Here is a 230,686-nt window from a genome sequence, read left to right as displayed (position 1 = left end):
TATCTTGGTCCAGAAGAATTCAAAAAATATACTGACTATGCCTTGCATGACCGCGTGGATGTAGATGAAAGTGTTTTTAGCAATAAGTTTGAGTTCAGTGGGAAATATGGAAAGGATTTGATGAAGGAGGTTTCCCGATATGCTCTAGTAGCAGCCCAAATCGCCAAATCAAAAGACCATGATGTGATTCATGCACATGACTGGTTGGCATATCCTGCAGGAATAGCAGCAAAGCAAATTAGTGGAAAACCTTTGGTTGCGCACATACATGCTACTGAGTTTGATAGATCTGGAGAGTCAGTCAACAAGCCTGTTTTTGACATTGAATATGCTGGACTTCATGCAGCGGATCATGTGGTAGCTGTTAGTCATTTGACCCGTAATATTGTTATCAATAAGTATGGGGTTCATCCAGATAAGGTAAGTGTGTTGCACAATGCAGTATTGGATGCAAGTATCATAGAATCCAAAGTCAAAAAGAAAGTGCCAGAGAAAATTGTTACTTTCTTGGGAAGAATTACTTTCCAAAAAGGGCCAGAATATTTTGTGGAAGCAGCCAAAAAAGTCATTGATAGGGATCCTAATGTAAGGTTTGTGATGGCAGGGAATGGTGATCTACTCAATAGAATGATTGATCGCGTAGCTGAGCTTGGAATGGGTACTCGGTTTCATTTTACAGGATTTCTAAAAGGTCAAGATGTAGATGATATGTATGCCATGTCTGATGTGTATGTGATGCCATCTGTCTCCGAACCGTTTGGAATAGCACCACTTGAGGCCGTAAGGCACAATACTCCTGTAATTATTTCTAAGCAATCGGGGGTTGCTGAAGTTTTACAAAATGCCGTGAAAATTGATTTTTGGGATGTGGATGCAATGGCTGATGCAGTTTTTGCTCTTTTACACTATCCTAGTATTTCCAAAATGTTTAAAGAATTAGGAAGTGAGGAACTAAAAAACCTCAAGTGGGAGCATGTCGCCGCCAAACTAGTAACTGTTTACGATAAAATAACAAAAGAATAGCCATGAGAACTATCTGTTTTTACTTTCAAGTACACCAACCATTAAGGATCAAGCCTTATCGTTTTTTTGATATTGGAGATGACCATTATTACTGGGATGACTATAGCAATAAGAGCATCATGAGAAAAGTAGCACAAAAGTGTTACCTGCCAATGAATGCGCTGCTTTTGGATTTAATTAATCATTATAACGGGGCTTTCAAAGTTAGTTTTTCAATCTCAGGCGTATGCTTGGATCAGTTTGAAGCTTATGCGCCGGATGTTTTGGAAAGTTTCAAGAAGCTCGTTGCCACAGGGCATGTAGAACTATTGAATGAGACTGATGGACACTCTCTAAGTGCATTAAAAAACAAAGATGAGTTTGTAAGACTAGTGAAAATCCATCAAGAAAAAATCAAAAAGCATTTCAATGGATATGAGCCAAAAATTTTCAGAAACACAGAATTAATATATTCAGATACTATTGGGGCAACTGTAGCAGAACTTGGATATGAAGGCATACTCACCGAAGGTGCAAAGCATATCTTAGGCTGGAAAAGTCCGAATTTTGTTTATAAAAATTCAATCAATCCAGAGTTAAAAGTTCTGTTGAAAAACTTCCAATTGAGTGATGATATAGCCTTTAGATTTAGTAACAAATCGTGGCCAGATTATCCTTTGACCACTGATAAGTTTGTCAAATGGATCAATGCAATACCAAAAGAAGAAGAAACTCTGAATTTATTTATGGATTATGAAACATTCGGAGAGCATCAATGGGCAGATTCAGGGATTTTTGAGTTTATGAGAGCTTTGCCGGAAGCGGTTTTCAGAGGAAGTGATTTTGGGTTTTCTACCACATCAGAAGTTGCAAGAAATGCCAAAATAGTTTCTTCCATTCACGTACCTACTCCGATTTCATGGGCGGATGAAGAGCGGGATTTGACCGCATGGTTGGGTAATGATCTTCAGGATGAAGCGTTTGGGAAGCTATACGAATTGGCTGATAAAGTTAAAGGAATTGATGATGAAGAGATTCAGAGGGATTGGATATACTTACAGACATCGGATCACTTCTACTATATGTGTACCAAGTTTTTCTCAGACGGAGATATCCATGCATATTTTAGCCCTTATGATTCTCCTTATGATGCATTTATCAATTATATGAATGTATTGAGCGATTTTATCTTGAGAGTAGAAAAAAAGGTTAAAGACAATAAATCTTCATAATTCTAAACTGTTTGTGCCAAAACCTTTGGCACAAACAGAATCAACATTTATTTAAATGAGAAAAATATCTTTGATTTGTACCCTTTTCAGCGTCCTTTTGGTTGTGTCATGTAGTTTGCAAATTGAAGATAGGGCAGTTGGGGTTTCTTCCAATAAAAAAAAGGAAGACGTTACCAGATTTGATAGGCCTGAAGCAAGTATTCTGAAAGGAGTCAAAATCCCAGGTGATAAGGCATATTTTTACACTTCAGGGTTGGTAGCTGACCCAATCAATCCAGATGCGGCAGTTGGTAATTATGAACGTTATGGAAATACCTATCAGCAAAGTATCAGCATCTTAGATAAAATTCAGGCTACTTTGAATGAAGGAGGATTTGATCTGAAAGATGTATTTTTTCTAAGAGTTTATCTCGCACCAAACAAAGAAGGTGTAGTTGATTGGGATGCATGGTTCAAGGCTTATGGAGAATATTTCAATAATGAAGATAATCCAAATAAAGTAGCCAGAAGTACGATAGCTGTATATGCTTTGGCAAATCCAGATTTATTGATAGAAATAGAAGCTGTAGCTGCAAAATGAAAAGAATTTCCATCCTTTACTTATTGCTTTTTACTGTATTGCATGCCTCTTGCGATTCAGAGTTAGCCCTCAAGAGATTTGTTTGGGGAATGAATAAAATGATGGGGGAAGGTTTTTTTCCATCTAGCGAAATCTTGGCTCTTGGTGAATTTGAGAGTTCTGAAGTCAATGTCAAAAAAGAAACAGTTAATGGTGAATCCTCTGGACTGATAGAAATTAGGTTATATAATGGAAAATCAGAAGCTTTTGTGAGAAATCAAGAAAGTGTAGCCAGAGAATGTGCAGCGCTTTACGTAGAAGGGTTTTCGAAAGTTTCTGATTACCAAAATATCATCATTTATTTTGTACAAACAGACCCCATGAACATGGAGAATGTCGCAATCAATGAATACCAATTTGAGATAAAGGATTTTCTGGATCCCAATCTATAACAAACACAAATTTCCACCAAACAACAACCTTATGAACTTTAACCAAGAATTTCAACATCCCCCGGTCAACACAAGTGATTGGTTTTTGACAGTATTTATTGCAAGATTGCCATTGATTGGATTTATCATGCTGATCGTGTGGGCACTCGACAAAAATGGAAACCCCAACAAATCCAATTGGGCCAAAGCAAAATTGCTATGGGTAGCAGTTTGGTTTTCGCTTTTTACTTTATTTTTCCTCTTTATTGGTTTTGGAGCTATTTCTGGATTTTTCGAAAATTTCAAAGACTTTCCTATAGAATAATGCAAATCAAGGCGATCTGTACCGATATAGACGGTACACTATTGAACGGGGACAGAGTTCTTTCCCCAAGATTACTTCAGGCGATTTCCAGATTGCCTGAAGACTTTCCAATAATTCTTGCATCCTCTAGAATGCCAGATGCCATGCGGCATTTGCAAAGGGATATGGGCAGATTGGGCGAGCCACTAATTTGTTACAATGGCGGATTTGTCATTCATGATAAACCAAAAGAGGTACTTGATGACGTGTCTATTTCATTGGACCACTGTGAGGCATTGGTGAAAATCGCCAAAGGAACACAAGTTCATGTGAGCCTGTATCAAGCCGAGGATTGGTATGAGCCAGAATTTGACTATTGGGCTCAGCGTGAAGCTAGGAATACAAAAGTTGACCCCACACTCCAACCTTTGGATCAGGTCTTGGCGCTTTGGAGAGGTAGGAACAAAGGTGCCCATAAAGTAATGTGTATGGGGCCGGCAGAAGAGATCGATTTTTTCTTCCAAAATGCGGAGCAACATATGGGGTCTGATCTACACCTTTATCGGTCGAAGGATACCTATATAGAAATTGCACCCAAGTCGATTTCCAAAGCATCAGCCCTAGAATTGCTTCTTGAAAGAAAATATCAAATTAGGATGGATGAAGTGATGGCCTTTGGAGATAACTATAACGACATAGAAATGCTTGAAGCAGTAGGTCTTGGTGTGGCAGTAGGTAATGCCCGCGAAGAAGTCAAAGCAATTTCAGATCGAGTGACTTTAAGCAATAAAGAAGATGGTGTAGCGGTGATGATAGAGGAGATGCTGCTGGGGTAAGTCAGGTTGGGGGATTTCTGCAGCAAATAGATTGGGAAAAACATCATTTTTTAATCTTTTTTGTTACTTTTAACTGGTTTCTGAACTTAAGTTAAAATGTATACCAAGAAAAAGACCGTGTTTTTGGATTTTGTTTTTATTGGAGGTAAATGCTTTTTAATTAGTTTATTTTTAGTCACATTTAATTTGTTTGCATTTCAGAAAGAAGAGGAAACCAATAAAGGTTATATATTTTTTTACGATGCAGGAGATTATGAAAGAGCCTTAGAATTGGCTTTGGATTCTCTTCAAAAGTTTCCTAATGATGAGATCTCAAATGAGAAAGCTCAATTGTTAAATGATCTTGGTGATATCTATTCGCAATTTGGTAATTATCTCAAAGCTTCCGAATATTTAAATTATGCAGTAGAAATGCTTGGGGAATTTCCTGCAGCGGATTTGAATTTATTGGCTTTATGTCACAACAACCTTGCTTTTGCATATGATTGGGCAGGCTATTCCAATCAATGTATTTATCACTATGAAAAAGCCTACGAGCTGTGGTCCAATAACTATTCTGATGATTACTGGAATATGTTGACCATTTTCAATAATCTGCGAGATGCCTTTATCCAGTATGGCGACTTGAAGAGAGGAAGGTTTTATATGGATAAGTTTGCTCAATATGCTGAATATGCAAAAGAAAATCTCATTGATGACAGGTTGGATTTGCTGGAATTTGAGGTTCGCTTTTTGTTTATCCAAGTGACTTTTCTTTCTGCTAGTCTTGAAGAAGCAGCGGCAACGCAGAGATGGAAAGAAATGAAGTTACTTTACCCATCCGTAAAAGAAAGCAAGTTGACAAGATTAGACTCATATTTTTTGGCCTCTTTGGAAAACATCGGTTTCATGTATAAAACTAAAGGCCAATATGACCTTGCCTTATCTTACTATGATGAAATGTCCTCATTTGGCGCAAGAGATTTTTTTGAGATGAAAATGGAGGCAAATAAATCAATTGTATATTATGATGATAAACAATGGCAATCTTCTTTGTTTCACTGTAACAATGCGCTCAAATTTTTTGACAACGTTAAAATTGGTACAAGTGAATTAATTTTAACTGTTATTAAAGCTGAGTTGCTTTTTCGGATAGGGGAAATTGATGAATCAAAAAAAATGGTTTCAGAAATATATAGTATATGGACAGGGAATGTGGTTGAATTTTCAGAAGTAGGGCTCTTGGATATAAATTCTCTTCAAGGTAAAAACAACTTAGGTTATATTGATGTACTGATCAAATCTGCGAATATTATTTATGAGATGGCGCTACTTGAAAATGATGATTCTTTGATTCAGGCAGCCTTTAATTTGTACATCCTTGCTTCAAATACCTTCGGAGTATTTTATCTCAAAGGCGCCTACAATCCAAGTTTAGCTTCCAAACAAGGTCAAATCTCTGAAGGATTGCTGAAAATCCTTACTTCTAAAACAAATGTCAACATTGAGGGGCTGCATACTGGTGTAAATCAGATAGAAAAGAACGAATCCCAACAATATATCAAAGAGTTTTTGAGTAAAAATGTTCAAAATCTAAGTGGTTCATTTGAGTTGATAAACAAGAAGAATGAAATGGTTTTGGCTATTAAGACTTTGGAAGAGTCTGGAATTCATGAAAGTCCAGATTTGATCAGGTATAGATTACTATTGGATAGTATTGATAATCAAATCCAAGAAAAATCTTTGAATGAATTTACAAGCGAATCCCTAAATTTTGAGTTGATTCGTATTCAGGAAATGCTGAAATCCAGCGAGCAAATACTGAAATATTATTTAACGCCTCAGAAAGTTTTTCTTCTAAATATAAATGAAACTACGATTCAGTTGTTTGATCTCGGAAAGAGAGATGATATTCAGAAGGAAGTCTTTGCTTTCAAAGATAAATTATCAGACCCTAGATTAGATTTTGTAAATGAAGCAAAAGTACTTTTCAACAAATTACTCCCGTCAGATTTAGAAATTGGGAGGGGAAAGTTGGTAATCATCCCTCATGCTGAATTGAGTTATATTCCATTTGAAGCTTTGGTGGATTCTGATGGGAAATTCCTTATTGAGACTAATTCGGTAAGTTATGCCTATTCCTTACAGCTTTTTGAATATAGGGCAAAAAAGAAGAGCTCATTCTACAGGAAATTTTTGGCAAGCTATGCTCCTTCTTACGAGGGGAGTAGATATACCAGTATCAAAAACAATAAAAAGGAAGCTTCGCGTGTGAGTAGCATATTTGGTGGAATAGAATTTCTTGATTCTGAAGCTACCAAGAGCTCTTTTATTTCAAATATGACAAAATTCAAAATACATCATCTAGCATTGCATGCCGAGCAAGCGGATTTTTCTTTTGAAAATTCCGCATTAGTTTTTTCGAATGAGGAGAAATTGTTTTTTCATGAACTTTATAACTTGAATTTCCCAGCTGACTTGGTTGTGCTTAGCGCTTGCAATACTGGGGTGGGCAGTCTGGAGCCAGGTATTGGATTGATGGGGCTAGGGAGAGCATTGACTTATGCTGGAGTAGGCGCATCTATATATAGCCTTTGGCCAGTTTCAGACAAAGAGACCAGTATATTAATGGAATATTTCTATACTTATCTCAAACATGGACATTCTAAAGATGAAGCACTCAGGATGGCCAAGAATGATTTCATTAATAAAAACTCCCTTAAAATGCATCCCTATTTTTGGGCCGGATTTGTCCTAAACGGTGACACTTCCGAAGTGATGAATACACCAATCGGCTACAATTATTATTTGGTGATTTTTTTAATGGTGATTTTGATAGTTGCGTTTTTTTGGCTTTACAGAAGGTGGAAGTTAAGAAATCTCCATAAGTAATTGTTTGGCCCTGCCAGCAAGGATGTGCTCAGAGTTTGCTACTTTTTCCAATTTAACCCTCGCTCGTTCAACTTTATTTTTTTGTAAAAGAAGTAGTGCCAGATAATAATCTCTTGGGTTTTGGTAAATGCTTGGGATATTGTCTCCAATACTATCAAGAAGATTGTATGCGACAGTATACTCGTTGAGTTCCAATGCTGCCATGGCTGCGTAAAATTTGCTTACCAGACTTCCAGATTCTTCAAAGTCTGCTAATAAAAGATTTTTGGCAATCTGGTATTCTTCATTTTCGTAGGCAAGATAAGCCTCTGACAAATTATTGTCTGTATTTCCACCTCGTATTGATGGCATTTCCAAGTTTGGAAAAGTCTCGTAATAAGTTACATAAAAGTCACTTTTTTGTGAGTTTTGATTCAATAGCCAATATCCCGTCAATGTCAGTGACAGAAGTGTCACGATAGCTGCCGCTACTTTCCAAATCTCAAATCTTGGTTTTCTGACTTCAAGAGATTTTTTTTGTAAAATCTCCTTGAGTCTTTTTCTCTCGTTCAAGGTAACTGCAATTTTTATTTGATACCTAAACTCAAGTTCTGACTTCAATTCAGGCTCCTCAGCAAGTCTATTTTCAAAATCATGCTTTTCTCCTTCACTGAGCTTATTGTTCAAGTATTTTTCAAATAGCTCTTCCATATTATTTCTCATAGACCTCAAATTTTTTCTTTAGATGTTGGATACATCTGGATTTTTGGCTTTTCAGTGTTTCTTTGTTTGGATATCCAAGTAGATTGACTATTTCTTCTGCCGATTTTTCTTCGAAATAGCTCATCCTGATTATCTCCTGACATTTCTCCCCCAACTGACCTAGGTAAGTTTGTAGTTTGATAAGCATAGTATTGGTTTGTTCAGACTCCAAATTATCCCACTCCAACTCATCTGGCAATTCTGCGAATAGCAATGAGTCTTTTTTATTGCCAGCCAACTTTTTGTAGACCATGTATTTTCCAATTGCAAAAAGATAAGTCTTGATGCTGCTCTTGATGTCCTTGAGTTTTCCTTTGACAGCATTCTCAAATAATGCCAATACAGCATCCTGATAGATATCCTCAGCAAGATTCCTATCCAACTTATACTTTTTTAGAAAATCTAAAAAAGGATCACGATAGTCAACATACACTTCCTCGAGTGCAGATTGATCACCATTTTGTAACCTGTCCAATAATTCTTTCACATCTACTCCTTTAGTGTAAGGAATTTGTCTTGGTAAACCCTCAATTTTTTTTTTTTTGTTGGGTTTACCAAATGTTGGTTTTTGCACTAAGTATAAAATTAAAAATCACCAAAACCATACGAGAGATGAAAAAAATTTTAATAATTCTTATTCTTCTTGCTTTTCATGAAGAATTGGCGGCTCAAAACAATGTAGGGCAGCGTGTCATTCAGCGTAGCAAAGACCAAACTACTCAACGCGCTGAATCAAAATCTGAGCAGGGTGTAGATAAGGCACTCAATAAAATAGAAGAAGGAATTGGAAGTATTTTCAGAAAGAGAGATAAAAAGAACAGCCGTCAGGAAACTCAAGCTGATGAGGATTATGAAGTAAGTTCTTCAGAAAATTCACAGCAGCAGCAGCAAGTAGAGCTTCCGGTTCGTGGGAATCAACAAAGAAATATAAATTCCAAGTTTGATTTTGTATCAGGAGAAAAAGTAATTGCCTATGAAAATTTTGAAAATGTTGCCATGGGAGATTTCCCTGTTGATTGGAATACTGATTCCGGGGGAGAAATTGTGAGGTTTGAAGGTAGTGATATGAATTGGCTACTTCCGGCCAAGTCTGGTGTGTTTGTTCCTGATTTTATCAATAAGTTACCTGTAAATTTCACTTTGGAATTTAGCATCACAGTGAGCGAAGATTTTTCTAACAGCATGGGTGGAATGAAGACGATATTCGTCGAAACAATGCCTGATAGAATGGCTTATGATATACATTGGAGTGCCGAAACACAGGTTTTGGTAGATATCCACCCTCTTCCAGAGGGGATTCAATACTCTTATTTTGCAAAAAGTAAAACAGGTACTGAGCTTAGAAACCAAGGAGGTAAATCAGGGGATTATCTGGCCGAATATCGCGTCTCGATGTGGAGACAAGGTCCGAGGTTAAGGGTATACATAGATGATGAAAAAATATACGATCTTCCTAGGGCATTTTCTGATGGTGTTGATTATTCTTTGCTATTTGGAACTAATTATTGGTCTGGAGATCTATTTTTTGCCGATCTCAAGATTGCTGCTGGAGAACCTGATACAAGAAGTAAGCTCATCACTGAGGGTAAGTTTGTTACCAATAGTATCACGTTTGATGTCAATTCTGATGTGCTGAAGAATTCATCCTATGGGGTATTGAAGGAGATTGCAGAGACGCTTCAGCAAAATGCAGGTGTCAATGTGCAGATCATAGGCCATACGGATAGTGACGGCTCGGAAAGCCTAAATTTAGATTTATCAAAGAGGAGGGCTGCTGCTGTGAAGACTGCACTTGTCAATGACTTTGGGATAGCGGCTTCAAGACTCGAAACCGACGGAAAGGGTCAGTCTGAGCCTGTAGCTCCAAATAATACTTCCGCAGGAAAAGCACAAAATAGAAGAGTAGAGTTCATCAAGCTATAATTAAAAAATCATGAAAAAGACACTGATATTGCTGATTCTGACCCTAGGCTGGTTGGGATCACAGGAATCCTATGCTCAAATTTGGGCGGGCACGCACAATTCAACCTATGGAGAGCTTAGACTGATAGAAGAATCATGGCCTAATGGGAAGTTCGTAGTCTATGGCGATTACAAAGGTGATGGGACTGTTGTCGGCGAAATGGACAACGGAGGAAGAGAATACCGAGGAGATTTCCATAATGGCAGTTGGAAAGGGAAGTTCTTCTTTGATAGATCATTTGTTTTAATGGGGTCCAGGCAATCTGAAAACTTTTCCTTCAAAGGTTTTTTTGGTACCAATACAGATAATAGAAATAGCACAAGACCTCAGGATAAATGGGATGGAAACCGGGTGAATATTCAGACACTGGGAAGAATTCGTACTGCTGTTTGGTCTGGAAGATGGAATACTAATTTTGATCCGATATTTTTAGAGCAAATTGGCAATGAAGTCACGGGCACTTATGGAAATGGTAATAGAATAGAGGGTACCTATAATCCTTCTGATAGAAAGCTACGTGGTAAATTTGTCCAAGGAGGAAGAGTAGGTTCTTTTGAATTTACTATCACAGGAAATGATTTTACAGGCATTTGGGGTTGGGGAGCAATGCTGAATGAAGGATCGTGGAATGGAACAAAATTTACCAAATCCAATGTGAATATGCCTGCATTGGCGAGCTCTTCTCCTTCATTGGCAGGAAGATACAGAGTCAGAATTCAGGGTATATATACTGACATCAAGTCGGGGGTTTTTTATCCCAATGTGGATATTTTTGGTCAAGCCGATGTGCAAATGTTTTCAAAGCCAAACAATGGTTCAAGAGTGGAGATCCGAGCCAGAAATAATCAAAGTAAAAGAATCTGGAGTCTTAGCAATTCAAACCTGCTTAGGATCAATCAAAGCTCTCCTCTGAAGTCTCTTCAGAATGGACCTATGTATGCAGGTAGACATGCTATAAACCGTACGATCGAATTTGATGTAAGCAACAATCTTGGCAATGAAAACCTCCAAATAATCATTTCAGGGTTTATAATGGAAAAGCAGACATTAAGCACTGTTGCCTACAAGCCAACTAATCTAGAGGTTTTCATCAAAGACCTAGTTCCAAATAGAACTTACTTTTTTACCCACGATAGAGATGGGGATAAGGTTTATATCACCTTTACAATTGAAAAACTATGAGACTAATTATATATAGTTCCTTAGCATTTATTCTCTTGGCTGCCGAAAACTGCGCTGGGGATAAGGTGTCCTCAGAGGCAATAGTCGCTTCCGAAAAAATTGCCGAAACGACGGCAAAACTGGGGATCCAAAATGTGGAAAAATTTAATGGAAGATTGGATGAGTTGTTGACATTGGAGATGGCTTCAAAATGTACTGGCTATGAAGCTAGCGAAGCAACGAAAAATTACAGCCAAGTATTGGAAGATCCAAAAACCCACTATGTATCCTATAGTTGGGAAAAGGGGAGAATGCATGTCACAGATCTAGGGTTCACTAAGATAGAAACAGATAAACCGGATGTGGTACAGCTAAGCTGGCTCACTACGATGACTTTGGAGAATTTCACAAATTTGTATCGTGAAATCACAGATGAGGATATTTCCAACGCCCGAAAAGCCTTGGATGAACGCATCAACAAAGGAGATTTAGATCCCGAAGCTGCCAAACTTGCCAAAGAAATGGCGGAAGGTTTCATGGCGGGGAAGAATAGCAGGGAATGGGTAGAGGGAGTAGGAGAAAAAGCAGTTTGGATGGAAGATGACAAAAGCCTCAAAGTTCTATATAATGGCCTATCCTTCTCAATCTTAGCAGATATCAGCGATGAGCAAAGTGAAAATAGGCAAACAGCTATCGATATTGCCAAGATGATTGTCAAAGATAAACTTTAACTCCAATGAAAAGTGCAATCCTTACTCTAATCTTGGTATATATCATTGGCATGAATGGATTATGTGGGCAAAACCTAGAGTTTATCAACATCAAATCAGATGGGATCTATCCAAAATTCGTGCTTATAGAAGGTAAGACTATCCTATCTGTACAAGGATCCAATGCGATATCTGAACATATTTGGAGTCAGGTTCCTGTGAATTTTGATAACTCGGATGGAAGATCTAGGTATAAAATGGTTGTTTCACAAAATATGGGTAAAGCTACAATTGCTTACGAGATCTTCTGGATGCATATCAAGTCCGCTGATAGATATACAGCTCATATCAAATCCACTACGGATTACAATAATGGAAGTAAACCAGTAGAAAGGAAGGAGTCATTTAAAGGAAGAATATTATGAACTTAAATAAGATTTCAACAACTACTTTGGGAATATTGTGGTGTAGCCTCTTGCTGGCTACATCTTCCTATGCCCAACAAAGAAAAGTAATCAGGGCAACACTAGATGCTTCTGAAAAAATGGTACAGACAAGTCTGGGAAATTCCGAAAAAAGTGATTCCGATAGTGGAGACTGTGATGACGATCAATTGTCAGGGAAATTCCAGGACAATGAATTATTGAGGATTTTCAGTTTTCCTTGTCATTTTCAAGGGGCTGTGGGTAATGACAGCTCCGAAGGGTCTGGTTTAGGAACTCCTTCGAAACCAGTGTCTTCAAACAATCCTGGTGAAAATGTAAAATCAAAAACACCAAAAGATTACGACTTGCCTCCTCCTTCAATTATGCAGTTTGATAAGAAAATAAGCTACTTGATCTATATGGCGCCGAGTGAACTTGCAAGAAGCTACTTTTATCATAGCACAGATGATGGCTTGTCAATCAAAGATAATAAAGCTTTGGAAATGATGAGTAAAGAAAAAATGGATGGTCAAATACACCAGGTTTTTGATCCTCATAATGAAAGATTCGCTGCCTACATCAAGAATCGGGAAGGGGCATTTTATACTATTATGAATATGGGCGGGGATGATGATGGGAAAGCGGATTTTGATGGACGAAATTTCTTTGAATTCGCTAAAAAATCTGGACGAAAAACGAAGGTTGATTTTTTGGGTTTGGAATGTGAAGAATATGTGGTTTTTCTGGAAGGAAAAAAAGTAGGGATCTGGCTGGCCAAATCACCGGATGTGAAATTTGCAGGTGAAAGTCCAAAACAGGTCCTTGGCTATTCAGGGCTTGGCTACGTGTATGATGGCAAGGGAAATACATACCTGATTGTTGGGATGAGAAATTCCAACTCTTTGATCTTGATGACAGGTTATGAAAACATCAACTTTTCCTTCGACTCCAGAGGCTACAAGGGTTTCAATACTTACCTTACAGAGCAGTTGGGAGGAAATCCATTTGCCAATGGTGATCCAAGCGGCTACAATACGATGGTCGAAAAACAGAATAGTGAAAATTGGTCACAGTTTATGGAAAGCAATGAAATCCTTTCACTGGGACAAGGATATGATAGTCCTGATTTTACCATTGAGGTTTATGATATGATGATTGCAACTATGGAGAATCACATATTGGGTGCAAATACAGCCCTCAGTGAACTCCGTAATAGTAGTGGGGAGGAGGCTTCACGAAGAAGAGCCGAGGCTCAATGTAATTTAAATTGCTACACCAAGAAAAAATCGGAAATCGAAAACTTGAAAAAGCAGGTCTTGGCAATTCAAAAAAACAGCAGGATATCCTATGATGAAAAACAAGATCGCTTAGATGAGGTTTATGAAAAATTCGGGGAAACCCAATCTAGACCATGTGATTGTTGGAATTGATTCTTTTTTGCTTTAACAGTGAAAAATATCTTCCTCTTTGAAAAGACCAAGGTTTTTTCAAAGAGGAAGTATCTATTATTCAAATTTGAAATCTGAATCTTTTTTCAATGTAATGATAACTACTCCATTTGAACCTCGTGCACCATATTGAAATGTAGCCGTAGCATCTTTTAATACTGTGATGCTTTCAATATCAGTTGGATTCATATCATTCATGTCCTTCACCTCGGTTTCTTTGCCGTCCTTTTTGACAATAAAAAGTGGTTTATTTTCTCCCGATAGGTTACTCGTTCCTCTTAGGACAACACTTGCTTTTTTCTCACCATCTAAAGTAGTGGCTGAAGTTGATCCTTTTGTACTAAAGACAGAAACCACGTTTGGTGAAGAAGTTCCTTGAACCCTTTCGCTTGTTGTCCAATTAAATGTAGTATTTTTTCCTAGTTGCGATAACTCCGTTGTTTGCTTTTCATTCAGTTCATTTCTTATTGCCAAAAGATTAGTAAACTGCTTCTTTTTGAGTTGGTTTTCCAAATTAAGGACCTTGTCCATCTGCTTCTGAGCTGCTTCAGTATTTATTTTTGGTTCTTGAAGCATTTTCTTGAGCTTTTCATTCTCTGCATCTAAGTCCCATCTCAGTGTACTGAATTCACCGGCATTCTTTCCGTGGATGGCTTTGATTTTATCAGCTTGTTGGTCTGTCAAGGATATTTTGTCCCTGTTTTTCATGATCAATTCAGCAGGAAAAAGTGAGCCTTGAAATAAATCCTGACCTTGTACAAAACCTGTCAGGAGTAGTAGATAAATTGTGAGTAATTGTTTCATAATGTGATAATTGGTTTAGAATTCATTAAGTAATGATGCCGTGGGGGATTCCCAGACATCCATGGAGGATGCTTGCTCTATGACAAATCTTTGTTCATTGTCTTCCCCTTCTATCAGTGAAATGATGATCAAGTCCTGATAAAGTGGTGTTTCTTCTTTCGTTTGATTCCAAACAAAAATCCCCAATAGTAGTGATGCTGCAATGCCAATTGGTATCAGTTTCCGGAAATTGGAAGATGGTTTTTTTGGATATTCGGGTATGGTTAACTTATTATTCTCATTTCTTAGCTCAGAAAAAAACATTTCGAGCTCCTTGTCATTCATATCATCTTGTAGCTTCATAGACTTGTTTTTTTAGGATAAGTTCCTTGAGTTTTTTCTTTCCTCTGTCATAGTGTGTCCGTGCTGTACCCAAGCTCACTTCCATTATGTCAGCTGCTTTTTCCAAGGTCAGTTGATGGTAAAAGACCAACAGCAGAATCTCTTTTTGTCGCTCAGGAAGTAATTGGATCAATTCCTCGTGCGATGCTGCCTCAGGTATTTTTTCTTCTTCCACCAAATCATAATCTTCATGGAGAGGGACCAATTTCTTGTTTTTTTTCAACCATTCGATTGCTGTAAACCTAATTACCGAAAACAGCCAGGTCTTGACTTTTGATTCGGCATTGTATTTGGCTTTTTCTTCCCATATTTTGAGGTATACATGTTGAAGCACATCTTTTGCTAGTTCATCATCAAAACCACAGCACTGCCGAGACCAGAGATAGGCCTCACGATGCAGTTCTTTGATGATTTGATCTAGTAGCTTTTGCTTCATACTTATGTCTTAGTGTCTAAAAATAGAGAATATATGACAAGTATTAGAAAAATTATCCAAACGGCAAGCTACATATTTTATCTAATGCGATCTGAATTAGGTAAACATGAAACCACCTCTGTTTCATGTTTTTGTAGAAGGCGTAGGGAGTCTCAAATGGGTGGCGAAAAGGAGGGTGTTAAGAAAGTGGTTTTAATTACGTGTTCTGTTTGATCGCCCGAGTCATTTCTTTTTTTCCAGGAGGACCTGGAAGTGTTTCTACTATCATTCCAAGTTCTTCCAGATCCCTTTTGAGTTGTCCTTTAGCAGAGTAGGTTACAAAAATACCCCCAGGATTCATGGCTTCCACTACTTTGGCAAGGATATCTTTTGTCCATAATTCAGGCTGCTTGTTTGGAGCAAAAGCATCATAAAAAACCACATCGATAGGATATAGCTGCGCATCTTCTAAGCTAACCACATCTTTTTTCATATTGAAATATTCCGTGACTACTCCTCCTTCATTCCAAGGTTCTTTATGGATAATTTGAAAAAATGGCTCGTAATGCATAATCGTCTCATCGATCTTGGTATAATTCAATTGGCTATAGATACTTTCTTCAATTGGGAAAGGTTCTATTGTGTGATACAAAATAGAGGTTTTGTTTTGCTCTGCCCATACAAGCGTCAGCCAAGCATTCAATCCTGTACCAAATCCAACTTCAAAGACCCTTATAGGCTGCAAGTTTTGATTATGCATAAACCATGATTCTAAGCCATAAAGCATAAATACATGAACAGATTCTCTGTAAGCTCCATGAAAAGAATGATATGATTCGTTCAATTCTGGTAGAAACAATGAATTTGAGCCATCCTCAGTCGTAATGATTTTTATCTCTCTTTTCATGTCATTTTTTCTCTATAAGTACTGCGCAATAAGCCGATATCCCTTCCTGTCTACCTACAAATCCCAATTTCTCTGTAGTTGTAGCTTTGATGGAAATATCATCTTCATCTATTCCCATTACTTCTGCAAGGCATTTTTTCATCTCAGGAATGTGTGGATTTATTTTTGGAAGTTGAAGGCATATAGTGGAGTCAATATTCCCAATTACATATCCTTTGTCTTTTAGCAGCAGCATGACGTCCTTTAGTAAGATTTTACTATCAATACCTTTGTATTGAGGATCTGTGTCAGAAAAATGAAATCCGATATCCCGCATGTTGGCAGCACCAAGCAATGCATCGCAGATTACATGAATTAGCACATCTGCATCAGAATGGCCTACTGCGCCTTTTTCAAATGGAATCTGTATTCCTCCCAACCAAAAATCATATCCTTCTTTCAATTGGTGAACATCATAGCCGAAGCCTACTCTTATTTTTCCCATTTATTAAATAATATTTTCAAGTGTTTTTCTATATTCTTATAAGCTATTCATTTGCCCCGTCAGGGCAAAAGTGAATCAGACATTTACCATTGCATTGGGTTGAAACCCAATGTTAGTGTCAGTTGCCCTTACAGGGCATATCCTTATTTCTTTGTCAGGAAATGACACCTTCTACCTTCCTCCATCACCCTTTCTCCTTCCTAGTTCCCTCAATAACCTAACAACACATAACCACTTCCCAATATCTTAACTAGAAGCCTTACTTTTATAATACAAGACAGAAGAATTTTCCTCTTTCAAGATTGTATTTGCCCATTTTAATATTTGATCAGAAGGGATTTTCGTTTTCTTTTCGTATTCTAATTGATGATAATCAGGATTGCCAAGGTGGGCATGGTATGCCAAGCTCATGGCTCTGTTCAATAGTTGAATAGATTCATAAGTTTTCATCGCTTCAGCCTGATTTTTAACTTTGACCAAAATGCTATCTGAAATAGAATTCCTTTTGAAATTCTCAATTACTTCGTCCAATGCTTTTTCTGCATCTTCGGCACTTTGTCCCTTTTCCATTTTCCCAGAAAAAACCATAAGTCCTGGATCTACAGTTCCAAGTATATAGCCTCCAACTGATGCAAAGATACTTCCGTTTTTGACAAGACTTTGCTCAAGAGTTGAAGACCTCCCAAAACCAAGAATGTCTGTGATCAAATCAGCTTCCAGATAACCATCGTGTAATCTGCCTGGCATGTGGTACACTTTATATAATGCATCCGTAGGGACATCTGCTTCAATTACCTTAGTTTTCTTATGGATTTGAGGTAACTCTTCTGTGATTGTTTTCTTTGGGATTTGGCCAGAAGGTATAGGGGCAAACCATTTTTCTGAAAGTTGCTTTACTTGCTCAAGTGTGACATTGCCGGCTACCACCATGATGGCATTGTCAGGCCTGTAATGAGTGAAATAGAATTCTTCGACATGTTCCTTCTTGTAATTAACAATATCCTCTATTTCCTTACCTATAGTGGGCCATTGGTATGGATGTCTGTCATATGCCATGTCTCTAATATGGTGAAATACATCTCCATATGGCTGATTGAGATACCGCTGCTTGAATTCTTCTATGACTACCTTTCTCTGGGTTTCGATTGTTTTATCACTCAGGCTCAAATGCAACATTCTGTCAGATTCCAGCCAGAAGGCTGTTTCAATATTTACAGCTGGCAAAGTGATGTAGTAGTTGGTAATATCTGTATTCGTGAAGGCATTGCATGATCCCCCTACTTTCTCAAGTGCACTATCGAATACAGGTACGTGTTTAGAACTACCAAACATCAAGTGCTCAAAATAATGGGCCAATCCTGTTTTTCCTTCAATCTCGTTTCTTGAGCCAACTTTATACAATATATTGACTACGGCGATTTTGGTACTGTGATCCTCGTGGACTAGTACTTGAAGACCATTGTCAAGCGTGAATTGTTGGTAGCTAATCATATTTTTGTTTTGGGCAAAGCTAATAAAATAAAGCTATTTGCCTGAAAATTGTTTGATCAAATCTTTTCCGCTTTGTAGCCGGATTTTTCAAGGGCAGTAAATACATCTAGTGATGAAAAAACTCCTTCGACTGTCAGGATCCTATCAGGATGTGCCAAATCAACTTTCCACGTAGTATTTTCTATTTTTTCCATTTCAGGAGTTATTGCAGCCACGCAGGCTCCGCATTTTACATTGGTCTTAAATTGTTGTGTTTTCATGTCTTTATATTTTTTCCTTATTGTCAAACAGTTTGTTAATATCAGCTTATACAGAGAGGAAATGACAAGCACTTCCTCACCACAGTCGCAAAGAATCCGAAACCTTACGGTGTAAATCACTCGTCATTAGTATCATTCACCAATCAACTATTCAACTAACCACCAATTCCAGTTTTGTGGATCGTTGATCCTTGACTGTTGAATTTTACTTTCTCAACCTCAAGCTATTTGTTACCACCGATACAGATGAAAGGGCCATCGCTGCTCCCGCGATCATTGGATTCAGTAGAAACCCAAACATAGGATACAACAAGCCTGCAGCCACAGGAATTCCGATGATGTTATAAATGAATGCCCAGAATAGATTTTGATGAATTATTTTGATTGATTTTTTTGTCAATTTTAGCGATTTTGGGATGTCATTCAGGTCTGAGTGAACCAAAGTAATCTCTGCAATGTCCATGGCAATGTCGGTGCCATGCCCCATCGCGATACTCAAATCTGCAATACTCAATGCTTCACTGTCATTGATTCCATCGCCAACCATACCTACCTTTTTCCCTTTTGATTGAAGGGTTTTGATGTATTCAGCTTTATCCTGCGGTAGCATTTCTGATTTATAATGCTCAATATCGACACTTTTGGCAATCAACCATGCCGTTTTTTCCTGATCCCCGGTCAGCATATGAACTTCTATGCCCATATGTTTTAAGTTGGTAATCGCTTCCTTTGAAGTCTCCTTCACAAGGTCTCCAATCATGAAAAATCCTATCAGATGATCATTTTTTGATGCAAATACTATTATAAATCCTTCTTCAAGAGCCTTTTCAGCTTTGTTTTTAAGTTCTGTGTTGGAAGTTACTCCTTCTGATTTGATCCATTTTAAGTTTCCTACTCTATAAATATCCCCCTCAATAATTCCTTGCACCCCGTGTCCAGTGATACTTTTGAAACTTTTTATTTCCAGATTTTCTTGAGATAAATAGGCCGCAATAGCATTTGCCAACGGGTGCTCACTCTTTTTTTCAAGAGAAAAAATAGCCTTTCTATCTAATTCAGTACAGTCTTCTGATGTGATAAAATGGGATACTTTTGGTTTTCCTTCTGTAATTGTACCCGTTTTATCGAGAATTATAGTATCTATTTTAATTCCTTTTTCAAGACTTTCGGCATCTTTGATCAATATTCCCATATCAGCGCCTTTGCCTATGGCTGTGATGATTGCGGTTGGTGTTGCCAATCCCAAAGCACAGGGGCAAGCAATGACAAATACTGTTATCATTGCCATAATTCCTCGCAGCCAAGCTTCATCAACACCGCTAAATCCCCAGACTAACATTGTCAAAAGTCCAATAAGAAGAACTACTGGTACAAAAACAGCAGCAACTTTATCAACAAGTTTTTGGACAGGCGCTTTGGAGCCTTGTGCAGCTTTGACACGATCAATTATTTGGGACAATAGGGTGTTTTTACTGATTTTTTCTACTTCAAAAACAAAACTTCCAGCTTGATTTATTGTTCCTGCAAACACTTTTGATTGAATGGATTTCAATACTGGAATGGGTTCACCTGTCAACATATTTTCGTTTACATAAGACTCACCTTCAACGGTTTTTCCATCCAGTGGGATTTTTTGCCCAGGTTTGATCAGTATCAACTCACCAAGTTGTACATCGATAGTTTTTTTGGTTAGCTCCTTACCGTTTTGCAAAACAATAAGATCAGTTGGTTGCAATCCCATTAACTTTTTCAGCGCTTCACCAGTCCCGGCTTTTGCACCTGCTTCTAAGGTTTTTCCCAAAAGAATAAAAAACAAGATCACTGCTGCCGCCTCAAAATATACATGGGGCTCAAGCCCTTTAGCTTCCAAAAATGTAGGAAAAAATGTGTTGAAGCTACTGTACAAATATGCAATTCCAGTACTTATTGCGACTAGAGTATCCATATTCGCACTGAGATTTTTTGTTTGCTTCCATGCATTTTTGAAGAATTGATTCCCAAAAACAAATAGAATAGGGGTCGTGAATACCCACATAATGTAATTTCCATATGGCATATCCATCCAGAACATGCCTATTACAAATACAGGTAAGGCTAAAATCCCCGCAAATATCGTTTTAAGCTTTAGTTTTTTGAAGGCATCTTTAGCTTTTTCTTCTAATTCGGCTTGTTCAATTTCTTCAATTAATAAATCGTAACCTGTGGCTTGGATTTTTTTCTGAAGTTCATTCAATGAAATGGTCTGCTCTTCCCACTCTATCGTAGCGGCATGATTTGCATAATTCACAGAAGCATTTTTCACACCGGGTGAATTCCTTAATGTGTTTTCTACAGAAATAGCGCATGCAGCACAGCTCATGCCCTCTACAGGGATTTCTTTTTTCATTTTATTGAAACTTTAAGTTGAAGCAAAGGTAAAGTTGATGCTTTCGTCAGACTTACATAATTTTTGATATTATTCAATTGTATCTTGATTCTTAGATACCAGAAATATTGGGACATTTTTTAATGTTAATCTTCGAGGATTCAAAAAACCTGGAAGCTTCTAGCATCCATCTCATATCTCCCGTCCACCTGTTCTCTTTTTCATTCGAATTAGACCATTCTTGTAATTGACAAAATTTTGCGAACTTTATGGTTTATCAACAAGTTTATTGATCTTGTATCCGTAATCATCTTATTGAACCCGATATTTCCATGATCAAGTCACAAGTGGACCCCGCCTGTACAGGCCAATTTTCTCAGTTATTTTTAGATTACCTTGACGAAAAACCAGCTTTAGCTGAATTTTACAGTCATTTTCCGAGATTGGAAAATTTTGGAAGGCTCATTGAAGAAAAAAGAATGCCCCGAGAAAACAGGGATGTTTTGGTAACTACACTTCAAAAGCAATATGCTGATTTTTCTCTTAGCGAAGATTTTGAGCAGCAACTGAAGCTCTTGGGAGAGAAAAATACCTTTACAGTTACCACCGGTCATCAGTTGAATTTATTCACCGGCCCACTTTATTTTATCTATAAAATCGTCTCTACGATCAATTTGGCCAAAAAACTAGCAAAACAATATCCTGAAAACAACTTTGTACCTGTGTACTGGATGGCAACTGAGGATCATGATTTTGAAGAGATCAATTACTTTAAGCTTGAAGGAAAAAAATACCAATGGAATACAAATCAAAAAGGAGCAGTTGGTGATTTTTTCTTGGATGATTCATTTAAAGAATTCCTTAAATCAGTTGAGTTTGCACCAGAGTTTTTTGTGGAGGCTTATTCCAAATCCAAGACACTTTCTGAGGCTGTAAGGAAGTATGTTCATCATTTGTTTGGAGAAAAGGGCTTAGTCGTAGTGGATGCGAATGATCCTGCGTTCAAGAAGATTTTTATTCCAGTGATTGAAAAGGATATACTTGACAATATTCCAAATAAAAAAGCTCAAGAGCAGACTGATAAGTTGGAAGCATTAGGTTACAAAAGTCAGATTTTTCCCCGTGAGATTAATTTTTTCTATATGGAAAATGGTCTTAGGGAAAGAATCGAAAAATCCGGAGATTTTTACCATGTTTTAGAGTCCGAGCTGAAGTTCGAGACATCGGAAATCAAAGCTTTGATTCAGTCAAATCCAGAGCGTTTTAGTCCCAATGTGGTGTTGAGGCCGTTGTATCAAGAGATGATATTGCCAAATATTGCATATATCGGTGGTCCTGCAGAAGTGGTATATTGGCTGCAACTCAAAGGAGTCTTTGATTATTTTGGGGTTCAGTTTCCAGCGGTGATGCCTAGAAATTTCGCCTTGATTCTGGATAGTTTGACAGCCCAAAAGCAAGATCAATTGGCATTGAAAGATTCAGAGCTTTTTGTGGACTATATCGCATGGAAGAAAGAGTTTGTAGCGAAACATTCCAGTTTGGATATTTTCTTAAATCAAGAAAAGGAGAAGCTTGAAGAAGTGATAGACAGATCGGCTGTGAAAGCCAAAGAAGTAGATGCTACCCTAGAAAGTGCTTATGCATCTGCCAAAGTCAGGATTTCGAAAATCATGGATCACCTTTCGGGGAAAGTTAGAAAGGCTGAGGAAAAAAGGCTCGAAATCCAAATCAAGAGAATGGACACGATCAGGGATTTTATCTTGCCTGGAGGGAGCCCACAAGAGCGAGTGGAAAATTTTATGAAATTTTACCTCGAGGAAGAAAGCTTTATTGAGATGCTGATAGAGGCATTTGACCCATTGGATTTTTCATTTATGATATTAAAGCCCAAAGATGACAAAAGAGGAAATCAGAAAACTTCATAAATCCAAAAGGCAACAGCTTTCAGAAGATGATTTGGAATTACTTTCTTTTAAGATTGGGGAAAATTTAATACATTATCTAAATAGTCGGGAAGAAATCCAACACATTCATATCTTTCTACCCATTAAGCATCTGAAAGAAGTCAATACTTTTCCGTTTCTTGAAAAGTTGGATAAAAGTGGATATACACTATATACATCAGTACTCAACAGTTCTACGGAATTGATGGAAACAGTAATTTTGCGAGATTTAAGTAAGTTTGAAATTGATAGATATGGTATTCCTGTTCCTTTAAACAGGGAAAAAGTGTCAGAAGAGAATATTCAAGCAGTTTTGATTCCCTTATTGGCTTATGACAAAAATGGCAATCGTCTGGGATATGGGAAAGGATATTACGATAGATTTTTAAATGGTTTGAAATCAGAAGTTTTGAAAATTGGAGCAAGTTTTTTTCCTCCAGAAGACCTGATTCCAACAGAATGGCACGATATTCCCTTAGATATTTGTATCACGCCCACAGAGGTGTTTTTATTCTGACTATTTTATTTATTTAAACAATTAAAATTATTAAAAATGAAAAAGATTCTTTACACTTTGGTGCTATTTGCCTTCATGGCAATCAGAAATGAAACCTTAGCTCAAGGCTATAACACTGGCATAGGTTTGAGAGCTGGTGTAGGAAATGGACTCACAGTAAAGCACTTTATCAGTGATAAGGCTGCTTTGGAAGGTATTCTTCATACAAGATGGAGAGGTCTTTTGGTGACTGGTCTATATGAAATCCATAATGATATCAGCGAAGTAAGAGGTCTGAGTTGGTTTTATGGAGGTGGTGCTCATATTGGGACTTGGAATGCCAACAGAGGAAATCAACCTTGGGGAGACCAAAACAGAAGCTATACAGTAGTAGGTATTGATGGTATCATAGGACTTGATTATAAGTTTGAAGGGGCACCAGTCAACTTGTCTTTGGATTATAAACCAGCCTTCAATCTTACAGGTTACACTGGCTTTTGGGGAGATGAAGTGGCTTTGTCGATTAGATTTACATTCTAAATCATAACAAATAGAAAATAGGTAAAAAATCCATGGGAGTATTTCCATGGATTTTTTCTTGTAAGTATAATTATTGAAACTTTAGATTGGTCATCATCATTTTATGTGTAGCATATCAGAACTATTGATTTTCACAGTTTATTGAGTTTTTTGAGCTGGAAATGGCATATAAATATGTTAATCAGCAATTTGTTGTTTTAAAATTAAAAAAAATCTGAAAAACTATTTTTTATTTTGATTTTGACAGAACAGCTTAAAGTATAAAATATATATAATTACATTTTTGGTTGATGTAATATTTTGTAAAAATATTAATAGTATAATCCTTATTCTGCTTTTATAGTTTTTATATGTTAAGTTTTAATATCTGTTTTCAGCAGAAACATTAAAAATTATACTATTAAAAGTTAAAATAACAAAAATTGTTTAACTTGTTTTAACATTCTGCTTTGATTTAAGTTTGAATAATATAAAATTTACCAATTAATTTAACTAATTACTTTATGAGAAAAGCTTTACTATTAATTATCTCGCTTTTCGTCTTGTCTCTAGATGGAGAGGTCTGGGCGCAACAGCGGCAAGTGACGGGTGTGGTAATATCTGCTGAGGATAATTTACCACTTCCTGGAGTAAACATCCGAATAAAAGGAACAACACGAGGTGCTATAACTGATATTGATGGCAATTATAGTATTCAAGCTGCAGCCAATGAGGTTTTGGTTTATTCATTTGTTGGTTTCATAGCACAAGAAGTGGCAGTTGGTAATAGGTCATCGATTGATGTAACCTTACAATTAGACTCCAAAACGCTAAGCGAAGTTGTAGTGGTAGGTTATGGTAGTGTAGAAAAAAAGGAGTTGACAGGTTCTGTAGGACAGCTTAGTGCATCAGTAATCAGGGATGTTCCAGCGCTAGGTGTAGATCAAGCGCTTCAAGGAAGGATAGCAGGAGTGCAAATCACTCAAAATGCAGGTACTCCAGGAGCAGGTATTTCTGTAAGGATTCGAGGTTCATCTTCTATCTCGGCATCTAATCAACCTCTATTTGTGATCGATGGCGTTCCAATGACAACAGGTGATCCTTCCCAGTTAGGCTTTGGAGGACAATCTTCAAGTGCTTTGGCTGATTTGAATCCGAGTGATATTGAATCTATGGAAGTATTGAAAGATGCTGCAGCTGCTGCAATTTACGGTTCAAGAGCAGCAAATGGTGTTGTTTTGATCACGACAAAAAGAGGTTCAGATCAAAAAACGCAGGTTAATTTGAACGTTTACGGAGGTACCCAAGAGCTTTGGAGAAAACCAAATTTCCTAGATAGAAATGGTTATTTGGGATTGATGAAAGATGCATTTGCAGAAGACTTCTTCGGTGTACCTGCTGAGGATATTACTGATGAGGAAATCTTGGATTTTTATTATGGTGGTATCCCTTATGGTGAAGATGTAAATACGAATTGGGTAAACCAAGTGACAAGATCTGCACCTATTCAAAACTACGAGTTGAGTGTAAGTGGTGGAAACGAAAGGACTAAATATTACCTTTCTGGTAATTATTTTGATCAGCAAGGAACGGTCATTAACTCCAGTTATTCAAGGATGTCAACAAGATTCAATCTTGATCACAAAATCAATGAGAGAATGGACATCTCCTTCAATTCCGGTATCAGTAGGGCGGTCCAAACAAGGATTGTGTCTGATAATACTTTGAATGGACCATTTGCAAATGCTTTGGCAGCATCACCTTTATGGCCAGTTTTTGAAGACAATGGTGCGTACACGAGACCTCAGTTTTTTTACTCAAATCCAGTAGCAGAAGGTACGGAGAATGATGACGAAAATCAGTCAATACGTATTTTCACAAATGCTCTTGCAAAGTATAAATTGATGGAGGGTTTAAACCTTAATGTGAGGGTAGGTGCTGATATCTTGAATTTCTCAGAAAGAAGATATACACCCGATAATTTCCCAGGAAGTTCTTCTGCGGCAGAAGGAGGATCTGGTTCTTTCTCTACTTTCAATCCTATCAAATGGGTAGCTGAAGCATTTGTGGACTATTCAAAAGTGTTTGACGGTGGTCATAGCTTAAATTTTGTAGTAGGTCACAACAGAGAGGAAAACTTGATATCATCTTCATTTGTAAGAGGAATTCAGTTTCCAGGAGATAGATTTAGATATATTGGAGCAGCTGCATTGGTAAATGAAGGTTCCAACAATTTTGTTGGTTGGGGATTAGAGTCATACTTTGGTCGAGTTAATTACAACTACAAGGAAAGGTACTTATTCAGTTCTTCATTTAGGGCAGATGCATCTTCAAGATTTGGTCCTAACAATAGATGGGGATATTTCCCATCGGTTTCAGCAGGCTGGAGAATCAATGAGGAGGCTTTTATGCAAGACTTGGATGTATTCTCAGACTTGAAAATTAGAGGTAGCTTTGGTTTGACAGGTAATCAAGAGATTGGTAACTTTTCTTGGAGAGGCCTAGTAGGATCAGGAAACTATTTGGGTTCACCTTCTATCGTACCTGTTCAGCTGGGTAATCCTGATTTGAAGTGGGAAAACACTGCTCAGACTGATATTGGATTGGATGTTGGGTTATTCAATGGTCGTTTGACTTTGGTAGCTGACTATTATTACAAAAAGACTACTGATTTGCTTTTTGCAAGACCTATTCCTACTCAAAATGGTTATGGCTCTTTCCAATCAAACGTAGGATCTGTAGAGAACAAAGGTTGGGAATTTACTGTGTCCACAGTTAATATCGACAGACCGAATGGATTGAATTGGAGAACAGACCTTAATTTGACTTTCAATAGAAATAAAATTCTTGAACTGTACAATGGTGAAGATGTATTTTATGGGTTTGGAGGTAATTCTATCGTCTTGAGAGAAGGTCAGCCTATAGGTACTTTCTATGGATTTATATCTGACGGAGTTTTTGCTACCCAAGCGGATGTTCCAGAGTCAAGACAGGAATTTGGAATTAGAGCTGGAGATATGAACTATAGAGATATCAACGGAGATGGGATAATTACTGATGATGACTTTACGGTAATAGGAAATGCCCAGCCGAAATTTTTCGGAGGATTTACCAATAGTATCAGTTACAAAGGTTTTGATGCTCAAATATTCATGCAGTTTTCTTATGGAAATGATATTTGGAATGCAGCAGGATCATTCCAAGAAGGTATGTTTGCTAATTTCTTCGATGACAACAACAAAGCGACAGTAGAAGGAAGATGGAGATCAGAGGAGCAGCCTGGAAATGGATCTATGCCAAGAGCTGCTTATGATGTGTCTGCAAATAGAAACAATCAATCAAATACAACAAGATTTATAGAGGATGGATCGTACCTAAGGGTTAAAAACCTTGTGATCGGTTATAGACTTCCTGCGGATGTATTGGAGAGAGTGAAGTTAAGAAGTGTTAGGTTCTATGCACAAGCCCAAAACCTATTGACGTTCACTAACTACTCTGGATTTGACCCTGAAGTAAACTTCTCTGGTACTTCAAATACAACGATTGGTGTAGATTTCTACACTTTCCCACAGCCTAGAACTTATACATTCGGTGTTAACATAGGATTTTGATCAATATGAAAAGATATAATATATATAATTACCTGGTTGTACTCCTTTTATTTATTGGAGTTTCTTGTGATACTTTGGAGCAAGAACCAGTCAATCAGATTGAAGTTGAAGGTGCAATAACCACCAACAGAAACGCGCAATTAGCTTTGGCAGGTATTTATGATGCGATGCAGAGCACCAATTATTATGGACTGAGGTACTTGTATTATCAAGATGCATATACAGACAACCTTGCACATGCAGGCACATTTACCACTGATCAAGAAGTGAGCTCTAGAAGGATAAATCCTTCCAATCTTCAGATCAGAAGTACTTGGCAAACAATGTATTCTGTGATTAGAAATGCAAACTTTGTAATCTTCTCAGCACCAGATATAGAAAATATTTCCGATGCACAGAGATTAGCAATCATTGCAGAGGCGAGGTTTATGAGATCTTATGTGTATTTTGATATGCTTAGAGTATTTGGTGGAGTACCTTTGATTTCAGATTTTATTGCAGATACTGAAAGTCTGGACTTTTCTCCACGAGCATCTGTTCAGGAGGTATATCAATTCATAATTGATGACCTTACTTTTGCAGAGACTAATCTTGGAAACACTGCAAATGCACCATTTAGAGCGAGAAGATTTGCTGCTACAGCGCTACTTGCTCGTGTATATTTGCAGCAAGGTAATAATGCATTAGCAGCGCAAAAAGCCTCAGAAGTTATCAGTTCTGGTACATATGCATTGCAGTCAGCTTACAGTGATATCTTTAGGATCAAAGGTAACAATGAAATGATTTTGGAATTGAACTTCACAAATGTAGATGGAGATCAAAGTCTGTTGGCGATATCTTCTGATCCAGCTACGGGTGGACAGAAGTTTTACCTTAGAACAGACTTCTTTAATCTCTTCCAAGCATCAGGAAATAGTGGCGACTCTAGGTTTGCAGCTTCTGTATTGTCAGCAAGTAGTAGACTGAGAGTAGTAAAGTACTTCAGATCTGCCACCAATGATGATAATGTTCCATTGATCAGACTTGCTGAAATGTACCTTATAAGAGCTGAAGCAAATGCTAGGGCGGCTGGAACTGGCGTATTGACTAATGTACAGATTATTGATGATATCAATATGATTAGAAGCAGAGCTGGTCTTCCAAGTCTTCTTCTCTTGGACTTACCTACCAATGCAGCTGCTTTGACAGAAATCCTTCAGCAAAGAAGGCTTGAGTTCGCATTTGAAGGTCATAGATATACAGACCTGCAGAGATATGGATTGGTTGGAACGTTATTTCCAGCGAATGAACAATTCAGAGTGATTTGGCCAATTCCGTTACAAGAAATTGAGGTAAATCAATTGCTTGAACAGAATCCAGGTTATTAAGTTTTAGATTCAATTAGCAATTTTATTTTAAGCTAATTGAAAGATATATTTCAATTAAAAAGTTGTATATCTAACCTTAATTAAGGGAAAGTTAAAAGGATTTATTTCTTTTAACTTTCCCTTTTTCTTTTGATTCATAAAGTTTTTGAATATAGGCTGTTGTGTATTTGGTAAGTTGATTATATGCATCTTCGCCAGGAGGTTCAATTTCAAGGTTGAATGCTCGCTTATATTCATTATCTAAGAATAACAATTTCACTTGCAGGATCTTATTTCATTCAATATTCGAGCTTAGCTAAATCAGGTTCTTTTAGCGTCACAGGCAAGGTGTCGTATATCCATATTGATTAAATATTTCTACAAAAAATAGTTACGCTTGTGATGGGAATACTAATAATTCTTTATGGCAGATGTATGAAAATATAATATTTTTGGGAATCTTACTTTTTGTGTTTTTCGGTGACATCTGTAGGGGTTTACCTTTGAAAATTAATCTTTTAATTTCATCGCAAAAGAACTAAGTGAAGCTATTTTTTTAAAAGATAAAATTTTATTTTTTGATCAAGTCTAATGCTAATTACATAATTTAAATTTATGTTCTCTACAATTATCTTTTTCTAAAAAATTTTATATATAAATTTCTAAAATTGAAATATATATCTTTTTTTTTGACAAAAGTAAAAAATAATATTTAAGAGATGGACAATATAAAATACCAAAATATGATAAAAAAACGTAAAAAACAGAAAGATAGGTTTTTTATGATACAACAAACCAAATAATTGCCTTAAATAACCTATTAAATAGGTAAAATACCGTTAAAAAATTTATATGCATAATAAATGGTACAGTGTTTCGGATTTATAAGGATTATTTTCAGATAATGATATTAAAAAGGATTATATCATTTTTCAATGTTAATTAACATATAACTAAGCTATAATTAGATTATTTTGATATTTGGTTGAATTCCGTAATATTTACGGTTCAACTAAACTAAAAACCTTATGAGAAAAGCTTTACTCTTTGTAATTGCGCTCTTTACGTTGGCCTTCAGTTTTGAAGTTTCGGCGCAACAGCGACAGATTTCGGGGACGATTATTTCCGGTGAGGACAATGAACCGCTACCAGGGGTCAATGTCATCGTCAAAGGAACTACCCGAGGTGCAATTTCAGATTTGGATGGTAGATATGCTATCCAAGCAGATGCAAATGAAACATTGGTGTTTTCATTTGTAGGTTTTGTTTCCCAAGAATTAGCAGTTGGGAACAACTCAATAATTAATTTGACCCTTGCTCCGGATGCAAAAGTTTTGGGAGAAGTAGTGGTAGTAGGTTATGGTAGTACCACCAAAGGTGATTTGACTGGAAATGTCGCTTCAGTAAAAGGTGAGGCATTAGCCACTATTCCAGTACCAAACTTCCAAGAAGCTCTACAAGGTAGAATGGCCGGTGTATTTGTAGAGTCTTCAAGTGGAAAACTTGGTGAAGGTGTTAAAATTAGAGTCAGAGGTACTACATCTATTTCTGGTGGAAATGATCCATTGTATGTAATTGACGGAATACCAATGACTACGTCCGGTGGTATTGGACTTTATAACCCATTAGCAGATATTAATTTCAATGATATTGAGTCATTTGAAGTTTTGAAAGACGCCTCATCAGCAGCAATCTATGGTGCGCGTGGTGCCAATGGTGTTGTATTGATTACTACTAAATCAGGTGCAAAAGGGAAAACAAAGTTTAATGTAGGAATTCAAAGGGGTATTTCATCTCCTACTAGACTTCGTGAGTTTTTGAATGCACAAGAATTTGTAGAGTTGATGAGAGAAGCTGGTGAAAATGTTGGAGATCTTGCCTTTGTAGAGTCGAGATTGGATAGGTATTCTGGCTGGTCTGATTGGAGAAATGGAGAAACAGATACAGATTGGCAAAAGCAAGCTTTTAACCCAGATGCTGGAACCACAAATGTTAATTTCTCTGCATCAGGTGGTGATGAAAAAACGAGATTCTTCTTTAGCGGTGCATATGATGATCAGACAGGTATCTTGATTCGAAATGATTTTCAAAGAATTTCAGGTAGATTGAATCTTGACCACACTGTTTCTAAAAGATTTACTATTGGAGCTAATTTTGGATTGAGTAGAACCCAAAACAATAGACTTTCCGATGACAATCAGTTCAACAATCCGATACAATTAGTTGCATTAGCGCCAATTACTCCAATTAGGGATCTAAATGGACAATTATATGATAGGCCTACTGCTACTTATTATAATAACCTAATTGATTCGGAAAATGCTGAGTGGTTGAATACTTCTTTTAGAAATATATCTAACATCTTTGGTGAATATAAGTTGACAAACGACCTTAAATTTAGATCAGAATTTGGTGTCGATGTATTCAATCAAAACGAAGAGCAGTTCTTCGGCTCTCAAACTAATTTGGGACTTTCCACAAATGGTTTTGCAAGGTCAAGATGGGTTAGGGTTTTCAACTACAACACGAACAATTATTTTACTTATAATAAAATATTTGCTGAAAAACATAATTTTGAGGCAGTTGCAGGGATGTCTTTCCAAAAATCTGATAGGTACTTCACTTTTGTAGAAGGGCAGGAGTTTCCACTCGATCAGTTGAGGACTTTGGCATCAGCAGCTGAGATTACAGGTGGTGAGTCTTCCATTACCAACTTCACTTTCTTGTCCTATTTTTCAAGAATAAATTATAAATATGCAAATAAATATCTTGCTACATTAAGTGCTAGGATAGACGGATCTTCAAGATTTGGAGAAAATAGTAGATACGGTTTCTTCCCAGCAGCTTCTTTGGGATGGATTGTTTCTGAAGAAGGCTTCCTCAAAGGAAACGATAAACTAAGCTTATTGAAAGTAAGAGGTTCTTATGGTCTTACAGGAAATGCGGAAATAGGCAATTTCGATCACCTTGGCCTATTTGGTACTTCTTCCTACGCTTTGATTCCAGGTTTGAGACCAACTCAAATCCCTAATCCTAACTTAACTTGGGAGAAAACAGCCCAATTGAATTTTGGGGTTGAATTTGCATTGTTCAATGACAGAATTACGGGTGAGTTAGATTATTATAACAAAAACACAACAGACTTGCTACTGAACGTTCCGGTTCCAGCAACTACTGGTTTCAATGTGCAGAGACAGAATATCGGACGAATGGTAAACTATGGTTTCGAAATTGTCCTAAATTCAGTCAATGTTTCCAAGCAGAATTTCTCTTGGAATACATCGGTGAATTTTGCAAGAAATATTAACGAGGTTAAAGAATTAGCGCCTGGACAAACTTCTATACCATCATCGTCATCAAGATTTTTGAATGCGGTTTTTGTGGGTCAACCAATCGGTGTATTCTATGGGCCTGCTTATGCAGGAGTAGATCCTCAAAATGGTGATGCATTATATTATACAAATGCTGATAGGACAGAAACTACAAGCAGTTTTAATGATGCAGAAAGGACTTTTGTTGGAGACCCTAATCCAAAGTTCTTTGGTGGTATTACAAATAACATCAAGTTCAAAAACTTTGACTTGAGTATTTTATTCCAGGGTGTCTTTGGAAATGACATTTACGACGGTGGTGGAGGGTTCTTCGCAGCCAATGGAGATTGGTTTGACAATTCTACAAGAGACCAAATGGGAAGATGGCAAAATCCTGGAGACCTTACAAATATACCTCAGGCTAGGTTAGGAGAATGTAATGGTTGTAATGCTTCAAGTAGGTATTTGTCAGATGGAAGTTATTTAAGATTAAGGACTTTGACTCTTGGGTATAGTATCCCATCAGATCAGTTGACTAAGTTTAAGTTGAGTTCAGCTAGAATTTTCTTCACTGGACAAAACTTGTTGACTTTCACAAACTACAGAGGATGGGATCCAGAGGTAAGCACAGATGGTTTGAGTGGTAATATTTTCCAAGGGAATGATTTTTACTCTGCTCCACAGGCTAAAACCTTCTCTCTCGGTATTAATGTAGGATTTTAACTAAGATAAGATCATGAAAAAATATATAATTACAGGATTGATTTGCTCTTTGGCAATATTCAGTGGTTGCGATGATCAACTGAATCAAGTGCCAAGACAGAGTATAGACCAAAACTTAGCTTTGAGTAATGATGCCAATGTAAAAAGTACTTTGCTTGGTGCATACTCAGAGATCAGGAGTACTTTTCTTTATGGGGGAAGGGTTCAGTTATATGCAGAAATGTTGGGTGCGAATAGTGAAGTCCGTTGGGAAGGAACCTTCAATCAGCCAAGGGAAATGTTTAACAAACAGATTTTTGTTACAAATTCTTTTGTAGAGGGGACTTGGGCTGCAGCTTATAGGGCAATCAATGTTGCCAATAATGTGCTTGCTTCATTGGATGTAGTAAATGAAGCTGATCGAGGAAGGGTAGAAGGTGAGGCTTTGTTTATCAGAGGTTCGATGTATTTCGAATTGATAAAATTGTACGCTCAGCCTTACACAGCTGGAACCTCGGGATTGGGTGTTCCTTTGGTTTTGACACCAACAAGAGCAGTTACTGAAGAGAATTTTGTAAGTAGAAACACCATTGGGGAAGTTTATCAGCAGATCCTTTCAGATTTAAATCGTTCCGAATCTTTGGTTCCTGCTGTGAATAGCTTCTTGGCAAGGAACTACGTTGTGGCTGCCCAGCTTTCGAGAGTATATCTGCAAATGGAGCGTTTTGCAGATGCAAGAGATGCTGCAAATAGAGCAATTACTGCCGCCACAGCAAACGGGAAAAGTCTTATCCCAGTATTCTTAAATGCTTTCAATACAGAAAATGATTCCAACGAAGATTTGTTCACAATTCAGGTAAATACTCAAGACCCTGCAAATGACATGTTTTTGTTCTATTCATTGCCTGAATTTGGGGCTAGAGGTGGAGATGTAGCCATCATGCAAAGGCATATTGACCTTTACAATCAGGATGATGATAGGTTGTTGCAGTTTTTCTTCTCTGCTGGAGAAGAGAGAACTTCCAAATGGAGAGATCAATTCAGAAATGTTAAGGTGTTTAGACTCGCTGAATTGTACTTGACAAGAGCAGAAGCAAACCTTAGAGAAGGAACAGCTATTGGTGCAACTCCGTTGGAAGATGTTAACAGGATCAGAGCTAGAGTCAGTTTACCTGCTTTGTTGACTGTTTCGATACCTGATATTTTGAATGAAAGAAAACTCGAACTTGCACATGAAGGTCATGCAATTCATGACGTAAGAAGAACGCGTGGATCTGTTACTGAAAATGCCGGTACACCAAATAGTGTAACTTTTCAATTCAATGACCCTAGGCTAGTATTTCCTATTCCTCAACGAGAAATGGACGCAAATCCTAACTTAGTTCAGAATGAAGGTTATGGTAATTAAATCTTGCGAAAATCAAGAGGAAATTCATTCAATAGTATTCATATAATTCAAAAAGTCTCTCGGAGAAATCTGAGAGACTTTTTTTTAATAAATTTTCTATTGTTTCATTTTTTCACATCCTTTGGCAATACCCCGAAGGCTTTTTTGAAAGCTGATGTGAAATGGGTCGCATGACTATATCCCAATTCCTCGGCGATTTCTACAATTTTCAGGTCAGTTTCCATGAGTTTTTTTCGTGCCAGCTCCATTTTATAATCTTGCAAAAGTGCAAAAGCAGTCATACCAAAAGCTTCTTTGAATTTTTTCTTAAGATCAAATTCATTCGTCCCTACCATGTTCGCCAAGTCTTTCAGGCTTGGGGGATTAGACATTCTTTGGATTAAGATTTCTTTTGCCAAGTTCATTTTTTCTAGATCAGTTTCACTCAATGGAGATTTTTCGGATATCTGGATGTTGTCAAATTCATTCATCAATAAGATGACGAATTCCAAGGTTTTCAACTCTACATAATGACTCAAAAAACAGCCTGAGTATCTCTTTGAGGTAAAGTCTTGGATCATGGTCCGCAAAGTGGTGCTTATCGAAATGTTATTTGGAGAAAGTGACTCACCTTGGCCATGTTTGATTTTTTTTATGAAATCACCAATCCTCAAATAGAAATCAGGAAAGTTTTTTTCCAAAAAACCTAAATGAATATTGAAAACCAAAACCTCAAAACCATCCGCAGATTCATTTTCAATGGCAATTTCATCACATTTATAATAAATAAAATTGGCAGTGAGTGGATTGATTTGGTAGATGGTTTTATTGCTTTCCCTCAAGTTGTACCTTAATTTGCCCTTCAGACAAAAATTAACCTGTATATAATCAGGTCGTGTTTTTATAATTATAGTGTTTTGCCTATTTGTTATGCTTTTGGCATAGCAATAATATATTTTCTCGGACAAAAATTCCTGACCAGTTATACCTTCTTCTTCTATTTCCTTAAAAAGAAGTTTGCTCGATGAAGTATCGGTAGAGACTTGCCAATAATCGCTCATATCCTGACCTTTTGGATCAATTTTATCTAAAAGTCGTTCAAATTGCTTTGTTTCTTTTTCTCCCTCTTTCGTCATTTTAATTCCCTTAAGGGTCATTAATCAAGTAATTCATCATTTACTTTTGCATCACAAAATTAATTCTTTTTTAGACTTAATCTAAATAAATCGATGAAGAAAAATTTACATACATTAAAAACAAGTTGCTTTAAGCTCGTAACTCTTCTGATTCTTATGTTGATTTCGAATGAAATCTTGGCACAAAGAATCCATGTGAATGGACAGGTGTTGGATAGTTATTCCAGAGAATCGCTTCCTGGAGCTACAATCCAAGTAAAGGACAGCCCTGCCACAGCCGTTACTGACGCTGAGGGAAGGTTCAGGATGTATGCAGAAGTTGGAGATATCTTGCTGATCAAATTTGTAGGGTTCAAATCTCAGGAGATCTTGGCTTCCGAAGATGAACAGAATGTGACAATATATCTCAAAGAGAATATAACGGAATTGTCGCAAGTGGAAGTTACTGCTGCATTGGGATTTTCCAGACCAGCAAAGGAATTGGGCAGTTCTGCCCAAATTGTGGATTCTGAGAATTTGAATCAAGGCAAGACTGTGAACCCTTTGTTTGGTTTGTCAAGTAAAGTGGCTGGTCTGAGGATCAATATGTATGACAGTAAAGTAGATCCTGCAGCTCAAGTTGTATTGAGGGGAAATAGGTCTTTGCAAAGATCTTCGGGAATAGATGGAAGAAATCCTAATGAACCAATTTATGTTGTAGATGGTGTTCCTATTCCGGATATCAGCAGATTGAATCCCAATGACATAGAAAGCATCACTGTCCTCAAAGGTGCAAATGCTGCTGCTCTATATGGTTCTGAAGGTGTAAATGGTGCCTTGATGATCACAACAAAGAGAGGAAGAAAAGGTGAGGGTATCGTGAGGATTAGTAATACCACGACATTCTCAAATGTCTATTTTCTTCCTGAAGCGCAGACCTTGTATGGACAAGGAAACAATGGTGTCTATAGTCCAACAACTTTCGAGTCATGGGGGCCGGCATTTGATGGTACTTCTAGACCATTTGGAAATCCCTTGCCTGACGGAACTCAGCCTATGCTAACTTATGCTGCCCCATCTAGGGACAATAGACTGAACTTATTCCAAACTGGTGTCAATGTCCAGAATGATGTCTCTTTTTCTGGTGGAGATGATGTAAGCACCTATTTTCTTTCTGCCCAATACGTAACCCAAACAGGGATAATTCCTGAAGATAAAAACAATAGAGTCAATTTGAGATTCAATGGATCTAGAGATTTCGGAAAACTGAAAACTTCCTACAATATCAATTTTATCAACAACAAAAAAGATGTTACCCCCGATGGACCTTGGATCAGCTCGTATAGATTTCCGGCAAATTTCGATTATGATTTGATCAGAAACTGGGAGGATCTCAATTCTCCAGGGAACCCCAATAACTACTTTATACCCAATGGTAGCTGGCTAAGAAATCCATATTTTTTGATTGATAATATGAGAAACCAAAATAATCAGCAAATCCTAAACGGAAAGATTGAACTGAATTATGCGGTAGCTCCTTGGATGGATGTTTTGTACCGAGTGGGGATGTATTCTTCCACAGATGAAGTGCGGAATTTCACCAATAAATATCAAGCAGAAGGTACAAGAAATACACCTGGATCAGTAAGTGATCAAAGTCTCTTTTATAGAAGGTTGAATTCTGACTTGATCATTAGCTTGAAGAAAGATTTTGGTGACTTCAGCAATAGATTGCTCCTTGGACAGAATATCAGAACTGATTATAGAAAAACCCAAAATGTATCGGCCAGTAACTTGCTTTACACTGACATCATCAATCCAGACAGTAGGCAAGGTGAGTTAGGCGGTGGATCTGGTATTACTGAGCAAAGATCACTTGCTGTGTATGGTGAATATGTTGCTGGATACAAGGATCTCTTGTTTGTGACATTTACAGGTCGAAATGATTGGATCTCTACATTAAGCAAGGAAAACAGGTCTTACTTCTATCCAGGGGTAAGTGCATCTTTGGTAGCTTCTGAAGCGATCCCGGCATTGAGACAGATTAGGAAATTATCATTTGCAAAGATCTACACTTCATGGAATAAGACTGGAAACGTAACACTTTCTCCTTACCAATTGAACAATGCCTATAGCCAAAGTAATGGTTTCCCTTTTGGAAATTCAATAGGATTCTTACCTGGCCTGACCAATCCTAATCCAAATATCCAACCTGAGTTTGTGACTTCCTTTGAAGCAGGATTCCAATTGGGAATGTTCAACCATAGATTGTACGTGGACGGTGCTTATGTATATTCTGATGCAGACGGTCAGATTTCAAATGCCAACATCTCCAGGGCTACAGGATATAATGCCATGTTGGTTAATTCAGGTAGAATGACGAATAATATTGTTGAATTGAGTGTAAGTGGGGATGTGGTGAGGACCATGGATTGGAATTTCAATCTAGGTTTCAATTTCACCTATACCAACAATGTGGTTCGGGAACTTTATGGAGGTGCTGAGTTTCGTCAGAATTTCAGACAATCTTATGCTTTTGTCGGTGATCAATTCCCAATGCTGTGGGTGAGTGACTACCAAAGAACTCCTGACGGAAGGGTAGTGGTAGATGCCGAAACAGGTGATCCATTAGTAGCACCGGATAATGTGAAGTTAGGTCCGATGGTTCCTCCTTACATGATGGGGATCAACTCTAGGATAGATTACAAAGGTTTTTCCCTAGCGGCACAGTTTGATTGGAGAATGGGAGGATGGTTCTACTCTGAGACAATTCCACCGATGTATGAATTCGGAACACACCCAATCACAGCAGCTTATGGAAGGGAAGCTTTCGTATGGCCAAATTCAGTGATAGAAACTTCACCAGGAGTGTTTGTAGAAAACACAAGTCTGACCACATCAGGTGGAGGAAAGGAATTTTGGACGAGACAAGGCGCTGTTCAAAGTAATACTGCTGCAAAAGCTGATTTCTTCAAACTTCGTGAATTGAGCCTTAGCTATACAGTTCCAGCAACACTTTTGCAGGGTCAGAAAATTTTCCGCGAAGCTTCCGTAGGAGTGGTTGCTACGAATTTATTTATCATAACTCATTCAAGTAATAATATCGGTGACCCAGAGTATTTATACAACAACACAGATGGGTATTACAGTTTTAGGCAAGTTCCTCCGATGCGAACAATTGGCTTCACTGTGAATGCTTCTTTCTAATATTATAAATCTCCAATCGAATTCAAAAATGAAAAGATATATTTTAAATACCCTTTTTGCACTTTCACTATTTGCCCTGTATTCTTGCGACGAATTTCTGGACGTGAATAGCAATCCCAACAGCCCAATTGGTGACAATCTTCCACTGAGCGCTAAGCTGCCTGGGGCATTGGTGTCAGTCGCCAACCAAGAAACACTCCAACTAAATCAAATAGGTTCATTCTGGGGAGGTTATTGGGGGACGAACAATGAAGGAATCAATCAGTTTTTTGATTTGAAAACCTACAATGGCCAAAATATCAGAAGTCAAAGAGAAGGTATTCCTGTTTGGGAAAATGGCTTCAACAACATCCTTTACTTCAGATTGATTCAGGAAGAAGCCGAAGAGAATGGGCAATTGTTTTATGCCGGTACTTCGAAAATAATGCAAGGAATGCTGTTTTTGAGATTGGTAGATATGTATAACAATATCCCTTTTGACGATGCTGCGCAGGGAAGTGATGTAATCAACCCCAAGTACGAACCGGGAAATGTTGTCTATCAGAAATCTATCGATTTGATCTCAGCTGGGATTGACGATGTGAAAGCTTCTGGAGTAATTCCCCAAAATCACGGAGATGTATTGTTCAATGGTGACAAAGTGCTTTGGGCAAAATTTGGAAATACCTTGAAGCTAAGGGCTTTGATTAGGCAAAGCGAAAAAGCTGATGCAGGTTATATTACTTCAGAAATTCAAAAAATAAGTGCTGAAGGAAGTGGGTTTTTGTCAGCAGGTGAAACTGCCGCTGTCAATCCGGGATATCTGAATTCCAATGGGAAAATGAATCCGTTTTGGGCATCCTACTATAGGGATGTTCAGGGAAATACTACTGCCAACTACCAGAATATTCGTCCTACAAATTACTTGCTAAGTCAACTGGAAAGTAAAAATGATCCAAGGTTGGAGCGATTGTATGTAGCCGTGGGTGGAAGTTACAAAGGTGTGGTGTTTGGAAATTCAGATGCAGGAAATCCGGACTTTGAAAGGAATGCAACATCGGCATTTAGGGGGCCAAATGAAAATGGAGGTCAAGCGACTGGTATTTTTCATGCACTGAATCAATCCAGTGTGATTTTGAGTGATTTTGAAAGTTTGTTTTTGCAAGCAGAAGCGGCACACAGAGGTTGGGTTTCCCAAGATGTAGCGTTGCTTTACAATCAGGCTATTGCACAGTCATTTTCTTACACTAAAGTCCCAGTAGCCGCATTGAGCAGCTATCTAGATCAAGAATCGGTGGCGATCACTTCAGCTCCAAATCGTCTGGAAAGAATCATAGAACAGAAATGGTTGGCTCTAAACAGTGTCAGCAGCATAGAAGCATGGAATGATTACAGAAGGTTGGGCATTCCAAATTATCCAAGAACAGCCGCTAGTGGCGTGACCGGAAGACCTTTGAGATTGATGTACCCAGAAACAGAAAGAGGAACAAACAACGAAGAGGTCGTAGCCCAAGGAAATGACGAAATGCTGACTGCAAAAATATGGTGGATGCCGTAAGGAAAGAGTCAACTGTCAAAAGTGTAGTTGATTGGGTTTTCGGTTTGTATATCCATTTATAAAGAATGATTATATCCGCTTACTTATCAGTAGCCAAACAAATTGATATGTTTTAAGTCAATTGGTGCACTAACAACTAATCGACTAATAACCATTTTAACCTGTGGCCTAAATAAAAAAGTGTTAAGCGTTAACACGTTAAACGTGACGTGCTTTTAACGCTTAACATTGAACATTCTACCAAGATAGTTGTAGAGAGCCGCACTCACAGATCAAAGGATAAAGTTTGTCCAAGTTCTAAGACTAGGAAATATTATCAAATAGTAAAAAGGAAACATATAAATACTCTAATATGGCAAATACAAATCAAACAAAAGGTCTCTGGCAGAAAACCAGAAAATTCTTCAATGATGTCCATTTATGGGCAGGCTTGATTAGTGGGTTGGTAATTCTTGTAGTTTGCCTGACAGGGACTATTTATGTATATAATACGGAAATCAGGGAGATGGGAGCATCACATCTGTATAAAGTTGAAGTGCCGCAGGATACAAGAAAGCTCAGTCCTGACAAGGTTATTGAACTTGTCAAAGCTGAGACAGATGCACCTATTACAGGAATTAGCATTGAAAAATCTGCAAGTCGACCATTTCAAGTAAATACAAGGCCAGAAGGCGGCAATAGTAGGTTTGGAGTAACTTATTTTGTAAATCCCTACACTGGTCAAATCTTGGGCAAAAGTGATGAGCCCAATCAGGTGGCAGAATTCATGGGATATATGTTTAGTCTTCACAGATGGTTGTTGTTGGACAAAATCGAGGAACCATTGATTGGGGAATTGCCAAACAGGACTCTGGGGAGTTATATTACAGGTGCATGTACGATTTTGTTCACTATAGGGGTGATTACGGGAATGATCATCTGGTTTCCCCAAAGAATCAAAAATTGGCGACAAGGATTGAAAGTCAAATTTGGGAAAAGCTGGAAGCGGACAAACCATGATTTGCACAATACCTTGGCTTTTTATTCGATTATCATTCTTTTTTTTATGGGTGTCACAGGCCCATTTTGGTCATTTCCATGGTATAGGGAAGCATTGCAAAAATCATTGGGCACTTATCAAGAAAGACCTGCTCCTAATGCTGAAAGAGGGCAAGGAAGAGAAGGTCAAAAAAGGGGAGTCGATGATGAAAAACAGGGAGATTTGACCCAAGAAGAAGTCAATGTGCCAATTCATTCTATTATGGATTACATAGCAGTGGTTGACCATCACTTACAGTATGAGGGGAATTACAGAGTAAATTTGCCACAAAAAGCTGGAGATCCAGTGAATATCCAAAAAGGAAGGACAGGTTTTTTTGCACCATCTGCTGGTGACAAAGTTGTTTTGAATTCTGCCAACTTGGAAGTCATAGAGAAGGATATCTTTAGAGACAAACCTTTCAACGAGAGGGTTTCCAGTTCGATCAAAGCGCTACATCTAGGTGATGTTTATGGGCAATTTTCAAAATTGTTGTATTTTATTGCTTGTCTGATAGCCACTAGCTTACCTGTCACCGGGACGCTGATTTGGATCAACAAAATGAAAAAGAAAAAACCAAATCCAAGAAGAAAAGTCCAGACTTCTGATACAAAAACACATTCAGAGGTGTTAAATTAATTCTGGGTTAGATGATTTAAGGTTAAAAAATTTTATAATCATAGAACCTTAGAGAGTAAAAAATATTTAAACTAAAGCTTATCCATGTTTTAAGTCCAGCTTTCTTTAGAATTATGTAAAGGAAAAATCTAAATTTGATTTTTCCTTTTTATGTATATCCGTTTTCATACCAGTAGAATCTAAATAATTGAATTAACCTGTGATTTCGAACCAATATCAATAAATATCCAATATCTATTAGTATCAGTTTGCCAAAAAACAATCGTTTAATTGATTAGTGGCATGATTGGGGATAATCAAATACAAAAATTAAAGTTTGAGTAAATGCAAGTAGTTTTCATTTGAAAAATGTCATTTATTTTCTATTTTTTTGTAAAAAATCAACCTTTAGGATTATGAATAAAAAATTAATTGTTTTCTTATTTCTAGTATTTGTAATCACATTACAAATCAATGCCCAAAGCAAGTTTTCTATAGGATTACAGGGCGGTAGATCTGTTTTGATACCCGAAACTCTAAATGTTCCAAATCAATTGGTAGGTTTTGACGCCAGGGGAGCTGGTGGAGTTAACTTTATACTGTATGGAAGATATTTTATTCGACCAAGTTGGAGTGTCAGGTTAGGAACAGGGATTCTAGGATATAAGTCAGCGCATGAGTTTAATTCAGATTTACGAACTACAGGGTTTTCCGGAGTTCAGCCACAAGCAATGTCCAGTTTGGATTATCATGTAGATTTTGGAAACAGTGGATTTGGTCTGATTTTATCTGCTGGTATCAATAGCAATCTCGCACACCAATATTCAGATATACATGTTTTGGATGCTGATGGGATTTTCTTGGCAGGCTATATTAGCAGAAATGAAAATGGGGATTTGATTGATTCTTATCTTCGTGGGCATGAGGTGGCATATTCTTTTTCCGACCAAAAAATATTGTTGCATCTTCGGCCAGAAATATCAGTATTTAAGAAGTTTGGAAGACATAAGTTTTTGGCTGCATTTTCTTACAGTCATGCTTTGAGTGATCCAATTTCCAAGATTGAATATACTTCTATTTCATTTGAAAATGAATATTTTGCGGCTCGTCATAGATTTGGCGGTTCTTATACAACTTTGCAGGCAGGTTATGAATTTGGGTTTTAATTGCCTTGCTTTAGAATAAAATAGGCTATCCAAATCAGGATAGCCTATTTATTTTACGAAAAACTAATTACAGAGATACTTCTTAAACTCCTGATAATCATTTTTCAATGCTGTAGTTTTCTTTTCGCCTTCCATAAACTTTGCAAGTCTTTCTGGGAGTTCAAGCTTTAGTTCCAAGACTTCTTCTACTACATTTCTGAATTTGCCAGGATGTGCGGTTTCCAAGAAAATCCCCACATATTCGTCTGGAGAGATGTTTCGGAAATTTCTTAAACCCAAATATCCCACTGCACCATGCGGATCCATGATGTAGTTGCTGTTTTGTTTGACATTTTTCATTCCATTGATAGTATCTTGATCATCAAAGTAAAAACCCTTTACCTTTTGCCTGAAAAGTGCCTCATCATTGCCAAACAATGCCAGTAGTCTGTAGAAATTGCTGGGATTACCTACGTCCATGCTATTACTGATAGTTTGTAGTGAGGACTCCGAAGTAAATGGGTTTCCTGCCAAATAATTGGGAACGACCCTGTTTACATTTGTGGAAGCGATGAAAGTGTCAATAGGCAAGCCCATTCTCTCAGCCAAAATTCCCGCTCCAAGATTCCCGAAATTCCCGCTAGGAACAGATATTGCCAGCTTTTTGTCAGTTTTCGGAAGTCTGGAATAAGCATAGAAATAATACAGGCACTGTGGAATCCATCTTGCTATATTGATAGAGTTGGCCGAAGTCAAGAGCATTTTTTCATTCAGTTCCTTATCCAAAAATGCCTCTTTGACCATTTTTTGACAATCATCAAATACACCATCGACTTCCAAAGTTGAGATGTTTTCTCCGAGCGTGGTAAACTGCTTTTCTTGTAGTTCACTTACTTTCCCCTTAGGATAGAGAATGATGACTTCTACCCCGGGTACTTTGTAGAAACCATTGGCGACAGCACTGCCTGTATCACCTGAAGTGGCCACAAGCACTCTTACTTGCCTGTCTTCGTCTTCCATCAAAATCGACATCAATTTTGAGCAAAACCTCGCCCCAAAATCTTTGAACGCCAATGTTGGGCCATGAAATAATTCCAAAGTATAGACTCCCTCCTCAATTTTCACCAATGGAGCATCAAAGGTCAAAGTGTGGTCAACAAGTTCTTTGATCTGCTCCACAGACAAATCCTCACCAAACAATGCTGTGATAACTTCATAGCCAATTTCCTGAAAGCTAAGGTCTGGTAACTTATCAAAAAAATCCTGAGGGAGTGTAGGGATTTTTTCTGGCATATAAAGCCCTTGATCGGGTGCAAGACCTTTGATCACAGCTTCCTTGAGGCTTACTCTATGCTCTGGGTTATTTGTACTGTAAAAATTCATTGTGATGATTTTATTATGGATATATGCTTTTTCGCCAGTAATTTCAGTATTTGTTCCACCCTGAATTACAAGTGTTAATTATAGTTTTTGTTTAATATCAACAAGTGTCATGTATCAATAAATAACTTGTCCGCCTCTGGTGGATCGAAATGGATTAAACTGGAGTTAATGCTTTGAATATTGACATGATTTTGTAAAATCAGATTTTTTATGATGTATCAAATTACGTAGGCGCCTCTGTCATTGACTTCAGAAATGTAAACATCCACATCGAGTCCTATTTTTTTGAATACTTCGCTGCCTTTTGTACCTACTGCTGTAGCGATCTTTTTGGAGGGTGACAGGACAAAAATCGTTGGGCCTGAGCCTGAGATTCCTGAACCCAATGCTCCGACAGATTTGATGGCATCTCTCAATTCATAAAAACCTGGGATCAAAAGTGCCCTTGTTGGTTCTGCAATGACATCCTTAAGCGATCTGCTGATCAGATCGAAATCTTTTTGGAACAAACCTGCGATCAAACCTGCGATATTTCCAGACTGGATTGTAGAGTCTTTGAGGGAAATCTGTTTTCTCAATACAGATCTTGAATCAGATGTGTTGAGTTCGAGATGGGGATGCAAAAGGGTACAATAAAGCCCACTGGGAACAGGTAGTTTGATGACATCGAGTGGTTCGTAATCCCTGATCAATACAAATCCTCCAAGCAAGGAAGGTGCGACATTGTCAGCATGTGCTGCCCCGCATGCGATTAGCTCTGCCTTGACAGCAAAATCTACCAGTTGCTTTTTGTCAAATGGATAACCCAAGAGTGCATTGGCGGCTACAAGCGCTGCAGCTGCACTGGCTGCCGAAGAGCCCATTCCAGAACCAAGAGGAAGACCTTTGTACAAAGATATTTCCATACCTTTTTTATAATCCAACTGATCCAACATGGCTTGGATTGCTACAGTGCATGTATTCTTGTCTGCTTCATAAGGCAATCTTCCTCCATCTCCTTCGATATTGACTACCCTAAGACCGGGAGTCTCACACAGGGAAACTTCCACCTGATCTCCCAATTCATCTATAGCGAAACCTAAGATGTCGAAACCACATGAAACATTGGCGACGGTTGCTGGGGCAAATGCCCTTATCGATTTTTTCATGATCTTGTATAATTTCCTAGTCGGATAACATCTGCAAATACACCTGCCGCAGTCACATCCGCACCTGCTCCAGGACCTCTGATGATCATTGGGAAATCATGGTACCTTTCAGTTGTGAAAAGAATCATATTATCACTTCCCTTCAATGTGCTGAATGGATGCGAATTATCCAGTGATTTCAAGCCAACTTTAGCTTTTCCATTTTCAAGGGTTGCCATGAAGCGGAGTTTTTCACCTCTTTCTGCTGCTTCGGCAAGAAGCTGCGCAAATTCGCCATCATGACCTTGAAGCTTTTGGAAGAATTCATCGACAGATTTAGCTTCAACACAGTCCTCTGGCACCATACTCTGTATGCTGATGTCTTCAAAATGCAAATCCTGCTCGGCTTCTCTTCCCAAGATCAATATTTTTCTGGCAACATCCATTCCGCTCAAGTCGTCTCTTGGATCTGGTTCTGTGTATCCTTTCTCTTTTGCAAGCTTCACCACCTCGCTGAATGGAGCACCTTTTTCCAATTCACTGAAAATATAATTCATCGATCCACTCAATACAGCCTCAATTTTGATCACTTTATCACCACTTAGCATGAGATCTTGTAGTGTGTTGATGACTGGAAGTCCGGCAGCTACATTGGTTTCATAAAGAAACTTCACACTTCTTTTTCCGGCCAGTTTCTTGAGATTCTTGTATTTTTCCAATGAACTTGAATTTGCCTTTTTGTTAGGTGTGACTATAGCCACTTTTGCTTCCAAGACTCTCTCATAGAAATCCGCCACATCTTGGCTGGCAGTACAGTCCACAAAAACTGAATTGGAGAAGTTCATGGATTCCATTTGGGTAATGAATTTATCCAAATCCATTTCCATAGCTCCATCAGCATTCTCAGGAAGGGGACAATTTTTCAAATCGAATCCATCTTCATTGAATGCCATAAACCTGGAATTGGCAATTCCGTGAATTTGTATGTCAAGTAGGTTTTCTTTTTGGAGCTTTTGCTGCTGAGTTGCGATCATTTTGGTCAATGCCTGACCGATCAGACCTACACCAACCAAGAATACGTGTAGTACTTTATTGTCAGATAGGAAAAATGCTTCGTGCAATGCATTGAGTGCTTTTTGCAAATCGGATTTTGACACCACAGCAGAAATATTCAACTCAGAACTTCCTTGTGCAATAGCATAAACGTTCACGTTGTTTCTTCCCAAAGCTTGGAACATCCTTCCACTTGCTCCTGGATTTTGTTTCATATTTTCTCCCACCACGGCTACGATTGCCAAGTCAGAGATCACATGGACCACATCGATTTCTCCATTTCTGATTTCATGGAAAAATTCCTTTTCTATTGCTTCTTTGGCCAAGGTTACTTCAAATGATCTGATTGCCAGACAGGTAATCTGCTCTGATGATGCCTGAGAGATCAAGATCACATTGATGTTCACACTTGCCAAAGCGGTAAATATCCTTCTGTTGACATCTATCACATCCAATATGCCTGCACCTTGGATATTGAGTAGGGATATGTCAGACATGGAAGAAATCCCCTTGATCAACTTGCCCGAAGGAGCATCACCATTGATCAAAGTGCCAGGATTTGAAGGTTCAAAAGTGTTTTTGATATAGATCGGAATCCCTTTTTTCATCGCAGGCATCATGGTAGAAGGGAAAATCACCTTGGCTCCAAAATGCGACAGCTCCATCGCTTCACTGTAACTCAATTGAGGAATAGTGAATGCAGTATATACCAACCTTGGATCAGAAGTCATTACTCCAGATACATCTGTCCAAATCTCCAAACTTTCAGCATGTAGGGCAGAGGCAAAGATAGAAGCGGTGTAATCAGAGCCACTTCTTCCCAAAGTCGTGGTTTCACCTTTGGAAGTAGATGCTACAAATCCAGTTATGATTTGGATAGTGTTATTGTTATGGAAATAGTCAAGGATCAAATCATTGGTAGCAGGAAAATCAACTTTGGCATTTCCAAATCTATCATTGGTACGGATGACATCCCTTGCATCTAGATACTTCGAGTTGAAGCCTTCTACTTTGAGTGCTTCTGCCAATACGAATGCTGATAATCTTTCTCCAAAACTTGCCACATAATCCAAGGTACGAGGGGAACATTCTTTTATTAAAAATATTCCGTGAAAAAGGTCTTCCAATTCATTGAAACGGACTTTGACATAAGTGAGTACAGGGGATTGCAAATGAATCGGGAAAAGCTGTCTCACCAATTCTATGTGACGATCTTCCAGTACTTTAATATCTTCTGTATAAGATTTATCACCATTTTTTGCAGCAGCAGCACTATTGAGCAAAACTTCCGTCACGCCTCCAAATGCTGAGAAAACTACAGCTATATTTCCTTCTGATTGACTTTTTCTAATGATATCAAATACCTTTTTGATATTCTCTTGATTTGCGACTGAGGATCCTCCGAATTTTAAGATTTTCATAAAAATTGATTGCTTTATGATGAATAATATAATATGATAGTAAAGTCCAATAAATCGGACCTTGATAGAAAGGGCTATATGTATAAGGGATCACGGGATTAACCCGTAATGGTGGTAGTCGTAAAAGTAGATGTGCTCATGCCAAAAATGCAGTCACCCTCAGTATAAACTACTGAAATTACTGTTTTGGATATGTTTTTTGCCGAGAATTGCATGAGTTATTTTTTGATGACACAATTCTAGTTACATTTTTTCAAAAACCAAAAATAAATTTGTTGTTTTTTTAAATTAACACTTCATCTGTTAAGGATTTATTAATTTTTCATTGCTTTTATTACGTATTGTAACTGCCTATTTCAGATTTAAATTTGGTTTTGTTAATTATATTTTAAAGATTGTTCTAAAATAAATCATTTTGAGACTTGATTATGATAATTTTTCTATTTTTCGAAAAGTCTATAATAAATTATGACTATTCGCTTTCTTGCACGTAGCCAAAAATAGATTGTTGGATGAACGATTTGTGGTTCTGTTGACTGTGAACTCTTGAGGCTGACGAGTATCCGCAACTTACAAAGCTCCTTCTTACCTAACGTGCAACATTGTGGATACTCTTATTATAAATTATATTCAAGTTGTGAATAATGGAAAATTTAAAAAAGACTGATTTATTTTAGAATTTTATTAAATTAGTGCTATCTACTTTATTTTATCAACTTCAAATTACCAATGTTTTAGCCTAATGCTTTAAATCCTTCAATGAATTTACAAGTTGGCCTCAAAATAGCTGATCAAAAAGTCAAAATCAATTTAACTAAATCCATTAATAAAAATGACCATTTAAATTATTTAACTATGAAAAAATTATCGAATGTATTGCTCCTTCTTGTCTTCTTATCATTTTCGTCGTGCGATTCGATCAGCAAGATGAATCCTCTTAGTATGCTAACAGGAAATAACTGGGTATTGTCCTCTATTTTGGGTGGAGGTTTAGATGCTAGTAAATTTACGGCTGGACTTCCATTTTTGAATTTTATGGATGGAGGCAAACTGTCAGGTTTTGCTGGATGTAATAATTTTTCAGGAAACTTTAAGTTGGATGGTACAGCATTGAATTTGGATCCAGGGGCTATGACCAAAAAGGCATGCGGAGACGGAAATGGTGAAAATCAGTTTGTCTCATTGCTTTCTCAAGCTAAAAACATGAAAGTTGCCAAAGATAAATTGACGCTGTTTGATGGTGCAAAGGAGCTGATGAGTTTTGTTCCGCAAGCGAAATGATGAAAGGGTTTTTCCAAAATTCTTCTTTCGGGAAATTTGGAATAGTAGATTCAATGAAAAAAGGCTGTTTCATAAGTCTTTTTTAAAACACATGGCTACCTGAATTCTCAGGTAGCTTTTTTGTTTAAATCATAATTGTCGTTTTGATGTGTGAAAAATCAATATTCAAGTATTGACTGTAAAGGTTATGACTTACTTCTATCAGAGCAGCTCTCCAGTATGGTCAACATCCCTTATGAATGGCCTATGGCTTAAAATCGTAAGCCTTTATAAATTCATGTAAATAACATATTGGCCATGTTATACTCTATGAGTATCCGTTTTTTTACCAATAGCCAAATACATTGATATATTTTATGTCAATTGATGACTAAAAACTAATCTACCGATAACCCTTGTGTGCTGCTGCGCCTAGGCGCACAGGCCTTGCGTAAATAACGATTATCCGCATCATTCCATTTCAAATTAACCTTTTGGAGTCATTGCTAATAATCATATTAATCTTTTTCTCTTATCATAAAAAGGCCATCATTCATATTTTCAAAAGACTTCCCTTGATAGATTAACACAGCCTCTTTCCCATTGGTATATTCCTTGGGGATTTTGTATAAATCGATCATCACTTTATAGTCCGGAGTGTCTGAGGTGTAGCCTACCATTTGCCCATCTGTTTTAAATACGAATGCTTCTTTTTCTAAGGGTATTTTCATAAAGGCATTACCAAACCACCACCAATAGCTCCCGTGTCCGCCGGTGGGGCTGCCAATATTCGCCAGTGGATTATGTCGTGACCAGTTGTAGCGTTGCTTTGCAAAAAAAACAACATCGATATCAGTATTTTGGTTAGCAAACCGGTAATAATTACCCAGATTATTGACCATTACCCAAGATTGATAATTGCCATTTGGATAGTCTTCTTCCGCAATATCCTCTATAATCTCACCCTTCGTATTAAATAATATCCAAACTGCCTGATACTGCACTTCTACAGCAAATAGCGCTTTGTCCTTATTGTAAAACACCCTTGATTCCTGTGTCCAGAAATGTGGGTCATCACTCGTCTCTTTATTGTTCCAATTTTCACTTGGGTATATTGACATTCTGTTTTTCAACCCTAAATCTTTATCGGTTATTTTGATAAATTCATATCCTGAAACTTCGAAAGTGCGTGAATCATTGATCTGGTCGAGATAAGGAAAGTTCCATTTCTCCCACATCGAGTTTTGTACTTTGTGCTTATTGAGCTGATAAATAAAAAATCCAGTTACTAACAAGACAAGCACAAATGTTGATAAAAACATTTTTTTCATTATTTAAGGATTAAAATCGTCTAGATTATCATTATAGAAGAAAGGGCTGCCTGGCAGCCAAAACCTGCTTTCAATACTCCCCAATAATGCGCCAGAATAGCCTCCATACAGTGCAGTCTCTAGGTTGATTTCATCAGTGTTGTTCTCAGTTCTAACAAAGTTTAAAAGCATTTCAGCCAAGGATAACAAGCCCTCAGTAGTTGCTGTAATTACTACATAATCAGCAGGTGTGTTTTGTTGGTAGCGCTCGTGTTGATTTTCCCAAGCGTAATAGATACCCGGTCGGTGGCTGTCCTGCAAATCATAGAAAGGGTGTCTTTCAACGGCTCTTGTGAAGTATCGAAATGACTCCATTGCTATTGAATACTGATACTTCAAGCCAAAATAATCAATAGGTTTGTTCGCATCAAGATACACGAATAGTTTTTTTATGCCCGACTTGGGATGGGATAATTCAATTTCCAGTACTTTCTCTTGACGCAAGGTCATTGCTATTAGGTCAGTGCCTAATTGTAAAAAACTCTCCTTATACCCGCAAAATTCAGCTGTATGATTGCGATGAACTACCTCAATGGGGTAATCATTTCCCGATGCAAAGCTAATATTGCGACCTGCTCCTTCCAACACAACCAACTTTGAATAGTTAGCATTGGCTTGCCATCCTTCAAAATCTTCCTTCCTAAATATGTGAGGCTCGTCTAGAGGTAGACTTTTTAATATATCAATGATCGTTTTTTGCATTGTTATGATTCTGAATATAAGAATAGTAAAAATGAGAATGAAAAAAGTAAATATCAATTTTGAGGTGAAGAAAAAAAATGGCTACCTGATAAAATAGGTAACCATTCAACTTGTTTGTCTAGAAGACATATGCAACATCCTCTTTTTTCATTTGCACCCTACTTTGTGTCTGGTGTCAATAATATATGTGATTTTCCAACCCGCTGATGTTTTGATCAATTGGAAAGAGTTGACACCACAATGGCTAAATCCTTCATTGACATAGAATTCATACGGAGTCCATGCAGAAGCCATTTTTCCATCAATTTTTATTTGATATTCGAGAATTCGCTCATCCAGGATGGTATTATCTGGCGTTGTGGCAATTCTATTTATAAAATCTTGGACAGAATTGCTGCCTACAGTCGCACCATTTGGTCCATCGATGGTTGTTTGCATAATCGCATCTTTTAAGAAAGCATTTTCCAAAAGATCTTGATTTTTTGTTTTCATTCCTTCAAAAAGAGAAGCAATGACTTTTTCTACCTCATTTTCTTCAGACTGTGCATTTGCAAAGAAAATCTGAGAAAATATCAATGATAAAATGATGATTGATTTTTTCATTTCTTTTTGATGTCTCCACCAGTGTTTGTTTTGACATCTATCAACTTAGGATCACCTGTGTAGGTGATTTTTGCGCCGGTAGCAGCAGAGCCTTTGATGGATTCTGTGACCTTAAATTCAGCTTTGGCTGCAGTATTGGCCAATACCTCCGAATGCGTAACGGTAAGCTTTGCAGCATCCACTGTAGCATTTGTATATGCCTTCAGGTCGAAGTTTTCGCTGGAGCCTTTTACAGCTATTTTTGAATTGGTGTTGGCTTCTATAAATAGGTTTGTAGCCTCAACAGAAGCTTCTATGTATGCATTGGAAGCTGCATATAGATAGACTTGGTTTCCTGATAATTCATTTTTCACAAAAATCTTTGAACTAGTCGAGGCTTGAACTTCGTCAATATCTATATAAGTAATGGTAACTTTTACAGAGCTTGATCTAAAGTTCCCTCTTCCGAGCTTTACCTCAAGTGCATCATCTGACACATTCGTCTCCACTTTATCCAATTCCACTCCTGAAGCGACTATAGATATGGAGTTTTTATCACCTTTTACTAATTCGGCCTCAATGGAATTGGCAACTTTAATACTTGAAAAATCCCTTAAATCCCGAGTTTCCTTATTGGTTTGTGCATGGGAAATGATAGTTGAGATCGAGAAAAGAAAGACAAATAATACTTTTAGTTTTTTCATGATTGTTTATATTATACACCTCCGTATAGTTTAAAGGTCATATTTCGCAGATCAGGGTTGTTCACAGCATAATGCATCGCTTCCGCAATCTCAGATGGGTGAACCCATTCTGTGAAGTCAGCATCTGGCATGGACTCTCTGTTTTCAGGCGTATCGATGATGCTCGGCACAAAAATATGTGATCTGATTTTTGTTCCCTTTGATTCTTCTGCCACAAAATCTGCAAGATTGACCACCATTCCTTTACTCAAAGCGTATGCCACAACTTCTTTGCCGTCTTCTGGCTGAAGTGCAGGTCGTGCTCCTACAAATAGAAAATTACCTGTGTTCGCTTTTTTCATCATAGGCAGGAAATTTTTCACCAAGTTGAAAGTTGAGAAAAAATTCAATTTTATCATCTTATTGATGTCATCTGTAGAAGTGTTTTCAATATTTCCGCCACCGTATCCACCGACCAATAAGATAATGGCTTCAACTTCTCCGTATTGCATGATATATTCCTTGGCAAATTCAGATGCTGATTTTTCATCTGTCACATCGACTTCATATACATCATCCGCTTCTTCGATTTCGTCACCCGAACCAGGCAGAACCGTTGCTATAATTTTATACCCTTCTCTTTTGAATTTTTCAATAACTGCACTTCCAAGATTTCCGGCTCCTCCGGTAATGATTATATTCCGATCCATATATCTAGTTTATTATTATGTTTGCATTATAATCTAAAATTAAAGGTAAATTTCTCGAAAGCCTTATGAATTTAAAAAAATCAGCTGCCCAAGTCATAGAAAATAAAAAGCGAAGGGTGTTTTTAATCAAATTAGCCATTTTTCTGCTTTTGCTGATTTTGATTCCCATCTTTCAGACTTTAGTTTTAGATAGTTACTTCATCAATCAATTATTTACCTCCTTACTTTTTTTGCTGGGATCCAACTTAATAATTTCTCTTGCGAGAATGTTAACGGCTAGGTTTTACATGCGAAGAATCAAAGAGGATAGAGTCCATGGTAATTTCCTTTTGGGTATTACCTGGATTTCAAATATCCTCAATGCAATTGTATTCATTATTGCAATCATGTTCCTTTTTGCAATCAATCCACTGGAGTTTTTGACTAGCCTTACTATAGTTGCAGCTGCAATTGCAATTTTGAGCAAAGAATATGTGACAAATATGATCAATGGCTTGATTATCATGTTTACTGATCAATTTTCTTTGGGTGATAAAATTAAAATAGGAGATAATATTGGGACAATCTCAGATATCACACTTCTTAACTTGGTTTTGAAAAATGAAAATGATGATCTGATCATTATTCCAAATAACTTGGTTTTGTCTGCCCAAGTTGTCAACCAAAACCCGTTAAAAAAGAAAGTTCAAGTATTCTTTGAAGTCCCTTTGGCAACTATCATCACTACAAATGAAATCGAGGATGCAATCTCTTCTTATTTGTTGGATAAAGTTGAGGATGTCGCTGAGCTGAATCTCTCAGTAAATTTATCAGATCTCTTGAAAGACTGCAAGAAGTTTGAAATCAAAGTTTATTCGAAGCTTTCTGATGAACAGAAGATCGAAAGGATCATTAAGGAAGCCTTATTGTTATATATAGATGAAATCAAAAAGTGAAAATTATTTTGACCAGGTTTATCAGGTCGTAAGGTTGATTCCTTATGGTAGAGTCACTTCTTATGGAGCCATTGCAAATTATCTAGGCTTAAAAAGCGGAGCTAGAATGGTAGGGTATGCAATGAATGCTTCCCATTCACAAAATGATATACCGGCACATAGGGTAGTCAACAGAAATGGGGTTTTGACGGGGAAACATCACTTCCAAAATCCCCATCAAATGCAAGACTTACTAGAAAAAGAAGGGATTTTACTAGAAAGTGACAAAATTCTTGATTTTGACAAAATTTTTTGGGATCCATCAAAATGCCTTTTATAAGTAAAAAAGACCGTTTTGTTGAAAATTAAATATAAAATTAATTTTTTTTCAACATTTTTTTACAGTTTTTAATAATTGAGTATGCTTTTTGCAAAAAGTACCATAAATAATAAATAAGTATGGAAACTGAATTAAAAAGTCACATCGCAGAGAACCTCAGAAAACACAGGGTTTTAAGAGGTTATACTCAGGAGTATATCGCTGAGTATTTAGGGAAAAGAGATTATACTGCATATTCAAGATATGAGCAAGGTAGATCTAATCTCAAAATGGAAGATGCTATCAAGCTTGCCAATTTATATGAAGTAGATGTTCAGGAATTGATTTCTGTTACTCCATCTGTATCTTCTTTTTCGGAGAATCCAAGAAAAAACAGTGGTTCTGTATCTATTCTAGTAGATTTGGATGGTTCCAGCAACACGTTGGAAAGTAACATCAATAAGCTGAAAAAAATCAACGACTTGTTAGCTAAGCAGGAGATCTGATTAACTTTTTCTAATCAGATATAAACCCACAAACATTAACATTCCATTGAGTATTAGTGCTTCAAAGCCAAATTTGTAACCCCACAAAAGGGTTTCTGAATTTTGGCTGATGATGAATGTTATGATAGGAGCAAATATTGCAACAAATGGCACATAATTGTCCTTTACTTGGTGTTTGGTAAATAAACCAAAAGTGTACAACCCAAGTAAAGGGCCATAAGTGTATCCTGCGATGGTGAAAACTGCGTTGATTACGCTTTGGTCATTGATCCAACGAAACATGATGATTACGAGAAACATCAGGATTGTAAACCCCAAATGCACTTTCTTTCTTAAGTTTACTTGCTGCGCTTTTGGGTATCTTTTTTCAATTTCCAAGAAATCGTAGCAGAACGAAGTGGTAAGCGCCGTCAATGTGGAATCAGCACTGGAATAGGCCGCAGCCGTGATGCCAAGTACAAATACAATTCCTGCAAAAGCTGTAAATTCTGTTGTCGCCAAAAATGGGTATAAATCATCCGTTCTGGATGGAATCGCTATCCCATTCGTTTCAGCGTATAGATATAGTAGAATGCCAAGTGAAAGAAACAACAAGTTTACAATTACCAAAATTATTGTAAACCAAAGCATATTCTTCTGTGCATCTCCTATATTCTTACAAGTCAAGTTTTTCTGCATCATGTCTTGGTCTAGCCCAGTCATTACGATCGTGATGAATGCCCCCGAAACAAATTGCTTGAAGAAATTTTGGCCAGATTGCCAATTCCAATTAAATATTTCTGATCTGGAGTCAGTGGCAATGACGCCAACGTAATCCGAAATGGTACCGATACCCAAGTCCTTGCCTATAAGATAGATGCTTGTCAATACTGCAGCCAGCATAAAGAACGTTTGTAAAGTATCAGTCCACACCACTGTTTTGATTCCACCTCGATGCGTATAAAGCCAAATGAGAGAAACTGTGATCAAGACAGAAACCCAAAATGGAATTTCCCAACGGTCGAATAATATCAATTGAAGTACACCTGCGACCAAGAATACTCTTATTGAAGATCCTAAAGTACGGGAAAGAATAAAGAAAAATGCACCAGATTTATAGGACCAAAACCCAAACCTGTCTTCAAGATAGGCGTAAATGGAAACCAAGTTAAGTCTGTAATAAAGAGGTAGTAATACTTTGGCAATCACAAAGTAGCCCAGGGTGTAACCCATGACGACCTGAAAATAATAAAAGTTGCTATTGCCAACTTCTCCAGGGACAGAAATGAATGTAACACCAGAAAGAGAAGCTCCTATCATCCCAAAAGCTACCAGAAACCAAGGAGATTGTCTGTCTCCTGTGAAAAAGGTATCTTGTGAAATGTTTCTTGAAGTAAACCATGATATCAAAAACAACAGCCCAAAGTATGATGTTATGACGATAAGAACTAAATTTGAATCCATAGAGAATCTAGGTAATTAGTATGCTAAATTGTCTATAATAATTAAATTTGCAAAATGAATCAACAAACACAAGCACATCCGGAGTTAGACGAGGTCGAAATTCTGCTCGAGGATTTGATAGATATTGAGGAGAGTGACCTTGTTGTATTCAACGATGATTTCAATACCTTCGAACATGTTACCAAGATTTTGGTGAAAGTTTGCCAGCATACCACAGAACAGGCAGAGCAATGTACGCTGATTATCCATTATAAAGGAAAATGTGCAGTCAAAAAAGGCAGCAAAGAAAAATTAAAACCTATGTGTCAAGCAATCCTTGATGCAGGTATACAAGCAGCCATTCTTTAAATTCCAGGTTAGTGAATTTTCCCTCAAAGTTAATAGAAGATGCTGTCAATGAGATCAGCCGACTTCCAGGTATTGGAAAGAAAACTGCATTGAGGCTTGCATTACATTTGCTAAAGCAAAAAGAATCGGTTACAGAATCCTTGTCGACTTCTATCATGAAGCTGAGGTCAGAAATAAAATACTGTGAGACTTGCCACAATGTTTCTGACGCAATAGAATGCAGTATTTGTACAAGCCAAAGAAGAGATCGGAGGATAATCTGCCTGGTAGAAGAGATCCCTGATGTATTGGCAATAGAAAACACATCCCAATATAATGGGCTATACCATGTATTGGGAGGCGTCATTTCTCCTATTCAAGGAATAGGGCCGGACGAATTGAAAATAGAGTCACTTCTAAGAAGAATTGAAAACCCCAAAGATGGTGAAAAAGTGCAGGAGGTAATCTTGGCATTGCCTGCAACCATGGAAGGGGATACCACGGCATTTTTTATCACCCGAAAACTCAAAGAACTAGGTGTCAACGTAAGTACTATCTCAAGAGGAATCCCTGTTGGGGGTGAATTAGAATATACAGATGAAGTTACTTTAGGAAGAAGTATCCTGACGAGGATAAAATATTCTGCCGAGTAGATATTTCCTTTGGTGTATTGAAAAGCCTTTCTATATTTGCACTCCAATCAATGGGGAATTAGCTCAGTTGGCTAGAGCGCTACACTGGCAGTGTAGAGGCCACCGGTTCGAATCCGGTATTCTCCACCATTCAAAAAAGTGGCTGTTATAATTTATGACAGCCACTTTTTTTTGGATTTTTATAGTTGTGATTTTTATTGGAAATCAGTTAAGATATGATTCCTAAAAAACATAGATGAAATTTTAGCTACAAAATTGAATCCTATTATCCAAAGAGCCACTGTTTAAACCATATCATCTTCCAGTGCCTGCTTTGATTGTTTTCCCAAAGAATATAGCATTCAAATAAAGCTTGTTGGTGCCAAACCAAAATGCCCGAAAGTTTGGGTTGTCAACAAATCCAATAACCTTGCCTCTGCCTACGGTTGATATGCTAATAGTGGCAGATTCTCTGATTTGATCTAAGTTGAATGGATGAACATACCCACTTGCCAATGGTTCTGATGTATAGATCATCGGGTTGGCATAAGGGTTCTCAGAAGGAATCAAAAATTGATTCCCACTTCTAAAACTATAAAGATCAGGTGTTTCGTATCCGTATCCAATTGGATGTGTGTTGTCTAAGCGAACATTGAAAATTGCACCGCCTGTAACTCTAGCGCCAGTTGCATTGTTGAAGTCAGCATAGGGTTTTTGGTTTTCAGATTCCTGAATTGTTTCAGTTTTGAATTTGAATGAACCAATGCCATTTTGGTCGAGCCAAGCAAGTGAAGTGCCTTGAGCTATCAAAGTCCCTCCTGCATTTACCCAACTTTTCAATTTCTCAGTACCTTCTTTCCCCAAATCATTGTAGCTTCCATTTGGCGCTAGGATGGTGTTATATCTATTTATATCAGTCGTATTGAACCTTTGTAAAGGCAATAAAGTAACGGGGATCTCAAACCTTTGATCCAGCAAATGCCATATTTCTCCAGCTTCACTACTGGAAACACCTCCATCCACTAAGAGTGCCACGTTTGGCGTGTCAAGCACATCTATGCTAGGAGATCCGAGGTTGATTCCTTTTGTATTGCTACTATTGATGGAGTAGATTTCCACTCCTGTTGATTTTGCGGCAGATAGAAGGTCTTCGTAGAACTTTTTGTCATTCGCCTTGCTTTGACCTTTATCGACAAAGATACTTCCTCTTTTGAATTTGATGCCGTCATTTGTCTCAAGTTCTGCATGACTCACCCTTACGAGATAGCCTTTTTTCAATAATTGATAAGCAGCTTTTGGAGCATAGTACTCACCCCACTCAAAAGCATAAGTTTTTGCGCCAGCTTCTCCATTTACATTTCCCTCCCTAAGTTTGTGGGATTTGGTGACTTGTTCTACACTTGCCAAATTGAGGATACGACTACTCAATGCCATGTATTTCATGTTGAAAGCCATTGGCATAGTCCAGGCAGAGACATCATAAAATAGGCTGTCTTGAAACACAGTCCTTTCTTCGAAAATCCCTTTGATCAACCTATACTGTGGTTGATTCAAGGGGACGATATAGGCCTTTTCTTTTTTGAATTCCACACCATTTACGGTGATATCTTCCATCAAACTGTATAGATCTATATCATGTTGAAGGACTAGGTCGGCTAAATGGTATCCTCTTCCTGCGTCTTCTTGAGTTCCAAAAATGAAAGCTTTATCGGTATCAAGATCTGATTCTGTTTTTGCCTCTTTGTAAAAGTCCCTCAAGTAAGCATTCAATTCTTCCCTAAGCTCTTTGGCTGCTTTTATTGAGGATAGGGTAGTGTTGAATTGGTTCTTAATTGTAAATTCGAATTTCAAAGGGCCATAGATACTTTCTTGCAAATGACCACGTGAAGAGGCTTGCTCAAATAAAATGCCTATAGAGCCTTGTACATCTGGGTAAGTCGAGCCTTTGCCATAATTAAAATCATCAAAATCTTCCTTGCTATAATAGAGCGAACCTATACTATCCAAGGAATGCGCATGATATCTACTGATTTTTTCCGTGAGTTCAAAATTCCTTTTCGGAGTCAGTGGATGGCTTCTGCTTGGTACACCAGGTTGGAAAAAATAGGTGCTATTTGTTCCCATTTCGTGAAAATCCAATTGAATGTTTGGTAACCATTCTTGAATGACAGCAACCCTGTTTCTTGATTCCGGATGTTGTACAGGTAGCCAATCTCTATTGAGGTCAAACCAATAGTGGTTTGTACGACTTCTTGGCCATGGTTCATTGAGTTCTCTATTAGCTGGATCGCCATTTGGTGTATAGCTTTTGTTTGAATTGACCCAAGATGCAAATCTATTTACACCATCGGGATTGAGGGATGGGTCGATTAAGATGATCATGTTTTCCAAATCAGGCGCCACCTCATTTGATGCAGCAAAATGATAGGCTGCTAGTAAAGAAGCGTTGACGGCCGATGCTTCATTTCCATGTACTGAGTAACCTGCATATACTACTACAGGCATATCTTTGGTTTCCAGGTTTGCATTTGGAAGTCTCAACTTTTTTCTTTCAGACTTGATTTCCTCAATTTTGGAATGGTTTGAAGGGCTCGTAATCGTCAAAGTCAGCTGTGGCCTCATTTCATAAGTTCTGCCGATTACTTCTATTGTCACTCTATCTGATGCAGCTGCAAGCGCATTCATATACATTACAACTTGGTCATAAGATGCATGCCATTCACCTACCTCAAATCCCAAGACATCCTTAGGAGTAGGAATATCAGGGTCATATAAATGGTTGTCAGGCATGTAATATGAAAGGTCTATTTGAGAATAGCCTATGATAGAAATAAAAAATAAGATAATAGCGATTCCAGCTTTTTGTATGGTTTTTTTAATTTTTTTCATTTTAAAATAAAAGTTGGTTGTTGTTTTTAAACTATTTTTAGTAGATTCGATTCTTTAGAAATTAAGCTTAAATATTCAAACATGGAATATGTCACTCCTAGTTCAATGAATTTAATAGTGCCAAATGCAATCTTCTTGGCGTTTGCACTTTATGCCATTTTATGGCTGTGGTGTATCGTAGACTTATTAAGATCCGAATTTAAGGATAATTCAGTAAAGATACTTTGGGTGTTGCTTTTGATTTTCCTAAATCCAGCAGCTCCGTTTATTTACAGTCATTTAGCACGCAAACAAAAACTTAGATTTAGATGAATTTATTGATAATTGGAGGTGTAGGCGGGGCCGGCCTTTTGATATTTGGTTTTCTAGCCTTTGTGTTCTTTATTTTTTGGGTTGTCACTATAATTGATATAGTTAGATCTAATTTTAAAGATCCGAATATGAAATTGATTTGGATTTTGATTGTCATATTTACAAATCCAATAGGCACTATTATTTATTGGATAATTGCTCCCAATCAAAAGAGTAAAAATTTTAACAGATTTAATTAAAAGCTATGTTTGGATTAGGAATAATAGGTTTATTGATTTACGCATATACTATATATGACGTATTGACAAGAAGATTTGGTACAGGAAGTGATAAAATTGTTTGGATTTTGGTAGTGCTGTTTTTGCCTTTACTTGGGACTATACTTTGGTTCCTTTTTGGTAGAAAAGGTACTAGTTGAAATAGGGAATCTAGCAGTTTCACGTCCTGAAATAGTTGATCCTTTTCTATTAATTTCTCTATATTTCCTGTCACGTCCTGAAAATAGATGATACTCTTTTCTTTTTGTCGCATCCTGAATTTTCTTAAATTCCGACGACCATTCAATTGCCCCATCAGGGCAGAAATGAACATGTCTTTTTATCCAAGCATAGGGTTATAACCCTATGCTAATGTCAAAATCCTCCCGATAAGGATGCGAGACAGGCTTTTCAGGGCTGTCGCGTCCTGAAATTATTTAACACTTTTTTTATACTTATCCTCTCGTTTTATAAGCAAGGCATTTCGACTAAAGGAGCCTGCCCCGTAGAATTACGGGGAGAAATCTCATACTGAATTTCACACCCCAACTTCAATTTAACTTTCCAGTTTCAAAATGGGGCGAGACCTCCCCGCAATTCTGCGGGACAAGCTTCTCCTGAATGCTTTCGGGATCGAGGTGACCTAGTCTCTGTCACTGCTTCTCGAATCTTATCTCTTGTCTCAAATATCATATCTCAATCAAGTCTTTGTCTTGCTTCTCGCCTCTCTCCTCAAATAAACAGGTTCAATATTTCAGTCTCTTGACCCTCCCTTTAAAAACGTTTTTTCAAGTGCTTCTTCTAGTGTAGGGTAGCGGAATTTAAATCCTGCGGCTTCTATTTTTTTGGAACTGACTTTATTTCCTCCCAAAACCATTTGAGCCATTTCTCCCAGCACTATTTTTAACAAAAAACCAGGTACTCCTATACTAACAAACATTTTATCAATTTTCTTTGCAGCATTTTCTGTTACTGTTTTGTTGGTAGATGGTTGTGGGCCAACGGCATTGAAAACTCCCGACAAGGTTTCATTTTCTACAGCGAAGACAAACATCCTTGCCAAATCCTCAATTTGTATCCAGCTCATCCATTGCTCACCAGAGCCCAGTGGTGCTGCAACTGGAGGCTTCATCATTTCTTTCAATGCCCCGCCAGATTTATCAAGCACAATTCCTATTCTCAGCATAACAGTTCTCAAACCAAGGCCTTCCATTCGTTCACTTTCGTTTTCCCAAGCAGTCACCACTTGTGACAAAAAATCATTGCCTTTCGGACTGTTTTCTGTGATCAAATTGTCTCCTGTATCAAAACCATAATAGCCAACAGCACTGGCAGCTACGAAGGTTTTTGGCTTTTTCTCTGCTTTGGAGATTGCATCGGAGAGGATTTGGGTGGAGTGAGTTCGGCTGTGGAGGATTGCCTGCTTCCGTTTGGCTGTCCATCGGCTATCTGCCACCCCTTCTCCTGCAAGGTGTATAATTGCATCAGCCCATGTTATGGCATTTTCATCGATTTTCATCGAGTCCAAATCCCAAAAAAATGACTTTTGTTCGTATTTGTCTGGGGATCTGCTAAGCCAGGCGACTTTGTATCCTTTTGTTTCAAGGTGTGCTGTAATTCGCTTTCCTACCAAACCCGATCCTCCAGTTATTAATATGTTTTTCATGACTTTTTGTTTTCTTAAGTGCTTACTATTTAGAATCAATTATAAGCTACTTTGTTTAAGAATTAGAAGTTAACCATTTCTACCACGGAAAAAAAGCCTTCTCTAATTTAGCTTTAGAAGCATTCTTTTCTATTTTTGTAACACTTAGGTGATGGGGTTCCACCTTCAACCGCCCGTTTTTGGTGCTGATGACTCCTACTTCAACTTTATTTATTTCACTTTTGTTGAATTTATTTCTTCAGAAGTATTCATTATTAGCTTATGTTGGAGCAGGTTATGGCACAATTGAAAATCAAAGAGTTTACAAGACAAGAGTTTTTCCCTAGTATCCAATTTACTGCCAAATGGCTTGTTTTGGCAAGTTTGATTGGGTTATTGGCTGGGTCTGCATCTGCAGGTTTTTTGGTTTCGCTTCATTGGGTGACTGAATATAGGGAAGACAACATGTGGATCATTGCGCTTCTTCCTTTGGGGGGATTACTGATTGGCTGGGCTTATCATCAATATGGTCAAGATGTAGTAAAAGGCAATAATCAGCTTTTGGAGGAGTTTTACAATCCTCAGAAAACTATTCCACTTCGGATGGCACCTTTGGTATTGTTCGGAACCTTGGCAACACATCTCTTTGGGGGATCAGCAGGCAGGGAAGGTACGGCAGTTCAGATGGGAGGAGCGATCGCTGACCAATTTACCAAATGGTTTAAATTAACCAAGGAAGACCGAAGAATCATCATCACGATTGGAGTAGCAGCAGGGTTTTCCTCAGTTTTCGGTACACCTCTGGCAGGTGCTGTCTTTGCTTTGGAGTGGTTGGTAATTGGGAGAGTGCGCTATGAATCGATATTGCCAGCGTTTATTGCAGCCTTTGTGGCGCATTATGCCTGCGCAGAGTTTTGGCAAGTCCATCATACAGAATATGAAATCCCATTTGTACCCAAAGTAGATTTGATCAATTTAATGCTTATTATCCCAGCAGGGATTTGCTTCGGACTAGCAGGAAGGCTGTTTGCCAAGGCAACACACTTTTGGTCAGAAGTCTTCAAAAAATATATATCTTACCCTCCCTTGAGGCCAGTCATTGGAGGTGTAATGGTGGCCCTTATCGTCTTCGCAATGGGTACTACCAAATATATTGGCTTAGGCGTTCCAACCATTGTAAATGCTTTTTCCGAGGATTTGCCTTGGTATGATTTTTTGGCAAAAATAGGGATGACTTCGTTGACCCTTGGGGCTGGGTTTAAGGGGGGAGAAGTGACACCGTTATTCTATACCGGAGCAACTCTCGGCAATGCACTTGCCTATTTGATTCCATTGCCAGTAGCATTGTTGGCAGGAATGGGATTTGTGTCAGTATTTTCAGGCGCTACAAATACGCCTTTGGCATGCACACTGATGGGGATAGAGCTTTTTGGTGCGGAATCAGGAATTTTTATAGGAGTAGCATGTGTTACAGCCTATGTTTTTAGTGGCCATTCCGGGATCTACAATTCTCAATTAATCGGATCTTCAATAGGAAAAAAGTTGGGAGCGGGGGGACAAGAAACGAGAAAAAAGAGACGTGAGATGTGAGTGTATGCAAAGTTCAACCAAAGCTGAAGAGCCCCTCCTGTATAGAGAACTCAGTAGGGAAGGTTGAACTCCCAAAAAATCAATCCCAAAACTGTTTAGAAGAAAAGAAACTCAACACCCTAACTTTACAACCTTACAACATTCCAACCTTCTTAACCTCATTCCTTCAATTCCTGATCCCCTCTGCAAAAAAATTCTTCACCCAGAGCGTCCTGCTCATCAGGTTGACGGTATTTAGGATGTCGTAAATGTTTTTTGGATAGAAAGGGCTGATGGTGACATTGTAATGGCCAAGCCGATCCTGTTGTATTTCTAGGTCATATTTCAAGCTTAACTTGAGGAGCTCCTTTGGGAAAAAAATATTTGTAGAAACTGGTGAGATTGCTTTTTGACGTATCCCAAATCTTTTCTTTGATGTTTGGTGATGCTTGTGTAGGAGGTTTTCTTGATAGCCTTTGTCACGAATAGACAAAGAAGAATTTTGTGAGAATTTGGGGTTGAATGTATGGGTCAGTGCTTGTTCTCCTTTATGAATGCGATAGCTTACATCTCGGGAGACTTGTTGTTCTAATTTTAGGTTATTTTTGATAACCAAAAACCTCCATAAATTATCGGTTTTTTTGAGATCCATTGATTATTTTGGGTTGTTGATTAATCTGTAGAAGTCAGATATGGGGGTTTTTAGTGCGTCTATTTCTTTTTCATTTTCAAGAATAGGAATCCATTTATCATCTTTCCAGACTTCAAAATACGCATTTTCTCTCAAAAAAGGATAGATTCTGTTTACAAATTCAAAGTGTGACAGCTTATCACCACTTTTAAAATCAAAAGTATTTACTTCATCATCTAAAGTGATTCTCAATTTAAAATAGTTTGTGTCCCAAGATGGCTCTACATAAATGTAAGCTTCGTCTTTGACTCGATTGATAAGGATAGCGAGGTTGATCAAAGGAGATTCAGACTCGATTAGTCTTTTTCCAAACCTGTAAACAGTCATTTTTGCATCATCCCTACCTTCAATGTCATAGTAAAGTCCCCTGACATTCTTAAAATATATTCTTTCAGCATCCGTAATGCTTAGGATGGAATCTTCTTTACCAGAGTTATTGGCTCTCTTTTCATTGAAAAATGAAAGCATCAATACGAACAGAATGGATCCCAATCCGAAAATTTTCAGGATTTTGATCATTTCTGGGGTAAGAGAATCACTTTTGGACATGATAATGGCTTATTGCAAATTTTATAACCAGAGAATAGGGGCTAGGGTTAGTAAAATCTGAATAAAACTCGAAAATTATCATCAATGTACATAAGACCCCGCATTGATGTCAATAGTGCAACCAGTAGCATGGTCTGCCAAGCCTGAGCAAAGCAAAGTAACCATAGGTGCGATATCCTTTGGTTCTGTAAGTTCTGTAAGAGCGATGTCATCGAGTGCGTAAGATTCCCCATATTGGTCCATAAAGTCCTGAGCCATATCCGTTCGGGTAAATCCCGGAGCGATTACAAAGGCTTTGATTCCCTCTTTACCATAATACCTTGCGATTGATTTTGTATAGCTGACGATTGCCGCCTTCGATGCGGCATAAGCTAAGTAATCGGGGGTGTCACCTCTGAATGCTGCACGAGAAGAAATGTTTATAATCCTTCCATTTTTCCTTTTTCGAGCGTGTTCTACAAACTCCTTGCTAATGATTGCAAGCGCATTGATGTTTACATCCATGGTTTTGAGCCAGGTATCTGTCCATTCGTCGATTTCTTTGTCGTCAGCTATAGAAATCGCTATACCTGCATTGTTGACAATAGCGTCTATTGGTCCATAAGCTTTTATCAAATCAGGAATCCACCCTTTGACTGAGTTTAGGTCCGAAAGGTCACAGGGTACCAGATGTGACGCGTTCTTCAAGCTATTCTGTAAAGATGTTGCCTCCTCTAGGTTTTTGTTGAAATGGATCAATACTTCTGCCCCTGAGGCTGAAAGTTGTTCTGCAATAGCTCTTCCTATTCCTCTGGAAGCTCCTGTTACGAGGATTCTATGATTTTTTAAACTTATGTTCATTTGGCTTTTGGGTGCAAGGTTTAAAGTTGCTATCGATTATTTCCAATGTTTCTTATTTCAAAAACGCCTTGACAGTTTCCACAACTGCTTGCGGTTGCTCGGCGTGAAGCCAGTGTCCGGCATTTTTGATATAGATCAAATGGTTGTTAGGGAAATACTTATCAATGTCCTCTTTGTCTTTCTCTTGAATGTATTTAGAATTGGCTCCACCCATAAATAGTGTAGGGTTTTCAAAATTGGTGTCATAATCTAAAGCCTCACCTACATTCTCAATTTGATCATTGATTACAGGTAGGTTTATTTTCCAAATAAAATTACCATCCTTATCTCTTCCGAGACTCTTTAGCAAAAACTGTCTGATGCCGGCCTCTGATATATGTTTTGCAAGTTGATCATCTGCTTCTTTCCTGGACTTGATTTCTTGCAGCTTCACTGATGTCAATCCCTCCAAAATACTCTGATGATGAACAGGGTAGTGCCTAGGGGCAATATCTGCCACGATCAATTTTTTGACTTTTTCTGGGTATTGAAGCGCAAAGTTCATCACAGTCTTTCCTCCCATGGAATGGCCCATCAAGTTGGTCGATTCGATTTTTTCATCTTCCATCAGCTCGTTTAGGTCTTTTGCCATGACTTTGTAATTCCATTCATCGCTATGAGGAGAATCGCCGTGGTTTCGCTGATCTACTAGGTAGAGCGTATAGTGTTTTTCCAACTCTTTAGCAATACTAAACCAGTTATCAGCAGAACCAAAAAGCCCATGTAGTATTATCAAAGGCTCTCCTGAGCCTGTTTTTTTAAAGTTGAGTTTCATAGTATTTTTTATAAAATATTTACCTATTTACTTTCCTAAATTTCGTTTGATGATTTTAGGCGTCTGATTTTGACCCGACAAGGCAGACAATTTGTTGACAAGAATCTGAAAGTTAGAAAGACTCTCCCTATCGAATTTGCATTCTTGTAGATATTCAAATATCAATTTAATATCATTTAAACCTCCAATTGCCTTCTGTACATTTGGATGGTATTTTCCAAGCCATAATACAAAGCATCACAAACCAAAGCATGTCCAATAGAGACTTCGTCAAGAAAAGGGATACTCTCTTTCAAAAACTTTAGGTTGTGCAAATCTAAGTCGTGCCCTGCATTCAAGCCTAGTCCAAGTTGGTGAGCGAGTTTGGAAACCTCAATATACGGTTTTACTGCGGCATGTTTGTCCTTTGAGAAATTTACAGCAAAGGGTTCTGTGTATAATTCTACTCGATCAGTACCAGTTTTTTTTGCAGGTTCGAAAAATTTACTTTCTGGGTTGATAAATATAGAAACTCTAGTGCCTGAAGCATGAAGCTCTGCTACAATGTCTTTTAAATACTCAAGATGAGTGATTGTATCCCAACCAGAATTGGAAGTGATAGCATTAGGTGGATCAGGAACCAGAGTTGCTTGGGCAGGTTTTACCAATTTGATCAGTTCCATAAATCGCTTATCAGGATAACCTTCAATATTGAACTCAGTGGTGACCACCTCACTCAGATCTAGGACATCTTGATACCGAATATGCCTTTCATCGGGCCTTGGGTGGACTGTTATCCCTTGTGCTCCAAACCTTTCAGCATCTAGTGCAACTTGAACCACATTCGGATTATTTGCCCCTCTTGCATTTCTCAAAGTGGCGATTTTATTAATATTTACGCTTAACTTGGTCATTTTCCTAAATTAAAAGATAATTTTGTGACAAATTTACACGTATAACACAAACAACAAGGGAATGAGTTTAAAGCTAAGTGTAGAAAGTGAAATAAAAAAAGCCATGTTGGCTAAAGACAAGGACAGATTACGCGCTTTGAGGGCGATCAAATCCTTGATCATGTTAGAAGAAACCAAAGGTGGAGCTGCAGAGAGCCTCTCAGAAGATGACGAAATGAAGTTGTTGACCAAAGCAGCAAAGCAGCGTAGAGATTCTGCTGATATTTACAAAGAGCAGGGAAGAGAAGACCTTTTGGCAGTAGAGTTGGCTGAATTGGAAATTATCTCTGAGTTTCTTCCAAAGCAACTCACAGAAGAGGAACTTGAGGTTGAGCTCAAAAAAATAATAGCAGAAGCTGGTGCCGAAGGTCCGAAAGACATGGGTAAAGTAATGGGTTTGGCATCTAAAGCTTTGGCTGGTAAAGCTGACGGTAAGGCTATTTCCGTGAAAGTCAAATCATTATTATCTTAAATAACTTGGCCACTTTAGATGTCATCATATTTATAATCTTAGCCATAGGTGCCTATAGTGGGTACAGGCAAGGATTGTTTATTGGTGTGATATCTATAGTGGCTTTTTTTGTAGCCATTGTTTTGGCGTTTCATCTGATGGATTGGGGTGCAGATATATTGGCAAGTAGGATTGAGAATTTGACTTTTATGTTGCCCTTTGTCTCATTCTTGATAATTTTTTTGATTGTGATTATTGGAATCAGGAGTTTGGCGTTTTTGGTAAAAAAAACAATGGATCTCACAATTTTGGGTTCTTTGGACAGTGTAGCAGGCTCTGTTCTGGGGACTTTGAAGACGGGGTTTCTTTTGAGTCTTTTACTCTGGGTAGCCAATTCTTTTGAGTTTGAAGTCTCACAGACAATGATCAACAAATCAAATATATATCCCTATTTGCAGCCAATAGCTCCATTTATGATTAATTTGGTGGATGCGTATACACCGATTATCAACCAAGCGGTGGAATCGATTCAGACACTAGTAAATACCGCTAGGGATGCTGCTGCTGATTGATAACTTCGATTCTTTTTCACATATTTTAGCTGACTATCTTCGTCAAACAGGCAAAGAGTTGAAAATCGTCAGAAATGATGTGGATGTAGAAAGCTTGAAGCTTGAAGTTTTTCAAGGAGTGGTTCTTTCTCCAGGTCCTGAAACTCCTTCCCGTGCAGGAAATTTGATGGCTGTTTTGGAGTACTACCATGATAAGCTGCCGATTTTGGGTGTTTGTTTGGGGCATCAGGCAATTGGAGAGTTTTTTGGAGCAAAGCTAGTAAAAAGTAATACTCCTGTCCATGGCAAAGTGTATAAGGTGAGAAAGGTCTCTGATCACTCAGTCTTACTTAATCTCCCAAATACGTTTAATGTGACTAGGTATCATTCCTTGATATTAGAGGAGCTTCCTTTGTCCTTTCAAAAATTATTGGAAACTGATCGAGGAGAAATCATGGCCATATCACACCGGATGTTACCAATCGTCGGAATTCAATATCATCCTGAAGCGCATTTGACAGAGTTTGGGCTGGAGCTAATCAAAAATTGGGTAAATAGTTTATAGCAATTAGAAGCTTAAAATAGGCATATGGTAACTTAGTATTCAGAACTGTCTCATCTATTGTGTTCAATTGCCTTCCGATGTAGGGACATGCGGGTCATGATAAAATGTTCAACTGAATTATTTTTAGATATCTGTTTATGGCCTCATACTTGGATAAGGAGCCTTTTGAGGGCTTGCCTTTTGATTCTCTAACAAGTACTGAAAGTAGTTGATACTTTATTTCATTGTTTTTTGAGACATGTTTTTTCTTATGGGTGTGTACATAATTTGATATTAAAAATTCTTCCGATGACCCCAATAGCTAACATTGATTTGAATAGCTGTATTAAATCAAGAATTCCTGGATCCTTTATTGTACAGCTATGTATAGTATCCCTCTCTATTCTCTCCAACCAGCAAACTCAAATCTCATAATACCTGCCTTGTATCTCACATCTCTTTTTTGCGATCCTCCACATTTCCTTTCTTTTTCCGAACCTCTTATGTCTATTTGTAGTTTTATTATTTGAGTTGAATTTAATATCTTTAGAACATGCAGGCATACGACTTTATCAATAACCTAATACCTCCTCTGAAAGTGACTGATAGTACCAAGAAGGCATTGGCTTGGATGGAGGAAATACGTATTAATGTCCTGCCCGTAGTTGACGATGGCCAGTTTAAAGGTCTAGTTACAGATGATTTGATATATACTCTTAATGAGCCCAATCTAGAGGTTGGTAAAATGGAAATAGAGTCTTTGGCATGTTTTGTTTATCAAGATAAGCATATTTATGATGTCTTAAGAGTAGCATCTGAGCATCACTCAAGTATGGTTGCTGTATTAAATAGAGATTTAAAATATCTTGGGGTCATCACAATGGAGGATGCAATAGCAGCATTTGCCGATAGCTTTTCCATTCAATCTCAAGGAGCCGTAGTGGTTCTTTCCATGTTTATGACAGACTATAGCATGTATGAAATTGCCCGTGTAATCGAATCTGAAAATGCAAAAATACTGTCCAGCTTTATTTCTGTTGATCCACTTGATGATAGTAAAATCAAAGTAACTTTAAAATTGGATAAAATTGAATTAAGACACATTAAAGCTACATTAGAGCGCTTTGGGTACAGAATAATCGATCATTATCAGGAAGAAAATGAGCCCGATAGAGAACAAGATCGCATAGGGAATCTACTTAGATTTTTGGACATTTAAAAATAACAATAAATGAATATCGCAATTCATGGGATAGGATTTCCCAAAGAATTTGTACCACATATAGAGCAATTGATTGCTAGTTTGAAATCCCATGATATAAGGATTTTTTTTACAGAAGCATTTTCGCGATCTCTCAAAAAAAATAATCTAAAAATAGATGGTTATGAGCCTTTAAATCCAAAGGCTCTCGTAAAACAAATGGATTTTGTTTTATCAGTAGGTGGAGATGGCACCCTATTGGATACAGTTTGCTTGGTGGGTGATCATGAAATACCGATAGTTGGGATCAATTCAGGAAGATTGGGCTTTCTGGCGACTGTAGCCAAACAAAATATAAATGCGGCAATTGAGCAATTGATAGCTGGGGAGTTCTCTGTAGAGAAAAGAGCTTTAGTATGTGTAAATACTGAGAAACAGATTTTTAACGGGATGAATTTCGGCTTGAATGAGTTCACTATTCATAAAAGAGATACATCCTCTATGATCACAATCCATACTTATATTGATGGACAGTACCTGAATAGTTATTGGGCTGATGGTCTGATTGTAGCCACTCCCACAGGTTCTACAGGATATTCTTTGAGTTGTGGAGGCCCTTTGATTACGCCGGGTGCAAGAAATTTTGTGATTACGCCGGTCAGTCCCCACAATTTGAATGTCAGACCTATAATAATTTCTGATGAAAGTGAAATGTGCTTCAAAATAGAAGGACGAGGTGAGAAATTTCTCGTATCTCTGGATTCTAGATCAACTACCATCGACGCTACTGACGAATTGAAAGTCAAAAAAGCAAGCTTTGCAGCCAATCTTGTCAAATTTCATGATTACCATTTCTTTGATACACTAAGACAAAAATTGAATTGGGGGTTTGATATGAGGAATTAAGGGATTGATTTGATAGACAATGTTTTTTCTAAGAATGAAAAATCCAACAATAATTACCTACATTCTCTTATTCTTTTTCTTGGTCACAGCTTGTCTTCCTTTGGTTTCAAGAAAAAGTGAATTGGATGGTTTGAAAGCAGAAAAAGCGTATAGCCTAGATGTTGATATAAAAGAGGACGAGACAGTGTATAAGATTCAGGTTATTGCTTTCTGTGAAATATCAGGTGAGGTAGAAATGAATGGTAAGAAAATTGATTCCAATACTGAAAAAGTAACCCTTCATGAAAGCGATTTTTATTTTAATCGTTTTGAACTGGAGGTAGTTCCGGTTGTATCTAGTACAGGAAGGGTTAAAGTGAAAGCTAAGTATTATATTCAGAGGTGAAAAAACAAAACAACAAACATCCCTCAAGAAGAGATCTCTGCTTGAGAGATGTTCTTTTTATATCAACCCTTCCCCACTTTCAGATTCATCTGCTGCTTTGTGGAGGAAATCATGGAAGGGTTTCATTAGGCGAAAGGATTCTAAGGTTTTGGCTTTGAAGTCTCCTGAAAGAATGTCCTTGTCAGCCAATGGAGTGGAAACAATAAAGCTTTTGTATCTCAGCAAATCGATAAATGGATGCTCAGCATCGTAATCTCTTGGACTGGTTTTGAGCTGTTCGCCTTCGATACCTGAAAAATGATTCTTGAAAGTTTTTTCATTTAAGATATTCAACAATTCTTGTCCAGAGTAATCAATCTCCTGACGGATTTTTTTTAGTATGTCAGCTGGTGGCATCCAGATTCCTCCAGCTATAAAACTTTCTCCAGGCTGGATATGCAAGTAATATCCGGGGCCATTGGATTTTTTTCCTCCTGTAGAAAAGTATGCTGCAAAATTGGTTTTATATGGGGCTTTGTTTGCAGAAAAGCGAATGTCTCTGTTCTGTCTGAAAACACAATCTTTTGGTTTGAATGCAGCTAATGCAGGTTCCCAAGCTGTAACCCCTTCTAGAAGTACTGCCACATCTCCCAGAAAAGCTTCTTTTATGCTAAGATATTGGTCACGGTTAGCATCCATCCATTCTTTGGAGTTGTTTGCAGATAAGTCTTTCAGAAAATCGAGGTATGGTGTAGGCATTTTTTTACTTTTGAAGGTTAGTTAAAAACTACGAATCTTTAAGATTGTTAACGTTAACAACGGATTAATCTCTTTTTTTGATCTAAAACTCAGAAGCTGTATCAGAATTGTCCATTTTAGATAAATTTGTTTGTGGGACACAGACTAAGGGAAATGCTAAAATCTCTAAGATGGCTAATTGTTTAAACAGGATTGTTCTGTGGGGACACAGGACAAGGTGTTGTTTTATACAGAGTTGTTCTGAGTGGACACGGAACAAGGTGGTCTAATATCATCATTTGTATTATATAAAATCCACTAATCCTTCCAACTTCATCCCTCTACTTCCTTTGATCAAAATCAGATGGTCTTCTAGCTTAGAGTCCTGTAACCAGTTTCTGAATGAAAAAGGATCGGGGAAATACAATGCTTTCATTGGCGCCTTGGCCAAAGCCGCTTGTGTATGTTTTCCTGCAAAACAGATTTTGTCAAAGTCATATTCGGCGACCAATTCTCCAAGTTTCTGGTGTTCTGCTTCAGTGCTGTCACCAAGTTCATACATATCACCTAAGATGATCATTTTATGTTTTTTTCCTGTCATCTCCCCAAAAGTCTTGATGGCCACTTCCATACTTGATGGATTGGCGTTGTAGGCATCAAGGATGATCAGGTTGCTTCTCTTTTCCAATAACTGTGAACGCATATTGGATGGTTTGTAATCCACGATAGCCTGAACAGCTTTTTCTATAGAAACACCAAAAAACTTCCCTAGAGTAATTGCTGTCGCTATATTTCCAAAGTTATAGGCGCCGATCATAGAGCTGAGATGTGTTTCTTCAATTCCTTCAACTTTGAATCTTACAAAAGGGTTGGCATCCACAAACTCAACTTCACAAAAATCTCCATTGGCTGGATATAGAATCGGTTTGTCGAATCTTTTGGCCATGTTCGACAAAATTGGGTCATGGGAATTAATAAAGACTGTTCCCTTATTTTCCCTAAGATGTTGGAAAAGCTCCGTTTTTGTTTTCAATACACCTTCAACGCCGCCCATTCCTTCCAAATGTGCCCTGCCAATATTCGTGATAAAACCATGTGTTGGCTCCGCAATATCACAAAGCTCTTTGATATCACCCTGCTTATTGGCACCCATTTCTACAATGGCGATCTCTATATCACTTCCTATAGCCAGCAAAGTCAATGGTACACCAATATGGTTGTTGAGGTTGCCAATCGTAGCTGAAGTCTTGAATTTTTGATTCAATACAGCATGGAGTAATTCCTTTGAAGTAGTTTTTCCATTACTTCCTGTCAGCCCAATGATGGGAATCTGCAACTGTCTTCTATGATGATTTGCCAATTTTTGAAGTGCTGACAGTACATCATTTACCAAGAAATACTGCTCGCCATTTTCAGGAATAACTTCTTTTTCATCCACAACAACCAATGATGCTCCAATTTCCAAGGCTTGGGCAGCAAAAGAATTGGCATTGAAATTTGGGCCTTTGAGCGCAAAAAATATATTCCCCAGACCAATTTTTCTAGTGTCAGTACTGACTCCTGTGGATTGTAGGAAGTGTTTGTAGAGAAGTTCGGTGTTCATTATTTATTTTTTACAATTAAAGTTTAAAATTAAGATATTCGAAACATCTTTATCAAAATTCTGTCGTTATTTATATCCATGATCAAGTATTTTACTTTTTTTCTTCTCCTAATTTCAAGCTTAAGCTTCGCTCAAACGGCTTTTCGCTATCACCAAAACATTGCGGTATCGCAGGGTGGGGAGAATTTGAGTATTCCTTTTGCGGGAGGCATGAATGCTGCCCAGATTCAGACAATGGATGTGGATGGTGATGGCATAGAGGAATTGGTGATTTGGGATATCAATGCAAGGCAAATATCTGTATTCAAAATTTCAGGAAATTCATATATTCATCTTCCTGAGATGTCATATTTTTTCCCTTCTGATGTCAATGGCTTCTTGGTTTTGGCAGATTTTGATGGTGACGGGAAAAAGGATCTGTTTACAAGCAGTCCTTTTGGGATTAGAGCTTATAGAAATGTGAGCCCTGCAAGTGCGGGGGTTCCAACTTGGGAGCTGGCGCAAAATTTCCTAAGACTAGACAATAATTCCAATTTGCAAGCCAACAACTTGGATATTCCATTGATCATGGATGTAGATGGAGATGGGGATTTGGATATAGCTACTTTCAACTTTGCATCGGGAGATTTTTTGGAGTTCTATAAAAATACCTCTGTAGAAAGAAAAGGGGTGCCTGATATAGATGGTTTTGCATTCCCTGAAGCTAGATGGGGTGGTTTTGAGTTTTGTGATTGTGGGAGTTTTAGTTTTGGGGTGACTTGTGCGGGTTTTCCTATGGGGAGAGTGCTGGATAATGAAAATAAAAGAATTGAACATGCCGGGGGACATTCTATTCTATATGCAGATTTTGATGGAGATGGGATATTTGATCTTTTGATGGGTCAAGATGAATGTGATGTTTTGTATTTTCTCCCAAATAGGGGAACAAATGCGATTCCGATTTTTGACGAGTTTTCCACTTCATTGTCAGGTATTGGAGATTTGCCGCAGTTTCCGATTTTTCATGCAGCACAGATTTTTCAGGATAATTTGGTAGTCAGTACGAACTCTTCTTCAATTGCCGGACCATTTAGAGCTGACTATGCTCAAAATATTTTCTCAATTCCACTATCTGGAGGAGAGCAATCACCATTTCTTCAAAACCAAATATTGGATTTTGGAGAGAACACACACCCTTTTTTCAAAGGAAACCAAAATGAAGGCACACTAATTTTGACAGCAAATTCTTTGATTGGGAACAGGGTTGTGGGAAGGGCAATCACTATAAACACGTCCTTGGATTCTTGGGAGATTTTAGATGAGAATTATCTGGAATTACCAAGTCTGGGTTTGACTGATCTTCAATATATCGAATATGTAAATGCTCAAAATCGAACTAGCTACTGGCTTGCAGGCACTGATACCGTAAATTTGTCCCTTCAGAAGAAACTATTCTGGTCATCAAGCAATAGGTTTCAAGATTTGAATGAGGTGTCAATCCCAGGGATTACCGGCAGACCTTTGGATCATTTTGAGTTTTTTTCGTACCAAAATAGAGACTATTTATTGATGGCAAGGCAGACAGGGGAGTTGGTGCTTTTTGAAGTGAATTTCTCAAATTCTCCTCAATTGACATTGTTGGAGAGAAATTTCTTAGGTTTTCAGGATAGTCCAGCAGCAAGGAATCTCAATGTTCATGTGATTCCCAACCAATCACCAAGCCTTTATGCCATTGATCAAAGAGGGATGTTATTTTTCTTGGTAGATTTTATGAATAGTGATATTCGAGAAGTTGTTGGCATTCAGATCAATGATAGCTTATTGGAAACCAAGTTTGGTAGAAATACTTGGATAAGCCATGTTGAAAGTCCGTTTACTGCTCAATATGATTTAATTATAGGAAATACTGCTGGAGGGATTCAATATTTGAAGTCTATGGATACAGAAGGAGGTTCTGATGGAGAGAAGTTTTTGGTGAAGATTTATCCAAATCCGAGCAATGGCCCAATCAGCGTGTTGACAAACCAAAATGCTAGCCTTAGTATCATTAGTAGCCTTGGTCAAATCTTACGTGAAGATCTGGAGGTTAGAGTAAATTCGGTCCTTGAGTTACAGTTTGATCAGTTGGCTCCTGGGATTTATATTTTGCGATTTCAATTGGAGAATGGACAGAGTCATAGCCGTAGAGTGGTAGTTAGGCCCTGATTTTTAGGTTTGTCCGTGCTAGTGGGTATATAAAATTACAATAAATAGGGTATGTTTTGATGGAGGGTGTTTTCGGAGCTTTGGGTATAGATTTTAGTCCCAACGAAAACCAATTCAATCATGAAAAAGATCATCTTATCCGCTGCGATACTGACATTAACAGCTGGATCGCTATTAGCTCAAGAAATGTTCAATGGCTTTGGAACGAAAGGTTTCTACAACAAGTCATTGAAAAATCAAGACTCCTTTTATATACCCCAAATGCAAATTGGGTTTGAAACTTATGTAGAAACCAAAGAGGTGGAGAAAGAGTCAAAACTCAGTGCTTTTGCCAATAACATGGCTGCTCATAGTAAGGGTGGGCAATATGGTGGAAGACAGTCTAGCTCAGCAAGGGTGACTACTATTTTGGATGCTGGAATGGAGCTTGCAGATTTTCAGTCATTAGCCAATGACTTTCATAAGATTCTAGAGGATGAAATTGCGAAAGCTGGATTCAAAGTTTTGCCGATGGAGGATGTAGATAAACTTGATAGTTATCAAAAAATTAAAGACAAGTATTCTGATAAAACTGACAGAAAGCAAAGCAAAGCAGACCCAAGTGATGTAGGGTTTGGTACCATCAAAGTATACCCAGAGAACACTTTGTTTATGTTTGACGAAAAATCAGTGATGAAAGGTGGAGGGCCAGCTTTTTATGGCATGTTGAAGAAAATCCATGCTGAAACAAACGCGGGAATGATATTGCAAAATCTGACAATAGATTTTTCTACGGTGGAATTAGATGTGAAATTAGACGCAGGAGTCAAAGGTAAAACCACGACAGCGGAGATGAAAATACTTCCAAAGATGCGAATAACTTACAATACAATGGATTTTATAACTCCGAAGGGAGGGCCAAACTCAGCCCCTGCTAGTCTTAACTCAGAGTTTATTTCAGGCAAGGAGTATAATGCCAACATTTACTCAGATAAGGAAAAAGCCGCCAGTCTATTCAAGAAGTTTTTTGCGATTAGTGTACCTAGTGTAGATTTCGATCCAAGAATCATAGAGATTTCCAAAGAAGATTATATCGCTGCCTCTAAAGACCTTTTTACCCAATACTCAAAGGAGTTTGCCAAAGCCTTGGTCGTTGGGGCCAAAGGGAAGTAATCCATTTACTGACCGGAGCCAAGGTGAGCGCCTTGGCTTTTCTTTTTAAACCAATTCTCAATTTGCTATGAAGAAACTTCTAATTTCGATCATTATTACCTTTCCAGCCCTAGTTGGATTTGCACAATCGACAAACTGGGATAATGTGAAGTATAATGGCATAAGGACCATGGGGATATCTTACAAGTATCTTAACCTCACCAATCCAGCAGATAAATCAAACCAATTGGGGACTACATACTTTTTTCCTGAATTTGATTTTGTAAAAATGAATCTGTCAGCAGGGGCATGGAGCTGGTCATATAGGAACAAGTTGCCGGGGGATTTTATAGGTTCTGGAATTCAGCTGGTGTTTACAGGAGAGATGCCTTACTACAAATACAGGCCTAATGCAACTTGGATTCATAATTTCATAGGCTGGTGGAATATCGCCAAGAATGTCAAGATTAACGATGAACTAGCCGTTGCAGTTGGAGGGCATATTGGAGATTATTACTTGGATTATAGTCTTGCCCCTGATGTGTATTATAATCCACACGGTTTCTATGCTGGTATAGGACCAGTAGTGATGGTGGATTATTTATTGCCTGGTGCAATGGTAGTTCATTTTGAAAGTAGTCTAGCTTATGGTCAATATTTGGCAGATGGAGACGGTTTTGGTGTATATCCTGCCCCTTTGATTTCCAATACTATGCTGGAGTTGCGCACCAATTCTAAGGTATTTGTAGGCTTGGAGTACGTCACTTTTTTCAATCGAGGAGATGATCCTTTTAGAGGACAGCGGATTGAGCTGAAAGCAGGGTTTCGATTTAAGAAGTAGGGATATCAGATTAAATTATTTGCGTAAGCGAACTTAATTAAGCCTACGAGGGAGTTTGTCTTGGTCTTACGGAAAATATTTTTTCTATGGGTCTCTACTGTACGTTCTGAGATGAAAAGTTGATCTGCGATATCCCGGTTGGAAAACTCCTTGGCAATGAGCTTGAGTATTTCCCTTTCTCTATCAGTGAGCATTCGTTCTTCATCTGGGAATTGTAAGCTATTGATGATGATTTTATTGATATCATTACTTAGGTAAATTTTTCCAGCATTGACAGCAGTTATGGCTGATAGCAATTCTTTGTGGCTGTCGTTTTTGAGAATATATCCATCTATCCCTTCTTTGAGGATTTCTTTGACCAAGTGTACTTCATCATGCATGCTAAGCATGATAATTTTAGTTTTTGGGCTAATTTTTTTTACCAGCCTCACCAAGGCTAGCCCATCCATTTCAGGTAAATTAAAGTCTGTGATCAACAACTCAACTTCATTCTGTTTGATGAATTCTAAGGCAATTTCTGCGGTATTGGCTTCACCGATAACTTTAAGAGCGGGTTCTCTTTCGAGTATACTTTTGATTCCATCCAAAAGGATAGCGTGGTCGTCCACCAGAAATATTTTCATGGTCTGAGTTTTTATTTTAAGTTTCAGAAACTGACGCAACATTGCAAACATGCCTGCAAGTTACTAGCTATCTCAACGTGAGAAAATCCGTAGTAGTGGGTATATTATACCATTATGCCGGCTTCTTTGGCAATAGTGAGCTTATCTATCGGAAGATCGATAATCAAGCTACTTCCTTTTCTATCTGGATGACTATCTATTTCAAAATCTGCATTGATTCTTTTAAGCCTTGATTGAATATTTCTCCAGCCATTTCCTGAGCTATTGTGAAGACTATTGACATCAAAGCCTGCTCCATCATCCTCAATTAATAAATTGAGTTCGCTATCATGTTGGACAAACTGTATTGTTATTTTGTGGGCATTTGCGTATTTGATTACATTATTGACCCACTCTTGGATAACACGATAAAGTGAGATTTCTTGAATTTCTTTTAGCCTAGTAGACATCTCCTGTGTATCAACTATGATTTGAATTTTTCCAGTACTATTGATGCGATGAGCAAATTCATTGACTGCTTCTTTGAGTCCATATTGTATCAGGGTGGCAGGCATGAGGTTGAAGGCAATGTTACGGATTTCAGTATGCATTTCTTTGAGGATCAATTCACTTTTATCCACAATGTCAGTTCTATCTTCGAGGTTTTTTGAATCATTATTCAGATTTGAAATATTAAGTCTCAATGCAGAGATCAATTGTCCAAATCCGTCATGTAAGTCCTGCGCAAAACGCTTTCTTTCATTTTCTTGAGATTCAAGTACAGCATTGATATAAGCTTCCTTGATTTCAATTTCTTTTTCTTGAAGAAGCAGTTTTCTAGCTTTTTTCTGTCTATTTTGGTTCAGGATGAAAAGTACAGATGCTAGGAAAAGAATAATCAACAAGGAAAAAATAAGGATTAAATTTCTTTGAATACTAGCTTTTTGTTGAGCTAACTCAGCTGCCTGAAGCACTATTTGAGCTTCTTTTTTCTCCGTTTCATATTTGGTTTCTATGTCCGCGATTGCGGTGGATTTTTCAATGTTGAAGATGCTATCCTTGTAAGCTTGAGCTTGTTTGTAGGATAGGAATGCATTTTTGAAGTCACCTTTTTCTTGGAACACATCAGCAAGAACCGAGTGGGCTGACAATAGTCTTGTATTGTCATTGAGTTTTTCAGACAAAGTCAAAGATTTTCTTCCAAATTCTTCTGCTAAGACATGATTCCCTAACTGCAATTGTGCTTTGGCCATAGAATGAAGCAAGACGCTGAAGTCATAATCATTTTTTAATTTGGAATGATAGATCGTCTGTGATTTGTTATAGTGATCAAGTGCTAGCTTAGGTTTACTTTGGTCCATCGCTAAGTTACCTAGATTTGTGGAGGCTATCGCAAGTGCCTTGAAATCACCGAGGTTTTCTGACAGTAACACGCATTGTGAATAATAATAAGTAGCAGAGTCAAGTTCTTTTAAATTATGAAAAGTGGATCCGAGATTTAAATACAACTTTTGAAGATTATGTTGGTCATTTGCTTTATTTTTTTTGGACAAAGCTTTTTGGTAGTATTTCAGGGCTTTTGGATTGTCTTTGAGTAAGTAGTGTATGTTTCCTACCGAGAATAGTGAGTTGCCAATCATCTTATCATCACCAATTTTCTCGGATGTTTCCAATGCATTTGTAGCAAACATAAGTGCTTTGGTATAGTCACTTTTGTTTTGATAGACCATGGAGAGGTTGTTATATACCGCAGATACTCCTCTCAGGTCTCCTTTTTCAAGATATGCTTCGGCAGATTTGTTCAAATAATAGGAGGCAGAATCATAAGAAGCACCTACCCAATGTACCACTCCCATCACCGTATAGGCATATCCAATGATTCTTAGGTTGTTGACTTTTTCGAGTTCTCTAATGCCCTGATGGGCTAAGGCAAGAGAAGCTGGATTGTCAGAATACATCTTTTGCCAAGCCAAATCCATCAAAGCTTCTGCTCTGATGCTATCTACGGTAGTGTTTTTGATGACTTTGTCAAGGCTATCTAAGATGGCTTGATTTTGCCCATTTCCTTTGAAGCATATTAGGACGAAAAATAGAAACAAAACCTTCGTGACATGTGTGAAGTTTTTCATTATTATATTGCTTATAGATGTGCATAGGCAATATAAATTAATAAAATTTGTTTTAAAAAAAGAATATAATTTTTAAATCAGTAGCTCTCGCTTTCATTTGGGAAATCTTTGGACTTGACATCGCTGATATAATCTTGAACAGCTTTTGTCATGATATTTTGTAAGTCGGCATATTGTCTCAGGAATCTTGGTTTGAACTCCTGTGTGATGCCTAGCATGTCATGAACGACCAATACCTGTCCATCTACATCTCCTCCTGCACCAATGCCGATTACAGGAATGCTGACTGTTTCTGCGACTTTCTTTGCTAGTTTGGCTGGGATTTTTTCAAGAACTAGCGCAAAGCACCCTGTCTCTTCCAGTATTTTGGCATCTTCGAGCAGCTTATTGGCTTCCTCTTCTTCTTTGGCCCTGACGGTGTAAGTGCCGAATTTGTATATCGATTGAGGTGTCAAGCCTAAATGCCCCATCACAGGGACTCCCGCGCTCAAAATCCTTGTTATAGATTCTTTGATTTCTGAACCACCTTCGACTTTCACTGCGTGTGCTCCTGACTCTTTCATGATTCGGATAGCTGAGCGGAGTGCTTCAGAGCTATTTCCCTGATAAGAACCGAATGGAATATCTACAACTACAAATGCCCTTTTTACACCTCTTACTACAGAACTTGCGTGGTAAATCATCTGATCCATTGTGATGGGCAATGTGGTTTCATGACCGGCCATGACATTTGAAGCGGAATCTCCAACAAGGATAATGTCTATTCCTGCACCATCTACAATGGCTGCCATTGAAAAATCATAAGCCGTGAGCATGGATATTTTCTCGCCACGTGATTTCATTTCTTGCAGAGTGTGCGTGGTGATTCTTTTGATATTTGAAGATTGGTGTACGGACATAAAGGGTTTAGTGTAGATGGACAGAATAGTCTTCGGATTCCAGATTGACAGTAATGTGTTCGTTAAGGGTAGTAGAGAGTTCTAAGCCAGTATAGTCTGGAGAAACGGGGAAAAGCTTATGGCTTCTATTTACCAATACAGCAAGTTCCATTTTTTTGATAGGTATCTCTAAGAATGGCTTTAGTGCATAAGCAAGTGTCTTTCCTGTATTGAGCACATCATCTACCAGTATAAGGCATTTGTTATCCAAAGCAGTATTTTGTGATAAAGAAACGTCCCCTTGTACGATGGTCTTTTTATCTACAACCACTTCTATAGAGTCTACTGATATTGGTGAAATCTTTTTCAACTTATCAGCTAACAAATCAGCGAATATTTTTCCCATTCCAGAAATACCTGCAAAAACAACCTCGTTTTCTGAAGCATTTCTTTCATAAATCTCGTATGCCATCCTGGTGATTTTTTGCTGGATCTGACGATGATTCAATACCATTGATTTAGTGTTGCTCATTTGATTGGATTCAATTTTCTAAAGAGGAAAATTACGGCAAATGATTTTGGATTCAAATTATTTTATGATCAGTAGTGATATTTATATCACATATTTTAGCGGTGATCATCTTCTTCGTTGAGGATATTGATATAGCTGTCATAGCGATAGGGGTGGATGTGGCCTTCTTCCAGCTTTTTCAATACTGTACAGCCTGGCTCGTTGATGTGTTTACAATTGTTGTATTTGCATTGGCCGAGATACTTTCGCATTTCTGGAAAATAATGTGACAGTTCATAATCACTGACATCCAAAATCCCAAATTCTTTGATCCCGGGAGTATCAATCAAATAACCACCTTCGATATCAAACATTTCTGCAAATGTGGTCGTGTGTACCCCTTTGGAGCTGAATTTTGAGATTTCTTGTGTAAACTGATCCGCTTCAGGAATGATTTTGTTCAACAAAGTGGATTTGCCCACTCCCGAATGTCCGGAAAGTAGGGTTGTTTTTCCTTGGAGCAAGGGTAAAAATTGATCTTTGAGATCAGACTCGCTCAAAGCAGAAATCTCTAATACATCATATCCAAGGTATTCGTATATATCGTGGATATCTTGAAGGTAATCCATGTCCTTGCTTTTGTATTCCAAATCCATTTTGTTGACAATAATGGTCGCTGGAATTCGAAAGCTCTCTGTACTCACCAAGAATCTATCAATAAAACCAAGTGAAGTCCGAGGGTTTTTTAAAGTAATGATCAAAAAAGCTTGGTCAATGTTTGATGCGATGATGTGTGAAAAGTGGCTTTTTCTTGTTGATTTTCTGATGATATAATTTTCTCTTGGGAGAATTTCATCTATGGTCCAAGTAGGTTGTCCTTCTTCTTTGGCAACTGTGACATAATCGCCCACAGCAATGGGGTTCGTTAGTTTGAGGTTATCCTGCTTGAATTTTCCTCTGAGACGAGATTTGACAAGCCCAGCTTCAGTTTGTACGAGATACCAGCTTCCAGTGGATTTGATTACCCTGCCGTGCATTTAATGATTATTTAGTACCCAATACTTGGGCAATTATTTTTTTGGAACTCCCTTGATTTTCCTTTACAAGCTTTACTGCTGCTGCACATGCTTGGCTATATAATGCAGGGTTTTCCAACTCTTCAAATATGGTTTTTAACTCTTCATAATTGACAACTGAACAACTAGCGCCATATTCAATGCTTATTTTTGCTTCGGGGAATCTTTTTGGTTTCCTTACTTTTCCAAATACTACAGGTATGCCAAATGCCAAAGGTTCAAGAATGTTGTGAAGGCCTTTTCCAAAAGCTCCACCCACGTAAGCAATATAAGAAAATTGATACAAAGATGAAAGCATACCCACATTGTCAATGAACAATACTACTGCGTCCTTATCTTGGTTCAGATTTGAATATTTCACAGACTTCTTTTCTATGGAGCTTGCCCATTCATCGATAATACTATCACTGATCTCGTGAGGTGCAATAATGAATCGATATCCCTCTGATTGATTTATAAATGGAATTAGCATGTCCATATCTTCTTTCCATGCAGAGCCGATGACTATGGTTTTGGCGTCTCCGACAAATTCTTTTACATCTGAGAACTCTTTTGGTGACTCACTGATTTTGGATACTCTATCAAATCTGGTGTCTCCTGTAAGAGTGCAGTTCTGCATCCCAATTTGATGGAGAAGGTCTATGCTTTTTTCATTTTGTGTAAATATGTAATCAAAAGATTTCAAAATTCTTCTAAAAAAACCTCCAAATGGTTGAAAATATACTTGGTCTTCACGCATAGAAGCAGAAAAAAGATACAATGCCACCTTTTTCCTTTTTGCTTCCAATATGTAGTTTGCCCATAAGTCATACTTCACAAAAAATGCCATAGATGGACTTAATATTTCTATGAAATCCTTCGCATTCTTTTTGGTGTCAATAGGTAAATATATGATTAGGTCAATATTTTCATTTGCCTTCTTCTTTGCATTTTCATACCCAGAAGGACTGAAAAAACTAGTAACCACCAATATCTCAGGTTTTGCTTTTTTAAGTTGGCTGATGACAGGTTTTGCTTGTTCAAATTCTCCTAACGATGCAACATGAAACCAAGCAGTTTCTTGTTTATTATTGTTTTTAAAGTTTTGAAGTTCGTTAAAAACGTTTTTTCTACCCTCTACAAAAAGTTTGATTTTGGGACTGCTGTTTTTGAAAAGGCTCACGATCACATAAAATAATCGCATGGAAAAATTATAAATTAAATTCATGATGCAAAAATATAGTTAAAGTTTGGTTTAATGAACTTTTGTAATTTTTTATTGAATCAGAGGCTAAATAAAATAAATTATTTTTAAATGAAGAAGCCTCAATCAAAGAATGATTGAGGCTTCTTTTGACTAACCTTCAGGAAAGGATTAATTGTTAGTTAAATAAGCAGAAACACCTTCTTTAGTCGCTGTCATTGCTTCTTTTCCTTCTTCCCAGTTTGCAGGACAAACTTCACCGAATTTCTCAACATGCTGAAGTGCATCAACTAGTCTCAATGTTTCGTCGATGCTTCTTCCCAAAGGAAGGTCATTGATTGTTTCTTGTCTTACGACACCGTTTTTGTCGATCAAGAATGTACCTCTATATGCTACCGGAATTCCTTCGAAAGTCAATTCTCCTTCTTCATTGTAATTCCACTCACCTGCCAATACACCAAAATTATGAGCGATTGTTTTTGCAGTATCAGCCACGATAGGATATGTTACTCCCATGATTCCACCTTGTTCTTTTGGTGTGTTTAACCACGCTAAATGCGATTCCTCGGTATCAGTAGATGCTGCTACTACTGCAACTCCTCTTTTTTCGAATTCTGCTAGCTTTTCCTGAAATGCTAAAATCTCAGTCGGGCATACAAATGTGAAATCTTTTGGATAAAAGAATAGAATTACTTCTTTGTTGCCAATGAATTGCTCCAAAGAGAATCCTTCAACTATTTCTTCACCATTGATTACTGCTGGAGCACTAAATATTGGTGCTTTTTTTCCTACTAATGACATAATTTTATGATTTTTATTGTGATGCTATGTTGATTTTTTCTCCAGATTTATACATTCAATATTGCATTTCAGCAATACTTTCAAATCTTGAGTCAAACTTTTCAATTACTATTTGATTATCGATAACTTATAACCAAAATTTTTTCGTTTTTGTTACACAAAAGTAATTATTATTGCAAATAATTCAAAATTACCACAAAATCATATTTGGTTAATTTTGAGGGATTTGAGTATTGTAATTCAAATCATTCCGTTTATGAGTTTTATATTGATATTTATTGCATAGATTTCTATGTGTGCCAAATAAAATTTTTTGATATTTTTAATAAATTCTTTATTTGTGAGCAGAGAGTTTGAAATCCTATTTAAAATTTATTTATCTTGTACCTCTATTTTGGATTTCAGGTATTGATTTAAGCACCCAATGGTTAAAGTTTTATTCGTTTGTCTAGGAAATATATGTAGGTCACCCCTTGCTGAAGCAATTTTCAACCAAAAAGTAAAAGAAAGCGGACTATCAAATTACTTTCACAGTGATAGCTGCGGAACGTCTGATTACCATATCGGTGAGTTGCCAGACGAGAGAACAATTCAGTGTGCAGCTGATAAAGGGATCAAGATAAATCATAGAGGAAGACAGATAAATAGGGTAGACATCAGAGAATTTGATTATCTCATAGCTATGGATGCTGCTAACAAAACTAATATTGAAAGATTAATAGTAAGTAGTAATCTAAATCATGATCAGGTATATTTGATTAGGGAATTTCAACCAAACCCAAGTCAAATGGAGGTTCCAGACCCTTATTATGGTGGGATGGATGCTTTTGAAGATGTGTATGATATATTGGATGATGCTATCAACTACTTTTTAAAGTTTTTGAAGGAAGAGCATAAAACCTATGTTTGATTCAAAAACCCTTTTCGAGAAAATTCTTTTTTTGAGCTTTGGGAGTGATGTTTTGATTTTAGAAAATCAATTGATTTCTGTTGGAGGTGTAAATCAAGGTGTTAAGCTCAAAACTGATAGAGGGCATTTTTTTTTGAAACTTAATTTTGAAACAGACAAAAATTTTTTTGAGATGGAGGCTGAAGGTCTAAGGATGCTTTCAGATTGTTGTCCTTTGTCGATTCCGACCGTAATCAATTTTGGACATGTAGATGAAAATAATTTTTTGTTGATGGATTGGGTAGATTCAAGATCAAGAACGCCTAAATATTGGGAGAAACTGGGTGTTGGCGTGGCTCAGTTGCATATGCACTCGCAATCAAAATTTGGACTGAACAATTCAAACTATATTTCTTCTCTAATACAAAGCAATGCTATGAATGATTCTTGGGTCTCATTTTTTATAGAACAAAGATTGGAGCCTTTGATTGGGGAAGCTTTTTATAATGGACTTATTGACAGAGAGTTTTTTGAAAAATTCAGACTAATATACCCCAAGCTCCAAGATATATTTCCGAAGGAGAGGCCCTCACTTTTGCATGGAGATCTTTGGTCGGGAAATGTGATAATTGATTCATTAGGGGAGCCTACATTGATTGATCCTGCTGTTTATTTTGGGCATAGGGAAATGGATATTGCTTTTAGCTTGTTGTTTGGAGGTTTTGATAGGGAATTTTACGATTCCTATAATTCTGTCTTTCCCATGGAAAGTGGTTTTGAAGAAAGAAAAGATATCTATAATTTATATCCACTTTTGGTACATTTACTGCTGTTTGGAAAAGGTTATTTTATTGGAATTAAAAGAGTGGTAGACAAACTTTTAATATGATGGTTTGTATACCATTTGGAAGGTGTTTCTAGTCAATTGTTCCAACATAATTTCTTTTTCATTAGTTATTTCCTTTACTAAAAGAGGATTGTGGTTCTTGATTGTTAGAAGATTTAGTTTATTGTTGTATCTAATCGAAAAATCACTGTCCAATTCATAGATTAACTTATCAAGTTTGAATTTTTGTTCGTCAATCACGATAGTAATACTAATTGCAGATGTTTGAAGGAGATTTACTTTTAACTTTAGTTTTTCGAGAACAGTATATATAAGGCGTATATGAGATTCATTTATAAATGTGAAATCATTAACTCTAAAACTCACTAAAATTTGGTCTGTTTTCAGTACCAAACAAGGAGTTTGGTTGATTTTTGAAACATTATGAATGATAGTTCCACTTCCATTTGGATTCAAAAATGACTTAACAAATAAAGGTATGTTTGAATTAGCCAAAGGTTTAATGGTTTTTGGGTGAATTACAGAAGCTCCGTAATAAGTTAATTCAGCAGCCTCTTTGTAATCAAGCTCTTCAAATTTGATTGTGTTTTCAAAGATTTTTGGATCAGCATTTAAGACTCCTTCTACATCTTTCCATATGGTAACTTCTTTTGCTTTCAAAGATGAGGCGAGGATAGATGCAGTAAAATCCGAGCCTTCCCTACCTAGTGTGGTCGTTTTGCCCTGCTTATCTCTTCCTATGAAACCCTGAGTCACAATATTCTGATTTTCCAAAATAGGTTTAAGAATTTTTTCACAATTTTGATTGGTATTCTCCCAATCGACTTTTGCAAATCTAAAGTCACTATTTGTTAATATACAGTTTCTTACATCTTGCCAAGTGCAATTGATTCCTCTAAAACTTAGGTAAGTTTGAATAATTAATGAAGAGATTAGTTCTCCAAAGCAGATTACTTGGTCATAATATTCATCATAATCTTCCTCAATCAAATCTTGATTTAATGTGTTTTTTAGTAAATCAAATTGTTGGTTTAATTCAGAAAAAATAGGGTGGTTTTCTGGGAAAAGATCACGGCAGATGCTTAAGTGGAAATCTTCGAAAATATGAATATTTGAAGAATAGTCCTTTTTTAGAGTTTTTAGGTTTAAGATTGCTTCCAAAGCGTTTGTGCTTTTTCCCATGGCAGAAACCACAATTATTGTAGGGTTTTGCAATCGTTTGAATAAAATTCTGAATAGGTTTTTGATTGAATCAGCATCTTTTACTGATGCACCTCCAAATTTGAATACAATTACTTTTGACATCAGGATTTAAGTTGTAATTTCAAGTGTTAAAATTATTCAAATAGTACTTTTCGAAGAAATGAAAATTAAGCCCTACATTCACAATCAATCTTCCTTGGCCTACTCGGTAGGGGAGACTTTAGACAGATTTATTAAAAAGAAGCAAGACGACTTCACATATGCCTCAGGCGAGTTGTCGCAACTTCTGAGAGATATTGCATTAGCTACAAAGATAGTAAATAGAGAGACGAATCGTGCTGGACTTTCAAATATTGGAGGAGCATTTGGTCAAACTAATGTGCAAGGTGAAGAACAGCAAAAGCTTGACGTGATAGCTAACATTCGGTTTACGAGAGCATTGACCAAAGGAGGTGAAGTATGTGCTGTGGTGTCCGAAGAAGATGATGAAGTCATCGATCTACAAAATAGCTCAGGCAAATATGTAGTAGCTATTGATCCCCTGGATGGCTCTTCAAACATTGATGTCAATATATCTATAGGGACAATTTTCTCAATCTACAGGAGGGTTACCCCAATTGGTAGTCCAATTCAATTGGAAGATATCATGCAGCCTGGAAACAAGCAGGTTGCTGCAGGCTATGTTCTTTATGGATCATCCACTATGTTGGTATATACAACTGGATGTGGTGTAAATGGATTTACATATGAGCAATCCCTTGGGGAGTTTTTTCTATCACATCCTGATATGATTGGCCCAGAAGATGGAAAGGTTTATAGCATCAACGAAGGCGGATACAATCAGTTTGACCAAGGATTAAAAAATTACCTTAAAGTTTGTAAAGAAAGGGAATACAGTGCCAGATATATAGGTAGTCTTGTAGCTGATTTTCATCGGAACCTTTTAAAAGGTGGAATTTATATTTATCCATCAAACAACAAAAATCCGCAAGGAAAACTTAGATTATTGTATGAGGCAAATGCTCTGGCGTTTATTGCTGAGCAGGCGGGCTCATTAGCTACAGATGGAGTGAACAGAATATTGGATATCCAACCTACTTCTCTTCATCAGAGGACTCCATTATATATAGGTTCAAAAGTGATGGTAGAAGAAGCTATGAGCTTTTTGGCAAAAGAAAAATTGACTTCTAAGTTATAATTGAGAATACTTTCTTCTGATTTCAATTTTCTTCATTTGCCGTTTTATGATCGCTTCGGCAAGTTCTTCAGCCATTTGTTCTGGATTTGATTCATTAAGGATTTGCTTTAGTTTATGTTCATCTAAGTCTATTCTATAGCAAATTTGTAGCAACCTTTCAAAATCTCTATTTAGCATTTGTCGTAGGATTGGAGTTAACAATTCAAAAAGCTGATCCTCAAGTTCAACTTGCTCTCTGGTTTGTAGATTAAAATCTTTATCAATCAATTGAAAAGTTTCTTGTATAAATCCTTTGTCCATAAATGTATATTTTAGAAATAAAAAACTCGCTTCAAAAATAACTGAAGCGAGTTTTTTTTGTATAAAAGAGGTTTTGAATAGAAGTGCGGAGCATCATTCTACTCAATGGAAATTATGATTCTTTTTCTTCAGATTCTTCGATAGTCTCCTCCTCGTTTTTCTCCTCGAGTACTTCTGGAGCATAATTTCTTATGATTTTATACCAACTTATCAATTTTTTGATGTCGGATGGATATACCTTATCTTCATCAAATTCAGGAAGTACATGCTTCAAAAATGCTTTTAATTCATCAGCATCTGCAGTACTATCCAATCCAAGGTCACCTTTGAATTCACTTTCGATTTTGATCATGATGTCTTCAAGGGCTGTAGCTCCCTCTTCAGTCATGGTATATATTGAGATTTCGCTCAAAACGGAAACTCTTTGATTGGCACCAACTACCAATTTCCCTTTCTTTTCGTCCATAGATTCCAAAATCACACCACTTCTCGTAGGTTTAAGGATCTTATAAAGGCCTGCTTTGCCTGATACTGTTGCTATTTCGTTAAATTTCATGATGTCTTTTTGTAAATAAGGTTGCAAATATAGAACATAGCTTCAAAAGCCCAAGTTTAGTTTTCTTGGTTATTGTATTCTTCCACCTGTTCTTCTATAAAATTCACTACTTCAGCTTTTCCATCACCAGATTCTGCAGAAGTTACAAAATATAATGGGGCTTCTTCAAAGATTGCTTTGGAAGCTTTCAGGAATTTAGCTACTGTAGATTGAGTTTTAGGTCTAGATTGTTTATCAGCTTTTGTAAAAAGTAGGACAATGGGAATGTTGCTTTCTCCACACCATGTAATAAATTCAAGGTCGATTTTTTGTGGTTCCAGTCTGCTGTCTATTAAAACAAACAATGCAACTAGATTATCTCTATTCACCAAGTAATCCTTGATCATTCCTTCCCAGTCTGCTTTGAGACTTTTGCTTACTTTGGCAAAGCCATAGCCGGGAAGATCGACCATGTACCATTTGTTGTCAACACCAAAGTGGTTGATCAGTTGTGTCTTACCTGGTCTTCCGGAAGTTTTTGCTAGATTCTTATTATTGGCTAACATATTGATCAACGAGCTTTTGCCTACATTGGACCTGCCTATGAATGCAAACTCAGCCTTATCGGGAGGTGGACATTTGGTATGGTCTGTGTTGCTTATTAAAAAGGTTGCGTTTTTGATCATATCTTATGTATTTTGTACAAAGGTAATTCTTTCCTGACAATTTTTTTGTTTTGTCCATGATACTTCCTTTTTGCCTATACTCTCAGCATTAATTCTAAATAAGTTTAGGGATTAATGTTCAACAATTTTCGATTGCTCAGGTTTACTTAGTAATATTGCAGGACCATTTAAAAAAAGTACATGTCAGTAGTACCATACAAAGAGAAAGACTCAGGAAAAAAAGAGCAAGTGGCAGAGATGTTCAACAACATCAGTAAGAAGTATGATTTTCTGAATCACTTACTAAGCTTGGGTATCGATATCGTTTGGAGGAAGAAAGCTATCAAGATGCTTCGTGCCGATCAGCCAAAGTTGATTTTGGATATCGCTACAGGCACTGGTGATTTTGCCATCGAAGCGTTGGCACTCAATCCTGATAAAATTATTGGAGTGGATATATCTGCTGGTATGCTTGAAGAAGGCAAAAAGAAGATGAAAAAGCGAAAGCTTGATCATATCATTGACATGCAGATGGGAGATTCCGAAAAGTTACTTTTTGAAGATAATAAATTTGATGCGGTCATCGTTTCTTTTGGTGTCAGAAACTTTGAGAATCTTGAAAAAGGTTTGGCAGATATGTATAGGGTTTTGAGGCCTGGAGGAAAAACAGTAATTGTAGAATTTTCTAAGCCAAAAAGATTCCCAATGAAGCAAGGATACAATTTTTATTTCAAATATATCCTGCCTCAAATAGGCAAACTTGTATCCAAGGACAATTCAGCTTACACTTATTTGCCTGAATCTGTACAAGCTTTCCCTGATGGAGTAGATTTTCTAAACGTATTGGAAAATGTTGGTTTTAAAAACACAAAATGCAGACCTTTGACTTTCGGTATAAGCTCGATTTATATAGGAGAAAAATAATTCTTACGGCATTTATTTTCTCCTTCAGTATCATATCTGTATTTTCACAGGCTCGTTTTGGAGAGATAAGTAAAGCTGGCCAAGATGATAAGTTGCTTTCTTATGGTTTTTTTCTCAGTGGACACAATAACTATTGGCGTCTCAAATACTCAGAAGATTTTCTTACTGACAGATTAGAGACGAATTTAAAAAGTATTGTTCCCGTATATACACAAGGCTTTTCTCTAGGTTTTTTGGCAAATTTTAGACTTCACGATCAGTTGAACCTGATATTTACCCCAAAAGTTGGGTTCTATGAATTCCGCACCGAAATAAATGCACTTTATGATATCGATCCTTCTCTTATTCAAGTTGGTCCCGATTCTAACCTTCAAATTTTAGATTCCTACACTGTAATCAATGAAGCTACTATGGTGGAGTTCCCTCTTCTATTTAAGTATAAGGCTCAAAGATTTAATAATTCAAGAATGTTTTTCACCGCTGGAGGATCTGCTATGTTCAGAACCAAAAATCAAGAAGAAGCAGATATTGAGGAAATAGCAACATTAGGTAGAGATTTTACAATAGATATGGGCGTTGGTTTTGATATGTATTTCAAATACTTTAAGTTTTCTCCGGAAGTGAGATTTTCCCATGGTATGTTGGATATGTATAGAGAAGAGGCCACAAATCCCTTTTATGCTAATCAAATCCAGTCATTACGACGAAAAAGTATTACTCTTTACTTGAATTTTCAATAGTGGATGATTAGCAGTTCTAATATTCATTTAGTTGGTTTTTGCTTTTGTTTTTTTAATATAATTGGCTTTACTTTAAGTCTATGCAAATTCTAATTCACATTTTTCTTGCAGTTTTATGGATAATTATCAGCACTTCAAAATTTAAAATCCACCCTTTAATAGCGCTGATAGTGGCTTCCATCTGGGTAGGATTAGCCTCAGGAATGGACTTTCTCCTGTCTTTGGATGAGTTTGGGAAAGGATTTGGAGGATTGATAGGCCAAGTAGGGTTAATTATAGTCTTGGGAAGTGTGTTTGGGGTATTACTTGAAAAGAGCAATGCTGCAGTTGTCATTGCGCATTCACTTTGGAATAGTGTAGGGAAGAAATTCCCCTCTCTAAGCACAAGTTTCATGGGTTCAGTAGTTGGGGTTCCTGTTTTTTGTGATTCAGGATTTATTTTATTGAATCCTATCGGAAAGAGTTTGGCAAAAGCTTCAGAATTGTCTCCACTGACATTTAGCTTGTCCTTAGCTGGAGGATTGTATATGTCTCATATTTTGATTCCACCCACTCCAGGCCCTTTGGCTGTCTCTGGAATCTTTGAGATGGAGCAAAACCTTGGGTTGGTTCTTTTGGTTGGTTTGGCAATAGCAATACCTGTCATTCTGGTCACTGCTTGGTGGGCCGGTAAATTCAAGAAAAAATTCCCGGAATCATATCAAGAGGATTTTGAGCCTCAAGAACAAAATCTGAAAGTAAAAGTATCTGTTTTTTGGTCAGTTATGGTTATTGCTATTCCATTGATAATGATTACAATTGGGAACTTGACAGTTTTTTTTCCAAATGAATTAGTGAGATCTTTTTTTCTTATTTGTGGTAACCCATTAGTTGCTATTGGAGCAGGGCTTTTGGTTGGTTTTATGACATTAAAACAGCCTATTTCTGGATCCAACTTGTTTTCAATTTCATTTACGGAAGGAATTAAGATTGCTGGGCCTATTTTGGTTTTGACAGGTGCAGGTGCTGGTTTTGGTGCGATTTTGAAGCTGTTAAATTTAAATCTGATTTTTCAAGAGTTCAACTTCAATTCTGATTCAGGAGTTGTATGGTTATTGGGTTGCTTTGGGCTGGCAGCATTTCTCAAAACAGCACAAGGATCTAGCACTTCTGCCATGATTATCGCAGCTTCTATCGCGTTGAGTGTTATCCCTTCAGGGATGTTGGAAAATCAAGTTTATACAGCTCTTTGTATTTCAGCAATAGGCGCTGGTGCGATGACAGTTTCGCACGCCAATGACAGTTATTTTTGGATTGTAAAAGAATTTACAGGTTTGACAGTCAAGGAAGCTTTATTAAGCTATACGGTGCTTACAGCTTTGATGGGAATTACTGCTTTATTGACTGTTCTGATTTTTTATTGGATATTGTAACTTTGAATTTGTTAGTACATTTAAATTTATTGAGAGCTATGAAGCGTTTAGTTTTAAATATTCTTTTGTTTTTTGCGATTATCGTGCACATTTCCGCTTGCTCGGAATCGGGAATTACTCCGCCACCCTCGCCAAATGAAGATAGAAATCCCTATTCTTTGGGGAAAATAGGAAGTCAAGAAGACAGTAAAGTAGTTTCAGAGACAGGCGTAGTGCTGATGGGAGGGAGTACGGATGTGGATCAGGCATTCCGTTGGATGATAGAAAAGTCAGGTGGAGGTGATTTTGTAGTAATTCGAGTGACAGGAGGATCTGCTTACAATTCATACATCAATAGCTTGGGTAATGTGAATTCTGTGGAGACACTTAGAATCGATTCCAGAAATGCAGCCAATGATGAAAGAGTGTTTGAGACTTTGAAAAATGCGGAGGCAGTCTTTATTGCCGGTGGTGATCAGTCTAACTATTTGAGATTTTGGGAAGATACGAAAGTGGAAGAAGCACTTCAATATCTGATTCATGAAAAAAAGATCCCGATAGGAGGTACAAGTGCAGGCTGTGCGATCATGGGAGAGTTTGTGTATACTGGAGAAAATGGCAGTATCATCAGTGCTGAAGCATTGGCAAATCCATTTGATGAAAGACTTACTGTGAGAAAATCAAGTTTGATCAATCATCCATTATTGAAAAACACCATCACAGATCAGCATTTTTCCGAACGTAGCAGAGAAGGCAGGTTGGTGGCATTCATGGCTAGGCTTAAATCTCAAGTCGGAGAAAATCAAAGTGTAAGAGCAATTGCAGTAGATGAAAGGACGGCAGTTTTGATTGATAAAGATGGTGGGTTAACCATCGCTGGGGAGAATCAAGCTATATTTTTGGAGGAAAATGATATAATGGCTTCTCCCGAAATTTTGACTTCGGGTTCTCCATTGACTTGGTATTTGGAAGGGCAAGCATTGAGAGTGTTTAATGGAAAGTCCTCTGATGGTCTTTTAGGTATAAATTTGCAAGAATGGAATTTTGGTTGGTTGGGTTTCTGGGCTACCAAAGAGGGAATGCTAAATGTAATCCTTGATTAAGAGTCCTCAGATTTCCTTTTCTCTTTGATGATTTCCAACACATCTTCCTGACGAATCCATCCTCTGCTTAAAGCATCTTTTGCAGCAACGATGGTGTCAGAAACCAGCAATAGCTCAACTCCCAATGCTCTTATTTCTGAGGTTATTTGTTTGATTTTATCTTGCGTATTTTCGGCTACATCCCTGATATAGATCATCTTTACCCTTCCTGGAAAATCTTTGATGACTTGTAGATAGATCTCTGCATCATGTTGTCCCGAATCACCAATTAAAATAAATGGAATATCAGGCATTAGTCTAAAAATCTTCTCTACTTGAGTGAGCTTGTGGTCAAAGTGGCTTCCCGAAATGAACTGTTCACGAGATAGCCCAAGATCCCGAAGCATCAAAGGACCTTTTGGTATTTGATGAATATCCATAAGCTCCAAAAGAAAATCGTAAAGATTCCATGGACTACTCGAAACATAGAACATAGGGTTGTTTTCCTTACCATCAGTACCTTTTTCCAGTGCTTGATAAAAAGCGGAAACTCCCTCAAATGGAATCCTCGAATGCGCATTGCCAAAGAATGTAGTCTTTAGCATTTCCCATATCCGTGTAGCACCAGTCGGAACGATGGTGTCATCAATATCTGAAATTACGCCGTACTCGACCAGTTTGGTGGGGATAAATACCAGAGCAGTGGATTGGACTATTCCTTGGTTTGGAATTATTTTATCGAGCAATTCAAGTTTTACTTTTTGCCAAGAGTTGTCAGTTTTGGGAAATGAATGGTTTTTGATTTCAAATTCAAAATACCCTTCATCATCTGTGGTTGCTAGCCATTCTTGCCCATCGAGTGTTGCCTTTATAGTGACATTTGGAATTTCCCAAGTCATGAATCGCTTGTACATTTTACGAAAATTCCTGAATCGACTATCTTCGATCGTTGAAAAACCAATGCCACGATCACGCAAAACCCTACCGACTAAAAAAACTTCATTTTCATTGCCAAAACCTTTGTAAGGCATGATCATAATGGATTTTACAAGGCCAAGTTTGATTCCAAGTCTAAGTTTAAATTTGGAAAAAGTAAGCTTGAAATTATATAGTATTGGAAGAATTCGTTTTTTGATAAAGCTTTCGATTTAGATTTCGGTTAAAATTATAAAATAATAGACATTTAATCTAATGTTAAGATTTTGAGATTACTGGCTTTAGGCAAAACTAATTTTCTTACCTTTGCGCCATGGACGGCAGGACAAAACAAGATATCAGAAAATTGACACTTTCTCAATTAGAGGAGTTTTTTGTCAGCAAGGGGGATAAAAAGTTTCGTGCCAAGCAGGTTTATGAGTGGCTATGGCACAAATCCCTCAAGAATTTTGATGAAATGACTAACATTTCCAAGGAAACTAGGGAGATGTTGAAGGAGCATTTTGCTATCAACCATATTTTGGTCGATTTGATGCAGCATTCATCCGATGGTACGATCAAAAATGCCGTGAAGCTTTACGATAATAAAATTGTGGAATCTGTCCTTATTCCTACCTCCAAAAGAATTACTGCTTGTGTTTCTTCTCAGGTAGGCTGCAGCTTGGATTGTAATTTTTGTGCAACAGCTAGGCTGAAAAGGATGCGGAATCTTAACCCAGACGAGATTTATGATCAAGTAGTGGCTATCAAAGATGAGGCTGAGGCTTATTTTGACCGACCACTTACCAATATCGTTTTTATGGGAATGGGAGAGCCATTGTTGAATTACAACAATGTGATAGAAGCAATAGATAAGATTACCTCGCCAGAAGGTCTTGGAATGGCACCACGAAGAATTACACTTTCTACTGTCGGCATTCCAAAAATGATCAAAAAAATGGCTGATGATGGTGTAAGATTCAATCTTGCAATATCTCTTCATTCAGCTATCAATGAGACAAGAAGTAGGTTGATGCCAATCAACAATGTAAATCCAATCGAAGATCTTGCTGAATCTTTGAAATATTGGTATGAAAAAACCAAACGAAAAGTTACCTATGAATATGTAATCTGGGAAGGGATCAATGATGATGAAAAGCATGCGAGGGCACTAGCTAAATTTTGTAAAATCATCCCGTCCAAAGTAAACATTATTCAATACAACCCAATCGATGAAGGGGAGTTTAGACAAGCTTCAAAAGAAGCTGTAGAAATGTATGTGAGAATACTCGAAAACCAAGGGATCATAGCAAAAGTCAGAAAATCAAGAGGTCAAGATATAGATGCTGCTTGTGGTCAGCTGGCAAACAAAAATGAGGTTGGGGAATTGGAAGGTTGAATTTGATTTTAAAAATCTTTCTATCAATATTTTCACTTATTATACGTTCATTTGAACAGCATTGCTCACTTTTAAATTCAGTTACTCACTGATAATCAATATCTATGAATAACTTTTTCGCTATGGGGGATCTGATATCAATCAAAATCGGATCTAAGCGATATCAGTTTTTTCTATTGTTAATTGCAAAGTTCCGTATATCCATGTTATATAAAATTCATGTTTTGTTTTCTCTGAACTAAATCATTCAAATAAATCATAATTTTTCTTAAAAAGATTTGGTTGCTTAAGTCACTGTGCCTAATATTGGTCAACTAACTAGATAATATTTTAAGAATGAAAAAAGTTTTACGCACTCAATTACCACTGTTTTTGATATTTATTGTAAGTTTTTCTTTTTGGTCATTTCAGAAAAACGACCCATTGACTCAGAAGATACTAGATTATTTTAGCAATCTACAATCAGAGTTTCCTGTAGAAAAAGTTCATTTACACTTAGACAAAAAAGCATATACATTAGGTGAAGATATATGGTTTAGTGCATATGTCACAGCAGGAGGAGTACAAGTGCCGAGTCCTCTGAGTAAGACTTTATATGTTGATCTTTTTGACGGAGAAGGGAAGTTGGTAATGCAGAAGAAGGTGTTCATTGAAGATGGATTTGGCAATGGTGATTTTAAGCTCCCTGATTTTGGCAACGAAGGGGTTTATAGTATCAAGGCATATACAGCTTGGATGGAGAATTTCGGTGCAGAGTATTTTTATCACCAAAACATTGAAATCTACGATGGTTCAAATGCTGTGTTTTTCCCCAGTTTGACTTTTGAGGAAAAAATTGTTTCTGGCGAGCAGGTCAAATATTCGGTCAAGCTTGATGTTTTGGATTTGAAAGAAAATCCATTGGCAGGAGAGACGATTTTGATGAAAGTATTTGCAGAAGGTGAGCAGCTCTCGGAAAAGGAAGTGATATTAAATGCTCAAGGCCAAGTTTCATACTCCTTTAATTTGCCATTTAGGCCATTTTCTTCTCAATGGGTCGAGCTTGCATATTTAGAAAATGGGGAATATGAGGTGAGCAAAAAAATCAAGATACCTTACGTGTTTCAACTAGCAGACATTCAGTTTTTTCCTGAGGGTGGGCATTTGGTTAGTGGATATAAAAGTAATATAGCTTTTAAGGGTATATATCCTGATGGCAGTCCTGTGGATATTGAAGGTGAAGTAATTGGCCTTGCTGAGCCGACTAAATTCAAATCTTTTTTTGGAGGAATGGGCTTGTTTGAACTTACTCCTGAATCAGGGGTGAATTATCAGGTTAAGGTCTTCGATCAGGAGCCAAACGATTCTAAAACCATAGATCTTCCCAAAGTGGAGGATAAAGGATTGGTTGTCACAGTCATCAACAAACTAGAATTGGCTTACATTACTGTTTTCGTACAAGGTAATTATCAAGATGAAGGTTTGACAATAGTGAGTCATACGAGAGGAATGATAAATTACATGGTCAATGGGGAATTAACTAATGGGATTTGGGGTGTTAGAATACCCAAAGGGAATATTTTGTCGGGGATCAATCATATCACGATTTTGAATGAATCAGGTATTCCTCTTTTAGAAAGGTTGGTTTTTCATGATGCTGATAATACAACGATCGACTTAGGGATTACTAAAAAGCCAACATTATCTAATAAATCTCTTGTGGAACTCGAGGTGATTTCGATGATGGAAAATGTGCCCATGTCAGGAGAGTTTTCTGTGAGCATTACAGATTTGGATCAAGTTTCTTCAAATCAAGACTTGGATAATACCATAATTTCAAATTTACTTCTTACTTCAGATCTAAAAGGGTCAGTATATCAACCTAGCTATTATTTCAAAGACAAAAAAGAAGAGACGCTTCAAGCGCTTGATTTGGTAATGATGACAAATGGATGGAGGCGATTGCATTGGCAAGACGTTGTTTCTGAGAAATTCCCAAAGGCGGATAGATTAATTGAGAGGGGTATCTCGATTGAGGGTGTTGTCAAAGAAAAAACCAAATCCAAGAAGGGTTTAAGAGGCGGGGAAGTAACAGCGATGATTGGTGATGGAGAAGAGATTATCTCTACTCCATTTACTGAAAACGGAAAGTTTTTACTCCCTAACATTGAATTCTTTGAAGATAAAGAAATGACAATCACTGCAAAAGATGAACGCGTGAGGGAGTATGTAGATATCGAAATATTGCAACAAGATAAGTATTTTGACAAGATTGAGGCTAAGGCATTTTCGAAACTTAATGCTCCAAAAAACCTTCTAGAGTCCTTTGCGGCTAGACAGATGATGAATCGCTTGTTTGAAGAGGAAATGATGATTGAATTGGAAGGAGTCGAAATCGAAGCGAAGACCATGGAAGAGGAGACTCTTGAACAGCGAAGGACATACGGTCAAGGTGATGTAGTCATCAAGCCAGATAATATTTTAGGTTCTGATGCATTTACCAATATTTTCCAAATGATTCAAGGTCGTGTTGCAGGTGTTCAAGTGTCAATATCAGGCACTTCTGCGACAGTGCTGATAAGGGGTGTAGGTACAATCAATGCAGGTACCGAACCATTGTTTTTGTTGGATAACATGCCAGTAGATGCAAGTATATTGATGCAAGTAAATCCTCGTGATGTTGCGGCAATAGATGTGTTTAAGGATCCGGCTAGTACTTCAATTTTCGGTTCGCAAGGATCAAATGGAGCCATTGCTGTCTATACCAAAACGGGTGACGGTATACTTGGTGTATCAGTAGGGAATCTTGTTTCTAAGGTGTCGGGGTATTCAGTGGCCAAAGAATTCTATCATCCAAACTATGAAACTAAAACAGTCGAAAATTCTATTTCCGATAAAAGATCAACGATATATTGGAATCCAAGATTTTCGATTGGAGAATCAGGCAAGGCTGAAATAAAATACTACAACTCTGATGTCGCAACAAAACACCTAGTAGTCATTGAAGGAATGGACAAACAGGGAAGATTGGCTAGATTTGAAACTATTTTATAGTAAATTATTCAAGCATCATATTTTGCATCCTCGATAAAGCCTTGTAATTTCCCAGTTGAAATTGGTTTTATTGAGGATGTAAATTTTATTTTGATGAAAAAACTATTAATTGTATTGAGCTTTTCTTTTTTTGCAGCAGGTCTTTTTGCTCAAGAACAAGGTGAAGTGAGACTGATGGCAGGTGGGGACTATAGACTTACCATCAAGGAAGTTGGGACTTTTGTTGGTGCTGAATACTTCTTTGCTGATAAGTTTTCTTTTGCTCCGACTTTTACTGTTTGGTTTCCACAAGTTGGAAACTCCTTTAATCTTAATGCTGATTTGAAATATTACTTGACTGAAGGCGTATCTCAAGTCTATATTTTGGCGGGTTATAGTAATTATTGGATCAACTTACAGCCCGGCAACCCTGGTGTAAATCAAACTAGGGCTGGTGCAAATTTTGGTGCCGGAGCATTTATAAAAGCTTCCGAACAATTCGGGTTTATTACTGAGTTCAAAATGCAAAGCCAAAACACACGATGGCCTGTATTGAGGGTAGGAGCGGTTTTGAGATTGAATTAATACACTAAAATGTTAACCTCTGCTATTTTGTTTTGCAAAAATCACCAATTCAATATAGCAGAGGCCTTAAATTATTTTTTACTAAACTCAAAAAGTTTTCTCTTTTCTTCTTTGCTAAGTGCCTCGTACCCTTTTTCAGCAATTTTATCTAAAATTTCATCTATTTCCTCTTGGGTAGCGTCCGATTTATATGAATATTTGGCAGTAGATGGGTTGGAATCATAGCGACTCTTGGTCTCCTCTTTTGGCGTATAAGATTTTTTTCGATAAGTAACTTTGATTTTTCTTTTTGATGAAAAAACCGATTTAAAAAACTCCCAAATGGATTGTAATGGTTTTCCCCAATCTGATCCATTTCTTAATTGGGTAATGTACAAGAATCCCATCGCTGCTCCTCCCAAATGAGCAAGCTCTCCTCCTGCATTACTCCCAGCAGAATTTGCAAAAGCAATAACTACATAAAAGATGGCGATATATTTTATTTTTACATCTCCGAGTAGGAGTAGTCTGAACGTTGTGTTTGGTGAAAGTGTGGCAGCACCTACTACGATGGCATATACTCCAGCACTAGCACCTAGCATCTTGGATGCGGAGACCACATCGGTAAACAAAGGAGAGATATTATACATCAATACATAAAACCCCGCTCCTGCCAATCCCCCTAGAATATAGAGACTAGCTAATTTTTTACTGCCGAGGTATTCGTTTACTAGTATGCCAAACCAATACAAAAATAGCATATTGAATACGATATGAAAGATCCCCTCATGTAAAAACATGTAAGTGAAAATAGACCAAGGTTGTGTGATAAATACTGCAAGATCTGCTGGCATCATCAAATAACCCAAAAGAGTCTTGTATAGACCAGAAGCTCCTGAAAAACTCAAGACAATCCTAAGTACCAAAATCCCAGCAAAGGCTAATAAGTTGATAGCAATAAGTTTATAAAGACTATTGTTGTTATGCTTGAATGCATTTCTTAAGTTATCCCAAAATCCTCCGTACATAGTCTTACTTATTTAATAAAAATCTGTTCTGTTTTTCTTCCAATAATATACTAAACCTGCCCCAATAATCAGGCCACTCAAATGTGCAAAATGCGCTACATTATCAGTAGGGTTATTGATGATCACATTATATATGGTATATAAACCATAAAATAGGATCAAGTATTTGGCTTTCACCGGCATAGGAGGAAACAATAAAAGTAGCTCTGTGTTTGGGAAAAACATAGCAAATGCGATCAAAATCCCAAAAAGCGCCCCAGAAGCACCCACCATCGGTATATTTATTTGAATGTCACGTATTCCCATGAAATTCTCTTTTGCTCTTTGAATCAATTCTTTATTTTCTGGATTTCTACTGTATTCATCCACAAAATCAAATACACCTGGCTTGAAAAGATGCCTGTTATCTTTTACAAAATCATTGAATTTATCAGGACTTGGGTTGTCATAGAATGCAGCAATTGTATTATCAAGTTGATTAATTCTGTATGCATTGTATCCCGAATAGAGCAATCCACTGCCAATTCCACATACCATCCACAAGATCAGGATTTTTTTTGGTCCCAAATATTGCTCAAGCAAGGGTCCAAATACAAATAATCCAAACATGTTGCTGAATAAATGCCAACCATTGGCATGCATAAACATGTATGTCACAAACTGAGTCGGCATAAAGCGACTGCTTTGGATAAAATACAATGCAAATATGGAGTCCAATTGAGGAATCATGTAGCTAGCCACTACAAACATTGCTACATTGAACAGCAAGAGGGTTTTAACAACTGGTGTTAAGTTTCTAAACATAGTTTACCGATTAAAAAAAGCGTGTATTTTATTTAAATCAAGTTTTACAAAGGTTTTGTTCCCACCAAGCCCATAATTTGGGTTTTGGCATGCAAATAACTGCCCAACCAAGGTTTCCATTTCAGTGGTGTCAAGCCTTGTCCCTTTTTTTGTGGCAGATTTTTTGGCTAACGATCGTGCCAAATTCTCTCTATTGTCGATGGACAGCTCGGATTTAAAATGTTTAAACTGCTCCAACAATCCCTCAAACAAAGCTTTTTCATTTGTCACCTGAATGTCAGCAGGAACTCCCTGTATCAAGACAGTTTCTTTACCAAATTCCACAACCACAAAACCCAAGCTGTTCAATTCGTCCTTTATATCCATTACCAACGCAAAATCAGCTTGACTTAGTTGGATATGTTGAGGAAACAAACATTGCTGTGAAAGACCAGCAGCATTGTTCAGTTGCTTTAAATATCGTTCGTACAGGATCCTTTCATGTGTCGCCTGTTGATCTAATATCAAAAGTCCAGAAGACATCTGGGCGATGATATAGCTCAGTTCTACTTGAAATGTAGCACCAGTATTTTCCTGCTCGACTGGGAAAATCGAATCGCTTTTGCCTGAATCGTTTGCCTTGGAGGAAAATGTAAGAAAATCTTTAGAGTCGTCCAAAGCTGATTTTTGTTCAAAATCTTTTTGGATGACTTTTTCCCCACCTTCAAACAGTCTTTCCCAACCTGAAACATCTTGCTTTTTGAAACTTGGCGTTTGAAAATTCTTGTAGCTATTCTCGCTGCTTACCTTGTCGGGCTTATAGGAGTTTTCTTGAGCTACTTCTGATTTTCTTGTTTCATCATTTCTCCAATTTTCTGTAAAATTGACATCCATGTTGAAATCCAAGGTTGGTACCACATTATGTGCTCCCAAAGCCTGTTTTACCGCAGATCGAATTACCGCATACACGGTTCTTTCATCATCGAATTTTATCTCTGTTTTTGTGGGATGTACATTGATATCGATGTGTGAAGGATCTATTTCCAAGAAAAGCACATAAAAGGGCTGCATTTCTGACGGCATTAATCCATCATAAGCATTTGCTACCGCATGGTGCAAATAATTACTTTTGATATATCTATTGTTGACAAAGAAGTATTGTTCTCCCCTTGTCTTTTTTGCATTTTCAGGTTTGCCAACATAGCCTTTCACATTGAGATGGGGCGTCTCTTCTTGGCAAGTGACAAGTTGACCTTGATAGTTTTTTCCAAAAACCCCTACAATTCTCTGACTCAATTTGCCTGGTGCCAAATTGAATAGCTCCATGTCATTTTGCATAAAGCTAAAACCAATTTCAGGATAGGACAAGGCAACTCGTTGAAACTCATCTACGAGGTGTTTCATCTCTACCGAATTGGATTTCAAAAAGTTTCTTCGGGCAGGGACATTGAAAAAGAGGTTTTTCACTGCTATAGAAGTGCCTTGTGGACAGGAGATTGGTTCTTGCTTTTTGAATTCTGAACCTTCAATCTGAATCAATGTGCCCAGCTCCTCGTCCTGTTGACGGGTTTTCATTTCCACCTGTGCCACAGCTGCGATGGAAGCCATCGCTTCACCTCTAAAACCAAAAGTACGAATTGCAAAAAGATCCTCAGAGCTTCTGATTTTGGAAGTTGCGTGTCTCTCGAAACACATGCGGGCATCAGTGAGCGTCATCCCTTTTCCATTGTCGATGACTTGCATAAGCGCCTTTCCGGCATCTTTGATAACCACTTGAACTTGAGTTGCTCCTGCATCTACTGCATTTTCAAGCATTTCTTTCAGCGCAGAGGCTGGTCGCTGAACCACTTCCCCTGCAGCAATCTGATTGGCAATCGCATCGGGAAGTAGCTGAATAATATCGTTCATTGTTTGATTTTTCCTTTCAATCTGAAATATGCCCAAAGCAAAACAGACCCTCCTCCGACATACATCAATATTTCGGTCATATCATCTCCCAAATAATAATACCCAAAGACAATACCAACCAACAAAACAAAAATTATTGTCCTAATTAGACCTGCTGATTGAAGTGGAGAGGTCTTTCTTTTACTGATAGGGCCACCTTGCGTGAATGCCCCTCTTATTGTTGAACCATAATCTTGCATAAATTCCTCTGACATTTCTCCATCAGATTTTATGACTCCTTCTGCTTGAAGGTTTCTTTTGATCCTCTCTGTTCTTTGTTCGATTTCTTCTCGCACAGGATCATAATATCTAGGCTTTATCTCAAAGCCCATAGGCTTGGCTGTTCTAAAGATCGAAGGGAATTTCATATTTGATTAGATTCTTTTGTATTATTTCACGTTGTAACTAAACATACGGAATTTTATCAGTTTTGATATAAAGCCAGCATCAATTTAATGTATGTTTGCAAAATTGATTGTATATTCCATACAAAGTTATTTTAAATATTAAGCAATAAAAATTTAACATCAGGATGAGGGTAAAAGTTTGGAGCGCACTTTTGGTAATTGCCATGATTTTTCAGGCAGATGGAGTTTTGGGTTGGGATTTTCCAAGCCTCTTTAGCAATGAGGAAGTAAATTCGGTGGATTCAAAGGGCACAGGCAAAGATTCTGTAGCTACATTTAAAGAAAGAAAAGATCCTTTGAAGGCCAAAGATTACAGGAAGCAAATGGCATGGGTGGACTCTGTTTTCAACAGCCAATCCTTCGAACAAAGGCTTGGACAGCTCTTTATGGTAGCCGCATATTCCAATCGTGATGCTAAACATAGAGATGAAATCGCCAAACTTATAAAAGAACAAAATCTTGGAGGATTGATTTTCTTTCAGGGAGGGCCAGTGAGGCAAGCGAATCTTACAAATTATTACCAATCGATAGCTGAAACTCCACTCTTCATAGCTATGGATGCTGAATGGGGAATCAATATGAGGCTTGACTCTGTAATCACTTTTCCAAAAGCCATGACTCTTGGAGCGTTGCCTGATGAGAAACTGATCTATGATATGGGAAAAGAAATTGCCCGTCAGTTCAAAGAATTGGGGATGCATATAAATTTTGCACCAGTCGTAGATGTGAATTCCAATCCTGATAATCCTGTGATCGGCTATAGGGCCTTTGGTGAAGAAAAGAAAATGGTAGCCAAAAAGTCTATGGCTTATATGAAAGGACTTCAGGATTATGGTGTGTTAGCAAATGCCAAGCACTTCCCAGGACATGGAGATACTGAATCAGACTCACATTATTCATTGCCTGTCATCAGGCATTCTGAAAATAGAATCAAAGATATAGACCTCTACCCTTATCGTGAGTTGATTGATGAGGACCTGATGAGTGTGATGGTGGCCCACTTGCATATCCCTAGTTTGGATAGCGAGAAAAACAAAGCGACGACACTTTCTAAATATGTGGTGACAGATTTGTTGAAAAATCAAATGAACTTCAGTGGTCTGATATTCACAGATGCACTGAATATGAAAGGAGTCAGTAGCTATTATAAGCCTGGAGAAGTGGATGTTTTGGCATTGTTGGCAGGGAATGATATTTTGCTTTATTCTCAAGATGTACCAAAGGCCAAAGAATTGATCATGCAAGCCATAGCCGATGGTAAAATCAGCAGAGAAGATGTAGATGAGCGGGTAGTCAAAGTCTTGAAAGCAAAATATTGGGCTGGGCTCAATAAGGTGAAAGAAATAGATACTAAAAACCTGATAAATCGGCTGAACAAAAATGAAACGGAATTGCTTGTAGAAAACCTTTATGCCAATTCAATTACGGTTACGACCAACAAGAACGAGTTTTTGCCTTTAAGGAATTTGGATTTGTTGAATATTGCCTCTTTGACGATTGGTGGAGATGGGGTTGTATTTCAAGAGAAAATAGATAAATACGCCAAGGCCGATCATTTCACTATGGGCAAAGGTGCCAATAGCGTAGTGCTTGCAGATATGAAATCCAAATTGAAAGATCACAACACTGTGATTGTAGGTTTGATGGGTATGACAAACAGTCCATCAAGAGGTTTTGGTGTAAACAGTTCAGATATCAATTTTATCAAAGAGCTAAGCAAAGAAAAATCCGTTATTGTTGTCCTTTTTGGAAATGCGTATGCATCCAAAAACTTAATTGGTCTTCCTCACAATATTTTGACTTTCGAAAACAATGAATATACCCAAAGTTTGGTGCCAGAGATAATTTTTGGTGGAAGGGATGCGAGAGGAATGATGCCTGTATCGGTTAGTGATCAAATTGCATTGGGAAGTGGAGGATATCTTGAAGGTTTGGGGAGGTTGTCTTACAGTCGCCCCGAAAATCAAGGCATGAGCAGTGTGATTCTTTCTGACATCGATAAAATAATGGAAGCTGGCATCAGTAGAAGAGCCATGCCGGGAGGAGTTGTGCTAGTGGCAAAAAACGGGCAAGTAGTTTTTGAGAAGTCTTATGGGCATTATGATTATAGTAAGACCAAGCCTGTAAATACAAAGACTGTTTATGATTTGGCATCGATTACCAAAGTTTTGGCAACAACCCAAGCAGTGATGTTTTTGGCAAGTAGAGATATTATCGATATGAATCAGCCGATTTCAACTTATTTGCCAGAATTAAAAGGGACAAACAAAGCTGATTTGATTTTGAAAGATATCATGGCCCATGAAGCTGGACTTGTTGCATTTATCCCGTATTACGCCAAAACTGTCGCGGCGGGTGCTTGGAAAAGTGAGTATTACAGAGATACGCAAAGTGAGGAATTTAATGTACCCGTTTCAAATAGCATGTATGGTAGAGAGAGTCTAAGAGATAGTATTTGGAACTGGACAATCAAATCTGATCTAAGGAAACTGGAGCCAAACAAAAGAAAGCATAGTTATGTATATTCAGATCTGACCATGTACTTGATGCAAGCAGTAGTGGAAAGAGTGATGAATCAGCCAATGGATGAGTTTTTGGAGCAAAATTTTTATGCCCCATTGGGGATAAATACCCTGACATTTAATCCAACAAAAAAAATAGATGTCAATTTGATAGCTCCAACTGAAGATGACATTGCCTTCCGAAAGAGAATTGTGCATGGATATGTCCATGATCCGGGAGCTGCCATGTATGGAGGAGTAGCAGGGCATGCAGGGTTATTTGGAACTGCCAATGATTTGGCGATCATGATGCAACTGATGCTAAATGGGGGTAAGTATGGAGGAGTAAGTTTGTTGGATGAAAAAACAATCAAGGAATTTACCAAACGACAATCTACCCAGAGCAGGAGAGGTTGGGGATGGGACAAGCCAGACCCTGAGAGAGGGAAAGGTGGAAGTGCAGGGGTTTTGGCTCCAAAATCGACATTTGGACATACAGGCTTCACTGGAACAGCCGTCTGGGCTGATCCAGAAAATGATCTGATTTATGTGTTTTTGTCCAACAGAGTCAATCCTAGTGCGAATAATAATATTTTGCTAAAAGAAGGGATTAGGACTGAAATTCATGATGTTATATACAAGTCGATGAGACAGGATTATAATTTGTCGATAAGAGGTGGTGAATAAAATTTGAAAAATTGAACAAACTGGACTACTTGTCGTGTTATGATACTATTGATTTCCATTTTATAATAATTTGATATGAAAATAGGCATTGTCTGTTATCCTACTTTTGGAGGAAGCGGAGTAGTTGCGACTGAACTTGGTAAAGCACTGGCAAGGGAAGGTCACCAAATACATTTTATTACTTACAGACAGCCTACAAGACTAGATTTTTTTAGCGCTAATCTATTTTATCATGAAGTGGATATTAAAAGTTATCCGCTGTTTGAGCATGCTCCTTATGAACTGGCATTGGCAAGTAAAATGGTCAATGTAGTGAAGTATGAGCAATTAGATCTGCTGCACGTTCATTATGCAATACCTCATGCTTCTGCGGCCTACATGGCCAAGCAGATTTTGAAAGAGGAGGGTGTCAATATTCCCGTAGTGACTACTCTGCATGGAACAGATATCACGCTGGTAGGGAAAGACCCTAGTTATGAGCCAGTAGTGACTTTCAGTATCAATCAATCAGATGGTGTCACTGCCGTGTCTGAAGATTTGAGGAAGGCTACTTATGACCTTTTTCCGGTCAAAAGAGAAATCAAGGTCATTCCAAATTTTATTGATCTGGAAAGATTCAAAAAGCAGAAGAAAGAACACTTCAAATTGGCGATCTGTCCTAATGGCGAAAAGCTAATTGTCCATACATCCAACTTCAGAAAAGTAAAAAGAGTAGAAGACGTGATTCGTGTTTTTTACGAAGTTCGCAAAATTATACCTGTCAAATTACTCTTGGTGGGCGATGGCCCTGAACGTGATAAAATGGAGCGATTGTGTCGTGAGCTTGGCACTTGCGATGACGTTAGGTTCCTAGGGAAGTTAGAGGCTGTTGAAGAGGTGCTATCGGTAGCAGATTTATTTATGATGCCATCTGAAAAGGAAAGTTTTGGATTAGCAGCATTGGAGGCAATGGCCTGCGAAGTCCCTATTCTTTCTTCAGACGCTGGGGGAATTCCAGAACTGAATATAGATGGAGAGACAGGTTTTGTATGTAAAATAGGGGATGTCACTACAATGACCGCTCGCGCACTACACATTTTGAAAGATGAAAATCTCCAAGGCTTCAAGGACAGAGCTTTGCAAAGAGCCAAAGAGTTTGATGTGGTAAATATTCTCCCTTTGTACGTATCTTTTTACAACCAAACCATAGGAAAGTCTAAAGACTTGATAATGAAAATCTAAGATATATTTCCCAACAATTTAGATTTTTATTCGTTTATTAAGCCATTAGCTTTAAATTTACACCGTTATTATAAGCTTTGTATAGCTTCATAAAAATCTTAATGATAATCTTGCCAAGACTTAAATAATAAGAAAATGAGTGCCACAATGAAAAAAATAGGCAGGCTTGATAGGCCTGATAATAATGGTTCTGCTCAGATGTTTAGCAATCCAGTATTAGAAAAAATATCCAGAACACATATAAGCATTCCTATAATTTTGTTTGTCGTGATCAGTGTTGTTTCTTTCTACTATGCTATGACTACTACCGATATTGGATTGGGGGTGGGTCTGCCTGTTTTAATTGCAGGTATAATTGTATTTACTTTTGTGGAATATATGATGCATAAGCATTTCTTCCATATGGAGCCAGATACACCTGTAAAGGATAAATTGCAATATACAGTACATGGAGTCCACCATGATTATCCAAAAGACAAAGATAGATTGGCGATGCCTCCATTCGTGAGTGCTTTTTATGCACTTGTATTTTATGTTGTTTTTTCATTTATAATGGGTAGCTATGCACTCTATTTTTTACCAGGGTTTCTATTTGGTTATGCGGCTTACTTAGGAGTGCACTATATAGTTCATGCCTATCAGCCTCCGAAAAATTTCTTAAAAATCCTTTGGGTAAATCACGCAGTGCATCACTATAAAAATCCTGATGTGGCCTTTGGTGTAAGTTCTCCGCTTTGGGATTACATCCTAGGGACAATGCCAAAAAAGGATAAATAGTCACAAACCCTCCTGAAAAGAGGGTTTTTTACTTTAAAAAAAAATCACCAATGAAAATATCAATTGTGGGCCTAGGTTGGTTGGGGAGGCCACTTGCAGATGCTCTGAAAGCCAAATCATGGAAGGTGAAGGGAACTACGACCACCTTTCAAAAATCTGAACTTTTGACCAAGGAAGGGTATGATAATGCTGTTTTGAAATTCTCACCTTATCCAGAAGGGGATGGGTATCAGAGAATTTTTGATACGGATGTTTTGATTGTCAATATTCCCCCAAGAACAAAAACAGCCCAACCTACTTTTCATCCTGAGCAAATTAAGTTTCTGAAGGAGATGATTCTCCAACATAAGGTTCCAAAAGTAATCTATGTCTCTGCTACATCTGTGTATCCAGACGAAAATCAGACGGCAGAAGAATCGGACAATTTAACCAAAGAGAACACAGGGAATTTAGCACTTTTTAATGCAGAGAAACTTCTTTGGACTGACAAGCAATATGACCTTACAGTAGTGAGATTTGGAGGGTTATTGGGTGTGGATAGGATTCCTGGAAAATACTTTTCAGGAAAAGAAAATGTAGAAGGTACTTCTCCGGTCAATTATATTCATCGTGATGATGCTGTCAGACTGATTTCTTGGATTATTGAAAAAGAATTGTGGAATGATACTTACAATGGGGTGACTCCTTTACACCCTTCGAGGAAAGAAGTCTATGAAAAAAACGCATCCCAAATGGGGTTTGAAGGACCTAAGTCTTACGATAATTCGGGAGCAAAGCCGTGGAAGAAAATTTCTGGAGATAAAATTCTGAAAACTCGATTTGAGTTTGAAATTCCAGATCCATTAGAGTTTTGGTACGCATAAAAAAAGCGCTATTCGAATACAAATAGCGCTTTTTATAGTCTTATTTCAATTGATTAGTCTTGCTGAGGTATGATTTTTACCATCAAGCCTGTAGCTTCTACTATAGCATAAAGATAGCCATCTGGACTTTGGGATACTTGTCTTACTCTACCGATTCCATCCAATAGTTTTTCTTCTCCCACGTAGCTTGTACCGTTCATTTCTACTCTTGCGATATGCTGGCCAGCAAGGGCAGCTACTAGAATGTTGCCTTTCCATGAAGGATACTTGTCAGAAGTTACTAGAGTCATTCCGCAGGTAGCGATAGAAGGATCCCAATAAGTAACAGGTTGTTCCATTCCTTCTTTTTCAGTCTCTTCAGTAATTGTCGTGCCATCATAATCGATACCAAAAGTCACTTCAGGCCAACCGTAATTCTTACCTTTTTCAATCAGGTTCAACTCATCACCACCTTTAGGTCCATGCTCTACTGACCAAAGTCTGTTGTTTTTTTTGTCGAAAATTATTCCTTGAGGATTTCTGTTTCCATAAGTCCAAATAGAAGCCACTGCTCCTGGTGTATTTACAAATGGATTATCCTCTGGAATTCTCCCATCATCATGGATTCTGTGAATCTTCCCATGTGAATTGTCAAGCTCTTGTGCATTTTGCGGTCTATTTCCTTTGTCTCCATTGGAATAGTAAAGATAATTCTCGTTGTCAAATACGATTCTTGTGCCGAAATGTCTTCCACCTTTCCATTCTGGTAAATTGACGATCAATTCCTCCAAATCAACCAAAGCATTACCATCAAGCTTTGCTCTAGAGATAGTCAATACTCCACCATCTCCCATGTCTTTTGCATAGGCAAGATAGATCCATCCATTACTTTCATAATCTGGATGAATAGCAATATCCAATAGGCCTGCTTGATTAACCTCGTGCACAGCAGGTACACCTGTGAGTTTTTCGCCTGTGTATTTATCGTCTTTGAAGATTAATATTTCTCCTTTTCTTTCAGTGACAAGCATTCTGCCGTCTGGAAGCCATGTCATTCCCCATGGATTTTCAAACTCTGTATACAAAGTGTCTAGGGAGAATGTAAGTTTTTCTGATTCTATTGTGTAAGGACTAGGTTCAGAATTATCGACATTTGCTGCTGGTTCAGAACAAGCGACCATTCCGTAGAATAATCCTGCACTCAGAATAAAAGCTAAATTATTTTTTAATTTCATAATATTTAAGTTGGTTTCTATACAAATCTAATCATTTTTCAGGTGAATTGTTTTTTAAATTGTGCAAACAGTATTCCATACTCAAAAACAAATTTAGAAATCTATGCTTATCTTGGTTTTTAAATGAATTTTAGCTGCATAAATATATTTTATGAATAATCAAATATGGCTGATGACCTCAGCTTTAGATCAATTGAATTTGGATCAAGTAATCGAAAAGGCAAATGAAACTGGAGTTCAAGGTTTGGATGTTTGTGTTTTTCGGAAAGATGGTACCCGAGATGATTTTGTGGCTACGCATATGGATTACGAAAATTTCAATAAAGAAAATGCGAAAGCTATATTGACAAAATTCAACAATGCGAAGCTTAGGATGTCATTGGGAGCATTCGATAATTTGATAGGAGGAGATGAGGCCGAAAAGTTGAAAAACCAAAACCACCTTTTGAAATTAATACGAATGGCATACCTGCTTGGAGGAGATGAAAATGATGTCAAAGTAGGAACTTTTGTGGGCTATAATCATGAAATTGGAATTTTAGAAAATGGTTTTGAAAGGAATCTAGAAGAATATCAAAGGATTTTCACTCCGATAATCAAATATGCAGAAAGCTTGGGAGTGACAGTTCTGTATGAAAACTGCCCAATGGAAGGTTGGCGGTCTTCTGGGTATTCTACGACTTTCAACAATCTTACCGGAGTATTAGCTGCCAGAAAAATCATGTATGAAATGATCCCGAGTAGAAATCATGGAGAAATCTACGATCCTTCCCATGATGTATGGCAAAATACAGATCCTGTTGAGGTTATAAAACATACAGATATGTCTCGTCTTCACAGAATCCACGTAAAGTCAACACGTAATATTCCAGATCCATATTGGGGAAATATGTACCCTATGCAGCGTGTCAAAGCAGAATGGGCACAAAAAGCTGGTGTTCCATACAGTACCAATGATTGGGACAGACATCATTACGAAGCTACACTTCCTGGGTTTGGGCTAGGGGATTCGATGGATTGGAGAGCATTTGTCAATATCTTGAATGAAAAAGGCTTTGAGGGGCCTTTTGAGATAGAAAATGAAGCAAAGCTTTCTAAACAAACAGGAAGTTTAGCTGCTATAATGCAAGGTTGTAAAGCTGCGGTTCAGAATCTCGCTCCTCTCTTGTGGCCTTTGAATGAAAATGGGTTTTCTTATGCAGAAGCTGAAATCAAACCTTTGAAAGATTTGGAAAGGCAAGATGTTCCAGTGAAGACTATGCAAGATTTATATTGAGAAAGTTGAATGATCAAATAATGAGACTTTCTATTGAAAGTATAAAATATTGAGTTTAAGAGAGGGGGTAGGCTAATGGGGTTCAACCTGAAATACACCTTCATTACATGATTTTGGTCTTGCTCCAATTTTGGAATTTGACACCTCCTTGATTTTTCTGACCTTTAGGAATTATTGTTAAGTATGATTAACAATAATGTTTACAAAATGTTAATTGTATATAACAAAAATATACTATAGAAGTCGGTGGCCCAAACAAAGGGAAAAAACAGATTTCCAAAACCGATGATGCATTCGTCCTTAAAGACAACATTGAAATCGGTTTTGGAAATACTATCCCACTTTGGTTGTTTGGGTTTTTATATTGATTAGTTGTTTTCTTTGGCCTGCTTTTCCTGTAGTTCTTTCATTTTGAATGTGTAATCTTTTTGTAATTCAAACATTTTTTGTTGATACTCATTCAGCAAAGGCTGTAGTTCTTTCTGAAACGATTTCATCTTTTCTTGGTATTCTTCCATCAATGGGCGAAGTTCTTTTTCATAAGCTTCCATTCTTTCTTGATACTCTTTTATTAATGGTCCTTGTTCTTTTTGCCATTCAATCATCTTTTGTTGATATTCTACCATGATAGGCTTCATTTCCTCAGCTTTTAGCTTGTATAGTTCCGCTTGGGTCTTGAAGTAAGAAAAGATTGAATCGTTTTTAGCGTTACTTATCAATTGTTTGCTAGCCATCGTCAAAGCTGTCATTTTATTTGTGATAGTAGACAGTTCTTTAAGTACAGCTTCTTTTTCTTCAGCTGTGTCTGCATTGCTCAATTTCAAGATGGCTTTATCTATGACTTTATTATAATAATCAGTAGTATCTTTTTTTATGTTTACCAATGTGTTTGGATTACTGTTAAATCCAACAGAAGTCGTTTTTTTGATCCTTGAAAGGTCATGGACTGAGTATGCCTTAATGTTTGTGCTAGTTTTTGTCAGCGCCATGTTTTGGTTGGCTAATACATTGGCATCATACCCGATTCTTATTTTGCCTGAATTTGAATTCAGGCTCTTGGTGGTATCTATGCTTACCTTTGACAAAGATGTAGCATCAGAAAGCCCCAAATTAGGCTTAGCGCTAAAGTCCATTCCTTCAAATTCCAAAGGAGCGATTTTCATTGTATATGATAAAATATCTTTATTCAAAGGCTTGATAAGAATTTTAGAATCGCTGCCTTTTATATTGGATCCTACGTATACTGTTTCTCCATTTACTTTGAAATCGAAGAGGTTTTTCTTTGTGTTGGATTCATTTAATGGTTCAGAAATATTGTCTTTTGTTGAAGAAGATGGTTCGATTTGCCCTATTTCTGGTAGTTCTATTATTTGTTTTACATCATCTGCCTTATCATTAGGTTCATTTGTAAATGGATTGGATTTTTGGCCTAATTGTAGCAAAAAATCCTCTCCTAAGTCTATTTCAGAGTGAATTTCTGTTAAGATGAGTTCTAAATCTTCATTTATTGATTTGTCTGCATTTGCTCCAAGGATCAAAGAGACGCTAAGTAAAAGAGTTGATAACATGGTTAAGCTCGTTAAAGTTGAAGTTTGTTTTTGGGACGAATGAATTCCCATGATTCTTTTTATTCTGTCCAATGTCGGTGTTTTCGATTTTGCTGCTGCCAAAGCAAGTAGTGGCTGGGTCTGTTTGGCATGTTGTACTACGAGGACAAGTGCTTCTGCTAAATCCCTGGCATTTACACCAATGTTAATAGCAGTATCATCGCAGGCATTTTCTCGCTCAGTCTTGATGATCTTATTGATATACCAAAAAACAGGATGATAGAAAAATATCACTTCCATAGCTGATTGCATTAGATTGATCAGATAGTCATGTCTTTTGATATGAGCTAATTCATGCGCGATGATGGCTTCCATTTGCATAGGGCTGAGTTGGAAAACCAATCCTGCTGGAATCAATATCACAGGCTTCAAAACTCCAAAAGTCAAAGGTGTGTCTATATGATTGCTTTGAAAGATCTTTACTGAATGTTTAATTTTTAATTTTTTGGAAAATTCAGTCAACGCAACCTGCCATCTTTCAGGAATACCCTTTTTTGGTTTTTGACCCAAGTTTCTAAGCTCAGTCAATGAGCCGGCAAACTTGATCATAAAAAGTATTACACCAATAAACCAAAGGTTGACCAAGAAAGGAATTCTTTTTTCTATTTGACTTGAAAGCACCTCAAAGTTTGTTCTAGGTGTATGCGAATTATTGCTATATACTGTAGTCGGAAAAAGATTGTTTTCACCTTCATATACTAATTCATAAGCAATTGTTGATTCTTTTTCTGGCTCAAAGTAAAATAAAGCCGTTCCTATGCTGCTCACAATCAGTAGAAATAATACAAAAACGCTAGCTTTGTATTTGAATGCTGCAGATTTCTTTTGGTAGATTTCCAATGTGAACCACAGGAATAGCCCCAGTCCAGCTATTTGCCAAAGTGAATGCACAAGCATCCAGCCTATAGCATGGAGATAATTTGCTGGTATGATTTCATTCATCCATTCCATTATTTTTCATTTTCTATTTGGTCCAAAAAAGCACGGATTTCATCTAACTCCTCCTTTGAGGTATTTCCTTGGCCTAAAGCCTGCATGACGAGATTTTTTGCTGATCCACCAAAGGCAGTCGCAACAAAATTTTCTACCAAACTCTTTTGGGTCACTTTCTCCCCAATAGCTGCAAAATACACGTGGGTTCGATTTTTTTCATCTCTATGAAGCAAACCTTTTGTATGCATGATTTGCATAGTCTTCAGGGTAGTAGTATAGCCAGTATCTTTACTTTCAGCTAATTTCTCATGTACCTCACGGACTGTGACTTTTCCTTTTTGCCAAATGATTGACAAAATCTCCAATTCTGATTCTGTTGGTTTTGGTGTCATTTATTTCAGATCTACGATTTGCTTCGTACAAATATATACGATGGGTATCGTATTGCAAATTTTCACTACGATTTTTTTCGTAATAAAAGTTAAATTATTGATTGAGTCAGTGTTGCCTCTACTTTGGAATGATTCCAAATGATATTGGAACGATCATGGCATCGTATTAGTTGTATATACATTGAATTAGAAATTAAACCAACTTAAAGCATGACTAAGCAACCTCTTTTAGAAAAATTACAGATCAGAGATCTAGAATTACAAAATAGAATCATCATGGCTCCCATGACTAGGAGCAGAGCAGATAATCCTGAAACAGCTCCTACCGATATTCACGTGGAGTATTACAAACAAAGAGCTTCCGCGGGATTAATTATTTCTGAAGGATCACAAATTTCGAGCAAAGCTGTGGGTTACATTAATACTCCAGGGATTTATACCAAAACTCAAGTAGAAGGATGGAAAAAAGTGACCAAAGCAGTTCATGAAGAAGGAGGGAAAATCTTTTTGCAGCTTTGGCATGTGGGAAGAATTTCACATCCAGACTTTCACAATGGTGAGCTGCCACATGCACCATCAGCGATTAATCCTGATTCAAAGTCATTTACGCCCAAGGGCTTCAAAGAAACTGTGACGCCAAAAGAAATGTCCATTCCTGAAATCAAACAAACTATTTTGGATTTTCAGAATGCAGCAAAAAACGCTATGGAGGCAGGTTTTGATGGTGTGGAAATTCATTCTTCAAATGGATATCTTTTGCATCAATTTTTCAGTAGAACTTCAAATGTCCGAACGGATGAATATGGTGGAAGTATAGAAAATAGAGCGAAAATCCTTTTTGAAGTTATCGATGCTATCAAAGAGGTGATGCCAGAAGAAAAGATTGGATTAAGGCTTAATCCTTCACTACATGGGATTTTTGGGATGACATTGGACGAGGAGACAATACCAACTTTTGATTACATTATCGAAAAATTGAATAACTATAAATTGGCTTATCTTCATCTTTCGGAGCCATTCAATGATGTGTCAGATGTTCCCCATGCTGTCACTGAGATTGCCCACAGATATAGACCTGTTTATAAAGGGGTTCTTATAATCAATGCTAATTTTGATCAGGAGAAAGGAAATAGATTTATTTTAGAGGGATTGGCAGATGCTGTGGCTTATGGTAAGCCATTTATCTCAAATCCAGATTTGGCGGAGAGGTTTGAAAAAGGTGCAGAACTTGCCGATTGGGATACTGATACTTTCTATACACCAGGAGAAAAAGGATTTACAGATTATCCTAAATTATCAGCCACAAAATAAATATAATCAGTTCAAAAGGTCGATGAATTTCGACCTTTTTTCATATTTTGCGCTTATGTGTTTGATAGCCTTTAATTGGAATAATCACCCAGAATATAAGCTTATTCTTGTGGCGAATAGAGATGAATTCTTTGAGAGACCGAGTTCTAGTTTGTCAAAGTGGGAGCATGGTTTTTATGCTGGCAAAGATCTCAAAGCAGGCGGGACATGGATGGGAATGCATCCAAATGGTAGATTTGCTACCTTGACGAATTACAGAGATTTAAAGAATCCTAAAGTAAACCCAAAAACCAGAGGTAATTTGGTCAAGAATTTTTTGGAAGCAGATGTTGATCCTTATCAATATTTAAAAACATTGGACTTGGAAAAACATCATTATGAAGGATTCAACCTTATTGTAGGGGACCAAAAGGGTCTATTTTATTTATCAAATTACAAAGATGGAATCGAAGAGTTGAGTTCAGGACTTTATGGTTTGAGTAATGCACTTTTAGACACACCTTGGACAAAAGTTAATTTGGCTAAGCGGCAGTTGCAGGAAAAACTAGACAGAAATTTAATTGATTTATCGGAATTGATGCAAGTTGTAACTTCTAGAAAAATGGATCCGGAAGAATTGCTGCCTGACACAGGAGCAACCCTCTATCAAGAAAAGCACCTCTCAGCGCAGTTTATCAGGATAGATGATTATTACGGAACTGTAAATACCACTGTACTGCTTTGGAAACATACAGGTGAAGTTGAAATGTTGGAGCGGACTTTTGATCAATTGAATGATGCTAAAATTGATAACCTAGTAAAATTCAAAGTAAAGGATTAGATAGAGAACAGATTTCTTTTATTTCCTGTTAGTAGAAAGAATCAATAAAAAGAAAATGGAATTTTTAGATGTTTTTGTAATAGGTGGAGGCCCCATAGGACTTGCCTGTGGGATAGAATGTGAAAAAGCTGGACTATCTTATGCGATTGTAGAAAAAGGTGTTTTGACAAACTCTTTATACAATTACCCACTAAATATGACTTTTTTCTCAACTTCTGATAAATTGGAAATGGGATGGATTCCATTTATGTCTGTTTCACATAAACCTACCCGAACAGAAGCTTTGGAGTATTATAGAAGAGTTGCTCAAACTTGGAAGTTGAAAGTCCAGCTTTATGAGCAAGTAAAAACCCTTTCGAAAAAGAATAATATTTTTGAAATCACCACTTCCAAAGCAACTTACCACGCCAGAAACATTGTAATGGCAACAGGCTTTTATGATTTACCAAATCTGATGAATGTGCCTGGTGAAGATTTGCCAAAAGTTTCCCATTACTACAGAGAGCCTTGGCCATATATTGGTCAAAAATTGCTGGTAGTGGGAGGAGCAAACTCTGCAGTAGACGTGGCTTTGGAAACTTGGAGAAAAGGTGCAGAAGTGACAATGGTACTCAAAAATGACGGAATAGATGAGAATGTGAAGTATTGGGTGAAGCCTGATATAGAAAATAGGATCAAGGAAGGTTCAATCAAAGCATTTCCAAATTCTACTGTCAAAGAAATCAGAGAAAAGGATGTGTTGGTAACCACACCAAAAGGAGAAGTGACGGTAGAAAATGATTTTGTACTCGCAATGACTGGCTATGTCCCTAACTTCTCTTTATTAGATCAGCTTGGTGTAGAATTGAGTTTGGATGATAAAAAGCAACCTTGCTATGACCAAGCCAATCAAGAATCCAATGTGTCAGGGGTTTACTTGGCAGGAGTGGTCTGTGGAGGATTGAATACGAGGGAGTTTTTTATAGAAAATTCAATTGTTCACGCAGAAAATATCATCAGGCATATTTTGGAAAAAAATGAATGATGGTAAAAGAAAAAATGATTAAATTCAACTCCAACAAAAGGAACTATGGATATTCAAGCTATAAAAATAGATTTAATTCACTGGCTTACCAAGCTAGATGATATCACTTTATTAGAAGAATTGAAATTATTAAAAGAAAAACATGAAGTTGACTTGAGCGAGGATCACAAAGATTTTCTAGATGAGCGATTGGAGTTTTATGAACAAAATCCAAATGAATTGATTGATTGGGAAGATATTGTTAAAGAGCTGGATTAGTTGTGATGGTATTTAAGATTAAATTCACTTCTCCTGCTAAGTTAGATATTGATGAGGTCATCAAATGGTATGATGGGCAAAAGAAGGGACTTGGGAGAAAATTTTATAACCAACTTAAATCGAAAGTAAATTATATTCAAAAGTACCCATATCATTGCCAGCTAGTACATAGAGATATTAGAAATGTTTTAGTAGATAAGTTTCCATTTCAGATTAGTTTTGTAATCGAAGAATTGAATAAAATGATTGTTGTTGTGGCGGTAACCCATACTAGAAGAAATCCTAAAAACTGGAAAAACAGGAGTTAAATAAAGTTTAATAGGGAATTATTTTTGGAGTTACTTTTTCTTTGTACTTCCCAATTTATGGATTACATAAATAATAAGGCCGAATCCTGTCCAGATTAAAATGTCAATAATTTCTTCAGTTTGTGTACCTGAAAGTAGCCAAATGGTAGCCAAAATCCCCAAAATTGCGAAATGATTTCCATAAGGAATTTTGAAAAATGAATTAGTGTTGGGTTGGTTTTTTCTTAGTTTGATCAGTGATGCACAAACCAATCCATAGAGAGCTAGCCTAGAGATCACCGATATCGCCAAGGAGTTCATAAATCCCCAAAATATAGCTACAAAAGCTACAAGTGCAGAAAAGAAAATTAGCGAAATATAAGGTGTGGCAAATTTTGGGTGGATTTTTCCGAAAATTTTCGGCAATTGATCCTCTTCGCTCAAGGCAAAAGGTAGTCGTGAACCACTCAATATTTGGACGTTTAGTGTTCCCATGATTGAGATAACTGCTCCAACAGTGATGAACATACCACCCCACCAGCCCATAAACCCAGTTGCTGCATCTGCAAGCGGCTTATCAGAACTGGCCAAATCAGGCAAAGTTCCTATTGAAACGATTTGGATCAAAACATAAAATCCTGCAATTACAGCCGCGGCTGTAATTAGCCCGAAAGGCAAATTTTTTCTGGGATTGACTATTTCACCACTATTTACTAATCCAGCTTCAAATCCTCCAAATGCAAATATCAAAAGCAGAGAAGCTGCTGAGAAATCCTGTAAGCTAGGAGCTGGGCCTGGTTTGAGGTTGGTAAAATCTACGAAAAACAAACCGACGATTATAAAAATTGCAAGCGGGAACAGTTTTGCAACTGTCAGAATATTACTGACTTTTGCAGTGTTTTTTATTCCGATCCAATTGAAATAAGTGATTATTCCTGTGATCACTAAGATCAAACTTATTCTAATCTCAGGTCTATTAAAAATGTCTGAAAAAAAGGAAAGGTATAAAACCATCAGATTGATCAAGGTGGCGTAGCTAAATAGTCTTGTCAACATCAAAAGCCATCCAATCACAAATGCCGGAACTGGCCCAAAGGCTTTGTGGACATAGAGGTAAGGGCCACCTGTCTGCTCAAACCTTGAACTCACTTCTGCAAAAACCAATATCAAAATCATCATGACAAAGGCACAAACCAAAAATGCTAGAATAGAATATACGCCTGATAAGGCGAAAACTTTAGCTGGTAAAGCGAATATTCCAGCTCCGATGACAGAATTGATGATTAAGAATACGAGGTCCCACCTTTGGATTCCTCTCTTAAGCTTGCGTTGATTTTTCAATAATTCAGGTTAAGAGCAAAATCTACTATGATTAATTTCAAGATGCAAACTTTTTTATTTAAACCGCTGTAAATGATATTTTTTATTCTCCCCATTGCCAAAACCGCTTTATTTTTTTAAAAAATAAAAACCTTTCGCGTACCCTAGCGTCCATTGCGGCAAAAACTATCTAAATCAATTATAGAAAATCCACATCTACACTAAAAGGATACTTCATCAAATACTGCAATGCATCTTCGATCAATAAATCCTCAAACAATACTTTGTATAGATTTTCTGTAATTGGTGCCCGCATCCCTGTTCCTTCTACAAAGGTTTTCATCAGCCTGACTGTATTGATACCCTCTGCCACTTCAGACATGGTGTTTTGAATAGTCTCAAGGCTTTCACCTTGAGCAAGTCTATAACCCACTGTGTAGTTTCGCGATAAGGTAGAATTACAAGTAGTCACTAGATCACCGATTCCGGCCAATCCTACAAAAGATTTCAAACTCCCCCCCAAGGCATTGCCAAGATAGATCAATTCTACCATTCCTCGTGAGATCAGCAGGCCTTTGGCGTTTTCACCTAAACCCAAGCCAGCCAAGGCACCTGAAGCGATAGCAATGATGTTTTTCAAAACCCCACTTAGCTCCACACCAATAATATCAGAGTTTCCATAGACTTGGAATTTGTCCGAACGGAGTAGATTTTGTCCTTGATGGATTACTTCATTGTATTTGCTAGCCACTACTGTAGCTGCCGGTTGTCCTTTCGAAAGTTCCTTTGCCAAATTTGGACCAGCAAGACAGCCTACTCTTACCACAACTGTCTCTTTCAAAATCACTTCGCTCATAGTCAAGATGTTTTCACGACTGATCACTTTCATATCTGAAAGAGATTTTCCGTTTGGCAGGTTGAGGCAAAGTCCCTTCGTACCATGAATGATGATATGGTAAGGATAAAGATATGGAGAAAAAGCTCTAACAACCTCCTGAAATGCACTAGAAGGAACCATGAAGAATAGAATTTCACATGATTTGCATAGCATTTCAGGATCTTGGGTGGCAATGATATTTTTACTGACAGGCTGCCCGTCAATGCTGTGGTTTTGGTTGATTTCATCCACAAGCTCAGCTCTTCGCGCATAGGCAACTACAGGATTTTTCTCTGCAAGCATTCTTGCTATAGCAGTTCCGAAACTACCTAAACCAACTACACCTATTGTTTTTTCTTCAGAAGAGTTTTTCAAGGTCATATCCGTCTAGTCTGTTATGGTAAAAATACAAAAGACTCATGTCTTCTGTGATGATATTTCCTTCGCTGTTTTTCACCAAAGGTCGTTTTGCATGATACATTCCTACATTGTCTAAGCCGTGGCTTATAATTTCATCTATTCCCCTTCTCAAATGAGGAGCTACATGAATTTTGTTGTTAGCTTTCAATTCAAATATCTGATCGAGTACACGCTGCACTTCCTTTTTGAATTCCTCATAAACCAATACGATATCTTCTTCAGGAAGTCTCAATAAATTGAAAAGGTCAAGTTTTTTATTCTGCTTTTTGATCATTTGGAAGGCTGTGAAAGCAACCAAATGAGAGCTAAACACCCTATTGATGATGTGAAACTCCTCAACGATTCTATTTCCTAACCTATTGGTGTACTCTTCCTCCCGCTGAGTATCTAGATTTACCTCGCCATTGCTGATAAAATAGTCTCGGGTTTCGATGATCCTACCATTCTTGTCCATGCTATTTCCATCTTTGTCAACATAATGACCCAAGACATCCATTGCTTTTCCTACTGATACAGAAATATCAGATCCTTTTGTAAAGAATTTGAAGAGGAATTTTGAAATTTTGTAAGAAGTGGAAAACTCATCCGATTCGGCATAATATCTTTCTTGACCAGTTATGCTGAGGTATTCTTTGATCAGACTTGGTGCTTCCAGCACAAAATGATAGTTGATGGTCACAGGAACGATAAATACCTTTCCACTGATATCATTAATCCCTTTTTGATAATTGGCTCTTTGTGCTTCTATAGCTGTACTTAGTAGTCCTAGCTTGAGTTTGGATTCTATTTTTCCACTTCTGGATCTTGTGCCTCCAGGAAAGAAAAGACTATGAACACCAAACTGTATTGCTTCGGAAGAATATGTCTTTAAAGTTTCTAGGTAAGGAAGGTTCTTTTTTCTTCTATCAACTTTATAGGCGCCAAGAGAATTCATGAAATAGGCAAAGATGTCGATATTGAAAAGGTTCAACCCTGCACCATATATAAATGGAGGAAGTCCCAAAACAGAAATGATCCAACCTATCAAGATACTGTCTAGATTGGAGAAGTGGGTTGGAACCATAATAATCGTTCCCTTGGATGCCAAGTCCCTAAGTTGCTCTGTTTCACCAATAATTTGAATTTTGTCTTGGAGGGAATATTGATTGCTAAAGAGCCTTTTGACACCCTTGACACGCGCTGCATTCAGCAGCCTTGCAAAACCTGAAGTGATGATGCTTCGGGTAAACTTATAATGCGTGTGCTTGAAATTACTTGCTATTTCTTCTGCATAGCGCATCGTAATTTCGTCCAAAATGGCGATATACTTCTTTTTTTTCTCAATTTTAGGAGTAGAAATATCAGCACTTAGCTGCAAAAGTGAACCTTTGACATTATTCCAAAATTCATAATCATCATCAGGATCTACAGCCCAAGGGTTTTGCTTGATTCGTAGTTTTTCCCTGTATAAGGTTGTTTCCAACTCTTCTTTGAGGACAGCAACATTTCCTCCAGTAAGTCCCAAAATTCTTTTCTTACTGGCCTCAGCCACACTTTTCACGAATTCTTTCCTGCTTTTGCTGAGTTTGACTACAGGCCATTCATCCTTTTGAGGAAGAATGGGGTCGTATTTATGTTTGATATAGTCGTCGGTCAAGGCTTCAGGTTTTAGATTAAAAACAAAGATAACAAAAATAAGATTTGACAATTTGTCAATTTAGACAAAGTAAGTCGGTTTTTATCAAACGATTTTGCTTTTGAGTAGTTTCATTATTGAATTATTAAACCAACGGCTTTGTCGAACATGGAATCCGTCGTATTATTGCAGCACCAAAGCGCTATGAAGCCTGACCTCAAACAAATACAACAGCCCATTGCCACTGAAATGGTGGAGTTCGAGAAGAAGTTTAGAGACTTTATGAAAAGTAAGGTCAAACTTCTCGACCATATCACTAGTTACATTGTCAAAAGAAAAGGGAAGCAGATGCGACCTATGTTTGTATTTCTGACTGCTGGAGTAAGCGGACAGATTACAGAAGCGTCTTATCGTGGAGCAGCCTTGATTGAATTGTTGCATACAGCCACGCTTGTGCATGATGATGTAGTGGATGATGCGAATTATCGTAGAGGATTTTTTTCGATCAATGCCCTTTGGAAAAACAAAATCGCTGTACTTGTTGGAGATTACCTCTTATCTCGAGGGCTTTTATTGAGTGTGGATAATGGAGACTTCGAATTGCTCCGGATAGTATCACATGCCGTAAGGGAAATGTCGGAGGGAGAATTGCTCCAAATCGCAAAAGCCAGAAAACTTGATATTACAGAGGAAGTCTATTACAAAATCATCAGACAGAAAACCGCTAGTTTGATTGCTTCTTGCTGTGCTGTCGGTGCTGCTACTTCAGGCGCAAATCCTGAGTTTATCGAGAAAATGCGTGATTTTGGTGAGAAAGTGGGGATGGCCTTTCAGATCAAAGATGACCTTTTTGATTATGGTGAAGACGAAATCGGCAAACCTGTGGGAATTGATATCAAGGAGAAGAAAATGACTCTTCCACTGATCTATGCCTTGAACAATGCTTCATGGCTTGACAAGAAAAAAATCATCTATCTAATCCGCAATAAAAACGAAGATAAAAAAGCAGTCAATGAAGTCATAGATTTTGTGAAAAAGTCAGGGGGATTAGACTATGCCAATAAAGTGATGAATACTTACTTTGAAGAAGCATTGGCTTTGCTCAATGAATTTCCAGATTCTGAATACAAGACTTCACTGGAAGGATTGGTAAGATATACTATTGAAAGGAAGAAGTAGGTAGCCGTTCTAGCACACCTATTTTTATTTTTAAAAAATAGAATCTGTCTTGATACTATTTAAATGCTTTGTTTTTGAAGTCTTTTGCAATCTATAAAAGAGCAATGAATAAATAGGTGAAGTGTAATTAAGTACTTATTATTTTGGATGTTTTAAGATTGTTGCTTTTTTTGTTTTCAGCTTTTTACTTTGTGTTTTTAAGCTTGTTAAATTATTTACTTGTTTTAATTTATTGACTATGAAAAGGATTTGTTTATTTGCATTAACAGCATTGATTTTTAGTTGTAGTCCTGAAAAAGAAATTGAAATTCAGGATAAGACAATAGAAGAAATGATCATTGAGTTAGAAAATGACATTTTGGATAGAGAAATCTCAATTGAAAAGGAGGATCGAGTAAAAATGATTGATATGATGTTTGGTGGCTCTAACCAAGCTTATTTGGATACACTTAAAAAAGTAAAAGAAAGATTGGTTTCAAATCCAAGAATGAAAGAAGTGTACAAAAAAAGATTGGAGGCATATGAAGAAAGTAAGAATAGAGGTGGTGATTTAGATTCTTTTGAATAAAAGCCAAGGATTTATCTTTCAAACAGAATGAGCGCAAAATTTCTTTTACGTCAGTGCTTCTATAATTCAGAAGTAAGATTAGAGAAATACCCACATAAGCATTGAAAGAATAAATAGTAGCTGAAGGTAAGTATATCTGCCTTCAGCTTTTTTTGTTATAATTTCAATCCAGTCCTTTCATTTTTGGAATTAGGGAATTATGAACATTGCTTTGGTGAAATGCTGTGAAATTTCAGCCTACAATATTTTTAATTACTCAAAACAAATATTTTTTTATGATTATCCGTTTTTATACCAGTAGAATCTAAATAATTGAATTAACCTGTGATTTCGAACCAATATCAATAAATATCCAATATCTATTAGTATCAGTTTGCCAAAAAACAATCGTTTAATTGATTAGTGGCATGATTGCGGATAATCATATTTTTTTTAAATTGGTTGGGAAATTTGCCTGAGTGTTTTCTGATCAATTTCTATCCATTATCCCTAATTAATCTTATGAAATCAAGCATGACGAAAAACGTCACACACTGGGATGATTATCAACCATGCGAGATTCCATAGCCTGTCCCGACCAATCGGGATGACCTCTGAAAAACAAAATATAAACACATGAAAGAAAATTCCAATGAATTAGGCTGGTTTAGAAAGTTGCAGAAAAACAGCTGGAACCCAGAAGTCATTATTTCTGGCTTTGCCTTGGCTTTTATCCTTGTTTTCCCAAAAAGTCTATATGAATTTGCTGCAAAGATGATTCAAGATTGGGGTGTCAATTATCTCGGAGGACTTTTGGTGTTGATTTACTCTTCTTTTTTACTTAATGTATTCAAGATATTTTTGATAACTCATCTGGCGCTTAGGTTTGTCTGGACAGGAATGCTTGGTGTGAGTTATGCATTTCCCGAAGGGGTGATCAATGAAAGGCTGCCTTCTTATGTCAAAGGTTTTGAATTTGGAAATCTTAAAGATTACACTTTAAAGCTTGAAAGGATTTGCAGTTTGTTTTTTGGTATACCGACCTATTTAGCATTTATTTTTATACCAATCACATTGTATTTGGGCGTTCTGATTACAATTTATAAGCTCCTTGATCTAAGTTTTTTCATGTTTTATATCTTATTTATGGTGTCAATTTTACTTTTTGTAATTTATGGACTAGTCATAAGTAAGCTTAAGAAAAATGTCAAGGCCAAAAATCTCTTTAGTACACTTGGAGCTGTCTATCAGAGTAATTTGGGTAACCTAAGGTTTAATTTTGTTCAGTTGCTTATTTTTCTTGTTACAATTCCCTTTATAATCCATGACACTAGGGATTTTACGCTTTTCTTTCATGAAGTTTCCCTTACCGAAGAGCAAGTTGACTGGCCCGACAAATCTTGGTACATAGAGAATCAAAGGGATGCCGATTCAAGGTTTGGAAGAATTTTGATTCCTTCTGAATCCATAGAAGGAGATTTCTTGAAATTGAACATTGCCTATTATGGGGAAGATTTGAATTACCTGAAAGAACTGAATGGGGATTTTAAGATGACTTTAGATACCCTTTCATGGCATAGTCTTTCGGTACCAACAGATCTTTATAGAATCAGTATTGACGATTCGGTTTATAGTGAACTTGTTTGGAAAAATGTCATCAAAGCAGGATCTAATCAAAAAGCTTATGAATCATATGTCAACATTGGAGACCTTCAGCCTGGATTGCACACGATCAGACTAGAAAAATTGGCAATGAGAATGGAATTCTTTACAGATTCAGAGCCAAAACTAAGGAAAGATTGGGCAGTGTTTGATTTTTTCAAAAACTAATCTATTTAAAATTTAACTAAAAATTAGTTTAAAATTATTTTTATTAGTTGATCTATCAAGATATCTTTAACAGATATAATTTAGTTGATAAGAAATGGGAAAGTATTTTAAGATAGTAATGTTATTTATTTTATTTACGGTTATTTCAAAAGAATCCAAAGCTCAGGTTTATCTAGGTGGGGGCGGAGTGATCAGCCAATTCAGTTCAGCTGCACTTGAAGAGTACAGAGGGATAGGAGCGATTGTTCAGCGGCAGATATATTTGAAAGACAGCAGATTGTCATTGACTCCGACACTGCAAGGGAGTTGGTTGACCGATAAGCAATACAATGAAAATTTTTCTGAGTTTTATACTTCAGTTTCTGTTGGGGTGCATTTGAATTATGACCTGTTATCATTCAATAAATTTAGATTTACCCCATTTGCAGGACCTTCATTTGTTTGGGTTACCGGTACTGATGCGGGCGTATTGGCTCCGGTTCCGCAAGCAGTGAATTTTTACAGATTCGGTTTGGAGGTTGGTGCTTCCATGACTTATATCCATTCAGAAAAATTCAGCGTCAAATTGATTCCACTCACCTACACATTTAGCAACAAGGATTTCGTACAAGGGAATGTGTTTAGTTTACTTTTTCAGATCATGTAGTTGATGCCTACTAAACGTAGATTGCATCTACGTTTTCATATCCCTAAAATTTGCAATTCCACTTTCAAATAATAACACCCAAGCAATCAAGATATTTAAGGTGTAGTTACAAACCACACCTAGATGGATAGCCGTTTTTTTTAGGTTTTCTCAAAAAAGGAGGGGTTGGCCTAAGTTTAGATTGCATCTACACTTTCATATCCAGAGAATTTGAAGTTCTACATTCTTGTGATTTTCAAAATCACTCATAGAATGTTATTTCACGCTCTTTAATCACTTGTTGAAATACCTCGTCATTTTCTGAAGAAATGAATTTAAGTTCATTTTTAATCCAATTGCCAACATCATCATAATTATATCTCTTTATTTCAATTGTTTTTTCTTGAGGTTTTTTTAAAATATGTTCTTTTACATTCCCATTGGTGTCAAAAACATAAGATTCGTCTATGCTACGGCTACCATCGGATTCATAAACGACACGTTCTGTCATATTTGAATTTCTATCAAATTTCCTTGTGACTTTTGAGATCAAGTCTCCATTGGAATTGACTGACTTATAGAATATTTCATTTCCATTTTTGTCATATTCTATGGAGTTGAAAGTGCTTGGTTTTTTAGAATCATGTACGTTTTCTTGGGTCAGATTTTGGTTAGCGTCATAAGTGAGTTCATATGTTATTTCTTGTAATAACTCACCGTTATATTTTTCACCTTTTTTGGAAGTAAGACTTCCGTTTGCGTCATATTCAAAAGTGTTTATAAAGGATTGGTCTATTGCCAAATAATATCCGTTTATTAGTTCATTTAGGTGTCCATTTTCATTAATTGAAGAAGAGCTTTTGGGCATGTACCGCAAGTGTGTCTCTTTAATTATCCTATTTTTTTCATCATAATCATATTCCCAAATGAATTCCAATCTTTCTTCAGGGCCCACGAATTTTTCAAACTTGATAAGGTTATTGTTTTTGTCACGCTTCCATGTTTTTTTATAACCAAATGCGTTTGAAAAAGGATACTTCACTTTGACTTCAACCAATTTTGACTCTTGGTAAGTCTCACTCTGCACATAATCAATTTCACCATTTTGTTTGTACACGGTTATTATTTGATTTCCATCTTCATGGATTTCAAGTTTGTTTTGAAGATATAGTCCTTCATGAGGAAGAGCTGATTTTTTGGCTTCATGTTCTTCCCATTCTTCCATGGTAGCAAATGAATGATTTGTATAAGTTCGTTTTTCAATTTCTTTACCCTCACTGGAGTAGCTATATAGGATTTTCTTTTCTAGTCTATTTTGAAAATACTCTTTAGTCTCGTTGATTTGTCCTTCCGAATTATAAGTGCTCTCATGTGAGTATCCATCAGAACAAGAACTCATCTGCCTTCCTTGTATGTTAAAAGTATATTTTGAGGTACTAATTTTAGGTTCTTCATTGGGATATTTGACAGTTGAGGTTTCATTTATAGCTTTGACTTTTCCATTTAAATTCAATTTTTCCCAGTCAGTTTTTTCTTGAGTCGCAAAGCAGTCTGAATAAATTATTCCAAAAATCAATAATAGTATTATTTTAAAGACCGAAAACCTTTTAGTCATTGTTATAGATTTAATTTTTAAAGTATAAAATTTTGACAATTTTCTGTAATTTTTATCCAAATTTACGAGAATAATTAAACTCAAGTTTAGAACTCCAAAAATTTATAATCTCAATAAATATCATTTTTTGATCGAAAAATTGATTAACCAAAATAAAGAATAAAAAAATTTGAATATTTACTTTGAAAAACAAATCGCTTTGAATAAATCATGGAAAATCACCAATTATCTAAAGGGATAAAACCCAAAAACCTCCTACTGGCAGCACTATTAGGAGCTTTCTTGCCATTCGCAGTTTTGGTATTAATCATTCTTACCAAAGAAGATGTGTTTGAAACATGGATGCTGTTTCCACTCACCATTATCCCGGCAGGAGGAGCTTTCGGGGGCGTGTTTTTCTACCAAATGGGTTTTCAGTGGGTGCCAAGAAGTTGATTGCAGTTATCTTTAGTACAGTATTATATTTCGTTTTACTATGGATGAGTGCTGTACTGGCTTTTGCAATTACCGGGCATTGGGATTAGGAATAGAGGATCTGATCAAAATATATGGAGTTTTGGGCTAAAATTGATCATGTGCATCTGACTGTAAAGGAAAATAGATGGCACAAATATTTTTATGTTTTTTGCAGGGTCTCTTTGGCGATAGGTTTTTTTATTGCCGGGATGGTAAAAATTATGGGTGAACGATTTGCGAGTGGACTATCTGATGTACATCCCATGGGGTCATATTTGGAAGCACTTCATCACACAGGTTATTACTATACATTTATTGGAGTTGCTCAAGTGTTGGCAGCCCTGTTAATCTTGTATCATCGGACAGTGTTAATAGGAGCACTTTTGTACTTTTCAATTATTGTGAATATTTGGATCCTATCTTGGGCTGTTAGGTTTGATGGGTCTTTGATGTCCTCAACTTTGATGGTTTTGGCAAACCTGTATTTGATTTGTTGGAATTATGATCGATTGAAATATTTGTTCTTACCACCTAAGATCACTGTTTTAGATTTGACAAAAAAGCAAAATAAAAATAAGTTTCCTTTAAAGTTCTTTAGCGCGGTCCTTCTTGCTATAGTTTTGGTCTTTGTCATTACAATCAATGTTTTTGAAATAAGACCAAGAAATACCATTGAGCAATGCAAAATGCAATTTGAAAACACAGCATTTGAAGATGAAGGCTTTGAGTTTTGTGAATGTGTTCATTCCAAAGGTGATCCTTTGAATTCCTGTCTTGATGCGTTTGAAGTAGCTGTCAAATAGCTTTTATATCTAAGTAATTTGAAAGTTCTCAATTTAAATCATATGATTTAGGCGATGAAAAGGGGTCTCAAAGCAAGTTCTTTCTTTAATTGGATTTTAAACATAAGATTTTGATTGTTAATGCTATTGGTATTGAATCTTTTTTGCAGAAAATTCAAACTAAAAATTTGCTTCTTTCTTTCTTGTAAACAGCTTTATTAGTGGACGCATTTTTAAAGTGATTAAAATCTTATTTTAACCAAAACAAAAATTGTTATGATGAAAAAATTAAAAAGCTCATTAATGTTCGCATTTCTTGTAGGATCAGCATTTATGTTTAGCAATCCATTTTTGACAGCTCAATCTGTTGATCCTCTTCCTGGTAACCATAATTGTTGTCCAACGGGTAATGGATGTGTTGATAGGCAAGGATATGAGTTTAAGTATGATGAAAGCAGAGTAGCTTCTACTTGTACTGTAGCTGAGCCTGAAATTCATTAAGAACCAATAAATGGAGACAAATCTTGTCTCCTTTATTATATTTAACTTACTATGAAAAATATTTCTTTGATTATTTTATTGTTTTGTCTTCTCAGTTGTGTTGAAAAAGACCAAAAATCCATTTTTGATCAAAAACATCCAGAATTTGAATTGAAAGGTGTTAAGCTTGAATATAAAGAGATTATAGACCCATGGAAGATAGACCAAAAGAACTCTTACCTAATTATACAAGAAAAGGATATCATTCCAGAGGATCAACCACTGATATATATTATAGATAAGAAAACAAATGAAATTGTTAATTCGAAAGGAGTCATAGGATTTGGCCCTCTAGAGATTACAGATGCCCACATATTTGATCCAGGGAATTCCGAAGACACTTTTTGGGTCAATTCGGTGACAGCTAAGAAACTATCTGAATTTTCACTCTTAGACACCTCTAGATTGGCTATCAATGAATTCAGGCAAACAGAGCCGATGATTTTGGCTTACAAAGTTTACCTGACTAGAAATAACACTTTTCTATGCTTGATGGCAGATAGTCCCTACAAATTAGTTGAATTTGATAGTCATGGAAATTTCTTGAAAGGTCATGGAAAGTGGGAGCCTATAGCTAAATATAAAGAACTTGACGATTATTTATTGGGAACTTATAATAAGGGAGAATTAAAGACTAATTCAAAAAAAGATTACTTTGTTAAAGTTAGCTTATACAGGGATAGAATTGAAATTTTTGATTATAACTCAAAGTCTTTCAATATTATTGACGGTCCTAGAATGGAATTGCCTGAGGTAAATATTTCTGGAACTGGATCAAATGCCTCAATGGGTTTTAGGTTTGATCAAATTTACGGTTATCGGGACGTTTCTATCACGGAGAATTTTTTATTCTTGCTGTACAGTGGTTACAGTCAACTTGAGATCAGTCAAACAGGAATAGAAGCACTTACCGTTTACATGATGACTACATCAGGTAAATTAGTCGCAAAATTTTCACTAGATATAGGAATCAGAAGTTTGGCTGTTGACGAAAAATTAGGGAAAATATATGGCGTGACCAGAGACGAAAACCCAGGTATTGCAGTATTTGACTTCCCAAAGCATTTATTGAATAATCCCTAAGACAAAATTCAAGGCTAATATTTTTATCTTAATGTGGTATTTGTTTAAGTGGAATGTTTAAGCGTTTATTTCCACTTCAATTTTTGATAGAATTAGTTGGGAATATTGGGCATAATGATTTGTATATCTCTGCGCCGCTTTGCTTACTCTGCGGTTTTCTTTTTACGCAGATGAGCACAAAGTACAGCAAAGAAAACATCACCTGTTCAAACCTCTATTAGTCCCATCGGGACGGTCAACATATTAACGGTAGGTTTCAACCTACCGTCCTAGACGAATACGACGACCACGAAGTCCCATCGGGACGATCGATATAAATACCGTAGAGCACCCACTGCCTTTAAGCCTAACCCTCAATCAAATTGAAAAATCTCAAAGGCTTTCAATTTTTCTCAAACTAAACACATCTAGTACAAACAAATTAAATATCACTTTAAATAGTTTAAATATGTAGATAACTGTCATTTTGTTATTTTTATAAACTTAAAATTTTTTAAATTTTTCAAACTAAAAATTTGCTTCTTTCTTTCTTTCTTTCTTGTAAACAGCTTTATTAGTGGACTCATTTTTAAAGTGATTAAAATCTTATTTTAACCAAAACAAAAATTGTTATGAGAAACAAAAGTTTATTCTTATTTGGGTTATTTTTATCCAGTTATTTCATATTTGGTAACATAGATTATGTAGTCGGACAGGATTCTGTTGAACCGATTTATGAATCTTGTTATGGCAATCAAAATGAAGTTGGGCATCATACTTATGTAGTCTTGACAAAATTTTGTGGATCAGGGCAGTGGGGTCAAGGAGAAGTTTCTTGGGAAGATTGTGAACCTATATTGCAAAGCTGTTGCCCTATGATGGATTTTGAACCAGAACCAAAATGTACTTACTAATATGGTATTATGTATAACCCCCCAAAAAGTTATAAATAGCTTTTTGGTTTTTTTTTGGTTATTTATGATAATCTCTTGCAATAACAAAAAAGAGCATGAATTTATTCTGGTTGATTTAAATGAAACGTATTCCATCAAATATTCTGACATATTTTATGATTTACAAATAGTTCAATTGGATGATGGGGTACTAGTAGGTGACATTGATGATCTTATTGTCTTACATAATAGAGTTGTGATATTAGATAGAAGGATTTCAAATGCAGTTCATTTTTTTGACAGGAACGGGAGATGTATAAAGTCTATAATAGCTGATGATGGTCCTCAGGTATTTACATCGCCTAGCACCATATCTTTATCACAAAATGGAGATGAGATCTTGGTAACAGATGGCATGAGTTATAGTATTTATTTTTATGACCTTGATGGAAAATTCTTGAAAAAATTAGACAACAGGGATCTTTCAGTTGATGCGATCGATTTTTCTGGCGATAACTTTTATGTGTGGTCGAGAAATCAGGTAGATTGGAGTAAGAAATTAGAATTGAGAGATTTGATAAATTTTAGTGTAAATGGTTATATAGATTTGGAAAAAGAATTAGAATTTAAGGTCTTAGATGGTAGAGCAGCATCAATTTTCAAAAACAGCAAATATGATAATCTTTGTTTTACACAAAAGTTTCATCCTAAAATAATTCAAATTTCCAATTCGAAAATCCAGTCAACTTATTTATTTCAGTTTAATTCTTCAAATTTCGATTATTTAAAAGGGAATTCTTATCGAATGGTCGATCTTTATCGTGAGATAAAAGGGAGAAGCCTAAATGCTCTAAATGGAAATCTCGTTGCAATTGGTGATCATCTATTTGTTGATTTTATTTATAGTGGAGATCCTTATATCCGGACATTTTATTTTAATAAAAGTTCAAAAAAAAATATAGTGCTTGAAGCAATTATAAACGATATGGATATGGTTATGAAAAACAGGAGAAGTTTATATAAATATCCTGTTGTCAACGAATACATGACTTATGCGTATCAACCTTATGATGTACAGCAAGCTCTTTATGAATATGATAGAGAAGATAATAATCCTTATTTAGAAGATATTCGTTCCTTAAACTTAAAAAGCGATTCTAACCCTGTCCTTTTCATTTATAAGCTTAAAGAAGATATTGCAATAAGTTGGTAGCATTGGGTGGAGGTGTGGAAACCATACTTCTTTGTAATATAGTTTAATAACAGGTCTGTTTTGCTAAATAAAATTCCTACATTAAAATGGAATTACCTCTTAATAAAACCTCTCCAATTTAGAAAATCAAAATAATGCCTAAAACCATTTTTTATTTTTCCCTATTAGCAGTTTTTGTTTCCTGTAAAACAGAAACTGCTAACAATGATCCCAATGTTTTTAAAGTAGATTTCGATAAAGAGATTACTATCAAGTATTCCGAATTGTTTGATTCATTTGAAATTGTCCAACTAAAACCACTTACACCAATTGGGCGTCTAGATCAATTGATTTATAGTGAAGATCAAATTATTGCACTAGATCAGACGGTCAACAAGATGATTCATATATTTTCCAAATCGGGGGACTTTTTGACCGAAATCAATAACAAAGGAAATGGTCCAAGTGAATTCATAAATCAAAGAGGAGTCAGGTTGTCTAAAAACAAAGAGGACTTGTACTTTTATTGCCCTATCAACAAGAAAATCCTCATTTATGGATTAGATGGTGTATTCAAAAAAGAGTTTTATCAAAAAGACTTTTTTTCAGTTGGGGATATGTTTGTGGTAGATGATGGGATTGTGCTTGATGATTTTGTCCAAGATGATAAAGACAAGAAACTCATTTTTCTGGAAGATGATTTTATCAATTATCATTACCTAAAATACCCAAAAGAAGGTGCTCGTGAATTTGAATTTGAGGGCGGAAAGTCAGATTATTTTTTCCAAGGAAGAGAGGGTTTTTATTATAAAGATTTATTCGAGAACAGCGTTCTTCATTTTCATAAAGATCTATCAATTGAGAGGATTAATATAGATCTTGGAAGAAAATCTTTAGTTTTAGATGGAAAAAGGTCGTATTCATTTCAAGAGATTTATGATGAATTGATAAAGCAGGATGCTTATATTTTAGGTGATGGTTTGGTTGATTTAGGGGGGTATCTTTTGATGGACTTACATGGAGGTGATAAAACTCAAATGGTAATTGCTGAAAAGGAAACTAAGAAAACTATTTTGGTTCAAACACTTGAAAACGATATGGATGGGATCTTCAAAGAGGCACCTTTTTCTATTTTTGATTCACCAGGATATTTTGTGTACCCCATTAATTATCATTTTCTGAATTCCATTATTGATTTAGAGAATTTCCCTAATGATCAATACAAAAATGAATTGGCCAAAATATATGAAGCCGATGCAGAAGATATCATCCTGCTTGTTTATAAATTAAAGTCTGATATTAACATCAAGTTTTGAAAAATCAATTTGGTTTCTTGTTTTTAATTCCCCCTCAGTATGTTGTTCTATTCTTTGCGTCTTTATTAACCGCAGAGGAACGCGAAGTGACGCAGAGAAATATGTTGTCTATCCAAATCTAAAAATAGTCCCCTCGGGACGACCGACATCTTAAGGGTAGGTTTCAACCTACCGACAAAAATCGCTCCCACAACCGCAAAAGTCCCATCGGGATGTGGGATATTATTTAAATAAAACCCCAAAAATGCGAGAAAAGCTTCAAAGCTTTGGAAACTAATTTAACTTTGTTGAAACTGTAAATAATGCGTATGAAAATACAAAATATACTTTTTAAGTATGATATGTCTATATAAATAGTCTTTGGTTAAAATTCAGCAATAAAATTTTATCTTATTTTTCAAACTAAAAATTTGCTTCTTTCTTTCTTTCTTTCTTTTTTGTAAACAACTTTATTAGTGGACGCATTTTTAAAGTGATTAAAATCTTATTTTAACCAAAACAAAAAGTGTTATGAGAAATGTTTAAAGATTATGTTTGGGATTTTGGTTTACTTTAGCTGTTTCAGGTTTGTCTGTTGCATGGGATTCGGTCAATCCCATGCCCGAGCTGGGTGGCTCAATGAAATGTACAGTTAGTTCTAGTCATGCTGACAATATTGGAGTTTGCGTTAAAATGTTTGGTGGTGATCATTGTGTTTCAGGAGGCTTAGGTACAATGGATCCGAGGTGTAATGGAACCATTCAACCATTGTAATTTATTTATCATAAAAGTTGGCTTTTTTCCAGTATGATGAAAAGCCAACTTTTAAAATCTTTATCTATGAAATATTATTATCTAATACTTTTTGTTTTCTTCTTTAGTTGTTCATCTCAGGTTGAAAAATCCCGCTTTGAAAAGGAGGGTGCAATTACGATTACTCTTTCTGAAAAAGAAAGATTATTGTCTTTGAAGTTTAGTATTGGCGAATTAGATGAACGACCTGTTTTGGCTACTTTTAATTCAATTAATGGTGATGTAAAACTTATAGACATCATGTCTGGCAAGGACTTGTTTATGAAAAATATTCCTAATGAAGGGCCAAATTCTATTTCTGATTACATCATGGTAAATATGTATGTTGGTGACCAAAGGCTTTTTATTGTGTCTGATCAAGGGGATTTGGTTTTCATGCTTGATAGAAATGGGGAGATTTTACATACTATTGATCTTCCTAGTGGAGGTGATGATTATGATAATTTTTATTACTCAGATGGTAATATGCTTTTTTACGATAGTGGAGAAAAAATTTACTTGAATGTCTTTCCTGCGATGTTTCCGAGTAGAGATCAAAAAAAGGAATATTATAGTGTGTTAAATTATCAGATGGATGATTATAGCCCGCATTTTTTTGGTCCATTACCTAGAGAGAATGTAGAGAAATTCTGGGGAGAAGGGCATATGATCGTTTGTCCATTTGGGATTTATTCTAATCATTATGATGGATTTCTCACGGGCTTTGCAAACTCAAATATTTTGAGAGTATCGAATATGAAAGGGGAAATTACAAAGAAAGTAGAGCTTGAATTGCCAAATTGGCAAAGGCCAATACCTACAGATTTGAAATATGAAGATTTGGAAGGGGTAAGCCAAGACGCTATCTATGAACTTAGAGGATACAGCCAAGCTCAACAAAAAGTATGGAAGATCCTCGAGATGAAAGATGGATTTTTGCTTGAAGTATTGCAGCCAATTTCAGAAGCTCCCTTGCCAAGGTTCTCTGTTTATAAGTTTGATTTAGAATTCAACTTCGTTTCTTCACGGGATTTTTTTGATGATCATTATACTTGTTACCAATCCTTCATATTTGAAGATAAATATCATCTGGTAGATTTGAAGGCTTATGAGCAGAATGAAGATGAACTTGTGTTTGGCGCATTTTCTTTTGATGATATTTAACAAATGACAGCCCAAATATTGAGGGAATACCGCTTTGAAAACTAAGTGATTTGCAATTCCACTTTCAAATTAAAGAACCCATTAGCTAAGATATTAGAGGTGTAGTTTCAAACTACACCTAGTCGGTTAGTCGTTGCTTTTTAAGGATTTCTCAAAAAAAGGTGTGCCTCTAAGTGTAAATTGTATCTACGCTTTCATATCCATGGAATTTGTAATTCCCCTTTCAAATAGAATAACCCACGAAGCCAAAATATTTAAGGTGTAGTTTCAAACTACACCTAGTGGGTTAGTCGTTGCTTTTTAAGAATTTCTCAAAAAATAGGAGTGTGCCCCTAAGTGTAGATTGCATCTACACTTTCATATCCCTGGAATTTGCAATTCCAATCCAAGAGAATTATATTTAATTATGAGTGGTGCTTTTCAAATTAGAGATCAGGAAATGCCTTATTTTTTGACATTCCAAGTTGTAGGATGGGCAGATGTTTTTACCAGAAAGAGGTATAGGGATTTTATCTTAGAAAATTTAGCGTATTGTAGAAAATCTAAAGGGTTGTATCTATTTGGTTATGTAATTATGAGCAATCATATTCATTTGTTGGTTCAACAAAAAGATGGTAGGTTGTCAGATTGGGTTAGGGATTTCAAAAAGTTCACAAGTAAGAAATTGATAAAAATGATTTCAGAGAACCCTGATGAAAGGAGAAAGGAGTGGCTTCAAATGATTTTTGAATATCACGGGAAGTTTAATAAGAGGAATAATGATATTCAGTTCTGGACTCACGAAAACCATGCTGTTGAAATGTATAATGTTGCCATGATAGAAAGTAGAATGAAGTACATTCATGAAAACCCTGTTAGAGCTGCCATAGTTGAAAAACCCGAGGACTTTTTATACTCCAGCGCAAGGGATTATTCTGGGTTAAAGGGATTGATTGATTTAGATTATTGGTGATTTTGAATAAACCTGTACCCCTAAGCGTAGATTGCATCTACGCTTATCTATCCCTGGAATTTGCAATTCCACTTTCAAATATAAGAACCCAAGCAGTCAAAATATTTAGGGTGTAGTATCAAACTACACATAGTCGGTAGGTAGTTGATTTTTAAGTGTTTCTCAAAAAACAGGAGTGTCCCCTAAGCGTAGATTGCATCTACGCTTATCTATCCATGGAATTTGCAATTCCACTTTCAAATAAAAGAACCCACGAAGTCAAGATATTTAGAGTGTAGTTGCAAACTACACCTAGTCGGTAAGTCATTGCTTTTAAGGATATCTCAAAAAATAAGAGTGTGCCTCTAAGTGTAGATTGTATCTACACTTTCATATCCCTAGAATTTGCAATTCCACTTTCAAATAAAAGAACCCACGAAGTCAAGATATTTAGAGTGTAGTTGCAAACTACACCTAGTTGGTTTGTTGTGTGTTTTATCACTCTTCCCTCAAAAGCCCACTCACCAATTCTTCATGCTCTTCAATCCATCTGTCGTAAAGTCCGCCTGTCCCAGGGCCGTTGAAGCCGGTGTGGATGTGGCGTACTTTACCATTTTTGCCTATATAGATCAAAGTGGGAAAAGCCACAACACTACTCAAGGCTGGTAATGCTTCGGCAGCTTTCTCTTTGTTGCTTACACCTGCGATCAGGAATGTATATCCTGCTCCTAGCTTTTCAGCGGACTTCTTCACACGCTGACTTGCATAGTCAAAATCAGGCTTGCTCTCAAAGGCCAAGCCTATGATTTCTATCCCTCGATCTTTGTTCTTCTCATACCATGGAGCAAGAAACTTCGTCTCGTCCATGCAGTTGGGGCACCAAGTGCCAAATAACTGGACAAGGACAACCTTGTTTTTGAATTTGTCATCCTTGATACTGACGATGTTCCCTTCTGTGTCAGGAAAGCTAAAATCCAATTCCTCGTACCCATCTTTCAGATAGGTGAGTTCATAGGCGTCTGGCAATTCAAAATCCTCATCCCTCACGGCGATAAACGTTTCCTGATATCTTGGCCCACTTCTGAATCGTCCCTGGATAGAGCCATCTTCCAACAAATCTCCTGTGAAAAAAAACGCATGACTTCCATCAAATGCACTTAGAAAAAATTTCTCTCCACTGACATTGCCTGCAAGAAATCTATAATCTCCCAGAGCTGTCAAAAAAGTTCCTCGGATCTGAATTCCATTCTGCACAAATTCCCCGATGGCTTCATAGGTCTTTCCGTTTGAATCTTGGAATATGGTCTTCCATTTACCCGAAAAATCAGTCTTTGGCTTTTCGGTAACTTCAAATCTTTCAAATTCTCCTTTTTTCGCCTCAAAAGGAATAGCATAATCAGAAGATGTGTTTTTTACAAATACCCCTCGGAGTAAGCTGTCATTCTTTATTGATGCTTTTATTTCCGAATCGAAAACACCCATTGGAATAAAAATCGAATCATTTTTGACCAAAACATCATCAAGTTTGAGTTTTTCTTCTCCATTGATGAGATATGCCTCCCACTTTTCCCCACTTTTTTCAAGCTCCAATTCTACGGGAATTACGTCGGGATTGATGTCTAATTCGGCGTGCCACATTCCCTGAAGCTCATGTTTTGAATTTTGGCTTTGACTACAGGCAGCCAGTAAAAAAATGGAAAATGAAGCTAATAAAACTCTTGTTTTCATGGGTAGATGTGCATTTAAGGTGCAAATATAGATTAAATAATGAATTAAGCCTATCTATTTACTAGGGAAAAGTTTGGTGGTTTTTCTCAAATTTTTCAGGGTAGTGGGAATTTCTCCCACAATTCTCCCCCTCATTTTATACATTTGCTCGTCTAAACATGTTCAAACAAAAGATTTTAAATAAAACCCTCATATTTTACATAATTAAAGCGTTTTTGCCCCAGTCTTCCTTATACTCAAATCCTTGATCCTCAATTAAAAAAAGATTCATTTTTTGTAAAATCATTGTGATAGTAGAAATTTTTAGATACTTTTAAGAAAAAGTGGTGAAAAGTGGGGTGAAGTGGTGGATTGTGTAAAAGCTTTTCTTACTTTTGTATTTAAAGTAAACTCAAGATAAGTTCATGGGGATGTTCAATGGTCAATATGTATGTAAGATCGATGCCAAGGGTCGACTCGCATTGCCTGCCAAACTGAAGGCGGCAATTCCGAGCTCGAACGGCAATGAGCTATACCTGCGTTTTGGCGATGAAGGTTGCCTTGCTCTTTATACAGATCAGGAGTTCAAAAGTCTATATAATCAAATCAACGGGCTATCAGACAGAAATGAACTTCATCGAAAGATCAAAAGGGCATTTTTCAATAGCTTAGCCGTTTTGGAAATGGATAGTGCTGGTAGGATTTTGATTCCGAAAAACTTCTTAGAGTATGCAAAAATTGACTCAGAAGTCTATATACAAGCCATAGGTAAATTCATTGAGCTTTGGAATCCGAATACTTTCAAAAATGAGATTGAAATGGATCCAAAAGAGTTGTCGGCTTTGTTGGATTCAACTTTAGGAGAATTATGACAAATCAAATCTACCATATTCCTGTAATGCTTCATGAATGTATTGAAGGCTTGGCTATCAATCCAAATGGGGTCTATGTAGATCTGACTTTTGGTGGTGGCGGACATTCGCGGGAGATTTTGAAGAAATTAGATAAGGGTCATCTGTATGGTTTTGATCAGGATTCAGATGCAGAAGCCAATATTCCTGAAAGTGGAAATTTCACTTTTGTGTCGGCAAATTTTAGGGATCTGAAAAAATACCTCCGTCTTTATGGAGTGACGCAAGTAGATGGGATTATCGCTGATTTGGGGATTTCCTCGCATCAGATTGATGAGCCAAGTAGAGGCTTCTCCACAAGGTTTGAAGGTGATTTGGACATGAGGATGAGTTCTTCCATGAGTATGTCAGCCAAAGATGTTCTCAATACCTACGAGGAAGGAAAGCTTCATAAGATATTTGGGATCTATGGAGAAATAAAAAACGCAAAGACACTTGCTCAAGCAATTGTCTCGCATCGTGCGGCAGAGCCATTTGTGACCATCGAAGGTTTCAAAGCTTTGCTTCAGAAGTTTGCGCCAAGAGGCAGGGAATTCAAATATTTTGCACAGGTATTTCAGGCATTGCGAATTGAAGTGAATGACGAGCTGGGTGCTTTGGAGGAAATGCTTCTACAGACCATAGAGGTATTGAAGCCAGAAGGAAGGTTAGTTGTGATGAGCTACCATTCATTGGAAGATAGATTGGTGAAGAATTTCATCGCAAAAGGAAAATTTCAAGGGGAAGTAGAAAAAGATTTCTATGGCAATTTAATAAGGCCTCTTGAGCCAGTTACCAGAAAAGCAGTGACTGCTTCCGCAGAAGAATTGGAATTGAACAATAGGTCTAGAAGTGCCAAGTTAAGGATTGCAAAAAAAGTATAAAAAATGAGTCAGAATACTTTCAAAAAGAAAATCAAGGAAAGTGCTTCTCCGGGAGGTAAAAAGAAAACGCTTTTTACTTTAATAGAAGAAAAGCTCAACGTGACTGGATTTTTGGGAGAGGGTATTCCTGTGAAGTTTGGCCCTCCATTTTTCTTTGCCGCATTTTTGGCTATGATCTATATCTGGAGTAATCACCGCGCAGACAATATGATCCGAAAGATCGAAAGGATGCAGCAGGAAGTAGAAGATCTTCGTGCTGATGTAACAACACTGGAAGCTGAATATATGCTAAGCAGCAAACAGTCCGAAGTTGCAAAAAAAATACAGCCATTGGGCATATATGAAATTGACGAACCTCCTATTAAGATAAAATATAAAAAGTGAATATAAAACGTTCCATAGTACTGAGAGTAAGAATAGCCTTCATTTTGGTGTTCTTATTTGCTGGGCTGATCTTTTACAGGATCGCCCATTTGCAGTTTGTGGAGGGTGAGAAATGGCAGGCAAAATCCGAGAGTCTTAACTTTCAATTTAGGCAAGTAAGTGCCACTCGAGGAAATATCTATGCCGCAGATGGAAGCTTGCTGTCCACTAGCTTGCCATTTTACAGGGTAGTAATGGATCCTGCTGTAGCCAAAGAGGATGTGTTTTCTCAAGGGATAGACTCGTTGTCATATTTGCTTTCATCATATTACAAAGACAGATCTTCTGATTCTTACAAAAGAGCCATCAAGGATGCTAGGGCCAATGGGAAAAGATATTTGATTCTCAATAGAAAGCAGATTGGCTATCAAGATATGCAGGCCATGAGCAAATGGCCGATTTTCAGAAATGGAAGGAACAGAGGTGGGGTTATTTTCGAAAAAGTAGAGAAAAGGTACCGACCTTTCAATGATTTGGCAAATAGGACTGTAGGATATATCAATGAAGATAAGTACGGTGCTGGGATAGAATATAGCTTCAATGAGTTTTTGGAAGGGAAAAATGGAAAAGCCTTATTTCAAAGAATAGCTGGAGGAAGTTGGAAGCCAGTATTTGATGCCGAAGATATCAAACCAGATGATGGTTTTGATATTTGGACCACTTTGGACGTGAACATTCAAGATGTCGCAGAATCTGCTTTGCTGAGACAATTGATCAGTAAGGACGCTCAGTTTGGTTCGGTGATAGTGATGGAAGTTGCCACAGGTAAAATCAAAGCAATTTCAAATCTTCAGAAAAACAGTAGTGGAAGAGGGTATGGAGAGAATTACAATTTTGCTATTGGAGATCAAGGTTTGACAGAGCCTGGATCTACTTTCAAGCTTTTGTCCATGTTGGCACTTTTGGAAGAGGGGAAGATAAATCTTGATGAAGCGATAGATACAGGAAATGGTACTTTCAGATTCTATGACCGAATCATGCGCGATGCCAAGAATGGTGGCTATGGTGTCATTTCAATAAGAGAAGCTTTTGAAAAGTCTTCCAATGTGGCTATTTCAAAGTTGGTAGAACAGAATTTTGGACATCAACCAAAGAAATTTGTCAGCTATATAGAAAAAGCAGGTTTGGATAAGCCAATTGGTTTCCAACTCAAAGGTGAAGGCGCTCCTTATTTCAAAACTCCGGGAGATAAATATTGGTACGGAACTACCCTTCCTTGGATGTCCATTGGGTATGAATCCAAGCTTACTCCTATGCATACACTGATGCTTTACAATGCGATAGCGAATGATGGGAAAATGGTGAAACCAATGATTGTTCAGGCAATTGCAAGGGGAAATCAAATTGAGAAGAACTTCGAGACTGAGGTGGTGAGAAAAAGTATCGCTTCGGAAAAAACCATCAAACAGCTTCAGGGCTTGCTTCAGGGAGTGGTGGATAATGGTACAGCGAAGAACATTCACAACAATGACTATAAAATTGCAGGAAAAACAGGGACCGCTCAAAAATTAATTGATGGAAGATATACCCAACGGTATTACACATCATTTGCGGGATATTTTCCGGCAGACAATCCCAAGTATTCTGCAATAGTAATTATTGACAGTCCAAAAGGCTTCAATGCTTATGGTGGGGATGTATCTGCACCTGTATTTAAAGAAATAGCAGATAAGATCTATGCCCAAGACTTGCAGATCAATGTGAAAAATCAACCGAAATTCCAATTTGCTGATTTTAAAAACGATGAGTTTCCATTTATACAAGCTGGAAAATTCGAAGAGCTACAGATGCTTTGCAACAAGTTTGGTATCTCCAATCACTATAACAATGAAGGTGGTGAGAATTGGGTGAAGTCCACAGTCAGCAACAAGTCTATTCAGTGGAAATCGAATAAAGTAGAAGCTCCAACCGTACCTGATGTAAGTGGATTGTCTTTAAGAGATGCATTGTATGTTTTGGAAAACAAAGGACTTAGAGTGGTGTACGAAGGGAAAGGAAGAGTAAAAAATCAATCTGTCACTCCGGGCAGCTCACTTCAGCAAAATGCTGTGATAAAATTAGTATTAGGTTAAATGAGGATTTTAAAAGACATACTGTACAAAGTTTCACTGAACTCCACCATTGGGAATATGGATAGGGAGATCAGTGAGATTGTGTTTGATAGTCGGAAAGTAGTCAAGGACAGTGTCTTTGTTGCCATATCGGGTACAATCGTCGATGGACATGATTTCATTGAGACCGCTTTGGAAAAAGGTGCAAGTGTCATCGTCTGTGAAGTGTTGCCTGAAAAAGTCGATGCTAACATTACTTATGTTCAAGTGATTAGTTCTGCAAGTGCCTTGGGAATCATGGCAGCTAATTACTATGAAAATCCTTCTAGCAAATTGAAGATTGTGGCAGTTACTGGAACCAATGGTAAAACTACCACTGCTACATTGCTTTATCAGCTTTTTGTAGAAATGGGCTATGTAGTCGGGCTTTTGTCAACAGTAGAGAATAAGATCAACGATGAAATTATTCCTGCTACGCATACTACGCCGGACGCATTAAGTATCCAAGCTTTGCTAAGAAAAATGGTGGATGCAGGATGTACCCACTGTTTTATGGAGGCAAGTTCTCATGCAATAGTCCAAGAAAGAACTTCAGGAGTAAGGTTGACAGGTGCAATTTTCACCAATATTTCTCATGATCACTTAGATTATCATGGGACATTTGATGAGTATATCAAAGCCAAGAAAAAGCTTTTTGATGAATTGCCAAAAGATTCATTTGCATTGATAAATGCAGATGACAAAAGGGGGATGGTGATGCTTCAGAATACCAAAGCTACCCGTCAATCTTTTGGATTGAAATATCCAGCTGATTTTAAAGCAAAAATCCTTACTAATGCTTTGGAAGGATTGGAGCTTGATATCAACGGGAAGCAAGTATGGTTCAGGATGATCGGTGAATTCAATGCTTATAATATACTTGGTGTGATGGCTACAGCGGTGCTTTTGGGAGAAGATGAGGATGAAGTATTGATGCAGTTATCCAAAGTTCAGGGGGCACAAGGGAGGTTTGATAAAATTTCAATCGCAGGAATTACAGCTATAGTGGATTATGCTCATACACCTGATGCATTAGAAAATGTGCTGAAGACGATTCAAGGTGTGAGATCTGGAGGAGAGCAAGTCATTACAGTTGTGGGTTGTGGAGGTAATAGGGATAAAACCAAACGCCCTATCATGGCAAAGATCGCGACACAACTGAGTGACAAGGTCATTTTGACTTCTGACAATCCGAGAAATGAAGAACCGATGGCAATCTTAAGAGAAATGGAAGCAGGAGTAAATCCTGTTGATTTCAAAAAGACCATGATCATCGAAGATAGAAGAGAGGCAATCAAAACTGCCGGTATCATGGCCAATAAAGGTGATATTATTTTGATAGCAGGCAAAGGACACGAAACTTACCAAGAAATCAAAGGAGTAAAATATCCCTTTGATGATCGTGAAATAGTAAAGGAATTGATAACCCTATTGAATAAGTAAAAGATGTTATACCCCATTTTTGAATATTTCGACCAAGTATTGGATATCCCAGGGACGGGAGTGTTCCGCTATATCTCTTTCAGAGCAGGTATGGCAGCGCTTGTTTCCTTGATTATCACGATCACTTTTGGTCAGAATATCATCAGTTGGATCAGAAATAAGCAGATTGGTGAGGCTGTAAGGGATTTGGGGCTCGAAGGTCAGGCTGAGAAAAAAGGCACACCAACTATGGGGGGCTTGATGATCATGGCTGGAATAATTATTCCTACCCTTCTTTTTGCGAATATCAACAACATCTACATTATCCTGCTATTGGCAACTACTGTATGGTTAGGTGGAATTGGCTTTTTGGATGATTACATCAAAGTTTTTAGAAAAAATAAGGATGGTCTTAAAGGGAGATTTAAAATTATTGGTCAGGTAGGGATCGGAATTGTGGTTGGAGCTACACTCTACTTTCATGAAGGCGTAGTTGTACGTGAATTTACCAACCCTGTTTCGATAGAGGAAGGGGTAGTTGAAACACCTGCATTTAGAGATGTGAAGACCATGAAGACAACCATTCCTTTTATGAAGGACAACGAATTGAATTATGAAAGGATATTTGGGTTTCTTGGAGAAGCGGCTACACCGATTTTCTATATTCTTATCGTGATCTTCATCGTGACAGCAGTGTCAAATGGAGCAAATATCACAGATGGGATTGATGGATTGGCAGCGGGAACCTCGGCTATTATCGGCTTGACGATAGCGATTTTCGCCTACATTTCCGGCAACGCCATATTTTCCCAATACCTGAATGTATTCTTTATTCCAAATTCAGGTGAGCTTGTGATTTTCTGCGCAGCTTTTGTTGGTGCATGTGTTGGGTTCTTATGGTACAATGCCTATCCGGCACAAGTATTTATGGGAGATACAGGCAGCTTAATGCTAGGTGGTGTGATTGCAGTTTTGTCTTTGACTTTGAGAAAAGAACTATTGATACCTATTCTTTGCGGGATTTTCGTGATCGAAAATGCTTCTGTGATTATTCAGGTATCATACTTTAAATACACGAAAAAAAAATATGGTGAAGGAAGGAGAGTCTTTTTGATGTCTCCATTGCATCATCATTATCAAAAGAAAAATATTCATGAGGCGAAGATTGTAACAAGGTTTTGGATTCTTGGAATCCTCCTTGCCATCATCACTTTAGCAACATTGAAATTGAGATAAAATGAAGAAGATAGTCATACTTGGAGCCGGAGAAAGTGGTTTGGGAGCAGCATTGCTCGCAAAGCAAAAGGGCTATGCCGTATGGGTATCTGATATGGCGGCAATAAGTGCAGCCAGAAAAACGGCTTTGACTGATGCAGGAATTCCTTTTGAGGAGGGGAAGCATACAGAATCAGAAATTCTGAGTGCAGATGAGATTATCAAAAGCCCAGGTATTCCACCAAAAGCTCCGATCATGAAGTTGGTGGCTGAAAAGGGAATCCCGGTAATCGATGAATTGGAGTTTGCTTTTAGATTTTCTGAAGGGAAAGTGATAGCAATCACAGGAACGAATGGAAAAACAACGACTACACTTTTGACTTACCATTTGCTGAAAAGTGCAGGAATCAATGTAGGGCTTGCAGGTAATGTGGGCCAGAGTTGGGCAGGGCAATTGGTGAATGGAGATAAAGATTGGTGGGTAATTGAAGTGAGCAGCTTTCAGATTGATGGCTTTGCGGATTTCAAGCCAGCTGTTGCAGTATTGACAAATATCACACCTGACCATTTGGACAGGTATGATTATAAGTTGGAAAATTATATAGCTTCGAAAATTTCTTTGTTCAAGAATATGAAGGGAAATGACCTTGCTATTTATTATGCCGATGACCTGAATATCCACAATGGCTTTGTTGTGTCGCCAATTGCTGCTGATAAGGTTACAATCTCTACTTCCAAGCTTCCAAAAGAAGGTGGTCATTTCAATGGGAAAGAAATTGCAATTAACTACAAGCAAAGCAACTTCAAAATTGATACAACTGAGATTTCCCTCCGAGGAGTTCACAACATGCAAAATGTGATGTTTGCAACACTTGCCGCTGTGGCAGTTGGGATAAAAGAGGAGAAGATAAAATCTGCTTTGAAGGACTTTCAAAACGCACCACATAGAATGGAGTTGGTGGAAGTGATCAAAGGGGTGACTTTTATCAATGACAGCAAAGGCACCAATGTGGATGCTACAGCTTTCGCTTTGGAGAGTTTTGAAGAACCTTTGGTTTGGATAGCAGGGGGAGTTGATAAGGGAAATGATTATTCGGTATTGTTTCCTGTTGTAGAAGATCAGGTTAAAGTGCTGATTTGCCTTGGTGTGGACAATGAAAAATTGAAGTCGGCTTTTGCTGGCAAAGTCCAAAGGATTAAAGAAACAGAAGATATCGCTCAAGCTGTGGCTTGGGGATTGGAATATGGTGAAAGGGGAGATGTGGTATTGCTGTCGCCAGCATGCGCAAGTTTTGACCTTTTCAAAAATTATGAGGACAGAGGAGATCAATTCAAATCTGCGGTAAAGGCATTGAAAAAATAAGGGTGTTATGATGAACGCAGCGAAAAAGTTTGTAGATGATAATTTGAAGGGCGACCCAATCATTTGGGGGATCGTGATCATTTTGTCCATCATCAGTATGCTGGTAGTATATTCAGCTACAGGTTCGCTTGCATACAAATATAGAGGAGGAGATACTGAAAGCTACATCATCAAGCATGGCTTTTTGGTTGTAGTCAGCTTTGCAGTGATGTGGGCAGTCCACAAAATTCCTTATAAGACATTTGGGTTGATAGGTCGATTGTTATTGGTTGCTTCTATTCCCTTGTTGATATTCACTTATTTCTTTGGATCCAATATCAACGAAGCAAATAGATGGTTGACAATACCTTTGATCGATCAGGCATTTCAGCCTTCAGATGTTGCGAAACTTGCTTTGATAGCTACCCTTGCGAGTCTTTTGGCTAGAAAACAACAGAATATAAGGGATTTTCAAAATACATTTTTGCCAATCATGATTGCCATAGCCATTGTATGTGGTTTGATTGGAATGGCGAATATGTCCACCGCAGTCTTGCTATTGATGACATGTCTTTTGCTCATGTTTATCGGAAGGGTTCCGATGAGATTTATAGTCATGGTGGTTTTGATAGGAGGCTTGGCATTGACTACATCCCTTTTATTGGGACAGAGAGGTGGTACTTTCTTTTCTAGAATAGAAAATTTCGTTTCTGGAGAAGAGATTCCTTATCAGGCAGAGCAATCATATATAGCAATTTCCACAGGTGGAATTACGGGAAAAGGACCAGGGAATTCAGAACAAAGAAATTCACTTCCACATCCTTATTCGGATTTCATCTTTGCGATAATCATCGAAGAGTATGGACTTGTAGGAGGAGCGACAGTTTTGTTTCTCTATTTGGCTTTACTCTACCGAGGCATGCGAATAGTAGCATCCTCGACCAAACCTTTTGGAGGATTGCTTTCTGCAGGTTTGAGTTTTGCCCTAGTCCTTCAAGCGATGGTCAATATGGCTGTAGCCGTTGGGCTTGGACCAATTACAGGTTTGCCACTTCCTCTTTTGAGTATGGGTGGTACTTCATTGATTTTCACAGGATTTTCTTTGGGGATTATCCTCAGCGTTAGCCGCGGAGATCATGAAGATTCTGTAGAACCAATTTCGGAAGGGAAAAATATACCTAGAAAATCATTACAGGCAGCATAAAAAAAACAGTATATCAAAAAGTCAAATACATATAGAATCATGATCAGCGGTGGTGGTACCGGAGGGCATATTTACCCTGCGATAGCGATTGCCAATGCTTGGAAGGAAAAACATCCTTACACAGAATTTCTATTTGTTGGAGCTGAAGGTAAGATGGAAATGCAAAAAGTCCCTGAAGCAGGTTACAAAATCGAAGGCTTGAAAGTAGCCGGCTTGCAAAGGAGTTTGACACTTTCAAATTTGAGCTTTCCATTCAAACTGTTGGCAAGTTTAAAAAAAGCTAAAAGTCTAATCAGAGATTTCAAACCAAACGCAGTAGTGGGAGTGGGTGGATATGCAAGTGGGCCATTGCTTTATGCTGCGCAAAATAAAGGAATTCCAACATTGATTCAAGAGCAAAACTCTTATGCAGGTTTGACAAACAAACTGCTTTCAAAGAGGGCTCAAAAAATATGTGTTGCATACCCAAATATGGGTGCTTTTTTTCCAGAAGATAGATTGACTTACACGGGGAATCCTGTGAGAAAAGACATCATGGAGTTGAATGGAAAAAGAAAAGCAGCTGAAGCACGGTTTGGGTTAAAAGCGGACAAAAAAACGCTTTTGGTTTTAGGTGGCAGCTTGGGGGCAAGGACTATCAATCTTGCAGTCTTGCAGGATATGAAAGTTTTAGAAGAGTCCGGTTATCAGGTTTTGTGGCAATGTGGGCGCTTTTATTTTGAAGAAATGAATGCAAAAGTTAAAGAATCTGGACTCAATGAAATTCATGTGAATGAATTTATCAGAGAGATGGATTTAGCTTATGCTGCTGCAGATGTGGTGGTTTCGAGAGCTGGTGCATTGTCGGTTTCAGAATTGAGCTTGGTAGGAAAACCGGTGATATTTATCCCATCACCAAATGTGGCAGAAGACCATCAGACCAAAAATGCAATGGCCTATGTCAGCCAAGAAGCTGCGATACTTTTGAAAGACTCAGAGGCTATAGGCAAGTTAAAATCCACTGTAGATTCAGTGATGAATGATGAAAATAGAGCTGAGAAATTGGCTTCAAACATAATAAAATTGGCAAAGCCAAATGCAGCAATTGAAATCATTGAAGCTTTGGAAGGAATAATAAAATGAATGTAAGAAATCTACATAGCGTCCATTTTCTAGGTATCGGTGGTATCGGCATGAGTGCTTTGGCTCGATGGTTCAACCATCTTGGGATCAAAGTGTCAGGCTATGACAAGACACCTTCTCCTTTGACCGAAAAGTTGGAAGAGGAAGGCATGGAGATTTCTTTTGAAGATGCTATTGAAAACATCCCTTCACAAGTGAAGGACTTCAAAGAAAAGACATTGATCGTATGGACTCCGGCTATGCCAAAAGATTCTGAGCAATTGAATTTCTTCATCAATGAAGGGTTTGAATTGAGAAAAAGAGCGGCAGTGTTAGGTATGATCACGGCAGATCTTCCGACGGTGGCAGTGGCGGGTACACATGGCAAAACTACCACATCTTCCATGGTTGCGCATTTGCTGAAGCATGGTGGAAAAAATATTGCAGCGTTTTTGGGTGGGATTACACAAAACTATCAAAGTAATCTAATTCTCCATGACGAGTCGGGGCAGGACGTAACTGTCGTGGTCGAAGCAGATGAGTTTGACCGTTCGTTTCTCCATTTGCATCCAAATGTAGCTATTTTGACAAGCGTTGACCCGGATCATTTAGATATCTATGGTGACGATCAGGTAATGAAAGCAGGTTTTAGTGATTTCATTGATCTCATAGCTCCAAATGGAAAGCTTTATATCCAATCTAAGGCTTTTGAAAACTTAGCCAAAGGAGATTACAAAGCGCTATCTGTGACAAAATATGGAATCGACAAAGGAGCAATTCATGCCTCAAATGTAAAAGCTTTGCCAGGTTACTTCAGCTTTGATTTTGTGAATGAAGCAGAGGAAATAAGAAACTTGGAATTGAGAATGCCTGGATATCACAATGTCGAAAATGTGCTACCGGCAATAGCCATCGCACTTGATCTTGGAATAGATAAAGAGGCTATTAGAGAAGGATTGAAGACATTCAGAGGAGTCAAAAGGAGATTTGAAACCCACGTTCAAAAGGAAGATAGGGTTTATATAGATGATTATGCGCACCATCCTGAGGAGATCAGGGCTTTTTTGAATTCAGTAAAAGCCATGTATCCTACAAAAAGATTGACAGCTGTATTTCAGCCACATCTTTTTACAAGGACTAGGGATTTTGCGGAAGGTTTTTCCGATAGTTTGTCGCTTGCCGATGAAGTTGTTTTGTTGGATATCTATCCTGCAAGAGAGCAGCCGATAGAAGGGGTGACTGCGGGAATGCTCTTGGCAAATATCAGGTCTGGAATGAAATCCTTGCAGACAAAAGAAAGCTTATTGACTTATCTCAATGTAAGCAAGCCTGAGGTACTTGTGACGATTGGCGCAGGTGATATTGATAGGTTAGTTGGACCAATAGCTAAATGGATGCAAGATGAAGTCTAACATGAAAAAATCTATCAGCTTTACCATCATTCTAATAGTATTGGTGGTATTTATCGGGTTCGTTGAGAAGAAGAATTCTGAGAAGACAATGACAAATATTCAGGTGAAAGTAAATGCTATTGCTGATGTTTATTTTGTCGATGAAAAGGAAATATTGGAAAAGTTAAAGACGGAGTTTCCGATTCTGAATGCTGGGATTTTGATGAATGAACTGAATTTCAGCAGAATTGAAAATAAAGTTGAAGACCATCCATTTGTCAAGAATGCGGAGGTTTTTGGAGATCTGAAAGGAAATGTTTGGATAGAAATCGATCAATATAAACCAATGGCAAGAATCGTTAGGCCGATGGCAGCAGATGGATATATTTCTACTGAAGGAATTATACTACCGACCTCTCCGAATTACACGACGCGGGTTTTGACTTTGGAGGGTGCCTATGCGGAGCGATTGCTGGAATTGGAAGATTTGAGCAAGGAGCATTCAGATTTGTTGAATCTGATTAAGTACATAGAAAAAGATGATTTCTGGAAAGCCCAAATTACGGGATTGGAAATAAATAGAAAAGGTAATATCAAGCTCAACCAACAAGTTGGAAAACAAGTGATCGAGTTTGGAGACGCTAAGGATATTGAAGAAAAGTTTAAAAAAATCTCACTTTTCTATGATGAAATCCTTCCGGCAAAAGGATGGAATACATACAGTAGAGTGAATGTAAAATATAAGGATCAAATTATTTGTGAATAATTGAATGGCTATGGAAAATGACAACTTAATCGTAGGACTGGATATCGGAACCACCAAAATCTGCGCAATCATTGGGCGTAAGAATGAATTTGGGAAACTGGAAGTGCTTGGCATGGGCAAAGCTGTCTCTGATGGAGTCATCAGAGGGATCGTGACCAATATCGACAAAACCGTAAATGCAATACAGAAAGCTGTCCAAGACGCTGCTGATATGGCTGATGTGAATATTGGGGAGGTGATCGTGGGGATCGCAGGTCAGCATATTAAAAGTACCGTTCACCATGGAGTGACAATAAGACGTCAAAATCAGGATGAAATTACGATTGAAGATGTTCGTGGACTTTCCAATGATATGGAAAACATCGTTGTGCCTCCAGGCAATTCGATCATCCATGTCATGCCACAAGATTATACTGTCGATTATGAAGATGGCATCAAAGATCCTGTTGGGATGTCAGGTTCTAGATTGGAAGCCGATTTCCATATCATCACTGCACAGACCACAGCTATCAACAACATCAATAGATGTGTCAAAAGAGCCAATCTGATCTCGCAAGATTTGATATTGGAGCCATTGGCAAGTTCACTTTCTGTATTGGGGGATATTGACAAAGAAGCAGGTGTTTGTTTGGTAGATATTGGAGGAGGAACTACAGATATTGCCATTTTCTACGATAACATTATCCGTCATACAGCAGTCATTCCTTTGGGAGGAAATATCATCACGACTGATATTAAAGAAGGTTGTATGGTATTGCACCATCAAGCAGAATTATTGAAGACAAAATTTGGGAAAGCCATAGCCGAAGAAGCCAATCCAAATGAAATAGTGTCAATTCCAGGTCTAAGAAACAGACCTCCGAAAGAGATTTCTATCAGAAACCTAGCCGCGATCATTCAGGCAAGAATGGAAGAGATTATTGAATATGTCCAAAATGAATTAGTTGCAAGTGGGCATTATAAAAAATTGGCTGCTGGTATTGTATTGACAGGTGGTGGTGCACAGCTGCAAGGCGTAGCGCAACTCTTTGAATATATGACTGGATTGGATACTAGAATTGGTTATCCAAATGAACATTTGGGTAAATGTAAAATCGAAGAGGTAAAAAGTCCTATGTATGCGACCACAGTTGGTCTGGTGCTTGCAGGATTCAAATCACTAGATGATAGAGAGACTTCATACAACGAAAGAAATCTAGAATCAGGAGGAGAAATTAAGCAAGGTCTAAAAGTGAAGCCTCAAGAAAGACTACCACTTAACGCTGATAAATTGTTTACCAGAATCGGAAGCCGAATTAAAGATATTATTGGTGGAGATGTGGGAGACGAAGGAGGAAATTACTAGGGCTTATCGAATTGAGGGGATTTGAGAGATCTTGTTTTTCATTTCCCCCTTCTTTAAGTTCTTTAAAAATAATTAATAGGATTATCCGAAATGACACCAAAAGGTAAATAAAACAATTGGATCAAGCGGATAATCATCGACAGATCACCGTCGACAGTAGCTGAATTCAAATTAGGTGCCTGATTAAATGTAGGGATAGATTTGGAAGCAGATATAAATAATTGAAAAATATAGTTCACCAAAATAAATTTTAAAATGTCAGATAACATGAAAGATTACAAATTTGATCTTCCAAAAAATCACAAATCTATCATCAAGGTGATAGGTGTCGGAGGAGGTGGTTCTAATGCGGTGAACCACATGTATAACCAAGGTATCAAGGATGTAGAGTTTGTGGTAGTCAATACCGATGCTCAGGCTTTGAAAAGCAGTCCTGTGCCTTTGAGACTTCAGTTGGGTGCAAACTTGACCGAAGGGCTTGGAGCAGGTGCCAATCCTGAAAAGGGTAGAAATGCAGCTTTAGAAAGCAAAGAAGAAATTAGGGAATTACTCTCTGACAATACCAAAATGGTATTTATCACAGCTGGTATGGGTGGTGGTACAGGTACAGGTGCAGCACCAGTGATTGCCAAGATAGCCAAGGATTTGGATATCCTGACTGTTGGGATCGTTACAGCCCCTTTTATTTTCGAAGGAAAGAAAAAAATGAATTCAGCCCAAGCGGGTATCGAAGCTTTGAGAGATAATTGTGATACTGTCTTGGTTATCCTCAATGATAAATTGAGAGAAATTTATGGCAATCTTGCTATCAGATCGGCATTTGCTAAAGCTGATAATATTCTTTCGACTGCTGCTAAATCAATCGCAGAGATCATCACTGTTCATCAAGATGTGAACGTGGATTTTGAAGATGTCAAAACAGTAATGAAAGATGCAGGTGCTGCTGTGATGGGTTCTGCTACCGAAGAAGGTGAAGGAAGAGCTATCAAAGCTGCTGAAAAAGCAATTGCTTCGCCGTTGTTGAACAATGTTGATATCAAAGGAGCTCAGAAAATCTTGTTGTCAATCATGTCAGGGGAAGATGAAGAACTTTCTATGGATGAATTGAGTGAAATCACTGAGTATATCCAAGAAAGAGCTGGAGAAGAAGCAGAAGTTATTTTTGGACAAGGTATTGACACTGATTTGGGTAAAGCAATCAGGGTTACAGTGATTGCTACAGGATTTGAAATGGACAGGTTGACTGCTTTGGCTACACCAAGTGGAAACAATAGCCAAGCTCAAGTTGTGAGTAAGGTTATTGAAGTTACTGAAGAGGTTGAACAGCCTGTGAAAAAATTGATTCATTTGGAATCTGGAAAAACTTCAAAAATAGAAGAAGATGCTCCAGCTGAATCAGGACAGACTTTTACTTTTACTTTCAATAAGCCTTTGGTACCAACTGCCACTGAGAGCAAAACTACAGCAGAAGCATCAAGAGCTCAAGAAATCAAAAGGGTAGAAGCTCCTAAGCAAGTTGAAATACAAGAACAAGATGCGGAAGGTGAATTTCAGTTTGTAAAAGCTAATAATTCAGATTCTGAAAAGAAAGTATATACTTTGCAGGACGAAGAGCAGCCTACAGCCAAAGCACCGGTGGAAGAAAAATCTGCAGCTGACGAAAATGCTTATGGCAACGATTATTATGAGCAATTGAAGCAAAAAGCAATTCAAAGAGCACATGAGCGTTTTGAAAAGCTGAAAAGCATCAAGAGTTTCAATCAGAATCCTGAGGAATTCAAAGATAAATTGGAAACGCCTGCATTTGTAAGAAAGCAAGTGAAATTAAATGATGTGCAGCATAGTTCCGAAAGGAGCATTTCAAGGTTCAATTTGACTGATGACAATGAGTTCTTGAAAAACAATAGATTTCTGCATGACAATGTTGATTAAGTATTAAAACTTAATCAACATTTCAGCCTGGGTTTGAAGCAATTCCATGTACAGCCTGTTGGTGAGCAGGTTATCTGACATATTGTCCTCGATCTTAGCATACTTAAGTTTGAGGGCGAGTACATGCATACCCAAGTAATGAAAGATGTCGGTAAGGTGGCTCAAAGCGATGCCACCACCGCCTATTCCAGATGAAATTCCTACCATTGCACATTTTTTGTTCCTAAACGAATTGGGATATGTCATTCCATCAATGAATGATTTTAGAACTCCCGGGAAAGACCCATTGTATTCCGGAACTATAAATACAAACTTGTCACCTTCCATTACTTTACTGTGAAACTTATTATACAACACATTTTTTCCGTTGTTTTCATACAAAGCTGAAAATGAAAAATCTATCGGTAAATGCTCCAATTCCAAAACTTCTGTTTGTTCTCCAAGTTCTAAAAGTACGTTTTGGTATATGAGTGCTATCTTCTTTGAAATTGAATTTTTTCTATTCGTGCCAACTATAATTTTGATCATCTCGTCGTTTTCCTTTTTTTATGATGATACTACAATTTGTGTAGATATTTAGTTTCGCCAGATTCAATATTAATTTTCCATGTTTCTTTCCTATCAAAGTATCCGATAATCATCCTAAACTTAAATCATTTCCGTATTTTAGTCCAAAATTAAAAATTATGAGGCAAGAACCAGAAATTGATTATTTGGAGCAAATAAAACATGCTAAAGATCATATCAGTAATATTTTTAATAAGAAAATTGATGTTGGAGTTATCCTGGGAACTGGACTGGGGCAACTAATCAAACAAATCGATGTCATCCATGAGATCCCATACGAAGAAATCCCATTTTTCCCTGTTTCTACTGTAGAAAGCCACAGCGGCAAGTTGATTGTTGGAGAATTGTCTGGCAAAACTGTTGTCGCAATGCAAGGGAGATTCCATTATTATGAGGGTTATTCCATGAAGGAGGTGACTTTTCCTGTGAGAGTCCTGAAAGCTTTAGGTGTAAATAATTTATTTGTATCAAATGCAGCAGGTGGTTTACATCCTGACTATAAGATAGGAGGCTTGATGATATTGAATGACCATATAGATCTTTTTCCGGAGAATCCGTTGAGAGGCAAAAACTTAGATAGCTTTGGAGTAAGGTTCCCGGATATGAGCGAACCATATTGCCCTAAGTTGATCGAAAAAGCTCTTGAAATTGCTAAGGACAACAATGTTGAAGTCAATCAAGGTGTATATGTCGGAGTGCAGGGCCCGAATTTGGAGACAAAAGCTGAATATGTATACCTAAGAACTATCGGCGCTGATGCGGTAGGTATGAGCACCATTCCTGAAGTGATTGTGGCTAGGCAGATGGAGATGAAAGTATTCGCAATTTCTGCCATCACAGATTTATGTTCGCCAGGGAATGTCAAAAAAATCAGTATTGCTGAAGTCCTTGCCGCAGCAGCCATTGCAGAACCAAAGATGTCTCTAATCATCAAAGAGCTGGTGAGGGAAATATGAGGTTTTATATATAAGACACAAGATTCAAGAAACAAGACACAAGGTTCAAGACAAGAGATTCGAGAAGTAAAAGAGAGTGCCCTGAAGGGGCATATGATCCGAGCTTCGGGTCCTGAGCCTATGTCTTAAAAGATTTTAGTTGAATGTTTGCCCTGAAGGGGCATTTGATTGGTTAGCGGGAATATATAGAAATCAATAAAAAAAGTGTCAAGTAATTTTAGGATGTGACAAATTAACCCGGAATGGGGCAGACAATTACAGACAGTGTTAAACTTCTCTAATCTCTAGAATAGAAAGTGATAACGATTTTCAGGACTGTAAACTATCTTTGGGTTAAACTGGACACATATATAACCAATCATCAAATCACTTGATAACAAATCTCCATTCTATAGAGAATTCAGATAGCCTAATCCTCAGATAACCTAATCTCTAGTTCAGCTGATAACTCGTTCAACCTAATTAACTATTCTTTATACTTTTGTAAAGAACTGAAATCATGTTTATGGCCAAGAAAAAATTCAAGGAAGTAATTCAGAAAAGTGAAGAAGCGATTTTGGTGGATTTCTATGCGGATTGGTGCGGGCCTTGTCAGACGATGAATCCCGTGCTCGATGAAGTGATTGCTGAATTGGATGGAAAAATCAAGCTGTTCAAACTCAATATTGACAAAAATCCACAAGCAGCGCAACAGTTTGGGGTGCGCTCTATTCCACATTATATTCTTTTCAAAAGAGGCAAAATCCTCTGGAGAAAAGGAGGCTACATGACCAAAAGAGATTTGTTACAGGCGATGAAAGGCTTTGTGGGATGAGAGGAAGTTGTGACTTGTAAATACCGACAATATTGAAGGATCTCTGTCAATATGTTTTTTAAAATTGAAATAAATTAAGATGTCAGGGCTAAAGCCCCTTCTGGAAAAAAAAAATCTTCGTCCTACGAAGATATCAGAGCTACGCTCCTCTTCCATTAGGTTATGTGATAATTCTATGATGATGATAGGGCTAACGCCCTCTGCGATTCACTCCTAGTTTTTTTTGTAATCATTTAACCATTTGTTTATGGTTTCTCGAAACTCATTCACACAAAAAAACCTCCCCTAAATTTTTCTAGAGGAGGTTTTACAATATTTATTAATTCAGTCTATTACCGATCAATTGACTAATCACCAATAACTGATAACCAATCAACTCAACTTTCCGTTGACTGTCGTCTGTTGACCAAAAATCACTTCTTCCAACTCGCTTTCCCACCTTTGGCTGAATCCACAGTGATGCTGTAGTTTCCACCTCCGCTGACAATCCATCTTACTTTCACTGCTCCCATTCCAGGGATATTAGCTACTGAAATTTTCTCAGGATTAACTTTTTGTTCGGTCACATTGTTGAAGTCTTCATTTTCAACTGTAAATCCGGCTACTACTTTAGCTCCTGAAATCGATACATAATCAGGTCTTTCGATTTTGTATTTCAAATCCTGACTTGAATGCGTAGGGATCAACCTTTCATTGTAAATAGTAGCAGTTACTTCTTTCAATCCACCACCCAAATCAACTTCCTTTACATCCATTACACTCAATTTTGGTGTATGGTAAGCATGAAGAATGGAGAATGCTGCATTTCTATGCGCATCCTGCTCTAGCAAGAAACCTGGATGTAACCTTCCGAAATTTTTCTTAAATCCACCGATTTCAACTGTTCCGAATTGTGGATGTTCATATTCTTTCCACTTCACAAATGCATCACCGAATGTCAAATACTTATCTACATCCATTTGCTCGTCTTGATTACCTCTACCCGCATTTTTGTGGAAATAAAGGTATGAAGTCATCAATTCATTGGAGTAAGTGAAGATCCCTCTACCACCGTAGAACCAATCCAACTGACCACCAAATACAGAATAAAGATCTTTGTAAACTACCAAGTATCTGTATCCTGGCATAAACTCTTCACCTTTTTTAGCAATAGCATCATAGATTCTTACATCATTCGCATTGTAAGTGCCCAAATCTTCTTCAGCTCCAGGACCTCTCAAGATCATTCCACCATAGTTGTGGTAAGATTGTGCTGCAGCGATATTTGGTCTCTTCATCACAAAATCAACTACTGCACGGTTTTCAGGAACTGAGAATGGATATCTCAATGCGCCACTCTGTACGTAATCAGGCTGCCAGTTCCATCCCCAATCTCTGTTAGGATCATAATAGCCAATCCCATCACTATTTACTCTTCCATCACCATCTCTGTCGAGACCTTCTTGGCCGAGCATTTCATATTCTCCTTTTTCGTCAATGCCAACACGGATCAATTTTCTTGGATCCATTGGGTCTTTGATAAAGTTTCCAGTTGGAGATTTTCTGATCATGGTAGTGATACTTCCATCCCCATCCAAATCATCCATTGGATCTTCTCCATATTCACCATCACCATTGTTGTCAAATACCATCATCCCTGATCTTGGAGAACTTCCGGTATTTGGACCAGTCATAAAGTAATCATGTGCATCAGGATTGATAGTAGGAGCAAAGTAGAATGTTTTGTCTTTCAACAACTCTGTGATAAAATCTAACTCGCCATACATTTCCATCAAGTACCAAGCAGTGTAAAGTGTAAATTCTGTACCCTGAATCTCATTTGAGTGGATGTTTCCATCTATCCACATCGCCGGCTTGTCCTCTGCTTTGCCAGCTTTGAAATCAGTTACGGTAAGTACCCATATATCATTATCTTGGTATGACTTCCCAATACTTTCCAATTTCACTAGGTTGGGATGTTTGGCGACCATGTCACGCATGATTTCCAACAAAGCTTTATTGGTGTGGTATCTGTTCCAAGATACTTGAACTTTAGGATTGTGCGGGGTTCCGTTGGCACGAAAATATCGTTCTGCTGCCACCTGTGCATCAGAAGTTTGTGTAGCTCCAAAGCACATCGCAGCGCTGAGTGCCGTTGTATATATCCAGTTTTTGAATTTCATAATTTGAATTTTTCGATGTGATTAGAGTTTTACATTCAAAGTAGCGAAGCCTGTGTGTGCAGCACCAGCTTTGATGTCTACATTTCCACTTCCTTTTACAATCCAGCTTACACTAGCTTTCTCGAAAGCACCGATACTTCTGATCAATTGTTTTTTATCTCCGGCAACCAAATCTTTGGCATCCTTAGATATATCAACCCTTACTTTTCTCAACCATCTTGATCTTTCTCCTAGTTGTGAGTGTGTAGGTAATGGTGAATTGTTGAATAAATCTGCCGTTATCCTTGTAAGACCATTACCTAGTTTTTCTGTTTTCACATTGTGAAATTCAAGTTTAGGCTGTAATTCCGCGAGTTTTAGGATAAAAGCAGTATGTTCTTCAGCGATTTCATTCACTTTGCTGAATGGAGGATTGTACATGGCAAACGGTTTGATACCTCCAACTTCTACTTTTTGTCCAGGGAAATCTGGGTGCTCTACACTTGTCCATGGGACAAATACATCGTTGATACCTTCCTGTTCTGCCCAAGCCAAGAAGTTGGCCTCTGCATTGGTGTTGCTTTTGCCATCGGCATCTTTTACCTCTGGAGCCCACCATCCTGGAGTACTAAAGCTTAATCTAGCAAAATGGAAATATGCCCACTGGAAAAAGTCACCATCTGTACCTTGGTTTGTTTGATTAAATGCTTTTTGGGAAACAGTTTCATTATATATCCCTGATACCATGCTGTTGATCGCTACGTCTTTTTCCAACATAGAAGTCAAAATCCTCTTTCTGGCATCTGCAGCATTGTATTTCAATGGAGAAGAAAGGTTGTTTGATGGACTGAAAGATACAAATGCAAATATATTCCACTGATCAAACAAATAATCCAACATCAGTCTGGTCTCTACTTGTGAAGCAGCAAAATCACCAGCAAGTGGTTCAAAGATTGGGAATTTGTATGTCAAACTCTTGTTGAAAGCGATGCCTTCTGATAAGTCTTCTCCAAATGAACCGTCTTTGTCTTTATCTCTACTTTCAGGGAATAGCATATAGCTGCCATTTTTTCCTTTGGCTCGATCTGCTTTTACCAAGATGCGTTCATCCTTTTCGTGTGTAGTGTAATCACCCATTGGTGATTCTACGCGCATCATGGTGATTAGACCATCTTTGTTTAGGTCTTCATAGCCATCTTCACTTACTATGCCATCACGGTCATGATCGATTTTTGCAGCATTCCCTCTTCTTTCGTATTTGAGAGAAGCATGGTACTGCTCGTAGGCATCAGGAGACATGTTAGGAAAAATATAAAAAGTCGTCTTCTCTAATTTCGCAGCGTGTTCTTTTACCAGTTTTTCGGCAAATTGTACTGCTAATTCCACACTCAACACATGGAATCCTTCAATGCCGCCTACTACTGCTATAGCAGGCTTATTGTCTAAGTCTCCAGTTCCTACTTTAAGAACCCAGATGTCCTTGCCTCCCTCTGTTTTTGTCAAGGAAGTAAGTTTAGCAGGGCTTCCACTGCCTGAAATTGCTTGTAGCCTTTGATTGACCTGACCAAGGGTAGGGTAATCTCCCTGTGCCAGCGTGGTTGAAGTTAGGGATAAAAGCATCCCTGCTCCTGCAACCATCGACAGATAAATATTCTTCATAAAGTCTTTAAGGTTTAGATCTTTTGCCAAGAAAATGTACTTGACGCATCTATGTTACAAAAAATACTCGGATTAAAGAATCTGCATTAGTTGTACTGACCTACTGATTTTTGAAAGGCGGAAAGTTTGTATGAAAGGATAGGGGAAAGTAGCCTTCCTACTGTCAATAAAAAAGTAAAAAGTGAATTGTATAAAGTGCCATTTACAAAGCACGATGTACAAAGAAACATCTCTAATTCTGGGGCTACCTAATCCCGACAAACCGGAATAAGCTTTTTCAGCCTTGAACTCCATCCTGAAACGTAGTTTTAGGAGGAGTCTTTACCTTTAAACTTTTCAACTTAATAACTTTTCAACCAATATTCCATCCCGATAGCTATACGAACCAATCTTTTAATTTTCTCCATCCGCCACGGCCAAGGTATACACCATGCTATAACTATCCATACCGCCAAGGTAACTCGACCTTCCAGCTTTCCAGCTAATTTCCTAATCTTTTAATCCACCAATCCCCAGTACCACCATCATCCTGTCAAATTCAAAATTAAATTCTGATCTAAGGTGGTGAAAAGTTGATATTCCTAAAATGCTTTTAGCATACTTCTAAAGTTTGTTTATCTTTGTCCACTTTAATTAAATCAATCTAAATCATGCTTAGATCTCATACATGTGGAGAGTTACGTCTCACAGATATCAATACAGAAGTTACGCTTGCCGGCTGGGTTCAGCGCGTTAGAAATAAAGGTGGTCTCATTTGGGTAGATCTTAGGGATAGATATGGTGTAACCCAACTGATTTTTGAAGAAGGATCGACAGACAAGGCACTTTTGGATAAAGCAGCTTCCTTAGGAAGAGAATTTGTGATTCAAGCAAGTGGTAAAGTAATTGAGAGAACTTCCAAAAATGATAAAATCCCAACAGGAGCAATCGAAGTAAAGGCAGAAACACTGGAAGTTTTGAACGCTGCGAAAGTTCCGCCATTTATCATCGAAGATGAAACAGACGGTGGGGATGAGCTACGGATGAAATACAGATATCTGGATCTAAGGAGAAATGTAGTTCGTGAAAAATTACAATTGAGGCATCGCATGATGCAGGAAACCAGAAAATACATGGACGCACAAGATTTCATCGAGGTGGAGACTCCAGTATTGATCAAGTCCACTCCAGAAGGAGCAAGGGACTTTGTGGTGCCATCTAGAGTGAATCCAGGGGAATTTTATGCTTTGCCACAATCTCCACAGACCTTCAAGCAATTATTAATGGTAAGTGGTTTTGATAGGTATTTTCAGATTGTGAAATGCTTCAGAGATGAAGACTTGAGAGCAGACAGACAGCCTGAGTTTACGCAGATAGACTGTGAAATGTCATTCGTAACTCAAGAAGATATCCTAAACACCTTTGAAGGTTTGGTCAGACACTTATTTACCAATGCTAAGGAGGTTCAGTTGGGAGAAGTAGAAAGGATGACTTTTGCTGACGCAATGAAGTATTATGGTAATGACAAACCTGATTTGAGGTTTGACATGAAGTTTGCTGAATTGAATGATGTTGCACAAGGGAAAGGCTTCGCGATTTTTGACCAAGCAGAATTGGTAGTAGGCATCTGTGCTACTGGTGCAGGTGAATATACCAGAAAACAGATTGATGCCTTGACAGAATGGGTCAAAAGACCTCAGATTGGAGCCAAGGGATTGGTTTATGTCAAATGCAATGATGACGGGACATACAAATCTTCAGTTGATAAGTTTTACAGCCAAGATGATTTGAAGGCTTGGGCAGAAAAAGTAAATGCCAAAGTTGGTGATTTGATATTGGTATTGTCGGGCGATGCAAAGTCTACCAGAAAGCAAATGTCAGAGCTTCGCTTGAAAATGGGAGAAGATTTGGGATTGAGAGATAGGAATGTTTTCAAACCACTTTGGGTTGTTGATTTCCCACTTTTGGAATGGGATGAAGAGACCCAAAGATTCCATGCCATGCACCATCCATTTACCTCTCCAAAGACAGAAGATATTCCATTGTTGGAAACAGATCCAGGGGCAGTTCGAGCAAATGCATATGACTTGGTCATCAACGGAGTGGAAATCGGTGGAGGCTCCATCAGAATTCACGACCGACCTACCCAACAGTTGATGTTCAAGCACCTTGGCTTTACCGATGAAGAAGCACAGAAGCAATTTGGCTTCTTGATGGAAGCTTTCGAATATGGAGCACCACCACATGGAGGGATTGCATTCGGGTTTGACAGGTTCTGCGCTATTTTTGGCGGATCGGATTCTATCAGGGATTACATTGCGTTCCCAAAGAACAATTCAGGAAGAGACGTAATGATCGATTCCCCAAGCACCATTGCCGACGAGCAGTTGAAAGAATTGTCTATTCAGGTGGAGTTGAAAAAGGGTTGAAAATTTATTTGAAATAACAAAAGAGGAGTGGCTGTAAAGCCACACCTCTTTTGTTTTACTGGATCGAGACTCCCAAAAGTGAGAATTTTGTCCCTTTTTTCCTTTCTTGGAACAACAACATTTTACTTTCGTCTATTGCAACTATCTCGTAAACATTTTTATTATTCTGCTTCAAATATATTCTTCCGTTTTTCTCTTCAATTGGATCATTTGAATTTATGTCAATTTCTGTACTTTGGAAAGTCGAAGAAGATTTCCAGCCATTTCTTGAATATTTTTTCCCCATTCCTATAGTAAGCCTTTTCCCAGCTAATATCGTTCGAGCTTGATTTGGGTCAATTACGCTCTCTTTATAGAGCCTTGCTGTGTACATAGAAGATTTTGAAAAAACCGAATTTTCTATAGATTGGTCGGTTATATGAATATGGCTTGCTCCACGAATCGAAGCTTCGGTTTTGAGCTTTTCTAGAGCTCTATTGTTGATTGAATTTATGGCCGAAAAAGAGATAAAACCTTTCGCTTTTGAAAAAATAAGTTCCCCTTTCTGCATTCCAGAGGACTCTGTCAATTCATCAATAATTATTATGTCTTCTGTTCTAGTAAATCCTTCCGTATTCCATATGGAAGATTGAGCAAAAGATGCAGTCAATAAAAGAATGAAGAATGCTGTAAAGAAAATTGATTTTTTCATTTATCTGAAAATTAAGATTGAATTAAAATATTTTAGAATTAGTTACGTCTGAGTTTCTTCAAAAGTTTTTGAATATTAATTGTTTTTTTTGAATAAAAATAAGTGAAAAGAAATATGTTTGAACTCCACAAAGGAGGTTTTGCTACAAGAGGTTATTTGATAAGCTTTTATGTTTTTAAATCAGTAGAGCTTCTCAATCAACATAGTGAGCCCTTATTCCCATTACAATTAATAATTGAGCAAGCAGATAGGTGCCCATCACTAAGACCCCAGATTCGGGAAAGGATTTGAAAAACATATTTAAAGCCAAAATCCCATCAGAAATCATAAAGAATAATGCTCCTACAAACACTTGCCAAAAACTGGCAGGGTTTGTTTTCTTGAAGCGCTCTCGTGCTGTAGTCACCATGGTCAATATCACTAACATATAGATGATCACGGGGATTTTCATCTCACCCAAATTGGGATTTACTAAATAGTAAACAATGACAGCAGGAAGATATATGGGTAGATTATAAAGAAATAGTTTGATAAAATTTACTTGGCCAATTTCAAAAGGTTTTGTTTGGCTCAGCTTGAAGCTAATGACATAGCAAATGTGTACCATCAAAAAAGCACCAAGTCCATAGAGGAAAAGTTTGGGGAATATCAAAAGCGCATCGCCCATCCAAGAAAAAAGCAATGCAGCAATCATTGCCTTTCTAAGAATTGTCCCTGATAGATTTTTGCTGATTTGGAAAAAATAAATGGTAAGTGGGATAACGATCAGAGGTTTTGAATAGATTCTCATTTCCGTATTGCCTTGCGCAGTCATTGCAAGATCAATAATGCCTACTATTAGATAAAGGTATAACCAATAAATGTTTTTATTCTTCATGATTTGGGTGGGAATCGGATTCTAAACTCAATATTGCTATTCATTTTTGAAATTCAAAACTTTCCTAAAACGGTTAACATTCCGATAAAGAAAACTTAACATAAAAAGCATCATACAAACTTAATTTCAAAATAAATGGGATTGTACTGGGTTTAAACCGTTTGAAATACAAAAAATCAGTAAAAAAGAAAATTTCCTTCTTTTTTCAATGTTAAGAAATTGTTAAGTAATATTGTGAAATATTGTTAAAACTTAACAATTACAAAAAAAAATACTTGTCTAAGTCCTATACATTTGTACTCGGAAAAACTAAGTAAATCCTTAATTTGAAATTTTAAATTTTCCACAAAAACTAAAAAATTATGAGGCAATCATTACTAAAGAATTTATTTGCGGCGATAGTGCTTGTGATGATCACAAGTACCGTATTTTCGCAAGGGGTGACTACTGCAAGTATGCAGGGGATTGTGACAGATGACATGGGTGAGTCCTTGCCTGGTGCGAACATTGTTGCTGTTCATACGCCATCAGGTACAAGGTATGGAGCTGTATCTAACAATGAAGGTAGGTTTGTATTGCCAAACATTAGAGTTGGTGGTCCTTATACTGTTACAGTTAGTTTTATTGGTTTCGAAAGTCAAGTTTTTGAAGGCATTAATTTGTCTCTAGGGCAGTCTTTTACTATTAATGCTAATTTGTCAGATGGTTTGGAACTTAGCGCAGTAGAAGTTTTGGGTAGACAAGGTGATGTTATCAATGCTGACAGAACTGGTGCTGCTACTTCTCTAAGCAGAGATAGAATTGATGCGATGCCTACTGTAAACAGGAGCATTAATGACTTGACAAAGTTAACTCCTCAAAGTAACGGGACTAGTTTTGCAGGTGCTGATCAGCGTTACAACAATTATACAATAGATGGTAACCTATACAACAACAACTTTGGTCTTGGATCAAGTCAGTTTGCTGGAGGTAACCCTATTTCTTTTGATGCGATTGAAGAGGTTCAAGTAAATATTGCTCCATACGATGTTCGTCAGAGTGGATTTACTGGAGCAAATGTAAATGCAATCACTAAATCTGGTAGTAATATTTGGAAAGGTACTGCTTATTCTTTGTTTACAAATGACAGGACTCAGGGTATCACGCTTAATGGTGGTAGAGAGGTTCCTTTTTCTGAGTCTAAGAAAACTATCAATGGTTTGGCGATTGGTGGTCCAATTATCAAGGATAAATTGTTCTTCTTCGCAAGTGCTGAGTTTGAGAATAATGCGCTTCCAGGAGATAATAGACTAGCTGCAAGACCAGCTCAGGGTTTACTTCCAGATAACCAAACAGTTTCAAGAGTTCCTGCTGACAGAGCTGATTTTGTTAGAGAGCAAATGAGAACATTGTACGGTTATGAAACTGGTGCCTATGAAAATGTACCGTTTGCAGATGAAGCCTCAAGGCTCAATATACGTTTTGATTATAATATCAATGACAAAAATAAATTGGTTTTGAGATACAACAGATTCCAGCAATTAAGAGATGTTGGAATTAATGGAAACAGTATCAGAAGCTTACCGGCAAATCAAAGATTTACGAATACCAATAGATTTGGTGTGGAAGCACTAACATTTGCTAATGCAAATTACACGTCAGAAGACAGAGTTTCTTCAATTGTTGCTGAGTTGAATTCAACTATTGGTAACAATATGGCAAACTCTCTGAACATCGGATATACATCTTCTTTGACACAGAGAGGGATTCCTGGAGGGCAAACTTTCCCAATGATCGAAATATTGGAATTCCAAGGTACAACGCCACTTTATTATATGTCACTTGGAAATGAATTGTTTACCACAGGAAACTTGCTAGACAACAAAACTTTCAACATTACAAACAACTTTAGTTATTTTGTAGGAAGACATACGCTTACTGCAGGTGTTAACTTTGAGTACATGACATTTGATAATGCTTTTAATCCAACTTGGGATTCTTGGTATAGATACAATTCCTATGATTCTTTTGTGGAAAGTGTTATCAACAGAAATCCAGCTGTGATTCCTGATGGTTTTGCAGTGGGATTCTCTTATGATGCAAACAATCCAAATGTTCTTCCAACAGATCGAGTAGAATTCGGTCAAGTAGGTCTTTATGTTCAGGATGAATTTCAAGTAACAAACGATTTGAAATTGACAGCTGGTGTTAGAGTAGATTTACCTTTCTACCCAATGGATGCGCCTAGAAATGAAAGATTAGAAGACTTAGGTCTTTCTTTGGAAAACCCAAGAAGAGCAGGTCAAATGATATCTCCAGATGTAAGTGTATTCCCTAAAGTTAATCCTGTGTTTTCTCCAAGATTAGGATTCAACTGGAATGCTTTAGGTGATAATTCATTACAAGTAAGAGGTGGAACGGGTCTTTTTACAGGTAGACCAATATTCGTTCACTTGTCAAATCAAATCAATGCTAATGGTGTGACTAGAGGTGGTATAGGTAGATTGCAAAATCAGTGGGATCCAGGTCAGTGGCAAGGTTTCCAAGCAGATCCTAACTTCTACAGACCTGATCCATCAGAACAAGAGCCACAGATTACTGCTTCTATCAACATTACTGATCCAAGCTTCAAAATGCCACAAACTTGGAGATCTAACATCGCAGCTGATTATACTTTTGGCAATGGCTTTATTTTCACTGCTGAAGGTTTGTTCTCACGAGATTATAATAGCCCTTTTTCTGCTAACTTGTTGAGCAATCGTACAGAAAATGTGATTAATGTAGCTGGTAATGAATATCCTACATATACACAAGGACTTACCTATGGAGACAATAGAAGAATAAATGAAATATTTTATTTGACAAATATCAATGATGGTAGATATGCTTCTTTGACTTTAACTTTACAGAAAGATTGGGGTAAAGGAATCTACACAAGCTTAGCATATACAAGAAGTCAGAAAACAGACTTCGGTCTTGAAGGTGGATCACAAGCTGCTTCTTTGTGGCCGACAGGTATTCAAACTGACAGAAACAATCCAGAAAGAGGTTTCTCTAGATTTGATCAGCCAAATAGAGTTGTTGGTTTGATTTCATTCAATACAAAAGGTCTGAACGAACTAAATAATACACAATTCTCATTGCTATATACGGGTGGAGAGCAAGGTAGATTTAGCTACACTTACTCTGGTAACTTTGGTGATGGTGGTGGTGTACGTTTAATGTATGTACCAGAAAGCTTTGAAGATTCTCAGTTAGTTGATAGAGTTTCTGGTGGTGTTATCACTCAGACAGCTGCTGAACAATGGGCTATTTTAAATCAATATATTGAGCAAGATCCTTATTTGAGAAGTAAAAGAGGTCAAGTTACTGAAAGAAATGGAGCAGTACTTCCTTGGTTGCATAGATTTGATTTCAGTGTAAAACAAGATATCCATTTGGCTAAAGATGTTAATAAGCATAAGCTTCAATTCTCCTTGGATATTATGAACTTTGGAAACATGATTTCTGATTCATGGGGTGTTTCTAATCAAGTAATTCAAAGAAATGTTATGAACTATGCAGGTCCTGATGCTAACGGTAACGCTAGATTTACTATCAATGCTGTTCAAGGTCAAGCTAACGTATATCCAAGCACTACAACTCAGTCTTTAATTGCTTTGTCTCAAACTTGGAATGCTCAGCTAGGTGTTAGGTATATCTTCAAATAATTTCTAATTCAAAATAAAATATTATGAAATCCATAAATAGAATTTCTTTACTCCTTTTGATTGGAATCTTGACCTTCACTGGTTGTGTAGATGAGAATTTCGAGCTGGAGCCTACTGGGCTTACAGAAAGGCCAATTTTAAGTAACATAATCGCAGATCAAGCTGATTTGAGCATTTTCTTAGAATTAGTAGAAGCAAATGACCTTCTTGGTAATTTGGTTGGAAATAGAACACAAGATCAGAGAGCTGTTTTTGTTCCTACAAATCAGGCTTTTGTGAATTTCTTGGCTGCAAATGGTTTTTCTTCAGCGGCAGATGTTCCTAATTTGGCCAATGTACTAAGATTCCATATTGCTAATCCAAATGTTTCAGCAAATGATATAAGACAAGGTTCATTTACTGCGATTCAGACAATCTTGTCAGGTAGAAATATCTCTGTTACAAGAGCAAATCAGCAAGTTTTGTTGAACGGACAAAATGTAACTATCATCAGATCCAATACAGATGGTAATGGAACAATTCACGTAATCGATCAGATTTTGGTTCCACAACCATAATAATCGTAGATTATGATTATAAATAAAAAAGGTGTCTCGCAAGAGACGCCTTTTTTTTGTTATTTATCAGACATAATTATGAAATTGTTTCTCCATCAATTGATTGTTTTTTATCCTTACAATTTTCTATCTTCATCCCCTAATCTATGGAGCCAATTTTTCAAAATCATAAATTAAACAGAACCATCTGGGCTGATGGGCACGAGTGTCTCTATTTTAGTGGCACTTCCTATTTGGGAATGTCTGCGTCAGAAGAGTTCAGCTATTTAGTTAATGTTGGTTTACAGCAATTGGGTAACAGTCATGGACTTAGTAGGGGCAATAATGTACGCCTTGGCGTCTATGATGATTTCGAAAATTTCTTTGCAAAAGAAGCAGGTGCTGATAAAGCCTTGGTCTACAGTAGTGGTTTTTTGGCTGGACATGCGACCACGTCTTTTTTGGAGGAACAAGTTGACAGTATCTTTATCGCGCCGGACACACACCCTGCAGTGCTCCCAAAGTCATATTTGAAGCATATTTATCCAAATGCCAAAATGTGGATCACTGCTTGTCAAGATTTTGCAAATAATCATACTGGAAAAAAAATACTTATTCTCGCTAATGCAGTAGATGCTCTCAAGCCCAAGATCCATGACTTTTCTTGGATTGAATCCCTTCCTAATACAAATGAGTACTTCCTGTTGATCGATGACAGTCATGCTTTTGGGATAGTTGGTCGAGGGATTTTTGGGACATATTCGAAATGGAAAAAACTGCCTGTTCAATTACTTATCTCTGGTTCTTTGGGAAAAGCATTGGGGATTCCCGCTGGAATTGTACTGGGTGATAGCAATACCTTACAAGCATTGTCTGGGCAGGCTATATTTCGTGGTGCCTCACCACCCCCACCTGCCTACCTTTGGGCGTTTTTGAATGCTCAGGATATTTATCAAAAGCATCAACAGAAGTTGCTTTATAATATCAGTTTTTTCAAGTCAATCTCAAGCGCCCTGGGGTTGGAAAGCTGTGAAAAGGATTTTCCAGTATTTCGCATATATGATGAACTCGCAGTGCGCAGATTACTAGATCAAAAAATCGTTATCTCTTCTTTTTCTTATCCATCAGTTCATGATCCTGCCATACATAGAATTGTGCTTTCTTCTTGGCACGATACTAGTGATATGGTTTACTTAAAAGATGCTTTGGGATCTCGTAGCTAACGCTATTTTGCCCTTTCTATCCATCTATATTTAGGATTAAAAGGTATTTTTACCTATTTTTCACTCTCCCAAAAATCTACCCCTATGTTTAAGAAGATAGCATTGGCCATTTCATTCTCACCCACTATGGAGGCACTGATTTGTGAATCAAAACGATTGAAAGATCTTTTTGATTCTGAACTGATACTCATACATGTAGGAGAAAAGACTGCTACTTTGGAGCAAAACCTCAGCTTTATGTTGGATAAACATCAGATCCAAAAGGACAAAACGAAAATTGTTTGGGAATCTGGAAATCCAGCAAAGAAGATCATCCAAACCTGTGACAAAGAAGGCGTGGATCTTTTGGTCGCTGGAGCACTCAAGACAGAAGGTTTTTTTAACTATTATTTGGGGTCTATTGCACGGAAAATCATCCGAAAATCAAAATGCTCAGTACTGACCCTTATTGAGCCAATGTTGAAGCCTACGCCATTTGAGAAAGTGGTGATCAATGGTACACAGCAAGAGCAAACGCCCTATGTTATTCAAAGAGGAATACAATGGTGCAAGCTTGATAATGCCAAAAAAGTGTATGTAGTCAATGAAATCAAAATGTATGGATTTCAAATGGCTACTGCAGGAGAAGGTGGTGAAGGAGAGATCGCTAGCACAAGAAGGAAATTAGTGGGGGAAGAAGTGCAATATGTGGAAAATATTCTAAAACAAATCGATAAAGGTGATTTACGAGTAAACGTCAAAATCACCTGTGGGAAGTGGGCTGTAGAATTGGCTAGATTCTCCACAGATTTCAATGCAGATTTGCTCGTTGTGGGAGATGAGGGGAATCTTGGGTTTTTTGATCGATTATTTCCACATGATTTGGAAGACATACTTAGTGATCTTCCTTGCAATTTGTTAATTATAAAAAAATAAGGACTACATGGAAAGTTTATCACATCAGGATGTAGTCAACCTATTTCTGCAGCTTGCAGCTATGCTATTGTTGGCAAGGGTGTTTGCAGAAATAGCACAAAAGTTTAAGCAGCCTGCCGTAGTAGGGGAGTTGCTCGCAGGGATTATTTTGGGACCTACCATTTTGGGTACATTCTTCCCGGGTGCCTTTGATTATTTATTTATGAGTAATCCAAGTGCAAATTTGGCCTTGGATGGATTTGTCCAAATAGCAGTTGTGCTTCTGTTGTTTATCGCTGGTCTGGAAGTAGAGCTTCATTTGGTTTGGTCACAGGGGAAATCCGCATTGAGTATCAGTTTACTGGGCTTAGTAGTTCCTTTCATATTGGGATTTATTTTTCCGTATTATTTTTCTACCTTCTTTGGGCTTGCAGATGGAGATAGGCTACTGTTCTCACTCTTTATGGGGACAGCTATGTCTATTACTGCCTTGCCTGTCGTCGTCAGGATCTTGATGGATATGAATCTCTTCAAGACAAAGATGGGGATGCTTATCGTGGCTTCTGCCATGGTCAATGATATTATTGGCTGGTTGATATTTTCGGTAATCCTTTCTTTTATGGGCAAAGGAAGTTCACTATCACTTGTTCAGACCATTGGAGTGACGCTATTGTTTACCTTTTTTATGCTCACTTTGGGGAAAATTATCATCAATAAAATCCTTCCTTGGGTAAATAAGAAACTTGCTTGGCCCGGTGGTGTGCTTTCGTTGTCGATGGCATTCTGTTTCTTGGCAGCGGCATTTACAGAATGGTTGGGAATCCACTCGATTTTCGGTGCTTTTCTTTTGGGAGTAGCTTTAGGAGATTCCGAGCACATGTCAGAAAGAGCCAAAGAAATTGTCCATCAGTTTATAAACAACATCTTCGCGCCACTTTTCTTTGTCTCCATTGGTTTGAAAATCAACTTCTTTACTAATTTCGAGCTTTTGCTCACCTTAGCGATTTTGGCAATTTCTTTTGCTGGAAAAATCATAGGGAGTGGCTATGGAGCATTCAAAGGTGGGTTCAATGTCAAAGAGTCCCTAGCAGTAGGTTTTGGGATGAATGCCAGAGGTGCAATGGAAATTATCTTGGGGCTTATAGCTTTGGAAAATGGCCTGATCGATGAAAAACTCTTTGTGGCTCTCGTTGTCATGGCGATCATCACAAGTATGACAAGCGGGCCTTTGATGAAATGGGCGCTTAAAGGGAGCAGAAAAGAGTAGGGGAGAGATGGTTGGATTTTTGAGAGATTTGAAGATTGGAAAATTGTAAGATTTGAAGATTGGAAGGTTGCAAAGTTGGAAGGTTGGAAAGTTAGGTAGCTCTAGTGATAATGGTGGTTTTTGCACTAGGTACAACTAAGTAAAATTGTAAGATTTGAAGATTATAAGATTGTAAAATTGTAAAATTGTAAGGTTGCAAAGTTGGAAGGTTGGAAAGTTAGGTAGGCCTAGTGATATTGGTGGTCTTTGTTCATCAGATTGGAATGCTTAGTTAATCGCTGAAAAGAAAGTAGTCTCGTGTCTCAATGTCACGTCCTGATTTTACATGACGTTTTTTTATAATTACCTTCTAGTTTTATAGCCAAGTCATTTCGACTAGAGGGAGAAATCTCGTACTGAATTTCATACCCCAAGTTCAATTTTACTTTCAAAAAAAAGGCACGACCACTCACCCGAATGCTTTCGGGATCGAGGTGACCCACACCGTGTCACATCTCCTATCGCTCATCTCAAATCTCTTACTTCACATCAAAAATATAATATTTCCTATTTGATTTTGTTAATAAACTTTAAAAAATATAATTAGAAATCTTTTTTGGTTTGGAATTTGTACTTTTGGGTATGTATCAAACAAAACCTAAAAATTATGAATGATTCAAAATTAATGACCAAGACTTCGATGCTTTCGCTGATATTCACCTTATTTATTGGGTTTGGAGCCATTGCACAGCAGATGATGCAGCCACAAGCCCAAGTAAACGAGGATTTTTCAGACCAAGAGTTTGAGGAATTTGTAAAAATCAATCTGGTATTGATCCCGCTTCAAGAGAAATCTCAGGGAGATATGATAAAAGCCATAGAAGACAACGATCTTAAAGTAGAACGATTCCAAGAATTGGCACAAGCACAGCAAGCTGGTACACTGACTGAAGTAGCTTCAGGAGCTGACGAAATGGCAAACTTTAACAGTGCCGGTCAAAAAGTAATGGAAATGCAACAAGGACTTCAAACTGAAATCCAAAAGACTATCACGGACAGCGATCTTTCTGAAGAAAAGTTTYAGGAAATGTATATGGCTTATACMCAAAGTCCAAAAGTGAAAGCCAAGGTTGATGAAATGATCGAAAAAGAAATGAATTAAGAATAGCTTTTTAAGTAGTTAAAAAAAAAGATCGGGTAGTTGTAACCCGATCTTTTTTTGTGTTTTTGAATGTATTTTATCCCTTGATTTTTTTCGTAATTACTTCAACTTTCCATCAGTATCAATAAAGTCATTTTTGATGGATAAGTTTTTATTTTTTAAGGATTTTGATGTATTCTATTTTTTGMCCCCAATTGACTTCAAGGATATATACTCCATTAGGTGATTTTTTGAGAAGGTCGGCAATTTTCAGAGAGATTTCTTTAAGATCTTTGCCTTCTATAGGTTTGTGGTTGGCAAGAGAAGTTACAAGTCKGATGCTTAGTTCCTCGTTGTTGWATTCTCTATTGTTTATCAATTCAAGATTGAAAGATTCCCCTGAGGTAGGATTAGGAAATGCCCTCCAAACTCCTTTGGTGATAATCGTAGGAGGGATTCTTACTCCAACCACATCACTGTATGAAAAAGATCCAGAGAAATCCACCTGCTTCAGCCTGTAGTATGCAATAACACCAAGAAGAGGAAGTTTTTCATCTATAAAGCTATACTTTTCCACATCATCAGAGTAGCCAACACCTTCCACTTCCCCTATTTTCTCAAAAGACTTTACGTTATCAAGTGCTCTTTCAATTTCGAAATGTGAGTTTTCCCATTCTTTACCCGTCGCCCAAGAGATTGTTGAGGTTCGGTTTTGTGGAATGAAAGTAGCGTTAATTTCTAGGAATTCTACTGGGAGGAGTCTGAAAGATTGTCTAATTATTACAATACCATTGGCACCATTTCCGCTTGATCCGGAAGAAGTGGCCCCTCCTCCGGATCCTGGACTTCTTCCATTTCTGTTATTGCCAGAACCATTAGCATCTCCTCCAACTCCTGAGCCGCCAGATCCGTTACCTCCAGATCCAGTAGCACCACCTCCACCTGCATAGATCACTGAAGATCCTGAAGTTTCATTTGGTAGGCCCGTTCCGCCATTACCACCTGGTGTTCCGTCTGAGTTCGCTGGCGACCCGCCTGCTCCAGTAAATCCGCCACCACCACCTCCTGCAGAATTCCCGCCTGAGTTGTTTCCATCACCTCCATTATTTCCTCCACTTGGTGTTCCTGTTCCTCCACTTCCACTAGAGTGGGCCCCCCCCCCACCAGATCCTCCAGCAGCACCATTTCTTTGTGTTCCGTTAGATCCACCACCACCACCACCGATGGCTGTAAAAGTCAAAAAACTGGAATTGAAGCCACTCTGACCTCTTGCATTTGTATTTGTAGAGCCAGCTCCTCCAGTTCCAACAATAACAGGAACGCTTGTTCCAAAAGGCAGAGTTTCAGAAACAACATATATAAGACCTCCAGCGCCTCCTCCACCAGCGCTAGAACCTCTTCCTCCTCCTCCGCCGCCAGCTACGACAAGGATCTCTGCTTCATCTACAGGTTCAACGCCATCGCTAGGGCCAGGGATAGTCCAATCTGTATTACAGATAAAAGTGAAAGTTCTTGTAAATGATCCATCTGAAAGTAGAACTTCATTTACTGTCAAGCAAGCGGAAGAACTACATGTATTTCCATTTTCTGGTGTTTGAAAGCAGCCATTATTAGGGGTTTTTCCACTTGCTATAGAACTGTTTCTTCCTAATACTATGAAGTTCGTACCTGAGGCAAGATTTAGTGCGCTACTTCCACTATTTGTTATATTTAAATTTCCTCCAACTACTGAACTTGCATTCCCAGTTAAATTAAATGGGAAACCATCTATTTGTATATTGCCAGTAGCATTTAAAGTCCCATTACCAGAAATATTTACTGAGCTTCCTCCCGAATTGGCGGAATTTAAATCATTAGTTTTAAAATCACCTTGTATGTTTAATGCTCCACCACCTTCTAGTCTAGTTCGATCCTCTACAATAAAAATTGTATTTACACCTATGTTCACAGATTGTCCTGAACCAGAATTTATAAAAGTTAGCCGATTTACTTTTACGGTTGATTTAGGTGATATATTATTTGTATTGACAAGATTAAAAGTTGCTCCTGCTTGAATTCCTAATGTTCCTTGAACTTCAAGTAGCCCTCCATCATTTATCTGGAACAGGAAAGTGGGAGCTCCAACATTATTTACAATTAAATTTCCTCCAAACTGTACTTCTCCGCCTTCGTTAATTGTAATTGACCTTACATTTCCGCCACCAATGTTCGCATTTCCAGGCCTTCCTATTGGATGATTAATAACTATTCTAATATCACAAGCCGCATATACAGGTCCTAAAGGTGGAATGTCAGCAGGGTTTTCAGTCCCACAACTTTCAGGATTTGTCTTAACCCATGCAGCTGGATCATTCCAGTTGGTACTCAAGCCACTTGTTGTATAGGTCTGCCCCAAAACCTCTCCCGAAAAAAAATGCAATATCAATATCCCAGCAATAAATGTTAGGTAAAATTTTATATTCATACAGTAAGTTAATGTGTAGGTATGGAGAAGATTTAGGCTTGAGGGTGATTCGAATCAGCAGTTCTTTTTTTCAAACCACCGATTTTTCTTTTAATCTTTCACACTTTAATTGGTAAATACTACTTGTTAATCGAATTTGTTTTGGCAATAGATATTAGGGGTGATTGGTGTGGGTAAGCTGTTGTAAATTTATATTAAACTTTATTTTAAAACAAAATAAAAACATATTCAAATCTGTTTAAATGTATTTTGTTTTGAGTATTGACCGCTGAAAATTTACAAACAAAATTTTATCCAATGTTAATTTTGGATTTACTTTCTAGTTGTATGGTATTGTAATCATTGTTTTGCGTAATTTTGGGTAGGTTGATTAGCCTCACGGATTTTCAAATTTTTTGGACTACAACAGGATATACGTAAAAACTTTTTTTGTTGGATTCAGGCCATGAATTGAAGAGAAAAAAATGAAATCTCACATTCATGTTGGGTTTTCACTACCTCGATAGATTGAAATTTGCTTTTTATTTCTATAAATACAATTGTTATACACAATTTTGTACAGTTTGTTTTTTTAAGTAAAACTTCGAAAATTTCCTTTCCGTTGTAATTTTTATTCGATCTAAATTACATTTAAGAAAAATGAAAAAATAAGGATCAACTTTCAATTGGATTAAAACCTTTTGTAAAAATAGCCGAATGTACTGATCATAGACATTGTTTGTAATTTGATCACAAGCGAGCATAAATTTTTGTAAAAGACTATATTATTTGCTTGTGTCAAAGTTTCCCTAATGGATTTAATAGTCAGAGGAGTGCTTTAAACTTAAATCATTATTGATTGTCTTCGTGGAATTTTGCTCTATGAAGACATTTTAAAATATAGCTTCTATGTTCAAAGGAAAAAGGTTTGTTTTTGCAATGTTTATGGTTCTGAGTCTAGCCCCTACATTATCAAGGGCTCAAGTCTCAGATCTTGGGAATTGGTTAATCTATTTTGGGAATCAAGATTTTGGAAGTGGCAAATGGGTATGGCACAATGAAATCCAATATAGAAACTATAATTTCCTGGAGAATACAGAGCAACTTCTTTTAAGGACAGGGGTTGGTAAATATATTTCAGATAGAAACAATCTTGTGTCAGCAGGATATGCTTTTGTCAGGACTAGACCTTTGGGGGAATTTGATGGGTTTGTAGATGTGAATTATGCTGGTATATTTCAAGAACATAGAACTTGGCAACAGTTTCTGAACCGGCATCATGTAGGTAGGGTGTTCTTTACACATAGATATAGGTTTGAACAGCGGTTTTTTGACAACAATGATTTCAGGCTTAGGGCTAGGTATTTTCTTGGAATCAATATTCCATTGAATAATGTCTCGATGACAGCTAATACCTATTATCTCTCAGTGTACAATGAAATATTTATGAATACCCAAGTAGAAAATAATCCAGCGTTGTTTGATAGAAACAGATTGTATGGCGCAATTGGTTATCAATTTAACCCTAGTATTAGAATGGAGGTAGGAATGATGCGACAAAACGTAAACAATAATTTGTTTTCAAGGAATCAGTTACAATTTGTAGTTTTTAACAATCTTCCAATAAAAAGAAAAAACCAATAAAAGGAGAAGCCTTCATCCATTCAAAAGAGGGCATTAAATAAATCTCAAAATTATATGTTAGGAAAAAGAGTAATTTTAGGAATGTTGGCTATCGTTGCGTTTTTGAATTCCTGTGATCAGCCTAAAAAAGAAGTACAAGAAACTAAATCTGAAGAAAATGAAAATGTTCAGAAGATAATTGATGAACTGGGTTTGGAGTATGTAGAGGAGGGTGCAAAGGAAGTAATTACCTATGAAGAGGTAAATGCCGCCCAGCAAGCTTGGTGTGATGCTCTAGTGAAAATTGGTCAGTTGAAAGAAGAAGGTGGCGACTACGTAGCTTTTGCTGAGCAAGTACTTTCAGAGGCTTATAACTATGACCATGGGAAGGTGTTCTTCAAGCCAACCTTGGCCTATGGTGACCAAACATTCAGATCCAGCAAAAAGGGCGCTCTTGCGTATTTTGTAGGAGGTGATTCAGATTATCCTCAAGATAATGGGTTTGCATTGAAGCCTTGGGTCAAAGCTAGATATGATAATTTGGGTGACGGAAATGAAGGAATCCAAATCTATGGTTCAGTTGCTATCACGATGGGGAATGTCTGGGTGACAGACAAAGACGGGGCAGAAGTGATGGTCGACAAAACTTGGGTTTTCAAGAAGGGTGATGATGGTAAACTTCGGATAATTGTCCATAAGTCAGCTTTGCCTTTTGTGCCAAATTAATGATACAAATGAATTTAAAGACAATGATTGGAATGTAAAGAACAATATGTTTTCATCAACTTCATAAAATATAGAAATAGGTGAGTGAAGAAATTTCTTTCACCTATTTCTTTTTATTGCTAAAAAAGGAGTGTTTTGGTGGGGTTTTACTTTTTCAGCTTGTAGACATAGTTTTCGCCGTTTCGATTGATTTTGAGATAATATAGACCATTTTGTAAGTTCTTGGTGTCAAGACGGAATGAATAGTTTTCCATATTACTTGAGTTGCTGAAAATTGTTCTACCATAATTATCCGTCATTGAAACATAGATTTCGCCGAGATTTTTGGTTTGGATAAAGATTTCATCGGTGAAGGGATTTGGATAGACTTTTACTGACCAACTTGGGTTGAAATCTACTCGGATGACTTTCGAAAGATTGGTTTTGCCATCAAAGTCTACCTGCTCGAGTCTGTAGTAGTTGTTTCCAGCCATAGGCTGTTCGTCCACGAATTCATAACTGCTGACCTCATCGGTATCTCCTTGCGCTGCAACAGATCCTAGATTGATCCATGAATTGGCATTTTTTGATCTTTGGATGATGAATTTTTCGCTGTCTCTTTCTTTTGCGGTGGACCACTTCAGTAGAGCTTGATTAGTTTCAGTGATTTTCCCTTCAAATGACAGCCAATCAACAGGTAGGTTTATGAAAGGTTCTGTATCAATACTTGATTCATTATTATCAAGATTGTCTTCTGGAATTCCAGATTGACTATATACCCTGACGGTGTTGTTGTAAATGTTTGCACCTATGATTTGTAGTATGAGAACAGTTATTTCTAGAGTAGCAGTTTCTCTGTATTCAAGTTCCCCGATATCCCAGCGCATCGGGATAGATTGACTGTCAAATGCGCCTTTGGAAACGCTGTGTCTTAGATATTGAAATCCACTAGGCATAAATTCATCAAGAAAAACTTCTCCAATGCTACTATACTCCAGATTTTCTACTGTGATGATGAATGTTATTTCATCTCCGATTTTCGGTTTTATATCTTCTTCTTTGACAAGCTTTATGGCAGCTAAGTCATAATTAATTGGTCTGATACCAAAATTTGCATTCGTGAGCGATGCGTTATTGATGACAATTGATCGGAGATAACCATCTACTGTGCCGTCGCTACCTTCTCCCGTACCTATAAATTCTCCTGTACTTTCGTAATATAGTGGTAGAATTTGTTCTGGAGCAAGTTCCCCTAGAGTAGGGATTGCAGTGGTTAGAAATATGTCAAATGTGCCATTTGGTACATCATTTATGGTATATGTTCCATCAGATTGGATAGTAGCAAAGCTTACTACAATATTTTGATCGTTAACTAATACTGCATAAAAGTCAGGTATATTTACGCCAGTTCCATTTACAGCATTGTCTTGTAGCGCATTCAGGTCCTCGAAAACATTGCCTGAGATGGATAGGAAAGTGAATCCACTGGATCTTCGGACCACTCTATAGAAAGAAGCTGTCCATGTATTAATAGTTTTATTGTTGCTGAAGCCATTATCTCCAGTTGCCCACCAGATATGATCGGGGCTTTCTACTCCAGTTACATTCACTTCTATTGATTGCGGGCTATCAGATGGAGTGAAGCCTGTGCGGGGAATCAAGGAATCATCCCAAAAAATAAAATCTCTCCCAGGATCGCCAGGCCTGACATTATCTACATAAATCCCTAAGCATTGTTCTAGGTCATAGATTGGGAAGTGTACTGGGAAAAAAGCCACTGAGGCAATGAAGTTCACTTCACCTCCGCTGGGGAGTTCTATTCCGTTGGCATCTTCACCATTCCAATAAATCGTATAGTTACCAGGGCTTTCATAGATCTGAGAGAGAATTACGTCTTCATTGCTGTCAAATTCCCCATTCCCATTGATATCAATGAGAATATCGACTATAGCTGGCAGGTCAATGCTGATGTTCACATTTGCTTCGCCTCCTGTAGATGGAGCTGCTTTTTCGCTGTAAACAATATCAAGTGTAGCTGTAGGAGGGGCGGTTGTCTGCCAAATGCTTGGGTCAGGGTCGTTGATGAATAGTGGGTATTGAAAGTTATTTTGTGAAGGTGTTTCAATTGACTTTCGGTTTTCTTCATAAGAAAGGTTACTTCTTGGGCCATCTTGATTTGCAAAGAAATTTGTCCAACCACCTGAAGAGCCAGGGAATTTTATTCTTTTGACAAAGTAATCGTCAGTACTAACCGTGTATGTATTGTCAATAGGTACAAAGAAGCCAAAGTCTTCATGAAAGGAATATGCATCTGCTTGCCCTTTGTTTAATATAGTTAAATTATTGACAGATATATTAGCTCTTGAATTTGATACACTCCAATATCTACAATATACCCTTCCTTTATGTTCGGTATAAGTTGGCGAAACACCAGAAGCTACAGTTATGTCCCAAAAATTAATGTTAAAGCCAGCCGCAATTATTGAGTTATCAAGATTGCTGATTTCAACCCAAAATGCTCTGTCGGCACCAGTATTGTTTGTGAAGGAATGTCCAGTATACCCATTTCCTGTCACTTGTCGTGGGCCTTGTTCTGCTGCCAAACCACTTTCAGGTCTTCCTGTAATACCTCCAGCTGAGCTTGCATCATAATCGATTGATGTTCTTTCGACTCTTCTTGTGACCGAAGTGCCTTCAGGAAAAAATCCTGTTGAAGTAGGGTCATAAAACCATTTGACTCTTATGTTTCCAGTGGATCCACCCCTTCTAAATCCCCAAAAAACAGTTTCACCTTGCTTTACATAAACATAAAGTCTGTGTCCAGGATTGTAGCCATTTACGCCAGAAGGGATCATCATGCTTCCCCTAGTTCCATAGCCCTGAACTCCAGTACTAGCTGGCACCCAAAGCATACTTTGTCTGTTTGTTGCTGTCCCCCAGTCTCCTGATCCTTCTGCTTTCGTTTCCCTTACTTGTGTCCCCAGTGATACAATAAAAAATAATACTACAGCAAATATTTTGACGTACCTGTTATGTGAAAAGCATGAATATGTAAAGACAGATGCTTCCATTTTAAAATCAAATTTAGCTTATGGTTTGGGGTGATTAATCTTGGGTGATAAATTGACTGATTTCAAATATCTTATAGTCAATACAATAAAACAAATCGTTAGTTTACAAAGCTATTTTGAGTATGTGAAAAGCAAAAATTTTTGTGTGTCGAAAAAGATTATTTAGAATTAAAAAAAAGTATTTATTCACTTCTAAAAAATAAACCCCTAAGCTGTAAAGCCTAGGGGTTTTATATTCTATTTAGTTCAGCTTTTAATTTGTTGGGCAAACAGTGATTTTAACTACAAATCATCCTTTTTCAATGCCCTTTGACTGACTTCATGTCAGCATCAAAGGATTGAAAGGAGGCTTTTTATCCGTTCATACTGATCAAAAACTCTGCGTTGTCTCTTGTACCACGCATTCTTTGAAGTAGGAATTCCATTGCTTCTTGTGAGTTCATGTCGGACATCAGCTTGCGGAGAATCCAAACTCTCTGCATTTCCTCTTTGTCCATCAATAGATCTTCTCTTCTTGTTCCTGATCCAGGTACGTCGATAGCAGGATAGATTCTTCTGTTTGAAAGCTTTCTGTCAAGTGCTAGCTCCATATTGCCAGTCCCTTTGAATTCTTCAAAGATTACTTCATCCATTTTCGAACCTGTCTCTACCAATGCTGTAGCGATGATAGTCAATGATCCACCATTTTCTACATTTCTCGCCGCACCGAAGAATCTCTTTGGCTTGTGCAATGCATTCGCATCAACACCACCCGAGAGGATCTTTCCTGATGAAGGGACTACAGTATTGTAGGCTCTTGCCAATCTGGTGATGGAGTCTAATAGGATAACCACGTCATGACCACATTCTACCATTCTCTTGGCTTTTTCCAAAACGATAGATGCAACTTTTACATGTCTGTCTGCTTGCTCATCAAAAGTGGAGGAGATCACCTCAGCTTTTACCGAACGAGCCATGTCCGTTACCTCTTCTGGTCTTTCGTCGATCAATAGGATCATCAAATGAACTTCAGGATGGTTTTGGGTGATTGCATTGGCGATTTGTTGCAAAAGCACAGTTTTACCTGTTTTTGGCTGCGCCACGATCATCCCTCTTTGGCCTTTACCGATAGGAGCAAAAAGATCCAAAATCCTTGTAGAATAATTGTCCGCTCTAGTGGTTAGGTTTAATCTTTCTTCCGGGAAAAGAGGAGTAAGGTATTCAAAAGGAATCCTGTCTCTGATTTCTTCGGTAGTCTTACCATTTACAGTAATGACTTTTAGCAATGCAAAATATTTCTCCCCTTCTTTTGGAGGTCTGATGGTGCCTTTGATATGGTCACCAGTTTTTAGACCAAAAAGTTTGATTTGTGATGGAGAAACGTAAATATCATCTGGAGAAGCGAGGTAGTTGTAATCCAGTGATCTCAAAAAGCCGTAGCCTTCTGTCATGATTTCCAATACTCCTTCGTTTTCTATAATCCCTTCAAATTCCTTCGGGCTCACATAAGTTTTTCTCTTGTTGGGAACAACTTCTGCAGTTGGGATATGTACTTCTTCTATATCCTTGATGTTTTTCCTTCTTGGAAGATCTACTTCCGCAGCAGGTGTAGAAGGGGTTTCAATTTCATCGATTACCTTTTTCCTTGGCCTGATGAATTTTGGTTTTTCATCTTCAGCGGTTGCTGTAGGAGTTTGTTTTTTTGGTTCTGGATTCGGAGTAGGAGCAGGAGCTGGAGTAGTTTCAGCTTTTGGCTTAGGAGTTTGCTCTCTTTTTGGATGCTCTCTTTTCTCTGGAGCATTTTCCTTTTGGTCTTTTTTCGGCTCGCGAGCTTCTTTTGGACGTGGAGTAGGTTTCTCCTCAGGTTTGGATTCTTCTTTTGGAAGCTCCGTTACGTTTTGTCTTCTAAACTTCGGTTTGCTGTTAGCTTCTTCGGCTTTTGGGGATTCTGCTACTGGAGCTTTTGATGATTCCTTTTCAGCTGCCGGTTTTTGTTCAGGCTCTACTGTAGATGGCTTTTTCTTAGGGAGCGCCTTTTCTGGGGTGATGGCTTGTTGATCTAAAATTGCATATACTAGATCGTCTTTTTTGAGTGTCTTAAAATTTTTGACTCCCAACTCCTCTGCGATTTCTTTCAATTCAGAAAGAAGTCTGATCCTTAATTCTTCTATGTTATACATAAAAAGCTTATGATGTTGATTAATTTACTAAAGATGTTTATTGATAAACTTGTATTGAGTATTACTGAACTGAATTAAAAATATATTCAGGATAGTATAAAATCCACGGGGAGAGGATTTTGAAATACTGTGACGCCACAATATTACACTTTACATTCTAGATACGCAAACTTTTCCCTGATGGACTTATTTAATTATGAGATCAATTGCCTCAATACTTTTATAGACTTCCAACTGCCATTGTCTTCCAAATGTTGCGAATAAAAAATCAAAAAATGGTCTAATAGTCCTTTTCTAACAGATGAGGGGATGTTTTTTTTACAATAAAATGAGTTTTCAAATAGAATGTCAAGCGCTTTTTTCTCTTCCAAAAGCTGTGCAGGTGAGTTGATGTCATGCATGATTTCATCAAAAAAAGATGCGGAATCACTCGGCGAAAAACCCAAATAGGATGACATTTCCAACAAAAAGACAATTGGAAAGAGTGATAATCTACAGTCTTTGCTATCCAAATGCATCATCGCTGCTTCCAGAAAGTCGTATAATGCGTCGTTTTGGTAATTTTCATATATCGATTTTGCCAAAGCTTCAGCTACAAACATTGCAACACCGGATCGGATAAAATCAAAAGGGATCAATTGATAGGGGTGAAGGATTTTTGCTTCAGAAATGCGGTTGAGACCTGCACCTTCTTTGTCATAGACTACTAAGTCCAGTTGTGTCAGTGGTTGGTAGAGTGCGATTTTTGATTTTCCTGTGCTACTTCTTACACCATTGATGATATAGGATTTCAGTCCAAGCTCCCGAGTGAAGATCTTGACAATGATCGAAGTTTCCTTATATCGAATATAGGAAATGACTATCCCACTCGTTTTTTTCTGCATTATCTTTTACACCAGTAGCGATTTATAATATTGTTTGAAGTTCATTTCAAGTTCTGTTGACTTAAGGCTGTCGTCAGTTGACGAGTATCCGCAACACAAAACCCCCTTCTTAGCCAATGTGCAACATTACGGATACTCATACTTTTTTATCTTCATAGTAGCACTTTCTACATCTTGCTTCATAGCTTTCTTTTTCGCCAAGTACGACTTTTTCTTTGGTGTCCGAAAGTCTGAATGAATAGGATGCCAAATCCCCACACTTCATACAGATTGCATGGACTTTTGTTACATATTCTGCAATAGCAAGAAGTTGCGGCATTGGTTCAAAAGCTTTTCCTTCAAAATCCATGTCGAGTCCAGCAAGGATTACGCGCTTACCCGAGTTTGCCAATGTGTTTGCGACATTAATGATTTGATTGTCAAAAAACTGCACCTCATCTATTCCCACCACATCACAATCTCCTGCCAAAAGTATAATATCATCCGCAAAATTTACAGGAGTAGAACGAATTGCATTTTCATTGTGCGAAACCACATCTAAGTCATGGTATCTCGTATCTATAGATGGCTTGAAGATCTCAACCTTTTGTTTGGCTATCAAGGCCCTGTTGAGACGACGAATCAATTCCTCAGTTTTTCCGGAAAACATCGATCCACAGATCACTTCGATGTGACCTTTTTTATCCTTTTTATTTTTGGCACCGATAAATGGCTCTATAAACATGTTTGTATTTTAAATTTTTTTTATAGACTTGAGAGGTGATACTTGAGAGGTGATACTAGAGATATGACACATTAGATTTGAGACAAAAGACTACTCACTTTTTACAGGTTAACTTTGCCTTCCAATTTAATGTACCAAGTCCAAAGTCCAATGTACAAAGACCGACTTGAGGGGATACCTAACCTTCCAACATTACAACTTTCGAACCTTCCAACCAATCTTTTAATCTTCCAATCCGCCACGGCGGACAAGTTCTTCCAATCTTTTAGAACCAAGTACCAAGTCTAAAGAACACCTATATTGCAAGACCTACCTAACCTTCCAACATTGCAACCTTCGAACCTTCCAACCAATCTTCCAATCTTTTAATCTTCCAATCCGCCACGGCGGACAAGTTCTTCCAATCCTTTAATCTCCCCACCTAACTCACAAAGCTTCACCCGCTATAGTCCATGTGAGGAAATTTATTTTGCTCGGCTACTCGGATTCGAAGGGTGCCAGATTTCAGTTCTGCTTGGCAAGTTAATCTTTCGTTGAGTTTTAATCTTTCATTTTCTCGGAAAATTTCTTCCCGATCTGTCAATGGGCTCAAATTTTCAATACCTTCCTCAATGATCATTTTACAAGTGGTACATCTTCCTTTTTTACCGCAAGCATGCATCCAATCGATGTAGTTTTCATGAATTAATTCTATAACTTTACGATTACTTTCAGACGAGATTATTTCTTTGTGATTAAGATTCTCGATGATTATTTTCAGCATGATTTCTGCTTCACTTTAATGTAAAATACCAAATATGAGTATCAAAATTAACAGCAAATATTTAGAAAACTACGCTTTAGGATTCGCCAAAAAAGTTTGTGACCAATATTTTTCTTCCAAACAATATATGACTGGGACAGAAATCCTTAAGTTGACCGACAGCAAGCAAGTTAATTTCTTCGTCATCAAATCCCTTTTTGAAGCTTGGCATGTAGAGTTAGAAAAATTGAAAAGCAATCCCTTTTTCGATTATAGAGACAATTCAGTTCACCAGGCATTGAATGAATTCATGAATGTGCTCTCTAGGTCTATCAAAATCGATAGGGGGAATTTTGAGCCTCTTCTGGGTGAAGCAGTTGCTTTTTCGGTGATTTTGGCTTTGGATCCTCTTTCTTTTTTTCGCGGTGAAATAGACAAATCCTCAGGATCGAGTGTGAATGATTTTCTCAAAGGAAATGAGAAATACTACAAGTGGAATCATTCTCTAATTGCCAACCTGATAGATAGGGCTGGAATAAGTCAATCAGCTGATGCGTATAAACAAGCTTTGAGATTAAATTTCGAGCAGCAAAAAGATCAGTTGACTAGACCTGAAGATTATCTTGCCGAATTAAAAAATATTTTCCATTTGGATTTGGATATCTTGTTCGAAAAGGTAGCGGAAAAGGCTGAAGGACCTATCATAGAAGAAAGTGCACAGACCAAGGAAGAGGCTCTCGTTGAGGAAGATTTGATGGCTGAAGCAGTTGTGAAGCAGGAGGTAGTAGAGCCAGAAAACGTGGATAATTCCTTGGTGGAAGAAATTCAAGAAACTATCCAGTCTCCAGAAAAAGACGAAGAACGCTTCGAGGAAGAGTCTATACCAAATATACCTTCGCAATATAAAGTAGCATCAGCTGCTAAGTTGATAGATCCACTTCAAGCTTGGGAAAAGTTCGAATCTGAGCAGTACAGTGTGATGAAAGGTAGTGTTGGTGAACTTTCTGAAAATGTTGGGATCAATCAGAGGTTTATGTTTACCAAGGAGCTTTTTGATGGAAACCCAGACTTGATGAAGCATGCTTTGAAATCTATTGATCAATGCGATAGTTTTATGTCTGCTATTACATTGATCAATGAAAGATATGTTGGGGAACTTGATTGGGATAAAAATTCAGAAGCAGTAGAGGAATTTCTTCAGCTTGTCTTTAGAAAATTTGATCAAAGGGGTTAAGCCTCTCCATTTTCTACAAAAGCCTCAAATGAAATTATTCATTTGAGGCTTTTTTGTTTTTCCGTAGGGCGGTCGAAGTCCATAATTTTCTATTTATCCAAGTAATCTACCATTACTAATACTAGTCTTTGTTTGATCTAAACAAATCCTTACTTTTTGGTCACTTTCAAATTCCCGAGTCTATATAGGTTGCTTTATTCTACCTATTCTATTCTTCAACCAACATAATTATGATAAAACAAATACAAAAAGTAAGTCAGTTAGGATTGTTCCTGCTGGTTTTAATGGTCATTGGCCTGCAAGTTGCAATGGCCCAAACTATCCCTACCCCCAAGGAGCATTTTGGGTTTGGATTGGGAGATGATTACCATATTTCCACTTATTCACAAACAGAGGCTTATTTCAAGAAAGTAGCTGAAATTTCCGACAGAGCGAAATTGGTTTCTATTGGAAAGACAGAAGAAGGAAGAGATCAGTGGATGATGATCGTGACTTCTCCAGAAAACCACAAAAACCTGGACCGCTTCAAAGATATTTCAGTCAAAATGGCTCGAGCAGAAAACCTCACCGAAGCTGAGGCACGTGACTTGGCTGAAGAAGGGAAAGCTGTAGTTTGGATAGATGGTGGTTTGCACTCGACAGAGACTGTCGGTACTCACCAACTTACAGAGACCATATATAATGTGTTGACCAGAGATGATAAAGAAAACCAAAGGATTCTTGACAATGTAGTGATCCTATTTGTACATGCGAATCCTGATGGACACCAAAAAATTGGGGATTGGTACATGAGAAATGAAGTGCCTGAGAAAAGGAGTCTTTCTGGCCTTCCCGTTTTGTACCAAAAGTACATTGGTCATGACAACAACAGGGATTTCTATATCCAAAATATGAAAGAGTCTGTGAATATGGGACACCAACTATTTGTAGAATGGATTCCACAAGTCATGTACAATCACCATCAGAGAGGGCCGGCAGGTTCTGTTTTGGCAGGTCCTCCATACAGAGATCCATTCAATTATGTGTTTGACCCAATGATGGTAACAGGAATAGACGCAGTAGGTGCAGCAATGTACAACAGACTGAATGCCGAAAACAAACCAGGATTTACAAGAATGAATGGTTCTACTTTTTCCACTTGGTACAATGGCGGTCTGAGAACTACAACGCACTACCATAATATCATCGGAATCCTGACAGAAATCGTAGGTGGGCCAAATCCAGAATCAATCCCTTTGGTGCCAGACAGGTTGATTCCTAATGCAAACACACCATTCCCTGTCACCCCTCAGGAGACTTGGAAGTTCCAGCAATCAATTGACTATTCTGTTTCTCTGAACTATGCGGTATTGGATTATGCAGCTAGAAACAAGGACCATCTTTTGTACAATATTTACAGTATGGGTAAAGGCTCCATTCAGAGAGGAAGCGAGGATTATTGGACTCCTTTCCCAAAGAAAGTAGAAGCTATCAAAACTGCTTATGCTGAATCACAAAAGAATAGCCAAGGTGGATCAAGATGGGGGATACCATCAGTGTTTTATGATAGCATTTACCAAGCCAAGGAAAAGAGAGACCCTCGCGGATTCATCATTCCTTCTAATCAGAAAGATTTCCCGACTGCTGTGAAATTCATCAATGCCCTTATCAAAACTGGTATTCGTATAGAAAAAGCAACAAGCCAGTTTTCAGTAAATGGGAAAAATTACCCTAAGGGATCTTATGTAGTCAAGACAGATCAGGCATTCAGACCCCATGTGATTGACATGTTTGAGCCTCAGGATTATCCAAATGATTTTCAGTATCCTGGAGGACCTCCGATTCGCCCATATGATGCTGCAGGTTGGACATTGGCTTATCAAATGGATGTTGAATTTGACAGAATCTTGGATGGGTTTGATGGTCCATTTGAGACATTGGCTTATGGAGAATTGGAATCACCAGAAGCTTTGCCTCTTTCTGAGTCGAGAAATGGCTTCTTGATTAGTAGTGTTCACAATGATGCTTTTGCAGTTGCAAATGAATTGTTGAAAAAAGGTATCAAAGTTTCAAGAACAACTTCAGCCGTAGAAGGGATGCCTTCAGGGTCGTTTTACATTCCTTCAAATGGATACAAAGTCTTGGCAGATTATGGAAAGCAATTTGGTTTGGAAATCAAATCTACCAAATCACAACCAACCGATCTATTGGCTATCAAACCCGCTAGAATCGCTTTGTTTGACACTTATGGAGGATCTATGCCAAGTGGTTGGGTGAGGTGGATTTTAGAACAATACAATTTTGAGTTTCAATTGATCTTTGCAAAAGAAATCGATCAGGGGAACCTCAATTCCAAATATGATGCGATCTTGTTTATCAGTGGAGGAATTCCTGGACTTCAAAGCTCAGGTGGATACAGAGGGCCTAGAGAAGAGGATACGCCTGCTGAATATCACCACATGCTTGGATCTATCTCAGCAGACAAGTCTATTCCGCAATTGAAGAAGTTTATGGAAAACGGCGGGAAGGTTGTTGCCATCGGTTCTAGTTCGATACTTGCTTACCATTTGGAATTGCCAGTGAGAAATGCATTGGTTGAGATTCAGAGAGATGGTTCAGAGAAGTCATTGCCTGGAGAAAAATATTATGTACCAGGAAGTGTATTGCAAACAAGAGTGGATACCAAGCAGCCTCTCAATTGGGGATTGGAAGAGAATGCTTATGTTTTGTTTAATAACAACCCTGTTTTTAAATTGAAGCAAGAGGCAAAACTGCAAGGCATCCAAGCATTGAGTTGGTTTGATACCGCGACACCATTGAAAAGTGGATGGGCTTGGGGCGAATCATACTTGGAAGATGGAATTACCGGCTTTGTTGCTCCGGTTGGAAAAGGTGAATTGGTAGTTTACACACCAGAAATCACCTACAGAGCACAATCACACGGAACTTTCAAGATGCTGTTCAATAACCTATACAAGAAGTAATTCTGTAAATCAAAAGTAATCAATCCCAACCTAATCATGCTGTACTAAAGGATGATTGGGTTGGGATTTTTTGTTAGTATGGATTAAGAAAAGGGTTGGGTTTTTTGAGCTAAAGGATTTAAGCAATACTTTAGCTTTGAGTCGTTTAGCTTATGCTTGTAATGTTTGTTGATTTGAAGTGGTAAACTTTCATCCTCATCCCCGTTGACTATAATAATTGTAATCCTTGATCACCTGATCCAAAAATGCCATTGATTTTTCTTCATAAGTGATCTGAAGCAGCTGGGCAGTTTTGTTGGCCAATTTCTGAATCAAACCAAAATCACCACTTTTCAAAGCTTCATTTTTGATTTGCTTGATGTCTTGGACTTGCTTATCGGTAAGGGACAATACTTGAGGATACTTTGGGATGTAATCTTCAGGAATTTCTACCAAAAGTGTGTTTTGAAGATTGGTGACAAATTTTTCTGAAATTACTGTAGTGCCAGCAGCCAGATCACCAATTCTTTGTCCTTTTCCACTAATCAAGATACTCAAAATAGCCAATCCCCCAGAAGTGGCCGAGATGTCCAAAATCCTCAACAGCCATCTGATTAGGAAATCTCCCAGCCCTGCTTTCGAGCCATCAAGTTTGACAACTCTGATTTGCAAAATCATTTTACCGGGTGATTGCCCATCCATCAATGATTCGAAAAGCAAATGGTAAAGCAAAATGGGCAGTCCCAAAACTGCAAAAAACAAATAATTAAAGGAGCCTTCACCCTTTACTTTTGATCCTAAAAAAAGCATCAAGATTACAAACAATACTATAAAGCATCCATCTAGAAGATATGCTAAAATACGGGTACCTACATTTGCAGCGTTTTGATGAATATTAATGTTTTGGGCAGTCTTTATTTGAAATTCCTTCATTTATTATTTTCTTTGGTAAAACTGATGACATAGAATGCGAGAAGCTTCTTTTATTAAGCGAAATAAAGATAAATGGGTAAAATTTGAAAATGCTCTATTATCCAATACACCTATCTCACCGCTGGAGCTTGGAGATCTATACGTAGAGATTACAGATCATTTGAGTTATGCCCAGACTTTTTACCCAAATAGCCAAACGCATATCTATCTAAACCAATTGGCGTCTAAATCTCACCAAAAAATCTACAAAACAAAAAAAGAATCCAAAGGAAGATTCATAAAATTTTATACACAGGAATTTCCTGCCATGTTTTACCAGTATTTACCACAACTTGGGATTGCATTTTTGATCTTTTTGGTATTTTCAATTATAGGTGCTTATTCTGCGGCTACAGATGCTGCTTTCGTTAGGGCTATTATGGGTGACGCCTATGTCAATATGACGCTTGCCAACATTGAAAAAGGAGATCCAATGGCTGTGTATAAACAAATGCAGCAAATGGACATGTTTTTGGGAATTACAATCAATAATATCAGGGTGGCGCTCACAGCATTCTCCTATGGGATTTTATTAGGTGTGGGGACATTCTACATATTGATGCAAAATGCGATCATGCTGGGGTCATTTCAATATTTCTTTTACGACCAAGGATTGCTTTGGGAATCAGCAAGGACCATTTGGGTTCATGGCACGATTGAGATTTCCGTGATCATTGTGGCGGGATGTGCTGGAATTGTACTTGGAAACAGTCTCCTCTTTCCTGGTACTTACTCAAGATTGACTTCGTTGAAGCGGGGAGTTAAAGCAGGTCTAAAGATTTTGATTAGCACAATCCCTTTTTTTATAATTGCAGGCTTTCTGGAAGGTTTTATCACACGAATCACAGATTTACCCGACATGTTTAATATTTCAATTATAATTATTTCTTTAGGCGTAATACTTTTTTATTACGTTATTTATCCTATTCAAATTCATAAAAAATCAAATTAATGGAAAACTATCTACCCTTGCGAAAAAGACGGGAATTGGGGACAATATTGTCGGATACATTTGCTTTTTCTCGAAACAATGTCAAGCAGCTTTATTCAGTTTTGGTAAAAACATGCGGAATTCCTTTTTTGGTGGTAATTCTGGCTTCTGCTTATTATCAATATGTACTGATGAACCCAGAACCAGCTACCGTGGCAGTAGAAATAGGACTTGCATTACTTGCTATGGTCCTGGCTGGAGGGATTTTTTATGCCATCAGCGCAGCTACTGTGTATAGCTTTATCAATGAATACGAGGTAAACAAAGGGCTAGTAAATGAAGCAAATGTGATTGACAACGCAAAAGGGAAATTTGGAGGACTGATTCTTCTAGTCATTGTCTCATATTTTATGCTGGTGTTTGGTTTTGTCTTCTTTGTTATTCCCGGGATTTATTTTTTAGTGCCACTTGGAATTGTATTTCCTTTGATGGTTCTTAGAAATACAAGTGTAGGGTCTTCAATCAGTCAAAGTTTCGAATTGATCAAAGGTTACTGGTGGGTAACTTTCGGGACTATTCTTGTTGTTGTGATTATCATTAGTTTGATTTCAGTTGCTTTTTCAATGCCAGCTTTTATTTATTTGATGATAAAAACAGCTATTGTAGTTTCCCAATCTTCTGTAAATGCTTTAGGAACACCAAATGATTTTATTTATTTGATTTTGGCTACTTTGGGAAATGCAGCGTCATATATTTTGTCCATCATTATGCTGATTGCGCTGGCGATTGTTTATTATGATTTGGATGAGGAGAAAAACAATACTGGAATCAGACAAAAAATCGAAGAGCTGGGGTCTTAAAATGCTTTACAAACTCACTTTCATTCTTTTCTTTATTTCCATATTTACTTCTCAGGCAAGTCAGGATAGTCTTGCTGTGGATTTTGTTTTTGAAAAAGAACAACTGCAGCCTTTTGATCTGGGAGATGATTATGTGGATAGATACCTTGGTGAAAAGGAATTTCAATACATTGAATTGAATGATGGTGAGAATTGGTTTCAAAAGCTCAAACGAAAAGCCAATGAATTACTCGGAAGGGTGTGGAGTTGGGTTATAGGAAATAAAACAGCGGGGAAGTTTTTGAGCTTTTTTATACAAGCGTTGCCATATTTGATTCTGCTGGGTCTCTCGATTTTGATGATTTGGCTTTTTGTAAAGTACGAGAATAGAAAAGTGGCTGAAAATAAATTGAATGGTTCCAAAGTCGCATTTGGGTCAGATGAAGAAATCATCCAAAATCAAGATATTCAACAATTGATCAATGATGCGATTTCCAAAGGGGATTTCAGATTGGCAATTCGCTATTATTATCTTTTGACTTTGAAAAAATTGATAGAAAAGGATTTAATTGAATGGAAAATTCAAAAAACCAATCATGATTATTTTGAAGAGCTATCGGTGGGGCCTCTGAAAGTTCAATTTGTAGAAATCACCAAAATATATGATTACATCTGGTACGGGGACTTTGATTTAGATCAGCTTTCCTTTCAGAAGGCAGAAGGGGCATTTCATAAATTGGATCGTCTGTTATGATGCCAAAATCACAAAAAATATTCATGGGCTTATTGGCCTTCATTATATTGGTTTTATTGCTTCTGCAAGTCAATATGAAGTCTTCCATAGATTGGAGTGAGAGTTTCTTCAAGTTGGATAAAATCCCATATGGTGGAAAGGTCATTTATGATCAATTGTCTGAAAAAATAGCCGAAGAAAGGTTCAAAGAAGTCAATGTGTCTGCCTATGAATGGTTGAATAAAGAACCAGAAGATGGCGTGTTTTTCGGTTTCAATTCATTTTTTTCAACTGATAAATCTGAAATCGAAAAGATACTGGATTGGGTGAGGAGAGGCAATACTTTGTATGTTTCTGCTCGAAATTTCAGTGCTCCTTTATTGGATTCCTTGGATTTGAAGGTGGCTCCATTAGTGGAGCTAGCGAATCTGAAGGAAAGGGCGGAGCTGAACTTTACCGATAAGAGGCTAAAAGCTGTGCAGCCATTTGTGTTTGACAGAACTACACCACTGGATTATTTCTCAGAATTGGATAGTAGCAAAACAGCTGTTTTAGGAACGGCTAAATTCCAAGGATCAAAATCGTCTCCTAAGCCAAATTTTGTCGTGGTGAAGGTTGGTGATGGATTGGTTTATCTTCATACATTTCCATTGGCATTTTCGAATTATTTTCTTTTGGACACAGCAAACAAAGGATACACTCAAGGTGCTTTGGCTTATTTGCCAAATGAAGGGAAATTCTATTATGACAATTACCAAAAGGTAGGGAAGTCTATTTATAGTTCTCCTTTATATCTTTTTCTCGCCAACCCAAGATTGAAAAGCGCTTATTATACAATTGTATTCATGCTTTTTCTTTGGATTGTCTTTGAAGGAAGAAGGAGACAGAGAAGTATCCCAATAGTGCTTCCTTTGGAAAATCAGACAGTTGCTTTTTCTGAGACTATATCTGCGATGTATATGGAACGTGAAGCTTACACAGAGATTTCCAAGCAGCAGATCAATCTGTTTTTGGAGTATTGCAGGACAAATTTTAGAGTGAGGTTTGAAAATTTCGATGACTTAAATGTCAAGGATTTGACAACTCGGGCTAACTGTCCTGAGGATAAAGGCAAAGAGATCTTTGACTTCTTGGCATCTGTTTACTCCAAAGAAAATGTATCAAAGGCAGATGTGATGAAAGTAAATAAATTGATAGAGGAATTTAAATCATACAATAATGGAAGAAAATAGGGAATCAAGTCCAGAAGAAAGCAATGCTTCAATGGATTTTAAAAGTCGCTTGCCTTTGGAAGATTTGTGTAATGCTGTAGGAAAAATCAAATCTGAAATTCAAAAAGTAATTGTAGGGCAGGAAGAGATGATTGACCTACTTTTGGTAGCGATGTTGGCAAAAGGGCATGTTTTGATAGAAGGTGTGCCAGGAATTGCAAAGACGATCACGTCTAAGTTGTTTTCGAAAACATTGCAGGTAGGATTCAGCAGGATTCAATTCACACCTGATCTCATGCCAAGTGATGTGTTAGGGACTTCTATCCTGAATATGAAGCAAGGTGAGTTTGAGTTTAAGAAAGGTCCTATTTTCTCAAACCTTATTTTGATCGATGAAATCAACCGTGCTCCAGCCAAAACGCAGTCAGCACTTTTTGAAGTGATGGAAGAGCGTCAAGTAACGATCGATGGACATACATATCCGATGGATGAACCTTTTATGGTGTTGGCAACGCAAAACCCAATTGAACAAGAGGGGACATATAGCCTTCCAGAGGCTCAGTTGGATAGGTTTTTATTCAAAATCAAATTAGATTACCCTTCCCTTGAAGAGGAGTTTGATATCCTCAAAAGCCACCATGCAAGAAGATCTGATGTCGCAATCGACCAAATAGAGTCGATTTTGGATCCTGAGTCTTTGAAAATCTTCCAAAAATTAACTTCTGAAGTCGCTATTGAAGAAAAAATCTTGAAGTACATAGCGCAGATTGTGGTGAAAACAAGAAATCACCCCAACTTGTATTTAGGAGGATCGCCAAGGGCTTCATTAGCGATCATGAATGCTTCAAAAGCATCTGCGGCCGTAGCTGGAAGGGATTTTGTAATTCCTGAAGATGTTAAGAAAGTGGTGGTGCCAGCTTTGGGGCACAGGATTATTTTGAATCCAGAACGCGAAATGGAAGGAATGACAACTGAAACTGTCATAGATGGCATAGTTCAGTCAGTAGAAATCCCTAGATAAATTGATGCAGTTACTTCGACAACTTTTCTTTGAGCGTAGACTCTATTGGCTATTGGCTGGTATAGCCTTTATCTTTCTGGCTTCCTATTGGGTAGATATCTTTTACCCTGTGGGTTTCGTATGTCTATGGATTCTAGGGTTTTTAGTTGTTGTTGATTTCATCTTTTTGTTTAGGTTGAAAGAGGGTATAAAAGCAGCTCGGATCTTACCAGAAAAATTCTCAAACAGTGATTTCAATTCTGTAAATGTCACTATAAAGAATAACTACAGCAGGCAAATCAAAACTTTCATTCTTGATGAAATCCCTGTCCAATTCCAAAAAAGGGATTTTGGGTTTGGAGAGTCGGTAGAGAAGGATGAAGAAAGGGAATTTCAATACCAGCTACTTCCAAAGACAAGAGGAGAGTATTTTTTTGGTGATTTGCACATTTATGTCTGTTCAATGCTCGGCTTGGTCAAGAGAAGGTATAGCTTCCAAAAAGGACAGATGGTAAAAGTATATCCATCTTTTATTCAGATGCAACAATATGATTTTTTGGCCAGTAATGTTAGAAAGTTTGATCTGGGTTTGAAGAAAATCAGGAGGATCGGACATACGATGGAGTTTGAGCAAATCAAAGAGTATGTACAAGGCGATGATATCAGAAGGGTGAATTGGAAAGCTACGGCCAAGAGTGCTTCGTTGATGATGAATCAATATCAAGATGAAAAATCTCAACCTATTTATTCTGTAATCGATACTGGCAGGGTAATGCAAATGCCTTTTGACGGGTTAAGCTTGCTTGATTATGCAGTAAATAGTACCCTGGCTTTTTCTAATATCGCCCTCAAAAAAGGGGATAAAGCTGGCTTGATTACCTTTTCAAACACGATGCAAAGATCCTTGCCTGCGATCAATCGCAAAACCCATTTGATGAGTATCATGGAAATGCTTTACAATGTGAATACCAAGTTTTTGGATACAGATTATGGGTTGCTTTACAATTGGCTGAAGCAAAAAGTCAACCATCGTAGTATGTTGATTTTGTTTACCAATTTTGAGCATCATTCTGCTTTGGAAAGACAGCTTCCTTACCTCAAGGCTATTGCCAAAAAGCATTTGTTGGTAGTGGTTTTGTTTGAGAACACATTGTTGGAAGAATTGGCAGAAAGACCCACTGAGAAGTTATCTGATATTTTCAATAAAACTGTTGCCGAAAAATTTCTCCATGATAAAAAGCTGATGGCAAAAGAGCTCAATCGGCATGGTATTCAGACGATCCTGACAAAGCCAAGTGAACTAAGCATCAATACGATCAACAAGTATTTGGAGATAAAGGCTAGGGGATTGTTGTAAGATTTTTTTGCCTGATGATTACTTTTGATCAAACTATCGGATGTTTTTTAACCAACATAGGAGGACACAAGGGCTAATGGGATTAATACGAGGTGTTTTTAAAGAATGACATTGTGTACTCCTATGTGAAAAACTTCGTATTCTTCATGGATAGACTTTCAAATCACAAAGTAGGATAAATACTTAACAAAGTGATCCAATGATATGTATATTGTCAGTGACAAATTATTCAAAATTAAATGATGTTTAATTCATTCTCCCCAGCATCTGGATTCTATGTGAATCTAGCTTGATGAAGATAAATAGGAGAATGGTGAATGACCATAGAGAGGAACCTCCATAGCTAAAGAATGGAAGTGGTATTCCAATCACTGGAAATAGCCCGATAGTCATTGCAATATTGACCATAAAGTGGAAGAGCAATATAGAAATAACACAATAACCATAAACTCTTGAAAACCTTGTTTTTTGCCTTTCTGCCATAATTACCAATCTAATTAACAAGGTACAAAAAAGTAAAATGACAATAAAGCTTCCTGCCCAACCAAACTCCTCACCTAAGGTGCAAAAAATAAAATCAGTATGTTGCTCGGGCACAAAATCAAACTTCGTCTGGGTACCTTCGAGGTATCCTTTTCCTAGAAAGCCACCAGATCCAATTGCGATTTTTGATTGGGTTACATTCCATCCAACTCCCAATGGATCAAGATCGGGATTAAAAAGCACCATTATCCTGTTTTGCTGATGTTGTGGTAATTTGGATACCACATAGTCTAAGCTATAGACATAAGCGATCATAAGCAAACCTATGACAACAAAAGAAATGATTCTAGATATTTTCTTTTTCCCTAAAAATATCAAAAAGCCAACTCCCGCAGCAATGGCAAAAACCAAATAGAGATTGTTTTCGACACCCAAAGCAAATAATGATATAGCAATGATTGTCAATGCCAGCACATAATATTTCTGTGGCATTCCTTCTCTATAAAGCATAATGAAAAAAGCAAAAAACACCATTGCTGTTCCAGTATCTGGTTGTAGCATAATCAAGACTATAGGAATCATAATGATAACTAAAGCTTGGAGCTGGTATTTGACTTGGCTAAGATCAAAACTTGGCCTTTCCATATACTTTGCAAGTGCCAAAGCGGTAGCAAATTTAGCAAATTCAGAAGGTTGAATCCTGACAGACCCAAATCCAACCGTAAGTATTTGCCCATTCACTTCTTTTCCTATAAATGGGGTGACAACCAAAAGGATCAAGAAAAACACATACAATATCATTGATAGGTTTTCATACAACCGATAATCAGCAACCATAATCAGCAGGATCATTATTAGGGCAGCTCCAATCCTAACGAGTTGTTGTCCGGAGTTGATCGATAGATCAAAAATACTTTTCGCATTTTGTTCATCGAATACTGCCGCATATATATTAAACCATCCAATTATTACCAAAGAGGCATAGATCAGAATGGTTACCCAGTCAATTTTGTTGATATATAAGTCGTCTTGTCTCAAATCACATGAATTTTCCAGCAATCACATATTCTTCCAAACCCAATCTCTTCACTTCTCTTTTGATGTATTTTTCAATCATCAAACTAGCTGTGCTGGCAGCTGCTCTTCCTCCCCAACCAGCATTCTCTACATACACAGCTATAGCTATTTTAGGATCTTCTTTTGGTGCAAATGCGACGAAAACAGAGTGGTCCTCACCTTGGGGGTTTTGTGCAGTTCCTGTTTTTCCTGCAATAGTGATATCTGGAATAGCTGCCCTTGCAGCAGTTCCATAGATAGCTTCTGCCATTGCGTCTTGGATTAGGTCAAAATGGTGCGCATCGACTCCCACTTCTTTTCTTATCCTGAATTCCTCTTTGATCTTGGTATGGTCTCCGTCTATTGCTTTGATCAGGTGTGGTTGGTAATAGTATCCTTTATTTGCAAAAATAGCAGCAAGATTAGCCATTTGAAGTGGAGTTACCATCATTTCTCCTTGCCCAATAGAAAGGGAATAGATCGTAGAATACTTCCATCTACCCACTCCATAGATTCTATCATAATAGCTGCTAGATGGAATACTTCCACCTTTTTCATTATACATGTCGATTCCAAGTGGACCTCCAAGTCCAAATAGCAAAACGCTCTCACGCCATTTGTCAAGCCCTATTTCCGTGTCCTTGAATGTATTTCTAGACACCTCCTGATTTATCATGGCACGATAAGCTTGGTGATAGTAAGGATTGCAAGAATTTCGGATTGCTCCAAAGAGATTCACAGGGGATGGGTGATTGTGGCAAGCGACCAAAGATCTGTTGCAGGCATATGTAGTGTTTGGAGTCAATACGCCCATTTGAAGTCCTATCAGTGATTGGACAATTTTGAAAATAGAACCTGGAGGATACATTGCCATGATAGGCCTGTTGAACAAAGGCATTTTTTCGTCTTTATTCAAAACGCCATAGTTTGATCCGAACTTAGATCCTGCCAAAAGATTTGGGTCATAAGTTGGTGCGGATATCATCGCTAATATCTCCCCTGTCTTAGGCTCTATAGCGACTACAGAGCCTACTTTTCCCTCCATCAATTTTTCACCATAAAGCTGAAGCTCTAGGTCAATGGTGGAGGTAAGGTTTCTTCCTGCCACAGAGGCAGTGTCATAATCACCATCTTTGAATGATCCTTTGTCCACACCCCGGACATTGACCATTTTGTACTTTACTCCTTTTATACCTCGAAGTTCTTTTTCATAAAATCCTTCTAAGCCACTCAGTCCTACAAAATCACCTTGTCTGTAATACCTCACGGTATCTCTTTCAAGTTGTCTTGCATTGATCTCTCCGATATACCCCAATGCATTAGCAGCACTTGCTTGTGGGTAGGACCTCACCGAACGGGTAGTTACAAAAAGCCCAGGGTAATCGATCAGGTAATCTTGGATTTTCGCAAATTCTGTAGTAGATACCTGCGGGATAAGGATCGATGGTTTTACAGATGAATACTTTCGGGCAGCAGTATATTTTTCTATGAGATCTTCTTTGGCAATATTGAAGATTTCACAAAACCTCGTTGTGTCTTTTACATTAAATTCCTTTGGGATTACCATTAAATCAAAAATCGGATTGTTATAGACCATTATTTTCCCAGTACGGTCATATACCAATCCACGATAAGGATGATCCACAAGTCTTTGTACAGCGTTTCTTTCAGCTCTCTTCAGAAAGCTGTCGTCTAACACTTGTATCATAAATAGCTTTGTCAACAGTACGACTCCTATCAACACAATAACTACGATGATGGTAATCGGTCTTTGTTCGTTCATTATATTCCTCTCCTTCTCCTGTAAAATAACAGTTGAACAATATTACTCATTACAAATACAAAAATAGCACTAGCAATTATTTTTTGAACGACAGGGATAAACAAATCTGTACCCATACTTTCAATAAAAAAGAAAGAAATGTTAAAAATTAAAATAAGTGGCAGACTATAAGTCATAAACCAGCCAAAGCCCATGTTTAATATTGTGGGCTGTAGGTTGTCATCATAGCCACCTGTAGGAGTCAATATTTTTATCCAAGGCCTTCGGATAAATGCAATGATCAATAAACTTGCTGTATGAATCCCTAAGGTGTCATAAAACAAATCCACAATTAAGCCCATCCCAAAAGCAATAAGTAGTGTTGGGATAGTTTTGGTTTCTATTGGCAAAAGGATGAGGTAAATGATGTATAAAAAGCAAAATCCAACACCGAAGAGCACAAGGTTTTTTAATACAAGTGTTTGTATCAAAAGGTAGATAATAAACCCACCGATCAAATAAAAAATCCTACTACCGCTCATTGTTGATTTCTGAATTTAAATATAAAGAATCCAATTCTTCCTCGATGTCATTTTCCACAAGGTAAACATAAGAGACCTTTGTGAAATCCGTTGATAAAGAAACTGTCACGTCCAAATAGTTTGTGTCAGAGCCTTGATTTACCTCTGCGACAATGCCTATGTTTATACCTTCAGGGAATACAGCATTGTAACCTGAGGTTACAATCTTGTCACCTACTTCAATTTTAACATGGCGTGGAATATAAAGCATTTTTGCTTTTTGTGGATCTTTGCCATCCCATTTGATCGAGCCAAATACTTCAGTAGATTCTATTTTGGATGAAATCAAGAGGTCTGTATGAAGTAAGGAAATAACTGTCGAGAAGTTTTTTGACACACCTTTTACTCTTCCTACTACACCTTGCCCATTGAATACACCCATTCCAGGTTTGATCCCTTGGTTTTCCCCTTTATTTAAAGTGAGGTGATTTTGGCTTAACCTAATTGAATTGTTAATTACCTTCGCGCCTTTAAACTCAAATTTAGCCGTTAAGATACTATCAAGCTGTATGAAGGTGCTGTCAGCAGGCTTTTTGTACATTTCTAGCTCTGCCAAAAGTTCTGCATTGGTGTCTACCAGCCTTCTGTTCACTTCTGCAAGGGTAAAATATTCTGAAACATTGTTTTTTACCCCTAAAATCTTGCCGCTAAATTGGTTGGAGCTATTGAAAAAAGCAGAACCTTGTTGGGAATTGAAGGAGACAATCAGCCAAATGGCGATTGCCTCCAAAAAAACAAATAACAGAAAAGCTCTTAAACTGTAAAGAAATAGTAAAATGCGCTGCATCCAGTGATCAAGTCATCAATACGGTTCTGAAATTGGAAATATTTTTCAAGGCGGTTCCAGTTCCTCTTACCACTGCTCTAAGTGGATCTTCTGCAATATGTATAGGTAATTTTGTTTTTTGATGCAACCTTTTGTCTAGACCTTTTAGCAATGCACCACCTCCCGTGAGATGAATGCCATTGTCATAAATATCCGCAGAAAGCTCAGGTGGGGCGATTTCCAATGCTTTCAAAACAGCTTCTTCGATTTTTGATACTGATTTGTCAAGTGCAAATGCAATCTCAGAATAAGAAACCTTGATTACTTTTGGGATACCTGTCATCAAGTCTCTACCTCTGATTTCATAATCTTCAGGCGCGTCATCCAATTCTGTCAATGCAGAACCAATAGCTATTTTTACTTTTTCAGCGGATCTTTCACCGATTAAGAGATTGTGTTGTCTTCTCATATAATCGAGAATATCCTTTGTGAAAGTATCACCAGCTACTCTGATAGATTGATCAGCTACGATACCTGACAAAGCTATCAAAGCGATCTCTGTAGTACCACCTCCGATATCCACAATCATCGATCCCATTGGTTTTTCTATATCTATGCCAATACCGATTGCCGCAGCGATAGGTTCATATATCATATAAACCTCCTTGGCCCCGGCGTGCTCGGCAGAATCGCGCACAGCTCTCTTTTCTACTTCAGTAATACCTGAAGGAATGCAGATTACCATTCTGTGAGATTGAGGAAACATTCCTTTTTTGTGACCAGGGATCATTTTGATCAAACCTCGGATCATTTGCTCGGCAGCATAGAAATCAGCAATCACACCATCTTTGAGGGGGCGGATAGTTTTTATGTTTTCATGCGTTTTTTCATGCATGTTCATTGCATCCTTTCCTACTGCCAAGACCCTATTGGTAGTCCTGTCAATAGCAATGATCGAAGGTTCGTCAACAACGATTTTGTCCTTATGTATGATCAGCGTGTTTGCAGTACCTAAATCTATAGCAATATCACTGGAGAAAAAATCGAATAATCCCATTATGTCTTTTTGGTTGAATTTTATATTTGAGAATATGTTAAAGTTAGCATTCTAGATGCATAACATGAAACGCAGGACGACAAAATTATTATCTTAATTGCAATTTCTTATCATAATATTCTTTTTTTTTAAAACATTGTTGCACTTTGACATAAACAGCCTTTTGTAATCAAGCTAAGAGGGTTTTTATTGATGCAAATTCAAGAGGTTTGCCTGCACTTAACAATTCACATACCAAAGGTTCATTTTTCAATAAAGTTTTTTTTTATCCCTTTACTTGAGACTTCTGAGGGCTTCGGTTTTGTCATGTCTAAAGACTATTTGTTGTAAAAGCCCGTTTGGAAGATTTGATCAGAAAGCTTCCCTTTATAATTTGAGTGGTAATGATTTCTCAAATCAAGAAATGAATTGTAAAAACTCAAGGACATTTTAAGGTTCGATTTATTGCTTTCAAATACTTTAAAATAAAGGATTTAATAACACTCTTTTTTTTATGGGAATTATTTTGTTAAATTTGTAGCGTATTAGCCGAATATATGGAGGGGACGACAGTCCCCTCTTTCATTATGGTAAATTGTAATATGAGTTTAAAACAGACTATTGAAGAAATTGTAGAAAAGCATTTGCCTGATGAAGAACATTTCATCGTGGACATTCAGCTTATCGAAAACAGCAGTAAACCTCAACTTAAAATCCTCATCGATGCTGACAAAGGTGTTAGTATTGATGCTTGTGCCTTTTTAAGTAGACAAGTTGGTGAGGAGATAGAGGCCAAAGAATTGCTCGCAGATGCATACGTGCTTGAAGTTTCTTCTCCAGGTGTGGATTATCCTCTCAATTCAAGACGGCAATATGTAAAAAATATTGGAAGAAAACTCAAAGTAACCTTGACTGATGGAAAGGAAACTGAGGGGGAACTTCTACAGGTGGATCCTTCAGAGATCAAACTGAAGGTGATCAAAAAAGAAAAAGGAAAAAAGGCTACTGAAGAAGAAGTTGTATATCCTTTGGAAGAAATAAAGAAATCAATTGTACTAGTCTCTTTTAAGTAAAAAAAATGGATGCTAAAGTTCTTATAGAATCATTTGCAGAATTTGCAAGATCAAAAAATGTGGATCGACCAACGATGATTCGCATTCTCGAAGATGTGTTTAGAGCGATGATTCGCAAGAAGTACGAGACCGACGAGAATTTTGATGTAACAATCAATGCAGATAAAGGTGATCTTGAAATATTAAGGATTAGAGAGATCGTAGATGACAACTCTGAAGATATTTGGGATTTTGACAAAATAAGCCTTACAGATGCACAAAAGATCGAGCCTGATTTTGAAGTTGGCGAAGAGGTGTACGAAAAAATTGAATTGGAAGATTTTGGTCGTAGGGCTGTCATGATGGCAAGACAGACTTTGATCCAAAAGATCAAGGATCTTGAAAAAGATTTGCTATTCAATCAATACGAAGAGTTGGTTGGAGAAATCATTTCTGCTGAAGTTTATCAGATTCTCGGAAGGGAAGTTTTGCTGATGGATGGAGAAGGAAATGAGCTTATCCTGCCTAAAGGCGAGCAGATTCCAAAAGATAGATTTAGAAAAGGAGACTCTGCAAGAGCTATTGTCCACAAGGTGGAGATGGTAAATGGTAATCCTAGAATCATTCTGTCTAGAACGTCTCCAATTTTCTTGGAAAGATTGTTTGAAAATGAAGTTCCAGAAGTTTTTGACGGATTGATTACAATCAAAAAGATCGTCAGAGAACCAGGAGAAAGAGCGAAAGTGGCTGTCGAATCTTATGACGACAGAATTGATCCAGTAGGAGCTTGTGTCGGAATGAAGGGGAGCAGAATCCATGCAGTAGTTAGAGAGTTGCAAAATGAGAATATCGATGTGATTAATTTCACCGATAATCTTGATTTATATGTGTCGCGAGCTTTGAGCCCGGCAAAAGTTTCTTCGATCCAGGCGGATCATGAGAAGAAAAGGATCTCAGTTTTTATGAAGCCAGATCAAGTATCCATGGCTATCGGTAAGGGTGGATTCAATATCCGTCTTGCAAGTAGATTGGTTGGATACGAGATTGATGTATTTAGAGAATTGAGTGAATATGAAGATGAAGAAGATGTGGTTCTTGACGAATTCGGTGATGAAATCGAAAGTTGGGTGATTGATGAGTTGAAAAAGACAGGTTTGGATACTGCCAAAAGTGTACTTTCCTTATCAAAAGAAGACCTCTTGAGACGTACCGAGCTTGAGGAAGAGACTATTGAAGATATCTTCAAAATATTAAAACAGGAATTTGAACAATAAATAAAGACCAATTTACCCAAATATAGGTCTTATATTTGCCAAAGAATTAGAAAGAGGTTTTTAGCGTATGTCAGAAGAAAAAATGATGAGACTTGGCCAAGTCGCCAGAAAACTCAACGTAGGAATAGCTACGATTGTGGAATCTATGGCTAAAAAGGGCGTTGAAGTCGAAAATAATCCAAATTCGAAGATCAGCATAGATCAATTTAGTGTGCTGGCCAAAGAATTTAAGTCCTCTGCCCAAGAGAAGGAAGAGGCATCACACCTATCAATAGGTAAACGTCATCATGAGACTTTTACTATAGAGGCGGAGTCAGAAGCTCGTGAAGAGTCTAAGCCTGAGCCAGTAAAAGAAGAGAAAAAAGTGGAAGCTGTGAAGCCAACTCCAACGCCAACCCCTGCACCTTCACCTGCGCCCGAAAAGCCTAAAGAAGAACAAAAGGAAGAGCCAAAAGTTGCTGCAGAAGCGCCAAAATTACCTGGGATAAAGGTATTGGGAAAAATTGATCTTTCTCCAAAGCCAGCACCAGCACCAACTCCTACACCAGCACCTACTCCAAAAGTAGAGGCGAAAGTGGAGCCTAAAGCTGAGGAAAAACCAAAGCAAGAAGTGAAGCCAGAACCTAAAAAGGAGGAAGCTCCGAAGGTTGAAGCTAAAGTAGAAAAACCAACTCAGGCTGTGAAGCCTCAGCAACAAGACAACGCTAAATCACAAAAACCTGTTTCTACGCATCAACAATCGCAAAAACCTTTTTCAAAAGATTCTTCTCCGAAAAAAGAAGAACCAAGAAAAGAAGCTCCAAAGCCAACACCTCCTACTGTAAAGGTTGAGGCAGAGCCACAGCAAGTGATTGCTGCTAAAGCAGATTCTTTGAAAGGTTTGACTGTATTGGGTAAAATAGAATTGCCTACAGATCGTCCAAAGAAAAAAGGGAAGCCTGTAGCCTCTTCTGATGAGAGGAATAAGGACAAGAAAAAAAGAGTTCGTAAGAGAATAGATAAAAATACTCCAGGTGGGGATGCTGCCAAACCAGGCGCAAACACTCCTGGTGCAAATAAACCAGCTGGACAACCACAAGGTGGGCACAGAGCTGGTGGTGGACCAAACCAAAGAGAGAGAAGAAGTCCTCAGGGAAGACCTGGGCAAGGTGGCAGACCGGGACAAGGTGGACACGCTGGAGGAAGAGTTCAAAAAGCTGAGCCTACTCAAAAAGAAATCCAAGATCAAATCAAACAAACTCTTGCTAGATTGCAAGGTGGTAAGTCTGGTGGAGGAAAAGGTAAAAACAGAAGAGACAAAAAAGCTGAGAGAAGTAGAGATACTGAGGAGGGCTTTGAAGAAAACAAAATCCTTAAAGTTACTGAGTTTATCTCTGCAAATGACCTAGCTTCATTGATGGATGTTTCGGTAAACCAAGTTATTTCGACTTGTATGTCTCTTGGTATGTTTGTGTCAATCAATCAAAGATTGGATGCTGAAGCAATTACAATCATCGCTGATGAATTTGACTTTGAAGTTGAATTTACCAAATCTGATGAAGAGGAAAATACAATAGTAGAAGTAGATAATCCAGAGGATCTAGTTACTAGAGCACCGATTGTGACGATAATGGGTCACGTCGATCATGGTAAGACTTCCCTTCTTGATTTTATTAGAAGGGCAAAGGTTACTGATGATGAAGCAGGTGGAATCACCCAGCATATCGGAGCTTATGACGTAATGACGAGTACTGGTGAAAAAATCGCTTTCCTTGATACACCAGGTCACGAAGCATTTACAGCGATGAGAGCTAGAGGTGCGAAAATCACTGATGTTGCGATTATCGTAGTGGCTGCGGATGATGATATCATGCCTCAGACCAAAGAAGCAATCAACCACGCGCAAGTAGCTGGTGTTCCAATGATTTTTGCTATCAACAAAATTGATAAACCAAATGCAAATCCTAACAAGATTAAGGAGCAATTGGCAAATATGAACCTATTAGTAGAAGAATGGGGTGGTAAATATCAGTCCCAAGATATCTCTGCAAAAGTAGGTACAGGTATAGACGAACTACTTGAAAAAGTATTGCTTGAAGCTGAAGTTCTTGAGCTGACAGCGAATCCTGACAAAAATGCGGTAGGTACTGTAGTAGAAGCATCCTTAGATAAGGGTAGAGGTTATGTGACCACAGTGATGGTTCAGGCTGGTACGCTTAAAGTAGGTGATGTGATGCTTGCAGGTCAGCATTATGGTAAGGTGAAGGCGATGTTTGACCATAAAGGTAAAAAACTGAAAGAAGCTGGACCTTCTACTCCTGTTCAGGTATTGGGACTTAGTGGAGCACCACAAGCTGGTGATACATTCAAAGTTTATGATACCGAGAGAGAGGCTAGAGAGATTGCCAACTCAAGGGAGCAGATCCAAAGAGAGCAAAGTATGCGTACCAAGAAACACATCACACTTGATGAAATTGGACGTAGATTGGCTATCGGTAGCTTTAAGGAACTCAATATCATTATCAAAGGTGATGTGGATGGTTCAGTAGAAGCACTTTCCGATTCCTTGTTGAAGCTATCGAAAGATGAAGTGTCTGTCAATATCATACACAAGGGTGTTGGTCAGATTTCTGAATCAGATGTATTGTTAGCTTCGGCTTCCGATGCGATCATCATCGGTTTCCAGGTAAGACCTTCTCCGAATGCGAAGAAAATCGCCGAACAGGAAGAAATCGAAATCAGACATTACTCTATCATCTACGATGCGATCAATCAAATCAAAGATGCTATCGAGGGAATGCTTGAGCCAGAATTTGAAGAAATCATCACTGGTAATATCCAAGTGAGAGAAATATTCAAAATCTCTAAAATTGGTACTGTCGCTGGTTCTTATGTTACTGATGGGTTCATTACTCGTAAGAATAAGATAAGAGTAATACGTGATGGTATTGTGGTTCATGATGGAGAAATCGATCAATTGAAGAGATTCAAGGACGATGTATCTGAAGTGAAAGCTGGCTACGAATGTGGTATTTCAATCAAGAAGTTTAATGACATCTTAGTAGATGACACCATCGAAGGTTACACTATGCAAGAGATCAAGCGTAAGAAATAGGATAACTATTAACCATATCAGAGGAACTTCCGCAAGGAGGTTCCTTTTTTTGTTTATGTTCTAGTTTTTCCCGAAGATCAAAGTAGGTTTAGGAGAAATAACAATTGGTTTAAAATCATATGAAATCAAGCATGACGAAGAACGTCACACACTGGGATGATTATCAACCATGCGAGATTCCATAGCCTGTCCCGACCAATCGGGATGACCTCTGAAAAACAAATTATAAACACATGAAAGATGCCATTCACCTTTTATTACAAATTCTAACTATAGGTAGTATCCTTTCCTTAATTCTTGGACTTTATAAGCCTGTTTTGGTACTTTGGTTTCTGGATAGGTTTAATAGGTTGAAAGTGTTGAAAGTGTATGGTCTGTCATTATTAATATTGGCCTTTTTGATGTTTGTAAATAAAATTATTTGAGTTTCTTTTGTTTCACTTAAATTTTGCTAATTTTAAAGACCCAAATAACTAATAAAGTTGAGAAAAATTTTAGCCATATTACTTTTAAGCGTTTTTGCTTTGTACCATTTCGGCTACTATGGTTTTTATTATACATTTTCGTTTCAACTTGAATCTCTGTGGACAGAGAAGATTTTCGATACAGATGAAATAGAGGAAGAGATCATGGAGATTCCTATTTCTGTTCCATACATGGCAGACCAAGACGAATTTCAGACTACCAACACTACATTTGAGAAAGATGGACAAAATTATCGGGCAGTCAAGCAAAGGTATGCCAATGATACTTTGCGGGTTATCTATGTTCCAGATACTGCCAAAAACAAGCTGGACTCGGTTGTGAAAAAATGGATAGCTTCATTGGTTTCGGATGAAATACCTTCTGAAAACGGCAATTCTTTACTGTCCAAAATTTTCATCAAGGATTACACAAAACCAAATCAAGAATTTGTTGTTCCATTGGTGCTGGAAGAAGAAAGAAAATACATAGGGTTTATTTTTTCGACTTATAATGATTTGTATCTGAGTAATCACACTCCTCCTCCAGAGCTTGTTTGATTTTTAAGCCATTCATTTTGGTTATTTCATTTAGTTATTCACAAAACAGTATTGCAGTATTAGTGTATCAAATCTATGTTTTTTCAAAGGGGTTTGTTGGACATGGATTGATAGCTGATGTAGTGCGTGTTTTGATTTTCTAAATGAAGTAAGACTTTCATTCTTAGGTTTTTTTTGATTGATTTTTCCGATTCGGTGGAAATATGAATCAAAGACTTAGGTATGATTTTAATCAATCTTGAAGGCTGTCCCATCAGTGATTCCATAAATTTTATTCCCAAGTAATGTTAGTTTCAGCTTAAAGCTCTTTGCTTTTCCGTGCCTTTGTGGCTTGATTATTCAAGATTTCCGCAAATACACGAGCAGGAGAGTTTAGTAAGTTGATTTCAATGCATCATTTGAGCTTAGGGAAATTGGTTTTGCTTTTTGGACAGCCTCCAAGATTCCAATTCTGACATGGTTTGATTTTATGATTATACGCTTCTTTGCCAGTAGCTTTAATTCCAAGGTTGATTGCTTGCTTATGTTCAATATCCATGAGTATCTAATATCAATTAATATCGGATCTAAGCTAAATCAGGCTTTTTTTTAGTTAGTGGCAAAGTTCCGTATATCCGTATTTGATTTTTCAGAATTCAAACATTTATAAAGCTTTATTAAAATATCAATATGAATAAATCACTACCAATAATCCTTGGATTGATTATGTCATTTTTTGTTCAATTCAAAAGCAATGCACAAACACCCTGGGATGAAGTAATGATGGGTAAAAATGAGATTTGTATAGCCCTGATTTATGAACATTCCACTTGGGATAAATACTGGGAAGGAACCAGACTCAGAGAAAATGCAAACATTGGAACTTTGACAAGACAAATGGGCATGCCCATGATAGCATTGGGATTGACAAGCAAAGTTAATATTATAGCAAGCCTCCCTTATATCGCGACAAAAGCCTCAGGTGGAACTCAGGTTGGCCAATCTGGAATTCAGGATCTTAGTGTTTCTGCTAAAGTAGAGTGGCTTCAAAAAAGAATCACCGGTGGTAGATTACTCTTCCTTACTAATTTACATTATAGCCGTCCTGTCGGCAATTATCTTTCGGACTACATGCCTTTTAGTTTAGGTTTTGGAGCTCCTGAATTAGGTTTGCGGGCTATTGCTGGATATAAAATGGATAATGGACTGGTCTTTCGATCCTCTATTGCATATCTCAAAAGAGGACAAACTGAGATTGAACGGAATTACTATTACCAAAATGGAAGTGTTTACTCTCAATTTATGAACGTGCCTGATGCTTTTAATTTTCACGCAGCTATAGGTTACTGGTTTTTGGAAAATCAATTGAGGCTAGAGGCCACTTATCAATTGCTCAATTGCCTTTCCGGGGACGACATAAGGGCTTATAATGCACCCCAACCTACCAACAAGATGGAGGTCAGCCAAGTCGGTGCATGGGCTCAATATTACATCAAGGGCCGACAAGGACTAGGAGTACTCGCCTATTACAACTATGCAGTAGGAGGGAGAAATATGGGTCAATTCTCTTCTCTTGGATTGGGACTGACTTATCAATTGGAATTAACTAAAAAGTGAAATCATTATGAATAAATATATAACCTCTATAGCAATTTTGCTTACTGTGGGATTTTGCAATATTTCGTGCATCGAAGAGACCCCATCTTATTTTGAATTTGAAGATTATAGTTTTTCTGAACTGGATGAAAATGGTGGTCTTATGAATACATTTCTTTTGGGTGATATAGAGGAAATAGCACTAGAAGCTCCTCAAACTGGTAGGGCACAAGAGTTGGATGATATTAAGTTGCTCATGTCTTCGATGACCAAGGACGAAACCAAAGCAGTAGAATACTGGACGTCCAATCCGATTATCAGATGGAATGAAATTGCGCTTGAGTTGGCAGCGAAGTATAACCTAATTCCAGGGCCAAATGAAGACGGAACATACACATTGCCTAATCCAGCCAATCCACAAGGTCCTCCCGCTTTTCCTTTTGCACACCCTCCATATACCAGCAGAGCATTGGCATATTTGAGTGTTGCCCAGTTCGATGGCTTAGTTGCTGCTTGGCATTGCAAATATAAATTTAAGCTAAACTCACCATACCAAGAGGATTCGGGGATAATTCCGGCTTATTCCAAAAACAACCTACCTTCATTTCCCTCCGATGGGGCAGTGGTTGCCAAAGTTTCAAAAGATATCTTAAGTGCCATGTTTCCTTTGGAAAAAGATTTTTTGGAAGGCTTGTTTCAAGAGCATCTTAGGAGTATGCTTCAGGCTGGGATCAATTTCAAAAGTGACTTGGATGCAGGAGAATTGATTGGGTCTGAAATCTCCAAAATCGCGCTTCAGCGAGCTTCTACCGATGGAATGTCAAAGGCACAAACTCCAAAACCAGTGTCTGATTCTATCAAAAATGCTGCCTTTGAAAGGTTTGGTTGGGCCTGGGAAAATATGGAATCACCAAAAAGGCCTGTGGGACTAACCCCTTTGTTTGGGAAAGTCAAAATGTGGAATGTGTCAAATGTGGAAGAAGTACGTCCTGGCCCACCTCCAGCTCCTGGATCTGATCAATTCAACAAGGATGCAGAGGAACTAAAAAGGTTTGCGAATAATCTGACTGTGGAGCAAAGAAAAATCGCAAATTGGTGGCAAGATGGACTCGGTACCTATACACCTCCGGGACATTGGAATAAATTTGCAAAGGAAGCAATTGTCAAAAACAAGCTTAACCCTCTTCGCTCTGCAAAGGTTTTTGCTTATATGAATACGGCTATTGTAGATGCAGGAATCAGTTGTTGGGATGCAAAATACTACTATCATTATCCAAGACCTATTCAGACTATCCCTGGGTTCAAGACCATTTTGGGTACTCCCAATTTTCCAGCCTATACTTCTGGGCACAGTACTTTTTCGGCTGCGGGCGCTGTAGTCCTGTCCTATTTCTTTCCTGAAGATCAAAGTATGTTTAACAAATATGCCGAAGAAGCAGCGATGTCTCGGGTCTATGGTGGAATCCATTACCGATTTGATGCAGAAGTGGGAATAGAGCAGGGTAGAAACGTAGGGAGTTATGCTGTAGAAAAAGCCAAAAATGATAGGGTAAAGTAATTTGTAAATAGGACATGAAAAATATCTACAAAATTTATTTTATCAATGTGAATTTGGCTTGGAGGATTCCCAAGAAAGTGAAAGGAGTGTTTAATAGTATTGATTGATTTACAGTGTAAATCTACTTCTACATCAGAGTTATGGTGTATTATAATTGATACCGCAATAAATATCAATACAAATTGAATTTATCCAGAGAAATAATTTAAATTTGTATCCAATTAGATACAATCGTTATGTTTTTTATTGAGAAAACGACTGAATTTGACAAATGGTTAAGAAAGGTAAGAGACCTCAAAGCAAAATCGAAGATTTTGTTTAGAATTCAGAAATTAGAGAATGATGAGCATTTTGGTGATTGTGAACCAGTTGGAGATGGGATTCGAGAGTTGAAAGTGAATTTCGCAAAAGGTTATCGTGTATATTTTAAAGAAAAAAATGGAAAGATAATCATTCTCTTATTAGGTGGAGATAAATCTACTCAGCAAAATGACATTAAAAAAGCAAAAGCGATTTGGGAAAAATTAAATAGTTAAAAATGGGAACTTCAAAATTTGAAATAGCGGATTATTTAGACAGTAAGGAAATGATTGCGGAATATCTTAACACAGTGTTAGAAGAGGGGGACAACGCTGATGTGATTAATGCAATTGGGCATATTGCAAAAGCAATCGGAATGACAAAAATTGCCGAAGAAACTGGAATGAGCAGACCGAGTTTATACAAAGCATTATCTGATGGAGCAAAACCGCAATTTGCTACGATAATGAAAGTTTTAAAAGCGATTGGTGGACAAATTCAAGTGAATCCGATATCAACGTAAAGTAACATAAACAGAATAAAATAGTATAAGTGATGGTTTGATTGATTTCGAATTACATGAAAATTCATGCTACGATTGTTTTATAAATATATGACAGCTTTTTTTAAAAATATTTGGAGCTTTCTCTTGTCTTTGTTTTTGATCTTTTCATGTTCAGAAGACAAGGGAATACTTGAAGAATCACTTGCACAAAATATAGCTTTGGAAATAAATAATTCTTTGGACTCTGTAATGAGTAGAGAAGATAGCTTGTTGGTTAATAGTATTGAAAATTATTTAACTCAATTTGATGATAATAATTATGATCACAGGGATTCTTGGTTCTATTCAGATTCTATGAGCGTTTACCCATATTTCGAGCTATATAAGAATGTTTTAGAATCAAATAGAATTCAGGTTTTGGCACTGATTGAGCAAGGAGGGTATAAAGTTGTTAAATTAGGTTTTTTTAACGGAACTAATATTGAAAGTATACTTAATATTCCAGCAATACCGTCCAAACAAATGGGCTTTATTTTCCTCAATTATTACGATACTTATATAAGAGTCAATCCTGAGAGGTATGGTAACATTCGGTATTTTAATCACTCCACATATCAATTGAATCAAGAAGATATAAACGAGATGATTAGATTCAGCAAGAAGCTTTCGGCATTTTTTGATATTCCTGAACTTGAATTTGATTGTTATGTATTCAATAATTCTAAAGAACTTTTTGCATCATTAGGCTATGATTATGGCTCTAATATGTATGATGCATATCAAGAGAATTCATTTTGTAGGCCAGCGGATTGGTCTTTGTTTTTAGGAACTAGTACAGCTTATCATCCCCATGAATTAGCTCATTTGTATGTACATTCGTTTGTTGGTAATGGAAACCCAAACGTCGCAAACCCAAATAAGTATTTGGATGAAGGTTTTGCAACCTATTTCGGTGGTGCACAAGGGGGCTTCTCTCTAGAATCATCTACCCAAATGGCATTGGATGATTTTGAAACACGCGAAATATGCTTTGAAAACAAAGATCAGTTGGGTTTCTTAATTGAGGAAATTGTTAATTTCAAGAATGTTTTTTATGGAAATTTCATTAAGTATCTTATTGATTTTCACGGCCCAGAGTATGCACTTCACGCTCTCAAAACATACAAGACAGATGATGAGCTGGACTTATTGATTGATTCGCATAGACTTCCAGATGAGACATTTAATGATTTTGTGTTTCGAATAATTATGTCAAATAATTTCGATAATGAATGATTAGTTTTTCAGGTTCATCTCTTTCCTTATACTTTTCACTGCCAGATAAATAAGCGCAAAAGAAAGTAGAAATAGCACAATAGCAATTCCAGCTAGTACATAGACCTGATCTTGATAATTTTTCCAAGCAAACAATGCCAAGGAAGTCAATGTCACAGTGAACATAAAGAACATTGGGATCAGGACAAATGTGGCATTGGTTTTTTGCTTCATTAACCAAACTGAAATAGTCAATAATGCCAGTGCTGCTAGCAATTGGTTTGCAGAACCAAAAATTGGCCAAAGAATGCTAAATCCTCCTGAACCCAAAAGCAAAACTGCTAAAACGACAACGATCGAAGTGGACAGATATCTATTTTGAGCGACTTTTGCAACCTTAGGGCTTTTGATGTCCTCAAAATACTCCTGAAGTGTGAATCTTGCCAGTCTCGTACAGGTATCCAAAGTCGTCAAGGCAAATGCAGATACCGTGAGTGCTACAAAACCAATAGCAAAGTCTTCTGAGATCCCCAAACTTGAAATAATATTGCCCAAACCATTGGCAAATAGCGGAACAGGCCCAAGTGTTTCTATTTTTTCTAAATACTCTGACCTAGTCAATACAATAACTGCTGCTACTGCAATGATCGCTAAAAACGATTCAATTAGCATACCTCCAAAACCTACTAATTTCGCATCACTCTCCTTATCAAGCTGCTTGGAGGTAGTGCCGGAAGCAACCAGTGAATGAAAACCACTGATTGCTCCACAGGCGATCGTGACGAATAATACTGGAAAGATATAGCCAAGATTGTCTGAGCTGATGTGTACCTCGTTGTCCATGACGATCGTAGGGTTAGCAATAAATACTCCGATCACAGCTGCGAGAATAAGTCCATATAGCAAAAAGCTATTTAAGTAATCTCTAGGTTGCAAAAGCATGGAGACAGGTGCGACCGAAGCGATAAACGCATAGATCAAAAGTATGTAAATCCATATTTGATAATCCAAAGCTATCGGGATCTGCATGCCCAAATAGACGAAATAGTACATCAATACAATTCCGATCACTGAAATCACTATAAATGCTATTTTCTTATCCCCAATGATTTTATTGATAGTACCAAAAACGATAGCTAAAATGATAAAAAAGAGTGAAGCAGATGCTACTCCAGGGTTGCTGACAAAGGTTTTGGCAATGATATCTGCAAATACACCAATAATCAGGATCAAGGTTGAGAAGCTAAAGAGAATAAAAAGCTGCTTCCCTTTATAGCCAATAGTGTTTTGAATAATCACACCAATAGATTTTCCTTGGTTTCTAAGCGACGCAGCCATGCTTCCCAAATCATGGACAGCTCCAAAAAAGATCCCACCAATCAAAATCCAGATTACTGCCGGAATCCAACCAAAGGTCAAAGCGATAATCGGTCCTACGATAGGGCCTGCGCCTGCAATAGAAGCAAAATGATGCCCTAATACCACAATAGGTTTGCTTGGGATATAATCTACGCCATCAGAAAATTCATGTGATGGAGCTGTTCTTTTGTCGTTGAGCTTGAATTTATTATAAACATATTTGCCATATACAAAATAAGCCGCAATCAAGATGACAGCTGATATGCTCAACAAAGAGATTAAATTCATGTTTTGGGTTTTTCAATGGTTTAGACTTTGAATATCTCTCTTAATAAACAATTTACAAACAGTTTACTTAATCAATGAAGATTTTTGTCTGCTTTTTTAGAGATATCCAATAAGTTTATGGTCTTGAGAAGTTTATTAAAATACTGTGAAACAATTGTTTATGTTTTGAATTGGAAGGAACATAGGATGTTAATTTTATTTAATGGATATAACCTATAAATTTGTAGTCCCTGAATTTTATCTTTGGGGTTTTAATAAGAATAAAATATGGCTTGGTTTAAGAGAACAGATAAAGGAATTAAAACCTCAACAGAGGAAAAGAAAGATGCTCCCGACGGTCTGTGGTACAAGACCCCAAAAGGTAACATTATCCATACCCGTGAATTGAAGCATAACTCTTATGTATGTCCTGATGATGATTATCACGTCAAAATTGGTTCAAAAGAGTATTTTGAGATTTTATTTGATGGTAATAAATTCAAAGAGCTGGATGAAAAATTGACTTCTGGTGACCCTTTGAAATTTACAGATACGAAACCTTACACATCAAGAATTGAAGCAACTATTTCCAAAACAGAGCTGAATGATGCAGTAAGATCAGCAGTTGGAAAGATAAATGGTTTGGATCTTGTGATTTCCTGTATGGATTTTAACTTTATAGGAGGTTCAATGGGTTCAGTCGTTGGTGAAAAAATTGCCAGGGCGATAGATTATTCATTGAAAGAAAAGATTCCTTTTTTGATGATTTCGAAGTCTGGGGGCGCTAGAATGATGGAAGCGGGTTTCAGTTTGATGCAAATGGCTAAAACATCTGCCAAGCTTGCATTGTTAGATAAAGCAGGAATTCCTTATATATCATTATTGACTGATCCTACAACTGGGGGAGTCACTGCCTCGTATGCGATGTTGGGTGATTTTAATATTGCCGAACCAGGAGCATTGATTGGTTTCGCAGGTCCAAGGGTAATCAGGGAGACTATCGGAAAGGATCTGCCAAAAGGATTTCAAAGTTCAGAGTTTGTTTTGGAACATGGTTTTCTTGATTTCATCATCGATAGAAGGCAGTTGAAAAACAGATTGACTACTTTGCTAAACCTACTGAACGGTTAATCTGTTATAGCTATAGTTAAATACCAGATAAATTGTCAAAAATCAAACAGCTTTTGGCCAAGTTTATCTATTTATAAATATATTTGTGTTCCCTAAGTAGGGACTAAATACTGAAAAATAAAAAGTAAAAATCGTTATTAAATGGGTTCAGTAATTATTACTTCGATTGTAGCATTTACGCTGATTATTTTGCTACTCGTTTTTATCCTTTTGTTTGCCCAATCCAAGCTGGTGAATTCAGGAGATGTGAAAATCATCGTCAATGGTGATGAAAGCAATCCTATCGTTACTTCTGCTGGTTCGACATTGTTGAATACTTTGGGAAATAAAAAAATCTTCTTGCCATCCGCTTGTGGTGGTGGTGGTACATGTGCCATGTGTAAATGTGTCATTGAAGATGGAGGAGGAGAAGTTCTTCCTACCGAAGAAGGACATTTGAGTAGAGCTGAGAAGCAAAGTAATGTGAGACTTTCATGTCAAGTGAAAGTAAAACAAGACATGAAAATCAGAATCCCTGAAGAAATCTTCGGGATCAAAAAGTGGGAATGCGAAGTTATTTCCAATTACAATGTTTCTACTTTTATCAAAGAGTTTAAGGTTAAACTTCCAGAAGGAGAAATTTTGGATTTTGAATCCGGTGGATATATCCAAATTGACGTTCCTGTAGTGACAGTGAACTTCAAGGATATGGACATTACTCCTCATCCAGACTTAGGTCACCCACAGGATGTTTACCAAAGCGACTGGGATAAGTTTGGTCTTTGGGACTTGGTTATGAAAAATGACGAAGAACTCTTCAGAGCATATTCCATGGCTAACCACCCTGCTGAAGGAAACATTGTAATGTTGACAATCAGAATTGCTACTCCGCCTTGGGATAGAGCGAATAACAAATGGATGGATGTAAATCCAGGTGTTTGTTCTTCATATGTATTCTCTCAGAAGCCTGGTGATAAAGTAGTAATCTCTGGACCATATGGAGAATTCCATATCAATCCAACCGATAGAGAAATGGTTTATATTGGTGGTGGAGCTGGTATGGCACCATTGAGATCGCACATTTTCCACTTGTTCCATACTGAGAAAACAGACAGAAAGGTTTCTTATTGGTATGGTGGTAGATCGAAAAAAGAGTTGTTCTACACTCCTCAATTTAGAGATATAGAAAAGGATTTCCCTAACTTTAATTTCCATATCGGATTGTCTGAGCCTATGCCTGAAGATAATTGGCAGGTAAAGAAATCCTTAGATGATAAAGAAGGTGATGGTTACGTAGGGTTTATCCACCAAGTACTTTATGACAATTACTTGAAGGATCATCCTGAGCCAGACGAGATAGAATTTTATCTATGTGGGCCTCCATTGATGAATGCTGCAGTATTGAAGCTTCTAGATGATATGGGAGTTCCTCAAGAGAACATCAGATTTGATGATTTCGGAGGATAAAAAAAGATTCAGTCCCGCATAAGCGGGACTTTTTTATTTCACTCTGATTTTTTTACTTATTTTTGAGTTAGACTTTGCATAATCCTATGAACCTAAAATCATTCTTTGAGCCTGTTCCTGAAATTATCACCCAACAGAAATATGCCCACAATTCTTTCTTCAATTTCATCCATTATCATGGAGAGACATTTCCTGACATCAAAGGGGTGCAATTGGCCATCATTGGGCTTTCTGAAAAAAGAGGAATGAAAAATGCTGATACCATCGAAAGAGCAGCAATAGAAATCAGGGAAAAATTATATCATCTTAAGAAGGGAGAAGCACTCTATAAAATTGTTGATCTAGGTGATTTGCACCCTGGAGATTCTCTCGAAGAGTCTATCAATATCTTGAAAACCGTAGGTGAGTTTTTGTTGAAAAAGCAAATTCTTCCTATATATATTGGAGGTACACATGACCTAGATTATGGACAGTACCTTTCGTATCAGGGATTGAACAAGCTTGTGAGTTTAGTTACCGTTGACTCCAAAATAGATATGGAGGAAGATGCGCTACCATTTCAAACTCACACTCAAAATATTATCCTTCACCAACCCAATTTTCTTTTCAATTATTCTCATTTGGCTTATCAGAGTTTTTTGGTGGACAAAGACCTTATCAATGTCATGGAGAAATTGTACTTTGATCATATTAGATTAGGAAATGTACGAGCAAATTTCAAAGAGATAGAGCCCTTGATTAGAAATGCAGATCTTATGAGCTTCGATGTATCGGCTATCTTGTCAGCTGATGCTCCCGGTGCTGCTGATGCGCAACCCTTTGGCCTTACTGGAGAGGAAGCTTGCCAAATCTGCAGGTTTGCAGGGATGAATGAAAAATTAAGCTCAATAGGTATTTATGGCTATCAGCCTTATTATGATGATAGTCGAAATAAAACAGCCTCTATCATTGCTACTATGATTTGGTACTTTATAGAAGGGTTTTATGATAGAAAGGATAGTCTGAGTTTTAAGAGCAATGATTATATAAAATACACCGTTTCTTTGGATGCTCAGCCATCTGTGATTATCTTTTACAAGAGTAAAAGAAGTGATAAATGGTGGATGGAGATTCCACAAAATGACCAAGAGAAATTTGAACGGACTACTATAATTCCATGTAGTTATAAAGATTATCAAATGGCACAATCTGGAGAGATTCCTGAAAGGTGGATTAATGCTCAGTTAAAGCTGTTTTGATATGAATATCTACACAAAGCAGCAACTTGCTTTGAGAAATGGGCAAGACAAGCCTGAAATATGGATAGCTTATAAAGGAATAATTTATGATGTATCCAACTCTAGGTTGTGGAAGAATGGAAAGCATTATGAACATTGGGCGGGTCAAGACTTGACAGAAGAGCTTGTTGATGCCCCACATACCGAGAAAGTATTTGTTAAATTTGATACCGTAGGGCATTTGAAAGAATAGAATGATCTTAATAGCTGATAGTGGATCCAGTAAAACAGACTGGAGATTGATAAAAAACGATGGGGAGATAGAGCAATACAGAGGTATTGGGTTTAATCCTTCCTACCAAACTAGCCAAGAGATGGCTGAGCTTATTCAAGAAGCTTTTTTGCTAGGCATAGCAAATGATGTTACTGAAGTGTTTTACTATGGTGCAGGATGCTCCACTGATTTATTAAAAGATCAAGTTAGGATAGTACTTCAGTCCTTTTTTACTAGCGCAAATGTAAATGTAGATCATGATATGATGGCAGCAGCTCGAGCTACTTTTGGTAATCAAGCTGGAATTGCCTGTATTTTGGGTACTGGCTCCAATAGCTGTGATTATGATGGATATAATATTGTGAACTCAATGCCTTCACCTGGTTATATTTTTGGTGATGAAGGTGGAGGTGCCTATGTAGGAAAGAGATTTTTACAAGACTTTATTCAGGGGGAATTACCGGATTCTATCAATAAACTGGTATCTGAAGAGCTTAAGCTTGATTATGAAGATATCATTGCTAAGACCTACAAGATGCCATTTCCAAATAGATACATGGCTTCTTTCTGCAAATTTATTTCATCTCATAAAAATGACCCTTATTGTTATATGTTGTATTATGATTCATTTCAGGATTTTTTCAATAAGCACATTAAGAAATACGCAAATTATAAAGAAAAACAAGTCAATTTCGTAGGATCCATAGCATTCTTCAATAGTGATATACTTAGAAGTGCTGCTGCAGATGCAGGAATTCAAGTGAATTTAATTTTGGAAAGTCCGATAGCTGGCTTGTCACTCTATCATCGAGAAAACCATGAATACAACAGAAAGTAGTTCGCTTTATGATGATTTGGAAAAGCTTGATGTCATCACCTTACTTCAAAACATCAACAAAGAAGATCAAAAAGTGGCTTTGGTCATAGAAAAGATTTTGCCTTCAATCCAAAAACTTGTAGAAGAAATTGTTCAGAGGATGCGAAAAGGTGGGAGACTTTTTTACATAGGAGCAGGTACAAGTGGTAGGCTTGGTATTTTGGATGCTTCTGAATGCCCACCAACCTACGGGGTTCCGCATGATTTGGTGATTGGCATTATTGCAGGTGGTGATGCTGCTATCAGGAAAGCCGTAGAAAATGCAGAAGATAATGCTGAGCAAGCCTGGGAAGATATAGTCTCTTTTGGATTTAATGATCAAGATACTGTAATCGGCATAGCAGCTTCAGGTACCACTCCTTATGTTATTGGAGGTGTGAAAAGTGCCAAATCAAAAGGATTGCTGACTGCATGCATTACGTGCAATTTAAATACGGCATTGGCAGCAGAAGTGGAATTTCCAATTGAAGTTGTGGTGGGACCTGAATTTGTCACAGGAAGCACGAGAATGAAAGCGGGAACAGCCCAAAAGCTTGTGTTGAATATGATTTCTACCACTGTAATGATCAAACTTGGGCGTGTGAAAGGTAATAAAATGGTAGATATGCAGTTGTCTAATGAGAAGCTTGTAAAGCGCGGTACTAAAATGATCATGGAAGCGACAGGGCTTTCTGAAGATGATTCCAAAGCAAAATTGTTGGAGTTTGGTTCGGTGAGAGCTGCGGTTGAATCATTTTATCAAAAATAATCCGTACATTTGCATCCCCTTTGAATTCAGGAACTTAGATATGCCTGACAGTAAAGGGATTTACCAAAAATACAGCAGAGATGCTGCATGAAAATGAAAAGAGAAAATAACAAAAACCAAGGGTCAAATAGAGACTCTAAATCAAGCAAGCCTTACAGCAAAGAAGGTAGAAGTGACAGGAAAAAAGATTTTTCAAAAGATTCTGATTTTAGAAAATCAAGGTCTAAAGATGAATCTAAACCGGAAGGAAGATCAAAATCTCCTTTTAGAAAATCAGAAGAATTGACAGAAAGGAAATCTGCAACTTCTAAAAGACCGTATAGCGAATCTTCAAAATCTAAATCAACAAAGTCGGATGGATTTAGCCTAGAAGGTCATCCAAAAAAGAAATACACTCCGAAGCCTCAGGAAGGTAGAAATAGTCCTTCTTATGGAAAAACCAGCAGTAGGTCAAAAACTGGAGATCCAAAATTGAATTCTGGGGAGTTTAAGACTGTGTACAAAGGTCGTGGAAAAGACGAAAGACCGGTTTTCGAAACAGTAAAAAAATCTGATATCGAGAAAAAAATGGCTGCGAGAAAGAAATCCCAAAAGCCATCATTTCACGAAGCACCGACAGAGCCAAGACCTGATTACAATTTTGATAGAATTGAGAAGAAATTCAACAAAAATCAAAATGATGATGTGATCAGACTCAATAAGTATATCTCAAATTCTGGTGTTTGTTCCAGGAGGGAAGCCGATACATTGATTCAAAATGGAGACGTCAAGGTAAATGGAGAAATTGTCATGGAAATGGGCTACAAAGTCCAAAGAACTGATACAATTACATACAAAGGGAAAACAATCAATCCAGAGAAACCAGTATATGTTTTACTGAATAAGCCAAAGGATTTTATCACCACAACTGACGATCCAATGGAGAGAAAGACTGTGATGGAGTTGGTAGGGAATGCATGTAAAGAAAGAATCTTTCCTGTAGGGAGATTAGATAGGAATACAACTGGTCTTTTATTGTTTACAAACGATGGTGAGTTGGCAGCTAAACTGTCTCATCCTTCAAATCAAATCAAAAAGATTTATCAAGTTACTCTGGATAAGCCTTTGACCAAAGCAGATGAAGAAACCATATTGGAAGGCTTTGCCTTGGAAGATGGTGACATCAAAGTGAACGATTTACAAGTACTTTCAAAAGATAAGACAATTTTAGGTCTTGAAATCCATGTTGGAAGAAACAGAATCGTCCGAAGGATCTTTGCTCACTTTGGATATGAAGTGGTTGCATTGGATAGGGTAACCTATGCAGGTTTGGATAAGAAAGATTTGCCAAGAGGTAAATATAGATTCCTCAACGAAAAAGAAGTTATCAATTTGAAATATTTCAAATAATAACTTCCAACACCTTGAAAATAAAAAACGGGCTTCTTTGCAAAAAGAAACCCATTTTTTATGGTTAATTAGTATGTTACTTCGTAGCCAATAGCTTCGAAAATCCATCATCAGTTCTTACAAAGAACTCGATTTTTGAGTTAGCAATTGGGTGGTTGAAAATATAAGTTTTTTGGAATCCTTTCGTGTCTTTTAGTTCTTCTTCATGAACCAATTGATTGTTTTCATATATCAAAATGGACATATTAGATGGTAAAAGTGAATTTACAAGTAGTTTATATTTATTTCCCTGTACTTTTTCGAGCTTAGAAAACACTACAGGCTCAACTTTTTTGTCTCCTACATTGAATTCCATGTGCTCAACTTCTCCGTTGCCATTGTAAACTCCAATCTGGTATTTCCCATCCTTCAATCTTGAGAAATCATAAGCTTTAGAGAATTCCTTTTTTGATAGGATTCTATCTGAATGCACCAAAGCATTGTAATCATCGTAGATTTTTACTGTAACGGCTCCTGTCGGAACCATGCCATAAATCAATTGCACTTTGCTGTCTTGTACTTTTTTTAGTTTGACAGTTCCTTCTGTTTGTTCGTTTCCTGCAAAGGCTGTAAATGAAATGCTCAATGCTAGGATCATTGCTGTAAATAATCTCATAATAGTATAATTTAATAGGGTTAAGAAATACTTATTTCGGATTAACCTCTTGTGTCGATATCTTCGAGCACATAAAATAGAGGCCAGCTACTTTGGGGGTGATCGTTTTAAAAGATCATGGTACAAACATAGGTATGTCGATATTAAATTACAAATAATTCAATAAAAATATTTAATCATTGTCAAAAATATAATGATTTGATCATTTTAATGAAAATATAATAATCAAGTGAAAATTCTTTCGGAAACGTTATCGTGAAATATACATTAGTTGATAAATCAATATATACGGAATAATATTTTGTTTTTAACAATAATCTTGATGGTATTAGGGTATATATTTTTTTTCTGAAAAATTATTAAAATTTTACCTCAGTTGAATTATTTTTTTTCACAAATGCAAAAATCCTTAGAAAATGAAGGCTCATTCTCTAAGGATTTTATGTCTTTGGAATTTAAATCTGCTCTTATTCTATTTACATCATAGGTATAGCCGCTTCAAAAAAACACCCATTTAAAATAAAGTATTCATCATAATTAGGCATTTGCATAGAATTCAGCTACTGTTGACAGTCAATCATCGACGATTATCAGCATGATCTTCAAGTGAAAATTCATTTTCTGGTGTCACTGCGGAGAATCAGATTTTATGAGTATACGCTTCTTTTCCAGTAGATTATAATTCTAGTATTAATGTTTGATTTAGATCAATATCTAATATCAATTAATAACTTGTCCGCCTTTGGTGGATCGAAATGAATCAAAGAGAGCTCTCTTCTTAAATTACTGTTGTTATTGCGGATATTTTATATATCCGTTTTCATATCAGTAGAATCTAAATAACTGAATTAACCTGTGATTTCGAACCAATACTAATAAATATCCAATATCTGTTAGTATCAGTTTGCCAAAAAACAATCGTTTAATTGATTAGTGGCATGATTGCGAATAGGCAAATTATATTTTATCAAAACCAAGGTATGGCACAAGTACTTTTGGCATTTTTATGCCATCTTCTGTTTGATTGTTTTCCAAAATTGAAGCTACTATTCTTGGCAAAGCCAAAGCTGAGCCATTCAATGTATGTGCTAACTGTGTCTTTTTATCACTTCCCTTGAACCTCAACTTTAAACGGTTTGCCTGAAAGTTTTCAAAATTACTGACAGAACTTACCTCAAGCCATCTTTCTTGAGCAGCAGAGTAGACTTCCATATCATAAGTCAGTGAAGATGTGAAACCCATATCACCACCACAAAGCCTAAGAACTCTGTAAGGCAGCTCAAGCTTTTGAAGTAAACCTTGTACATATTTGCTCATGTCCTCCAGTGTGTCGTAAGATTGATCAGGGTGCACGACTTGCACAATTTCAACTTTGTCGAATTGGTGGAGTCTATTCAAGCCTCTGACATGGGCCCCCCAACTACCAGCCTCTCTTCTGAAGCAAGGTGTATAGCCGACATTTTTGATTGGAAAATCTTGTTCATTCACAATCACATCTCTATAAAGGTTTGTGATGGGAACTTCTGCTGTAGGAATAAGGAAAAGTTTGTCTGCAGTAGCTTCGTACATCTGACCTTCCTTGTCAGGAAGTTGTCCTGTTCCATAGCCTGATTCTTCATTGACCAAAATGGGTGGCTGTACTTCTGTATATCCGGCTTTCATCGCTTCGTCCAAGAAGAAATTAATCAATGCCCTCTGAAGTCTAGCACCTTTTCCTTTATAAACTGGAAATCCTGCACCGGCGATCTTTACCCCCAAATCAAAATCGATGATATCGTATTTTTTTATTAAATCCCAATGTGCCATTTTTGATTCCGGCAACTCCGGAATTGAGCCATGTTCTAGGACAATCTCATTGTCTTCCGCTGATTTCCCGGCAGGTACAGAACTATGGGGGATGTTTGGTAGTGTATATAGTTGTTGCTTAAGTTCTTCTTCAATGGTGTTGAAGCTGTCTTCAAGAGTTTTTATTTGCGCCTTTATCTCTGCTGTTCTAGATTTTATCTTTTCAGCTTCTTCTTTTTTTCCTTCACGCATCAACATCCCGATCTCTTTGGAAATATTGTTGGATTCGGCTTGTAAATTATCTCTTTCTGATTGTGTTTCTTTCCTTTTATTGTCAAGTTCGATGACTTGGCGTAGCGTTATTTCAGCTTGTTGGAAATTTCTTTTTGATAAACCTTCCAAAACAACATCGAAGTTGTCTCTGATCGTATTTACAAGTAACATAAAATGTGTCTTTGATTCTGATTATTGATAGCTGCAAAGATAAGGATGTTCTTTATTGAATTATTACACTTTTGCGAATTGTCGAAAATGGTCCGTCTAATTCTTTTCCATCTTTGTGTACCAATTTGATCGTCAGTAGGTGCTCACCTTTGGGTAAGTTGGCAATTCTGACAGGTGTGACTTGCTCGACTTCATAATTTATCTCATCTACCGCGATGATTACCTTCAATTTGTCCTTTTTCAGATCTCCTCCCAAAACCAAAAAATCTATCGTGACTTCTTGTTCAGATGTATATGATTGCTTATCAGCGGGAAGATTGACAGCTATGTATGGTTCTGCTGAATAAGGAAATGGCCTAGTATCGCCAACTCTAAAATCCCTGTCAACATAATTCCCGAACTCTTTGAGCATCAAACCTTCCCCATCTACCAAATAAGCAATAGATCTGTATGTTCCCTCGTTGAGCTCTTTTTGAAAAATCGGCATATTGTAGCCTACGGGATCACTTGAATTCAGGATTAATTTCAACTGGAACCCGCTCAAGCCTTCGCCATAAGGATAGTTTTTGACATTAAATTCAAAGGGGATTTTACCTGGCTTGAAAACTTGATTGCCCAAAGGACTAAACATCTCCAGAATAGCATCTGGATAATCATTTTTTTCTTCGTAAAAATAAAAACTGATCTCCGGAGATAAAATTTCCAGGGAGTCGGAAGTTTGCATTTTATGCTTTACCTCTTCTTTTTTTTCTCGTCTAGATTCACAGGAAAATATTGTACATATTAGGAACGCAAGTGCATAAAAGAATATATGTTTCATAGTGTTTGGTTGCTAGAGAACTAAAGATATTTAATTTTAGCTTAAAAAACCGTATATTTCGAAGTAAATTATACCCTTATGACTGAGATTTTATATGACGAAATCCCATCGCTAGATTTGGCGGATTTCACTTCTGGAAATGCAGAAAAAAAAGCAGCCTTTGTTGAGAAATTGGGGCAGGCTTATAACAATATAGGCTTTGCTGCTATCAAAAATCATGGATTGAATAAAGAGTTGCAGGATAAGCTTTATGATATCATCAAAAGATATTTTGCACTTCCTGATGAGGTAAAGACAAAACATGAAAAACCAGAAATTGGTTATCAAAGAGGTTATACCGGCAAGGGAAAGGAGCATGCAAAAGGTAGAAATACAGGTGATCTGAAAGAGTTCTACCACGTTGGTCAAGAGCGATCAGATATCCCTGATTCTGATCCTATCAAAGCTGAATACCCAGAAAATGTATGGCCTGAGGAATTACCCGAATTCAAGGAGATTGCCTTGGAGACATACAAGACTTTGGAAGCGGCAGGAAAGAATATGCTCAGAGCAATTGCTCTTTATTTGGAGCTTCCGGAAGATTATTTTGAAGATAAGGTCATTTACGGGAATTCCATTTTGAGGCAAATTCATTATTTTCCTATCGAAAACCCAGATGAAGTTCCTGCAGATGCTGTAAGAGCTGCTGAGCATGGAGATATTAATCTGATTACATTATTGATGGGAGCAAGTGCAGATGGATTGCAAGTCTTGAGAAAGGATGGTAAATGGATTCCGATCACAGCGCTTCCTGATCAAGTAGTGGTGAATGTTGGAGATATGCTGGAAAGATTGACAAACAAGAAATTGAAATCAACGATCCATAGAGTTGTAAATCCACCGAGAGAGAAAATGAATTCCAGCAGGTTTTCGATTCCTTTCTTTATGCACCCTAGATCCGAAATGGATTTGACTTGTTTGGAAAGTTGTATTGATGAAAATAACCCAAAGCAATTTACAGATGCTACAGCAGGGGAGTTCCTGGATGAGCGTTTGAGAGAACTAGGCTTAAAGAAATAAGCTGTGACCTTAAAGAAAGTAAAATATTATCTTTATCTCAAGGATGTGTTGTTGCTTTCTGTCACTGCTTTTGGGGGGCCTCAAGCTTTTCTGGCCATGGTATTGGATACCATGGTCAAGAAAAGAAATTATATTTCAGAAGAGGATTTGTGGGAGTTAAATGCGCTTTGTCAAATCCTGCCAGGGCCAACATCTACTCAGACGATTTCAGCAATAGGCTATAGAATTGGAGGTCCCAATTTGGCTTACTTATCTCTATTTGTTTGGAT

General features: G+C 37.5%; 201 protein-coding genes, 1 tRNA gene and 1 riboswitch (2 of these 203 running past the window's edge). Of the genes, 126 read left to right on the top strand and 76 right to left on the bottom strand.

Features of this window, described 5'->3' with window-relative positions; translation table 11 throughout:
• From MM213_RS08515 to MM213_RS08485, 7 genes are all read left to right on the top strand, one after another.
• Window positions 1-1,023, top strand: partial view of a glycosyltransferase family 4 protein gene (locus tag MM213_RS08515; RefSeq protein WP_241411355.1) — the 3' portion only. It extends 258 nt beyond the left edge of the window; only the last 1,023 of its 1,281 coding nucleotides appear in the window; its start codon lies off the left edge, out of view; its stop codon occupies window positions 1,021-1,023.
• 2 nt (window positions 1,024-1,025) lie between these two features.
• A complete protein-coding gene (locus MM213_RS08510; RefSeq protein WP_241411353.1) occupies window positions 1,026-2,234 on the top strand; it encodes a glycoside hydrolase family 57 protein in 1,209 nt (402 codons plus the stop codon).
• Window positions 2,235-2,289: 55 nt separating this feature from the next.
• Window positions 2,290-2,814: a RidA family protein gene (locus MM213_RS08505; protein ID WP_241411351.1), complete on the top strand. Its 525-nt coding sequence runs from the start codon at window positions 2,290-2,292 to the stop codon at window positions 2,812-2,814.
• Window positions 2,811-3,245 (top strand): hypothetical protein, encoded by a 435-nt coding sequence (locus MM213_RS08500; RefSeq protein ID WP_241411349.1) that lies wholly within the window; start codon window positions 2,811-2,813, stop codon window positions 3,243-3,245. The genes MM213_RS08505 and MM213_RS08500 overlap by 4 nt, the downstream gene beginning before the upstream one ends.
• Before the next feature lie 31 nt (window positions 3,246-3,276).
• Window positions 3,277-3,549, top strand: a complete 273-nt coding sequence (locus MM213_RS08495) for a hypothetical protein (RefSeq protein ID WP_241411347.1) — start codon at window positions 3,277-3,279, stop codon at window positions 3,547-3,549.
• A complete protein-coding gene (locus MM213_RS08490) occupies window positions 3,549-4,364 on the top strand; it encodes a Cof-type HAD-IIB family hydrolase (protein WP_241411345.1) in 816 nt (271 codons plus the stop codon). Before MM213_RS08495 ends, MM213_RS08490 begins: the two co-directional genes overlap by 1 nt.
• A gap of 96 nt (window positions 4,365-4,460) precedes the next feature.
• Window positions 4,461-7,235 (top strand): CHAT domain-containing protein, encoded by a 2,775-nt coding sequence (locus MM213_RS08485; protein WP_241411343.1) that lies wholly within the window; start codon window positions 4,461-4,463, stop codon window positions 7,233-7,235.
• Here the strand turns inward: MM213_RS08485 and MM213_RS08480 are convergent.
• Window positions 7,215-7,937, bottom strand: a complete 723-nt coding sequence (locus tag MM213_RS08480; RefSeq protein ID WP_241411341.1) for a hypothetical protein — start codon at window positions 7,935-7,937, stop codon at window positions 7,215-7,217. The genes MM213_RS08485 and MM213_RS08480 overlap by 21 nt on opposite strands.
• The gene (locus tag MM213_RS08475; protein WP_241411339.1) at window positions 7,927-8,463 is read right to left on the bottom strand and encodes an RNA polymerase sigma factor; all 537 of its coding nucleotides are present in this window, start codon (window positions 8,461-8,463) and stop codon (window positions 7,927-7,929) included. Before MM213_RS08475 ends, MM213_RS08480 begins: the two co-directional genes overlap by 11 nt.
• A gap of 125 nt (window positions 8,464-8,588) precedes the next feature.
• Here MM213_RS08475 and MM213_RS08470 point away from each other — a divergent pair, with 125 nt between their 5' ends.
• The 5 genes from MM213_RS08470 to MM213_RS08450 are packed head-to-tail and all read left to right on the top strand — an operon-like array spanning window position 8,589 to window position 13,665.
• Window positions 8,589-9,899 carry an OmpA family protein gene (locus MM213_RS08470; RefSeq protein WP_241411337.1) on the top strand — a complete coding sequence of 437 codons (1,311 nt, stop codon included), beginning with the start codon at window positions 8,589-8,591 and terminating at the stop codon, window positions 9,897-9,899.
• A gap of 10 nt (window positions 9,900-9,909) precedes the next feature.
• Entirely contained in the window at window positions 9,910-11,121 is a 1,212-nt protein-coding gene (locus tag MM213_RS08465; RefSeq protein WP_241411335.1) for a hypothetical protein, read from the top strand.
• The gene (locus MM213_RS08460; protein ID WP_241411333.1) at window positions 11,118-11,831 is read left to right on the top strand and encodes a hypothetical protein; all 714 of its coding nucleotides are present in this window, start codon (window positions 11,118-11,120) and stop codon (window positions 11,829-11,831) included. Before MM213_RS08465 ends, MM213_RS08460 begins: the two co-directional genes overlap by 4 nt.
• Before the next feature lie 5 nt (window positions 11,832-11,836).
• Window positions 11,837-12,235 carry a hypothetical protein gene (locus tag MM213_RS08455; RefSeq protein WP_241411331.1) on the top strand — a complete coding sequence of 133 codons (399 nt, stop codon included), beginning with the start codon at window positions 11,837-11,839 and terminating at the stop codon, window positions 12,233-12,235.
• Complete coding sequence (locus tag MM213_RS08450) at window positions 12,232-13,665, top strand: hypothetical protein (protein ID WP_241411329.1); 1,434 nt, start codon at window positions 12,232-12,234, stop codon at window positions 13,663-13,665. Before MM213_RS08455 ends, MM213_RS08450 begins: the two co-directional genes overlap by 4 nt.
• 75 nt (window positions 13,666-13,740) lie before the next feature.
• On the opposite strand, the gene MM213_RS08445 is transcribed toward MM213_RS08450, so the two are convergent.
• The 8 genes from MM213_RS08445 to MM213_RS08410 form a co-directional block, all read right to left on the bottom strand.
• Window positions 13,741-14,487: a Spy/CpxP family protein refolding chaperone gene (locus tag MM213_RS08445; RefSeq protein WP_241411327.1), complete on the bottom strand. Its 747-nt coding sequence runs from the start codon at window positions 14,485-14,487 to the stop codon at window positions 13,741-13,743.
• 15 nt (window positions 14,488-14,502) lie between these two features.
• Complete coding sequence (locus MM213_RS08440; protein ID WP_241411325.1) at window positions 14,503-14,829, bottom strand: hypothetical protein; 327 nt, start codon at window positions 14,827-14,829, stop codon at window positions 14,503-14,505.
• A complete protein-coding gene (locus MM213_RS08435) occupies window positions 14,813-15,304 on the bottom strand; it encodes an RNA polymerase sigma factor (RefSeq protein WP_241411323.1) in 492 nt (163 codons plus the stop codon). The genes MM213_RS08440 and MM213_RS08435 overlap by 17 nt, the downstream gene beginning before the upstream one ends.
• Window positions 15,305-15,500: 196 nt before the next feature.
• Window positions 15,501-16,190: a tRNA (5-methylaminomethyl-2-thiouridine)(34)-methyltransferase MnmC2 gene (mnmC2, locus tag MM213_RS08430; protein WP_241411321.1), complete on the bottom strand. Its 690-nt coding sequence runs from the start codon at window positions 16,188-16,190 to the stop codon at window positions 15,501-15,503.
• A 1-nt stretch (window position 16,191) separates the two neighbouring features.
• Window positions 16,192-16,674: a 2-C-methyl-D-erythritol 2,4-cyclodiphosphate synthase gene (gene ispF / locus MM213_RS08425; protein WP_241411319.1), complete on the bottom strand. Its 483-nt coding sequence runs from the start codon at window positions 16,672-16,674 to the stop codon at window positions 16,192-16,194.
• A 246-nt stretch (window positions 16,675-16,920) separates the two neighbouring features.
• A complete protein-coding gene (locus tag MM213_RS08420) occupies window positions 16,921-18,165 on the bottom strand; it encodes a M16 family metallopeptidase (RefSeq protein ID WP_241411317.1) in 1,245 nt (414 codons plus the stop codon).
• Between the two features lie 56 nt (window positions 18,166-18,221).
• Entirely contained in the window at window positions 18,222-18,425 is a 204-nt protein-coding gene (locus tag MM213_RS08415; RefSeq protein WP_241411315.1) for a heavy-metal-associated domain-containing protein, read from the bottom strand.
• A gap of 205 nt (window positions 18,426-18,630) precedes the next feature.
• Window positions 18,631-20,811, bottom strand: coding sequence for a heavy metal translocating P-type ATPase (locus MM213_RS08410; RefSeq protein ID WP_241411313.1), 2,181 nt, complete (start codon window positions 20,809-20,811; stop codon window positions 18,631-18,633).
• 311 nt (window positions 20,812-21,122) lie between these two features.
• On the opposite strand from MM213_RS08410, the gene bshC reads away from it, so the two are divergent.
• The 5 genes from bshC to MM213_RS08385 all read left to right on the top strand — a co-directional run bounded on the left by bshC (window position 21,123) and on the right by MM213_RS08385 (window position 28,726).
• Window positions 21,123-22,715, top strand: a complete 1,593-nt coding sequence (gene bshC, locus MM213_RS08405; protein WP_241411311.1) for a bacillithiol biosynthesis cysteine-adding enzyme BshC — start codon at window positions 21,123-21,125, stop codon at window positions 22,713-22,715.
• A complete protein-coding gene (locus tag MM213_RS08400; RefSeq protein WP_241411309.1) occupies window positions 22,684-23,250 on the top strand; it encodes a 5-formyltetrahydrofolate cyclo-ligase in 567 nt (188 codons plus the stop codon). The genes bshC and MM213_RS08400 overlap by 32 nt, the downstream gene beginning before the upstream one ends.
• Window positions 23,251-23,286: 36 nt before the next feature.
• Window positions 23,287-23,769: a hypothetical protein gene (locus tag MM213_RS08395; protein ID WP_241411307.1), complete on the top strand. Its 483-nt coding sequence runs from the start codon at window positions 23,287-23,289 to the stop codon at window positions 23,767-23,769.
• A gap of 503 nt (window positions 23,770-24,272) precedes the next feature.
• On the top strand, window positions 24,273-27,359 hold the full coding sequence (locus MM213_RS08390) for a SusC/RagA family TonB-linked outer membrane protein (RefSeq protein ID WP_241411305.1): 3,087 nt from the start codon (window positions 24,273-24,275) through the stop codon (window positions 27,357-27,359).
• 5 nt (window positions 27,360-27,364) lie between these two features.
• Window positions 27,365-28,726: a RagB/SusD family nutrient uptake outer membrane protein gene (locus MM213_RS08385; protein ID WP_241411303.1), complete on the top strand. Its 1,362-nt coding sequence runs from the start codon at window positions 27,365-27,367 to the stop codon at window positions 28,724-28,726.
• Window positions 28,727-28,817: 91 nt separating this feature from the next.
• Here the strand turns inward: MM213_RS08385 and MM213_RS08380 are convergent, their stop codons facing one another.
• Window positions 28,818-28,985, bottom strand: a complete 168-nt coding sequence (locus MM213_RS08380; protein ID WP_241411301.1) for a hypothetical protein — start codon at window positions 28,983-28,985, stop codon at window positions 28,818-28,820.
• 748 nt (window positions 28,986-29,733) lie between these two features.
• Between MM213_RS08380 and MM213_RS08375 the strand changes: the two genes are divergently transcribed.
• On the top strand, window positions 29,734-32,739 hold the full coding sequence (locus MM213_RS08375) for a SusC/RagA family TonB-linked outer membrane protein (RefSeq protein WP_241411299.1): 3,006 nt from the start codon (window positions 29,734-29,736) through the stop codon (window positions 32,737-32,739).
• Between the two features lie 13 nt (window positions 32,740-32,752).
• Complete coding sequence (locus MM213_RS08370; RefSeq protein WP_241411298.1) at window positions 32,753-34,126, top strand: RagB/SusD family nutrient uptake outer membrane protein; 1,374 nt, start codon at window positions 32,753-32,755, stop codon at window positions 34,124-34,126.
• A gap of 104 nt (window positions 34,127-34,230) precedes the next feature.
• Here MM213_RS08370 and MM213_RS08365 read toward each other — a convergent pair whose 3' ends face one another.
• The gene (locus tag MM213_RS08365; protein ID WP_241411297.1) at window positions 34,231-35,241 is read right to left on the bottom strand and encodes a helix-turn-helix transcriptional regulator; all 1,011 of its coding nucleotides are present in this window, start codon (window positions 35,239-35,241) and stop codon (window positions 34,231-34,233) included.
• A gap of 93 nt (window positions 35,242-35,334) precedes the next feature.
• On the opposite strand from MM213_RS08365, the gene MM213_RS08360 reads away from it, so the two are divergent.
• From MM213_RS08360 to MM213_RS08345, 4 genes are all read left to right on the top strand, one after another.
• Complete coding sequence (locus tag MM213_RS08360; RefSeq protein WP_241411296.1) at window positions 35,335-38,427, top strand: SusC/RagA family TonB-linked outer membrane protein; 3,093 nt, start codon at window positions 35,335-35,337, stop codon at window positions 38,425-38,427.
• Window positions 38,428-38,455: 28 nt separating this feature from the next.
• Window positions 38,456-39,964: a SusD/RagB family nutrient-binding outer membrane lipoprotein gene (locus MM213_RS08355; protein WP_241411295.1), complete on the top strand. Its 1,509-nt coding sequence runs from the start codon at window positions 38,456-38,458 to the stop codon at window positions 39,962-39,964.
• A gap of 352 nt (window positions 39,965-40,316) precedes the next feature.
• Window positions 40,317-41,621 (top strand): PepSY-associated TM helix domain-containing protein, encoded by a 1,305-nt coding sequence (locus MM213_RS08350; protein WP_241411294.1) that lies wholly within the window; start codon window positions 40,317-40,319, stop codon window positions 41,619-41,621.
• A gap of 395 nt (window positions 41,622-42,016) precedes the next feature.
• Window positions 42,017-42,766, top strand: a complete 750-nt coding sequence (locus tag MM213_RS08345; protein WP_241411292.1) for a hypothetical protein — start codon at window positions 42,017-42,019, stop codon at window positions 42,764-42,766.
• Window positions 42,767-42,829: 63 nt separating this feature from the next.
• Here MM213_RS08345 and thrC read toward each other — a convergent pair whose 3' ends face one another.
• The 3 genes from thrC to thrA form a co-directional block, all read right to left on the bottom strand.
• Window positions 42,830-44,128, bottom strand: coding sequence for a threonine synthase (thrC, locus tag MM213_RS08340; RefSeq protein ID WP_241411290.1), 1,299 nt, complete (start codon window positions 44,126-44,128; stop codon window positions 42,830-42,832).
• A gap of 218 nt (window positions 44,129-44,346) precedes the next feature.
• Complete coding sequence (locus MM213_RS08335) at window positions 44,347-45,276, bottom strand: homoserine kinase (RefSeq protein WP_241411288.1); 930 nt, start codon at window positions 45,274-45,276, stop codon at window positions 44,347-44,349.
• Complete coding sequence (gene thrA, locus MM213_RS08330; protein ID WP_241411287.1) at window positions 45,273-47,729, bottom strand: bifunctional aspartate kinase/homoserine dehydrogenase I; 2,457 nt, start codon at window positions 47,727-47,729, stop codon at window positions 45,273-45,275. Before thrA ends, MM213_RS08335 begins: the two co-directional genes overlap by 4 nt.
• An 855-nt stretch (window positions 47,730-48,584) precedes the next feature.
• Here thrA and MM213_RS08325 point away from each other — a divergent pair.
• Window positions 48,585-49,010: an META domain-containing protein gene (locus tag MM213_RS08325; protein WP_241411285.1), complete on the top strand. Its 426-nt coding sequence runs from the start codon at window positions 48,585-48,587 to the stop codon at window positions 49,008-49,010.
• 497 nt (window positions 49,011-49,507) lie between these two features.
• Here the strand turns inward: MM213_RS08325 and MM213_RS08320 are convergent, their stop codons facing one another.
• The 5 genes from MM213_RS08320 to MM213_RS08300 all read right to left on the bottom strand — a co-directional run bounded on the left by MM213_RS08320 (window position 49,508) and on the right by MM213_RS08300 (window position 53,036).
• Window positions 49,508-50,320: a hypothetical protein gene (locus MM213_RS08320; RefSeq protein WP_241411283.1), complete on the bottom strand. Its 813-nt coding sequence runs from the start codon at window positions 50,318-50,320 to the stop codon at window positions 49,508-49,510.
• A 3-nt stretch (window positions 50,321-50,323) separates the two neighbouring features.
• Window positions 50,324-51,061, bottom strand: a complete 738-nt coding sequence (locus MM213_RS08315) for a hypothetical protein (protein ID WP_241411281.1) — start codon at window positions 51,059-51,061, stop codon at window positions 50,324-50,326.
• A gap of 147 nt (window positions 51,062-51,208) precedes the next feature.
• On the bottom strand, window positions 51,209-51,664 hold the full coding sequence (locus tag MM213_RS08310) for a nuclear transport factor 2 family protein (protein ID WP_241411279.1): 456 nt from the start codon (window positions 51,662-51,664) through the stop codon (window positions 51,209-51,211).
• Window positions 51,661-52,347: a head GIN domain-containing protein gene (locus tag MM213_RS08305; protein ID WP_241411277.1), complete on the bottom strand. Its 687-nt coding sequence runs from the start codon at window positions 52,345-52,347 to the stop codon at window positions 51,661-51,663. The genes MM213_RS08310 and MM213_RS08305 overlap by 4 nt, the downstream gene beginning before the upstream one ends.
• An 11-nt stretch (window positions 52,348-52,358) precedes the next feature.
• On the bottom strand, window positions 52,359-53,036 hold the full coding sequence (locus MM213_RS08300; RefSeq protein WP_241411275.1) for an SDR family NAD(P)-dependent oxidoreductase: 678 nt from the start codon (window positions 53,034-53,036) through the stop codon (window positions 52,359-52,361).
• A 65-nt stretch (window positions 53,037-53,101) separates the two neighbouring features.
• Here MM213_RS08300 and MM213_RS08295 point away from each other — a divergent pair, with 65 nt between their 5' ends.
• From MM213_RS08295 to MM213_RS08285, 3 genes are all read left to right on the top strand, one after another.
• The gene (locus MM213_RS08295; RefSeq protein WP_241411274.1) at window positions 53,102-53,971 is read left to right on the top strand and encodes a mechanosensitive ion channel family protein; all 870 of its coding nucleotides are present in this window, start codon (window positions 53,102-53,104) and stop codon (window positions 53,969-53,971) included.
• A complete protein-coding gene (locus tag MM213_RS08290; protein WP_241411272.1) occupies window positions 53,955-54,290 on the top strand; it encodes an MGMT family protein in 336 nt (111 codons plus the stop codon). Before MM213_RS08295 ends, MM213_RS08290 begins: the two co-directional genes overlap by 17 nt.
• A 119-nt stretch (window positions 54,291-54,409) precedes the next feature.
• Complete coding sequence (locus MM213_RS08285) at window positions 54,410-54,775, top strand: helix-turn-helix domain-containing protein (RefSeq protein ID WP_241411270.1); 366 nt, start codon at window positions 54,410-54,412, stop codon at window positions 54,773-54,775.
• Here the strand turns inward: MM213_RS08285 and MM213_RS08280 are convergent, their stop codons facing one another.
• The gene (locus MM213_RS08280; protein WP_241411268.1) at window positions 54,776-56,218 is read right to left on the bottom strand and encodes a sodium:solute symporter; all 1,443 of its coding nucleotides are present in this window, start codon (window positions 56,216-56,218) and stop codon (window positions 54,776-54,778) included.
• A gap of 54 nt (window positions 56,219-56,272) precedes the next feature.
• Between MM213_RS08280 and MM213_RS08275 the strand changes: the two genes are divergently transcribed.
• From MM213_RS08275 to MM213_RS08265, 3 genes are all read left to right on the top strand, one after another.
• On the top strand, window positions 56,273-56,566 hold the full coding sequence (locus MM213_RS08275; RefSeq protein WP_241275114.1) for an ATP-dependent Clp protease adaptor ClpS: 294 nt from the start codon (window positions 56,273-56,275) through the stop codon (window positions 56,564-56,566).
• Window positions 56,567-56,577: 11 nt separating this feature from the next.
• Entirely contained in the window at window positions 56,578-57,198 is a 621-nt protein-coding gene (recR, locus tag MM213_RS08270) for a recombination mediator RecR (protein ID WP_241411266.1), read from the top strand.
• 52 nt (window positions 57,199-57,250) lie between these two features.
• Window positions 57,251-57,327 (top strand) — tRNA-Ala (locus tag MM213_RS08265).
• A gap of 165 nt (window positions 57,328-57,492) precedes the next feature.
• Here MM213_RS08265 and MM213_RS08260 read toward each other — a convergent pair.
• Window positions 57,493-60,066 (bottom strand): M14 family zinc carboxypeptidase, encoded by a 2,574-nt coding sequence (locus tag MM213_RS08260; protein WP_241411264.1) that lies wholly within the window; start codon window positions 60,064-60,066, stop codon window positions 57,493-57,495.
• Between the two features lie 81 nt (window positions 60,067-60,147).
• Between MM213_RS08260 and MM213_RS08255 the strand changes: the two genes are divergently transcribed.
• Genes MM213_RS08255 through MM213_RS08245 form a run of 3 tightly spaced genes read left to right on the top strand, consistent with a single transcriptional unit; the run spans window position 60,148 to window position 60,796 of the window.
• Window positions 60,148-60,378 carry a PLDc N-terminal domain-containing protein gene (locus MM213_RS08255; protein ID WP_369413890.1) on the top strand — a complete coding sequence of 77 codons (231 nt, stop codon included), beginning with the start codon at window positions 60,148-60,150 and terminating at the stop codon, window positions 60,376-60,378.
• Entirely contained in the window at window positions 60,375-60,617 is a 243-nt protein-coding gene (locus MM213_RS20870; protein WP_255806927.1) for a PLDc N-terminal domain-containing protein, read from the top strand. Before MM213_RS08255 ends, MM213_RS20870 begins: the two co-directional genes overlap by 4 nt.
• A gap of 5 nt (window positions 60,618-60,622) precedes the next feature.
• Window positions 60,623-60,796, top strand: coding sequence for a PLDc N-terminal domain-containing protein (locus tag MM213_RS08245; protein WP_241273926.1), 174 nt, complete (start codon window positions 60,623-60,625; stop codon window positions 60,794-60,796).
• A gap of 593 nt (window positions 60,797-61,389) precedes the next feature.
• Here MM213_RS08245 and MM213_RS08240 read toward each other — a convergent pair.
• Window positions 61,390-62,301, bottom strand: coding sequence for a TIGR01777 family oxidoreductase (locus MM213_RS08240; protein WP_241411262.1), 912 nt, complete (start codon window positions 62,299-62,301; stop codon window positions 61,390-61,392).
• A 138-nt stretch (window positions 62,302-62,439) separates the two neighbouring features.
• Window positions 62,440-62,506, top strand: a riboswitch (Fluoride riboswitch).
• 71 nt (window positions 62,507-62,577) lie between these two features.
• Here MM213_RS08240 and MM213_RS08235 point away from each other — a divergent pair.
• Entirely contained in the window at window positions 62,578-63,870 is a 1,293-nt protein-coding gene (locus MM213_RS08235; protein WP_439647565.1) for a voltage-gated chloride channel family protein, read from the top strand.
• 166 nt (window positions 63,871-64,036) lie between these two features.
• Here the strand turns inward: MM213_RS08235 and MM213_RS08230 are convergent, their stop codons facing one another.
• From MM213_RS08230 to MM213_RS08210, 5 genes are all read right to left on the bottom strand, one after another.
• The gene (locus MM213_RS08230) at window positions 64,037-64,501 is read right to left on the bottom strand and encodes a hypothetical protein (protein ID WP_241411258.1); all 465 of its coding nucleotides are present in this window, start codon (window positions 64,499-64,501) and stop codon (window positions 64,037-64,039) included.
• A gap of 3 nt (window positions 64,502-64,504) precedes the next feature.
• Window positions 64,505-65,089, bottom strand: a complete 585-nt coding sequence (locus tag MM213_RS08225; protein ID WP_241411256.1) for a hypothetical protein — start codon at window positions 65,087-65,089, stop codon at window positions 64,505-64,507.
• Window positions 65,090-65,170: 81 nt separating this feature from the next.
• The gene (locus MM213_RS08220; protein ID WP_241411254.1) at window positions 65,171-65,929 is read right to left on the bottom strand and encodes an SDR family NAD(P)-dependent oxidoreductase; all 759 of its coding nucleotides are present in this window, start codon (window positions 65,927-65,929) and stop codon (window positions 65,171-65,173) included.
• Window positions 65,930-65,981: 52 nt separating this feature from the next.
• Window positions 65,982-66,743: an alpha/beta fold hydrolase gene (locus MM213_RS08215; protein WP_241411252.1), complete on the bottom strand. Its 762-nt coding sequence runs from the start codon at window positions 66,741-66,743 to the stop codon at window positions 65,982-65,984.
• 176 nt (window positions 66,744-66,919) lie between these two features.
• Window positions 66,920-67,636: a pyridoxine 5'-phosphate synthase gene (locus tag MM213_RS08210; protein ID WP_241411250.1), complete on the bottom strand. Its 717-nt coding sequence runs from the start codon at window positions 67,634-67,636 to the stop codon at window positions 66,920-66,922.
• A 61-nt stretch (window positions 67,637-67,697) separates the two neighbouring features.
• Between MM213_RS08210 and MM213_RS08205 the strand changes: the two genes are divergently transcribed.
• The 6 genes from MM213_RS08205 to MM213_RS08180 all read left to right on the top strand — a co-directional run bounded on the left by MM213_RS08205 (window position 67,698) and on the right by MM213_RS08180 (window position 71,713).
• Complete coding sequence (locus MM213_RS08205; RefSeq protein ID WP_241411249.1) at window positions 67,698-68,147, top strand: GatB/YqeY domain-containing protein; 450 nt, start codon at window positions 67,698-67,700, stop codon at window positions 68,145-68,147.
• Window positions 68,148-68,152: 5 nt separating this feature from the next.
• Window positions 68,153-68,698, top strand: coding sequence for a CvpA family protein (locus tag MM213_RS08200; RefSeq protein ID WP_241411247.1), 546 nt, complete (start codon window positions 68,153-68,155; stop codon window positions 68,696-68,698).
• Entirely contained in the window at window positions 68,682-69,242 is a 561-nt protein-coding gene (locus MM213_RS08195; protein ID WP_241411245.1) for an anthranilate synthase component II, read from the top strand. The genes MM213_RS08200 and MM213_RS08195 overlap by 17 nt, the downstream gene beginning before the upstream one ends.
• A 532-nt stretch (window positions 69,243-69,774) precedes the next feature.
• Window positions 69,775-70,440 carry a CBS domain-containing protein gene (locus MM213_RS08190; protein WP_241411243.1) on the top strand — a complete coding sequence of 222 codons (666 nt, stop codon included), beginning with the start codon at window positions 69,775-69,777 and terminating at the stop codon, window positions 70,438-70,440.
• Window positions 70,441-70,452: 12 nt separating this feature from the next.
• On the top strand, window positions 70,453-71,328 hold the full coding sequence (locus MM213_RS08185; RefSeq protein WP_241411242.1) for an NAD kinase: 876 nt from the start codon (window positions 70,453-70,455) through the stop codon (window positions 71,326-71,328).
• Between the two features lie 34 nt (window positions 71,329-71,362).
• Window positions 71,363-71,713 carry a hypothetical protein gene (locus MM213_RS08180; protein WP_241411240.1) on the top strand — a complete coding sequence of 117 codons (351 nt, stop codon included), beginning with the start codon at window positions 71,363-71,365 and terminating at the stop codon, window positions 71,711-71,713.
• A 57-nt stretch (window positions 71,714-71,770) separates the two neighbouring features.
• Here the strand turns inward: MM213_RS08180 and MM213_RS08175 are convergent, their stop codons facing one another.
• Together MM213_RS08175 and MM213_RS08170 are read right to left on the bottom strand one after the other, a co-directional pair.
• On the bottom strand, window positions 71,771-72,451 hold the full coding sequence (locus tag MM213_RS08175; RefSeq protein WP_241411239.1) for a DUF2461 domain-containing protein: 681 nt from the start codon (window positions 72,449-72,451) through the stop codon (window positions 71,771-71,773).
• Between the two features lie 283 nt (window positions 72,452-72,734).
• The gene (locus MM213_RS08170; protein WP_241411237.1) at window positions 72,735-74,033 is read right to left on the bottom strand and encodes a UDP-N-acetylmuramoyl-tripeptide--D-alanyl-D-alanine ligase; all 1,299 of its coding nucleotides are present in this window, start codon (window positions 74,031-74,033) and stop codon (window positions 72,735-72,737) included.
• Window positions 74,034-74,111: 78 nt separating this feature from the next.
• On the opposite strand from MM213_RS08170, the gene MM213_RS08165 reads away from it, so the two are divergent.
• The 3 genes from MM213_RS08165 (at window position 74,112) to MM213_RS08155 (ending at window position 78,189) form a co-directional block, all read left to right on the top strand.
• Window positions 74,112-76,217: a T9SS type A sorting domain-containing protein gene (locus MM213_RS08165; protein WP_241411235.1), complete on the top strand. Its 2,106-nt coding sequence runs from the start codon at window positions 74,112-74,114 to the stop codon at window positions 76,215-76,217.
• Window positions 76,218-76,337: 120 nt separating this feature from the next.
• Entirely contained in the window at window positions 76,338-77,369 is a 1,032-nt protein-coding gene (locus tag MM213_RS08160) for a hypothetical protein (protein WP_241411233.1), read from the top strand.
• Window positions 77,370-77,436: 67 nt separating this feature from the next.
• Window positions 77,437-78,189, top strand: a complete 753-nt coding sequence (locus tag MM213_RS08155; RefSeq protein WP_241411231.1) for a hypothetical protein — start codon at window positions 77,437-77,439, stop codon at window positions 78,187-78,189.
• Between the two features lie 5 nt (window positions 78,190-78,194).
• Here the strand turns inward: MM213_RS08155 and MM213_RS08150 are convergent, their stop codons facing one another.
• The 7 genes from MM213_RS08150 to MM213_RS08120 form a co-directional block, all read right to left on the bottom strand.
• Complete coding sequence (locus tag MM213_RS08150) at window positions 78,195-78,812, bottom strand: response regulator (protein WP_241411229.1); 618 nt, start codon at window positions 78,810-78,812, stop codon at window positions 78,195-78,197.
• Between the two features lie 104 nt (window positions 78,813-78,916).
• Entirely contained in the window at window positions 78,917-80,920 is a 2,004-nt protein-coding gene (locus MM213_RS08145; protein ID WP_241411228.1) for a tetratricopeptide repeat-containing sensor histidine kinase, read from the bottom strand.
• Window positions 80,921-80,997: 77 nt separating this feature from the next.
• Window positions 80,998-81,819, bottom strand: a complete 822-nt coding sequence (panB, locus tag MM213_RS08140) for a 3-methyl-2-oxobutanoate hydroxymethyltransferase (protein ID WP_241411226.1) — start codon at window positions 81,817-81,819, stop codon at window positions 80,998-81,000.
• Window positions 81,820-81,826: 7 nt separating this feature from the next.
• Window positions 81,827-82,330: a phosphoribosyltransferase family protein gene (locus MM213_RS08135; RefSeq protein ID WP_241411224.1), complete on the bottom strand. Its 504-nt coding sequence runs from the start codon at window positions 82,328-82,330 to the stop codon at window positions 81,827-81,829.
• A 95-nt stretch (window positions 82,331-82,425) separates the two neighbouring features.
• The gene (gene rsgA, locus MM213_RS08130) at window positions 82,426-83,346 is read right to left on the bottom strand and encodes a ribosome small subunit-dependent GTPase A (protein ID WP_241411222.1); all 921 of its coding nucleotides are present in this window, start codon (window positions 83,344-83,346) and stop codon (window positions 82,426-82,428) included.
• Between the two features lie 7 nt (window positions 83,347-83,353).
• Window positions 83,354-84,592 carry a 3-deoxy-D-manno-octulosonic acid transferase gene (locus MM213_RS08125; protein WP_241411220.1) on the bottom strand — a complete coding sequence of 413 codons (1,239 nt, stop codon included), beginning with the start codon at window positions 84,590-84,592 and terminating at the stop codon, window positions 83,354-83,356.
• Between the two features lie 147 nt (window positions 84,593-84,739).
• A complete protein-coding gene (locus MM213_RS08120) occupies window positions 84,740-85,369 on the bottom strand; it encodes a peroxiredoxin (RefSeq protein WP_241411218.1) in 630 nt (209 codons plus the stop codon).
• Between the two features lie 424 nt (window positions 85,370-85,793).
• Between MM213_RS08120 and MM213_RS08115 the strand changes: the two genes are divergently transcribed.
• Window positions 85,794-86,279 carry a low molecular weight protein-tyrosine-phosphatase gene (locus MM213_RS08115; protein WP_241411217.1) on the top strand — a complete coding sequence of 162 codons (486 nt, stop codon included), beginning with the start codon at window positions 85,794-85,796 and terminating at the stop codon, window positions 86,277-86,279.
• The gene (locus MM213_RS08110; protein ID WP_241411216.1) at window positions 86,272-87,147 is read left to right on the top strand and encodes a fructosamine kinase family protein; all 876 of its coding nucleotides are present in this window, start codon (window positions 86,272-86,274) and stop codon (window positions 87,145-87,147) included. Before MM213_RS08115 ends, MM213_RS08110 begins: the two co-directional genes overlap by 8 nt.
• Here the strand turns inward: MM213_RS08110 and MM213_RS08105 are convergent.
• Window positions 87,139-88,410, bottom strand: a complete 1,272-nt coding sequence (locus tag MM213_RS08105; RefSeq protein WP_241411214.1) for an aspartate kinase — start codon at window positions 88,408-88,410, stop codon at window positions 87,139-87,141. The genes MM213_RS08110 and MM213_RS08105 overlap by 9 nt on opposite strands.
• A 58-nt stretch (window positions 88,411-88,468) precedes the next feature.
• On the opposite strand from MM213_RS08105, the gene fbp reads away from it, so the two are divergent.
• Window positions 88,469-89,506 (top strand): class 1 fructose-bisphosphatase, encoded by a 1,038-nt coding sequence (gene fbp / locus MM213_RS08100; RefSeq protein WP_241411212.1) that lies wholly within the window; start codon window positions 88,469-88,471, stop codon window positions 89,504-89,506.
• Here the strand turns inward: fbp and MM213_RS08095 are convergent.
• From MM213_RS08095 to yihA, 3 genes are all read right to left on the bottom strand, one after another.
• Window positions 89,501-89,806, bottom strand: a complete 306-nt coding sequence (locus MM213_RS08095) for a hypothetical protein (protein WP_241411210.1) — start codon at window positions 89,804-89,806, stop codon at window positions 89,501-89,503. The two genes, fbp and MM213_RS08095, sit on opposite strands and share 6 nt — an antisense overlap.
• A gap of 112 nt (window positions 89,807-89,918) precedes the next feature.
• Window positions 89,919-90,362 carry a DUF5606 family protein gene (locus tag MM213_RS08090; protein ID WP_241411208.1) on the bottom strand — a complete coding sequence of 148 codons (444 nt, stop codon included), beginning with the start codon at window positions 90,360-90,362 and terminating at the stop codon, window positions 89,919-89,921.
• Between the two features lie 56 nt (window positions 90,363-90,418).
• Complete coding sequence (yihA, locus tag MM213_RS08085; protein ID WP_241411206.1) at window positions 90,419-91,027, bottom strand: ribosome biogenesis GTP-binding protein YihA/YsxC; 609 nt, start codon at window positions 91,025-91,027, stop codon at window positions 90,419-90,421.
• 180 nt (window positions 91,028-91,207) lie between these two features.
• Between yihA and ubiE the strand changes: the two genes are divergently transcribed.
• From ubiE to MM213_RS08065, 4 genes are all read left to right on the top strand, one after another.
• On the top strand, window positions 91,208-91,930 hold the full coding sequence (gene ubiE, locus MM213_RS08080; RefSeq protein WP_241411204.1) for a bifunctional demethylmenaquinone methyltransferase/2-methoxy-6-polyprenyl-1,4-benzoquinol methylase UbiE: 723 nt from the start codon (window positions 91,208-91,210) through the stop codon (window positions 91,928-91,930).
• Window positions 91,879-92,670, top strand: coding sequence for a type IX secretion/gliding motility protein PorT/SprT (gene porT, locus MM213_RS08075; protein WP_241411202.1), 792 nt, complete (start codon window positions 91,879-91,881; stop codon window positions 92,668-92,670). Before ubiE ends, porT begins: the two co-directional genes overlap by 52 nt.
• Before the next feature lie 80 nt (window positions 92,671-92,750).
• Window positions 92,751-94,082: a GntP family permease gene (locus tag MM213_RS08070; RefSeq protein ID WP_241411200.1), complete on the top strand. Its 1,332-nt coding sequence runs from the start codon at window positions 92,751-92,753 to the stop codon at window positions 94,080-94,082.
• A 38-nt stretch (window positions 94,083-94,120) separates the two neighbouring features.
• Window positions 94,121-95,164, top strand: coding sequence for a cyanophycinase (locus MM213_RS08065; protein WP_241411198.1), 1,044 nt, complete (start codon window positions 94,121-94,123; stop codon window positions 95,162-95,164).
• On the opposite strand, the gene MM213_RS08060 is transcribed toward MM213_RS08065, so the two are convergent.
• The gene (locus tag MM213_RS08060) at window positions 95,161-96,174 is read right to left on the bottom strand and encodes an App1 family protein phosphatidate phosphatase (RefSeq protein ID WP_241411197.1); all 1,014 of its coding nucleotides are present in this window, start codon (window positions 96,172-96,174) and stop codon (window positions 95,161-95,163) included. The two genes, MM213_RS08065 and MM213_RS08060, sit on opposite strands and share 4 nt — an antisense overlap.
• A 218-nt stretch (window positions 96,175-96,392) precedes the next feature.
• Between MM213_RS08060 and rlmN the strand changes: the two genes are divergently transcribed.
• The 3 genes from rlmN (at window position 96,393) to MM213_RS08045 (ending at window position 101,054) form a co-directional block, all read left to right on the top strand.
• Window positions 96,393-97,457, top strand: a complete 1,065-nt coding sequence (rlmN, locus tag MM213_RS08055; RefSeq protein WP_241411194.1) for a dual-specificity RNA methyltransferase RlmN — start codon at window positions 96,393-96,395, stop codon at window positions 97,455-97,457.
• Window positions 97,458-97,793: 336 nt separating this feature from the next.
• Window positions 97,794-100,490, top strand: coding sequence for a TonB-dependent receptor (locus tag MM213_RS08050; protein ID WP_241411192.1), 2,697 nt, complete (start codon window positions 97,794-97,796; stop codon window positions 100,488-100,490).
• A 93-nt stretch (window positions 100,491-100,583) separates the two neighbouring features.
• Complete coding sequence (locus MM213_RS08045; RefSeq protein ID WP_241411190.1) at window positions 100,584-101,054, top strand: hypothetical protein; 471 nt, start codon at window positions 100,584-100,586, stop codon at window positions 101,052-101,054.
• Between the two features lie 71 nt (window positions 101,055-101,125).
• Here MM213_RS08045 and MM213_RS08040 read toward each other — a convergent pair whose 3' ends face one another.
• From MM213_RS08040 to MM213_RS08025, 4 genes are read right to left on the bottom strand one after another with little or no spacing between them, the layout of a single operon-like run.
• Window positions 101,126-102,061: a rhomboid family intramembrane serine protease gene (locus MM213_RS08040; RefSeq protein ID WP_241411189.1), complete on the bottom strand. Its 936-nt coding sequence runs from the start codon at window positions 102,059-102,061 to the stop codon at window positions 101,126-101,128.
• 12 nt (window positions 102,062-102,073) lie between these two features.
• Entirely contained in the window at window positions 102,074-102,865 is a 792-nt protein-coding gene (locus MM213_RS08035; RefSeq protein ID WP_241411187.1) for a rhomboid family intramembrane serine protease, read from the bottom strand.
• 3 nt (window positions 102,866-102,868) lie between these two features.
• Window positions 102,869-104,752, bottom strand: a complete 1,884-nt coding sequence (mutL, locus tag MM213_RS08030) for a DNA mismatch repair endonuclease MutL (protein ID WP_241411185.1) — start codon at window positions 104,750-104,752, stop codon at window positions 102,869-102,871.
• Complete coding sequence (locus MM213_RS08025; RefSeq protein WP_241411183.1) at window positions 104,749-105,159, bottom strand: hypothetical protein; 411 nt, start codon at window positions 105,157-105,159, stop codon at window positions 104,749-104,751. The genes mutL and MM213_RS08025 overlap by 4 nt, the downstream gene beginning before the upstream one ends.
• Before the next feature lie 164 nt (window positions 105,160-105,323).
• On the opposite strand from MM213_RS08025, the gene MM213_RS08020 reads away from it, so the two are divergent.
• The 4 genes from MM213_RS08020 to MM213_RS08005 all read left to right on the top strand — a co-directional run bounded on the left by MM213_RS08020 (window position 105,324) and on the right by MM213_RS08005 (window position 111,247).
• On the top strand, window positions 105,324-108,386 hold the full coding sequence (locus tag MM213_RS08020) for a serine hydrolase domain-containing protein (protein ID WP_241411181.1): 3,063 nt from the start codon (window positions 105,324-105,326) through the stop codon (window positions 108,384-108,386).
• 75 nt (window positions 108,387-108,461) lie between these two features.
• A complete protein-coding gene (gene bshA, locus MM213_RS08015; protein ID WP_241411179.1) occupies window positions 108,462-109,607 on the top strand; it encodes an N-acetyl-alpha-D-glucosaminyl L-malate synthase BshA in 1,146 nt (381 codons plus the stop codon).
• Between the two features lie 147 nt (window positions 109,608-109,754).
• Entirely contained in the window at window positions 109,755-110,384 is a 630-nt protein-coding gene (locus MM213_RS08010) for a sterol desaturase family protein (RefSeq protein ID WP_241411177.1), read from the top strand.
• 50 nt (window positions 110,385-110,434) lie between these two features.
• A complete protein-coding gene (locus tag MM213_RS08005; RefSeq protein WP_241411175.1) occupies window positions 110,435-111,247 on the top strand; it encodes a Rossmann-fold NAD(P)-binding domain-containing protein in 813 nt (270 codons plus the stop codon).
• Between the two features lie 53 nt (window positions 111,248-111,300).
• Here MM213_RS08005 and MM213_RS08000 read toward each other — a convergent pair whose 3' ends face one another.
• Window positions 111,301-112,461, bottom strand: a complete 1,161-nt coding sequence (locus tag MM213_RS08000; protein ID WP_241411173.1) for a PQQ-dependent sugar dehydrogenase — start codon at window positions 112,459-112,461, stop codon at window positions 111,301-111,303.
• A gap of 151 nt (window positions 112,462-112,612) precedes the next feature.
• Here MM213_RS08000 and MM213_RS07995 point away from each other — a divergent pair, with 151 nt between their 5' ends.
• Window positions 112,613-113,737, top strand: a complete 1,125-nt coding sequence (locus MM213_RS07995) for a sugar phosphate isomerase/epimerase family protein (RefSeq protein ID WP_241411171.1) — start codon at window positions 112,613-112,615, stop codon at window positions 113,735-113,737.
• A 368-nt stretch (window positions 113,738-114,105) separates the two neighbouring features.
• Here MM213_RS07995 and MM213_RS07990 read toward each other — a convergent pair whose 3' ends face one another.
• Both MM213_RS07990 and MM213_RS07985 read right to left on the bottom strand, forming a co-directional pair.
• Window positions 114,106-116,286, bottom strand: coding sequence for a M56 family metallopeptidase (locus tag MM213_RS07990; RefSeq protein ID WP_241411169.1), 2,181 nt, complete (start codon window positions 116,284-116,286; stop codon window positions 114,106-114,108).
• Between the two features lie 8 nt (window positions 116,287-116,294).
• On the bottom strand, window positions 116,295-116,669 hold the full coding sequence (locus tag MM213_RS07985; protein ID WP_241411168.1) for a BlaI/MecI/CopY family transcriptional regulator: 375 nt from the start codon (window positions 116,667-116,669) through the stop codon (window positions 116,295-116,297).
• A 210-nt stretch (window positions 116,670-116,879) separates the two neighbouring features.
• On the opposite strand from MM213_RS07985, the gene MM213_RS07980 reads away from it, so the two are divergent.
• Genes MM213_RS07980 through MM213_RS07960 form a run of 5 tightly spaced genes read left to right on the top strand, consistent with a single transcriptional unit; the run spans window position 116,880 to window position 120,390 of the window.
• The gene (locus MM213_RS07980; protein ID WP_241411167.1) at window positions 116,880-117,980 is read left to right on the top strand and encodes an alkene reductase; all 1,101 of its coding nucleotides are present in this window, start codon (window positions 116,880-116,882) and stop codon (window positions 117,978-117,980) included.
• 22 nt (window positions 117,981-118,002) lie between these two features.
• Window positions 118,003-118,800 carry an NRDE family protein gene (locus tag MM213_RS07975; RefSeq protein WP_241411166.1) on the top strand — a complete coding sequence of 266 codons (798 nt, stop codon included), beginning with the start codon at window positions 118,003-118,005 and terminating at the stop codon, window positions 118,798-118,800.
• A gap of 55 nt (window positions 118,801-118,855) precedes the next feature.
• Window positions 118,856-119,824: a YpdA family putative bacillithiol disulfide reductase gene (locus MM213_RS07970; protein WP_241411164.1), complete on the top strand. Its 969-nt coding sequence runs from the start codon at window positions 118,856-118,858 to the stop codon at window positions 119,822-119,824.
• Window positions 119,825-119,869: 45 nt separating this feature from the next.
• Window positions 119,870-120,082, top strand: coding sequence for an addiction module protein (locus MM213_RS07965; protein ID WP_241411162.1), 213 nt, complete (start codon window positions 119,870-119,872; stop codon window positions 120,080-120,082).
• A 5-nt stretch (window positions 120,083-120,087) separates the two neighbouring features.
• Window positions 120,088-120,390, top strand: coding sequence for a type II toxin-antitoxin system RelE/ParE family toxin (locus MM213_RS07960; RefSeq protein ID WP_241411160.1), 303 nt, complete (start codon window positions 120,088-120,090; stop codon window positions 120,388-120,390).
• Window positions 120,391-120,420: 30 nt separating this feature from the next.
• Here the strand turns inward: MM213_RS07960 and MM213_RS07955 are convergent, their stop codons facing one another.
• The 3 genes from MM213_RS07955 to MM213_RS07945 all read right to left on the bottom strand — a co-directional run bounded on the left by MM213_RS07955 (window position 120,421) and on the right by MM213_RS07945 (window position 124,622).
• Window positions 120,421-121,710 carry an APC family permease gene (locus MM213_RS07955; RefSeq protein ID WP_241411158.1) on the bottom strand — a complete coding sequence of 430 codons (1,290 nt, stop codon included), beginning with the start codon at window positions 121,708-121,710 and terminating at the stop codon, window positions 120,421-120,423.
• 178 nt (window positions 121,711-121,888) lie between these two features.
• Complete coding sequence (locus tag MM213_RS07950; protein WP_241411156.1) at window positions 121,889-122,947, bottom strand: NAD(P)H-dependent glycerol-3-phosphate dehydrogenase; 1,059 nt, start codon at window positions 122,945-122,947, stop codon at window positions 121,889-121,891.
• Window positions 122,925-124,622: a 1-acyl-sn-glycerol-3-phosphate acyltransferase gene (locus MM213_RS07945; protein ID WP_241411154.1), complete on the bottom strand. Its 1,698-nt coding sequence runs from the start codon at window positions 124,620-124,622 to the stop codon at window positions 122,925-122,927. Before MM213_RS07945 ends, MM213_RS07950 begins: the two co-directional genes overlap by 23 nt.
• 183 nt (window positions 124,623-124,805) lie before the next feature.
• On the opposite strand from MM213_RS07945, the gene MM213_RS07940 reads away from it, so the two are divergent.
• The 4 genes from MM213_RS07940 (at window position 124,806) to MM213_RS07925 (ending at window position 128,803) form a co-directional block, all read left to right on the top strand.
• Window positions 124,806-125,780 carry a polyprenyl synthetase family protein gene (locus MM213_RS07940; protein WP_241411379.1) on the top strand — a complete coding sequence of 325 codons (975 nt, stop codon included), beginning with the start codon at window positions 124,806-124,808 and terminating at the stop codon, window positions 125,778-125,780.
• 238 nt (window positions 125,781-126,018) lie between these two features.
• The gene (locus tag MM213_RS07935) at window positions 126,019-126,348 is read left to right on the top strand and encodes a hypothetical protein (RefSeq protein ID WP_241411152.1); all 330 of its coding nucleotides are present in this window, start codon (window positions 126,019-126,021) and stop codon (window positions 126,346-126,348) included.
• Between the two features lie 615 nt (window positions 126,349-126,963).
• Window positions 126,964-128,157: a hypothetical protein gene (locus tag MM213_RS07930; RefSeq protein ID WP_241411150.1), complete on the top strand. Its 1,194-nt coding sequence runs from the start codon at window positions 126,964-126,966 to the stop codon at window positions 128,155-128,157.
• A gap of 94 nt (window positions 128,158-128,251) precedes the next feature.
• Window positions 128,252-128,803 (top strand): hypothetical protein, encoded by a 552-nt coding sequence (locus MM213_RS07925; protein ID WP_241411148.1) that lies wholly within the window; start codon window positions 128,252-128,254, stop codon window positions 128,801-128,803.
• Between the two features lie 241 nt (window positions 128,804-129,044).
• Here MM213_RS07925 and MM213_RS07920 read toward each other — a convergent pair whose 3' ends face one another.
• A complete protein-coding gene (locus tag MM213_RS07920; protein WP_241411146.1) occupies window positions 129,045-130,397 on the bottom strand; it encodes an RHS repeat domain-containing protein in 1,353 nt (450 codons plus the stop codon).
• A gap of 210 nt (window positions 130,398-130,607) precedes the next feature.
• On the opposite strand from MM213_RS07920, the gene MM213_RS07915 reads away from it, so the two are divergent.
• From MM213_RS07915 to MM213_RS07875, 9 genes are all read left to right on the top strand, one after another.
• On the top strand, window positions 130,608-130,832 hold the full coding sequence (locus MM213_RS07915; RefSeq protein WP_241411144.1) for a hypothetical protein: 225 nt from the start codon (window positions 130,608-130,610) through the stop codon (window positions 130,830-130,832).
• A 113-nt stretch (window positions 130,833-130,945) separates the two neighbouring features.
• Window positions 130,946-131,656: a YccS family putative transporter gene (locus MM213_RS07910; RefSeq protein ID WP_241411142.1), complete on the top strand. Its 711-nt coding sequence runs from the start codon at window positions 130,946-130,948 to the stop codon at window positions 131,654-131,656.
• Between the two features lie 282 nt (window positions 131,657-131,938).
• The gene (locus MM213_RS07905) at window positions 131,939-132,136 is read left to right on the top strand and encodes a hypothetical protein (protein ID WP_241411140.1); all 198 of its coding nucleotides are present in this window, start codon (window positions 131,939-131,941) and stop codon (window positions 132,134-132,136) included.
• A gap of 51 nt (window positions 132,137-132,187) precedes the next feature.
• Window positions 132,188-133,258 (top strand): BF3164 family lipoprotein, encoded by a 1,071-nt coding sequence (locus tag MM213_RS07900; protein WP_241411138.1) that lies wholly within the window; start codon window positions 132,188-132,190, stop codon window positions 133,256-133,258.
• 611 nt (window positions 133,259-133,869) lie between these two features.
• The gene (locus MM213_RS07895; RefSeq protein WP_241411136.1) at window positions 133,870-134,151 is read left to right on the top strand and encodes a hypothetical protein; all 282 of its coding nucleotides are present in this window, start codon (window positions 133,870-133,872) and stop codon (window positions 134,149-134,151) included.
• A gap of 1 nt (window position 134,152) precedes the next feature.
• Window positions 134,153-135,343, top strand: coding sequence for a DUF4934 domain-containing protein (locus MM213_RS07890; protein ID WP_241411134.1), 1,191 nt, complete (start codon window positions 134,153-134,155; stop codon window positions 135,341-135,343).
• A 134-nt stretch (window positions 135,344-135,477) separates the two neighbouring features.
• Window positions 135,478-136,638: a DUF4934 domain-containing protein gene (locus MM213_RS07885; RefSeq protein WP_241411132.1), complete on the top strand. Its 1,161-nt coding sequence runs from the start codon at window positions 135,478-135,480 to the stop codon at window positions 136,636-136,638.
• 819 nt (window positions 136,639-137,457) lie between these two features.
• On the top strand, window positions 137,458-138,573 hold the full coding sequence (locus tag MM213_RS07880; protein WP_241411130.1) for a hypothetical protein: 1,116 nt from the start codon (window positions 137,458-137,460) through the stop codon (window positions 138,571-138,573).
• A gap of 406 nt (window positions 138,574-138,979) precedes the next feature.
• Window positions 138,980-139,525, top strand: coding sequence for an REP-associated tyrosine transposase (locus MM213_RS07875; RefSeq protein WP_241411128.1), 546 nt, complete (start codon window positions 138,980-138,982; stop codon window positions 139,523-139,525).
• A gap of 477 nt (window positions 139,526-140,002) precedes the next feature.
• Here MM213_RS07875 and MM213_RS07870 read toward each other — a convergent pair whose 3' ends face one another.
• Entirely contained in the window at window positions 140,003-141,232 is a 1,230-nt protein-coding gene (locus tag MM213_RS07870) for a peroxiredoxin family protein (protein WP_241411126.1), read from the bottom strand.
• Between the two features lie 404 nt (window positions 141,233-141,636).
• Between MM213_RS07870 and MM213_RS07865 the strand changes: the two genes are divergently transcribed.
• The 13 genes from MM213_RS07865 (at window position 141,637) to ftsZ (ending at window position 157,216) form a co-directional block, all read left to right on the top strand.
• Window positions 141,637-142,083, top strand: a complete 447-nt coding sequence (locus tag MM213_RS07865) for a division/cell wall cluster transcriptional repressor MraZ (RefSeq protein WP_241411124.1) — start codon at window positions 141,637-141,639, stop codon at window positions 142,081-142,083.
• Window positions 142,080-142,985, top strand: a complete 906-nt coding sequence (gene rsmH, locus MM213_RS07860) for a 16S rRNA (cytosine(1402)-N(4))-methyltransferase RsmH (RefSeq protein ID WP_241276362.1) — start codon at window positions 142,080-142,082, stop codon at window positions 142,983-142,985. The genes MM213_RS07865 and rsmH overlap by 4 nt, the downstream gene beginning before the upstream one ends.
• Before the next feature lie 3 nt (window positions 142,986-142,988).
• A complete protein-coding gene (locus tag MM213_RS07855) occupies window positions 142,989-143,369 on the top strand; it encodes an FtsL-like putative cell division protein (RefSeq protein WP_241411122.1) in 381 nt (126 codons plus the stop codon).
• A complete protein-coding gene (locus MM213_RS07850) occupies window positions 143,366-145,480 on the top strand; it encodes a PASTA domain-containing penicillin-binding protein (RefSeq protein WP_241411120.1) in 2,115 nt (704 codons plus the stop codon). The genes MM213_RS07855 and MM213_RS07850 overlap by 4 nt, the downstream gene beginning before the upstream one ends.
• Window positions 145,481-146,941 carry a UDP-N-acetylmuramoyl-L-alanyl-D-glutamate--2,6-diaminopimelate ligase gene (locus tag MM213_RS07845; protein WP_241411118.1) on the top strand — a complete coding sequence of 487 codons (1,461 nt, stop codon included), beginning with the start codon at window positions 145,481-145,483 and terminating at the stop codon, window positions 146,939-146,941. It abuts the gene before it with no gap.
• A gap of 3 nt (window positions 146,942-146,944) precedes the next feature.
• Window positions 146,945-148,156: a phospho-N-acetylmuramoyl-pentapeptide-transferase gene (mraY, locus tag MM213_RS07840; protein ID WP_241411117.1), complete on the top strand. Its 1,212-nt coding sequence runs from the start codon at window positions 146,945-146,947 to the stop codon at window positions 148,154-148,156.
• Window position 148,157: 1 nt separating this feature from the next.
• Window positions 148,158-149,498 carry a UDP-N-acetylmuramoyl-L-alanine--D-glutamate ligase gene (gene murD / locus MM213_RS07835; RefSeq protein WP_241411116.1) on the top strand — a complete coding sequence of 447 codons (1,341 nt, stop codon included), beginning with the start codon at window positions 148,158-148,160 and terminating at the stop codon, window positions 149,496-149,498.
• 10 nt (window positions 149,499-149,508) lie between these two features.
• Window positions 149,509-150,681 carry an FtsW/RodA/SpoVE family cell cycle protein gene (locus tag MM213_RS07830; RefSeq protein ID WP_241276395.1) on the top strand — a complete coding sequence of 391 codons (1,173 nt, stop codon included), beginning with the start codon at window positions 149,509-149,511 and terminating at the stop codon, window positions 150,679-150,681.
• A gap of 12 nt (window positions 150,682-150,693) precedes the next feature.
• On the top strand, window positions 150,694-151,803 hold the full coding sequence (gene murG / locus MM213_RS07825; protein WP_369413891.1) for an undecaprenyldiphospho-muramoylpentapeptide beta-N-acetylglucosaminyltransferase: 1,110 nt from the start codon (window positions 150,694-150,696) through the stop codon (window positions 151,801-151,803).
• Window positions 151,800-153,194 carry a UDP-N-acetylmuramate--L-alanine ligase gene (gene murC, locus MM213_RS07820; RefSeq protein ID WP_241411112.1) on the top strand — a complete coding sequence of 465 codons (1,395 nt, stop codon included), beginning with the start codon at window positions 151,800-151,802 and terminating at the stop codon, window positions 153,192-153,194. Before murG ends, murC begins: the two co-directional genes overlap by 4 nt.
• A complete protein-coding gene (locus tag MM213_RS07815; protein WP_241411110.1) occupies window positions 153,184-153,939 on the top strand; it encodes a cell division protein FtsQ/DivIB in 756 nt (251 codons plus the stop codon). Before murC ends, MM213_RS07815 begins: the two co-directional genes overlap by 11 nt.
• Before the next feature lie 10 nt (window positions 153,940-153,949).
• Window positions 153,950-155,284 (top strand): cell division protein FtsA, encoded by a 1,335-nt coding sequence (gene ftsA / locus MM213_RS07810; protein ID WP_241411108.1) that lies wholly within the window; start codon window positions 153,950-153,952, stop codon window positions 155,282-155,284.
• 267 nt (window positions 155,285-155,551) lie between these two features.
• Entirely contained in the window at window positions 155,552-157,216 is a 1,665-nt protein-coding gene (gene ftsZ / locus MM213_RS07805) for a cell division protein FtsZ (protein ID WP_241411106.1), read from the top strand.
• A gap of 3 nt (window positions 157,217-157,219) precedes the next feature.
• Here ftsZ and MM213_RS07800 read toward each other — a convergent pair whose 3' ends face one another.
• Window positions 157,220-157,744, bottom strand: coding sequence for an NADPH-dependent FMN reductase (locus tag MM213_RS07800; RefSeq protein WP_241411104.1), 525 nt, complete (start codon window positions 157,742-157,744; stop codon window positions 157,220-157,222).
• A gap of 158 nt (window positions 157,745-157,902) precedes the next feature.
• Here MM213_RS07800 and MM213_RS07795 point away from each other — a divergent pair, with 158 nt between their 5' ends.
• On the top strand, window positions 157,903-158,739 hold the full coding sequence (locus MM213_RS07795) for a purine-nucleoside phosphorylase (protein ID WP_241411102.1): 837 nt from the start codon (window positions 157,903-157,905) through the stop codon (window positions 158,737-158,739).
• A 505-nt stretch (window positions 158,740-159,244) separates the two neighbouring features.
• Complete coding sequence (gene trxA / locus MM213_RS07790) at window positions 159,245-159,553, top strand: thioredoxin (RefSeq protein ID WP_241411100.1); 309 nt, start codon at window positions 159,245-159,247, stop codon at window positions 159,551-159,553.
• A gap of 413 nt (window positions 159,554-159,966) precedes the next feature.
• Here the strand turns inward: trxA and MM213_RS07785 are convergent, their stop codons facing one another.
• Together MM213_RS07785 and MM213_RS07780 are read right to left on the bottom strand one after the other, a co-directional pair.
• Window positions 159,967-161,715, bottom strand: coding sequence for a M14 family metallopeptidase (locus tag MM213_RS07785; protein ID WP_241411098.1), 1,749 nt, complete (start codon window positions 161,713-161,715; stop codon window positions 159,967-159,969).
• A gap of 21 nt (window positions 161,716-161,736) precedes the next feature.
• Window positions 161,737-163,353, bottom strand: coding sequence for a M14 family metallopeptidase (locus MM213_RS07780; protein ID WP_241411097.1), 1,617 nt, complete (start codon window positions 163,351-163,353; stop codon window positions 161,737-161,739).
• Between the two features lie 650 nt (window positions 163,354-164,003).
• Between MM213_RS07780 and aspS the strand changes: the two genes are divergently transcribed.
• Complete coding sequence (gene aspS, locus MM213_RS07775; protein ID WP_241411095.1) at window positions 164,004-165,761, top strand: aspartate--tRNA ligase; 1,758 nt, start codon at window positions 164,004-164,006, stop codon at window positions 165,759-165,761.
• Window positions 165,762-165,816: 55 nt separating this feature from the next.
• On the opposite strand, the gene MM213_RS07770 is transcribed toward aspS, so the two are convergent.
• Both MM213_RS07770 and MM213_RS07765 read right to left on the bottom strand, forming a co-directional pair.
• The gene (locus MM213_RS07770; RefSeq protein WP_241411093.1) at window positions 165,817-166,452 is read right to left on the bottom strand and encodes a hypothetical protein; all 636 of its coding nucleotides are present in this window, start codon (window positions 166,450-166,452) and stop codon (window positions 165,817-165,819) included.
• Between the two features lie 193 nt (window positions 166,453-166,645).
• Window positions 166,646-167,329 carry a lysoplasmalogenase gene (locus MM213_RS07765; protein WP_241411091.1) on the bottom strand — a complete coding sequence of 228 codons (684 nt, stop codon included), beginning with the start codon at window positions 167,327-167,329 and terminating at the stop codon, window positions 166,646-166,648.
• Between the two features lie 362 nt (window positions 167,330-167,691).
• On the opposite strand from MM213_RS07765, the gene MM213_RS07760 reads away from it, so the two are divergent.
• From MM213_RS07760 to MM213_RS07735, 6 genes are all read left to right on the top strand, one after another.
• Window positions 167,692-171,018: a TonB-dependent receptor gene (locus tag MM213_RS07760; RefSeq protein ID WP_241411089.1), complete on the top strand. Its 3,327-nt coding sequence runs from the start codon at window positions 167,692-167,694 to the stop codon at window positions 171,016-171,018.
• A 23-nt stretch (window positions 171,019-171,041) separates the two neighbouring features.
• Window positions 171,042-171,575, top strand: a complete 534-nt coding sequence (locus MM213_RS07755) for a fasciclin domain-containing protein (RefSeq protein WP_241411087.1) — start codon at window positions 171,042-171,044, stop codon at window positions 171,573-171,575.
• A gap of 146 nt (window positions 171,576-171,721) precedes the next feature.
• Complete coding sequence (locus MM213_RS07750; RefSeq protein ID WP_241411085.1) at window positions 171,722-172,777, top strand: aminotransferase class I/II-fold pyridoxal phosphate-dependent enzyme; 1,056 nt, start codon at window positions 171,722-171,724, stop codon at window positions 172,775-172,777.
• A gap of 84 nt (window positions 172,778-172,861) precedes the next feature.
• Window positions 172,862-173,692 (top strand): universal stress protein, encoded by an 831-nt coding sequence (locus MM213_RS07745; protein ID WP_241411083.1) that lies wholly within the window; start codon window positions 172,862-172,864, stop codon window positions 173,690-173,692.
• Between the two features lie 7 nt (window positions 173,693-173,699).
• Entirely contained in the window at window positions 173,700-174,938 is a 1,239-nt protein-coding gene (locus MM213_RS07740; RefSeq protein ID WP_241411081.1) for a cation:proton antiporter, read from the top strand.
• 646 nt (window positions 174,939-175,584) lie between these two features.
• Window positions 175,585-176,079: a DUF4168 domain-containing protein gene (locus MM213_RS07735; RefSeq protein ID WP_241411079.1), complete on the top strand. Its 495-nt coding sequence runs from the start codon at window positions 175,585-175,587 to the stop codon at window positions 176,077-176,079.
• A 151-nt stretch (window positions 176,080-176,230) separates the two neighbouring features.
• On the opposite strand, the gene MM213_RS07730 is transcribed toward MM213_RS07735, so the two are convergent.
• Complete coding sequence (locus tag MM213_RS07730; RefSeq protein WP_241411077.1) at window positions 176,231-178,522, bottom strand: glycine-rich domain-containing protein; 2,292 nt, start codon at window positions 178,520-178,522, stop codon at window positions 176,231-176,233.
• An 888-nt stretch (window positions 178,523-179,410) separates the two neighbouring features.
• On the opposite strand from MM213_RS07730, the gene MM213_RS07725 reads away from it, so the two are divergent.
• Both MM213_RS07725 and MM213_RS07720 read left to right on the top strand, forming a co-directional pair.
• Window positions 179,411-180,145 carry a DUF2490 domain-containing protein gene (locus tag MM213_RS07725; protein WP_241411075.1) on the top strand — a complete coding sequence of 245 codons (735 nt, stop codon included), beginning with the start codon at window positions 179,411-179,413 and terminating at the stop codon, window positions 180,143-180,145.
• 54 nt (window positions 180,146-180,199) lie between these two features.
• Window positions 180,200-180,850: a metal-independent carbonic anhydrase family protein gene (locus MM213_RS07720; RefSeq protein ID WP_241411073.1), complete on the top strand. Its 651-nt coding sequence runs from the start codon at window positions 180,200-180,202 to the stop codon at window positions 180,848-180,850.
• A gap of 146 nt (window positions 180,851-180,996) precedes the next feature.
• On the opposite strand, the gene MM213_RS07715 is transcribed toward MM213_RS07720, so the two are convergent.
• The 5 genes from MM213_RS07715 to MM213_RS07695 all read right to left on the bottom strand — a co-directional run bounded on the left by MM213_RS07715 (window position 180,997) and on the right by MM213_RS07695 (window position 188,430).
• Entirely contained in the window at window positions 180,997-183,900 is a 2,904-nt protein-coding gene (locus tag MM213_RS07715; RefSeq protein ID WP_241411071.1) for a T9SS type A sorting domain-containing protein, read from the bottom strand.
• Between the two features lie 353 nt (window positions 183,901-184,253).
• Window positions 184,254-186,059, bottom strand: a complete 1,806-nt coding sequence (gene rho, locus MM213_RS07710; RefSeq protein ID WP_241411069.1) for a transcription termination factor Rho — start codon at window positions 186,057-186,059, stop codon at window positions 184,254-184,256.
• A gap of 194 nt (window positions 186,060-186,253) precedes the next feature.
• Entirely contained in the window at window positions 186,254-186,943 is a 690-nt protein-coding gene (recO, locus tag MM213_RS07705) for a DNA repair protein RecO (RefSeq protein ID WP_241411067.1), read from the bottom strand.
• A gap of 136 nt (window positions 186,944-187,079) precedes the next feature.
• Entirely contained in the window at window positions 187,080-187,667 is a 588-nt protein-coding gene (locus MM213_RS07700) for a thymidine kinase (RefSeq protein ID WP_241411065.1), read from the bottom strand.
• 436 nt (window positions 187,668-188,103) lie between these two features.
• Entirely contained in the window at window positions 188,104-188,430 is a 327-nt protein-coding gene (locus MM213_RS07695; RefSeq protein WP_241411063.1) for a 2Fe-2S iron-sulfur cluster-binding protein, read from the bottom strand.
• 34 nt (window positions 188,431-188,464) lie between these two features.
• Here MM213_RS07695 and MM213_RS07690 point away from each other — a divergent pair, with 34 nt between their 5' ends.
• Together MM213_RS07690 and MM213_RS07685 are read left to right on the top strand one after the other, a co-directional pair.
• Entirely contained in the window at window positions 188,465-189,643 is a 1,179-nt protein-coding gene (locus MM213_RS07690; RefSeq protein ID WP_241411061.1) for a DUF8457 domain-containing protein, read from the top strand.
• Window positions 189,644-189,873: 230 nt separating this feature from the next.
• Window positions 189,874-192,606: a M14 family metallopeptidase gene (locus MM213_RS07685; RefSeq protein ID WP_241411059.1), complete on the top strand. Its 2,733-nt coding sequence runs from the start codon at window positions 189,874-189,876 to the stop codon at window positions 192,604-192,606.
• A 195-nt stretch (window positions 192,607-192,801) separates the two neighbouring features.
• Here the strand turns inward: MM213_RS07685 and MM213_RS07680 are convergent, their stop codons facing one another.
• A complete protein-coding gene (locus MM213_RS07680) occupies window positions 192,802-193,518 on the bottom strand; it encodes an RDD family protein (RefSeq protein ID WP_241411057.1) in 717 nt (238 codons plus the stop codon).
• A gap of 34 nt (window positions 193,519-193,552) precedes the next feature.
• Here MM213_RS07680 and MM213_RS07675 point away from each other — a divergent pair, with 34 nt between their 5' ends.
• From MM213_RS07675 to MM213_RS07650, 6 genes are read left to right on the top strand one after another with little or no spacing between them, the layout of a single operon-like run.
• The gene (locus MM213_RS07675; RefSeq protein WP_241411055.1) at window positions 193,553-194,509 is read left to right on the top strand and encodes a stage II sporulation protein M; all 957 of its coding nucleotides are present in this window, start codon (window positions 193,553-193,555) and stop codon (window positions 194,507-194,509) included.
• Window positions 194,509-195,348 (top strand): hypothetical protein, encoded by an 840-nt coding sequence (locus tag MM213_RS07670; protein ID WP_241411053.1) that lies wholly within the window; start codon window positions 194,509-194,511, stop codon window positions 195,346-195,348. Before MM213_RS07675 ends, MM213_RS07670 begins: the two co-directional genes overlap by 1 nt.
• 1 nt (window position 195,349) lies before the next feature.
• Entirely contained in the window at window positions 195,350-196,081 is a 732-nt protein-coding gene (locus MM213_RS07665; RefSeq protein WP_241411051.1) for a hypothetical protein, read from the top strand.
• A complete protein-coding gene (locus tag MM213_RS07660) occupies window positions 196,078-197,292 on the top strand; it encodes a DUF4350 domain-containing protein (protein ID WP_241411049.1) in 1,215 nt (404 codons plus the stop codon). The genes MM213_RS07665 and MM213_RS07660 overlap by 4 nt, the downstream gene beginning before the upstream one ends.
• A complete protein-coding gene (locus MM213_RS07655) occupies window positions 197,279-198,292 on the top strand; it encodes an AAA family ATPase (protein ID WP_241411047.1) in 1,014 nt (337 codons plus the stop codon). Before MM213_RS07660 ends, MM213_RS07655 begins: the two co-directional genes overlap by 14 nt.
• A gap of 4 nt (window positions 198,293-198,296) precedes the next feature.
• Window positions 198,297-199,628, top strand: coding sequence for a DUF58 domain-containing protein (locus MM213_RS07650; RefSeq protein WP_241411045.1), 1,332 nt, complete (start codon window positions 198,297-198,299; stop codon window positions 199,626-199,628).
• Between the two features lie 246 nt (window positions 199,629-199,874).
• On the opposite strand, the gene rodA is transcribed toward MM213_RS07650, so the two are convergent.
• The 5 genes from rodA to MM213_RS07625 are packed head-to-tail and all read right to left on the bottom strand — an operon-like array spanning window position 199,875 to window position 205,333.
• Window positions 199,875-201,149 (bottom strand): rod shape-determining protein RodA, encoded by a 1,275-nt coding sequence (gene rodA, locus MM213_RS07645; RefSeq protein WP_241411043.1) that lies wholly within the window; start codon window positions 201,147-201,149, stop codon window positions 199,875-199,877.
• Between the two features lies 1 nt (window position 201,150).
• Entirely contained in the window at window positions 201,151-202,950 is a 1,800-nt protein-coding gene (gene mrdA, locus MM213_RS07640) for a penicillin-binding protein 2 (RefSeq protein WP_241411041.1), read from the bottom strand.
• Window positions 202,950-203,471, bottom strand: a complete 522-nt coding sequence (locus tag MM213_RS07635; protein WP_241411022.1) for a rod shape-determining protein MreD — start codon at window positions 203,469-203,471, stop codon at window positions 202,950-202,952. Before MM213_RS07635 ends, mrdA begins: the two co-directional genes overlap by 1 nt.
• Window positions 203,461-204,297, bottom strand: coding sequence for a rod shape-determining protein MreC (mreC, locus tag MM213_RS07630; RefSeq protein ID WP_241411020.1), 837 nt, complete (start codon window positions 204,295-204,297; stop codon window positions 203,461-203,463). Before mreC ends, MM213_RS07635 begins: the two co-directional genes overlap by 11 nt.
• 7 nt (window positions 204,298-204,304) lie before the next feature.
• Window positions 204,305-205,333 (bottom strand): rod shape-determining protein, encoded by a 1,029-nt coding sequence (locus tag MM213_RS07625; RefSeq protein ID WP_076501372.1) that lies wholly within the window; start codon window positions 205,331-205,333, stop codon window positions 204,305-204,307.
• Between the two features lie 581 nt (window positions 205,334-205,914).
• On the opposite strand from MM213_RS07625, the gene rimP reads away from it, so the two are divergent.
• The 4 genes from rimP (at window position 205,915) to MM213_RS07605 (ending at window position 211,754) form a co-directional block, all read left to right on the top strand.
• Window positions 205,915-206,385 carry a ribosome maturation factor RimP gene (gene rimP, locus MM213_RS07620; RefSeq protein WP_241274016.1) on the top strand — a complete coding sequence of 157 codons (471 nt, stop codon included), beginning with the start codon at window positions 205,915-205,917 and terminating at the stop codon, window positions 206,383-206,385.
• Between the two features lie 5 nt (window positions 206,386-206,390).
• On the top strand, window positions 206,391-207,638 hold the full coding sequence (gene nusA, locus MM213_RS07615; protein ID WP_241411018.1) for a transcription termination factor NusA: 1,248 nt from the start codon (window positions 206,391-206,393) through the stop codon (window positions 207,636-207,638).
• 67 nt (window positions 207,639-207,705) lie between these two features.
• A complete protein-coding gene (infB, locus tag MM213_RS07610; protein WP_241411016.1) occupies window positions 207,706-210,732 on the top strand; it encodes a translation initiation factor IF-2 in 3,027 nt (1,008 codons plus the stop codon).
• A gap of 482 nt (window positions 210,733-211,214) precedes the next feature.
• Window positions 211,215-211,754: a hypothetical protein gene (locus MM213_RS07605; RefSeq protein WP_241411014.1), complete on the top strand. Its 540-nt coding sequence runs from the start codon at window positions 211,215-211,217 to the stop codon at window positions 211,752-211,754.
• 394 nt (window positions 211,755-212,148) lie between these two features.
• On the opposite strand, the gene MM213_RS07600 is transcribed toward MM213_RS07605, so the two are convergent.
• Window positions 212,149-212,292, bottom strand: a complete 144-nt coding sequence (locus tag MM213_RS07600) for a hypothetical protein (protein ID WP_241411012.1) — start codon at window positions 212,290-212,292, stop codon at window positions 212,149-212,151.
• Window positions 212,293-212,423: 131 nt separating this feature from the next.
• Between MM213_RS07600 and MM213_RS07595 the strand changes: the two genes are divergently transcribed.
• The 5 genes from MM213_RS07595 to MM213_RS07575 all read left to right on the top strand — a co-directional run bounded on the left by MM213_RS07595 (window position 212,424) and on the right by MM213_RS07575 (window position 216,967).
• Window positions 212,424-213,350 carry a transporter gene (locus MM213_RS07595; protein WP_241411010.1) on the top strand — a complete coding sequence of 309 codons (927 nt, stop codon included), beginning with the start codon at window positions 212,424-212,426 and terminating at the stop codon, window positions 213,348-213,350.
• A 7-nt stretch (window positions 213,351-213,357) separates the two neighbouring features.
• A complete protein-coding gene (locus tag MM213_RS07590) occupies window positions 213,358-214,887 on the top strand; it encodes a vanadium-dependent haloperoxidase (RefSeq protein WP_241411008.1) in 1,530 nt (509 codons plus the stop codon).
• Between the two features lie 236 nt (window positions 214,888-215,123).
• Window positions 215,124-215,423: a type II toxin-antitoxin system RelE/ParE family toxin gene (locus MM213_RS07585; RefSeq protein WP_241411006.1), complete on the top strand. Its 300-nt coding sequence runs from the start codon at window positions 215,124-215,126 to the stop codon at window positions 215,421-215,423.
• Window positions 215,424-215,425: 2 nt separating this feature from the next.
• Window positions 215,426-215,710 (top strand): addiction module antidote protein, encoded by a 285-nt coding sequence (locus tag MM213_RS07580; protein WP_241411004.1) that lies wholly within the window; start codon window positions 215,426-215,428, stop codon window positions 215,708-215,710.
• Between the two features lie 90 nt (window positions 215,711-215,800).
• A complete protein-coding gene (locus tag MM213_RS07575; RefSeq protein WP_241411002.1) occupies window positions 215,801-216,967 on the top strand; it encodes a hypothetical protein in 1,167 nt (388 codons plus the stop codon).
• On the opposite strand, the gene MM213_RS07570 is transcribed toward MM213_RS07575, so the two are convergent.
• Window positions 216,968-218,593 carry a carbon starvation CstA family protein gene (locus tag MM213_RS07570; RefSeq protein WP_241411000.1) on the bottom strand — a complete coding sequence of 542 codons (1,626 nt, stop codon included), beginning with the start codon at window positions 218,591-218,593 and terminating at the stop codon, window positions 216,968-216,970.
• Between the two features lie 267 nt (window positions 218,594-218,860).
• Between MM213_RS07570 and accD the strand changes: the two genes are divergently transcribed.
• From accD to MM213_RS07535, 7 genes are all read left to right on the top strand, one after another.
• Window positions 218,861-219,703 carry an acetyl-CoA carboxylase, carboxyltransferase subunit beta gene (gene accD / locus MM213_RS07565; protein ID WP_241410998.1) on the top strand — a complete coding sequence of 281 codons (843 nt, stop codon included), beginning with the start codon at window positions 218,861-218,863 and terminating at the stop codon, window positions 219,701-219,703.
• A gap of 141 nt (window positions 219,704-219,844) precedes the next feature.
• Window positions 219,845-221,149 carry an NADH:ubiquinone reductase (Na(+)-transporting) subunit F gene (gene nqrF, locus MM213_RS07560; protein ID WP_241410996.1) on the top strand — a complete coding sequence of 435 codons (1,305 nt, stop codon included), beginning with the start codon at window positions 219,845-219,847 and terminating at the stop codon, window positions 221,147-221,149.
• 86 nt (window positions 221,150-221,235) lie between these two features.
• A complete protein-coding gene (locus MM213_RS07555) occupies window positions 221,236-222,387 on the top strand; it encodes a formimidoylglutamase (RefSeq protein ID WP_241410994.1) in 1,152 nt (383 codons plus the stop codon).
• Window position 222,388: 1 nt separating this feature from the next.
• On the top strand, window positions 222,389-222,619 hold the full coding sequence (locus MM213_RS07550; RefSeq protein ID WP_241410992.1) for a cytochrome b5 domain-containing protein: 231 nt from the start codon (window positions 222,389-222,391) through the stop codon (window positions 222,617-222,619).
• Window position 222,620: 1 nt separating this feature from the next.
• Complete coding sequence (locus tag MM213_RS07545) at window positions 222,621-223,478, top strand: N-acetylglucosamine kinase (protein WP_241410990.1); 858 nt, start codon at window positions 222,621-222,623, stop codon at window positions 223,476-223,478.
• Window positions 223,459-224,265: an N-acetylmuramic acid 6-phosphate etherase gene (gene murQ / locus MM213_RS07540; RefSeq protein ID WP_241410988.1), complete on the top strand. Its 807-nt coding sequence runs from the start codon at window positions 223,459-223,461 to the stop codon at window positions 224,263-224,265. The genes MM213_RS07545 and murQ overlap by 20 nt, the downstream gene beginning before the upstream one ends.
• 93 nt (window positions 224,266-224,358) lie before the next feature.
• Entirely contained in the window at window positions 224,359-225,654 is a 1,296-nt protein-coding gene (locus MM213_RS07535; protein ID WP_241411377.1) for a pseudouridine synthase, read from the top strand.
• Between the two features lie 76 nt (window positions 225,655-225,730).
• On the opposite strand, the gene MM213_RS07530 is transcribed toward MM213_RS07535, so the two are convergent.
• From MM213_RS07530 to MM213_RS07520, 3 genes are all read right to left on the bottom strand, one after another.
• On the bottom strand, window positions 225,731-226,309 hold the full coding sequence (locus tag MM213_RS07530; protein ID WP_241410986.1) for a hypothetical protein: 579 nt from the start codon (window positions 226,307-226,309) through the stop codon (window positions 225,731-225,733).
• Between the two features lie 957 nt (window positions 226,310-227,266).
• Window positions 227,267-228,538: a serine--tRNA ligase gene (gene serS, locus MM213_RS07525; RefSeq protein ID WP_241410984.1), complete on the bottom strand. Its 1,272-nt coding sequence runs from the start codon at window positions 228,536-228,538 to the stop codon at window positions 227,267-227,269.
• Between the two features lie 52 nt (window positions 228,539-228,590).
• The gene (locus tag MM213_RS07520; protein WP_241410982.1) at window positions 228,591-229,358 is read right to left on the bottom strand and encodes a hypothetical protein; all 768 of its coding nucleotides are present in this window, start codon (window positions 229,356-229,358) and stop codon (window positions 228,591-228,593) included.
• A 78-nt stretch (window positions 229,359-229,436) separates the two neighbouring features.
• Here MM213_RS07520 and MM213_RS07515 point away from each other — a divergent pair, with 78 nt between their 5' ends.
• The gene (locus tag MM213_RS07515; RefSeq protein ID WP_241410980.1) at window positions 229,437-230,417 is read left to right on the top strand and encodes an isopenicillin N synthase family dioxygenase; all 981 of its coding nucleotides are present in this window, start codon (window positions 229,437-229,439) and stop codon (window positions 230,415-230,417) included.
• 3 nt (window positions 230,418-230,420) lie between these two features.
• Window positions 230,421-230,686, top strand: the start of a protein-coding gene (chrA, locus tag MM213_RS07510; protein WP_241410978.1) for a chromate efflux transporter. It continues 931 nt past the right edge of the window; the window shows 266 of its 1,197 coding nt (coding positions 1-266); it begins with the start codon at window positions 230,421-230,423; the stop codon falls past the right edge of the window.

The organism is Belliella alkalica, assembly GCF_022549785.1.
GTDB classification, from domain to species: Bacteria; Bacteroidota; Bacteroidia; order Cytophagales; family Cyclobacteriaceae; genus Belliella; species Belliella alkalica.
The sequence above is the reverse complement of the archived record's forward strand: the minus strand, read 5'-3'. Positions and strand labels throughout refer to the sequence as shown.

Bases quoted from the DNA above. Each gene is read 5' to 3' on its own strand.
- MM213_RS08355 (WP_241411295.1), top strand. From the start codon at position 38,456: ATGAAAAGATATATTTTAAATACCCTTTTTGCACTTTCACTATTTGCC.
- MM213_RS08375 (WP_241411299.1), top strand. From the start codon at position 29,734: ATGAGAAAAGCTTTACTCTTTGTAATTGCGCTCTTTACGTTGGCCTTC.
- MM213_RS07940 (WP_241411379.1), top strand. From the start codon at position 124,806: ATGAAGCCTGACCTCAAACAAATACAACAGCCCATTGCCACTGAAATG.
- aspS (WP_241411095.1), top strand. From the start codon at position 164,004: ATGCTTAGATCTCATACATGTGGAGAGTTACGTCTCACAGATATCAAT.
- MM213_RS07740 (WP_241411081.1), top strand. From the start codon at position 173,700: ATGGAAAGTTTATCACATCAGGATGTAGTCAACCTATTTCTGCAGCTT.
- MM213_RS08490 (WP_241411345.1), top strand. From the start codon at position 3,549: ATGCAAATCAAGGCGATCTGTACCGATATAGACGGTACACTATTGAAC.
- MM213_RS07785 (WP_241411098.1), bottom strand. From the start codon at position 161,715: ATGAAATTCAAAAACTGGATATATACAACGGCACTCAGCGCTGCGATG.
- MM213_RS08370 (WP_241411298.1), top strand. From the start codon at position 32,753: ATGAAAAAATATATAATTACAGGATTGATTTGCTCTTTGGCAATATTC.
- MM213_RS08205 (WP_241411249.1), top strand. From the start codon at position 67,698: ATGAGTTTAAAGCTAAGTGTAGAAAGTGAAATAAAAAAAGCCATGTTG.
- MM213_RS08390 (WP_241411305.1), top strand. From the start codon at position 24,273: ATGAGAAAAGCTTTACTATTAATTATCTCGCTTTTCGTCTTGTCTCTA.
- MM213_RS08120 (WP_241411218.1), bottom strand. From the start codon at position 85,369: ATGTCATTAGTAGGAAAAAAAGCACCAATATTTAGTGCTCCAGCAGTA.
- rsgA (WP_241411222.1), bottom strand. From the start codon at position 83,346: ATGCACGGCAGGGTAATCAAATCCACTGGAAGCTGGTATCTCGTACAA.
- MM213_RS08325 (WP_241411285.1), top strand. From the start codon at position 48,585: ATGAAAAAATTATCGAATGTATTGCTCCTTCTTGTCTTCTTATCATTT.
- MM213_RS08495 (WP_241411347.1), top strand. From the start codon at position 3,277: ATGAACTTTAACCAAGAATTTCAACATCCCCCGGTCAACACAAGTGAT.
- MM213_RS07745 (WP_241411083.1), top strand. From the start codon at position 172,862: ATGTTTAAGAAGATAGCATTGGCCATTTCATTCTCACCCACTATGGAG.
- MM213_RS07995 (WP_241411171.1), top strand. From the start codon at position 112,613: ATGAATAATCAAATATGGCTGATGACCTCAGCTTTAGATCAATTGAAT.
- MM213_RS08460 (WP_241411333.1), top strand. From the start codon at position 11,118: ATGAGACTAATTATATATAGTTCCTTAGCATTTATTCTCTTGGCTGCC.
- ftsA (WP_241411108.1), top strand. From the start codon at position 153,950: ATGGAAAATGACAACTTAATCGTAGGACTGGATATCGGAACCACCAAA.
- MM213_RS07635 (WP_241411022.1), bottom strand. From the start codon at position 203,471: ATGAGCGGTAGTAGGATTTTTTATTTGATCGGTGGGTTTATTATCTAC.
- MM213_RS08115 (WP_241411217.1), top strand. From the start codon at position 85,794: ATGGTTAAAGTTTTATTCGTTTGTCTAGGAAATATATGTAGGTCACCC.
- MM213_RS08485 (WP_241411343.1), top strand. From the start codon at position 4,461: ATGTATACCAAGAAAAAGACCGTGTTTTTGGATTTTGTTTTTATTGGA.
- MM213_RS08225 (WP_241411256.1), bottom strand. From the start codon at position 65,089: ATGTCCAAAAGTGATTCTCTTACCCCAGAAATGATCAAAATCCTGAAA.
- MM213_RS08280 (WP_241411268.1), bottom strand. From the start codon at position 56,218: ATGGATTCAAATTTAGTTCTTATCGTCATAACATCATACTTTGGGCTG.
- MM213_RS07865 (WP_241411124.1), top strand. From the start codon at position 141,637: ATGGGGATGTTCAATGGTCAATATGTATGTAAGATCGATGCCAAGGGT.
- MM213_RS07580 (WP_241411004.1), top strand. From the start codon at position 215,426: ATGGGAACTTCAAAATTTGAAATAGCGGATTATTTAGACAGTAAGGAA.
- murD (WP_241411116.1), top strand. From the start codon at position 148,158: ATGAAGAAGATAGTCATACTTGGAGCCGGAGAAAGTGGTTTGGGAGCA.
- fbp (WP_241411212.1), top strand. From the start codon at position 88,469: ATGAAAATTAAGCCCTACATTCACAATCAATCTTCCTTGGCCTACTCG.
- MM213_RS08195 (WP_241411245.1), top strand. From the start codon at position 68,682: ATGCTGCTGCTGATTGATAACTTCGATTCTTTTTCACATATTTTAGCT.
- infB (WP_241411016.1), top strand. From the start codon at position 207,706: ATGTCAGAAGAAAAAATGATGAGACTTGGCCAAGTCGCCAGAAAACTC.
- MM213_RS07780 (WP_241411097.1), bottom strand. From the start codon at position 163,353: ATGAAGAATATTTATCTGTCGATGGTTGCAGGAGCAGGGATGCTTTTA.
- MM213_RS08000 (WP_241411173.1), bottom strand. From the start codon at position 112,461: ATGAAATTAAAAAATAATTTAGCTTTTATTCTGAGTGCAGGATTATTC.
- MM213_RS07895 (WP_241411136.1), top strand. From the start codon at position 133,870: ATGAGAAACAAAAGTTTATTCTTATTTGGGTTATTTTTATCCAGTTAT.
- MM213_RS07965 (WP_241411162.1), top strand. From the start codon at position 119,870: ATGGATATTCAAGCTATAAAAATAGATTTAATTCACTGGCTTACCAAG.
- MM213_RS08400 (WP_241411309.1), top strand. From the start codon at position 22,684: ATGACAAAAGAGGAAATCAGAAAACTTCATAAATCCAAAAGGCAACAG.
- MM213_RS08465 (WP_241411335.1), top strand. From the start codon at position 9,910: ATGAAAAAGACACTGATATTGCTGATTCTGACCCTAGGCTGGTTGGGA.
- yihA (WP_241411206.1), bottom strand. From the start codon at position 91,027: ATGATCAAAAACGCAACCTTTTTAATAAGCAACACAGACCATACCAAA.
- MM213_RS08095 (WP_241411210.1), bottom strand. From the start codon at position 89,806: ATGGACAAAGGATTTATACAAGAAACTTTTCAATTGATTGATAAAGAT.
- accD (WP_241410998.1), top strand. From the start codon at position 218,861: ATGGCTTGGTTTAAGAGAACAGATAAAGGAATTAAAACCTCAACAGAG.
- MM213_RS08450 (WP_241411329.1), top strand. From the start codon at position 12,232: ATGAACTTAAATAAGATTTCAACAACTACTTTGGGAATATTGTGGTGT.
- MM213_RS07670 (WP_241411053.1), top strand. From the start codon at position 194,509: ATGGAAAACTATCTACCCTTGCGAAAAAGACGGGAATTGGGGACAATA.
- MM213_RS07570 (WP_241411000.1), bottom strand. From the start codon at position 218,593: ATGAATTTAATCTCTTTGTTGAGCATATCAGCTGTCATCTTGATTGCG.
- MM213_RS07665 (WP_241411051.1), top strand. From the start codon at position 195,350: ATGCTTTACAAACTCACTTTCATTCTTTTCTTTATTTCCATATTTACT.
- MM213_RS07660 (WP_241411049.1), top strand. From the start codon at position 196,078: ATGATGCCAAAATCACAAAAAATATTCATGGGCTTATTGGCCTTCATT.
- MM213_RS08510 (WP_241411353.1), top strand. From the start codon at position 1,026: ATGAGAACTATCTGTTTTTACTTTCAAGTACACCAACCATTAAGGATC.
- MM213_RS08435 (WP_241411323.1), bottom strand. From the start codon at position 15,304: ATGAAGCAAAAGCTACTAGATCAAATCATCAAAGAACTGCATCGTGAG.
- MM213_RS07800 (WP_241411104.1), bottom strand. From the start codon at position 157,744: ATGATCAAAATTATAGTTGGCACGAATAGAAAAAATTCAATTTCAAAG.
- MM213_RS08145 (WP_241411228.1), bottom strand. From the start codon at position 80,920: ATGAAAAACTTCACACATGTCACGAAGGTTTTGTTTCTATTTTTCGTC.
- nqrF (WP_241410996.1), top strand. From the start codon at position 219,845: ATGGGTTCAGTAATTATTACTTCGATTGTAGCATTTACGCTGATTATT.
- MM213_RS08035 (WP_241411187.1), bottom strand. From the start codon at position 102,865: ATGTTTAGAAACTTAACACCAGTTGTTAAAACCCTCTTGCTGTTCAAT.
- MM213_RS07875 (WP_241411128.1), top strand. From the start codon at position 138,980: ATGAGTGGTGCTTTTCAAATTAGAGATCAGGAAATGCCTTATTTTTTG.
- thrC (WP_241411290.1), bottom strand. From the start codon at position 44,128: ATGAATTTTTACAGTACAAATAACCCAGAGCATAGAGTAAGCCTCAAG.
- MM213_RS07920 (WP_241411146.1), bottom strand. From the start codon at position 130,397: ATGACTAAAAGGTTTTCGGTCTTTAAAATAATACTATTATTGATTTTT.
- MM213_RS08005 (WP_241411175.1), top strand. From the start codon at position 110,435: ATGAAAATATCAATTGTGGGCCTAGGTTGGTTGGGGAGGCCACTTGCA.
- MM213_RS07655 (WP_241411047.1), top strand. From the start codon at position 197,279: ATGGAAGAAAATAGGGAATCAAGTCCAGAAGAAAGCAATGCTTCAATG.
- MM213_RS08295 (WP_241411274.1), top strand. From the start codon at position 53,102: ATGAATTTAAAAAAATCAGCTGCCCAAGTCATAGAAAATAAAAAGCGA.
- MM213_RS07830 (WP_241276395.1), top strand. From the start codon at position 149,509: ATGAACGCAGCGAAAAAGTTTGTAGATGATAATTTGAAGGGCGACCCA.
- bshC (WP_241411311.1), top strand. From the start codon at position 21,123: ATGATCAAGTCACAAGTGGACCCCGCCTGTACAGGCCAATTTTCTCAG.
- thrA (WP_241411287.1), bottom strand. From the start codon at position 47,729: ATGAAAATCTTAAAATTCGGAGGATCCTCAGTCGCAAATCAAGAGAAT.
- MM213_RS08090 (WP_241411208.1), bottom strand. From the start codon at position 90,362: ATGAAATTTAACGAAATAGCAACAGTATCAGGCAAAGCAGGCCTTTAT.
- MM213_RS08135 (WP_241411224.1), bottom strand. From the start codon at position 82,330: ATGAGCAACACTAAATCAATGGTATTGAATCATCGTCAGATCCAGCAA.
- MM213_RS08420 (WP_241411317.1), bottom strand. From the start codon at position 18,165: ATGATTAGCTACCAACAATTCACGCTTGACAATGGTCTTCAAGTACTA.
- MM213_RS08290 (WP_241411272.1), top strand. From the start codon at position 53,955: ATGAAATCAAAAAGTGAAAATTATTTTGACCAGGTTTATCAGGTCGTA.
- MM213_RS08500 (WP_241411349.1), top strand. From the start codon at position 2,811: ATGAAAAGAATTTCCATCCTTTACTTATTGCTTTTTACTGTATTGCAT.
- trxA (WP_241411100.1), top strand. From the start codon at position 159,245: ATGGCCAAGAAAAAATTCAAGGAAGTAATTCAGAAAAGTGAAGAAGCG.
- MM213_RS08180 (WP_241411240.1), top strand. From the start codon at position 71,363: ATGAAAAATCCAACAATAATTACCTACATTCTCTTATTCTTTTTCTTG.
- MM213_RS07625 (WP_076501372.1), bottom strand. From the start codon at position 205,333: ATGGGATTATTCGATTTTTTCTCCAGTGATATTGCTATAGATTTAGGT.
- MM213_RS08440 (WP_241411325.1), bottom strand. From the start codon at position 14,829: ATGAAGCTACAAGATGATATGAATGACAAGGAGCTCGAAATGTTTTTT.
- MM213_RS07935 (WP_241411152.1), top strand. From the start codon at position 126,019: ATGAAAAGGATTTGTTTATTTGCATTAACAGCATTGATTTTTAGTTGT.
- MM213_RS08455 (WP_241411331.1), top strand. From the start codon at position 11,837: ATGAAAAGTGCAATCCTTACTCTAATCTTGGTATATATCATTGGCATG.
- MM213_RS07720 (WP_241411073.1), top strand. From the start codon at position 180,200: ATGTTAGGAAAAAGAGTAATTTTAGGAATGTTGGCTATCGTTGCGTTT.
- MM213_RS07845 (WP_241411118.1), top strand. From the start codon at position 145,481: ATGAGGATTTTAAAAGACATACTGTACAAAGTTTCACTGAACTCCACC.
- MM213_RS08505 (WP_241411351.1), top strand. From the start codon at position 2,290: ATGAGAAAAATATCTTTGATTTGTACCCTTTTCAGCGTCCTTTTGGTT.
- MM213_RS07590 (WP_241411008.1), top strand. From the start codon at position 213,358: ATGAATAAATATATAACCTCTATAGCAATTTTGCTTACTGTGGGATTT.
- MM213_RS08410 (WP_241411313.1), bottom strand. From the start codon at position 20,811: ATGAAAAAAGAAATCCCTGTAGAGGGCATGAGCTGTGCTGCATGCGCT.
- MM213_RS07755 (WP_241411087.1), top strand. From the start codon at position 171,042: ATGAAATCCATAAATAGAATTTCTTTACTCCTTTTGATTGGAATCTTG.
- MM213_RS07915 (WP_241411144.1), top strand. From the start codon at position 130,608: ATGGAAAATCACCAATTATCTAAAGGGATAAAACCCAAAAACCTCCTA.
- MM213_RS08050 (WP_241411192.1), top strand. From the start codon at position 97,794: ATGAAAAAAGTTTTACGCACTCAATTACCACTGTTTTTGATATTTATT.
- MM213_RS08235 (WP_439647565.1), top strand. From the start codon at position 62,578: ATGGCACAATTGAAAATCAAAGAGTTTACAAGACAAGAGTTTTTCCCT.
- MM213_RS07985 (WP_241411168.1), bottom strand. From the start codon at position 116,669: ATGACACCAAAACCAACAGAATCAGAATTGGAGATTTTGTCAATCATT.
- MM213_RS07980 (WP_241411167.1), top strand. From the start codon at position 116,880: ATGACTAAGCAACCTCTTTTAGAAAAATTACAGATCAGAGATCTAGAA.
- MM213_RS08285 (WP_241411270.1), top strand. From the start codon at position 54,410: ATGGAAACTGAATTAAAAAGTCACATCGCAGAGAACCTCAGAAAACAC.
- MM213_RS08125 (WP_241411220.1), bottom strand. From the start codon at position 84,592: ATGAATTTAATTTATAATTTTTCCATGCGATTATTTTATGTGATCGTG.
- MM213_RS07515 (WP_241410980.1), top strand. From the start codon at position 229,437: ATGACTGAGATTTTATATGACGAAATCCCATCGCTAGATTTGGCGGAT.
- mrdA (WP_241411041.1), bottom strand. From the start codon at position 202,950: ATGAACGAACAAAGACCGATTACCATCATCGTAGTTATTGTGTTGATA.
- serS (WP_241410984.1), bottom strand. From the start codon at position 228,538: ATGTTACTTGTAAATACGATCAGAGACAACTTCGATGTTGTTTTGGAA.
- MM213_RS07585 (WP_241411006.1), top strand. From the start codon at position 215,124: ATGTTTTTTATTGAGAAAACGACTGAATTTGACAAATGGTTAAGAAAG.
- mnmC2 (WP_241411321.1), bottom strand. From the start codon at position 16,190: ATGAAAAGAGAGATAAAAATCATTACGACTGAGGATGGCTCAAATTCA.
- MM213_RS08220 (WP_241411254.1), bottom strand. From the start codon at position 65,929: ATGAACATAAGTTTAAAAAATCATAGAATCCTCGTAACAGGAGCTTCC.
- MM213_RS08175 (WP_241411239.1), bottom strand. From the start codon at position 72,451: ATGCCTACACCATACCTCGATTTTCTGAAAGACTTATCTGCAAACAAC.
- MM213_RS08360 (WP_241411296.1), top strand. From the start codon at position 35,335: ATGAAGAAAAATTTACATACATTAAAAACAAGTTGCTTTAAGCTCGTA.
- MM213_RS07600 (WP_241411012.1), bottom strand. From the start codon at position 212,292: ATGGATATTGAACATAAGCAAGCAATCAACCTTGGAATTAAAGCTACT.
- MM213_RS07770 (WP_241411093.1), bottom strand. From the start codon at position 166,452: ATGAAAAAATCAATTTTCTTTACAGCATTCTTCATTCTTTTATTGACT.
- mutL (WP_241411185.1), bottom strand. From the start codon at position 104,752: ATGAACGATATTATTCAGCTACTTCCCGATGCGATTGCCAATCAGATT.
- MM213_RS07715 (WP_241411071.1), bottom strand. From the start codon at position 183,900: ATGGAAGCATCTGTCTTTACATATTCATGCTTTTCACATAACAGGTAC.
- rsmH (WP_241276362.1), top strand. From the start codon at position 142,080: ATGACAAATCAAATCTACCATATTCCTGTAATGCTTCATGAATGTATT.
- MM213_RS07890 (WP_241411134.1), top strand. From the start codon at position 134,153: ATGGTATTATGTATAACCCCCCAAAAAGTTATAAATAGCTTTTTGGTT.
- MM213_RS07695 (WP_241411063.1), bottom strand. From the start codon at position 188,430: ATGCTGAAAATAATCATCGAGAATCTTAATCACAAAGAAATAATCTCG.
- MM213_RS08230 (WP_241411258.1), bottom strand. From the start codon at position 64,501: ATGGATCTCAAAAAAACCGATAATTTATGGAGGTTTTTGGTTATCAAA.
- MM213_RS08335 (WP_241411288.1), bottom strand. From the start codon at position 45,276: ATGAAAAAATCGATAAGGGCATTTGCCCCAGCAACCGTCGCCAATGTT.
- MM213_RS08310 (WP_241411279.1), bottom strand. From the start codon at position 51,664: ATGAAAAAATCAATCATCATTTTATCATTGATATTTTCTCAGATTTTC.
- MM213_RS07950 (WP_241411156.1), bottom strand. From the start codon at position 122,947: ATGACCTTGAAAAACTCTTCTGAAGAAAAAACAATAGGTGTAGTTGGT.
- ispF (WP_241411319.1), bottom strand. From the start codon at position 16,674: ATGGGAAAAATAAGAGTAGGCTTCGGCTATGATGTTCACCAATTGAAA.
- MM213_RS08365 (WP_241411297.1), bottom strand. From the start codon at position 35,241: ATGACGAAAGAGGGAGAAAAAGAAACAAAGCAATTTGAACGACTTTTA.
- porT (WP_241411202.1), top strand. From the start codon at position 91,879: ATGCAGACCTTTGACTTTCGGTATAAGCTCGATTTATATAGGAGAAAA.
- MM213_RS08260 (WP_241411264.1), bottom strand. From the start codon at position 60,066: ATGAAAAAAATTAAAAAAACCATACAAAAAGCTGGAATCGCTATTATC.
- murQ (WP_241410988.1), top strand. From the start codon at position 223,459: ATGAATACAACAGAAAGTAGTTCGCTTTATGATGATTTGGAAAAGCTT.
- MM213_RS08415 (WP_241411315.1), bottom strand. From the start codon at position 18,425: ATGAAAACACAACAATTTAAGACCAATGTAAAATGCGGAGCCTGCGTG.
- MM213_RS07530 (WP_241410986.1), bottom strand. From the start codon at position 226,309: ATGAGATTATTTACAGCAATGATCCTAGCATTGAGCATTTCATTTACA.
- MM213_RS07970 (WP_241411164.1), top strand. From the start codon at position 118,856: ATGGAATTTTTAGATGTTTTTGTAATAGGTGGAGGCCCCATAGGACTT.
- MM213_RS08345 (WP_241411292.1), top strand. From the start codon at position 42,017: ATGAATAAAAAATTAATTGTTTTCTTATTTCTAGTATTTGTAATCACA.
- MM213_RS07905 (WP_241411140.1), top strand. From the start codon at position 131,939: ATGTTCGCATTTCTTGTAGGATCAGCATTTATGTTTAGCAATCCATTT.
- MM213_RS07855 (WP_241411122.1), top strand. From the start codon at position 142,989: ATGAGTCAGAATACTTTCAAAAAGAAAATCAAGGAAAGTGCTTCTCCG.
- MM213_RS08210 (WP_241411250.1), bottom strand. From the start codon at position 67,636: ATGACCAAGTTAAGCGTAAATATTAATAAAATCGCCACTTTGAGAAAT.
- MM213_RS08160 (WP_241411233.1), top strand. From the start codon at position 76,338: ATGAAAAAGATCATCTTATCCGCTGCGATACTGACATTAACAGCTGGA.
- ubiE (WP_241411204.1), top strand. From the start codon at position 91,208: ATGTCAGTAGTACCATACAAAGAGAAAGACTCAGGAAAAAAAGAGCAA.
- panB (WP_241411226.1), bottom strand. From the start codon at position 81,819: ATGTCCGTACACCAATCTTCAAATATCAAAAGAATCACCACGCACACT.
- MM213_RS07910 (WP_241411142.1), top strand. From the start codon at position 130,946: ATGGAGTTTTGGGCTAAAATTGATCATGTGCATCTGACTGTAAAGGAA.
- MM213_RS08190 (WP_241411243.1), top strand. From the start codon at position 69,775: ATGCAGGCATACGACTTTATCAATAACCTAATACCTCCTCTGAAAGTG.
- MM213_RS08315 (WP_241411281.1), bottom strand. From the start codon at position 51,061: ATGCAAAAAACGATCATTGATATATTAAAAAGTCTACCTCTAGACGAG.
- MM213_RS08215 (WP_241411252.1), bottom strand. From the start codon at position 66,743: ATGAAACTCAACTTTAAAAAAACAGGCTCAGGAGAGCCTTTGATAATA.
- MM213_RS07885 (WP_241411132.1), top strand. From the start codon at position 135,478: ATGCCTAAAACCATTTTTTATTTTTCCCTATTAGCAGTTTTTGTTTCC.
- MM213_RS08300 (WP_241411275.1), bottom strand. From the start codon at position 53,036: ATGGATCGGAATATAATCATTACCGGAGGAGCCGGAAATCTTGGAAGT.
- MM213_RS08245 (WP_241273926.1), top strand. From the start codon at position 60,623: ATGTTTGGATTAGGAATAATAGGTTTATTGATTTACGCATATACTATA.
- MM213_RS08395 (WP_241411307.1), top strand. From the start codon at position 23,287: ATGAAAAAGATTCTTTACACTTTGGTGCTATTTGCCTTCATGGCAATC.
- MM213_RS08040 (WP_241411189.1), bottom strand. From the start codon at position 102,061: ATGTACGGAGGATTTTGGGATAACTTAAGAAATGCATTCAAGCATAAC.
- MM213_RS07975 (WP_241411166.1), top strand. From the start codon at position 118,003: ATGAATTTCGACCTTTTTTCATATTTTGCGCTTATGTGTTTGATAGCC.
- MM213_RS08150 (WP_241411229.1), bottom strand. From the start codon at position 78,812: ATGAAAATATTTCTGGTGGACGACCACGCTATCCTTTTGGATGGAATC.
- MM213_RS07675 (WP_241411055.1), top strand. From the start codon at position 193,553: ATGCGAGAAGCTTCTTTTATTAAGCGAAATAAAGATAAATGGGTAAAA.
- MM213_RS08350 (WP_241411294.1), top strand. From the start codon at position 40,317: ATGGCAAATACAAATCAAACAAAAGGTCTCTGGCAGAAAACCAGAAAA.
- MM213_RS08065 (WP_241411198.1), top strand. From the start codon at position 94,121: ATGAAGCGTTTAGTTTTAAATATTCTTTTGTTTTTTGCGATTATCGTG.
- MM213_RS07595 (WP_241411010.1), top strand. From the start codon at position 212,424: ATGAATAAATCACTACCAATAATCCTTGGATTGATTATGTCATTTTTT.
- MM213_RS07690 (WP_241411061.1), top strand. From the start codon at position 188,465: ATGAGTATCAAAATTAACAGCAAATATTTAGAAAACTACGCTTTAGGA.
- MM213_RS07650 (WP_241411045.1), top strand. From the start codon at position 198,297: ATGCAGTTACTTCGACAACTTTTCTTTGAGCGTAGACTCTATTGGCTA.
- MM213_RS08445 (WP_241411327.1), bottom strand. From the start codon at position 14,487: ATGAAACAATTACTCACAATTTATCTACTACTCCTGACAGGTTTTGTA.
- MM213_RS08070 (WP_241411200.1), top strand. From the start codon at position 92,751: ATGCAAATTCTAATTCACATTTTTCTTGCAGTTTTATGGATAATTATC.
- MM213_RS08020 (WP_241411181.1), top strand. From the start codon at position 105,324: ATGAGGGTAAAAGTTTGGAGCGCACTTTTGGTAATTGCCATGATTTTT.
- MM213_RS08255 (WP_369413890.1), top strand. From the start codon at position 60,148: ATGGAATATGTCACTCCTAGTTCAATGAATTTAATAGTGCCAAATGCA.
- murC (WP_241411112.1), top strand. From the start codon at position 151,800: ATGAATGTAAGAAATCTACATAGCGTCCATTTTCTAGGTATCGGTGGT.
- MM213_RS07725 (WP_241411075.1), top strand. From the start codon at position 179,411: ATGTTCAAAGGAAAAAGGTTTGTTTTTGCAATGTTTATGGTTCTGAGT.
- MM213_RS07685 (WP_241411059.1), top strand. From the start codon at position 189,874: ATGATAAAACAAATACAAAAAGTAAGTCAGTTAGGATTGTTCCTGCTG.
- MM213_RS08110 (WP_241411216.1), top strand. From the start codon at position 86,272: ATGTTTGATTCAAAAACCCTTTTCGAGAAAATTCTTTTTTTGAGCTTT.
- MM213_RS07900 (WP_241411138.1), top strand. From the start codon at position 132,188: ATGAAAAATATTTCTTTGATTATTTTATTGTTTTGTCTTCTCAGTTGT.
- MM213_RS08105 (WP_241411214.1), bottom strand. From the start codon at position 88,410: ATGTCAAAAGTAATTGTATTCAAATTTGGAGGTGCATCAGTAAAAGAT.
- MM213_RS08185 (WP_241411242.1), top strand. From the start codon at position 70,453: ATGAATATCGCAATTCATGGGATAGGATTTCCCAAAGAATTTGTACCA.
- MM213_RS07880 (WP_241411130.1), top strand. From the start codon at position 137,458: ATGAAATATTATTATCTAATACTTTTTGTTTTCTTCTTTAGTTGTTCA.
- MM213_RS08240 (WP_241411262.1), bottom strand. From the start codon at position 62,301: ATGAAAAACATATTAATAACTGGAGGATCGGGTTTGGTAGGAAAGCGA.
- ftsZ (WP_241411106.1), top strand. From the start codon at position 155,552: ATGAAAGATTACAAATTTGATCTTCCAAAAAATCACAAATCTATCATC.
- MM213_RS07930 (WP_241411150.1), top strand. From the start codon at position 126,964: ATGAAAGAAAATTCCAATGAATTAGGCTGGTTTAGAAAGTTGCAGAAA.
- MM213_RS07535 (WP_241411377.1), top strand. From the start codon at position 224,359: ATGAAAAGAGAAAATAACAAAAACCAAGGGTCAAATAGAGACTCTAAA.
- rho (WP_241411069.1), bottom strand. From the start codon at position 186,059: ATGTATAACATAGAAGAATTAAGGATCAGACTTCTTTCTGAATTGAAA.
- MM213_RS07520 (WP_241410982.1), bottom strand. From the start codon at position 229,358: ATGAAACATATATTCTTTTATGCACTTGCGTTCCTAATATGTACAATA.
- MM213_RS08165 (WP_241411235.1), top strand. From the start codon at position 74,112: ATGATCAAGTATTTTACTTTTTTTCTTCTCCTAATTTCAAGCTTAAGC.
- MM213_RS07925 (WP_241411148.1), top strand. From the start codon at position 128,252: ATGGGAAAGTATTTTAAGATAGTAATGTTATTTATTTTATTTACGGTT.
- MM213_RS08385 (WP_241411303.1), top strand. From the start codon at position 27,365: ATGAAAAGATATAATATATATAATTACCTGGTTGTACTCCTTTTATTT.
- mreC (WP_241411020.1), bottom strand. From the start codon at position 204,297: ATGCAGCGCATTTTACTATTTCTTTACAGTTTAAGAGCTTTTCTGTTA.
- MM213_RS07550 (WP_241410992.1), top strand. From the start codon at position 222,389: ATGAATATCTACACAAAGCAGCAACTTGCTTTGAGAAATGGGCAAGAC.
- mraY (WP_241411117.1), top strand. From the start codon at position 146,945: ATGTTATACCCCATTTTTGAATATTTCGACCAAGTATTGGATATCCCA.
- MM213_RS08275 (WP_241275114.1), top strand. From the start codon at position 56,273: ATGAATCAACAAACACAAGCACATCCGGAGTTAGACGAGGTCGAAATT.
- MM213_RS08025 (WP_241411183.1), bottom strand. From the start codon at position 105,159: ATGAAATTCCCTTCGATCTTTAGAACAGCCAAGCCTATGGGCTTTGAG.
- MM213_RS07960 (WP_241411160.1), top strand. From the start codon at position 120,088: ATGGTATTTAAGATTAAATTCACTTCTCCTGCTAAGTTAGATATTGAT.
- MM213_RS20870 (WP_255806927.1), top strand. From the start codon at position 60,375: ATGAATTTATTGATAATTGGAGGTGTAGGCGGGGCCGGCCTTTTGATA.
- MM213_RS07545 (WP_241410990.1), top strand. From the start codon at position 222,621: ATGATCTTAATAGCTGATAGTGGATCCAGTAAAACAGACTGGAGATTG.
- MM213_RS07680 (WP_241411057.1), bottom strand. From the start codon at position 193,518: ATGAAGGAATTTCAAATAAAGACTGCCCAAAACATTAATATTCATCAA.
- MM213_RS07750 (WP_241411085.1), top strand. From the start codon at position 171,722: ATGGAGCCAATTTTTCAAAATCATAAATTAAACAGAACCATCTGGGCT.
- MM213_RS08170 (WP_241411237.1), bottom strand. From the start codon at position 74,033: ATGAACACCGAACTTCTCTACAAACACTTCCTACAATCCACAGGAGTC.
- MM213_RS08470 (WP_241411337.1), top strand. From the start codon at position 8,589: ATGAAAAAAATTTTAATAATTCTTATTCTTCTTGCTTTTCATGAAGAA.
- MM213_RS08060 (WP_241411197.1), bottom strand. From the start codon at position 96,174: ATGCCTTACAAAGGTTTTGGCAATGAAAATGAAGTTTTTTTAGTCGGT.
- MM213_RS07815 (WP_241411110.1), top strand. From the start codon at position 153,184: ATGAAGTCTAACATGAAAAAATCTATCAGCTTTACCATCATTCTAATA.
- recO (WP_241411067.1), bottom strand. From the start codon at position 186,943: ATGCAGAAAAAAACGAGTGGGATAGTCATTTCCTATATTCGATATAAG.
- bshA (WP_241411179.1), top strand. From the start codon at position 108,462: ATGAAAATAGGCATTGTCTGTTATCCTACTTTTGGAGGAAGCGGAGTA.
- MM213_RS08010 (WP_241411177.1), top strand. From the start codon at position 109,755: ATGAAAAAAATAGGCAGGCTTGATAGGCCTGATAATAATGGTTCTGCT.
- MM213_RS07795 (WP_241411102.1), top strand. From the start codon at position 157,903: ATGAGGCAAGAACCAGAAATTGATTATTTGGAGCAAATAAAACATGCT.
- nusA (WP_241411018.1), top strand. From the start codon at position 206,391: ATGGATGCTAAAGTTCTTATAGAATCATTTGCAGAATTTGCAAGATCA.
- MM213_RS08320 (WP_241411283.1), bottom strand. From the start codon at position 50,320: ATGAAAAAAATGTTTTTATCAACATTTGTGCTTGTCTTGTTAGTAACT.
- MM213_RS07870 (WP_241411126.1), bottom strand. From the start codon at position 141,232: ATGAAAACAAGAGTTTTATTAGCTTCATTTTCCATTTTTTTACTGGCT.
- MM213_RS08305 (WP_241411277.1), bottom strand. From the start codon at position 52,347: ATGAAAAAACTAAAAGTATTATTTGTCTTTCTTTTCTCGATCTCAACT.
- MM213_RS08480 (WP_241411341.1), bottom strand. From the start codon at position 7,937: ATGAGAAATAATATGGAAGAGCTATTTGAAAAATACTTGAACAATAAG.
- MM213_RS08045 (WP_241411190.1), top strand. From the start codon at position 100,584: ATGAAAAAACTATTAATTGTATTGAGCTTTTCTTTTTTTGCAGCAGGT.
- MM213_RS07990 (WP_241411169.1), bottom strand. From the start codon at position 116,286: ATGAATGAAATCATACCAGCAAATTATCTCCATGCTATAGGCTGGATG.
- rimP (WP_241274016.1), top strand. From the start codon at position 205,915: ATGAGTTTAAAACAGACTATTGAAGAAATTGTAGAAAAGCATTTGCCT.
- MM213_RS07760 (WP_241411089.1), top strand. From the start codon at position 167,692: ATGAGGCAATCATTACTAAAGAATTTATTTGCGGCGATAGTGCTTGTG.
- MM213_RS07575 (WP_241411002.1), top strand. From the start codon at position 215,801: ATGACAGCTTTTTTTAAAAATATTTGGAGCTTTCTCTTGTCTTTGTTT.
- MM213_RS07765 (WP_241411091.1), bottom strand. From the start codon at position 167,329: ATGAAGAATAAAAACATTTATTGGTTATACCTTTATCTAATAGTAGGC.
- MM213_RS08155 (WP_241411231.1), top strand. From the start codon at position 77,437: ATGAAGAAACTTCTAATTTCGATCATTATTACCTTTCCAGCCCTAGTT.
- MM213_RS07555 (WP_241410994.1), top strand. From the start codon at position 221,236: ATGAACCTAAAATCATTCTTTGAGCCTGTTCCTGAAATTATCACCCAA.
- MM213_RS07700 (WP_241411065.1), bottom strand. From the start codon at position 187,667: ATGTTTATAGAGCCATTTATCGGTGCCAAAAATAAAAAGGATAAAAAA.
- rlmN (WP_241411194.1), top strand. From the start codon at position 96,393: ATGGACGGCAGGACAAAACAAGATATCAGAAAATTGACACTTTCTCAA.